General features: G+C 71.1%; 205 protein-coding genes and 2 riboswitches (1 of these 207 cut by a window edge). Of the genes, 108 read left to right on the top strand and 97 right to left on the bottom strand.

What is annotated here, in order from left to right; all coding sequences use genetic code 11:
- The 3 genes in view from QFW96_RS12315 to QFW96_RS12305 are tightly spaced (each overlapping or abutting the next) and all read left to right on the top strand, a layout consistent with a single transcriptional unit that may run on beyond the window.
- A protein-coding gene (locus QFW96_RS12315; protein WP_281455721.1) for a glycosyltransferase family 2 protein crosses the window boundary here: on the top strand, window positions 1–924 show its 3' portion. Its footprint begins 33 nt before the window's first position; only the last 924 of its 957 coding nucleotides appear in the window; its start codon lies beyond the left edge, outside the window; its stop codon occupies window positions 922–924.
- Window positions 924–3353 (top strand): GtrA family protein, encoded by a 2430-nt coding sequence (locus QFW96_RS12310; protein ID WP_281455720.1) that lies wholly within the window; start codon window positions 924–926, stop codon window positions 3351–3353. The genes QFW96_RS12315 and QFW96_RS12310 overlap by 1 nt, the downstream gene beginning before the upstream one ends.
- Complete coding sequence (locus tag QFW96_RS12305) at window positions 3350–5008, top strand: PIG-L deacetylase family protein (RefSeq protein ID WP_281455719.1); 1659 nt, start codon at window positions 3350–3352, stop codon at window positions 5006–5008. Before QFW96_RS12310 ends, QFW96_RS12305 begins: the two co-directional genes overlap by 4 nt.
- On the opposite strand, the gene QFW96_RS12300 is transcribed toward QFW96_RS12305, so the two are convergent.
- Both QFW96_RS12300 and QFW96_RS12295 read right to left on the bottom strand, forming a co-directional pair.
- Entirely contained in the window at window positions 5005–6348 is a 1344-nt protein-coding gene (locus tag QFW96_RS12300; RefSeq protein ID WP_281455718.1) for an RbtT/DalT/CsbX family MFS transporter, read from the bottom strand. The two genes, QFW96_RS12305 and QFW96_RS12300, sit on opposite strands and share 4 nt — an antisense overlap.
- Before the next feature lie 206 nt (window positions 6349–6554).
- Window positions 6555–7343 carry a DeoR/GlpR family DNA-binding transcription regulator gene (locus QFW96_RS12295; RefSeq protein ID WP_281455717.1) on the bottom strand — a complete coding sequence of 263 codons (789 nt, stop codon included), beginning with the start codon at window positions 7341–7343 and terminating at the stop codon, window positions 6555–6557.
- Window positions 7344–7465: 122 nt separating this feature from the next.
- On the opposite strand from QFW96_RS12295, the gene QFW96_RS12290 reads away from it, so the two are divergent.
- The 7 genes from QFW96_RS12290 (at window position 7466) to QFW96_RS12260 (ending at window position 15124) form a co-directional block, all read left to right on the top strand.
- Window positions 7466–8161: an HAD family hydrolase gene (locus QFW96_RS12290; protein WP_281455716.1), complete on the top strand. Its 696-nt coding sequence runs from the start codon at window positions 7466–7468 to the stop codon at window positions 8159–8161.
- 72 nt (window positions 8162–8233) lie between these two features.
- Complete coding sequence (locus QFW96_RS12285) at window positions 8234–9289, top strand: 2-hydroxyacid dehydrogenase (protein ID WP_281455715.1); 1056 nt, start codon at window positions 8234–8236, stop codon at window positions 9287–9289.
- On the top strand, window positions 9286–10746 hold the full coding sequence (locus tag QFW96_RS12280; protein WP_281455714.1) for an FGGY family carbohydrate kinase: 1461 nt from the start codon (window positions 9286–9288) through the stop codon (window positions 10744–10746). The genes QFW96_RS12285 and QFW96_RS12280 overlap by 4 nt, the downstream gene beginning before the upstream one ends.
- A 1-nt stretch (window position 10747) precedes the next feature.
- Complete coding sequence (locus tag QFW96_RS12275) at window positions 10748–12490, top strand: dihydroxyacetone kinase family protein (protein ID WP_281455713.1); 1743 nt, start codon at window positions 10748–10750, stop codon at window positions 12488–12490.
- Window positions 12487–12972 (top strand): ribose-5-phosphate isomerase, encoded by a 486-nt coding sequence (locus QFW96_RS12270; RefSeq protein ID WP_281455712.1) that lies wholly within the window; start codon window positions 12487–12489, stop codon window positions 12970–12972. Before QFW96_RS12275 ends, QFW96_RS12270 begins: the two co-directional genes overlap by 4 nt.
- 28 nt (window positions 12973–13000) lie before the next feature.
- Window positions 13001–13648 carry a class II aldolase/adducin family protein gene (locus tag QFW96_RS12265; RefSeq protein WP_281455711.1) on the top strand — a complete coding sequence of 216 codons (648 nt, stop codon included), beginning with the start codon at window positions 13001–13003 and terminating at the stop codon, window positions 13646–13648.
- A gap of 123 nt (window positions 13649–13771) precedes the next feature.
- The gene (locus QFW96_RS12260) at window positions 13772–15124 is read left to right on the top strand and encodes a GNAT family N-acetyltransferase (protein ID WP_281455710.1); all 1353 of its coding nucleotides are present in this window, start codon (window positions 13772–13774) and stop codon (window positions 15122–15124) included.
- A gap of 69 nt (window positions 15125–15193) precedes the next feature.
- Here QFW96_RS12260 and idi read toward each other — a convergent pair whose 3' ends face one another.
- On the bottom strand, window positions 15194–15772 hold the full coding sequence (gene idi / locus QFW96_RS12255; protein ID WP_281455709.1) for an isopentenyl-diphosphate Delta-isomerase: 579 nt from the start codon (window positions 15770–15772) through the stop codon (window positions 15194–15196).
- 404 nt (window positions 15773–16176) lie between these two features.
- Here idi and QFW96_RS12250 point away from each other — a divergent pair, with 404 nt between their 5' ends.
- The 3 genes from QFW96_RS12250 to QFW96_RS12240 all read left to right on the top strand — a co-directional run bounded on the left by QFW96_RS12250 (window position 16177) and on the right by QFW96_RS12240 (window position 18967).
- Entirely contained in the window at window positions 16177–17166 is a 990-nt protein-coding gene (locus QFW96_RS12250; protein ID WP_281455708.1) for a M28 family metallopeptidase, read from the top strand.
- Between the two features lie 215 nt (window positions 17167–17381).
- Window positions 17382–17705, top strand: coding sequence for a (2Fe-2S)-binding protein (locus tag QFW96_RS12245; RefSeq protein ID WP_281455707.1), 324 nt, complete (start codon window positions 17382–17384; stop codon window positions 17703–17705).
- On the top strand, window positions 17702–18967 hold the full coding sequence (locus QFW96_RS12240; RefSeq protein WP_281455706.1) for an FAD-dependent oxidoreductase: 1266 nt from the start codon (window positions 17702–17704) through the stop codon (window positions 18965–18967). Before QFW96_RS12245 ends, QFW96_RS12240 begins: the two co-directional genes overlap by 4 nt.
- Before the next feature lie 94 nt (window positions 18968–19061).
- Here QFW96_RS12240 and QFW96_RS12235 read toward each other — a convergent pair whose 3' ends face one another.
- Window positions 19062–20621, bottom strand: a complete 1560-nt coding sequence (locus QFW96_RS12235) for an aldehyde dehydrogenase family protein (protein ID WP_281455705.1) — start codon at window positions 20619–20621, stop codon at window positions 19062–19064.
- A gap of 330 nt (window positions 20622–20951) precedes the next feature.
- On the opposite strand from QFW96_RS12235, the gene QFW96_RS12230 reads away from it, so the two are divergent.
- Entirely contained in the window at window positions 20952–21782 is an 831-nt protein-coding gene (locus QFW96_RS12230; protein WP_281455704.1) for an SGNH/GDSL hydrolase family protein, read from the top strand.
- A 93-nt stretch (window positions 21783–21875) separates the two neighbouring features.
- On the opposite strand, the gene QFW96_RS12225 is transcribed toward QFW96_RS12230, so the two are convergent.
- Both QFW96_RS12225 and QFW96_RS12220 read right to left on the bottom strand, forming a co-directional pair.
- Window positions 21876–22649 (bottom strand): SDR family oxidoreductase, encoded by a 774-nt coding sequence (locus QFW96_RS12225; protein WP_281455703.1) that lies wholly within the window; start codon window positions 22647–22649, stop codon window positions 21876–21878.
- Entirely contained in the window at window positions 22650–23555 is a 906-nt protein-coding gene (locus QFW96_RS12220) for a dihydrodipicolinate synthase family protein (protein WP_281455702.1), read from the bottom strand.
- 537 nt (window positions 23556–24092) lie between these two features.
- Between QFW96_RS12220 and QFW96_RS12215 the strand changes: the two genes are divergently transcribed.
- From QFW96_RS12215 to QFW96_RS12200, 4 genes are all read left to right on the top strand, one after another.
- Window positions 24093–25193: a J domain-containing protein gene (locus QFW96_RS12215; protein WP_281455701.1), complete on the top strand. Its 1101-nt coding sequence runs from the start codon at window positions 24093–24095 to the stop codon at window positions 25191–25193.
- A 110-nt stretch (window positions 25194–25303) separates the two neighbouring features.
- A complete protein-coding gene (locus QFW96_RS12210; RefSeq protein ID WP_281455700.1) occupies window positions 25304–25705 on the top strand; it encodes a DoxX family protein in 402 nt (133 codons plus the stop codon).
- Between the two features lie 49 nt (window positions 25706–25754).
- The gene (locus tag QFW96_RS12205; RefSeq protein ID WP_281455699.1) at window positions 25755–26147 is read left to right on the top strand and encodes a VOC family protein; all 393 of its coding nucleotides are present in this window, start codon (window positions 25755–25757) and stop codon (window positions 26145–26147) included.
- 87 nt (window positions 26148–26234) lie between these two features.
- Window positions 26235–26918: a dienelactone hydrolase family protein gene (locus QFW96_RS12200; protein WP_281455698.1), complete on the top strand. Its 684-nt coding sequence runs from the start codon at window positions 26235–26237 to the stop codon at window positions 26916–26918.
- Between the two features lie 369 nt (window positions 26919–27287).
- Here QFW96_RS12200 and QFW96_RS12195 read toward each other — a convergent pair whose 3' ends face one another.
- The 4 genes from QFW96_RS12195 to QFW96_RS12180 form a co-directional block, all read right to left on the bottom strand.
- The gene (locus QFW96_RS12195; RefSeq protein ID WP_281455697.1) at window positions 27288–28457 is read right to left on the bottom strand and encodes an NAD(P)/FAD-dependent oxidoreductase; all 1170 of its coding nucleotides are present in this window, start codon (window positions 28455–28457) and stop codon (window positions 27288–27290) included.
- Window positions 28454–29884, bottom strand: coding sequence for a sodium:solute symporter family protein (locus QFW96_RS12190; RefSeq protein WP_281455696.1), 1431 nt, complete (start codon window positions 29882–29884; stop codon window positions 28454–28456). The genes QFW96_RS12195 and QFW96_RS12190 overlap by 4 nt, the downstream gene beginning before the upstream one ends.
- Window positions 29885–29930: 46 nt before the next feature.
- Window positions 29931–31058, bottom strand: coding sequence for an N-methyl-L-tryptophan oxidase (gene solA, locus QFW96_RS12185; RefSeq protein ID WP_281455695.1), 1128 nt, complete (start codon window positions 31056–31058; stop codon window positions 29931–29933).
- Between the two features lie 77 nt (window positions 31059–31135).
- On the bottom strand, window positions 31136–31858 hold the full coding sequence (locus QFW96_RS12180; RefSeq protein ID WP_281455694.1) for a GntR family transcriptional regulator: 723 nt from the start codon (window positions 31856–31858) through the stop codon (window positions 31136–31138).
- 132 nt (window positions 31859–31990) lie between these two features.
- On the opposite strand from QFW96_RS12180, the gene QFW96_RS12175 reads away from it, so the two are divergent.
- Window positions 31991–33133, top strand: a complete 1143-nt coding sequence (locus QFW96_RS12175; protein ID WP_281455693.1) for a CaiB/BaiF CoA transferase family protein — start codon at window positions 31991–31993, stop codon at window positions 33131–33133.
- 77 nt (window positions 33134–33210) lie between these two features.
- Here QFW96_RS12175 and QFW96_RS12170 read toward each other — a convergent pair whose 3' ends face one another.
- Complete coding sequence (locus QFW96_RS12170) at window positions 33211–33951, bottom strand: SDR family oxidoreductase (protein ID WP_281455692.1); 741 nt, start codon at window positions 33949–33951, stop codon at window positions 33211–33213.
- A gap of 86 nt (window positions 33952–34037) precedes the next feature.
- Here QFW96_RS12170 and QFW96_RS12165 point away from each other — a divergent pair, with 86 nt between their 5' ends.
- Both QFW96_RS12165 and QFW96_RS12155 read left to right on the top strand, forming a co-directional pair.
- A complete protein-coding gene (locus tag QFW96_RS12165) occupies window positions 34038–34598 on the top strand; it encodes a TetR/AcrR family transcriptional regulator (RefSeq protein WP_281455691.1) in 561 nt (186 codons plus the stop codon).
- A 269-nt stretch (window positions 34599–34867) separates the two neighbouring features.
- Window positions 34868–35467 carry a winged helix-turn-helix transcriptional regulator gene (locus tag QFW96_RS12155; RefSeq protein ID WP_343231373.1) on the top strand — a complete coding sequence of 200 codons (600 nt, stop codon included), beginning with the start codon at window positions 34868–34870 and terminating at the stop codon, window positions 35465–35467.
- Here QFW96_RS12155 and QFW96_RS12150 read toward each other — a convergent pair.
- Window positions 35403–37505 (bottom strand): acetate--CoA ligase family protein, encoded by a 2103-nt coding sequence (locus tag QFW96_RS12150; protein WP_281455689.1) that lies wholly within the window; start codon window positions 37503–37505, stop codon window positions 35403–35405. The genes QFW96_RS12155 and QFW96_RS12150 overlap by 65 nt on opposite strands.
- A 254-nt stretch (window positions 37506–37759) precedes the next feature.
- Between QFW96_RS12150 and QFW96_RS12145 the strand changes: the two genes are divergently transcribed.
- Entirely contained in the window at window positions 37760–39079 is a 1320-nt protein-coding gene (locus tag QFW96_RS12145) for an MFS transporter (RefSeq protein ID WP_281455688.1), read from the top strand.
- 62 nt (window positions 39080–39141) lie between these two features.
- Here the strand turns inward: QFW96_RS12145 and QFW96_RS12140 are convergent, their stop codons facing one another.
- Window positions 39142–40674, bottom strand: a complete 1533-nt coding sequence (locus QFW96_RS12140; RefSeq protein ID WP_425524748.1) for a UxaA family hydrolase — start codon at window positions 40672–40674, stop codon at window positions 39142–39144.
- 273 nt (window positions 40675–40947) lie between these two features.
- On the opposite strand from QFW96_RS12140, the gene QFW96_RS12135 reads away from it, so the two are divergent.
- Window positions 40948–42240, top strand: a complete 1293-nt coding sequence (locus tag QFW96_RS12135) for an MFS transporter (protein ID WP_281455686.1) — start codon at window positions 40948–40950, stop codon at window positions 42238–42240.
- A gap of 85 nt (window positions 42241–42325) precedes the next feature.
- Here the strand turns inward: QFW96_RS12135 and QFW96_RS12130 are convergent, their stop codons facing one another.
- The 12 genes from QFW96_RS12130 to rhaI form a co-directional block, all read right to left on the bottom strand.
- Window positions 42326–43933: a GMC family oxidoreductase gene (locus tag QFW96_RS12130; RefSeq protein WP_281455685.1), complete on the bottom strand. Its 1608-nt coding sequence runs from the start codon at window positions 43931–43933 to the stop codon at window positions 42326–42328.
- A gap of 49 nt (window positions 43934–43982) precedes the next feature.
- Window positions 43983–44705: an acetoacetate decarboxylase family protein gene (locus QFW96_RS12125; protein ID WP_281455684.1), complete on the bottom strand. Its 723-nt coding sequence runs from the start codon at window positions 44703–44705 to the stop codon at window positions 43983–43985.
- 106 nt (window positions 44706–44811) lie between these two features.
- Window positions 44812–45720 (bottom strand): GlxA family transcriptional regulator, encoded by a 909-nt coding sequence (locus QFW96_RS12120; RefSeq protein ID WP_281455683.1) that lies wholly within the window; start codon window positions 45718–45720, stop codon window positions 44812–44814.
- A 7-nt stretch (window positions 45721–45727) separates the two neighbouring features.
- Window positions 45728–46315 carry a cysteine hydrolase family protein gene (locus tag QFW96_RS12115; protein WP_281455682.1) on the bottom strand — a complete coding sequence of 196 codons (588 nt, stop codon included), beginning with the start codon at window positions 46313–46315 and terminating at the stop codon, window positions 45728–45730.
- 187 nt (window positions 46316–46502) lie between these two features.
- Complete coding sequence (locus tag QFW96_RS12110; protein WP_281455681.1) at window positions 46503–47306, bottom strand: acyl-CoA thioesterase domain-containing protein; 804 nt, start codon at window positions 47304–47306, stop codon at window positions 46503–46505.
- Window positions 47307–47431: 125 nt separating this feature from the next.
- Window positions 47432–47920: a SixA phosphatase family protein gene (locus QFW96_RS12105; protein ID WP_281455680.1), complete on the bottom strand. Its 489-nt coding sequence runs from the start codon at window positions 47918–47920 to the stop codon at window positions 47432–47434.
- Between the two features lie 197 nt (window positions 47921–48117).
- Window positions 48118–49671, bottom strand: a complete 1554-nt coding sequence (locus tag QFW96_RS12100; RefSeq protein ID WP_281455679.1) for an alkaline phosphatase D family protein — start codon at window positions 49669–49671, stop codon at window positions 48118–48120.
- A 205-nt stretch (window positions 49672–49876) separates the two neighbouring features.
- Complete coding sequence (cynS, locus tag QFW96_RS12095; RefSeq protein WP_281455678.1) at window positions 49877–50320, bottom strand: cyanase; 444 nt, start codon at window positions 50318–50320, stop codon at window positions 49877–49879.
- Between the two features lie 141 nt (window positions 50321–50461).
- Complete coding sequence (locus QFW96_RS12090) at window positions 50462–50752, bottom strand: hypothetical protein (RefSeq protein WP_281455677.1); 291 nt, start codon at window positions 50750–50752, stop codon at window positions 50462–50464.
- A gap of 387 nt (window positions 50753–51139) precedes the next feature.
- Window positions 51140–52582, bottom strand: coding sequence for a rhamnulokinase (locus QFW96_RS12085; protein ID WP_281455676.1), 1443 nt, complete (start codon window positions 52580–52582; stop codon window positions 51140–51142).
- A gap of 10 nt (window positions 52583–52592) precedes the next feature.
- Window positions 52593–54635 (bottom strand): bifunctional aldolase/short-chain dehydrogenase, encoded by a 2043-nt coding sequence (locus QFW96_RS12080; protein ID WP_281455675.1) that lies wholly within the window; start codon window positions 54633–54635, stop codon window positions 52593–52595.
- A gap of 216 nt (window positions 54636–54851) precedes the next feature.
- Entirely contained in the window at window positions 54852–56018 is a 1167-nt protein-coding gene (gene rhaI / locus QFW96_RS12075) for an L-rhamnose isomerase (RefSeq protein ID WP_281455674.1), read from the bottom strand.
- A gap of 132 nt (window positions 56019–56150) precedes the next feature.
- Here rhaI and QFW96_RS12070 point away from each other — a divergent pair, with 132 nt between their 5' ends.
- From QFW96_RS12070 to QFW96_RS12060, 3 genes are all read left to right on the top strand, one after another.
- Window positions 56151–57143, top strand: a complete 993-nt coding sequence (locus QFW96_RS12070; protein ID WP_281455673.1) for a LacI family DNA-binding transcriptional regulator — start codon at window positions 56151–56153, stop codon at window positions 57141–57143.
- A 208-nt stretch (window positions 57144–57351) separates the two neighbouring features.
- Window positions 57352–58557, top strand: coding sequence for an MFS transporter (locus QFW96_RS12065; protein WP_281455672.1), 1206 nt, complete (start codon window positions 57352–57354; stop codon window positions 58555–58557).
- Window positions 58554–58871, top strand: coding sequence for an L-rhamnose mutarotase (locus tag QFW96_RS12060; protein ID WP_281455758.1), 318 nt, complete (start codon window positions 58554–58556; stop codon window positions 58869–58871). Before QFW96_RS12065 ends, QFW96_RS12060 begins: the two co-directional genes overlap by 4 nt.
- 10 nt (window positions 58872–58881) lie before the next feature.
- Here QFW96_RS12060 and QFW96_RS12055 read toward each other — a convergent pair whose 3' ends face one another.
- Window positions 58882–59685: a maleylpyruvate isomerase family mycothiol-dependent enzyme gene (locus tag QFW96_RS12055; RefSeq protein ID WP_281455671.1), complete on the bottom strand. Its 804-nt coding sequence runs from the start codon at window positions 59683–59685 to the stop codon at window positions 58882–58884.
- A 63-nt stretch (window positions 59686–59748) separates the two neighbouring features.
- Here QFW96_RS12055 and QFW96_RS12050 point away from each other — a divergent pair, with 63 nt between their 5' ends.
- Together QFW96_RS12050 and QFW96_RS12045 are read left to right on the top strand one after the other, a co-directional pair.
- Complete coding sequence (locus QFW96_RS12050) at window positions 59749–60981, top strand: MFS transporter (protein ID WP_281455670.1); 1233 nt, start codon at window positions 59749–59751, stop codon at window positions 60979–60981.
- On the top strand, window positions 60981–61418 hold the full coding sequence (locus QFW96_RS12045; protein WP_281455669.1) for a MaoC family dehydratase: 438 nt from the start codon (window positions 60981–60983) through the stop codon (window positions 61416–61418). The genes QFW96_RS12050 and QFW96_RS12045 overlap by 1 nt, the downstream gene beginning before the upstream one ends.
- Before the next feature lie 218 nt (window positions 61419–61636).
- On the opposite strand, the gene QFW96_RS12040 is transcribed toward QFW96_RS12045, so the two are convergent.
- Both QFW96_RS12040 and QFW96_RS12035 read right to left on the bottom strand, forming a co-directional pair.
- Window positions 61637–61831 carry a ferredoxin gene (locus QFW96_RS12040; protein ID WP_281455668.1) on the bottom strand — a complete coding sequence of 65 codons (195 nt, stop codon included), beginning with the start codon at window positions 61829–61831 and terminating at the stop codon, window positions 61637–61639.
- Window positions 61832–61867: 36 nt separating this feature from the next.
- A complete protein-coding gene (locus QFW96_RS12035) occupies window positions 61868–63091 on the bottom strand; it encodes a cytochrome P450 (RefSeq protein ID WP_281455667.1) in 1224 nt (407 codons plus the stop codon).
- Between the two features lie 181 nt (window positions 63092–63272).
- Here QFW96_RS12035 and QFW96_RS12030 point away from each other — a divergent pair, with 181 nt between their 5' ends.
- Together QFW96_RS12030 and QFW96_RS12025 are read left to right on the top strand one after the other, a co-directional pair.
- Window positions 63273–64670: an MFS transporter gene (locus tag QFW96_RS12030; protein ID WP_281455757.1), complete on the top strand. Its 1398-nt coding sequence runs from the start codon at window positions 63273–63275 to the stop codon at window positions 64668–64670.
- 94 nt (window positions 64671–64764) lie between these two features.
- Window positions 64765–65721, top strand: a complete 957-nt coding sequence (locus QFW96_RS12025) for an alpha/beta hydrolase (protein ID WP_281455666.1) — start codon at window positions 64765–64767, stop codon at window positions 65719–65721.
- Window positions 65722–66042: 321 nt separating this feature from the next.
- Here QFW96_RS12025 and QFW96_RS12020 read toward each other — a convergent pair whose 3' ends face one another.
- The 9 genes from QFW96_RS12020 to QFW96_RS11980 all read right to left on the bottom strand — a co-directional run bounded on the left by QFW96_RS12020 (window position 66043) and on the right by QFW96_RS11980 (window position 74419).
- Entirely contained in the window at window positions 66043–67011 is a 969-nt protein-coding gene (locus tag QFW96_RS12020) for a M14 family zinc carboxypeptidase (protein WP_281455665.1), read from the bottom strand.
- A 55-nt stretch (window positions 67012–67066) separates the two neighbouring features.
- A complete protein-coding gene (locus tag QFW96_RS12015) occupies window positions 67067–67567 on the bottom strand; it encodes a GNAT family N-acetyltransferase (RefSeq protein ID WP_281455664.1) in 501 nt (166 codons plus the stop codon).
- A 62-nt stretch (window positions 67568–67629) separates the two neighbouring features.
- Window positions 67630–68595, bottom strand: coding sequence for a PfkB family carbohydrate kinase (locus QFW96_RS12010; RefSeq protein ID WP_281455663.1), 966 nt, complete (start codon window positions 68593–68595; stop codon window positions 67630–67632).
- Complete coding sequence (locus QFW96_RS12005) at window positions 68592–70019, bottom strand: purine-cytosine permease family protein (protein ID WP_281455662.1); 1428 nt, start codon at window positions 70017–70019, stop codon at window positions 68592–68594. Before QFW96_RS12005 ends, QFW96_RS12010 begins: the two co-directional genes overlap by 4 nt.
- Before the next feature lie 11 nt (window positions 70020–70030).
- A complete protein-coding gene (locus tag QFW96_RS12000) occupies window positions 70031–71029 on the bottom strand; it encodes an ADP-ribosylglycohydrolase family protein (RefSeq protein ID WP_281455661.1) in 999 nt (332 codons plus the stop codon).
- Complete coding sequence (locus tag QFW96_RS11995) at window positions 71026–71742, bottom strand: GntR family transcriptional regulator (RefSeq protein ID WP_281455660.1); 717 nt, start codon at window positions 71740–71742, stop codon at window positions 71026–71028. Before QFW96_RS11995 ends, QFW96_RS12000 begins: the two co-directional genes overlap by 4 nt.
- 91 nt (window positions 71743–71833) lie before the next feature.
- The gene (locus QFW96_RS11990; RefSeq protein WP_281455659.1) at window positions 71834–72058 is read right to left on the bottom strand and encodes a hypothetical protein; all 225 of its coding nucleotides are present in this window, start codon (window positions 72056–72058) and stop codon (window positions 71834–71836) included.
- A gap of 91 nt (window positions 72059–72149) precedes the next feature.
- Window positions 72150–73973, bottom strand: coding sequence for an AMP-dependent synthetase/ligase (locus QFW96_RS11985; protein WP_281455658.1), 1824 nt, complete (start codon window positions 73971–73973; stop codon window positions 72150–72152).
- Window positions 73974–74161: 188 nt separating this feature from the next.
- Window positions 74162–74419, bottom strand: coding sequence for a hypothetical protein (locus QFW96_RS11980; RefSeq protein WP_281455657.1), 258 nt, complete (start codon window positions 74417–74419; stop codon window positions 74162–74164).
- 368 nt (window positions 74420–74787) lie between these two features.
- Between QFW96_RS11980 and QFW96_RS11975 the strand changes: the two genes are divergently transcribed.
- The 4 genes from QFW96_RS11975 (at window position 74788) to metE (ending at window position 80409) form a co-directional block, all read left to right on the top strand.
- Complete coding sequence (locus QFW96_RS11975; protein WP_281455656.1) at window positions 74788–75792, top strand: helix-turn-helix domain-containing protein; 1005 nt, start codon at window positions 74788–74790, stop codon at window positions 75790–75792.
- An 11-nt stretch (window positions 75793–75803) separates the two neighbouring features.
- A complete protein-coding gene (locus QFW96_RS11970; RefSeq protein WP_281455655.1) occupies window positions 75804–76799 on the top strand; it encodes a helix-turn-helix domain-containing protein in 996 nt (331 codons plus the stop codon).
- A 68-nt stretch (window positions 76800–76867) separates the two neighbouring features.
- A complete protein-coding gene (locus QFW96_RS11965) occupies window positions 76868–77638 on the top strand; it encodes a VOC family protein (RefSeq protein ID WP_281455654.1) in 771 nt (256 codons plus the stop codon).
- Window positions 77639–77747: 109 nt separating this feature from the next.
- Window positions 77748–78010, top strand: a riboswitch (cobalamin riboswitch).
- A gap of 128 nt (window positions 78011–78138) precedes the next feature.
- Entirely contained in the window at window positions 78139–80409 is a 2271-nt protein-coding gene (metE, locus tag QFW96_RS11960) for a 5-methyltetrahydropteroyltriglutamate--homocysteine S-methyltransferase (protein WP_281455653.1), read from the top strand.
- 185 nt (window positions 80410–80594) lie between these two features.
- On the opposite strand, the gene QFW96_RS11955 is transcribed toward metE, so the two are convergent.
- From QFW96_RS11955 to QFW96_RS11940, 4 genes are all read right to left on the bottom strand, one after another.
- Window positions 80595–81671: a ribonucleotide-diphosphate reductase subunit beta gene (locus QFW96_RS11955; RefSeq protein ID WP_281455652.1), complete on the bottom strand. Its 1077-nt coding sequence runs from the start codon at window positions 81669–81671 to the stop codon at window positions 80595–80597.
- 8 nt (window positions 81672–81679) lie between these two features.
- A complete protein-coding gene (locus tag QFW96_RS11950; RefSeq protein WP_425524747.1) occupies window positions 81680–84055 on the bottom strand; it encodes a ribonucleoside-diphosphate reductase subunit alpha in 2376 nt (791 codons plus the stop codon).
- A gap of 128 nt (window positions 84056–84183) precedes the next feature.
- Window positions 84184–84439: riboswitch (cobalamin riboswitch) on the bottom strand.
- Window positions 84440–84499: 60 nt separating this feature from the next.
- The gene (rox, locus tag QFW96_RS11945) at window positions 84500–85909 is read right to left on the bottom strand and encodes a rifampin monooxygenase (RefSeq protein ID WP_281455651.1); all 1410 of its coding nucleotides are present in this window, start codon (window positions 85907–85909) and stop codon (window positions 84500–84502) included.
- A gap of 159 nt (window positions 85910–86068) precedes the next feature.
- A complete protein-coding gene (locus QFW96_RS11940) occupies window positions 86069–86455 on the bottom strand; it encodes a VOC family protein (RefSeq protein ID WP_281455650.1) in 387 nt (128 codons plus the stop codon).
- 80 nt (window positions 86456–86535) lie between these two features.
- Here QFW96_RS11940 and QFW96_RS11935 point away from each other — a divergent pair, with 80 nt between their 5' ends.
- Complete coding sequence (locus QFW96_RS11935) at window positions 86536–87414, top strand: sigma-70 family RNA polymerase sigma factor (protein ID WP_281455649.1); 879 nt, start codon at window positions 86536–86538, stop codon at window positions 87412–87414.
- A gap of 75 nt (window positions 87415–87489) precedes the next feature.
- Here QFW96_RS11935 and QFW96_RS11930 read toward each other — a convergent pair whose 3' ends face one another.
- Window positions 87490–88332 (bottom strand): helix-turn-helix transcriptional regulator, encoded by an 843-nt coding sequence (locus QFW96_RS11930; protein WP_281455648.1) that lies wholly within the window; start codon window positions 88330–88332, stop codon window positions 87490–87492.
- A gap of 193 nt (window positions 88333–88525) precedes the next feature.
- Here QFW96_RS11930 and QFW96_RS11925 point away from each other — a divergent pair, with 193 nt between their 5' ends.
- Window positions 88526–89470, top strand: coding sequence for an SDR family oxidoreductase (locus QFW96_RS11925; RefSeq protein ID WP_281455647.1), 945 nt, complete (start codon window positions 88526–88528; stop codon window positions 89468–89470).
- A gap of 123 nt (window positions 89471–89593) precedes the next feature.
- Here the strand turns inward: QFW96_RS11925 and QFW96_RS11920 are convergent, their stop codons facing one another.
- Both QFW96_RS11920 and QFW96_RS11915 read right to left on the bottom strand, forming a co-directional pair.
- Window positions 89594–90361, bottom strand: a complete 768-nt coding sequence (locus QFW96_RS11920) for a methyltransferase domain-containing protein (protein WP_281455646.1) — start codon at window positions 90359–90361, stop codon at window positions 89594–89596.
- 123 nt (window positions 90362–90484) lie between these two features.
- Window positions 90485–90901 (bottom strand): P-loop NTPase family protein, encoded by a 417-nt coding sequence (locus tag QFW96_RS11915; protein WP_281455645.1) that lies wholly within the window; start codon window positions 90899–90901, stop codon window positions 90485–90487.
- 317 nt (window positions 90902–91218) lie between these two features.
- On the opposite strand from QFW96_RS11915, the gene QFW96_RS11910 reads away from it, so the two are divergent.
- On the top strand, window positions 91219–91665 hold the full coding sequence (locus QFW96_RS11910) for an NUDIX hydrolase (RefSeq protein WP_281455644.1): 447 nt from the start codon (window positions 91219–91221) through the stop codon (window positions 91663–91665).
- Window positions 91666–91674: 9 nt separating this feature from the next.
- On the opposite strand, the gene QFW96_RS11905 is transcribed toward QFW96_RS11910, so the two are convergent.
- From QFW96_RS11905 to QFW96_RS11875, 7 genes are all read right to left on the bottom strand, one after another.
- Window positions 91675–92052, bottom strand: a complete 378-nt coding sequence (locus QFW96_RS11905; RefSeq protein ID WP_281455643.1) for a hypothetical protein — start codon at window positions 92050–92052, stop codon at window positions 91675–91677.
- A gap of 54 nt (window positions 92053–92106) precedes the next feature.
- A complete protein-coding gene (locus tag QFW96_RS11900; RefSeq protein ID WP_281455642.1) occupies window positions 92107–92859 on the bottom strand; it encodes an SDR family NAD(P)-dependent oxidoreductase in 753 nt (250 codons plus the stop codon).
- A gap of 18 nt (window positions 92860–92877) precedes the next feature.
- A complete protein-coding gene (locus QFW96_RS11895; protein WP_281455641.1) occupies window positions 92878–93867 on the bottom strand; it encodes a transketolase family protein in 990 nt (329 codons plus the stop codon).
- Window positions 93864–94691: a transketolase gene (locus QFW96_RS11890; RefSeq protein WP_281455640.1), complete on the bottom strand. Its 828-nt coding sequence runs from the start codon at window positions 94689–94691 to the stop codon at window positions 93864–93866. Before QFW96_RS11890 ends, QFW96_RS11895 begins: the two co-directional genes overlap by 4 nt.
- Window positions 94684–96021: an MFS transporter gene (locus QFW96_RS11885; protein ID WP_281455639.1), complete on the bottom strand. Its 1338-nt coding sequence runs from the start codon at window positions 96019–96021 to the stop codon at window positions 94684–94686. The genes QFW96_RS11890 and QFW96_RS11885 overlap by 8 nt, the downstream gene beginning before the upstream one ends.
- Before the next feature lie 317 nt (window positions 96022–96338).
- Window positions 96339–96995: a GntR family transcriptional regulator gene (locus QFW96_RS11880; protein WP_281455638.1), complete on the bottom strand. Its 657-nt coding sequence runs from the start codon at window positions 96993–96995 to the stop codon at window positions 96339–96341.
- 44 nt (window positions 96996–97039) lie between these two features.
- Entirely contained in the window at window positions 97040–97996 is a 957-nt protein-coding gene (locus QFW96_RS11875; protein WP_281455637.1) for an AraC family transcriptional regulator, read from the bottom strand.
- A 244-nt stretch (window positions 97997–98240) separates the two neighbouring features.
- Between QFW96_RS11875 and QFW96_RS11870 the strand changes: the two genes are divergently transcribed.
- Together QFW96_RS11870 and QFW96_RS11865 are read left to right on the top strand one after the other, a co-directional pair.
- The gene (locus QFW96_RS11870; RefSeq protein ID WP_281455636.1) at window positions 98241–99461 is read left to right on the top strand and encodes a cytochrome P450; all 1221 of its coding nucleotides are present in this window, start codon (window positions 98241–98243) and stop codon (window positions 99459–99461) included.
- A complete protein-coding gene (locus tag QFW96_RS11865; RefSeq protein ID WP_281455635.1) occupies window positions 99461–100492 on the top strand; it encodes an NADH:ubiquinone reductase (Na(+)-transporting) subunit F in 1032 nt (343 codons plus the stop codon). The genes QFW96_RS11870 and QFW96_RS11865 overlap by 1 nt, the downstream gene beginning before the upstream one ends.
- Window positions 100493–100552: 60 nt before the next feature.
- Here QFW96_RS11865 and QFW96_RS11860 read toward each other — a convergent pair whose 3' ends face one another.
- Window positions 100553–102124 carry a GMC oxidoreductase gene (locus QFW96_RS11860; protein ID WP_281455634.1) on the bottom strand — a complete coding sequence of 524 codons (1572 nt, stop codon included), beginning with the start codon at window positions 102122–102124 and terminating at the stop codon, window positions 100553–100555.
- Between the two features lie 132 nt (window positions 102125–102256).
- Here QFW96_RS11860 and QFW96_RS11855 point away from each other — a divergent pair, with 132 nt between their 5' ends.
- Window positions 102257–102796, top strand: a complete 540-nt coding sequence (locus QFW96_RS11855; protein ID WP_281455633.1) for a TetR/AcrR family transcriptional regulator — start codon at window positions 102257–102259, stop codon at window positions 102794–102796.
- Here QFW96_RS11855 and QFW96_RS11850 read toward each other — a convergent pair whose 3' ends face one another.
- Window positions 102797–104263: a helix-turn-helix domain-containing protein gene (locus tag QFW96_RS11850; protein WP_281455755.1), complete on the bottom strand. Its 1467-nt coding sequence runs from the start codon at window positions 104261–104263 to the stop codon at window positions 102797–102799. It lies immediately after the preceding gene.
- 240 nt (window positions 104264–104503) lie between these two features.
- Between QFW96_RS11850 and adh the strand changes: the two genes are divergently transcribed.
- The 5 genes from adh to QFW96_RS11825 all read left to right on the top strand — a co-directional run bounded on the left by adh (window position 104504) and on the right by QFW96_RS11825 (window position 109840).
- A complete protein-coding gene (adh, locus tag QFW96_RS11845; RefSeq protein ID WP_281455632.1) occupies window positions 104504–106027 on the top strand; it encodes an aldehyde dehydrogenase in 1524 nt (507 codons plus the stop codon).
- A complete protein-coding gene (locus tag QFW96_RS11840) occupies window positions 106027–106401 on the top strand; it encodes a DUF779 domain-containing protein (RefSeq protein ID WP_281455631.1) in 375 nt (124 codons plus the stop codon). The genes adh and QFW96_RS11840 overlap by 1 nt, the downstream gene beginning before the upstream one ends.
- Before the next feature lie 174 nt (window positions 106402–106575).
- On the top strand, window positions 106576–107814 hold the full coding sequence (locus QFW96_RS11835; RefSeq protein WP_281455630.1) for an iron-containing alcohol dehydrogenase: 1239 nt from the start codon (window positions 106576–106578) through the stop codon (window positions 107812–107814).
- A 14-nt stretch (window positions 107815–107828) separates the two neighbouring features.
- Window positions 107829–109181, top strand: a complete 1353-nt coding sequence (locus QFW96_RS11830) for a MadS family sensor histidine kinase (protein ID WP_281455629.1) — start codon at window positions 107829–107831, stop codon at window positions 109179–109181.
- The gene (locus QFW96_RS11825) at window positions 109178–109840 is read left to right on the top strand and encodes a MadR family response regulator transcription factor (RefSeq protein ID WP_281455628.1); all 663 of its coding nucleotides are present in this window, start codon (window positions 109178–109180) and stop codon (window positions 109838–109840) included. Before QFW96_RS11830 ends, QFW96_RS11825 begins: the two co-directional genes overlap by 4 nt.
- Window positions 109841–110028: 188 nt before the next feature.
- On the opposite strand, the gene mftM is transcribed toward QFW96_RS11825, so the two are convergent.
- The 4 genes from mftM to mdo form a co-directional block, all read right to left on the bottom strand.
- The gene (gene mftM, locus QFW96_RS11820) at window positions 110029–110949 is read right to left on the bottom strand and encodes a mycofactocin oligosaccharide methyltransferase MftM (RefSeq protein ID WP_281455627.1); all 921 of its coding nucleotides are present in this window, start codon (window positions 110947–110949) and stop codon (window positions 110029–110031) included.
- Window positions 110946–112463 carry a VWA domain-containing protein gene (locus tag QFW96_RS11815; RefSeq protein WP_281455626.1) on the bottom strand — a complete coding sequence of 506 codons (1518 nt, stop codon included), beginning with the start codon at window positions 112461–112463 and terminating at the stop codon, window positions 110946–110948. Before QFW96_RS11815 ends, mftM begins: the two co-directional genes overlap by 4 nt.
- 10 nt (window positions 112464–112473) lie before the next feature.
- The gene (locus tag QFW96_RS11810) at window positions 112474–113661 is read right to left on the bottom strand and encodes an AAA family ATPase (RefSeq protein WP_281455625.1); all 1188 of its coding nucleotides are present in this window, start codon (window positions 113659–113661) and stop codon (window positions 112474–112476) included.
- Between the two features lie 93 nt (window positions 113662–113754).
- Window positions 113755–115047 carry an NDMA-dependent methanol dehydrogenase gene (mdo, locus tag QFW96_RS11805; protein WP_281455624.1) on the bottom strand — a complete coding sequence of 431 codons (1293 nt, stop codon included), beginning with the start codon at window positions 115045–115047 and terminating at the stop codon, window positions 113755–113757.
- A 284-nt stretch (window positions 115048–115331) separates the two neighbouring features.
- On the opposite strand from mdo, the gene mftD reads away from it, so the two are divergent.
- Entirely contained in the window at window positions 115332–116492 is a 1161-nt protein-coding gene (gene mftD, locus QFW96_RS11800; protein ID WP_281455623.1) for a pre-mycofactocin synthase MftD, read from the top strand.
- A gap of 170 nt (window positions 116493–116662) precedes the next feature.
- Here mftD and QFW96_RS11795 read toward each other — a convergent pair whose 3' ends face one another.
- The 4 genes from QFW96_RS11795 to kdgD form a co-directional block, all read right to left on the bottom strand.
- Entirely contained in the window at window positions 116663–118099 is a 1437-nt protein-coding gene (locus QFW96_RS11795) for a GntP family permease (RefSeq protein ID WP_281455622.1), read from the bottom strand.
- 168 nt (window positions 118100–118267) lie between these two features.
- A complete protein-coding gene (locus QFW96_RS11790) occupies window positions 118268–119590 on the bottom strand; it encodes an enolase C-terminal domain-like protein (RefSeq protein WP_281455621.1) in 1323 nt (440 codons plus the stop codon).
- Window positions 119591–119607: 17 nt separating this feature from the next.
- A complete protein-coding gene (locus QFW96_RS11785; protein WP_281455620.1) occupies window positions 119608–121188 on the bottom strand; it encodes an aldehyde dehydrogenase (NADP(+)) in 1581 nt (526 codons plus the stop codon).
- A gap of 2 nt (window positions 121189–121190) precedes the next feature.
- Window positions 121191–122111, bottom strand: coding sequence for a 5-dehydro-4-deoxyglucarate dehydratase (gene kdgD / locus QFW96_RS11780; protein ID WP_281455754.1), 921 nt, complete (start codon window positions 122109–122111; stop codon window positions 121191–121193).
- Window positions 122112–122213: 102 nt separating this feature from the next.
- On the opposite strand from kdgD, the gene QFW96_RS11775 reads away from it, so the two are divergent.
- The 3 genes from QFW96_RS11775 (at window position 122214) to QFW96_RS11765 (ending at window position 125258) form a co-directional block, all read left to right on the top strand.
- Complete coding sequence (locus QFW96_RS11775; RefSeq protein ID WP_281455619.1) at window positions 122214–123083, top strand: LysR family transcriptional regulator; 870 nt, start codon at window positions 122214–122216, stop codon at window positions 123081–123083.
- A 100-nt stretch (window positions 123084–123183) separates the two neighbouring features.
- Window positions 123184–124143 (top strand): hypothetical protein, encoded by a 960-nt coding sequence (locus tag QFW96_RS11770; RefSeq protein WP_281455618.1) that lies wholly within the window; start codon window positions 123184–123186, stop codon window positions 124141–124143.
- A 26-nt stretch (window positions 124144–124169) separates the two neighbouring features.
- Window positions 124170–125258 (top strand): NAD(P)H-dependent amine dehydrogenase family protein, encoded by a 1089-nt coding sequence (locus QFW96_RS11765; protein ID WP_281455617.1) that lies wholly within the window; start codon window positions 124170–124172, stop codon window positions 125256–125258.
- Here QFW96_RS11765 and QFW96_RS11760 read toward each other — a convergent pair.
- Complete coding sequence (locus tag QFW96_RS11760; RefSeq protein WP_281455616.1) at window positions 125233–125967, bottom strand: glucose 1-dehydrogenase; 735 nt, start codon at window positions 125965–125967, stop codon at window positions 125233–125235. The two genes, QFW96_RS11765 and QFW96_RS11760, sit on opposite strands and share 26 nt — an antisense overlap.
- Before the next feature lie 96 nt (window positions 125968–126063).
- Here QFW96_RS11760 and lexA point away from each other — a divergent pair, with 96 nt between their 5' ends.
- Window positions 126064–126717: a transcriptional repressor LexA gene (lexA, locus tag QFW96_RS11755; protein WP_281455615.1), complete on the top strand. Its 654-nt coding sequence runs from the start codon at window positions 126064–126066 to the stop codon at window positions 126715–126717.
- Between the two features lie 6 nt (window positions 126718–126723).
- Here lexA and QFW96_RS11750 read toward each other — a convergent pair whose 3' ends face one another.
- Window positions 126724–127632 (bottom strand): helix-turn-helix domain-containing protein, encoded by a 909-nt coding sequence (locus QFW96_RS11750; RefSeq protein WP_281455614.1) that lies wholly within the window; start codon window positions 127630–127632, stop codon window positions 126724–126726.
- 411 nt (window positions 127633–128043) lie between these two features.
- On the opposite strand from QFW96_RS11750, the gene QFW96_RS11745 reads away from it, so the two are divergent.
- Both QFW96_RS11745 and QFW96_RS11740 read left to right on the top strand, forming a co-directional pair.
- Window positions 128044–128280, top strand: a complete 237-nt coding sequence (locus tag QFW96_RS11745) for a hypothetical protein (RefSeq protein WP_281455613.1) — start codon at window positions 128044–128046, stop codon at window positions 128278–128280.
- The gene (locus QFW96_RS11740) at window positions 128277–128687 is read left to right on the top strand and encodes a thioesterase, FlK family (protein ID WP_281455612.1); all 411 of its coding nucleotides are present in this window, start codon (window positions 128277–128279) and stop codon (window positions 128685–128687) included. Before QFW96_RS11745 ends, QFW96_RS11740 begins: the two co-directional genes overlap by 4 nt.
- Before the next feature lie 76 nt (window positions 128688–128763).
- On the opposite strand, the gene QFW96_RS11735 is transcribed toward QFW96_RS11740, so the two are convergent.
- The 7 genes from QFW96_RS11735 to QFW96_RS11705 form a co-directional block, all read right to left on the bottom strand.
- Complete coding sequence (locus QFW96_RS11735; RefSeq protein ID WP_281455611.1) at window positions 128764–129453, bottom strand: HAD family hydrolase; 690 nt, start codon at window positions 129451–129453, stop codon at window positions 128764–128766.
- 55 nt (window positions 129454–129508) lie between these two features.
- Window positions 129509–130306, bottom strand: coding sequence for an ion transporter (locus QFW96_RS11730; protein ID WP_281455610.1), 798 nt, complete (start codon window positions 130304–130306; stop codon window positions 129509–129511).
- A gap of 106 nt (window positions 130307–130412) precedes the next feature.
- Entirely contained in the window at window positions 130413–130886 is a 474-nt protein-coding gene (locus QFW96_RS11725; RefSeq protein WP_281455609.1) for a nucleoside deaminase, read from the bottom strand.
- A 29-nt stretch (window positions 130887–130915) separates the two neighbouring features.
- Complete coding sequence (locus tag QFW96_RS11720) at window positions 130916–131500, bottom strand: TetR/AcrR family transcriptional regulator (RefSeq protein WP_281455608.1); 585 nt, start codon at window positions 131498–131500, stop codon at window positions 130916–130918.
- 44 nt (window positions 131501–131544) lie between these two features.
- A complete protein-coding gene (locus tag QFW96_RS11715; RefSeq protein WP_281455607.1) occupies window positions 131545–132738 on the bottom strand; it encodes a cytochrome P450 in 1194 nt (397 codons plus the stop codon).
- 72 nt (window positions 132739–132810) lie between these two features.
- Window positions 132811–134109, bottom strand: coding sequence for an MFS transporter (locus tag QFW96_RS11710; protein WP_281455606.1), 1299 nt, complete (start codon window positions 134107–134109; stop codon window positions 132811–132813).
- 91 nt (window positions 134110–134200) lie between these two features.
- A complete protein-coding gene (locus tag QFW96_RS11705) occupies window positions 134201–134860 on the bottom strand; it encodes a TetR/AcrR family transcriptional regulator (RefSeq protein WP_281455605.1) in 660 nt (219 codons plus the stop codon).
- Between the two features lie 62 nt (window positions 134861–134922).
- On the opposite strand from QFW96_RS11705, the gene QFW96_RS11700 reads away from it, so the two are divergent.
- The 11 genes from QFW96_RS11700 to QFW96_RS11650 all read left to right on the top strand — a co-directional run bounded on the left by QFW96_RS11700 (window position 134923) and on the right by QFW96_RS11650 (window position 149718).
- Entirely contained in the window at window positions 134923–136473 is a 1551-nt protein-coding gene (locus QFW96_RS11700) for a class I adenylate-forming enzyme family protein (protein ID WP_281455604.1), read from the top strand.
- 15 nt (window positions 136474–136488) lie between these two features.
- A complete protein-coding gene (locus tag QFW96_RS11695) occupies window positions 136489–137739 on the top strand; it encodes an alkyl sulfatase dimerization domain-containing protein (protein ID WP_281455603.1) in 1251 nt (416 codons plus the stop codon).
- On the top strand, window positions 137736–138908 hold the full coding sequence (locus QFW96_RS11690; RefSeq protein WP_281455602.1) for an acyl-CoA dehydrogenase family protein: 1173 nt from the start codon (window positions 137736–137738) through the stop codon (window positions 138906–138908). Before QFW96_RS11695 ends, QFW96_RS11690 begins: the two co-directional genes overlap by 4 nt.
- A gap of 251 nt (window positions 138909–139159) precedes the next feature.
- On the top strand, window positions 139160–140344 hold the full coding sequence (locus QFW96_RS11685; RefSeq protein ID WP_281455601.1) for an FAD-dependent oxidoreductase: 1185 nt from the start codon (window positions 139160–139162) through the stop codon (window positions 140342–140344).
- Window positions 140345–140432: 88 nt separating this feature from the next.
- A complete protein-coding gene (locus QFW96_RS11680) occupies window positions 140433–141704 on the top strand; it encodes a helix-turn-helix domain-containing protein (protein WP_281455753.1) in 1272 nt (423 codons plus the stop codon).
- Window positions 141705–141816: 112 nt separating this feature from the next.
- Window positions 141817–143622: an NAD(P)-binding domain-containing protein gene (locus QFW96_RS11675; RefSeq protein ID WP_281455600.1), complete on the top strand. Its 1806-nt coding sequence runs from the start codon at window positions 141817–141819 to the stop codon at window positions 143620–143622.
- A 123-nt stretch (window positions 143623–143745) separates the two neighbouring features.
- The gene (locus QFW96_RS11670) at window positions 143746–146514 is read left to right on the top strand and encodes an ATP-binding protein (protein WP_281455752.1); all 2769 of its coding nucleotides are present in this window, start codon (window positions 143746–143748) and stop codon (window positions 146512–146514) included.
- A 133-nt stretch (window positions 146515–146647) separates the two neighbouring features.
- Window positions 146648–147484 (top strand): p-hydroxycinnamoyl CoA hydratase/lyase, encoded by an 837-nt coding sequence (locus QFW96_RS11665; protein ID WP_281455599.1) that lies wholly within the window; start codon window positions 146648–146650, stop codon window positions 147482–147484.
- 163 nt (window positions 147485–147647) lie between these two features.
- Window positions 147648–148052: a MarR family winged helix-turn-helix transcriptional regulator gene (locus QFW96_RS11660; protein ID WP_281455751.1), complete on the top strand. Its 405-nt coding sequence runs from the start codon at window positions 147648–147650 to the stop codon at window positions 148050–148052.
- 19 nt (window positions 148053–148071) lie between these two features.
- Entirely contained in the window at window positions 148072–149559 is a 1488-nt protein-coding gene (locus QFW96_RS11655; RefSeq protein ID WP_281455598.1) for an amidase, read from the top strand.
- Between the two features lie 27 nt (window positions 149560–149586).
- On the top strand, window positions 149587–149718 hold the full coding sequence (locus QFW96_RS11650) for a hypothetical protein (RefSeq protein ID WP_281455597.1): 132 nt from the start codon (window positions 149587–149589) through the stop codon (window positions 149716–149718).
- A 242-nt stretch (window positions 149719–149960) separates the two neighbouring features.
- Here the strand turns inward: QFW96_RS11650 and QFW96_RS11645 are convergent, their stop codons facing one another.
- Entirely contained in the window at window positions 149961–151079 is a 1119-nt protein-coding gene (locus QFW96_RS11645; RefSeq protein ID WP_281455596.1) for an NADH:flavin oxidoreductase, read from the bottom strand.
- 158 nt (window positions 151080–151237) lie between these two features.
- Here QFW96_RS11645 and QFW96_RS11640 point away from each other — a divergent pair, with 158 nt between their 5' ends.
- Window positions 151238–151684 (top strand): Rrf2 family transcriptional regulator, encoded by a 447-nt coding sequence (locus tag QFW96_RS11640; protein WP_281455595.1) that lies wholly within the window; start codon window positions 151238–151240, stop codon window positions 151682–151684.
- Window positions 151685–151787: 103 nt separating this feature from the next.
- Here QFW96_RS11640 and QFW96_RS11635 read toward each other — a convergent pair whose 3' ends face one another.
- Window positions 151788–152381 carry a TetR/AcrR family transcriptional regulator gene (locus tag QFW96_RS11635; RefSeq protein WP_281455594.1) on the bottom strand — a complete coding sequence of 198 codons (594 nt, stop codon included), beginning with the start codon at window positions 152379–152381 and terminating at the stop codon, window positions 151788–151790.
- 108 nt (window positions 152382–152489) lie between these two features.
- On the opposite strand from QFW96_RS11635, the gene QFW96_RS11630 reads away from it, so the two are divergent.
- Window positions 152490–153539, top strand: coding sequence for an NAD(P)-dependent alcohol dehydrogenase (locus tag QFW96_RS11630; RefSeq protein WP_281455593.1), 1050 nt, complete (start codon window positions 152490–152492; stop codon window positions 153537–153539).
- A gap of 68 nt (window positions 153540–153607) precedes the next feature.
- Here QFW96_RS11630 and QFW96_RS11625 read toward each other — a convergent pair whose 3' ends face one another.
- Window positions 153608–155065, bottom strand: a complete 1458-nt coding sequence (locus tag QFW96_RS11625) for a phosphatase PAP2 family protein (protein WP_281455592.1) — start codon at window positions 155063–155065, stop codon at window positions 153608–153610.
- Between the two features lie 17 nt (window positions 155066–155082).
- Window positions 155083–155592 (bottom strand): GtrA family protein, encoded by a 510-nt coding sequence (locus tag QFW96_RS11620; RefSeq protein WP_425524746.1) that lies wholly within the window; start codon window positions 155590–155592, stop codon window positions 155083–155085.
- 293 nt (window positions 155593–155885) lie between these two features.
- On the opposite strand from QFW96_RS11620, the gene QFW96_RS11615 reads away from it, so the two are divergent.
- Both QFW96_RS11615 and QFW96_RS11610 read left to right on the top strand, forming a co-directional pair.
- On the top strand, window positions 155886–156074 hold the full coding sequence (locus QFW96_RS11615; protein WP_281455591.1) for a hypothetical protein: 189 nt from the start codon (window positions 155886–155888) through the stop codon (window positions 156072–156074).
- A 215-nt stretch (window positions 156075–156289) separates the two neighbouring features.
- A complete protein-coding gene (locus QFW96_RS11610) occupies window positions 156290–157180 on the top strand; it encodes a diacylglycerol/lipid kinase family protein (RefSeq protein WP_281455590.1) in 891 nt (296 codons plus the stop codon).
- A gap of 1 nt (window position 157181) precedes the next feature.
- Here the strand turns inward: QFW96_RS11610 and QFW96_RS11605 are convergent, their stop codons facing one another.
- On the bottom strand, window positions 157182–158408 hold the full coding sequence (locus QFW96_RS11605; protein ID WP_425524745.1) for an acyl-CoA dehydrogenase family protein: 1227 nt from the start codon (window positions 158406–158408) through the stop codon (window positions 157182–157184).
- A gap of 408 nt (window positions 158409–158816) precedes the next feature.
- Between QFW96_RS11605 and QFW96_RS11600 the strand changes: the two genes are divergently transcribed.
- Window positions 158817–160304 carry a serine/threonine-protein kinase gene (locus tag QFW96_RS11600; RefSeq protein WP_281455588.1) on the top strand — a complete coding sequence of 496 codons (1488 nt, stop codon included), beginning with the start codon at window positions 158817–158819 and terminating at the stop codon, window positions 160302–160304.
- A gap of 17 nt (window positions 160305–160321) precedes the next feature.
- Window positions 160322–162370 (top strand): aminodeoxychorismate synthase component I, encoded by a 2049-nt coding sequence (pabB, locus tag QFW96_RS11595; RefSeq protein WP_281455587.1) that lies wholly within the window; start codon window positions 160322–160324, stop codon window positions 162368–162370.
- Here the strand turns inward: pabB and QFW96_RS11590 are convergent.
- Window positions 162305–163204 (bottom strand): LysR family transcriptional regulator, encoded by a 900-nt coding sequence (locus tag QFW96_RS11590; protein ID WP_281455586.1) that lies wholly within the window; start codon window positions 163202–163204, stop codon window positions 162305–162307. The genes pabB and QFW96_RS11590 overlap by 66 nt on opposite strands.
- A 112-nt stretch (window positions 163205–163316) precedes the next feature.
- Here QFW96_RS11590 and QFW96_RS11585 point away from each other — a divergent pair, with 112 nt between their 5' ends.
- Window positions 163317–164306 (top strand): YeiH family protein, encoded by a 990-nt coding sequence (locus tag QFW96_RS11585; RefSeq protein WP_425524750.1) that lies wholly within the window; start codon window positions 163317–163319, stop codon window positions 164304–164306.
- Here QFW96_RS11585 and QFW96_RS11580 read toward each other — a convergent pair.
- Complete coding sequence (locus tag QFW96_RS11580) at window positions 164296–164883, bottom strand: TetR/AcrR family transcriptional regulator (RefSeq protein WP_281455584.1); 588 nt, start codon at window positions 164881–164883, stop codon at window positions 164296–164298. The two genes, QFW96_RS11585 and QFW96_RS11580, sit on opposite strands and share 11 nt — an antisense overlap.
- A gap of 88 nt (window positions 164884–164971) precedes the next feature.
- On the opposite strand from QFW96_RS11580, the gene QFW96_RS11575 reads away from it, so the two are divergent.
- From QFW96_RS11575 to QFW96_RS11550, 6 genes are all read left to right on the top strand, one after another.
- On the top strand, window positions 164972–165706 hold the full coding sequence (locus QFW96_RS11575) for an SDR family NAD(P)-dependent oxidoreductase (RefSeq protein WP_281455583.1): 735 nt from the start codon (window positions 164972–164974) through the stop codon (window positions 165704–165706).
- Between the two features lie 322 nt (window positions 165707–166028).
- The gene (locus QFW96_RS11570) at window positions 166029–167231 is read left to right on the top strand and encodes an SfnB family sulfur acquisition oxidoreductase (protein ID WP_281455582.1); all 1203 of its coding nucleotides are present in this window, start codon (window positions 166029–166031) and stop codon (window positions 167229–167231) included.
- Between the two features lie 19 nt (window positions 167232–167250).
- Entirely contained in the window at window positions 167251–167847 is a 597-nt protein-coding gene (locus QFW96_RS11565) for a 3,4-dihydroxy-2-butanone-4-phosphate synthase (RefSeq protein WP_281455581.1), read from the top strand.
- An 80-nt stretch (window positions 167848–167927) separates the two neighbouring features.
- Window positions 167928–169052, top strand: coding sequence for a dimethylsulfone monooxygenase SfnG (gene sfnG / locus QFW96_RS11560; RefSeq protein ID WP_281455580.1), 1125 nt, complete (start codon window positions 167928–167930; stop codon window positions 169050–169052).
- Between the two features lie 29 nt (window positions 169053–169081).
- A complete protein-coding gene (locus tag QFW96_RS11555) occupies window positions 169082–170302 on the top strand; it encodes an acyl-CoA dehydrogenase family protein (protein ID WP_281455579.1) in 1221 nt (406 codons plus the stop codon).
- A gap of 788 nt (window positions 170303–171090) precedes the next feature.
- The gene (locus QFW96_RS11550) at window positions 171091–172218 is read left to right on the top strand and encodes an NAD/NADP-dependent octopine/nopaline dehydrogenase family protein (RefSeq protein WP_281455578.1); all 1128 of its coding nucleotides are present in this window, start codon (window positions 171091–171093) and stop codon (window positions 172216–172218) included.
- On the opposite strand, the gene QFW96_RS11545 is transcribed toward QFW96_RS11550, so the two are convergent.
- From QFW96_RS11545 to QFW96_RS11535, 3 genes are read right to left on the bottom strand one after another with little or no spacing between them, the layout of a single operon-like run.
- The gene (locus QFW96_RS11545; protein ID WP_281455577.1) at window positions 172148–172993 is read right to left on the bottom strand and encodes an SDR family NAD(P)-dependent oxidoreductase; all 846 of its coding nucleotides are present in this window, start codon (window positions 172991–172993) and stop codon (window positions 172148–172150) included. The two genes, QFW96_RS11550 and QFW96_RS11545, sit on opposite strands and share 71 nt — an antisense overlap.
- Window positions 172990–173895 (bottom strand): alpha/beta fold hydrolase, encoded by a 906-nt coding sequence (locus tag QFW96_RS11540; RefSeq protein WP_281455576.1) that lies wholly within the window; start codon window positions 173893–173895, stop codon window positions 172990–172992. Before QFW96_RS11540 ends, QFW96_RS11545 begins: the two co-directional genes overlap by 4 nt.
- A complete protein-coding gene (locus tag QFW96_RS11535; RefSeq protein WP_281455575.1) occupies window positions 173892–175385 on the bottom strand; it encodes a flavin-containing monooxygenase in 1494 nt (497 codons plus the stop codon). Before QFW96_RS11535 ends, QFW96_RS11540 begins: the two co-directional genes overlap by 4 nt.
- A gap of 102 nt (window positions 175386–175487) precedes the next feature.
- Between QFW96_RS11535 and QFW96_RS11530 the strand changes: the two genes are divergently transcribed.
- Entirely contained in the window at window positions 175488–176723 is a 1236-nt protein-coding gene (locus QFW96_RS11530) for a PucR family transcriptional regulator (protein ID WP_281455574.1), read from the top strand.
- 218 nt (window positions 176724–176941) lie between these two features.
- Here QFW96_RS11530 and QFW96_RS11525 read toward each other — a convergent pair whose 3' ends face one another.
- Window positions 176942–178009, bottom strand: a complete 1068-nt coding sequence (locus QFW96_RS11525) for an NAD-dependent epimerase/dehydratase family protein (RefSeq protein ID WP_281455573.1) — start codon at window positions 178007–178009, stop codon at window positions 176942–176944.
- 135 nt (window positions 178010–178144) lie between these two features.
- Here QFW96_RS11525 and QFW96_RS11520 point away from each other — a divergent pair, with 135 nt between their 5' ends.
- The gene (locus QFW96_RS11520) at window positions 178145–179332 is read left to right on the top strand and encodes a zinc-dependent alcohol dehydrogenase (RefSeq protein ID WP_281455572.1); all 1188 of its coding nucleotides are present in this window, start codon (window positions 178145–178147) and stop codon (window positions 179330–179332) included.
- 14 nt (window positions 179333–179346) lie between these two features.
- Here QFW96_RS11520 and QFW96_RS11515 read toward each other — a convergent pair whose 3' ends face one another.
- On the bottom strand, window positions 179347–180624 hold the full coding sequence (locus QFW96_RS11515; RefSeq protein WP_281455571.1) for an ATP-grasp domain-containing protein: 1278 nt from the start codon (window positions 180622–180624) through the stop codon (window positions 179347–179349).
- 142 nt (window positions 180625–180766) lie between these two features.
- Between QFW96_RS11515 and QFW96_RS11510 the strand changes: the two genes are divergently transcribed.
- Window positions 180767–181633, top strand: a complete 867-nt coding sequence (locus QFW96_RS11510) for an SDR family oxidoreductase (protein ID WP_281455570.1) — start codon at window positions 180767–180769, stop codon at window positions 181631–181633.
- Window positions 181634–181701: 68 nt separating this feature from the next.
- A complete protein-coding gene (locus QFW96_RS11505) occupies window positions 181702–183486 on the top strand; it encodes a thiamine pyrophosphate-requiring protein (RefSeq protein WP_281455569.1) in 1785 nt (594 codons plus the stop codon).
- Window positions 183487–183554: 68 nt separating this feature from the next.
- On the opposite strand, the gene QFW96_RS11500 is transcribed toward QFW96_RS11505, so the two are convergent.
- The 3 genes from QFW96_RS11500 to QFW96_RS11490 all read right to left on the bottom strand — a co-directional run bounded on the left by QFW96_RS11500 (window position 183555) and on the right by QFW96_RS11490 (window position 185080).
- The gene (locus tag QFW96_RS11500) at window positions 183555–183746 is read right to left on the bottom strand and encodes a hypothetical protein (protein WP_281455568.1); all 192 of its coding nucleotides are present in this window, start codon (window positions 183744–183746) and stop codon (window positions 183555–183557) included.
- A gap of 13 nt (window positions 183747–183759) precedes the next feature.
- Window positions 183760–183990, bottom strand: coding sequence for a hypothetical protein (locus QFW96_RS11495; protein WP_281455567.1), 231 nt, complete (start codon window positions 183988–183990; stop codon window positions 183760–183762).
- A gap of 109 nt (window positions 183991–184099) precedes the next feature.
- Window positions 184100–185080 carry a TIGR03557 family F420-dependent LLM class oxidoreductase gene (locus QFW96_RS11490; RefSeq protein ID WP_281455566.1) on the bottom strand — a complete coding sequence of 327 codons (981 nt, stop codon included), beginning with the start codon at window positions 185078–185080 and terminating at the stop codon, window positions 184100–184102.
- A 249-nt stretch (window positions 185081–185329) separates the two neighbouring features.
- Between QFW96_RS11490 and QFW96_RS11485 the strand changes: the two genes are divergently transcribed.
- Window positions 185330–187294, top strand: coding sequence for a CocE/NonD family hydrolase (locus QFW96_RS11485; RefSeq protein WP_425524749.1), 1965 nt, complete (start codon window positions 185330–185332; stop codon window positions 187292–187294).
- Window positions 187295–187375: 81 nt separating this feature from the next.
- Here the strand turns inward: QFW96_RS11485 and QFW96_RS11480 are convergent, their stop codons facing one another.
- Window positions 187376–187669 carry a WhiB family transcriptional regulator gene (locus tag QFW96_RS11480; protein ID WP_281455564.1) on the bottom strand — a complete coding sequence of 98 codons (294 nt, stop codon included), beginning with the start codon at window positions 187667–187669 and terminating at the stop codon, window positions 187376–187378.
- Between the two features lie 147 nt (window positions 187670–187816).
- On the opposite strand from QFW96_RS11480, the gene QFW96_RS11475 reads away from it, so the two are divergent.
- Window positions 187817–188563 carry an alpha/beta fold hydrolase gene (locus tag QFW96_RS11475; protein ID WP_281455563.1) on the top strand — a complete coding sequence of 249 codons (747 nt, stop codon included), beginning with the start codon at window positions 187817–187819 and terminating at the stop codon, window positions 188561–188563.
- A gap of 4 nt (window positions 188564–188567) precedes the next feature.
- On the opposite strand, the gene QFW96_RS11470 is transcribed toward QFW96_RS11475, so the two are convergent.
- Together QFW96_RS11470 and QFW96_RS11465 are read right to left on the bottom strand one after the other, a co-directional pair.
- A complete protein-coding gene (locus tag QFW96_RS11470) occupies window positions 188568–189026 on the bottom strand; it encodes an ATP-binding protein (protein ID WP_281455562.1) in 459 nt (152 codons plus the stop codon).
- Window positions 189027–189084: 58 nt separating this feature from the next.
- Window positions 189085–189453: an STAS domain-containing protein gene (locus QFW96_RS11465; protein ID WP_281455561.1), complete on the bottom strand. Its 369-nt coding sequence runs from the start codon at window positions 189451–189453 to the stop codon at window positions 189085–189087.
- A gap of 128 nt (window positions 189454–189581) precedes the next feature.
- On the opposite strand from QFW96_RS11465, the gene QFW96_RS11460 reads away from it, so the two are divergent.
- Window positions 189582–190772: a PP2C family protein-serine/threonine phosphatase gene (locus tag QFW96_RS11460; protein ID WP_281455560.1), complete on the top strand. Its 1191-nt coding sequence runs from the start codon at window positions 189582–189584 to the stop codon at window positions 190770–190772.
- Window position 190773: 1 nt separating this feature from the next.
- Here the strand turns inward: QFW96_RS11460 and QFW96_RS11455 are convergent, their stop codons facing one another.
- Window positions 190774–190971 (bottom strand): DUF2795 domain-containing protein, encoded by a 198-nt coding sequence (locus QFW96_RS11455; protein ID WP_281455559.1) that lies wholly within the window; start codon window positions 190969–190971, stop codon window positions 190774–190776.
- 347 nt (window positions 190972–191318) lie between these two features.
- Here QFW96_RS11455 and QFW96_RS11450 point away from each other — a divergent pair, with 347 nt between their 5' ends.
- The 9 genes from QFW96_RS11450 (at window position 191319) to QFW96_RS11410 (ending at window position 201030) form a co-directional block, all read left to right on the top strand.
- Window positions 191319–192107, top strand: coding sequence for an MlaE family ABC transporter permease (locus QFW96_RS11450; RefSeq protein WP_281455558.1), 789 nt, complete (start codon window positions 191319–191321; stop codon window positions 192105–192107).
- Between the two features lie 3 nt (window positions 192108–192110).
- A complete protein-coding gene (locus QFW96_RS11445; protein WP_281455557.1) occupies window positions 192111–192950 on the top strand; it encodes an MlaE family ABC transporter permease in 840 nt (279 codons plus the stop codon).
- Window positions 192947–194269 carry an MCE family protein gene (locus QFW96_RS11440; protein WP_281455556.1) on the top strand — a complete coding sequence of 441 codons (1323 nt, stop codon included), beginning with the start codon at window positions 192947–192949 and terminating at the stop codon, window positions 194267–194269. Before QFW96_RS11445 ends, QFW96_RS11440 begins: the two co-directional genes overlap by 4 nt.
- On the top strand, window positions 194266–195294 hold the full coding sequence (locus tag QFW96_RS11435; protein WP_281455555.1) for an MCE family protein: 1029 nt from the start codon (window positions 194266–194268) through the stop codon (window positions 195292–195294). Before QFW96_RS11440 ends, QFW96_RS11435 begins: the two co-directional genes overlap by 4 nt.
- Window positions 195291–196307, top strand: coding sequence for an MCE family protein (locus tag QFW96_RS11430; protein WP_281455554.1), 1017 nt, complete (start codon window positions 195291–195293; stop codon window positions 196305–196307). Before QFW96_RS11435 ends, QFW96_RS11430 begins: the two co-directional genes overlap by 4 nt.
- Window positions 196304–197488: an MCE family protein gene (locus QFW96_RS11425; protein WP_281455553.1), complete on the top strand. Its 1185-nt coding sequence runs from the start codon at window positions 196304–196306 to the stop codon at window positions 197486–197488. Before QFW96_RS11430 ends, QFW96_RS11425 begins: the two co-directional genes overlap by 4 nt.
- On the top strand, window positions 197488–198636 hold the full coding sequence (locus tag QFW96_RS11420) for an MCE family protein (RefSeq protein ID WP_281455552.1): 1149 nt from the start codon (window positions 197488–197490) through the stop codon (window positions 198634–198636). The genes QFW96_RS11425 and QFW96_RS11420 overlap by 1 nt, the downstream gene beginning before the upstream one ends.
- A complete protein-coding gene (locus tag QFW96_RS11415) occupies window positions 198633–199739 on the top strand; it encodes an MCE family protein (protein ID WP_281455551.1) in 1107 nt (368 codons plus the stop codon). The genes QFW96_RS11420 and QFW96_RS11415 overlap by 4 nt, the downstream gene beginning before the upstream one ends.
- Window positions 199740–199851: 112 nt before the next feature.
- Window positions 199852–201030: a PucR family transcriptional regulator gene (locus QFW96_RS11410; protein WP_281455550.1), complete on the top strand. Its 1179-nt coding sequence runs from the start codon at window positions 199852–199854 to the stop codon at window positions 201028–201030.
- On the opposite strand, the gene QFW96_RS11405 is transcribed toward QFW96_RS11410, so the two are convergent.
- Window positions 201015–203234 (bottom strand): GH92 family glycosyl hydrolase, encoded by a 2220-nt coding sequence (locus tag QFW96_RS11405; RefSeq protein ID WP_281455549.1) that lies wholly within the window; start codon window positions 203232–203234, stop codon window positions 201015–201017. The two genes, QFW96_RS11410 and QFW96_RS11405, sit on opposite strands and share 16 nt — an antisense overlap.
- Before the next feature lie 432 nt (window positions 203235–203666).
- Between QFW96_RS11405 and QFW96_RS11400 the strand changes: the two genes are divergently transcribed.
- The 5 genes from QFW96_RS11400 (at window position 203667) to QFW96_RS11380 (ending at window position 208614) form a co-directional block, all read left to right on the top strand.
- Window positions 203667–205934, top strand: coding sequence for a sensor histidine kinase (locus QFW96_RS11400; RefSeq protein ID WP_281455548.1), 2268 nt, complete (start codon window positions 203667–203669; stop codon window positions 205932–205934).
- A gap of 5 nt (window positions 205935–205939) precedes the next feature.
- On the top strand, window positions 205940–206359 hold the full coding sequence (locus QFW96_RS11395; RefSeq protein ID WP_281455547.1) for a roadblock/LC7 domain-containing protein: 420 nt from the start codon (window positions 205940–205942) through the stop codon (window positions 206357–206359).
- Between the two features lie 3 nt (window positions 206360–206362).
- Window positions 206363–206734, top strand: coding sequence for a DUF742 domain-containing protein (locus tag QFW96_RS11390; protein ID WP_281455546.1), 372 nt, complete (start codon window positions 206363–206365; stop codon window positions 206732–206734).
- Window positions 206718–207326, top strand: coding sequence for a GTP-binding protein (locus QFW96_RS11385; RefSeq protein ID WP_281455545.1), 609 nt, complete (start codon window positions 206718–206720; stop codon window positions 207324–207326). Before QFW96_RS11390 ends, QFW96_RS11385 begins: the two co-directional genes overlap by 17 nt.
- Window positions 207327–207390: 64 nt before the next feature.
- Complete coding sequence (locus tag QFW96_RS11380) at window positions 207391–208614, top strand: RNA-guided endonuclease InsQ/TnpB family protein (protein ID WP_281455544.1); 1224 nt, start codon at window positions 207391–207393, stop codon at window positions 208612–208614.
- Here the strand turns inward: QFW96_RS11380 and QFW96_RS11375 are convergent, their stop codons facing one another.
- Entirely contained in the window at window positions 208615–209997 is a 1383-nt protein-coding gene (locus QFW96_RS11375) for a flavin-containing monooxygenase (protein ID WP_281455543.1), read from the bottom strand.
- A gap of 163 nt (window positions 209998–210160) precedes the next feature.
- Here QFW96_RS11375 and QFW96_RS11370 point away from each other — a divergent pair, with 163 nt between their 5' ends.
- The 8 genes from QFW96_RS11370 to QFW96_RS11335 all read left to right on the top strand — a co-directional run bounded on the left by QFW96_RS11370 (window position 210161) and on the right by QFW96_RS11335 (window position 219292).
- Window positions 210161–211318, top strand: a complete 1158-nt coding sequence (locus tag QFW96_RS11370; RefSeq protein ID WP_281455542.1) for a tryptophan dimethylallyltransferase family protein — start codon at window positions 210161–210163, stop codon at window positions 211316–211318.
- A 67-nt stretch (window positions 211319–211385) separates the two neighbouring features.
- Complete coding sequence (locus tag QFW96_RS11365; RefSeq protein WP_281455541.1) at window positions 211386–212678, top strand: aspartate aminotransferase family protein; 1293 nt, start codon at window positions 211386–211388, stop codon at window positions 212676–212678.
- 103 nt (window positions 212679–212781) lie between these two features.
- Entirely contained in the window at window positions 212782–213216 is a 435-nt protein-coding gene (locus QFW96_RS11360) for a LapA family protein (protein WP_281455540.1), read from the top strand.
- 355 nt (window positions 213217–213571) lie between these two features.
- On the top strand, window positions 213572–215083 hold the full coding sequence (locus QFW96_RS11355; RefSeq protein ID WP_281455539.1) for a sodium:solute symporter family protein: 1512 nt from the start codon (window positions 213572–213574) through the stop codon (window positions 215081–215083).
- A gap of 314 nt (window positions 215084–215397) precedes the next feature.
- The gene (locus QFW96_RS11350; RefSeq protein WP_281455538.1) at window positions 215398–217833 is read left to right on the top strand and encodes a sensor histidine kinase; all 2436 of its coding nucleotides are present in this window, start codon (window positions 215398–215400) and stop codon (window positions 217831–217833) included.
- Window positions 217834–217870: 37 nt separating this feature from the next.
- The gene (locus QFW96_RS11345) at window positions 217871–218287 is read left to right on the top strand and encodes a roadblock/LC7 domain-containing protein (protein WP_093421907.1); all 417 of its coding nucleotides are present in this window, start codon (window positions 217871–217873) and stop codon (window positions 218285–218287) included.
- A gap of 2 nt (window positions 218288–218289) precedes the next feature.
- Window positions 218290–218655, top strand: a complete 366-nt coding sequence (locus QFW96_RS11340; protein WP_281455537.1) for a DUF742 domain-containing protein — start codon at window positions 218290–218292, stop codon at window positions 218653–218655.
- Window positions 218656–218743: 88 nt separating this feature from the next.
- The gene (locus QFW96_RS11335) at window positions 218744–219292 is read left to right on the top strand and encodes a GTP-binding protein (RefSeq protein WP_281455749.1); all 549 of its coding nucleotides are present in this window, start codon (window positions 218744–218746) and stop codon (window positions 219290–219292) included.
- A gap of 42 nt (window positions 219293–219334) precedes the next feature.
- Here QFW96_RS11335 and QFW96_RS11330 read toward each other — a convergent pair whose 3' ends face one another.
- On the bottom strand, window positions 219335–220708 hold the full coding sequence (locus QFW96_RS11330) for a tryptophanase (RefSeq protein WP_281455536.1): 1374 nt from the start codon (window positions 220706–220708) through the stop codon (window positions 219335–219337).
- A 19-nt stretch (window positions 220709–220727) separates the two neighbouring features.
- On the bottom strand, window positions 220728–221684 hold the full coding sequence (locus QFW96_RS11325) for a tryptophan dimethylallyltransferase family protein (protein WP_281455535.1): 957 nt from the start codon (window positions 221682–221684) through the stop codon (window positions 220728–220730).
- Between the two features lie 730 nt (window positions 221685–222414).
- On the opposite strand from QFW96_RS11325, the gene QFW96_RS11320 reads away from it, so the two are divergent.
- A complete protein-coding gene (locus QFW96_RS11320) occupies window positions 222415–223137 on the top strand; it encodes a hypothetical protein (RefSeq protein ID WP_281455534.1) in 723 nt (240 codons plus the stop codon).
- A 49-nt stretch (window positions 223138–223186) separates the two neighbouring features.
- On the opposite strand, the gene QFW96_RS11315 is transcribed toward QFW96_RS11320, so the two are convergent.
- The 4 genes from QFW96_RS11315 to QFW96_RS11300 all read right to left on the bottom strand — a co-directional run bounded on the left by QFW96_RS11315 (window position 223187) and on the right by QFW96_RS11300 (window position 227869).
- Window positions 223187–224332, bottom strand: a complete 1146-nt coding sequence (locus tag QFW96_RS11315; RefSeq protein ID WP_281455533.1) for an LLM class flavin-dependent oxidoreductase — start codon at window positions 224330–224332, stop codon at window positions 223187–223189.
- Between the two features lie 11 nt (window positions 224333–224343).
- The gene (locus QFW96_RS11310) at window positions 224344–225363 is read right to left on the bottom strand and encodes an ABC transporter substrate-binding protein (protein WP_281455532.1); all 1020 of its coding nucleotides are present in this window, start codon (window positions 225361–225363) and stop codon (window positions 224344–224346) included.
- Between the two features lie 393 nt (window positions 225364–225756).
- The gene (locus QFW96_RS11305) at window positions 225757–227073 is read right to left on the bottom strand and encodes an MFS transporter (RefSeq protein WP_281455531.1); all 1317 of its coding nucleotides are present in this window, start codon (window positions 227071–227073) and stop codon (window positions 225757–225759) included.
- A gap of 145 nt (window positions 227074–227218) precedes the next feature.
- Window positions 227219–227869, bottom strand: a complete 651-nt coding sequence (locus tag QFW96_RS11300; protein ID WP_281455530.1) for a TetR/AcrR family transcriptional regulator — start codon at window positions 227867–227869, stop codon at window positions 227219–227221.
- Window positions 227870–227987: 118 nt separating this feature from the next.
- On the opposite strand from QFW96_RS11300, the gene QFW96_RS11295 reads away from it, so the two are divergent.
- On the top strand, window positions 227988–228830 hold the full coding sequence (locus QFW96_RS11295; protein WP_281455529.1) for a shikimate dehydrogenase: 843 nt from the start codon (window positions 227988–227990) through the stop codon (window positions 228828–228830).
- A complete protein-coding gene (locus tag QFW96_RS11290) occupies window positions 228823–230655 on the top strand; it encodes a sugar phosphate isomerase/epimerase and 4-hydroxyphenylpyruvate domain-containing protein (RefSeq protein ID WP_281455528.1) in 1833 nt (610 codons plus the stop codon). Before QFW96_RS11295 ends, QFW96_RS11290 begins: the two co-directional genes overlap by 8 nt.
- Window positions 230656–230686: the final 31 nt, after the last annotated feature.

Below are 230686 nucleotides of genomic sequence, written 5' to 3'. Positions count from 1 at the left end.
GAGGAGCACGGAGTGCAGCGGCTGCACGACGCGCTGGTGGCCGCGCTGTCGGGCGCGACCCGGGACTACGAGGTGATCCTGGTCGACGACGGCAGCACCGACCGCACGCTGGACGAGGCGCGGCGCCTCAACGAGCACGACCCCCGGTTCCGGTACGTGTCGCTGAGCCGCAACTTCGGCAAGGAATCGGCGATGCTGTGCGGCCTCCGGCACGCGCGCGGCGACCGGGTCGCGCTGCTCGACGCCGACCTGCAGCACCCACCGGCGCTGCTGCCGCGGATGCTGGTGCTGCTCGACACCGGCTACGACCAGGTCGTGGCCCGGCGCAGCCGTTCCGGCGACCGACCCTGGCGGACCGCGCTGTCCCGCACCTACTACCGGCTCGCGCGGCGGTTCCTGGACGTCCGGTTGCAGGACGGGGCCGGGGACTTCCGGGTGCTGTCGCGGCGCGCGGTCGACGCGCTGCTGTTGCTGCCCGAGCAGCACCGCTTCTCCAAGGGGCTGTTCGCGTGGATCGGCTTCGACACCGGATGCGTCACCTACCGCAACGTGCCCCGGGAGATCGGTGCCTCGCGGTGGCGGCCCTCGGCGCTGGTCGATCACGGAGTCGACGGGCTGACCTCGTTCAACGATCACCCGCTGCGCCCGGCCCTCTACCTCGGCCCGCTCGCCTTCGCGTTCGGCGGCGTCGCGGCCGCGATCGTCGACGGTCCGCAGCGCTGGGCGGCGGCGCTGCTCGGGTCCGCCGGGATCGAGGTGTTCCTGCTCGGCGTGCTGGGGGAGTACGTCGGGCGCACCTGCGCCGAGGTCCGGCAGCGGCCGCACTACCTGGTCAAGGAGTCCAGCCCGGCGCCGGTCGACCTGCGCGCCGCGGAGTTGGTTCCAGGATCTGGGCTGGTTCCGGGACCTGGGCTGGTGTCGTGATGTGGCGGCGGATCGGAGCCTCGCAGTTCGGCCGGTTCGCGCTGGTGGGCGGGGCGAACACCTCCGTGCACTGGGCGGTGTACCTGGGGTTGTGGCTGGTGCTGCCTTACCTGCTGGCGCACGTGCTGGCCACCGCCGCGGCGACGCTGTGCTCCTACGCGCTGCACTGCCGGTTCACCTTCCGGGTGCCGCCCACCGGGCGGTCGCTGCTGCTGTTCCCGCTGTGCAGCCTGGCGCTGCTGGTGGTGAGCACGGCGGCGGTGGCGCTGGCGGTGAGCGTGTACGGGATCGATCCGAGGTTGGCGCCGCTGGTGGGTTTCGCGCTGGTCCCGGTGACGTTCCTGGCCAGCCGCGCCGCCCTGACCCGGGGACAGGTCGGGGAGTGGCGAGGTGCGGCCGGGGTCGCGCTGGCGACTGCCGCGCTGGGGACGTTGCCGCTGTTGGTGAACCCGTCGTTCTACTTCGCCGACGACAGCGCCGCGCAGTTCCTGCCGATGTGGCACCGGCTCGGCGAACGGCTGCTGGCCGGGCAGTGGTCGCTGGGGCTGGAACCGGACTCGTGGATGGGCGGCAACCTCGCCGCCGAGTCGCTGTTCGGCATCTGGAACCCGGTGCACCTGCTGGACTACGTCCTCGTCGCGCTCATCGGCGACCTGGCCGTGGCCGGGGCGGTGGTGAAGATCCAGTTCCTGGTGCTGCTGGCGGTCGGCACGTACCTGCTGTGCCGGGGTTGCGGTGCGAAACCCGCTGCCGCGTCGGCGTTGTCGGTGGCGCTGCCGGTGTCGGGGTTCGTGCTGCACTTCGAGGCCGCGAGCTGGGCCGGTGGGCTGATGGGACTGGCGTGGCTGCCGTGGGCGTGGTGGGCGCTGCGCCGCCACGTCGCCGACGGTGCGCCCGCCTTGCTGCCGTTCGCGCTGTGCTACCTGTGCGTCTCGGCGGGCGACCCGTACGCGCTGCTGGCGTTGTGCCTGGTCTTCGCCGGGTTGGCGGTCGAGTTCGGGCCGCGTCGGTTGCTCGGGATCGGGGCGGCGGTGGCGGCGTGCCTGCCGCTGGTGTTCTGGCCGGTGCTGGCGACCTCGTCGGTGGGGTGGCGGTCGGGTGCGGAGCTGTTCAACTCGGGGCTGCTGGTCCCCGGGGTCGGGGACCTGCTCAACGCCAGCACACCGGGTTTCCTGCCGCAGATCCTGTCCTTCGGCGACTACCGGATGACGGTTCCGGCGACGTTCCTGGCCTGGTTCGCGGTACCGCTGCTGCCCTGGGTGGACTGGCGCGCGGTGCCGTGGCGGCGGTGCCGGGCGGTGCTGGTGGTGGCCTGCTGCTCGGTGCTGCTGTGCCTCGGACCGTCGAACGTGTGGATGTTCCGCTGGCCGCTGCGGCACATCGCGGTCCTGCACCTGGCGCTCGCGGTGCTGCTGGCGGTGGCGCTGTCGGGAGGGCTGCTCCGGGACCGGGCGAGGGTGCGGGCGGCGGCGTCCGGGCTGCTGGTGCTGGTGGGCGGCTACCTCGCGGTCGCGGCGTGGCCGGCGCAGGCGCCCAAGCACGTCATCGGGTTGGCCCTGGTCGCGCTCCTGCTGGCGTGCGCGCTGCGGACGCGGCTGTTCGTGGTGCTGCACCTGGGAACCGCGCTGGTGCTGGGGTTGCAGCTGCTGTGGTTCCCGATCAACCGGGACGTCGCGGACTACCGCTTCCCGACCGACGTCGCGGCCCTGCGCGCGGAGCACGCCGCGTCGCGTGGTGGAACGGTCGTGCAGATCGCCGCCCGCGAGGCGATTCCGCCGGAGACGATCGCCGACGGCAGCGCGTGGTCGGAACTGCTGCTGGGCAACATGCCCGCGGCGGCTGGGACGGCGAGCCTGGTGTCCTACACCGGGATCGGGCACGAGGCGCTGCACCGGACCTTGTGCCTCAACTACTTCGGCGCCACCTGCCCGCAGGCCTACGACCGGCTGTGGGGGTCGGACCGGCTCGCCGACCAGCTCAGAGCCACCCGGGTCGTGGTGCAGCGGCGGCTGCGGGAGGTGACCGACGCACCGCCGGGTTGGCGCGTGTCGCACCGGGGCGCCGAGGTCGTCGTGCTCACCCGCACCACGCCGCTCCCGTGGCCGGGCGGGCGGGTCGGCGCGGCGCGCGGGATCCGGGTGATCGAGGACGTGCAGCGCGGCGCGCGCCGCGAGACCGTGCGCTTCACCGGACACGGGGAGCTGGTGTTCGCGCGGCTGCACTGGCCCGGATATCGGGCCGCCGTGGACGGGCGTCCGGTTCCGGTCGCGGCGACCGACGCCGGTCTGCTGACCGTGCGGATCCCCAAGGACCTCGACGGCGGCGTGCTGGCGGTGACGTGGGCGCCACCGGGGGTGCGCGCGGGATTGCTGCTGGTGGTGGCCGGGGCGTTGGCGGCGCTGGTGCTGTCGCGGAGGTGGGCCCGATGAGAACGGCCGTTGCGCTGCTGACGATCCTGCTGTGCTCGCTCACCCCCGGTGCCGCCGCGGCCGCGCCGAGAGCGTCGCACGTGCAGGTCGTGGCGCACCCCGACGACGACATGCTGTTCATGAGCCCGGACGTGGCCCTGGCGCTGCGCTCGGGAGCCAGGGTGACGACGGTGTTCCTCACGGCGGGGGAGAGCGACGTGCGCCCGCCCGCCGACTACGCGGCGAGCAGGCAGTCGGGCACCCGCGCCGCGTTCGCCGCGATGGCCGGTGCCGCCGACGACTGGACCCGCTCGGCGCTGGCGCTGCCCGGAGGCCGGCAGGCCGAGCTGCAGCGGCTCCGGCAACGGCCCGAGGTCGCGCTGGTGTTCCTCGGCCTGCCCGACGACAACGACCCCGATTCCCGGCACGCACTGAGCGAGCTCTGGCGCGATCCCGCGCATCGCGTGCCCACGATTCCCGCGACCGGCTCGGTCGTGTCCGCGACCGGCCACGACCGGGCGTCGGTGATCGGATCGCTGCGCCGGATCGTCGACGAGTTCGCGCCGACGCTGGTGCGCACCCAGGACCCGCGTCCGGATCCGCGCTACCAGGGGCAGTGGGGTGCCGCCCACGACCACCCCGATCACGTCGCCACCGCCCGGTTCACCGAAACCGCGCTGCGCGGAGCGGATCTGCCGCTGCTGCACTACCGCGACTACAACGTCGCCGACGCCCCGGCGAACCTCCCGGACCGGGTCGTGGCCGCCAAGCGCGCCGTGTTCGCCCGCTACGCCGAGCACGACCCGCAGGTGAGCCTCGGCGCACCCTACGACGCCTGGCTGGCCTCGATGCGGCTCCGCCGTCCGTGGGGAACCCGGTGGGCCACCGCCGACCGGCACGCGCACGTGCGCGGAAACCGGCTCGTGCTCACCGAATCCGGCGTTGAGTCCGCTGTGGACGCACCGTTCGTGCCGCGCGAGGGATCGGTGAGCTTCGCCGACCCGAGCAGGCTCGTGGTGCAGGAGCGCGACAGCGGCGCGGTGTGGCTCCAGGACGGCGATCGGCCGTGGCTCCCGCTCGGAACACCACCGCCGCGTCGACCGGGAGCGGACCTCGGACCACCGTCGGCGGTGTCGGTCGGCGACCGGGTGGTCGTCGCGGTCCGCGACCAGGGCGGGGGAGTGAGCGTCCGCGACAGCGGCGGGTGGTGCCGCCTCGGCGGTACCGACGTCCTCGACGAGGTGTCCGCGGTGCTCGCCGGCGACGGCGAGGTCCACGTGATGGCGGCGTCGCGGACCGGGATGCGGCACTGGCGGCTCACCCCGTCCGGGTGCGGCGAACCGGTCGCCTCGACCGAGCACCCGGTCGGTGGCATCGCGACGACCAGCGGGTACGCAGCTTTCCGGGACTCCCGAGGAGATCTGGTCGTGCTGGCCGAGCACGCGGGGTGGCAGCGCACGCGGACCATCGACGCCGAGGCGGTCTCCGACCCGGCGATCGCCCCCGGCCCCGTGCTCGCGATCCGCAACGCCGACGGACTCCTGGAGATCGTCCGGCCCGACGGCAGCAGAACCGCGCTCGGCCCCGTCGAAGGCCGGCCCGTGATGACCCCGGACGGCGATCAGGCCGCCGCCCTCACGGACGACGGCCTGATCACGACCTTCGACGTACCCTAGGCCGAAGCGCGGGCGGCCTCGGGAGCACCGGCGCGGGACGCGCGGTGCTCGCCCGGGTCGCTGTCGTCCTTCATCCGCAACGACAGCACGCCCACCGCCAGGTACATCAGGCAGAACACGATCGTCGCACCACCGCCGCCGACCAGCGGGTACAGCGCGGTCACCACGACCGGGCCGACGAACGCCGCTCCACCGGCGCCGAAGTTCAGCACCGCCAGCGCCGAGCCCTTGTCCTTGGTCGCCACCATCGACGGCATCAGCGCCGACAGCGGCACGAAACCGGCCAGCACCAGGCCGTAGACCACGCCGAACGTCGCCGCCACGGCGAAGCTCTGCGACGCCATCGAGCTGAAGTACCAGAGCGGCGTCGCGATCGCGCAGCCCACGCAACCGAACCAGGTCACGGTGCGACGCCAGCCGAAGCGGTCGCCGAACACCCCGAAGAACAGGTTCGCCGCGATGTTCGCGCCGTAGGCGATCGACGCCAGCGACGCCACCTGCGCCGCCGTCAGGAAACCGCCGTCCGGGGCGGCCGGACCGAAGGTGAACGGGAACATCGCGAAGAACCCGTACTGCGGCGCCGTGTTCACGATGCGGATCAGGCCACCGGCCAGCACCCGGCGATCCCGCCACAGGATGTCCACGCCCTCCGCCAGGCGCTTGAGGCTGCGCGGGTTCTCCACCGTCTCGTCCGCGATCGGCTGCAGCCCGTGCTCCTCGCGCACCGCGAACGAACCCAGCAGCACACCGACCGTCACCACGACCAGCGACAGCACCAGCGTCTGGTAGTCGGACAAGCCGAACACGCCGATCGACAGCGCCGCCAGCGCGGCACCCAGCGTCGGCAGACCACCGGTGAAGGCGAACCAGAACCAGCCGGCCACCGAACCGCGCATCTTCGTCGGGCTCGCCACCTGCGCCCACGCCAGGAACGAGAACGCGAACAGCGGGTAGGCCAGGCCGCGGATGCCGTAGGTGGCGACGATGAACACCGCGTTGTGCGAGGGCAGCGCCGCGAAGAGGAACAGGCACTCGAACCCGACCCACCAGGCGCCACCCAGCCACATCACCCGGCGCGGGCCCCAGATCGCCGAGAGCGTCCCGGAGAACCACGCCGCGATCATGGCCGCGACGCCGTAGAGGGTGACCGTGGCGAAGGAGGCCACCGCGCCCGGCAGGGCGCCGCCCTCGGGTTTCTGCAGGTAGTCGGACAGGAACGTGGTCTCCACCCCGTCACCGATCATGAAGATCAGGACGGCTACGAAGCCCCATGCGAGTTGTCTGGGGATGCCGATGCGGTCCAGGATGCCGGATGTTCCGGCTGCGGACGTTTGGGACATCACTGTCTCCAACAGGTCGGATGTTTCAGCGCCTACGAATGTCGGCCATCATGCACCCTGTTGAAGTTAACGCACAAGGTGTGAATTTGGTTCCGTCCGCTGACACCACTCAGCGCTCCCCGTGCTGGGCGGCGCCGACGTCTCAGGTGCGGTGCTGGGAAAGCGCCTGCGGCGCTCTACCTGACGGTGGTCGGGTGGCTCGGTCGTCAGCTCGGCTCGGCCACGTGGACTTCTGCTTCTTCTCGCATCTCCTCGACGAGGGCTTCGTCGAGGTCACCTGCCAGCAGGACGTGGTCGAAGGCGTTGACCGGGGCGAGCTGGTGCAGGGCCGAGCGGGCCACCTTGCTGGCGTCCATCATGAGGACCTTCGTGGTGGCGCTGCCCATCATCGCTCGCTTGACCAGGACGATCTCCTGCTCCTGGTGGTAGGTCAGGCGGGCGTTCATGGCCGAGGTGGAGATGAAGACGATGTCCACCGAGAACGTCGAGATCATCTCCTGGCACGGCAGGCCCAGGTAGGAGTCGTGGGTGCGGGAGTACTCTCCGCCCAGCCCGATCAGCCGGATGTCCGGGACGTCGCGCAGCGTCTCCTGGACCTGGCGGTAGTTGCTGACCACCGTCAGCGGGCCGACGTCGGGCAGCAGCCTGGCCAGCGCCAACGCCGTGGTGGAGTCGTCGAGCATCACCGACATGCCCGGCGTGATGAACCGCAGGGCGTCCGCGGCCAGCGCCTCCTTCTCGGCGGTGTGGGTGTGCAGCCGGAAGTCCGAACTGGATTCGAACACCGTCGACGGCTGGGCCGACACCCCGCCGTGGTACTTGCGCAGCAGGCCCCGCGTGGCCAGGTCGTCGAGGTCGCGGTGCACCGTCATGAGGCTGACCCCGGTCAGCGAGGACAGCTCCGCGGCGCTGGCGAAGCCCTGCGCGAGGACGTGATCGACGATCCTCTGCTGCCGCTGGAGACGGGGGGACTGCTTCTTCGGTGCGGACGCCATGCGCTCATCTTGCCTCGTAGGGCCTCGGATGTGATGCAGACCCGCCGTACTATCACTGGAGTAGTGACAGTTAACGATTCGAGTGTTAATTTGGGTCCATCAGTGATTGGCGGGAGGTACGGATGACCCAGCCGGATCGGCCGAACGGCGCTCATCGCGCGGTCGTGTTCGACATGGACGGCGTCCTGGTCGAGAGCGAGCACCTGTGGGAGCGGATGTGGACCCGCTTCGCCGCGGCCCGGGGCCGCACCTGGACCGGGCAGGAGACCCGGCAGGTCCAGGGCATGAGCGCACCCGAGTGGGCCGCGTTCCTCGCCGAGTTCAGCCGGGCGGCGGAATCCGCCGCCGACACCGAGCGGATCGTCGTCGACGACATGATCGCCGCGCTCGACGACGGCGAGATCGAGCTGCTCCCCGGCGCCGAGAAGATGGTCACCGACGTCGCCGCCCGCGCGCCCATCGCGCTGGCCTCGTCGGCGCCGCGGCGGCTCATCGACGCCGTCCTCGACCGGCACGGGCTCACCCCGCACTTCTCGGCGACCGTGTCCAGCGCCGAGGTGCCGCGCGGCAAGCCCAGCCCCGACGTCTACCTCGCCGCCGCCCGCGAGCTCGGCCACGACCCGGCGCACTGCCTGGCCGTCGAGGACTCCAGCAACGGGTTGCGCGCGGCCGCTCGGGCGGGCATGACGGTCGTGGCGATCCCCAACGGCGACTACCCGCCCGCTGAGGACGCGCTCGCCGGAGCCGCCCACATCGCCACCGACCTCGACGACGTGCGGCTGCGGCTGGTCGGCTCGTTGCCCCAGCACTCGAGTTGACCCAACAGCCCCGGAGCTGACAACCCCCCGGCTCGTGGAGCCGAGGCACCTCGCGACAAAGGAGTCCAGGAGATGACGAGCGTTCTGGCCGCCGGTGACCACTTCGTGCATCCCGAGGTGTTCGTCGACGCCCTGCGCCGCGCGAGCACGCGCGAACTGCGCTTCGACACGCTGAAGCTGCCGTGGCCGGTCGAGCCGTTCGGCCCCGTCGGCAGCGTCCAGGAGGCCAGCGGCACCGAGCAGCAGCTGCTCGACGCGCTGGGCGACCACGAGATCGTCGCCACCCAGATGGCGCCGTTCACCGGCGACGTCCTCGCCGCCGCGGGCAACCTCAAGTTCGTCGGCGTGTGCCGGGGTGGCCCGGTCAACGTCGACCTGCAGGCGGCCACGGACAACGGCGTCATCGTCAGCTACGCGCCCGGCCGCAACGCCGCCGCGGCGGCGGAGTTCGCCGTCGGGCTGATGCTCGCCGCGCTGCGCCGGATCCCCGGCTCCGACGCCGAGCTCAAGGACGGCAACTGGCGCGGCGACTACTACGCCTACGACAACGCCGGCATCGAGCTCGAAGGTTCGACCGTCGGGCTCGTCGGCTACGGTGCGATCGGCCGCATCGTCGCCCGCGTGCTGCGGGCCTTCGGCTCGACAGTGCTGGTCGCCGACCCGTTCGCCGACCCGGCCCAGGTCGCCGGCGAGGGCATCGAGCTCGTCGAGCTGGAGGAGCTGCTGCGGCGCAGCTCGGTGGTGAGCCTGCACGCCCGGCTCACCCCGGAGACCCGCAACCTGCTCAACGCCGACAACCTCAAACTGCTGCCCGAAGGCGCGGTGCTGGTCAACTCCGCGCGCGGCGGTCTGCTCGACTACGCGCCGCTGCCCGACCTGCTGCGCAGCGGTCGCCTCGGCGCGCTGGCCGTCGACGTCTACGACATCGAACCGCCGCCGCGCGACTGGCCGCTGTTCGACGCGCCGAACGTGATCACCACCCCGCACCTGGCCGGGGCCACCCGCCAGACCGCGCACCGGGCCGCCGAGATCGTCGCGGGTGAGGTCGGCCGGTTCCTCGAAGGGCGGCAGCCTCGGTTCGTGGCCAACCCCGACGTGCTCGCGAAGTTCGAGGACCTGCAGCCATGATCATCGGAGTCGACGTCGGCACTTCGGTGACCAAGGCATCGCTGCTCGGCCGCGACGGGTCGGCGAAGCTGACCCGCAGCGTGCGCTCCACCCTGCACCGGCCCGCGCCCGGACTGGTGGAGCAGGACCTCGACGAGGTCGTGGGCTCGGTCGTGCAGGTCGTGCGCCAGGTCGCGGCCGCGGCCACCGAACCCGTGCAGGCGCTGGCCATCACCGGTCAGGGCGACGGGCTGTGGCTGCGCGACGAGCGCGGGCGCGGCGTCGGCCGGGCCATCTCCTGGCTCGACGCCCGCGCGGCCGAGACCCTGCGCGCCTGGGAAGCCGCCGGGGTGCAGCGAAAGGTGTACGCGCTCACCGGATCCGGGATGTTCCCCGGTTCGGCCGGGCCGCTGCTGGCGCACCTCGCCGAGCACGAACCCGAACGCCTGGAACGCGCGGCCGTCGCCGGGTACTGCGTGGACGCGATCGTGCAGCGCTTCACCGGCGAGATCACCGTGGACGCCTCCGACGCCTCGCTGCCGTTCCTGGACGTGCCCGCGCGCGAGTACTCCGACGCCGCGCTCGACATCTGCGGCATCTCCCAGCACCGCCGGTTGCTGGCCGAGACCACGCCGGTCGGCAAGCTGTTCGCGCTCTCCGGTGAGGCCGCCGCCGAACTCGGGCTGCCGTCCGGGCTCCCGGTGTCGGCCGGGCCGTTCGACCTGCCCGCCTGCGCCTTCGGATCCGGGGTGAGCGAGGTCGGCGACGGCAGCCTGGTGATCGGCACGACCCTGGGCTGCCAGGTGCTGCGCGACGAGGTCGTCATCGATCCGCACGGCGAGCCCGCGGGGATGTGGCTGGCCACGCCGCTGCCGCAGCACTACCTCCGGGTGATGCCCGCGATGGTCGGCACCGCCAACCTCGACTGGGTGCTCGCCATGACCGGTTCCGGCGTCGAGCAGCTGGAAACGCTGCTCGCGCAGAGCGATCCGGGTGCGGGCGGGGTGTCGGCGCTGTCGTTCCTGTCGGCGTCGGGGGAGCGGGCGCCGTTCGTCGACTCGCGGGCGCGCGGGCAGTTCACCGGCCTGTCGCTGGAGACCACGCCCGCCGACCTCGTGCGCGCGATGTGCGAGGCCGTCGCCTACGCCGCGCGGCACAACCTGGAGAGCGCGGGGCTCGCGGGCGAGGTCGCGGCCTGCGGCGGCGGTGCCCGATCGCAGGCGTGGAGCCAGATCTTCGCCGACGTCCTCGGCCGCGCGCTGCACGTCCCGCACGAGGAGGGGGTCGGCGCGCGCGGCGCGGCGATGACCGCCTGGGACGCGCTCGGCGACCCCGTCGACCGCGAGCAGTGGGCCGCCGACCGCCGCGTCGTGTGCCCCGACCCGCGAGCCGTGGAGTTCTACGACCGCGGCTACCGCGACTACCTGACCGCCATCGAACGCGCCCGGCCGCACTGGGCGCCCGTCGAGGAGGCCTGACGTGACGCGCTTGTACGACGATCCGGCCACGTTCACCGAGGACATGGTCACCGGCTTCGTGGCCGCGCACCCCGACCACGTGCGACGCGTGCCCGGCGGCGTGGTGCGCTCCCGCCCGGCCCGCGCGGGCAAGGTCGCCGTGGTCACCGGCGGCGGTTCCGGTCACTACCCGGCGTTCTGCGGCGTGGTCGGGCCCGGTTTCGCCGACGGGGCGGTGATCGGCAACATCTTCACCTCGCCGTCGGCCGCCGACGCCTGCTCGGTGGCGCGCTCGGCGGACCGCGGTGCCGGGGTGATCTTCTCCTTCGGCAACTACGCCGGGGACAACATGAACTTCGGCCTGGCGGTGGAACGCCTGCAGCGCGAGGGGATCCGCGCGCACAACGTCGTCGTCACCGACGACGTGGCCAGCGCACCCGCCGGGGAGGCCACCAAGCGGCGCGGCGTGGTGGGCGACTTCGTGGTGTTCAAGGTCGCCTCGGCAGCGGCCGAGGAGGGCTACGACTTCGACGAGGTGGTGCGCGTGGCCGAGCACGCCAACGCGCGCACCCGCAGCCTGGGCGTGGCCTTCGACGGCTGCACCCTGCCCGGCCAGGACCACCCGCTGTTCGAGGTCCCCGAGGGCCGGATGGGCCTCGGGCTGGGCATCCACGGCGAGCCCGGCGTGTCGGAGACGGCCATGCCCTCGGCCTCGGAGCTGGCGACGACGCTGGTGGACGGCCTGCTGGCGGAGGCCCCGGCCGAGGGCGGCCGGGTGACGGCGATCCTCAACGGGCTCGGCGCCACCAAGTACGAGGAGCTGTTCGTGGTGTGGGGCACCGTCTCCCGGCTGCTTGCCGAGGCCGGTGTCGAGGTCGTCGCCCCCGAGGTCGGTGAACTGGTGACCAGCCTGGACATGGCCGGGTGCTCGCTGACGCTGACCTGGCTGGACGAAGAGCTCGAACGGCTCTGGCTCGCCCCCGCCGACACGCCGGCGTACCGCAGGGGGACCGTCGCACCGTCCACATCGGACGTCGAGGTCGTCGAAGCAGTGGCGCCCGAGCCGGAGGTCGTGGTCGCGCCGGAGGCCGGGCAGGCCACCTCCGCCGAGGTCGTCGGCGCGCTGCACGCGATCGCGGACCTGTTGCGGGACAACGAGGACGAGCTCGGCAGGCTCGACGCCATCGCGGGGGACGGCGACCACGGACGCGGCATGACGCGCGGGAGCGCGGCCGCCGTCGAAGCGGCCGAGCACGCCGCCGCCGACGGTGTCGGACCCGCTGCGGTGCTGGTCGCGGCCGGTGACGCGTGGGCGTCGAAGGCCGGGGGGACCTCCGGGGTGCTGTGGGGAGCGGCGCTGCGCTCCTTCGGCGACCTGCTGCCCGACGACCGCGCCGTCACCGCGGCCGACCTGGCCGCCGGTGCCGAGGCGGCACTGGCCGCGGTGCAGCGGCTCGGCCGGGCCGAGCTCGGTGACAAGACCCTGGTCGACGCCTTGGTGCCGTTCGCGGACGACCTCCGCGGCGCGGTCGACGAGGGCGGGGGAGCCGTGGCGTGGCGGCGCGCGGCGGCGGTGGCGACCAAGGCCGCCGCCGCCACCGCGGACCTGCGGCCCCGCACCGGGCGGGCCAGACCGCTGGCCGACCGCAGCGTCGGCACACCGGACCCGGGCGCGACGTCGTTGGCGCTCGTGCTGACCCGGGTGGGAGAGCTACTCGACGGCGCGGCATGCGCGGCAGATTCCGAAGGGGGAGAGCAGCAGTGAGCAGCACGGGTGACCAGCCGCTGCGGATCGTCGTCGGATCCGACGACGCCGGGCTGGACTACAAGAACGCGCTCAAGCGCGACCTGGAGAACGACTCCCGGGTCGGCTCCGTGGTCGACGTCGGGGTCGGCTCCGACGAGCACACCGCCTACCCGCACGTGGCCGTCCAGGCCGCCCGGTTGGTCGCCGAGGGGTCGGCCGACCGGGCGTTGCTGGTGTGCGGAACCGGGCTCGGCGTGGCCATCAGCGCCAACAAGGTGCCCGGCATCCGCGCGGTCACCGCGCACGACAGCTACTCGGTGGAGCGGTCCGTGCTCAGCAACAACGCCCAGGTGCTGTGCTTCGGGCAGCGGGTGATCGGCCTCGAACTGGCCCGCAAGCTCGCCGGTGAGTGGCTCGACTACCGTTTCGACACGAGTTCGTCCTCGGCCGACAAGGTCGCGGCGATCGACGGGTACGAGGGCACCGGAGTGGCCTGCTGAGCAGGGCCGCGGACAGCGGGGGAAGGGAATGAGCGCAGTGCGCCTGGCCGAGGAGCGCGACGAGGTCATCGACATCGCCCGGCGGATGACCTCCGACCGGCTGGTGGTGGGGACCTCCGGCAACGTGTCCGTGCGCCGCGGTGATCTGGTCGCGGTCACGCCATCGGGGGTGGACTACGACCGGCTGCGCCCGGCCGACATCCCGCTGGTGGACCTCAGCGGCGAGGTCGTCGACGGCGAGCTCAAGCCGACCTCCGAGCTGCCGATGCACCTGACCGCTTACACCGAGCACGACGCGGGCGCGGTCGTGCACACCCACTCGCTGCACGCCACCGCCCTGTCGCTGCTGCGCGACGAGGTCCCGGCCGTGCACTACCAGCTGGCGGACTACGGCGGCGCGGTGCGCGTCGCCGACTACGCCACCTTCGGCACCCCGGAGCTGGCGCGGTCGATGTCCGAGGCGCTGCGCGGTCGCACCGGTTGCATCCTGCGCAACCACGGCACGGTCACCCTCGGCGACACCCTCACCAAGGCCTACAACCGCGCCCGCCAGCTGGAGTGGCTCTGCGAGCTCTGGCTCACCGCCGCCAAGCTCGGCGACCCGGCGCTGCTCCCGGACGCCGAACTCGCCCACTGCGCCACCCTCTTCGCCGGCTACGGCCAAACCCCCCGCTGACTCCCCAGTTTCCCTCCCGGGTTTTCGACCCTCGTGGGCTCGGGAGGAGTGTGATGTTGGGCTGTTAACCCGGGTGTGATGTGGGTTCGTCCGGGGGAAACGTCGTGGCGGAAGCATGGGGGCATGACTTCCAGCGAGGGCCGCCGGGCGCACGGGGACTGGACGCGCGAGATCGTCGAGCTGGCCGTGCTGTTCCTGGTGGCGGGTGCGGCGAACCTCGTCGTCACCGGGGTGCGCAGCCACTCCGGGGCGACGTTGCTGCTGTTGGCCATCGGCGCTGCGCTGATGCTGATGGGCGCGGTGCGGTGGTGGTCGCGGCGAGCGCCCGCGGCCCCTCCCGCCGGTGTCGACGAGACCGAGGGCGGCGAGACCGCGTCTCCGGAAGCGGTGTTCGTTCCGCAGCACCTGTGGCGGCTGCGGGCGCGGGTCACCGACACGCCCGGACGGCTCGCGAAGCTCGCCGGGGCGCTGGCCGCGCTGGGCGGCGACATCCGCACCATGCAGGTGCACCCGGTACCGGACGGCGCCGTGGACGAGGTGCTGCTGCACGTGCCCGCGCACGTCCGCCACGCCGACCTGGTCGCGGCGGTCGAGGAGGCCGGGGGCTACGGCGTGACGGCCGCGCGAGCCGACGTCCGCGAGCTCGACGACGTGCCGACCCGCACCGCCCACCTCGCCAACGACCTGGTCAACGGCCGGACCGACCTGGTGCGCGGACTCCGCTCGCTGCTGGGCGGCATCGACGTGCGCTGGTACGAGGACGACTGCGCCCACTCCGATGACGGCGCCCACTCCGACAACGGCGCCCGCTCCGACAGCGGCGCCGAGGCCTTCAGCGAGACCGCGATGCGGCTGGCCGAGCCCGGTGGTGGCGTGCTCGTGCTGACCCGCCCGGGCGGTGAGTTCACCCCGGCCGAGTTCGCCCGCGCTCGCGCCCTGGTCGACCTGGCGATCAGCTGCCGCGCTCGCGTTCGGCCGGTGGAGCGGACCGCGACCACGCGCGGCGGCGTCGAGCTGAGCGTGCGCCCGGCCGATCGCGACGACATCGAGCTGGTCGCCGAGTTCCACGAGCGCTGCTCCAGCGCCGCGCGGTTCCGCCGCTACTTCAGCCCCGGCCCGGCGCCGGGCGAGCGCGGGCTGCGCAGGTTGCTGACCCCGGCCCTGGGCCGGTCGCTGCTGGCGCTGAGCCCGGACGGCGAGGTCGTCGGCATGGGCAACCTGATGTACGACGGCGACACCGGCGAGCTGGCGCTGTTGGTGCGCGACGACTGGCAGCGCCGGGGCGTGGGCACGGCGCTCGCCGAGCAGATCGTCGAGCACGCGGCGGAGCTGGGTATCACGACGCTCACCGCGAGCACCCACGTCGACAACACCGCGATCGCGCGGACCCTGCGCGGTGCCGGGCTCAAGCTCGTCGGCGCGCCCGAACCCGGCGAGTGGAGCTGGGCGCGAGAGCTCACCCCGGCGGCGAAGTAGCGTTCCCAGGCGGACGACAGCCCCGGATTCGCGCGAATCCGGGGCTGTCCCGAGATCTTCGAACGCCGCTCAGGCGACGTGCGCGGCGGGCGGGAGCTTCGCCGGGTCGCCGTCGGGCCACTGCGCGGGTTCCGGTCCGAGCTCGGTGAGCTCGCGGACCTGCAGCGCGCACCACGGCGAGACCTCGGTGTCGCCGGAGAGCACGCCCGTGCTGAACTCCTTCCACTGCACCCAGCGGGTCTCGGCGACCTCGTCGGCGTTGGGCTGCGCGGCGCTGTCGGTGAAAGCGACGAACACCGGGCACATCTCGTTCTCCGCGACGCCGTTGTCCATCGTGGCGCGGTAGCGGAACGCGGGCAGCGCCAGTTCGAGACCGCGCACGGCCAGGCCGAGCTCCTCGCCGAGACGGCGGGTGATGGCGGCCTTCATCTCCTCATCGGGAGCCGGGTGGCCGCAGCAGCTGTTGGTCCACACGCTGGGGAAGGTCTTCTTGTGGTGAGCCCGCTGGGTCAGCAGGAATTCGCCGCGATCGTTGAACACGTAGCAGGAGAACGCCAGGTGCAGCGGCGTCTCCTGGTGGTGCACGGTCGCCTTGTCCTCGACGCCAATAGCCTGACCTGCTTCGTCGAGCAGGACCACCTGTTCCACGTGCGGTACCTCCCTGGGGACGCGGGAAAATGATCTTCAACCGAAGTCGGGACCTTATCCAGTCCTGGCAGCGCCTGCCACAGCCGGACCGCGCGCTCCGGTCGGCCGGTCCGATCACCAGGACGTCGGCCACGACGCCGTGACCAGGTGCGCGTCCAGCTTGCCTCAGCGAGGCCGCGAGAACAACGCGAGCTGCGCGGACCCGATTCCCCCGAACGGCTCAGCACGTCACCCGACGATCGCAGGGAGATCGCTCGCGTTGTGAGACTCCTGCGGAATACGGGAAAAACGCGTTCGTTCGGCGACTTCTGGTCAAAACCGACTTCGCCCGGATGCCCGCCGATACCTTCGCCGTGCGACTACGAGATCGATTGAGAACCGACCTCGACGAAGGGGATCGCGGGATGTCTGATCGACCGATGCTCGCCACCGCTGCGGCCCTGGCCGCGGCCGCGGCGCTGGTGCTGCCCACCGCCGCTGTGGCCGAGAGCTCGACCCACCGAGCCACCCCGCGCGCCGGGGTGCTGGCGGTGCAGGACCACCTCCAGGAGCTGCAGAACATCGCCGGCGCCAACAACGGCAACCGGGCCTCCGGCACGCCCGGCTACCAGGCCTCGCTGGACTACATCAGGGGACAGCTCGACCAGGCCGGGTTCACCACCTCGGTCCAGGAGTTCCCGTCCATGGGCGGCACCACCTACAACCTGATCGCCGACACCCCCGGCGGCGACGCCAACAACGTCGTCATGTTCGGCGCTCACCTCGACAGCGTCGGCGACGGGCCCGGCATCAACGACAACGGCACCGGCTCGGCCGCGATCCTGCAGGCCGCGCTGGACTACGCGGCCGGCGGCGAGACTCCGACCAACAAGCTCCGCTTCGCCTTCTGGGGCGCGGAGGAGGAAGGCCTGGTCGGCTCCACCCACTACGTGGAGACGCTGCCGGAAGCCGAGCGCGGGAAGATCGCCGCCTACCTGAACTTCGACATGGTCGGCTCGCCCAACGCCGGGTACTTCACCTACGACGGCGACGACTCGGACGGAGTCGGCGCGGGCCCGGGGCCCGAGGGATCGGCGCAGATCGAGAAGCTGCTCAACGATTCCCTGGCCCAGGCGGGTGCACCGGCGGAGGGGACCGACTTCGACGGTCGTTCCGACTACGGCCCGTTCATCGAGGTCGGCATCCCGGCGGGCGGCACCTTCACCGGCGCCGAGGAGACCAAGAGCCCCGAGCAGGCCGAGAAGTGGGGCGGCCGGGCAGGTGAGGCGTTCGACGCCTGCTACCACCAGTCCTGCGACACCGTCGACAACGTCGACACCCAGGCCCTGGAACGCAACTTCGCAGCCATCACCAACGCGGTGAAGACCTACGCCGCCCAGTTCCCCCAGCCGTAGACGGGGAACGCCGGACCATCGGGAGAGGGAAAGGCCGTCCCCGGCAGCCGCTGCAGCGCAGGCGGTGGCTGCCGGGGACGGCTGCTTCTTCGCCTCAGTCCCATGTCTGACGGGCCTACACCGATGGATTGATGCGCGATCACGGCTGGGGCAGTTGAATTTCCGGCGTCGGACTCGGATCTGTCGGAGTTGCTCTAGCCGGGAGGTGGCGGCCGTTGACCGGACCGTACCTGCTGCCCGCCCACCTGGACCCCTCACGACCCCGGCACCAGGCCCGGTTCGCCGTCGAGGTCGACGGGCGCCGGGTCACCGCGCGGGCCGGGCAGACCGTCGCCGCCGTGCTGATGTCGCTCGGCGTGACCAGCTGGCGGGAGACCGGCCGGACTCGCGGACCGGACCGCAGGCGCGGGCTGTTCTGCGGCATCGGCGTGTGCTCGGAGTGCGTGCTGGTGGTCAACGGGACACCGGACGTGCGGGCCTGCCTGCGCGCGGTCGAACCCGGCGACGTGATCAGCACCCGAGGTCCGGGAACGCGATGAGCGTCGTGGTCGTCGGCGCCGGGCCCGCGGGCATGACCGCTGCCGTGCGCGCCGCCCGAGCCGGTGCCGACGTGCTGCTCGTCGACCCCGCGCGTTCCCCGCGCGGCCAGCACCACCCGGCGCCGGAGTTCGGCGCCGCCCGGAAGCGGCGCGACCAGCGCGGTTTCGCGTTCCTGGACCAGCAGATCCGCAGCCATCCGCGCATCCGGCTCCTGACGGGCAGCGTCCGCTCGCTGGACGGTCGCACCGTCCACGTGCACGACGGCGAGACCTGCGAGACCGCGCGCGCCGACGCGCTCGTGCTCGCCACCGGCGCGCACGACCGGGTGCTGCCCTTCCCCGGCTGGGAGCTCCCCGGCGTGTTCACCGCCGGTGCCGCGCAGGCGCTGGCCCGGGAGCAGCGGATCGCCGTGGGCGGCAGGGTGCTGGTGGCCGGGGCGGGTCCGGTGCTGCTGCCGGTGACCGAGTCGCTGCTGGAGGTCGGCGCCGACGTGGTGGCGGTGCTCGACGCCGGCAGCGCGGGCGCGTGGTTGCGGCGCGCGCCGACCCTGGCCGGTCAGTGGGACAAGCTCGCCGGGCTCGCCGGATACCTTCGCAGGCTCCTCGGCAACACCCAGTTCCGGACGCGCGCGGGCGTGGTGGAGGCGCTCGGCGACGACCGGGTGCGGGAGGCCGTCGTCGCCAAGCTCGACGCCCGCTGGCGTCCGGTCCCCGGCACGCACCGCCGGATCGCTGTCGACGCGATCTGCGTCGCCCACGGGCTGGTGCCCAGGCTCGAACTCGCCCAGACCGTCGGCTGCGACCTGCGGGACGGGTTCGTGTGGGTCGACGTCACCCAGCGCACGTCCGTGCCGTGGGTGTTCGCGGCCGGCGAGACCACCGGGATCGCTGGTTCCCGGGCCGCGGCCGCGGAAGGCGCCGTCGCCGGACTCGCGGCTGCCGTCCACGTCGGCGCCACCACCTGGAACGAGGTCGGGAAGCACGTGCGCCGAGCGTCACTCGTGGTCCGATGTGGACGGAGGTTCGGTCGTGCGATGGCCTCGGCGACCCGCATCGGCGAGGACTGGAACGCCTGGCTCACCCCGCAGACCCTGGTGTGCCGCTGCGAGGAGGTGCCGTACCAGGCCCTCCGGGACAGCGCCCGCACCCGGCGGGACGCGCGTTCGCTGAAGATGTCCTGCCGGGTCGGACTGGGCCGCTGCCAGGGCCGCATGTGCGGCCGCAACGCCGACGAGCTCGCCGAGGATCTGCTCAGGGGCTGACCGAGCCCGTCGCGGTGTTGCGCAGGTGGGAGATCCCGGGAACACGAACGGGGAACCCCGCCGCAGCGGGATTCCCCGTTCGCTCGCGCCGCAATCAGGTCTGCGGATAGCGGTGGTGGCCCGGGAAGTTGCCGTAGAGCTGTTCGCCCGGAGGCCCCTGGGTCACCGCGTGCACCAGGTGCTGGCCGCCGACGAAAGCGCCCTTCCACGACGCGCCCCTGCCGCCGAACGGCTCGTCCCGGTCACCGCGCGAACGCGGCTTGTTGATGCCCACCTTGAACGCCTGGACGTGCTCGGAGAGCTCGGCGGCGAACGCCTCGTCGTCGCAGGCGATGGTGGCCACCAGAGCACCGTTGGAGGCGTTCATCTGCGCCAGCAGCTCGGCCTCGGTGTCGACGACGACGATCGTGTCCACCGGCCCGAACGGTTCCTCGTGCATGAGCCGGCTCGCCCCGGGAGGGGCCAGCAGCGTCACCGGGGCCGCGTACGCCGAGACGTCCTGACCCTCCAGGAAGTGGCCGTGGGAGCGGTCGCCGTGGTGCAGCGGGACCGCGCCGTGCCGCAGGGCCTCGGCGACTCTGCCCTCCAGCTCGGCGGCCTTCGCCGCGGAGATCAGCGGGCCGAAGTCCAGCGCGGGCGGCTCGTCGTTCTCGCTCGCCAGCGGGTGGCCGAAGCGCACCGACTGGACCACGGGCAGGTAGGTGGCCAGGAACTTGTCCACCAGCTTGCGCTGCACGACGAAGCGCGGATAGGCGGTGCAGCGCTGCTTGGCGTACTCGAAACCCTTGCGCAGGTGCGCGCTCAGGCCGTCCCAATCGGAGAACTCCCACAGCCCCCAGGTGTTGAGGCCCTCCTGCTCCAGCATGTGCCGCTTGCCCGTGTCGACCAGCTGCGCGGCGATCTTGCCACCGTTGGAGCGGCCGCCGACGAAGGCGAGCGCGCCCACCTCGGGCGAGCGCACCAGCGGATCCGACAGCGCCGAGCCGTCGCCGGAGAGCAGCGTGGCCGGGAGCCCGGCGCGCGCCATCAGCGCGTGCGCGACGGTCAGCGTCACCGCCCCGCCCTGGGTGGGGGTCTTGGCGATGACGGCGTTGCCCGCGAGCAGCTGCACCAGCTCGGCGTGCACCAGGACGCTCATCGGGTAGTTCCAGCTGGCGATGTTGCTGACCGGGCCCGGCAGCGGCTGGCGCTTGTAGGGGGCGCCCTCCACGTCCTGGTTGAGCATCTGCTCGGTGTTGTCGGCGTACCAGCGCACGCCGTCGAGGCAGCGGTCGACGTCGGCGCAGGCGAGCTTCCACGGCTTGCCGATCTCCCAGGCGAGCAGCAGCGCCAGGTCATCGCGGACCTGCGCCATCGCCTCCACGGCGCTGACCACCGCTTCGCGCCGCTTGTCGTAGGTGGTCTGGGCCCACGACAGGTGCGCGCGGGACGCGGCGTGCACCGCGTCCTGCGCGGTGTCGGCGTCGATCTTGGGCAGCTGGGAGAAGACGGTGCCGTCCACCGGGGTCACCTGCGGCGCGGGTTCGCCGACGGCTTGCCAGTCGCCGTCGATGAGGTTGCGGGGGACACCGCCGTCGAAGGCCTCCGGAACCGCGGCGGCGACTCGCGACAGCACCGCCGCAGCGGTGCGGTGATCGGGAACCCGGAGTGTCATACGCCCTCCTCAGAACATGGGGATGGGGTGCCGGGAGGCATAGAACTATGCCACGTCGAGACGCGCTGTGCCTGCTGCAATCGTACGAATTCGAACAAAACGTACGTGCGTCTTGCGAACCCGTTCGGAGCCTCCCCGGAACTCCCCGATGCGCCGGTTCGTGGGAAATCCGGGGAAATCGATTCCCGGAATTGTTCCGATGGCGGATACCACGGCGCCGTTCGGCGTGCCGGAAATTTAGGTTACTGGCGGGTATTCGCCAATTCCTCCGGAATTCGGTGCGGAGTTCCTTGAATGAAGGGGCTTTTCGCGCTCCGAACGGAGGAAAACATGCGCCACGCAAGGTACCTCATCGGTGCGGTGACCGCGTGCACGGTCGCCTCGAGCATGGCCGCCCCGGCCTTCGCCGCAGATTCGCTCTCCGCCAAGAATTCCGGCTCCACGAACTCCGCCGCCGAGAACTACGTCGCCCTGGGCGATTCCTACGCCTCGGGAACCGGAACCCGGGACTACTTCGAGGACAGCGGGGACTGCCTGCGAAGCCCCAAGGCATACCCGCAGTTGTGGGCGGACGAGCACGGTGCCGCCGCCTTCGAGTTCGCCGCCTGCTCCGGTGCGGTGACCGACGACGTCAACGCCGATCAGCTCGGCTCGCTCAGCGCGGACACCACCCTGGTCACCATCTCCATCGGTGGCAACGACATCGGTTTCGTCGACGTCGTCACCCGGTGCGTGGCAGGCACCGACGAGGCCTGCGACAGCGCCGTCAGCGACGCCACCGCCAAGGCCCACGACGAGCTGCCCGCCAAGCTCGACACCACCTACGCCAACATCCGCGAGGCCGCGCCCAACGCGAAGGTCGTGGTGGTCGGGTACCCGCGCCTGAACGAGATGGGCGACTGCGGGGTCCCGTTCTACACCGAGAACAAGCGGCAGCGGATCAACGAGGGCGCCGACGAGCTCGCCTCGGTCATCTCCGACCGAGCCTCGGCCGCCGGGTTCTCCTTCGCCGACCCGCGCGAAGCCTTCGCCGGCCACGGAGTGTGCTCCTCCGACGAGTGGATCAACGGGCCCAGCACCCCGATCCAGGAGTCGTTCCACCCCGACGTCGACGGGCACGCCAACGCGTACCTGCCGACCCTGGACTCCGTCACCGGCTGACACTCCCGGTGACGGACGAGGCGTGTCGCGCGGAGAAATCCCGTCGTTCCGCGCGGCACGCCTCACCTGCGTTCTCGGGTCCGACCGGTGCGGTCAGAGGGTCGGGACGAGCCCACCGTCGCAGCGGATCGCGGTGCCGGTGATGTAGGAGGCGTGCGCGCTGCACAGGAAGGCGGCGGTGGCGCCGAACTCGGCCGGTTGCCCGTACCGCTTGGCGGGGATCGCCGCCTCACCCCGGGCCCGGACCTCCTCGACCGGCAGCCGCTCGCGCTCGGCCGTGGCGCTGTCCAGCGACGACAGCCTGTCGGTGGCGATCCGGCCGGGCAGCAGCAGGTTCGCGGTGACGCCCTCGTCGGCCACGTCGATCGACAGGCTCTTGAGGTACGCCGCCAGGGCGCTGCGCCCGATGTTCGACAGCGCGAGGTTGGGGATCGGCGCTTCGACGCCGCTGGAGGCGATCGCCAGGATTCGGCCCCACCGGCGCTCCCGCATCCCCGGCAGCACCCCGCCGACCAGCTTCTGGTGAACCAGCAGCAGGTTCTGCACCGCCTCCGCGGTCGCCTCCGGGTCGATCTCGGAGGCGCTGGCCGGGCGCGGACCCGGGCCGTTGAGCACCAGCACGTCGATCGGCCCCAGCGCGTCCTGCGCTTCCGCCAGCAGCCGCTCGGCGCCGCCCGGCGCGGTCAGGTCCACCTCCACGCCGACCGCACCCGGCAGTTCGTCCGCGATCGCGCGCGCCCGCTCACCGCGGCGCCCGGAGACCACCACGCGGGCGCCCTCGGCGGCCAGCGCTCGCGCCGTCGCCTCGCCCAGGCCACCCGTCGAGGCGCACACCAGCGCGGTGCGCCCGGCGATTCCCAGATCCATTCAGCTCTCCCCGTTCTTCATGTTCTCCACGGCCGCCACGTGCCGGTCGAGTTGCTTGTCCAGGGTTTCCGGCATGCCCGGTGCGGGTGCCCGGACCCCGGAGTCGCTGATCAGGCCTCGGCGACGCAGGGCCTCCTTGCGGATGGCCAGGCCGATGCGGGCCTGCGCTTCGAAGTTCACCAGCGGCAGGTACCGCAGGTAGGCCTCCAGGGCGGCCTGGTAGCCGCCGCGCCACCACGCGTCCACGCACAGCTGCAGCCCCTCCGGGAACGAGAAGCCGGTCATGGCCCCGGCGGACCCGGCGGCCAGCTCGTCCAGCAGCCCGACGCCGCCGAGCCCGCCGAACACCGGGACGCCGGTGCGCGCGGTCAACGTCGCGATCGCCGGGGGCGTGGGAGGCGCTTCGGCCTTGATCGCCACCACGGACTCGACCTGCTCGACGGCCTCGGCCAGGTTCAGAGCGCTGATCGTCGTGCCGGTGACCAGCGGGTAGTCCTGGACCACCAGTCCGGCGCCCGTCGCGGCGTGCACCGCGTCGAGCTGACTCGCCAGCAGATCGGGGTCGGCGGTGTTGACCTGCACCATCGCGCCCGCCAGCCGGTCGCCGACGACGTCGGTGGCGAGCTCGACCTCTTCGATCACCGGTGCCGGCGAGGCGCTGGAGGCGCCCACCACGATCGGCAGGTCCACGGAGTCCACGACGACCTCGAGCACGGCGCGCTTCTCGGCGGTGGACAACCGGGCGGCTTCGCCGAACACGCCCAGCACGGTCAGCCCGGTGACGCCGATCCGGCGGTAGTGCCCGACCAGCTTGGCCAGCGAGGCCAGGTCGACGTCCTGTGTGGACTCGGTGAACGGGGTGGCGACCACACCCCACACGCCCGGGGCGAGCGGATCCGCGACCATCTGAAGCCCTTCCACCCAGCGGTTCGACCGGCGATCTTATGCACGCCGGATCAGATCGCGTCAAGAAGGCGCCGACCCGGTCCGGCAACCGACCGCGGGGTGGCGAACAGCCGAAACACCGGTGCCGCGGGACCGATCGCCGAATCGCGGCCGAAATGTGCCCCACAACGCCGCCACGATCGGCTAAGGTGGACGGCGATGCCGGGCGGGCCCCGTTCCACCGGGCATCTCACCAGGACTTACGCGGTCGTGCACCGCACAGCAGGCCGAGCCGGTCCCAGGCGCCATCCAGGACCGCGCCCGGCTCCCGGATGGCCAAAAGGGAGGGACGGTCGCACCGTCTCGGTCATCCGCGTGGAAGAGCCCGCTGGCCAGGCAGGTCAGCGGGTTTTTTCGTTCCCGCTGCGCGCTCGGACGGGTGGCTCGGGTGAGATTCCGGCCAGTCGGTTGATCTTGATCTCGGCTCGCGTCCTATCATGACCGGGCGTTCTCATTGCAGCTCGTTGTTGCCGCGCGGTCCGGGAGGCGGGGAGGGTAGTGCGCGGGGTCGACTACTACGAACTCCTCGGCGTGGGGAGCGACGCGACACCGGTCGAGATCAAATCGGCGTACCGGACGCTCGCCCGCACCATGCATCCCGACGTGGGCGGGAGCGACAGGGCGTTCCTCCTCCTGCAGGAGGCCTACGAGACCCTCACCGACCCGGCGCGCCGAGCCTCCTACGACAGCTCCCGGCGCCGGAAGGCCGAGGCCAGGGCGGCCGCCCAGCACCCGCGGCGTCCCGGAGGAACCCGGCGCCCCGGCCGGGGCTTCGGCGAGGACCCCGACTACGTGCCCCGGATGCCCCGGGTCCGGCTCGACGACCTGACCTGGTGGGACGTCGTCGACCCGCAGGCGCGGGTGCAGTACCTGCCGGTTCTCGGACCGGACGCCAGGCCGACCACGGCGCTGGTCGGGGCCTGGTCGTTGCTGCTGCTCGCGGGGATGGCCGTGGACCTCAACGCGGCCCTCATGGCGACCTGGCTGGGGCTGCTGATCGCCTCGGGGATCGCGATCGTCGTGCTGCTGCGCAGGCACATCGGCGCCCACCGCGAGCACCGGATGTTCACCGCCGAGTTCGGCGACCAGCGGATCTTCGGTCTGCCCGACATCCAGCACGAACGGGCTCAGCTGCTCACCGCCGAGCTGTGCGCCAAGTACCTCATCCGGCTGCCCGGTGTGCGGGTGTTCCACGGCCTGACCTCGCCGGACTCGGAGTTCGAGGACGTCCACCACGCGGTGCTGTGCGGTCGACGGCTTGTGCTGGTGGAGTCCAAGAGCTGGCTGCCCGGGCACTACACGACCGACGAGAACGGCGAGCTGTGGCGCAACGGTCATCCGTTCCGCGGTGGCGTGACCCGGTTGAACGAGGGCGTGGCCACCTTCGAGGAGCTGCTGCCCGAGGTCGAGGTGCGCGGTGCCGTGCTGATCTACCCCAGCCGGGCCGGTGACGTCACGACCGTCGAGCAGCACGACGACCGGGTGGTGCCGATGACCCCGGCGCAGTTCGTCAAGGACATCGGGCACTGGCTCGCACAGGACCCGGTCACCGTCGACCGCGACGTCTTCACCGCGGTCCTCGACCAGCTGGTGGACTGACTCCCGAGCACCTGCTCACCGCACCGGCTCCGGTTGCACCGATGAATTCCGGCCGCCCGATGAGTCCACACCTGCGCACGGACCAGGACCACGCAGGGAAGGTGTTTCGGATGACCACCAGTACGAGCGGAACCGCCGCGCCCGGCCGGGCGTTGAACATCGGGATCTGGGTGCTGCAGGTGCTGCTGGCGGCGTTCTTCGTGTTCGCCTCGGTGCCCAAGCTGCTCGGCGACCCGACGGCGGTCCAGATGTTCGACCTGATCGGGTTCGGGCAGTGGTTCCGCTACTTCACCGGAGCGGTCGAGCTGCTCGGCGCGATCGGCCTGCTGATCCCGCGGTTGTGCGGGCTCGCCGCCGCCGGCCTGGCGCTGGTCATGGTCGGAGCGGTGTTCGCGCAGATCTTCCCGCTCGGCGCCCCTGCGGTGGCGTTGTCGCCACTGGTGCTCTGCGTGATCCTCCTGCTCATCGCCTGGGCTCGGCGGGACACCGTTCGAGTCCGCGCCCAGTCCTGAACTCGCCCGCTCGCGAGATTCCCGCACCTGTGAAGTGGAGTGACCAGTCATGACCATGAAGACCTTCGTGAACCTGCCCGTGAAGGACCTCGACCGGTCGGTGGAGTTCTTCACCGCGCTCGGGTTCACCTTCGACCAGAACTTCACCGACGAGAACGCCACCAGCATGGTGATCAGCGAGGACGCCTACGCCATGCTGCTGGTCGAACCGTTCTTCAAGTCCTTCACCGGTAAGGACGTGGCCGACGCGACCAGGACCACGGAGGTCATCACCGCCCTGTCCGCCGACTCGCGCGAGCAGGTCGACGAGATGGTCGCCAAGGCCCGCGCCGCCGGATCGCCGCGCATCGGCGAGGTGATGGAGGAGGGCCCGATGTACGGCCGCAGCTTCGACGACCCCGACGGGCACCACTGGGAAATCTTCCACATGGCCCTCGACTGAGGGCTGCGATCAGCGGTTCGCGGCGGGATCATGGTGCGGGCTCGAACGGCCCCGTCGGACGGTCACCCGGGACGAAGGAGCACGAGCGTGACGAACCCGCACCAGAACGTCAGCTTCGCCAGCAACGGCCGGACCGCCCACGGGTACCTGGCGACCCCGGAGCGGCCCGGACCGGGTGTGCTGGTGATCCAGGAGTGGTGGGGCCTGACCGACCACGTCGCCGACGTCGCGAACCGCTTCGCCGCCGAGGGTTTCGTGGCGCTGGCCCCGGACCTCTACGGCGGCCGCACCACGCACGACCCCCGGGAAGCGGCCCGGATGATGCAGGAGCTGCCCGTCGAGCAGGCCGCCCGCGACCTGGCCGGCGCGGTCGATCACCTGCTCGGCCACGACATGGTGACCGGCTCGTCGGTCGGTGCCGTCGGCTTCTGCATGGGCGGGAAGTTCGCCCTCGTCCTGGCCGCACAGCAAGGTGACCGCATCGGCGCCGTCGTCCCCTTCTACGGGATCCCGCCGGTGGAGACGGACTTCTCGGCGATGGTGGCGCCGATGCTCGGTCACTTCGGCGAGTACGACCGCGGCGTCACCGTGGACGCCGTCGGCGAGGTGGCGGACCAGATCAAGAAGCAGACCGACGTCCACCCCCAGATCCACGTGTACGCGGCCGGGCACGCGTTCTTCAACGACCAGAACCCCGCCTCGTACCACGAGGACTCGGCCCGGATCGCCTGGCCGCGCACGCTGGACTTCCTGCGCCGCCACCTCGGCTGAGCTGTTCCCGCTCTGCAGTTGTCAAGCAGCAGTCGTGCTCTGAAGGGGCATGCCGAGGCGACCGGTCTCCGCGGAGACCGGTGCCCGGCGGGTCATCCGGTTGTGGTGAAACCGTGTTCGCGTTCCCGGGGTCTGGCGAGCAGATCCCGGATCTCCTGCCGGTGGTCGGAATGGTGTGTCGTCCCGTCGCGTCGCGGGGCATCGGCTGCGGTGGCCTGAATCGGCGTCATCGAACTCATGTGCCCATTGTGCGGCCATCCGTTCGAAAATGCGAGCGAATGGCGATCGCTGGATGGGGTGATCCAATCCGTCACGCTCTGAAATCGATTGGGAGTGAATGAGTTTCATCATGACGGCGGTGGGTGCTGCTCACTGCTGCCCGGCGAACCGGGCTTTTTCCAAGGGAGGCAACGACTCCCGCCCCACGAGCCGGTCGGGGCGGAAAGAGCCGAGCTCCGAAGCGGTTTCACCACGGAGCAGCTCCCCGGCGGCCAGACGTCCCAGCAGCGGACCGAGCGTGACCCCGCTGTGCGTGGCCAGCACGTAGACCCGCCCGCTGTCGCCCAGGAAACCGGCGACGGTCAGCCCGTCCCCGGGCATCGACCGCTGCCCGACCCGGATCGACTCCAGCGCGGCCCCGGAAGCGCCGGCCAGCAGCCCGTCGAGCCGGCGGCACAGCTCCTGAGCGTGGAACCCGTCCACCGCAGGTGGATTCGCCGGATCCGCGTCCGCGTCGAGGTCGAGTCCCTGCACCACCAACCGGCCGCCCCCGTCGGGGCGCACGTTCAGCGAGGGCGTGGTCAGCACCGCGTCCAACCGGGCCGGCACCGGAGTCGTGTAGCCCAGCAATCCGACCGTGGCCGAGCCCGCGACGTCCGGATCGGCCATCGCCACCCGATGCCCGGTGGTCTCCGTGAGCCCCTCGGTCCACCGCCCGGCGGCGAACACCACCGCGTCGGCGGAGGCGGCCTCGCCGTCGGCCAGGACGATCCGCACGCCGTCAGCGGTCTCGGACACCGACACGACCTCGGCCGGGCACCGCAGCGAGGCGCCGTGCTCGCGGGCCTCGCCCCACAGCCGCGCGACCAGCAGCGCCGGGATCAGGTGGCCCTCGGTGGGGTAGTGGGCGATGTCCTGCACGCCGTCGGGAACGCGCAGGTCGGGAACCAGCTCCCGGGCGCGGGACGGCCCGATCCACTCCACCGGGTAGTCGCGGGCCTCCAGCTCGCACACCGACGCGGCCAGCCGCTCGGTGCCGTCGGGGTCCCCGGCCCACTCCAGGTTCCCGCCCAGCGTCAGCCACGGGGCGCACCGCCCCGGATCGGCCGCGAGGGCGGAGTGCTCGGCCATGCCCGCCACGTTGAGGTCGTGGTAGGGGCGCGGGTTCTTGTTGTGCGAGTTCACCCAGGCGAACGAGGTGCTCGAGGTCCCGGCCAGCGGCCCGGTGCGCTCGAACGCGGTCACCTCGGCACCGGCCAGCGCCAGGGAGCGGGCGGTGGCCGCACCCAGGACGCCGAGTCCGATCACTGCGATCTTCATGCGTCAACCTTTTCGTTCTCGACGGCGGGACGAGCGGGGATCAGCAAGGCGGTGGCCAGCAAGGCCGCGGCGGAGACCGCGATGCCGTAGACGGCGTAGGGGACGGTGGTGTCGACCAGCTGCGCGATCGCGCAGCCGAGGATGCCCGCGACCATGCCCGCGATGGCGGCGGCCGGGGTCAGCCGGCGTCGCCGGTGCAGCAGGTAGCCGAGGAAGATCGGCGCCGCCAGGGCCGCGGCCGAGTAGGCGTAGGTCGCGACCAGCCAGGTCAGGGCCTTGGGGAACAGGATCGCCAGCACGGCGGCCAGCACCGACACCCCGACGGTGATCATCCGCGACAGCGTCACGGTCTGCCGCTCACCGGCCTGCTTGCCCGCGATGTTCTGGTAGACGTCGCGGGTCAGGTTGGCCACCACCGACTGCAGCGCGGCCCCGGTGGTGGAGATGATCGTGGACACCAGGAAGGCGCCGAAGATGATCACCAACCAGGTCGGGAGCTGGGTGAGCAGCCACCCGGCCGCGTCCTCCTCGTTCTCCAGGCCCGGGTTCATCGAGTGCACGGCCAGTCCGATGCACCCGGCGTAGAGGCCGCCGATGAGCATCGTCAGGCCCGACAGCCCCAGTCCGCGCCGGGCGTCGCCGACCTTCTTGGTGGCGAAGACGCGCTGGTAGTAGAGCTGGTTGGTCAGCGTGCCCGGCAGGATCGCCGCGACCCACAGCCAGATCTGGTCCCAGCCCGCCGCGGTGAGGCCCTCCCAGCCCCACAGCCGTTGCGGGACGGTGGCGGTGATGTGGCCCCAGCCGCCGGCGAGGTGGATGGCGTAGGCGGCCACGCCCAGCGACATGACGATCATGAAGATGCCGAACACGAAGTCGGTCCAGGCCACCGAGGTCAGTCCGCCGGGCAGCACGAACAGCAGCGACGCCACCATGATCACCAGGATCAGCGCGGTCGGCGACACGCCGGTGAGCTGCCCGAAGAGCTGCGCGAAGGCGACGAACTGGGTGGCCAGCCACCCGAAGGGCACGACCAGCGCGGCCAGCGCGGCGATCGCGATGGCGAGCCGGTTGCGGCCGAAGAGCTTGGTGATGATGTCGGGAACGGTGGTGAAGCGCTGCTCGCGCAGCCACTTCGCGATCCACATCAGCACCAGGAACCCGACCAGCACGCATCCCTCGTAGAGGAACACCGACCAGCCGGAGCGGTAGCCGATGCCGACGTGCGCGATGAGCACGCCGCCGCCGGTGGCGGTGGCGAACTGGGTGATGATGACGACGATCAGCGGCAGCGATTCCCCGGCGGACAGCCAGTCCGCGGAGTTCTTCGCCTTGCGTCCGAAGTAGACGGACATGCCGATGCCGAAGCCGATGACCAGCAGGCTTGCGATGATGATTCCGGCGATCTGGCCGGTGGAACCGGTGAGCATGGGGCCTCCAGTGGGCTCACGAGTCGAGGGCTCACGAACTGGTGGTTCACAGCGGGAAGCGGGTGGGGTCGAGCGCGGCGATGTCGTGCGAGGTCGCGCCGTCGAGGGCGAGGTCGGCGCCGATCTCGCCGAAGGCGGGGGCGAGCTTGAAGCCGTGCCCGGAGAAGCCGGTCATGACGGTGGCCCGGCGGTGTCCCGGCAGCGGTCCGAGCAGCGCGTGCTCGTCGGGGGTGAAGCCCTCGGCGAAGGTGCTGACCCGGATCGGGTGCGGCGTCACCCCGGGCAGCAGTCGCGCGGCGGCGGCCGAGGCCGCCCGGGCGTGCTCGGGCGCGGAACTGCGCGGGAGGTCGTCCGGGCCGTCCAGATCGGGCCAGCCGAGGTGGTGCGGCACGATCTTGATCGCCGCGCCGTCGAGGGCGGGGAAGCAGGAGAACCCGGCCTCGGGGTGCCTGCGGATGGCGATCGGCAGCGACCCCGGCTGGTGCGCGGTGACGTCGCGCGCGGCGAACCAGTAGGCCGTGATCAGTCGCGCCTCCACCGGCAGGGAGCCCAGCGGTGCGAGCTGCCGCGCCCACGGGCCGGGCGCGAAGATCGCGTGATCGACCTCGAACGTGGTGTCGTTGCTGGTGATCCGCCATCCATCGGCGGTTTCGGCCGCGTGCGTGACCGGGTGGTAGGGCAGGACCCGGGCGCCCGCGGCCTCGGCCGAGCGCAGCGCTGCCTGCACCGAGGGTTCCGGCCGGAGCACGCCCGCTGCCGGGTCGAGCACCATGATCTCGCCGTCGTCGATCCGGTGCTGCGGGAACCGCTTCCGGGCCTGCTCGGAGTCGAGGACCTCGTGGTCGAGTCCGGCGTCCTCGGCGCAGCGGCGCACCGCGGCGACGTCCGGGTGGTCCGGCGCTCCGATCGTCAGACCGCCGCACAGCGTGAGCAGGTCCGCTCCTGCGTCGCGCTCCAGGTCGCGCCACAGCGCTTCGGCGCGCTGCAGCAGCGGTACGTAGGCGGCGCCTTCCTTGTAGGCGGTGCGGAAGATGCGGGATTCACCGGCCGAGGCGCCCCGGTCGTGCCCGGGGCCGTAGGCGTCGAAGGCCAGCACCTCGGCTCCGCGCAGTGCGAGCCGCCACGTCGTCATGGCACCGATGACGCCGGTGCCGATCACCGCGACGCGAGTCATGAAACACTCCTCCAGGGGTTTTCCGGGCAGGATGAGATCGCGGTTCCGCCGTGGAACCGTTTGTGGGGGAAGGGGATTCAGTCGTCCTGAGCGGGCGGGACGGTGTGCTCGATGAAGAACTCGACGAGGTCGGGGCGGATGATGTGCCACATGGCCTCGGCGAGGTTGCCGTCGGTGAGCCAGGTCAGGCGGCGCAGCCGGATCACGGCCTGCCCCGCGGTGAGCCGCAGCCGGGCCGCGGTGTCGTCGTCGAGCACCACCGGATCGATGTAGACGCGCGACTTGGCCGCGGGAACGCCGTTGCGGGAGAAGTAGTCGTGCACGGTCAGGTGGTCCAGGTCCTCGTCGAGCAGGCGTGGTGCCAGCGAGAACGGGACCGCGGAGAGTTCGACGGCGATGGGGTTGTCGTCGACGTCGAACTTGAGCCGGCGCAGTTGCGTCACCGGCGCGTCGTCGTCCACCCCGGGCATCTCGACGTCGGCGTCGCGCGCCGGGATGACCGCAGCGGAGTCCACCGCGTGCCGCCCGGGGATCTCCGGGCCCTGCAGCACGGGGTTGACCATGCGCAGCAGGTTCTCCTGCCGCGCGCCCTCGGCGACGAACGTGCCGCGCCGCCGGTGCCGTTCCACCAGCCCGGCCTGGGCCAGCTCGGTCAGCACCCGCTGCGCGGTGGCACGGCTGACCGAGTACTGCTCGCGCAGCTCCGCCTCGGTGGGCAGTTTGCTGCCGGGCAGCAGCGCACCCGAGCGGATCCGCTGCTCCAGTTCGGTGCGGATGCGCAGGTACGCCGGGGTCGTCATGGACGGAATCTAGCTCCGCGCAATTGACCGGTCAATAGAGAATTCGAACGGTCAAAAGAAGTAACGCCGCGTTGACACGCGCTGGCCGAGCGGCGACGCTGCGGCGGTGGCCGGGCGAGATGAGGTGGGCGGATGCTGCCGTTGGAAGGCGTGACCGTGGTGTCGCTGGAGCAGGCCGTCGCGGCCCCGTTCGCGACCAGGCAGCTCGCCGATCTCGGCGCCCGGGTGATCAAGGTGGAGCGGCCCTCGGGTGACTTCGCGCGCGGCTACGACACCGCTGTCAACGGGTTGTCCAGCCACTTCGTGTGGATCAACCGCAGCAAGGAGAGCATCGCGCTGGACCTCAAGGACCCCGGCGATCAGCGCGTGATGGACAAGCTCGTGGCCAAGGCCGACGTGTTCGTGCAGAACCTCGCCCCGGGCGCGGCGGCCCGGCTGGGGCTGGGCGCCGACCGGTTGCGGGAGCGCGATCCGCGATTGATCGTCTGCGACCTGGCGGGCTACGGCAGCTCCGGGCCCTACGAGAAGAAGAAGGCCTACGACCTGCTGGTCCAGTGCGAGGCCGGACTGGTGTCGATCACCGGCGGCGAGGAACCCGCCAAGACCGGCATCTCCACCGCCGACATCGCGGGTGGCATGTACGCGTTCAGCGGCATCCTCACCGCGCTCTACGAACGCGAGCGCACGGGGCGGGGGAGTGCTTTCGAGGTGTCGCTGTTCGACGCGCTCGGCGAGTGGATGGGTTTTCCGTACTACTACGCCACTTACGGCGGCCAGGCTCCGCGCCGTTCCGGAGCTCGCCACGCCGCGATCGCCCCGTACGGCCCGTTCGCGGCGGGTGACGGCACCCAGGTCTTCCTGGGCGTGCAGAACGAGCGGGAGTGGGTGCGCTTCTGCGAGCAGGTCCTGCGACTCCCGGAGCTGGCGGCGGATCCGCGCTTCGACGCCAACCCCAAGCGCGTCGACAACGTCGTCGAGCTGCAGGGGGCCATCGAGTCGGTGTTCGCCTCGATGTCCGGTGAGGAGATCGAGCAGCGCCTGGAGGAGGTCGGCATCGCCAACGCCCGGATGCGCAGCATGGCCGAGTTCGCCGACCACCCGCAGCTCGCCGCGCGCGACCGCTGGCGCGAGGTCGACTCCCCGGCGGGCCCGCTGCGCGCCCTGCTGCCGCCGATCACGGTCGCGGGCCGCGAACCCCGCATGGACCCGATCCCCGACATCGGCAGCCACACCAACAAGATCCTCGAAGAGCTCGACGAACCCCCGCGCGACTGAGAGCTGCGCGGTTGCTTGCGTGGCGGGTGCGGGTGGCGGAATTTGAGTTCTTGGTGAGCTCCGTGCGTCAACAGCACCTAGTTCTGCGTCGTGGGGCGGATCGTCAGCTCGCCGATCTCGACGTCGTCGGGCTGCTCGACTGCGAAGGCGATGGCGCGCGCCACGGCTTCCGGCGCGATGCCGAGCTCTGCCATGGTCTTCTGGGCCTGCGCGCGCTGCTCGGGATCGGCGACGTGGTCGACGAGTTCGGTGCGTACGAAGCCGGGTGAGATGGAGGTCGTGCGCAGCACGCCGTCGGTGGACTCCTGGCGCAGCGCCTCGAGCAGCGTCCGCACGGCGTTCTTGGTGCCGGCGTAGACCGCTTGGGTCGGGACGATCTTCAGTCCCGAGGTCGAGACGGTGGTGACGAGATGGCCGCGGCCTTGCTCGCGGAACACCGGTAGCGCGGCGGCGATGCCGTGCAGTACGCCGCGCAGGTTGACGTCGATCATCGCGTCCCAGTCGTCGACGTCGAGATCGCACACGGGGGCGACGCGCGCTATCCCGGCGTTGGCGACGAGGACGTCGAGGTGGTCGAACGCCTCGACCGCCCGGCTCACGAGACGGTCGAGATCGGCGCGCCGCGTGACGTCGACGTCGAGGGTCTCGGCTCGTCCGCCTTCGGCGCGGATGCGCTCGGCGAGCGCATCCAGCCGGTCGGTGCGCCGGGCGCCGAGCACGACGGCCGCGCCGCGGGTGGCGAGTTCGAGAGCCGTGGCCTCGCCGATGCCGCTGCTGGCGCCAGTGATGGCGACGACCTTGCCGGCCACTCCGTCCATGGAGTCTCCTCTAACCTGACAGTTGTCCGTTTGCAGGGTTCAGCTTACCGGACAGTTGTCCGCTTGTGGGAGAAGAGGTGAATCACGTGGCGGAGCGTGAACTCCGATCGGATGCGGTCGCCAACCGGGACCGCATCGTCGAGGCGGCCCGCGCCGAGCTGAGCAGGTCCAACGGTGCACCGGAGGAGCTGAAGCTGCATCGCGTCGCCAAGGCGGCTGGAGTCGGGCAGGGCACGCTGTACCGGCACTTCCCGACCCGCGAGGACCTGCTGGCCGAGGTCTACCGCCACGAGCTCACCCAGCTCGTCGACGCCGCAGCACCGCTGCTGGCCGAGCACTCGCCGCTGAATGCGCTGACCCTGTGGTTGGAGCGCCTGGTGGAGTACGCCCGCGTGAAGCGGGGTGTCATGGCGGCGATCGAAGCCGCCGCGTGGCGCGAGCTGCACTCCGGTCGGCACCAGCGGCTCGACGAAGCGCTCCAGTCGCTGCTGGATCGCGGCGCGCGAGCAGGCGAGCTCCGCGACGACGTCGACTCGGCCGACGTCCTCCTCCTGCTCGGCGGCCTCGCCCGAATCCCCGAAGCCGAGTGGATCCCCCGAGCTCAACGACTGATCACGGTCATCACTGAAGGCCTCCGCCCTGCTTGAGCGCCGCGAGGCAGTCGACTCGTGTCGCTCGTGGGGTTCATGCTCTTGTGGGCGCGTCTTGCTGCGGTTCCTTGACCGCGTGTTTACCGGCGGCCCAGGGCGAAGAGGCCTCCGAGCGCGGAAGATCCTGCCCATCCGGCGGCGGCGTGGGTAGTGGTCGTGGAGATCGCGCCGAGTGCTGATCCGAGGGAGTGGAAGAGCATGTAGGCGCCGATCACGCTGCTCGTCCGGTCCGGGTCGGCGTTCGTGAGCAGGTGTTGGTTGCTGACATGCGCTGTCTGAACGGCGAAGTCGAGGGCGATCACGCCGACGAGGGTGAGCAGGAGCGACCGAGGTTCCTGCCCGGTCGCGACCCAGGGCGCGCTGAGCAGTGCGAGAGCGCTACCGGTGATGGCGTTGGCCTTTCCGCTGTCGGCCCAGTCGGGGACCGGTGGAGCTTGTTGATCATTCGGGACGCGATGGACGGTGCGCGGGCGTTCACCGGCTTCCAGAACCGCACGGGGATCGCGCGCAACATCCTCACCGATCGGCAGAGGTGCTTGGTCGAGCACGGCATCCTCGACCGTCAAGCGGCGCCGTCGGGTCGACGGCCGGTTTACGCCCTGACAGAGATCGCTCGCGATCTCTTCACCGTCATCGTGTCCGTGCGGCAGTGGGGCGAACGCCATGCTTTCGAGGAGGGGAGGCGCGCTGCGCGCTCGTCGACGAGCGCGGTCTTCCGCTCGCGGAGCTGCGCCCCGTGGATTCGAAAGGTGTTCCGGTGGCGGTGGAATCGACGTCGGTCCAGGGGCAGGGGGCGCGCGACTAGCTCAGCACCGCGAGGCAGTCGACCGCTGTGGCTCCGTTCTCGTCGAGGAGGAGGGGGTTGACGTCGAGTTCCGCGAGGTCTTCTGCGAGGTCGTGGGCCAGCCAGGAGAGGCGGGCGATCGCGTCGGCCGCTGCGTCGAGGTCGCGGGGTGGTCGGCCTCGGACTCCTTCGAGGAGGGCTTTGCCGCGGAGTGAGAGCAGGAGTCGTTTCGCCGCGGCGGGGTCCAGGGGTGCGGTGCCGACCCGGCTGTCGGCGAGGACCTCGACCAGGACGCCGCCGAGGCCGGCCACGACGACCGGGCCGAACGCGGGGTCCTGCTTGATGCCGACGATCAGCTCGGTTCCGGTGGACATGCGCTGCACCAGCAGTCGCGCGTCCGGGGCGAGGTGCAGCAGGTCCTCGGCGGCGGCGCGGACCTCGGCGTCGGTGGTGAGGTTCAGGCGGACTCCGCCGACGTCGGACTTGTGGCCGACGCTGCGCGAGAGCAGCTTCACCGCCACCGGCGTGCCCAGCTCGCGGGCGGCGGTGACCGCGCCCTCCGGGTCCTTGGCGGGGAACGCGCCCGCGCACGGCACCCCGTAGGCGGCGATGAGCCTGCTGGACTCGTGCTCGTCGAGCTGCGTGCGCCCGTGATCGCGGGCCTCGCACAGGATCGCGCGCACCGCGCGCTCGTCGACGTCGTGCGGGCGTTGCGGGTTCGGCGGGCCGGGGCGCAGGCTGTAGTCGGCGAGCGCGCCCAGCGCGGCGGCCGCGCGCCCGGGGTCGGTGAAGCACGGAATCCCCAGCTCCCGCAACCACTCCCGAGGCCGGCCGCTGCCGCCCGTCCACACCACGACCAGCGGCCGGTCGGTGGAGCGGTAGGCCTGCTCGATGGCGCCGATGAGCTCGTCGGCGGCGTGGTCGGCGTTGCCCAGCAGCACCGCGATCATGTCCGAACCCGGGTGGTCGACCGCGATCTCCAAGGCACGCCGCAGCATCGCCGGGTCGCTGATCAGGTTCGCCGTCAGGTCCACCGGGTTGCGCGGTGAACCGAACGCGGGCAGCACCTCGGCCATCCGCTGCTGCCACTCCGGTTCCCACGGGGCCACGTCCAGCCCGTGACCGGCGGCCGAGTCGGCCATCAGGACCCCGGCACCGCCCGACAGCGACAGCGTCGTCAGGCGCCTGCCCCGGGTGCGCCGACCGTCGGAGAAGATCATTCCGGCGTCGAGCAGCTGATCCATCCCGTCGAGCCGCACCACGCCGAACTGCCGGACCACGCCGTCGAAGACCGCGTCCTCGCCCGCCAGCGACGCGGTGTGCGAGGCCGCCGCGCGGGCGCCCGCCTCCGAACGGCCCACCTTGACCGCCAGGACCGGTTTGTCCAGCTCGTGGGCCCTGCGGGCGACGGCCAGCAGCTCACGGCCGTCGTGCACGCCCTCCAGGTAGGCCATGAGGACCTCGACCTCGTCGAGCTCGACCAGCCCGCCCAGCACCTTGCCCACCGACAGGTCGGCCTCGTTGCCGGTGTTGAGGAAGTGCGAGATGCCGATCCCGGCGTGCTGGGCGGCGGAGAAGATGAAGGTGCCGAACGCGCCGCTCTGGCTGACGAACGCCAGCGATCCCTCGCGCAGCCGGAAGTCGCCGTCCATCGCCGAGGTGAAGGTGGGCATCGCCCGGTCCTTGAGGCTGAACATGCCCAGGCAGTTCGGCCCGAGCAACCGGATGCCGGTCTCGGCGACGACCTCGGTGAGCTGCCGTTGCAGCTCCGCGCCCCGCTCGTCGAGCTCGGCGAAACCGGCCGCGCCCACGATCGCCGCCGGGACGCCGCGCGCGGCGCACTCGCGGACGGCGTCGACGACCTGATCGGCGGGCAGCATGATCATCGCCAGGTCGATCTCGCCGTCGATGTCGGCCAGCCCCGGGAAGGCGGGCAGCCCCTGCACCTGCGCGCGCACCGGGTTGACCGGCAGCAGCCTGCCCGCGTACCCGAAGCGCTTCATCAGCGCGATCGCGCGACCGGAGAGCTTGACGGGGTTGTTCGACGCGCCCAGCACCGCGATCGACCTCGGGTGCAGCATGCGGTGGATCGCCGGGACCGGTGCCGTGTTGCCGTCCATCGCACTCCATCCCACCTGGTGCCCTGGCACGCGGGTGTTTTCGATGCGTCGACGCCCGCGGCGGTGCGGGCGCCGGAGTCGAGGCTAAGCGAGCGTCGCGCAGCGGCCAAGACTCGATTCCTCGAACGTCCACAGTGGAGCATGTGGTGCAGTCCACTCGCGGGATCGCTAACCCCGACGCTCCGCGAAGCGACGTAACGGATGAGTAAGCGTTCGCAGAGCGTTGTTGACATGGAGAACACGGGAGGGCATTCGTGGCTGCCGACCGACCGGAGAGTCGGGCATGGTGGATCTGGAGCGCGGCGGTGGTCGCCTACCTCGCCGCGGTATTTCACAGGGGCAGCCTGGGGGTTGCCGGAACGCAGGCGCTCGATCGGTTCGACGTCGGACCGGCCGCGCTCAGCGCGTTCACGGTGCTGCAGGTCGGCATCTACGCCGGCATGCAGATTCCCACCGGCCTGCTGGTGGATCGCTTCGGCGCACGCCGGGTGATCACCGCGGCGGTGTTGTTGCTGGGGACGGGCCAGGCGATGTTCGCGCTGGCCGACACGTACGCGATGGGGCTGGTCGCGCGCGGCGTGCTGGGCCTGGGCGATGCGTTGATGTGGGTGAGCATCCTGCGGCTGGTGGCGGCGTACTTCTCGGCCCGCCGCTACGCGCTGGTGGCCACCATTTCCAGCGCGCTGGGGGCGCTGGGCGGGGTCGCGGCCACGTTCCCGCTGGCCGCGGCGCTGAGCACGATCGGCTGGACACCGACGTTCCTGCTGGTCGGCGCGCTGACGATCGCCTACGCGGCGGTGACGGTCTCGGTCGTGCGGGACACCACCCCGAAGGCGTCGGCGCCCCGGAGCGGGGGAGCGGTGCTGGCGCAGGTGCGCACCGCGTGGTCGGTGCCCGGGACGCGGCTGGCGTTCTGGACGCACTTCTGCACGATGTTCGTCTCCGGTGCGCTGACCCTGCTGTGGGGCTTCCCGTACCTGGTGGAGGGGCTGGGCGTGGCGGCGTCGTCGGCGAGCGTGCTGCTGAGCCTGCTGATCATCGGCCAGGTCGTGGGCGGCCCGGTGGTCGGTGCGCTGATCGGCAAGCGCCCGGAGTGCCGGATGTGGCTGGTCATGGGCTACCTGAGCCTCAACGTGCTGTCGTGGGTGGCGCTGCTGGCCTGGCCGCAGGGGCACCCGCCGCTGGCGGTGATCGCGGTGGCGTTCCTGATCTTCGCGCTCGGCGGTCCGGTGTCGTCGGTGGCCTTCGCCCTGGTGCGCGACTACAACGCGTTGAGCCAGGTCGGCACCGCCACCGGCGTGGCCAACGCGGGCGGTCACTCCGCCACCGCGCTCGGCGTGCTGGCGGTGGGCCTGGTGCTCGACGTCTTCGAGGCCATGCCGGGTGGTTCGGAGTACCGGGTGGCGATGCTGGCCCTGGTGGCGATGGTGCTCTTCGGCGCCTCGCGCACCTGGGTCTGGTGGCGCCGGGCCCGCGCGGCGGTCTTCGCCGCCGAGCAGCGCGGCGAGCAGGTGCCGGTGCTGCTGCACCGCCACCGCTGGGACCTGGAGGTCCGCCAGCCGGTCGCGGCCTGATTGAGGGGGAATGGGAGAGCGGGTCCGCCGAACCTGGGGTCGGCGGGCCCGCTCTTCGCTCGTCACAGCACGGTGGACAGGTGCCACGGGACGAATTCCTCTTCGCCGTAGCCGAGTTCCTCGCTCTTGGTCTCCTCACCGGAGGCCACGCGCAGGATGTGCTGGAAGATCTGCTCGCCCATCTGCGCCACCGTCATCTCGCCGTCGGCGATGACCCCGCAGTTGATGTCCATGTCGTCGGTCATCCGCTCGTAGAGCGGCGTGTTCGTGGCGAGCTTGATGCTCGGCGCCGGCTTGCAGCCGAACGCCGACCCGCGGCCGGTGGTGAAGCACAGCAGCTGCGCGCCACCGGCGATCAGGCCCGTGGCGTTGACCGGGTCGTAGCCCGGGGTGTCCATGAACATCAGCCCGCGATCGGTGATCGGCTCGGCGTACTGCAGCACGTCGACCAGGTTGGTGGTGCCGCCCTTGGCCGCCGCGCCCAGCGACTTCTCCAGGATCGTGGTGAGCCCGCCCGCCTTGTTGCCGGGCGAGGGGTTGTTGTTGATCGAGCTGCCGTCGGCCTGGACGTGCTTCTCCCACCAGCTGATCCGGTCCACCAGCTTCTCGCCGACCTCGCGGCTGACCGCGCGCCGGGTCAGCAGGTGCTCGGCGCCGTAGATCTCGGTGGTCTCCCCGAACACCGCCGTGCCGCCGTGGCGGATGAGCAGGTCCGCCGCCGCTCCCAGCGCCGGGTTGGCCGTGATCCCCGAGTAGGCGTCCGACCCGCCGCACTCCATCGCCAGGATCAGGTTGTCGGCGCGGACGGTCTGCCGCTCGTGGGCGTTGGCCAGCGGCAGCATCTCCTCGATGCGGCGGACGCCCTCGGCGACGGTCTTCTTGGTGCCGCCGAACTCCTGGATCGTCATCGCGTGCACCGGAGTGCCGTCGGGCAGCTTGAGGTCCTCGGTGAGGGCGCGGACCTGGTTGACCTCGCAGCCCAGCCCCAGCACCAGCAGCCCGGCGATGTTGGGGTGCCCGGCGTAGCCCTGCAGCGCGCGACGCAGCACCTCGAAGCCCTCGTTGCCGCGTCCGCTGTGCCCGCAGCCGAGGGTGTGGGTGAGCGGGCAGATGCCGTCGACGTTGGGGTAGTCGTCGAGGATGCCGGAGGCCTCGACCCGGCGGGCGATCATCTTCGCCGCCGTCGCCGAGCAGTTCACCGAGGTCAGCACGGCGAGGTAGTTGCGGGTGCCGACCCGGCCGTCGGGTCGAACGAAGCCCTGGAACGTCGCCCGCTGGTCCTCGGGAACGAACTCGGTGGGGGTGACGTCGGCGCCGAAGGCGTGCTCGCGCTGGAACTCGTGGTAGTCGACGTTGTGCGTGTGCACGTGCTCACCCGCGGCGATGTCGCGGGCGGCGAAGCCGATGATCTGGCCGTACTTGCGCACCGGAGCGCCCTCGGTGATGGCGTCGGTGGCGACCTTGTGCCCGCGCGGCACGGTGTTCGTGATCTCGAGTCCGGAGTAGGTTCCGGGCTCGATGTCCTGCCGCGCGATGAGGACGGAGTCCTCGGCGTGCAGGCGGAAACCCAGCTGGTCCAAGGTCGGCGACGACAACCCGATCACCCTCGCTTCAGAAATGTGAATTCACTTCGTCGTGGCGAATCGGATGCTAGACGTGCGAACACCCGATGTCACCGCCCCGGCGAGCGGCCCGGACGCCCCCAGTGTCGGGGCTCGAACGCGGCCCGGCACCCCTGCCGATCGGGCGGAATGGACGATGCGGACCTTGACTTTCCGGGTCCGGGTTCTGAGGCTGCACGGAATCAACCGAACAAGTCGCGCAAAACCGGTCTCGACCCGGAAGGCGGAGCAATGGGGCTCTCGTGGGTGCGTGAACTGACGGAATACCCGACCGGATCGCGCCGCAGGCGCATCCTGGTCATGGCGGTGCTGGCCAGCCTCATCGCCTCCTACGAGGCCCAGATCGCCCCGGTGCTCCCGCTGCTGCTGGAAGACCTCGGCATCAGCCTGGTCACCTACGGCACCGTCTCGGCCGTCGCGCTGTGCGCGGGTGCGGTCGCCTCGATGATCGGCGGCCGGCTCACCGACCGCTTCGGGCGGGTGCGGGTGCTCGTCCCGCTGATGATGCTGACCGCTCTGTGCTGCTTCGCGATGGCCGCCGTCCGCACCACGGGGCAGTTCCTGCTGGTCCGCGCGGTGCTCTCGGCGCTGGACGGCGTGGTGGTGGCCGCGACCGCGCCGCTGGTGCGCGACTTCTCGCCGCGCATGGGACGCGCGCAGGCGTTCGGGTTCTGGACCTGGGGGCCGGTCGGCGCGAACTTCATGGCCGCCGCGATCGCCGGGCTCACCCTGCCGCTGTTCGACAACGCCTGGCAGTCGCAGTTCCTCATCATGGGCGCGACGTCGCTGCTGATCTCGCTGGTCATCGCGTTCAACATCGCCGACCTCTCGCCGCAGCTGCGGGCCCGCGTGCAGCAGACCGAGCACCGCGCGCTGAGCGAGGCCGCAGCAGCCGAACCCGTCGGGATGCGAACCCTGTTCGCGCACAAGGAGATGTGGGCGCACGTCGTCGGCATCTCGGTGTGGCTCGTGCTGTACCTGACGCTGTCGCTGTTCGGGCAGAAGATGCTCGTCGACAGCTTCGCGCTGAGCCCGTCGCATGCCTCGGCGGTGATGGCGGTGTTCTGGGTGCTCAACATCGGCACCGTCGTGCTCGCCGGGCGCTGGTCCGACCGGTTGCAGCTGCGCAAGCCCTTCACCGCAGGCGGAACCGCGGTCGCCGCCGTGATGACCGGTTACCTGGTGGTGCTGGTCGGACGCGGCTCGATCTCGCTGGCCGAGCTGCTGATCACCGGAGCGCTCGTCGGGGCCGGGATGGGCGCGGCCTACGCGCCCTGGATGGCCAACTACTCGGAGAACACCGAGGACGTCGACCCGAGGTTGCAGGGCGGCGCGTGGGGCGTGTTCTCGTTCCTCACCCGCGCGGTGGCCGTCCTGGTCGTGCTGCTGATGCCGCAGGTCGTGGCGGTGGCGGGCTGGAGCACCTGGCTGGTGGTCTCGCTGGGCTGCCTGCTGGCGTTCCTGCCGATGCTGCTGCTCTTCCGCGGGCCGTGGCGGCGCTCGCCGACCCGTGACACGGCCCCGTCCCCGATCCGTTGACCCACGTCGCGGCTTCTGCGGGTTGGGGGAAGTTTTCATGAAAACTTCCCCCAACCCCACGGAAATCAGGTGAGAGCGCGAAGCGTCAGATCAGCGACGCGCACATCTCGCCGATCATGTACGAGGGGGCGTTGGTGTTGCCGCCGGTGATGCTGGGCATGATCGAGGCGTCGGCGACCCAGAGACCGTCGACGCCGCGCACCCGCAGCTGCGGGTCGACCACGGCGCGCTCGTCCACGCCCATCCGGCAGGTGCCGACCGGGTGGTAGACGGAGTGGATGCGGGTCGGCAGCTCGCGGCGCAGCGCGGTCTCGTCGAAGTACTTCGGGCCGGGGCTGAGCTCCTCGGTGACGTCGGCGGCGATGGTCTTGTTCGCCATGATCTCCCGGATCATGCCCATCGCCTCGATGAGGAACTCGGTGTCGGCCGGGTCGCTGAGGTAGCCCGGGTCGATGACCGGCGAGGCCGTGGGATCGGTCGAGGCAAGCCGGACCTCGCCGCGGCTCTGCGGGTAGATCAGCGTCGGGAAGATCGTCATCGCCGGGCGCGTGTCGGTCCGGTAGAGCTTGTCCTCGTCCTGGTTCGGCGTCGGGTAGCTCCACGGGATCGTGTGGATCTGCATGTCCGGCACGTCGCCCTGGGCCCGCGAGGTCTTGACGAACCCGACGGTCTCGAACAGCGTTCTGCCCAGCCACGATTCGCCGCGCTTGCCGAGCGCCTCCTTGAGCATGCCGGACGCCATGTAGGTCGCGGTGGAGCGGTGCACGGCCTTCTTGGTCACGAACGTCATCGGCACGAACAGGTGGTCGTGGAGGTTCTGGCCCACCGGCAGGTCGGCCTCGACCTCCACCCCCATCTCCTTGAGGTGACCGGCCGGGCCGACGCCGGAGAGCATGAGGATCTGCGGCGAGCCGACCACGCCCGCCGAGACCACCACGCCGTTGCCCGCGCGCAACGTCTCCCGCCGACCGCTCTTGGTGTCGATGACCTCCACGCCGGTGGCCTTGCCGTTCTCGATGATCACTCGCGCGACGTGCACGTGGGTGCGCACCCGCAGCGACGGCAGCTCGCGGTTGGTCAGGTAGCCGCGCGAGGAGCTGAAGCGGCGCCCCTTGCTCGCGCTCTGCTGGAAGATGCTGACGCCTTCCTGCGACTCGCCGTTGTAGTCGTCGATGCGCGGCACGCCGAGGGTTTCCTGCGCGGCGGCCATGAACTGCTCCGCGGCGGGGGTGATGTTCTTCTGCCGCGTGACCTCGATCGGCCCGCCCTCGCCGCGGACGTCGCTGGCGCCCTCCTCCCAGTTCTCCAGGCGCTTGAAGGCGGGTAAGACGTCCTGGTAGCTCCAGCCCTCGCAGCCCTCGGCGGCCCACGAGTCGTAGTTGGCCTTGTTGCCGCGCACGAACAGCATGCCGTTGACCGAGCTCGACCCGCCGAGGACCTTGCCCCGGGTCATCGGGATCTCGCGCTCGTGGGCGTGCTTCTGCGGCGTGGAGTACTGCTTCCAGGTCACCTGCTTCTTCAGCTGGGGCACGACGTGCAGCACCGAGATCATCCCGGGCACGGTGACGGTGGGGAGGTCGTCCTTGCGCCCGGCTTCCAGCAGGAGGACGCTCGCTCCCCGCTCGGCCAGCCTGCTGGCCACGACGGATCCGGCGCTTCCCGCGCCCACGACGATGTAATCGGCATCGCTCATTGTGCTCAACTTCTCCAGTGGTCGCCGTTGACTGCTCCGGTGCGCGTGATCACGACCGGCTGGAAATGGGTGTTGCGTCGTCGAACCGCATCGTCAGCTCGCCGATGTGGTTGGTGAACAGGGCTTTTCGGGGAAGTCCGAGTCGCCGCAGATCGTCGCTGATCGGGTGGTCGCCGAGCTCGATCCGCGCCCCGCCGGGGCGCATCCGGGTGCCGCCGGCGCGCATCGTCCACGGGGTTCGCCGCAGCGCGCCGTCGCGGTGGGTGTAGGCGTCGAGGGTCATCGCGCCCATCGCCGAGGGTGCCGGGACGCCGCGCGCGAACTCCATCGCGACGACCGCGCGGTCGTTCAGCCGCACCTCGCAGCGGGTGCGCCGGTCGCGGGTGGTGACGTCGATGGCGGCGATCTCCTTGGGGAAGCCCCAGATGGTCTGACCGGCCTCGCAGGTGAACAGCTCGTCGACCGGCAGCCAGTGGATGAAGACCCCGGTCGAACCGCGCACGCCCGGCTGCCTGCACATCAGCGCCACCAGGAACTCGTGGTAGACGCCCAGGTCGCCGTCGAGGTAGTGCATGAAGCCCAACGTCGCGGGAATCCGTCCCGGCAGCGGCGTCACCGGTTCCAGCCCGGCGGCGGCCAGGGTCTCGCGCGCGGGTCCGGCGGGCAGCAGGAACTGAGCGGTGATGCCGGTCGCCGCGCGCACCTCGACCGGCATCCGCACCTGCTCACCACGCACCACGTGCACGGACTCCGGGAGGGGCTTCTCGTGCACGCTGACCAGCCCTCTCCCTACGCGCGGGTACGTCTCCGGATCACCATCACCGAGGCGACAGTCATACAGATAATGGTTTTGTGTATGTCCAGAGTCAAGAGCCCGATCACGCCTCGCGCGCGCGGATCCGCCGCAGCATGCGCGCGTCGGCGAATCCGACGGCGCGCGCGGCGGATTCGGCGGTGGTGCCCCGACCCAGCAGGTGATCGGCCCGCTCCAGGCGGAGGATCTGCTGGTAGCGCAGGGGGGTCAGACCCGTGGCGTGGGTGAACGAGCGGGTGAGGGTTCGCTCGCTGACCCCGATGGCGGCGGCGAGCTCGCTCAGCGGCAGCGGCTCGGTGAAGCGGGCGTCGATGATGTCCTGCGCCCGGTGCACGGCGTCGTCGAGGTGCGACCGGTGCCGCAGCATCGCGCTGGCCTGCTGGTCGTCGCCGTTGCGGCGGGCGTAGACGACCATCGCCCGGGCCACCCGCGCGGCCTCGCCGGGGCCGTGCGCATCGGCCAGCAGGTTCAGGGCCAGGTCGATGCCGCTCGCGATGCCGGCCGAGGTCACGACCCGGTCGTCGGAGACGAACAGCACGTCGCGCACGACCGTCGAGGCCGGGTAGCGGCGCGCGAGCTCGTCCTGCAGATCGTGGTGGGTGGTGCAGCGCCGGCCGTCGAGGAGTCGCGCCTGCCCGAGGACGTCGGCACCCGAGCACACGCTCGCGACCGCGCCACCGTCGGCGTGGTGCTCCCGCAGCTTGTGCGCGGTGGCGGCGTGCAGGCGCGGCCACCGGGGAGGCTCGGGGACGCGAGAACCCGGGACCAGCACCAGGTCGTCGGCCGTCAGCTCGGGCCAGGTGGTGTCAGCGCGCAGCGGAAGTCCCTGCGCGCTGACCACCCCGTCGTGCTGGCAGACGTAGTGGAGCTCGTAGTCGTGCCCGAATTCGGCAGCGGTCGAGAACACCTGCGCCGGACCGGCCAGGTCCAGCAGGTGCAGCCCGGGCAGCAGCAGGAAGACGACACGACTCACGATCCGGTCAGCCTACGCCGGTCATCTCGGTGATCGTGCGGATCGAGGCGAACCGCCCGGCCAGCGCGTACTCCGTGCGCGCGATGATCTCCGCGGGGTGCAGCGTGCGCGGATCGGCCAGCAGCTCTTCGACGCTCCGGTCGGCGGGAGCGTCCCGGTGGCCCACCGGGTTCGTCGCCGTCGCGTCGGTGACGAACGAGACGTCGTAGCCGAGGTCGGAGGCGACGCGGGTCGTCGTCTCGCAGCACTGCTCGGTCCGGATGCCGCACACGGTGAGCTCGCGGACTCCCCGGCGGGTGAGGGTCTGATCCAGGTTCGTGCTGGTGAAGGCGTTGTGCGAGGTCTTGATGACGGTCGGTTCGGCGTCGTCGGGGACGAGCCCGCCCATCAGCCGCACGTGCCCGTGCACCGGGTCGAAGACCCCGCCCGTGCCCGGTTCGCCGTGCAGCAACCACACGACGAGATCGCCCTCGGCCCGAGCGTGCTCGACGAGCCGCGAAACCGACTCGGCGATACCGGGATTCGAGATGGCCCGCCACAGCGGGTGCTGACGGAAGGACTCCTGGACATCAACAACGAGAAGCGCTCTGTTCACGCCGCCCATCCTGGGCCGGTCTCCACCGAACCAGAAGGCACGATCACGTCAGGACGACTCACGATCCGGTCAGTACCAGCGGGCGGGCTGCCAAGCTGCGCAATCAGGACGCGCCCCGGTAAGGCAGAACTCGCTCACAGCCTCGCGGACCTTCGAAGTTTTCATGAAAACTTCCCCCACCCACGAATCAGGACATCGGTGCGGTGGCGACTGCGGTGACGTTGCAGTAGCCGAAGGGGCCCTGGACGTCGTGGAAGGTCGTGGAGGCCGTGGCGATGCCCGTGTCGCTGAGGTGGCCGGTGGCCTCCATGCCGATCTCCGGGGCGACGGGCATGCGGCTCAGCGTCAGGGTGTAGTCGGCGTTGATGAAGCCGAGGTCGCCGCCCTCGGGCATGTTGGCCAGCGGGCTGGCGAAGTCCGCGGCGGTGGCCGTGCGGACGAACGGGCTCATCGACTCGCCCTTGACCAGGTCGTGGGTGTCGCGCAGCCACGCGCGGCGAGCGCCCGCCTGCGACCAGTCGGTCAGGGCGCCGGAATCGTCGACCATCCAGATGTCGAACGGCGCCTCCCACTTGCCGGGCGGGGATTGGGGCGTGCCGAGCTCGGTGACCTCGGGCATCGACCACGGCTGCGTGGTGGGGACCTCGCCCTCCGGCTGCTCGCCCGCGCGAAGCTGGACCGAACTGGCCCGGGCGACGGCCTTCTCTCCCTGGTAGACGGTGGCGTCGGCGACGCGGATGCGGCGGCCGTCGCGGACGCGCTGCGTCTCGACCCGGACCGGGTCGAGCGTGGCGCTGCGGAACAGGTCGATGGTCAGGCGCGCGAACCGGAACTCCTCCGCGCCGTGCTCGACCTCCAGGGCTCGCGCCAGCAGGCCGCCGAACAACCGGCCGTGCATCATCTGGTCCGACCACGGGCTGCTCGCGTGCTGGGCCGGGACCAGCAGGTCCCCGTCGGGGCGGAAGAACGGTTCACCAGGCATGTCGACCATGCGCGGAGTCTAGAACGCCGATTCCCGGAGGTCCGGACGCCTGCCTCGCGCGCTGGTCCGGGCCGAGGTCGAACGCGTGGTCACCCGGGGTTCTGGATCGGTGCGGTGGTGGTGCTCACACGGGTTCAGCCGCGGGGCTTGGCGAACGTGGACGCGCAGGTCCAGGACTCGTCGGCGTCGGCCCAGCCGCGCTCGCTGCTGAGCAGCGCCACCGCCGAGGTCTTGAGCTCGACCGACTCGCCGGTCAGCAGGTGAACCAGGTCCTCCAGGCCGGGGTTGTGGCCGACGATCACGGTCGTCATCGCGGTCACCGGCATCTCGCGGACGATGCTCAGCAGCTGGTGCGCGGTGCCGCCGTAGAGACGATCGTCGTAGCTGACCTGCGGTTCGGCCGGGATGTGGGCGCCGACCAGCTCCCAGGTCTGCCGGGTTCGCAGGGCGGGGGAGCAGCGCACCGCCTCGATGGCGTAGGCGTTCTCCCGCAGCCAGCGACCCACCGCCGGGGCGTCGCGCCGGCCCCGCTCGCCCAGCGGGCGATCGAAGTCCTCCACGCCCTCCGGGTGCGCCGACTTCGCGTGCCGGATGAGGATCAGCTTCCGCCGCGCGTTCGTCATCTCACGTCCTACGAGCTCGTCGTTGAATCCGCACCACAGTACCCAACGGCCCGCCGCCCCCGCCCCGCGGAAGCGCGACGATGTCCGCAGGTAGCGGGTCTTCACCGCCTGTTGGCCGACCGTTCGGACCGGCCACCTCCCTGATCCACTGTGGAGGGACGGAAGGCGCCCCGGGTGCCGGGGCGCCTTCGCCGGGCTCAGCCCTCGATCAGACCGGGCTCGCCGTTGCGGATGGTGAAGGTGGCGCGGTCGGAGATGTCAGCGCCGGGGGTGGTGACCTGGTCGACGACGCGGAAGTCGGCGGTCCAGGCGTCGCGGGTGAGGGTGTTGCGGACGTAGCCGCGCTGCCGGTTGATGAACTTGATGTGCGGGTTCTCCTTCAGCTGCACCGCGTCACCGGCGTTCTGGTCGGAACCGTTGCCACCGGAGGAGATCGAGGTGCCCACCAGCTCCACGCCGACCGTCGCCGAGCCCGGGTCCTCGAAGTCGGCCTTGATGTCGGCCGCGTAGTTGGCGTGCACGTCGCCGGTGATGACCACGGGGTTCGAGACGTTCGCCAGCTGGTCCCGGATCCGGTTGCGCTCGGCCGGGTAGTTGTCCCAGGCGTCGTCGCTGAAGGAGTCCTCGTCGCCCTCGGTGAAGTCGCGCTGGCTGAAGAACACCTGCTGCGCCAGCACGTTCCAGCGAGCGGTCGAGCCGGAGAGGTTGTCCAGCAACCACTTCCGCTGCTCGGTGCCGAGGATGGTGCGTTCCGGGTCGTCGACCTGCTCCGGCGGGACCTCCTGGTCGTCCCGGTACTGGCGGGTGTCGAGCAGGTGCACGTCCACCAGGTCGCCGAAGGTCAGGCGGCGGTGGATGCGGATGTCCGGGCCGTCCGGGCGCTGGGCCCGGCGCAGCGGCATGTGCTCGTAGTAGGCCTGGAACGCCTGGGCGCGGCGCTCCCGGAACACCGCCGGGTCCTGGTCGGGTTCGGTGTCGGGCTGCGAGATGTCGCCCGCCCAGTTGTTCTCCACCTCGTGGTCGTCGAAGACCACGGCCCACGGGAACGCGGCGTGCGCGGCCTGCAGGTGCTCGTCGGTCTTGTACTGGCCGAGCCGGGTGCGGTAATCGGCCAGGTTCATGATCTCGTGCGCGGGCACGTGAGCGCGCCCGATCGCACTGGTGCCGCCGCTCTCGTAGATGTAGTCGCCGAGGAACGCAACCAGGTCCAGGTCCTCCTCGGCCATGTGCTGGTAGGCGGTGTAGAGCCCGGCGGGGTAGTTCTGGCAGCTGGCGAAGGCGAACGAGAACTTCTCCAGGCTCGCGCCCGGCGCCGGGGCGGTCTTGGTGCGGCCGACCGCGCTGAGCTCGTCACCGGCGCGGAACCGGTAGAAGTACTCGGCGCCCGGCTGCAGGCCCGAGACCTCGGCGTGCACCGAGTGCGCGGAGGCGCGCTCGGCCTGCTCGGTGCCCTCGGCGACGATCTTGCTGAACCGCTCGTCGGCGGCCACCTGCCACTGCACCGGGACGATCTGGTCGGGCATGCCGCCGAACCCGTCCTCGGACAGCGGCTCGGGGGCTAATCGGGTCCACAGCACCACGCCGTCCGGCAGCGGATCGCCGGAGGCGATGCCCAGCTGGAACGGCTCGCGGATCCGGCTCGCGCCGGCACCGGCGGCGTTCGCCAGGCCGGAGGTGCCCAGGGCGGCGGCGCCGAGAGCGGCGGATCCGGCCAGCAGGACCTGGCGTCGGTTGGGGCGGTGGGAGTGCACGGTCCACCTCTTTCGCGTCGGTTTCGGGAAGATCCGACGCTATGGAGCGCAGGTGACGTACTGGCGAACGCCGGGCGGACTCAGAACGGACTCTTGCGCCAACCGAAGTGGACCTGCGCGAACTTCGCCGCGCGCCAGCGGTGTTGGGCCGCGACCTCTCGGGCACCGGAGCGCACCGCGCTCTCCCGCGACGTCGAAGACGGGCTCACCACTGGTAGGGCAGGAACTTCCCGTCGAGGGTGACCACCACCCGGTCGCCTGCCGGGTCGGGGACCCGCTGGACGTCGAAGCGGAAGTTGATGGCGCTCATGATGCCGTCGCCGAACTCCTCGTGGACGAGCTCCTTGAGCGTCGGGCCGTAGACCTGCACGATCTCGTAGAACCGGTAGATCGTCGGATCGGTGGGCACGACGTCGTCGAGCGCACCCCGGGTGGGTTGGAGGCGCAGCGCCGCGGTCACCTCCGCGTCCAGGTCCAGCAGGTTCGCCGCCGCGTCGGCCTCGGCCTCGCTCATGGGCTGCTGGCCGAGCAGCGCGCTCGTGGTCCACGCGACGGGCCGCCCGACGGCCTCGGCCAGCTGCGCCCAGCTGATGCCGAGCGCCCCCTTGGCCGCCCGCACCGCCGCAGCCGCCTCCTGCTTGCTCACCATCTCGCGCCCTCCAGGTCGACTCCGAAACCCCGACCCTGCCACACCGGGACGGCCATCACCGGCCGGTTTACCTGGGTTTTTCCGGACCGCTACGCACGTCGCCGCGCCCCGTCGGTGCGGCGGGGCGCGGGACGGTCGCGGTCACCGATCGTCGAGCTGGGCGAACCCCGCGCGGAGGTCGTCGAAGGTCATCACCGGGTAGACGTCCACCTGCGCCTCGAGGTGGGTGAAGAACTGGTCGAGCATCCCCACGAGCTGCGACTCGTCCTGCAGATCGCAGATGAACAGCGCAGTCCGCTTGCCGTCCTGCGGCAGGAAGTAGGAGGCCTCGGGCTTGAGCTGCTCGTGAGCCCGTTGCAACGCCTTCTGCATCGAACCGTCCGCGATCGCGCTGTTGGCGGTCCGCAGGTCGGGCCTGATCCTGATGAGCATGCGCATGGTCCCTGCCTCCTGGCGTTCGCGCGGCACTCGGACAAGACGAGTTTCGCGCCCACCCGGACCTCCGGGACCGGCCGAAAGTCCCCCACCACCCGACCCGCCCACCGGAGGAAGCGCCGGAACGGCCGGACCGGCCGGACCCCCGGTGGCACGGGATTACGGCCGTATTCCGGTGCTCGAAAACGGCCGTAATCCGGGTTCCGGCACTGCTACCTGCACAACGGCACGGCCTACCCGGAGGTGTCACCGGCTGCGTCGTCGTCGGCGTGTCCGCCGCACCCCGGCCCGGTCGCAAGAACCTCCTCGCCGGATCGCGTTGCGCGCCACCCTGCCCGGAACCGCCACGGGGGAGCTCGAAGATCGCCCTCGTTGGGGAGCTCGTCACCTGAGCCGGCGTTCGGCCTGGTCCCAGGCGACCGACGGGTTCCGGGGGTCGTAGCGGGTCAGGGCGTGGGAGCGGGCGGTGATCTCGCGGAGCTCGGCGAGATCGGCGACCTGGCCGGCGGTTCTGGCTTGGACGAGGAGGTTTCCGGTGGCGGTGGCTTCGACCGGGCCCGCGACGACCGGGGTGCCCAGGGCGTCGGCGGTGAGCTGGCACAGCAGCTCGTTGCGGGCTCCGCCTCCGACGAGGTGGACGACGTCGACGTCTCGGCACGAGAGCTCGGCCGCCTCGCGGATGGCTCGGCGGTGGGCCAGGGCGAGGCTCTCCAGGACGCAGCGGACCACCGCGCCTCGCGTGTCGGGCACCGGCTGATCGGTGTCGCGACACGCCTGGGCGATGCGGGCCGGCATGTCGCCGGGGGCCAGGAACCGGGTGTCCTCGGCGTCGACGACCGCCCGCAGCGGTTCCGCGGCGGCCGCCTCGGCGAGCAGGCCCGGGAGATCGTCCGAGGCCAAGCCCCAGGTGCGGAGGCTCTCCTGGAGCAGCCACAGGCCCATGATGTTGCGCAGGAAGCGGACCGTGCCGTCGACGCCGAGCTCGTTCGTGAAGTTCGCCCGACGCGCCTGTTCGGTGAGCACCGGAGCGGGCAGCTCCAGACCCGTCAGCGACCACGTCCCGGTGCACACGTAGGCGAAGTTCGGGGTCCGCGCGGGCACCCCGACCACCGCCGAGGCCGTGTCGTGCGACCCCACCGCCACCACCGACGTGCCGGGCAGACCGGTCTCCGCGGCCACCCGCGGCAGCAGCTCGCCCACGACGTCACCCGGCCTGCGCAGCGCGGGCAGCAGCGACGGGTCGATGCCCGCCGCACGCGCCAGCTCCGGCGACCACTCGTGGCTGCGGGCGTCGAGCAGGCCGGTGGTGGAGGCGTTGGTCAGCTCCGCACCCACCTGCCCGGTCAGCCAGTACCCGATCAGGTCCGGGATCAGCAGCAGCGTCTCCGCCGCTTCCAGCGCCGCGCCCTCCGACGCGGCCAGCTGGAAGACCGTGTTGAACGGCAGGAACTGCAAACCGTTGCGGGAGAACAACTCCGGAGCGCCGAACGAGTCCGAGAAGGACTCCGCGACGGTGTCGGTGCGCGAATCCCGGTAGTGGAACGGTTCGCCCAGCAGGGACCCCGCGGCGTCGATCAACCCGTAGTCCACCGCCCAGGAATCCACCCCGACCGACACCGGCTCACCGGCCCGGCGCAGCCCGGCCAGCACCTCCCGGAACAGCCCGACCGCGTCCCAGTGCAGCCCGTCGGGCAGCGGGACCGGGCCGTTGGCGAACCGGTGCACCTCGCGGGTCTCCAGCCGCCCGGCGGCGAGCCGTCCGAGGGCGACCCGCCCGCTGGAGGCACCCAGGTCCACCGCCGCGAACGTCGGCGACTCCGTCGTCATCCGCCCTCCCTCAGCGCAGGAACGCCGCGGCCACACCCGCGTCGACCGGCACGTGCAGACCCGTGGTGTGCGTGAGATCGCCGCCCACCAGCGCGAACACCGCCGCCGCCACGTGCTCGGGCAGCACCTCGCGCTTGAGGAGCGTGCGCTGGGCGTAGAACTCGCCGAGCTCGTCCTCCGCCACGCCGTAGACCTTCGCGCGCTGCGCGCCCCAGCCGCCGGCGAAGATGCCGGAACCGCGCACCACCCCGTCGGGGTTGACGCCGTTGACGCGGATGCCGTGCTCGCCCAGCTCGGCCGCGAGCAACCGCACCTGGTGCGCCTGGTCGGCCTTCGTCGCCCCGTAGGCGACGTTGTTCGGGCCCGCGAACACCGAGTTCTTGCTGGCGATGTAGACGACGTCACCGCCCATGCCCTGGGCGATCATCACCCGCGCGGCCTCCCGCGACGCCAGGAACGAGCCGCGCGCCATCACGTCGTGCTGCAGGTCCCAGTCGGCGACCGTGGTCTCCAGCAGCGGCTTCGAGATCGACAGCCCGGCGTTGTTGACGACCAGGTCCACGCCGCCGAACGCCAGCGATGCGGCGCGGAACGCCTCGGCGATCTGCTCCTCGTCGGTGACGTCGACGCGCACCGCCACGGCCTTGTCCGGGCCGCCGAGCTCGTCGGCCACCGCCTGGGCGTTGTCGAGGTCGAGATCGGCCAGCACCACGCACGCGCCCTCGGCCGAAAGCCGTTGCGCGGTGGCCTTCCCGATGCCCGAACCGGCTCCGGTGACCAGCGCGACGCGGGTCGCCAGCGGCTTGGGCTTCGGCATCCGCGCGAGCTTGGCCTCCTCCAGCGCCCAGTACTCGATGCGGAACTTCTCGGACTCGTCGATCGGCTCGTAGGCGGAGACGGCCTCGGCACCGCGCATCACGTTGATCGCGTTGCGGTAGAACTCCGCGGCCACCCGCGCGGTCTGCTTGTCCTTGCCGAAGGAGAACATGCCGATGCCCGGGACCAGCACGATCGCCGGGTCCGCGCCGCGCAGAGCGGGGGAGTCGGCGTCGGCGAATCGGTCGTAGTAGGCGCGGTAGTCCTCGCGGTAGCGCTCGTGCAGCTCCTTCAGGCGGGCGACGACCTCGTCGAGCCCGGCGTCGGGCTTGAGGTCGAGCACCAGCGGGCGGACCTTGGTGCGCAGGAAGTGGTCCGGGCACGAGGTGCCCAGGGCGGCCAGCTGGGGGTGCTTCTCGCGCGCCAGGAACTCCAGGACTTCCGGCGCGTCGTCGAAGTGCCCGATCTGCGGCCGGTCGGTGGAGGCCAGGCCGCGGATGACCGGGGCGAGCTCGGCGGCCCGGAGCCTGCGCTGGTCCTCCGGCAGCGGCTCGAACCCGGCGACGACCGGCCCGAACGGCTCGGGCTTGCCGCGCTCGGCGAGGAACTTCTCCGCGGTGCGGATGATGTGCAGCGAGTTGCGCCGGCATTCCTCGCTGGTCGCGCCCCACGCGGTGATGCCGTGCCCGCCCAGGATCACGCCGATGGCCTGCGGGTTCGCCTCCTTGATGGCGGCGATGTCCAGGCCCAGCTGGAAACCGGGCCGACGCCACGGCACCCACGCGACCTGGTCGCCGAAGCACTCGGCGGTCAGCGCTTCGCCGTCGGCGGCGGTGGCCAGCGCGATCCCGGCGTCGGGGTGCAGGTGGTCGATGTGGGCGGCGGCGACCAGCCCGTGCATGGCGGTGTCGATGGACGGCGCCGCGCCGCCCTTGCCGTGCGAGCAGTAGTCGAACGCGCCGACCATCTCGTCCTCGCGGTCCACGCCGGGGTAGACGTCGACCAGCGCGCGCAGCCGGTCCAGCCGCAGCACCGCCAGCCCGGCCTCGGTCAGCGTCCCCAGGTCACCGCCGGAACCCTTGACCCACATCAGCGGAACGTCCCCGCCGGTCACGGGATCGGTGTCGGTGCCCTTGGCGGACGCGTTGCCGCCGGCGTAGTTGGTGTTGCGGGGATCGGCGCCCAGCTCGTGCGAACGGGCAAGCAGCGCAGCCACTTCGGGATGCGTCGAGCTCATCGTGAACCTCTCGGTGCGTCGGGAAGTTTTCATGAAAACCTTCCTCACCCCAGAAATCGGGAAAATCTCACGAAGACCACCGTCTTTCGAGGTGAGGGAGGTGTACACGAACACTCTCGTTCTCAGGGGGAGGGAAGTTTTCATGAAAACTGTCATTTCCCCGGGGACGGGAAGTTTTCATGAGAACTGTCGTTTCCCTCCGAGGGAGGGTGTCGGTCAGGCGCCCCAGCCCGCGGGGGTGCCGTCCTTGCGGGAGGCGATGATCTTCTCGGCGTAGCCGGAGCGGTGGTAGGCCGCGATCGGGTCGGGGTCGATGCCCATGTCCTCGCGGACCTCGGCCAGCAGCGGGCGGACGTCGGTGTTGTAGGCGTCCATCAGGACCGCGTTGGCCCCCAGGACGTCGCCGTTGCGCTGCGCCTCGGCCAGGGCGTCGCCGTCGACCAGCAGGGCCTTGGCGGTCGCCTCCTGGACGTTGAGCACCGAGCGGATCAGGGCCGGGATCTTCGGCTCCAGGTTGTGGCACTGGTCGAGCATGAACGCCACGTTCGCCGAGTCCTCCAGCGCTCCGGCGCGCACGATCTCGTGCATGATCCGGAACAGCTGGAACGGGTCGGCGGCGCCGACCATCAGGTCGTCGTCGGCGTAGAAGCGGCTGTTGAAGTGGAATCCGCCGAGCCGTCCGCGCCCGAGCAGGAACGCCACGATGAACTCGATGTTGGTGCCCGGCGCGTGATGCCCGGTGTCGACCAGCACCTGCGCGCGCTCGCCCAGGTCCATGCAGTGCGCGTAGGAGGTGCCCCAGTCCGGGACGTCGGTGGCGTAGAAGGCGGGCTCGAAGAACTTGTACTCCAGCAGCATCCGCTGGTCCGGGCCGAGCCGGTCGTAGGCGACGCGCAGCGCTTCGGAGAGCCGCTGCTGGCGCTCGGCGAGGGAGTCCTGGCCGGGGTAGTTGAGGCCGTCGGCGAACCACAGGCTCAGCGCGTCGGACCCGGTGACGTCCATGATGTCGACGCACTCCAGCAGGTGTCGCTGCGCCTTCTCGCGCACCGCCGGGTCGGGGTTGCAGATGCTGCCGAGCCGGTACTCGTCCTCCTGGAACGTGTTCGGGTTGATCGCGCCCAGCTTCAGCCCGAGCGAGGCCGCGTGCTCGCCCAGGGCGGAGTAGTCGTCGACGCGGTCCCAGGGGATGTGCAGCGCGACGCTGGGCGCCACGCCGGTGAAGGCGTGCACCTGGGCGGCGTCGTCGAGCTTCTCGAACGGGTCGCGCGGAATCCCCTCCTGCAGGAAGGTCTTGAACCGCGTCCCGGAGTTCCCGTAGGCCCAGGAGGGGGTTTCGATCCGCTGGTTCTTCAGCGCCGCAGTGATGGTCTTCCGGTCGGGCATCGTCGGCTCCAGTGCGCATCGCGGGGCGGTGAGGTCGCCGCAACGTCGGCGGCGAGTGTGATTGAAACGTTTTAAACGCCGCTGTAGCGTAAGCTGCGGACGGAGCACGAGTCAACAAGTCGGGGACAACGGGTGACCACCAAGGAGCACGGCCGCGTCAGCATCAAGGAGGTCGCCGAGCGCGCCGGGGTCTCCATCGGCACCGTCTCCAACGTCGTCAACCGCCCCGACCGCGTCGCCGCGAGCACCCGCGATCGCGTGCAGGCCGCCATCGACGCGCTCGGCTACGTCCGCAGCGAATCCGCCCGGCACCTGCGGGCCGGCAGCAGCCGGATGATCGCGATGCTCGCGCTGGACATGACCAACCCGTTCTTCGCCGAGGTCGCCCACGGCGCCGAGGAGATCGCCACCGCGCGCGGGCTCGGCGTGATGCAGTGCAGCAGCGGCCAGGACGCCGAGGTCGAGTCGCTGTACCTGTCGCTGTTCGCCGAGCAGCGGGTGCGCGGCGTGCTCATCGCCCCCGCCGCCGCGGGGAGCGTGGAAGTACTGGCGCGGCAGGGGATTCCGCACGTCGTCGTCGACGGCAGCGCCGACGGCGCGGCCTGCTCGGTGTCGGTGGACGACGTCCTCGGCGGCGAGCTCGCGGTCGGTCACCTCGTCGGAGCCGGGCACGACCGCATCGCCTGCGTGACCGGGCCGCTCCACCTGCCGCAGTGCCGGGATCGCCGCCTCGGCGGGGCCCGGGCGGCCGAGCTCGCCGTGCTGGAGGTGCCGACGATGGACGTCGCGGGCGGCCGCGACGCCGGATCGCGGCTGCTCGGGATGCCGGACCGGCCCAGCGCGGTGTTCTGCGCCAACGACCTGCTGGCGCTGGGCGTGCTGCAGGCCCTGTTCGCCGCCGGGCTGCGGGTGCCCGACGACATCGCGCTGGTCGGCTACGACGACATCGAGTTCGCCTCGGCCGCGGCCGTCCCGCTGACCTCGGTGCGCCGCCCTGCCCGCCGCCTCGGCCGCACCGCCGCCGACCTGCTGCTGCGCGAATCCGGCGAGACCGACCACTCCCACGAGCACGTCGTCTACCAGCCGGAACTCGTCGTCCGGCGCTCCTCGCTGCCGCTCCGCTGAGCCAACCAGCCCCTTGACGGGGGTGGAGGGCCTCTCTAGTGTGCTCGCCACATAAAACGTTTCAACGGCGTCAGCGGCTCGGGAGCGGCCGACGTCGACGACTCGACGAGCTGCATGAAGGACAACGATGACTTCATCCGCTGCAGGGGTTCAGCAGAGCGAGAACGCCTCCCCCTCACAGCACTGGAAATGGTCGTTCGTAGCCGCGATGGCCAGCTACATCGACGCCGGATCGATCGTCGCCGGCTCCGTGGCGCTGAGCGTGTGGGTCACCGCCTTCGGGCTCGGTGACAGCACCGTCGGCCTGCTCGGCGCCCTGAGCTCCAACGCCATCTCCGCCGGTGTCGGCGCCCTGGTCGGCGGCTACATCTGCGACCGCTACGGGCGCAAGAAGATCTACGCCTACGACCTGCTGCTGTACATGTTCGGCACGCTGTGGCTGATCTTCGCCGTCGACACCTGGATGCTGTTCGTCGGCTACATCCTGGTCGGCCTGGCCGTCGGCGCCGACATCCCCGCGTCCTGGAGCCTGATCACCGAGTTCTCGCCGGCCCGCAAGCGCGGCAAGCTCGGCGGGCTCTCGCAGGTCCTGTGGTCGCTCGGACCGATCGTCACCCTGGCGCTGGGACTGCTGCTGCAGCCGCTGGGCATGCTCGGCATGCGGCTGCTGTTCGCGAGCCTGTTCCTCGCCGCGCTGATCACCTGGTGGATGCGGCATGGCATCGGCGAATCCGCCCGCTGGGAGCAGGAGAACACCGATTCGCAACCGGTGAGGTGGAGCGCCGCGCTTCGGCCGCTGCTGACCGGCAAGGGGCTCAAGCTCTCGCTGATGCTCATCGGCATGTACGGCATCTGGAACCTCTTCGCCGGCACCAACGGCTTCTACACGCCCTACCTGCTCACCGCGCTGGGCAACCAGAGCGACGCGGCCAGCGTCGGTCTGCAGTGCCTGTACTTCCTGCTGGTCGCGGTGTTCACCGTGCTGGTGTTCATGCCGCTCAACGACCGGGTCAACCGGCGGCTGATGCTGGCGCTGTCGACCGTGATCCAGGCGGGCGGCATGCTGCTGCTCGCGGTGCTGCCGCTGAACTTCGGCACCGCGCTCGGCTACATCGTGGCCATCGGCATCGGCGGTGGTTTCGGCGCCCAGCACTTCTTCCAGATCTGGTCCGGCGAGCTGTTCCCGACCAAGCTCCGCAGCACCGCGCAGGGCCTGATGTTCGCGGTGGTGCGCATCGGGCTCGGCTTCTGGAGCTTCTTCGTCCCGATCATCACCGCCACCGGGTTCCAGACCCTGGCCTACATCCTGACCGCGTTCATCGTGATCAGCGGTGTCATCGGCGTCATCTGGGGCCCGAAGACCGAGGGCCTGACGCTGGAGGAGATCGAGCAGGAGCAGGGGTGGGCGAAGTGACGCAGCGGATCTGCTTCGTGCTGCACGTCAAACCCGACCGCGTCGCCGAGTACCGGGAACGGCACCGCGCGGTGTGGCCGGAGATGCAGCAGGCCCTGCGGGACACGGGATGGCGCAACTACTCGTTGTTCCTGCGCCCGGACGGCACCCTCATCGGCTACCTGGAGTGCGAGGACTTCGACGCCTGCCGCGCCGCGATGGCCGAGCACGACGTCAACGCCCGCTGGCAGGAGTGGATGGGCGACCTCTTCGACTCGACCGTCGCCCCGGACGAGGCCATGCGGCCGATCGAAGAGGTCTTCCACCTCGACTGAGAACGAACTCCTAGATGGTGAAGGCGAGGTGCCGGGCGATCCGTTCGCCCAGCACCTCGTCACCGTCGAAAGACACTGATTCCAAGACGTTCTCGGGATCGACCCGGCCGCCGCAGAGGCGGGTGAACACCCCGAGGGGCATGGTGATGCGCACCGTCGGCGCGCCCGGCAGCGAGTCGACGACCTTCGCCCGCCCGTCCACCGCGACGTGCAGGACGCGGGAACCGAGGTCGAAGGTGACGCTGGACCCGTCCGGCGCGGCACCTCGCTTGCCGACCACGAAACCCAGCGCCGTGGTGATCTCGTCGATCGACAGCTCGACGGGCGTGCCGGTCTCCCCGCCGGGCAGGCCGACGGCGTCGCGGAGGTCCTGCTCGTGCATCCAGCAGTCGAACACCCGGATCCGCATGAACCGCGCGTAGGTGTCCTGCCCGGCCGGGGTCAGCGCCGGGGCGTGGAACTCCTCGTCGGACATCGCCCGCAGCGACGCCAGCCGGGAAGCGGTGACCTCGCGGAACTTCCCCAGCACCGCTTCGTGCGGCTGCTGCCGGAAGTGCTCCACGTACTGCTCGTTGCGGGCGCCGATGTCGTTGCGCACGTGCGCGTAGGACGCCACGTCGTTGCCGGAATCCGGCGTCGGCTCCCCGCTGAGCAGCAGCTCGGTGCCGATGAGGTGCGCGGCGATGTCGCGCACCCGCCAGCCCGGCAGTGCCGTGTCCTTCTCCCACTGCGCGTCGTCGAGCCCGGTGAGCAGCGCGTCCAGCGCGTTCCACTCGGCGCCGAGCGCTCCGACGATCCGTTCCCTGTCCAGCACGCTCCGACACAAGCACCCCGCACCCGGCGGGTCAACCGGTGACGGTGAGGCAGACTGCGGGTCATGCGTTCGGGTGTGCAGCGCGGCGCCATCGCCGCGGTCCAGGTCTTCGGGTTGGCGGTGTGGTTCTCGGTCTCGGCGGTGGTGCCCACGCTCCGCGAGGAGTGGGGGATCAGCTCCGCGGCGGCGGTGTGGCTGACCGGGGCGGTGCAGCTCGGCTTCGTCGCCGGAGCCCTCGCGTCGTCGCTGCTCAACCTCGCCGACCGGATCCGCCCGAACCTGCTGCTGGCCGCCAGCGCGGCCCTGGCCGCCGGGTGGACGCTGCTGCTCGCGGGCCTCGTCGACGGCATGGCGGCGGCGATCCCGCTGCGGTTCCTCACCGGCATGTGCCTGGCCGGGGTGTACCCGGTCGGCATGAAGCTCATGGCGTCCTGGGCGCCCAGCCGGGGGAGGGGATTGGCGATGGGGCTGCTCATCGCGGCGCTCACCCTCGGTTCCGCGCTGCCGCACCTCATCGGCGGGCTCGGGCAGCTGCCGTGGCGGGCGGTGCTCGTCGCCGCCGCCGGCACCGGGCTGCTCGGGGCGCTGGTGGCGGTGACGGTGGTGCGGCCGGGACCGCACCTGGCGGCCTCGGCGGCGGTGCACAACCCGCGCTACGCGCTGCGGATGTTCGCCGAGCGCGGGCCGCGGCTGGCCAATCTCGGCTACTTCGGGCACATGTGGGAGCTCTACGCGCTGTGGACGTGGATCCCGACGTTCCTGCTGGCCAGCGAGGCGGGCCGGAGCCTGCCGGCCTCGACCGGGATCACCGTGTTCGTCACGATCGGCGTCGCGGGCGCGATCGGCTGCCTGCTCGGCGGGTGGGGCGCCGACCGCTACGGGCGGTCCCCGGCGGCGGTGACCGCGCTGGTGATCAGCGGTGCCTGCTGCGCCTTCTCGCCGCTGGCCTTCGACGCCGGTCCGGTGGTGCTCGTGGTGTTCTGCGTGGTGTGGGGCGCGGCGGTGATCGCCGATTCCGGTGTGTTCTCCACGTCGTTGAGCGAGGCCGCCGACCCGAGGTTCGTGGGCACGGCGCTGACGGCGCAGACCGCGATCGGTTTCGGGCTCACGGTGGTGAGCATCCAGCTGGTCCCGCTGCTGGCCGCGGCCGCGGGCTGGCGGGTCGCGTTCCTGCTGCTGGCACCGGGGCCGTTCATCGGGGCGATCGCGATGCGGAGGCTCGGGCGCGGTGAGTGGAATCGCGCCGCCCGTGCTGGTAACACCGACGGGGAGCCCGGCAGCACGAGGGAGACGTGATGAGCGACGCGTGGCCGAACGGCCAACCCCAGGTCGGCGACACCGCCGAGATGTCCCGCACCATCGGCCCGACCGACATCCGGTTGTTCACCCAGATCAGCGGCGACCGCAATCCGCTGCACTACGACGCCGAGGCGGCCGAGTCCTCGCAGTTCGGCGAGATCGTCGTGCAGGGCGGGATCACCAGCGCGGTGCTCAACGCCGTGGTCGCCGAGAAGCTGCCCGGTCCGGGCACCGTGTTCCTCAACGTCAACTGGAACTTCACCGCCCCGGCGAGGCCCGGCGACACGCTGACCGGGTGGGTGCGGGTCGACGCGGTCCGCGACGACAAGCCCATCACCGAGCTCACCACGACCGTCACCCGCGACGACGGCACGACGGTGCTGGAGGGGACGGCGGTCTGCTACACGATGGCCATGCCCGGCTCGACGAGCTAGCGCCGCGCACGACCCACCGAAAACCCCCGCAGAACAGGCAGCGGAGCAGACCGGCCCTCCGAGAACCACCGCGTCGAGGAAGCATTCATCGGGTCGAGAACCGCGGTTCTCGACCCCGCGAAAATCGCAGTTCTTGACACCTGTGTCGAAAACCCCGGTTTTCGTCGCGCGAAAACCGCAGCATTCGTCGCGTGAAAACCGGGGTTTTCGACACAGGGTCAGTCTTCGACGGTGATGGCGAGGGCGGGGCAGACCGCGGCGGCGTGGTGGATGTCGTCGGCGACGGCGGGGTCGGGGGAGTCCGTGAGGAGGACCGCGACGCCGTCTTCGTCTCGTTGGTCGAAGACGTCCTCGGCGGCCATGACGCACTGGCCGGAGGCGACGCACTTGTCCTGGTCGATGGTGACCTTCATGGGAATTCGTCCGTTTCGTGGTGGTGGTGTTCGGGATTACCAGGTGACGGGCAGTTCGTAGACGCCGTAGACGGAACCGTTGTGCTTGAACGGGATCTCGTCGAGCTCGGCGGCCGCGCGCAGCGTCGGGATCCGCTTGTACAGCGTGCTGTAGACGACCTGCAACTCCATCCGAGCCAGCGGCTGCCCGAGGCACTGGTGCACGCCGAAGCCGAAGGCGACGTGCTTGCGGGCGTCGCGGGTGAGGTCCAGCGCGTCGGGGTCGTCGAAGACCTCCGGGTCGCGGTTGCCGATGCCGTTGGGCAGGATCACCCCTTCACCGGCGCGGATCACCTGCCCGCCGACCTCGATGTCCTCCAGCGCGACCCGGCGCCGCCCGTTGTGGGTGATGTGCAGGTAGCGCAGCATCTCCTCGACCGCGCCCGCCACGACCTTCGGGTCGTCGGTCTCGCGCAGCAGCGCGAGCTGGTCGGGGTTCTCCAGCAGCGCCAGCGTGCCCAGGGCGATCATGTTCGCCGTGGTCTCGTGCCCGGCGATGAGCAGCAGCACGCCCATCTGCGCGACGTCGGCGCGCTCCAGCTCACCGGCCTCGACCCGTTCGCAGAGCCCGGAGAGCAGGTCGTCGGCGGGGGTTTCGAGCTTGCGGCCGACGAGATCGTCGAGGTAGCGGGTGAGGTTGGCCAGCGCCCCGGCGCGCTGCTCCGGGGTGGAGTCCCGGTTGATGATGGTCTTGCTGTTGTCCTGGAAGAAGTCGTGGTCGGCGTAGGGCACGCCGAGCAGCTCGCAGATCACCAGCGACGGCACCGGCAGCGCGAAGGCCTGGACGAGGTCGACCGGCTTCGGGCCGGCCAGCATCTCATCGATCCGGTCGTCGACGATCTTCTGCACGGCCGGGCGCATCGCCTCGACGCGCTTGACGGTGAACGGCGCGGTCACCATCCGGCGCTGGCGCGCGTGCTCGGGGTCGTCCATCAGGATGAAGCTGATCTTCGAGCCGCCGGGCTGCGCGGGAACGCCGCGCGGGTAGCCGGGGTTGTCCGAGTCCGAGCTGATGCGCGGGTCGGCGAGCACGGCGCGCTGGTCGGCGTAGCGGGTCACCAGCCAGGGCGTCGTGCCGTCGGCCAGCCGGACCCGGTGGATCGGCGTCTCCTCCTGGAGGGCTTTCAGGCGCGGTGGCGGGTCGAACGGACAGCCCGAGGCGCGCGTCATCGGGTAGTCGGGGATCTCCGCCGCGTCGGCCGAGGACAGCGTGTTGGTCATGCCGACCTTCCTTGTGACTTTGGTCGTACCACTGCGAAAGTAGCTCCGCCGACTGGATTAAGTCAACTGACTGAATTAGGGTATCCGGGACATCTCCGGACATGGATGAGAGGTTCCCCGAGTGCGAGCGACTCCCGGCGGTGCGCCAGAACCCGCCACACACGGGGGACCACGGCCCCAACTGGTAGTCCTCGTCCTGGCCTTCGCCGGGATCTCGGTCGCCATGACCCAGACCACCGTGATCCCGCTGGTGCCGATGCTGCCCGGCCTGCTGCACGCCTCCGCCGCCGACACCGCCTGGGCGGTCACCGCCACGCTGCTGGCCGGTGCGGTGGCCACACCGGTCGTCGGACGCCTCGGCGACATGTACGGCAAGCGGCGGATGCTGCTGCTCAGCCTCGCGATGCTCGTCCTCGGCTCGGTCGTGTGCGGGCTCAGCGCCTCGCTGCCGATGATCGTCGTCGGCCGGATCATGCAGGGCCTGTCCTCGGGCGTGATCGCGCTCGGCATCAGCATCATGCGCGACGAGCTGCCCGCCGACCGGCTCGGCTCGGCGACCTCGCTGATGAGCGCCTCCCTCGGCGTCGGCGGTGCGCTCGGACTTCCCGCCGCCGCCTTCCTCGCCGAGCGCACCGACTGGCACGTGCTGTTCTGGACCTCGGCGGTGCTCGGCGCGCTGGCCGGCGTCCTCGTGCTGCGCCTCGTGCCCGAGTCGCCGGTGCGCGCCGGTGGGCGCTTCGACCCGATCGGCGCGCTGGGCCTGTCCGCCGGGCTGATCTGCCTGCTGCTGGTGGTCTCCAAGGGCGCGAACTGGGGTTGGAACAGCGCGATCACCCTCGGGCTCGCCGCTGCGGCGGTCGTGGTGTTCGGCGCGTGGGGCTGGTGGGAGCTGCGCATCGCCGAGCCGCTGGTGGACCTGCGCACCCTCGCCCGTCGCCAGGTGCTGCTGACCAACATCGCCTCGGCGGTGTTCGGGTTCGCCATGTTCGCCCAGTCGCTGGTGTTCCCGCAGGTCTTGCAGCTGCCCACCGGGACCGGGTACGGGCTGGGGCAGACCATGCTCGCCGTCGGCATCGTGATGGCGCCGTCCGGCCTGGTCATGATGGCGATGTCGCCGGTGTCGGCGCGCATCTCCCGGCTGCGCGGCCCGAAGGTGACGCTGATGGTCGGTGCCGTGGTCGTGGCCGCCGGGTACGGGCTCGGCGTGGTGCTCATGGCGGAGGTGTGGCAGCTGATCCTGGTCTCCAGCGTGATCGGCGCGGGCATCGGCCTGGCCTACGGCGCGATGCCCGCGCTGATCATGGCGGCGGTCCCGGTGTCGGAGACCGCCGCCGCCAACAGCCTCAACACGCTGATGCGCTCCATCGGGACCTCGGTGTCCAGCGCCGTGGCCGGAGCGGTGCTGGCGCAGCTGACCATCGACTTCGGCCCGGCCACCGTGCCGTCGCAGACCGGCTTCCAGGTGATCATGGGCATCGGCAGCCTGGCCGCCGTGGCGGCGCTGAGCATCGCCGCGTTCCTGCCCCGCGAGGAGCAGCCCGTCGAGGCGGTTCTGGTCACCGCGCGGGCGGCTCGCTGAGGACGGGAGCGCTGAATTCGGTTGCGGGCGGTGGTTGGATCGTCCGGGGGAGCGCGGTGGTAGTGACCGCGCCGAGAGCTGCGAGGAAGGTGCGATGAGCGAGGTTCTGCCGCCGGTTCCCTTCGACCCGGAGCTGGAGGTCTTCCTGAACGCCATGCCCAACACCGGGCAGGGCTTCACGCTCGAAGACGTCCCGGCGATGCGCGAGCTGACGAGCCACATCACCCCGGACGAGGCCCTGGAGGCCGACGGGTTCACCGTCGAGCACCGCGCCGCGCCGGGACCGCAGGGCGCGCCCGAGGTGCCGCTGGTGATCGTGCGGCCTGCCGAGCTCACCGGCCCGCTGCCGGTCATCTACTCCATCCACGGCGGTGGCATGATCAGCGGTAGCCACCGGCAGGCGCTCGACGTGATGGCCACCGAGTGGGGCCGGGAGCTGGGCTGCGCCATCGTCTCGGTGGACTACCGGCTGGCGCCGGAGAACCCGCACCCGGCTCCGGTGGAGGACTGCTACGCGGGTCTGCGCTGGGTCGCCGAGCAGGACGGGTTCGACCCCGAGCGCATCGTGATCACCGGCGGCAGCGCCGGTGGCGGGCTCGCGGCGGCGGTCGCGCTGATGTGCCGCGACTTCGGCGGACCGGCGCTGCTCGGGCAGCTGCTGCAGTGCCCGATGCTCGACGACCGCAACGACACGCCCTCGGCGCGTCAGATGCGCGGGCGCGGCATCTGGGATCAGCAGAACAACGAGGTCGGCTGGACCGCGCTGCTCGGCGAGTCCCGGGGCGGGGACGACGTCTCGCCCTACGCCGCGCCCGCGCGCGCCGAGGACCTGTCCGGGCTGCCGCCGACGTTCATCGACGTCGGCTCGGCGGAGACCTTCCGCGACGAGGACGTCGCCTACGCCACCCGCATCTGGCAGGCGGGCGGCATCGCCGAGCTGCACGTGTGGCCCGGCGGCTTCCACGGCTTCCGGATGTTCCCGGGTGCCCGTCTCAGCCAGGAGTCCGCCGAAGCCCGAACCAACTGGCTCCGCCGCCTCCTCTCCCGGTGACGTCGGATGCGTCCGTCACCAGGGGACGGTTTTTCCTCGAATCATCCATGATCAAAGTCCGTTTTGTCCGGTCAATTCGAGGAAAAACTGCCCCCTGGCGAGTTCACCACCCCACGCCACCCACATCCCGGGGATTTGGTGTTCGGGAAGTTTTCATGAAAACTTCCCGTTCCCTGAGAGGTGACAGTTTTCATGAAAACTTCCCTCCCTCTGAGGTGGGGGAGTTCGTGGGTGTCTCCCTCACGTCGAACGATGGCGGTTTTCGTGAGAACTTCATGGGTTTTGGGGTGAGGACGGTTTTCATGAAAACTTCGCGACCGCTTACGAGGTGAGGGGTTCTCCTCGGGGTGGGATCGTGTCGGCTTCGGCGGGGTCGGTGTTGCGGAGGGAGCCGTCCGCGGTGGCGTTGCTGATGGCGTGCATCGAGGCCAGGGCCGAGGCGATCTGGAACTGCTCGTGGTCGGGGCCCATGTCGCTGAGCTCGATGAGGACGCTGCCGCTGCCCAGCAGGCCGTAGGCGTTGCGGGCGATGCCCTGGTAGTCGCCGCCCGGGTACTGGGAGACGTTGGCGCCGCCCGCGTCCATCGCCGTCCGCGCGACGACCGAGACCTGCTTGGCCAGGTTCAGGGGTTCGGCGGCCACGCCCGGGGTCGTCGGCCACATCAGCGACGCGGTGATCTCGCGGCCGTCGCCGCCGACGTAGCGGCCCTGCATGTGGTAGTCGACCGCGATGTGCGGCCGGAACTCGGCGTAGTGGCGCTGGATCAGGCCCGCCTCGGTCGCCGGGTTGTCCTGCGGTGCCACCGCCGGGTCGTGGTAGCGGTTGATGTCGTAGCCCTTGCCCGCCTCGCCGAACTCCGGATCGGCGTCCGGGTCGTAGTTGTAGCGCCAGTCGTGCTCGTGGCCGTCGGGGTTGGCGCGCACCACCACGTCGACGGTCACCTGATCGCGCCACCAGCGCTGGTGCGGGTCGTTGCCGACACCGACCTCGCGCAGGAACTCCACGGCCGCAGGCGTTCCCAGCGGCTCGTCGCCGTGCTGCTGGGTGACGAACAGCAGGCGCTGCGGGCCGTGCCCGACCCGGGCGCTCCACACCGGCCGTCCCTGGTTGCTGGCGCCGATCGGCGCCACCCGCACCTCACCGCCGCTGCGCAGCTGCAGGTCGAAGAGCCGGCGGGCGAGCTCCTCGGTGCTCGGACGCGGGTCGATCTCGCGCGCCGCACCCGCGGGCGCGACCAGGCCCAGTGCCGTCACCACGGCGACCAGCACCGAGAACAGGGCAAAACGCATGGATTTCGACATAGCGCCGGAGTCTTCAGGCCCGGACGCGCGGCCACAAGCCGATTCAGAGATCCCGCCGCATGCACGCCCTGGGCCACGCGTCCAGTCCCGCTACCGCCTCGGCGGCGCGGATGTCGCGCAGCCCCGGGGTGAGCTCGTCGTCGGCGAGGTACCGGAAACCGCACCGCAGGTAGTAGGGCCCGTTCCAGGGGACGTCGGTGAACGTCGTCAGCGTCAGGGCGGGCAGTCGCCGGTCGCGCGCCCACGCGGCGAGGTTGTCGATGAGCCCGGACCCGATCCGCCGCCCGCCGTGGTCGGGACGCACGCTGACCTGCTCGACGTGCGCGCAGCCGTCCACGACCTCGGCGATCAGGTACGCCACCGGAACGTCCTCGACGACGTGCACCCACGCCCGCCCCGCCTCCTGGAACTCCCGCAGCACCGCCACCGACGGCGGCTCGTCGGTGGCCACGAGATCCATGCCGAGCTCGGCGAACGGCTCACCCGCCGCCCGCTCGACCTCCCGCAGCACCGGCAGATCCGCCTCCCGCGCCAACCGGATCACGACCCCACCTCCCTCCAGCACCTTCTCACCCGCGGCCGGGTTGGACCGGATTTCAATGGAAGTCAGGAACCCGATTTCCACTGAGATCGGGTCTGCGGGGTGGGCGTCGGACTCGTCCGGCGGGCCAGGAACTCCGCCAGCTCCGCGCGCAGCGGAGCGGTCGCCGGGCCGCGCCGCTGGACCGACAGGGCGGCGGCGGCGTTGGCGCGCAGCGCTGCCTCGGGCAGGTCGGCGCCCTCCAGCAGGGCGGCGGCCAGGACGCCGCAGTGGGTGTCGCCCGCGCCGTTGGTGTCGACGGGGTCAGCGGAAAAGCCCGGAACACGGCGGATTTCGCCCTGGACGGCGAGCACGCAGCCGTTCGCCCCGTCCCGCACCACGACCGCCGACGACCCGAGCCGAGACCCCAGGTCGTGCGCGGCGGTCTCCGCGTCCGGGGAACCGGTGAGCGCGCGGGCCTCGGCGGCGTTGCAGCTGAGGACGTCGACGCGCGGCAGCACCGCGTCGAGCACCTCGGCCGGGATGTCGGCGACCAGCGGGCACGGGTCCAGCATCACGCGGGACCCCACGCCGGGCAGCCAGTCGAGCAGCGCCTCCCGGTTGGAGGCGTGCAGCAGGCTGTAGCCGCTGACGTAGACCACGTCGTCGGGCTCGGTGCGGACCTGCGCCAGCTGCTCCGGCAGCAGCCTGCCCTCGGCGCCGACGCCGGTGACGAACGTGCGCTCGCCCCCGGGTTCCACCAGCGCCACGCAGATGCCGTTGTCGGAGTCGGTCTGCTGCGGCTGCGCGGCCTCGATCCCCTCGGCGCGCAACGCTTCTCGCGCCTGGTCGGCGAAGCGGCCGGTGCCGTGCGCGCCCGCGTACACCACGCGGGCGCCCGAGCGCGCGGCCGCCGACATCACGTTGAACCCGCCGCCCGGCAGCAGCTCCGTGCTCTCGGCGAGCACGTCACCGCCGGTCGGCGGCAGCGACGGCACCCGCATCACCAGGTCGAGCACGACCTGCCCGGTGTGCACCAGACGACCGGTCACGCGGCGGCCTTCCGGCTGCCGCCGAGCAGCGCGTACACCCCGGCCGAGACGGCGAAGGTGAGCACCCAGCCGAGTCCGTTCTCGCCCAGCCAGGTCTCGGCGAACACGCCGGTGAAGAAGTCGTTGCTGCTGAACAGGTAGCCGACCACGATCGCCAGCGCCCAGGCGCCGAAGGCGCGCGGCTCGACACCGCCCCGGTACCAGTAGGAACTGGTGCTGCGCATGTCCATCAACCCGGCCGGGTCGTAGCTGCGGCGGTGCAGCATGTCGGTGAGGAACACGCCCAGCCACGCGGTGATCGGGATCGCGAGCAGGCTGATGAAGGTGACGAACGGGTCGTAGAAGCTGTCCGCGACCAGCATGAAGTAGATCGAGCCGAGGAACGTCACCACCACGTCCACGCCGACCGCGTAGACCCGCTTGATGTTGATCCCCATCGTCAGCGTCGTCAGACCCGCCGAGTACACCGACAGGTGGTTGGACAGCAGCAGCCCGCCGACCGCGGCGATCAGGTACGGCACCGCCATCCAGGCCGGCAGCATCGCGCGGATCGCCGCGACCGGGTCCCCGGCCTCGGCCAGCGCCGGATCACCCGCCGACAGCAGACTTCCCAGCGAGATCAGCAGGATCAGCGGGATCCCCGCGCCCACGGCGGCCGAGGCGACCAGCGACCCGGCCTTGACGGCGGGGGACTGGTAGCGCGACATGTCGGCCGAGGCGTTGGCCCAGCCGATGCCGGTCCCGGCGGCGATCGTGCCGATGCCCGCGATCATCACGCCGACCGGGGCGGGGGAGGCTGATCCGACCGCGTGCCAGTCGATCGTGGCCACCAGGCTGATCGCCACGACGATGTTGAGCGCGCCGAAGATCCAGGTCGCCCAGCGCTGCACGGCCACCAGCACCTTGTGGCCCAGCCCGGAGACGACCATCGTCAGCACCTCGAAGACCGCGATGCACAGGATCGTCAGCACCGGAACGGTTTTGGCGTCCCCGGCCGTGCCGAACAGGATCGTGCACAGCGACAGCAGGGCGAACGCGGCCGTGGTGGTGTTGACGGTTTCCCAGCCCAGCCGCGAGATCAGCGACACCACGGTGGGACCCGCGTTGCCGTGCACCCCGAACACGGCGCGGGAGAGCGTCAAACCCGGTGCGCCGCCCCGACGTCCGGCGATGGAGACCACGCCGACGATCGCGAACGAGCCCACCGAGCCGATCACCGCGACGATCGCGGCCTGCCAGAACGCCAGGCCCTCGGCCACCAGGGTGGCGCCCAGGGGCAAGCCCAGGATCGAGATGTTGGCGGCGAACCACACCCAGAACAGCTGCATCGGGTGCCCGGTCCGCTCGTGCTCCGGAACCGGTTCGATGCCACGCGTTTCCAGTGCGCCTTCAGCCTGGGTGGCCTCCGCGGCCTCGCGGACCATGCGCTCTCCTTCTAGCTGCCGGACTTCCTCAGTTCGAGCAGGCCGTCCACGACGGGTTCCAGGTCGAGTCCGTTGACCTCGCGCACCGCGGCCGGCAGATCCGCCGGGAAACCGGAAACCCCGTGCTGCGCACCGAGGATCGCGCCGAGGACTGCGGCGATCGTGTCGGTGTCGCCGCCGAGGCCGGCGGCCGTGGTCAGAGCCTCCATCGGCGAGTCGCCCAGCGCCTCGGCGAGGGCGAACGCCGCGACCATCGACTCCTGGACGGCGACGGAGGTTCCGATGACCTTGGAGACAGCGTAGGACAGCGTGGTGCGGTCCATGCCCCGAACCCAGCGACGGGCCCAGCGGATCCGGCAGGCGATGTCGCCGCCCGCGCACCACCACCCCTTGCGCGCGCCGAGCGCGGCGGCGTGCTCGGCCTGGTCGAGCGCGTCGGACAGGGGCGCGCCGTCGATGCCGGCCGAGATCGCGGCGGCCACCGCGGCGGCCCCCGCGATGCCGATGTTGGTGTTGTGCGTGAGCTTGCTGGCCGCCACGACCGCTTCGACCAGGCCGTCGAGCTCGGGAGCGGTGGCGATGGCGACCGGGGTGATGCGCATGGCCGCGCCGTTGGTGGTGCCGCCGCGCCCGGCCTCCTCGGGGTCGGCGCCGGATTCCAGCAGCTTCAGGGCGCGCTTGGTCGAGGGCCCGAGCAGGTCGGCCAGGCCGCGCGCGACCATCCCGGCCTCCCAGTCCAGCAGCGCCTTGGCGAACACCATCGGGTCGATCGTCCCGGCCCCGCCGACGAGCAGGTCGGCGACCAGCACCGCCTGCTCGGTGTCGTCGGTGATGGTGCCCGCGGGCAGGTTCGGCGAGATCGGCTGCTCGGCGACCGCGTCGCGCAGCGACCGGATGAAGCCGTAGTGGGTGACGATGTCCTCGCGGGACATCGATTGCGTCGGCATGCCCAGGGCGTCGCCGATCGCCAATCCGTAGAACGCGCCTAGCGCGCGGTCGCGTGTGCTCATGGGCGGCCAAACGTCAGGTGGAACTGGAACCGGTTCGGGTCGAGCAGGCTGGTGACCTGTTCGACGAGCTCGCCGTCGGCGGTGACGCTGGTGCGCACCGCTTGCAGGAACAGCTCGCCGGCGGTCCGTTCGAGCAGCGCCGCCATCTCGGCCGTGAGCGCCTTGGTGCCGATGAGCTGATCGCCCGCGCCCGCCCGCAGCCCGGCCGAGAGCAGCGTGGCGGTGATCGAGCCGTCGAGCAGGCCCTTCTCGGGCAGGTCGCGGAGCTCGCCGGTGGCGGGGATCAGCGAGGTCTCCACCGACACCGGTCCGGCGGTGCGGTCGCGGCGCAGCCGGCGGATCGCGACGAACTCCGCGATCCCGAAGCGCTCGGTGAGCTCGGCGTCGGTGGTGCGCTCGATGGACAGCAGTTCGGTCTCGATGTCGAAGCCGGAGTCGGCCAGGGCGGTGGCCCAGCCGACGGTCTGGTCGAGGGTGACGCCGTCGAAGGTGACGAACGAGCCGACACCGCTGCGGGTCGCGATGAGCTCCTGCCGCTGCAGCTCGGACAGAGCGCTGCGCACGGTGCCGCGGCTGACCTGGTAGGTCTCCGCGATCTGGTTCTCGCCCGGCAACTGCTCGCCGCGCGCGAGCCTGCCCGAGCGGATCTGCTCGGTGAGCTCGGCGATCAACCGGTCACGTTTCCCGAAGGGAACCTGTCCAGTCCTGTTCATTCCTGTACATTATGGCTACTCGCGGGTAGGCACAACCGACGACACTCACACGGAGTAGTGAAACTCCGCGCAGCGCGTCGGTTCGTCCGAATCATCCGTCGCGGCGGGGGCACCAGCCCCACTTCGTCGAGCCGTAGCGCCAGCGGGTGTCGGGTGGCGGGTACTTCCCGTGCAGGACCCAGCCGTCCTCCTGCCGCGACCAGTGGAGGATCTCCTCCTCCCACGGGCGGAACTGCAGCTGCCTGCGCTCCTCGGCCTCCCGGCACACCTGCCAGGTGCGCACGGCTCCCTTCCACAGGCGTTCGAGCCTCGACACACCTGTAGATGGTGCGAGCTTTTTCCGACCTGCGAAAGGGCCACATCGGGAGTTCTGGCCCCACCGGTGCGGCCCCTCGCGGCGATGCGGACTACAGCGCCTCGACGGTGTTCGGGTAGAGCTCGGCGATCGTGTCGACGTGGTTGTCCGCCACGGCCTTCCGCTTGATCTTCAGGCTGGGCGTGACCTCGTTGTGCTCGATGGTCAGCTCGCGCGGGAGGATCTTGAACTTCTTGATCGTCTCGTGCCGGTTGAGCGTCGCGTTGAGGTCCTCGACGGCCGCGGCGACCATCTCGTGCGCCTTGGGGTGCTCGGCCAGCTCCGCGTAGGACAGGCCCGCGAGGTCGTTGGCCTGCGCCCACTCGACGATCGACTCCTCGTCGAGGGTCACCAGCGCCGTGCAGTACGGCCGCTTGTCGCCGAAGACCACCACGTTGCTCAGGTACGGGCACAGCGCCTTGAGCTTGCCCTCCACCGACTGCGGCGCCACGTACTTGCCGCCCGAGGTCTTGATCAGGTCCTTCTTGCGGTCGGTGATCCGCAACCGGCCAGCCTCGTCGAGCTCGCCGATGTCACCGGTGTGGAACCAGCCCTCGGCGGTGATCACCTCGGCGGTGGCCTCCGGCATGTTGTGGTACCCGCGCATCACGCCGCCGCCGCGCAGCATCACCTCGCCGTCCTCGGCGATGCGGACCTCGGTGCCGGGCAGCGGCTGGCCGACCGTGCCGATGCGGAAGTCGTTGGTGCGGTTGACGAAGCTGGCCGCGGTGGTCTCGGTGAGGCCGTAGCCCTCGGCGATCAGCACGCCCGCGGCGTGGAAGAAGCGGGCGATGTCGGGCGCCAGCGCGGCGCTGCCGGAGATGAAGAACCGCAGCCTGCCGCCGAACTTCTCCCGCAGCGTGGAGAACACCAGCTTGTCGGCGATCGCGTACTGGATCTTCAAGCTGAGCCCGGGCTGCCGGCCCTCCTGCTGCAGGCGGGAGATCTCCAGACCCACGGCGCACGCCCAGCGGAAGATCTTGTACTTGAGCTCGCCGCCCTCCTTGGCCTGCATGACGACCTTGTTGTAGATCTTCTCGAAGATCCGGGGAGCGCCGGCGACGAACGTCGGCCGCACCACCGCGAGGTTGTCCACGATCCGGTCGATCCGGCCGTCGACGGCGGTGAGGTAGCCGGTGCGGATCTGCCCGACCTGCAGGACCTTGCCGAACACGTGCGACAGCGGCAGCCACAGGTACTGCACGTCCTCGGAGGTCATCTCGCCGGTCTCGTGCATGGCCTCGGCGACGTAGACCCAGTTCGACTGCGCCAGCCGCACGCCCTTGGGGTTGCCGGTCGTGCCGGAGGTGTAGATCAGCGTCGCCAGGTCGTCGGTGCCGACCCCGTCGACGAGCTGGTCGAACAGCTCCGGCCGGGACTCGCCCAGCTCGCGGCCACGGGCCTCCAGGTCGTCCAGGCCCAGCACCCAGTCGCCGTCGGGCGTGCCGTCGAAGGTGATGACGCGGGTCAGCTCGGGCATGTTCGCGCGCTGCTCGCGCAGCTTGGCGATCTGGGCGTCGTCCTCGGCGAAGACGACCACCGAACCGGAGTCGGCGACGATGTAGGCGCAGCCCTCGGCGGTGGTGGTCGGGTAGATCGTGGTCGTGGCGCCGCCTGCGCACATCACGCCCATGTCGGCCAGGATCCAGTCCATCCGCGTCCCGGCCAGGATGCCGCACCGCTGCTGCGACGCGACCCCGATGGCGTGCAGGCCCAGCGCGATCGCCCGGGCCCGCTCCCACACCTGCTCCCAGGTCAGCGAGCGCCACTGCTCGCCGTCGGGGTAGCGGAAGGCCTCGCTGTCCCCCGAACGTCGCACGCGATCGCGCAGCATGTCGGGGACAGAGCGGAAATCGGAGGAAGTCGCGGCAGGCATGGGCGGGAACGTAATCGAGCGCCCTGCCCTGCGCAATGAGGAACGGACAAATCGGGACGGACGAGTTCCGATCCGTTATCAGGTGCTGTGGCTCGGGTGAATGCGCAGGTCGGGGGATTGACGCGCCCGGCCGCACCGGGGGCGGACCCGGAGCTGCCGAGGTCCGCCTGGTGTCGACCGGATGGTGATCAGGGACTGGCCCCGGCGTTCCCGGCGAGGAGCACGAGAGCGAGGACCGACAGGACGGTGACCACGGCCGCGGGCGGGCCGAGCACCGAGCGCGCGATGCCTGCCACGCCGGACAGCGCCCGGCCCAGCACGACCGCGGCCGCGAACAACGCGACCAGCACGCCGAGGAACATTCCTTGCAGCGCGGTGGAAATCGAGTCGGGAGTGACGACGGGTGGGTCGTTTGCCGACAGCACCGCTGGGAGTATGGTGAACATACGCGAGCTCCCTTCACGGGTCGTGCCCGTAGTGAGGGTGATCGTGGATCCGCGCAGCGCCCCCGGTCGTGGCCAAACGATTTCCGGGGGCGTTCGCATGTCCGGCCGGCGATCCGCCGGCCGCGCGCTCCGGCCCGTGGCCGAGTGCTTCTGGCACCTCCCGGCGGTGAAATTTCACTTCTCCGTTGAAGTTTCCCGCCGCCGGGTGAAACGCGCCACGATCAGTATGCGATTACCTCCACAGAGCGTCAACGCCTCCGCTTTCGCAGGCCTTGCCGCTCGTCGTGCGGAGTGCCAGTATCTGCAGGTCTTCGCAGCTTCAGTGAAATTGGGTGAATTTCCCCGACAAGGGTGAAGGAGACGTCCTGATGGCTCGTCCCGGGAGCCAGAGCGGAACCGGAGAGCTCGGCGTGCGGCTCCGCGAGCTCCGCGAATCCCGCGGCATGACGCAACTCCGGCTCGGGAGAGCCCTCGGCGTCGCGGTCTCCAGCATCTCCTCCTGGGAGAGCGGGGCGAAAACGCCGCCGCTGACCCGATTGGCCGACTACGCCACGTACTTCGCCGCCGGGGCGGTGACCGACGGCGTGCCGCCGGAGAACGCGCTGACCGGCGAGCAGCGCGAGGAGCGCCTGCGGCTCAAGCAGGAGCTCGACCGGATGCGGGCGGCGGACGAGGAACCCGATGATGCCGAAGCGCGCCAGGGCTTCTGGTACTTCCCCGACGGCGGCCCCGTCCGCATCGTCACCGGCGGTCTCACCGAGAAGCACTGGTCCCCGCTGGGCACCCCGAGCGAGCCGAACTTCCTGTCCCTGGCCCGCTGCGCCGACCTCGACGCCGCCGTCGAGCTGTTCGGGCACGTGCGCGCGGCCAATCCGCGCTCCCAGGCCGAGATCCGGCTCGAACACCTCGGTGACGACGACCTGCGCGCGCACCTGGTGTTCCTCGGCAGCGGGGCGACCAACCCGTGGGTGGAGTGGCTGACCGCCGACTGGCCGGTCCGGCAGGTCCCCGACGACGACGTCGTCGACGGCTCGGTGTTCGAGATCGACGGCGAGCGCAGGCTCCGGCCGAGCTTCCGGGGTGACCAGCTCGTCGAGGACGTCGGGCTGCTCGCCAGGATCCCGAACCCGAACAACCTCCGCCGCACCCTGACGTTCTGCAGCGGGGTGTTCACCCGGGGCGGGTTCGGCGCGGTGCGCTGCCTGACCGATCCGGAGCTGCGCGACCGGAACCTGGCCCACCTCACCGACAACGTCGCCGACCTCAACCGGTTCGGACTGCTGATGCGGGTTCCGGTGATGCGCCACGTCACCGGGACCCCGGACCTGCAGAACCCGGCGAACCGGCTCTACGAGTGGCGACCGAACACCTGAAGGGGGAGCGGATGGCGGAGCGGTCCGGGCTCGGCGCGCGGCTGCGGGCGCTGCGCCGCGAGCACGGTCTCAAGCAGGGCGAGCTCGCGCGCGCCCTGGGCGTCGCGGTCTCCAGCGTCTCGCAGTGGGAGAGCGGGGTGAAGGTGCCGCCCCCGGCCCGGCTGGGCGACTACGCGACCTTCTTCGCGGTCGGAACCCCTTCCCGCAGCGGGAAGGTCCCACCCGCGGCGTCCCTCGGCGACGAGGAGCGTCGGGTCCGCGCGGAGATCAAGGAGGAGCTCGACCGGCTGCGCGCGGACCCGGTCGCGCCCGCGCCCGAGGTCCCGGACTTCTGGCGGTTCCCCGGCGGCGGACCGGTGCGCATCCTCACCGGCCGGGTGCCCTCCCGGAACCTCTCACCGCTGGCCGATCCGGAGCGGCGCAACTACATCGGCATGTCCTCCTACGCCGACGGCGACGCGCTCATCGAGCTCTACGGCCACCTGCGCGCGCTCAACCCCGAGGCCGACGTGCGGTTCGACATCGCCCGCCGGATCGACCCGAAGGACCTGCGGGCGCACCTGGTGCTGCTGGGCAGCCCCACGATGAACCCGATGCGGCGCCAGGTGCGGTTTGGGTTGCCGGTCAAGCAGGTCGAGGTCGACGACGTCGGGCACGGCGAGGTATTCGAGGTCGCCGACGAGGGGCGGCGGTACCGGCCGACGCTGCACGACGGCCGGCTGATCGAGGACGTCGGCCTGCTCGCCCGCTTCCCCAACCCCTACGACGTGCGCCGCACCCTGACCCTGTGCAGCGGCGTGTTCACCCGGGGCGGGTTCGGCGCGGTGCGCTGCCTGACCGATCCGCAGCTGCGCGCCCGCAACCACGAGATCCTGCGTTCGCGGTTCGGCGACAGCGACAACTTCGGGATGCTCATGCGCGTTCCGGTGGTCCGCAACGCCACCGCGACCCCGGACCTGAGCAATCCCGACACCTGGATCCGGTCCTGGTCGCCGATCAAGAGCTGAGCTTCGCTGGGCGATTCGTCGGAGGTCGTGGTTACCGTCGTGGCGTCCGCACCCCGCTTGGAGGAGCCATGACGAAGCTGGATTCGACGCAGCCCAACGGCACCCCGGCGTGGATCGACCTGGGGATCCCGGACCTCGATCGCGCGATGGAGTTCTACGGGGCGGTGTTCGGATGGGAGTTCGACGTCGGCCCGGAGGAGATGGGCCGCTACACGATGTGCCTGGTCGAGGGCCGCGAGGTCGCCGCGATCATGCCGACCCACGACGAGTCGGCGACGGAGTTCTGGTGGAACGTCTACTTCGCCACCGATGACGTCGCCACGACCGTGTCCAAGGCCGAGGCGGCCGGCGGGCAGGTGGTGGTGCCACCGATGGACGTGATGGACAAGGGCCGGATGGCGCTCGTCAAGGACCCGGTCGGCGCCCAGTTCGGGCTCTGGCACGGCCAGAACCACGTCGGAACGCGCCTGGTCAACGAGCCGAACGCGTTGCTGCGCAACGATCTCGTCACCCCCGACCCCGGTGCCGCACGGGCGTTCTACGCCTCCGTGTTCGACTTCGGGCTGGACTCCGACGGCTACCTGGGTGATGACGACTTCACGTTCCTGCGCCGCCCGGACGGCCACGAGATCGGTGGCATCGTCGGCGACCCCGCGGCCACGTCCTCGGCCTGGGGCACGCTGTTCATGGTCGACGACGCCGACGCGACCGCCCAGCGGGCCTCGGCCGCGGGAGGTACCGCGGCCGCGCCCTACGACATGGTCTACGGCCGCATGGCCGAGATCCGGGACCCGTTCGGCACCCCGTTCTCGGTGGGAGCGCCGAAGTTCGGGGGCTGATCCGCCACCGGGGCGTGATCGGGATCTCCTCGCGCGGCGAACCGGTGCTCAGCTCGCGTGTCGGGGGCCCGGGGCTCGGGAACGGGGTTGTCAGCGGGTCGCGTCCGGATAGGCTGGGGGCGCTGGTGGTTCGTCCGGGCGGTTGCGCTGAGCGCGGTTCGGGCGAGGCAAGAGGGAACCCGGTGCGAATCCGGGACTGCCCCGCAGCGGTGAGCGGGAACGACCGCCGTCATGAGCACTGGGCCTCGCGGCCTGGGAAGCGACGGCCAGTAGGTCCGTTCGGTGGGTGGGGGAAGTTTTCATGAAAACTTCCCCCCGACACGCCGACGGTTGCCCGCGAGTCCGAATACCTGCCATCGGTGCGCGCGCCGCCGGCGCGCGCTGGTCCGAGGTCTCGCGGGAGGACCTGGCGGACGACCGGTGGGCGAGGTGCGCCCGCGGGTCGGCGCGCCTGTCGCGAGGACCTCGACCGTCGAAGTCGAGCTCGCGAGGAGAGAGCGTTGACCAGCAAGATCGGATCCACCGTCCTCGGATATCCCCGGATCGGCCCGAACCGGGAGCTCAAGCGCGCCCTGGAGTCCTACTGGGCCGGGCGCAGCGACGAGGCGGAACTGCGCGAGGTCGCGCGCACGCTGCGGGAGAACACCTGGCGGGAGCTGGCCCAGGCCGGCCTCGACTCGGTGCCGGGCACCACGTTCTCCTACTACGACCAGGTCCTGGACACCGCCGTCACCTTCGGCGCCGTCCCACCCCGCTACGTCGAGCTGGGACTCGGTGCGCTGGACACCTACTTCGCGATGGCGCGCGGCACCGAGGCGGTGCCGCCGCTGGAGATGACGAAGTGGTTCGACACCAACTACCACTACCTGGTGCCCGAGATCGGCCCGGACACGCGCTTCGCGCTCACCGACACCACCGTCGTCGAGCAGTTCCGGGAGGCCCGGAAGCTGGGCGTCGAGACCCGGCCGGTCCTGGTGGGGCCGTTGACGTTCCTGCTGCTCAGCAAGCCCGCGGTGGAGGGTTTCGACCCGCTCGACAAGCTCGCCGAGCTCACCGACGCCTACGAGGGCCTGCTCGGTGAGCTGCACCGCGCGGGGGCGGAGTGGGTGCAGCTCGACGAGCCCGCCCTGGCCGCCGACCGGACGCCGGGGGAGCTCGACGCGCTGCGCAACACCTACCGGCGGCTCGGCGACCTGACCGAACGGCCCGCGATCCTGTCCGCCTGCTACTTCGGCGATCCCGGAGACGCGCTCGGGGTGCTCGCCTCGACGCCCGTCGAGGGCATCGCGGTCGACCTCGTCACCGATCCGTCCACTCAGGACAACGTCGTGGCCACCACCGGGCTGCGGGACAAGGTCCTGGTCGCGGGCGTGGTCGACGGCCGCAACGTCTGGCGCGCCGATCTCGACCGGTGCCTGACCACCGCGGCCACGCTGCTCGGTTCGGCCGACGAGCTCGCCCTGGGCACCTCGTGCCCGCTGCTGCACGTGCCCTACGACGTCGACGCCGAACCAAGCCTGGATCCGCAGGTCAAACCGTGGTTGTCGTTCGCAGCGCAGAAGGTCCGCGAGGTCGTCACCCTCGGCCTCGCCCTGCGGGAGGGGCGGGACGTCGTCGACGCCGAGCTCGCCGACGCGCGCGCCGCCATCGCCGACCGGGCCGCGGCCGAGCGGGTCCGCAACAATCGCGTCCGCGCCAGGCTCGACTCGCTCCGGCCGGGCGACTCGCGGCGCGCGGACTACCCGGAACGGCAAGCCGCGCAGGAGAAGTCGTTGCGGCTGCCGCCGCTGCCGACCACCACGATCGGCTCCTTCCCGCAGACCACCGACGTCCGCAAGGCCCGCGCGGCGCTGCGGGCAGGGCGCATCGACCAGGCCACCTACCGGCAGCGGATGCGCGACGAGGTCGAGCGGGTCATCGCGCTGCAGGAGGACCTCGGGCTCGACGTGCTCGTGCACGGCGAACCCGAGCGCAACGACATGGTCCAGTACTTCGCGGAGCAGCTCGAAGGCTTCGCCACCACCGATCACGGCTGGGTGCAGTCCTACGGTTCCCGCTGCGTCCGGCCGCCGATCCTGTTCGGCGACGTGTGGCGGCCGGAACCGATGACCGTGGAGTGGGCCGAGCACGCGCAGCGGCTCACCGACAAGCCCGTCAAGGGCATGCTCACCGGCCCGGTGACGATCCTGGCGTGGTCGTTCGTGCGCGACGACCAGCCGCAGGCCGACACCGCGCGCCAGGTCGCGCTGGCCGTCCGCGACGAGGTCCGCGACCTGGAGGCCGCCGGGATCCGCGTGGTGCAGGTCGACGAACCCGCGCTGCGCGAACTCCTCCCGCTGCGCGCCGACCAGCGCTCGGCCTACCTGGACTGGGCGGTGGAGTCGTTCCGGCTCGCGACGTCCGGGGTGGCGGAGGCGACGCAGATCCACACCCACCTGTGCTACTCGGAGTTCGGCGACGTCATCGACGCGATCGTGGCCCTCGACGCCGACGTCACCAGCATCGAGGCGGCCCGCTCCCGCATGGAGGTCCTCGCCGACCTCAACGAGGTCGGCTTCGACCGGGGCGTGGGCCCGGGCGTCTACGACATCCACTCGCCCCGCGTTCCCGGTGTCGAGGAGATGGCCGAGCTGCTCAAGACCGCTGTGCAGGCCGTTCCGGCCGAACGCCTGTGGGTCAACCCCGACTGCGGTCTCAAGACGCGCGACTACGCCGAGGTCGAACGTGCCCTCCGCAACATGGCGGAGGCGGCCCACCGCCTCCGAGCCTGACCACCCCGGAAACCGGGGGCGAGCCTGATCAAAGGCTCGCCCCCGGGCCCCGGCGGCGGCTCACGGTGACAACGGTCGTTGCAAGTGGACGGTTTTAGCCGTAATCACCCATGATCAATGTCCGTTATGCCCGGTCAATTATGGCTAAAACCGTCACCTGGTGACCAACGGTCCCGCCGCGGCGGTCAGTCCCAGCTCAGCGCCGCGCCCGACTGGTACTCGGTGACCCGGGTTTCGAAGAAGTTCTTCTCCTTCTTGAGGTCCATCGTTTCCGACATCCAGGGGAAGGGGTTGTCCGTCTCGGGGAAGACCGGTTCCAGGCCGAGCTGGGCGCAGCGGCGGTTGGTGATGAAGTGCATGTACTGCTCGCACAGCTCGGCGTTGAGCCCGAGCATCCCGCGCGGCATGGTGTCCCGGCCGTAGGCGTTCTCCAGCTCGCACGCCTCGCGCAGCATCGTGCGGGCCTCCTGCTGGAACTCCGGGGTCCACAGGTGCGGGTTCTCCAGCTTGATCTGGTTGATGCAGTCGATCCCGAAGTTCAGGTGGATCGACTCGTCGCGCAGGATGTACTGGTACTGCTCGGCGATCCCGACCATCTTGTTCCGCCTGCCCAGCGACAGGATCTGCGCGAACCCGGTGTAGAACCACATGCCCTCGAAGATCACGTAGAACGCGATGAGGTCCCGCAGGAACGCCTGGTCGGCTTCCGGCGTCCCGGTCGCGAAGTCCGGGTTCTCCAGGTTCTGGGTGTAGCGCAGCGCCCACGCGTCCTTGTCGGCGATCGACGGGACCTCCCGGTAGGCGTTGAACAGCTCGCCCTCGTCCAGCCCCAGGCTCTCGCAGATGTACTGGAACGTGTGGGTGTGCACGGCCTCCTCGAAGGCCTGCCGCAGCAGGTACTGCCGGCACTCCGGGTTGGTCAGGTGGCGGTACACCGCGAGCACGATGTTGTTGGCCACCAGCGATTCCGCAGTCGCGAAGAACCCGAGGTTGCGCTTGAGCATGGTGCGCTCGTCGTCGGTGAGCCCGTCGCGGGACTTCCACAGCGCGATGTCGGCCTGCATCGACACCTCGGTGGGCATCCAGTGGTTGTTGCACCCCGACAGGTACTTGTCCCACGCCCAGCCGTACTTCAGCGGCAGCAGCTGGTTGACGTCCGCCCGGGAGTTGATCATCGCCTTGTCGGTGACGTCGACGCGTCCGCCGTCGCGGTCGATGGCGCCCAATCCGGTCGTGGTGCTCGGGCCGGTCGTGGTGCTCATCTGGGAAGTCACTGGCATGCCTCGCATTCCGGGTCCTCCACCGAGCAGGCGGCCGGGACGGCGTTGAGCTTGCCGTCGGTTCCGCGCAGCGTGGACTTCTCCACGTGGGTGGCGCTGGAGGAGCGCAGGTAGTAGGTGGTCTTGAGGCCCTTGCGCCAGGCCAGCCGGTAGAGCTCGTCGAGCTTGCGGCCGCTGGGCGTGGCCAGGTACAGGTTCAGCGACTGGGCCTGGTCGATCCACTTCTGCCGCCGCGCCGCGGCCTCGACCAGCCACCGCGGCTCGATCTCGAAGGCCGTGGCGTAGAGGGACTTCAGCTCGTCGGGGATCCGGTCGATCGGTCCCAGCGAGCCGTCGAAGAACTTCAGGTCCGCCACCATCGCCTCGTCCCACAGCCCGGCGCGCTTGAGGTCGGCCACCAGGTGCGGGTTGACAACGGTGAAGTCACCGGACATGTTCGACTTGACGTAGAGGTTGCGGTACAGCGGTTCGATCGACTGCCCGACTCCGCAGATGTTGGCGATGGTCGCGGTCGGCGCGATCGCCATCACGTTGGAGTTGCGCATCCCGTTGTCGCGCACGCGTTCCCGCAGCGCGTCCCAGTCCAGAGCGGACGAACCGTCCAGTTCGCGCGAGGGGCGCAGGAACTCCTGCGAGTCGATCGGCAGCACGCCCCGGCTCCACAGCGATCCGTCGAAGGTCTCGTAGCGCCCCCGCTCCTCGGCGAGAGCGCTGGAGGCCGCGATCGCGTGGTAGCTGATCTCCTCCATGCTGCGGTCGGCGAACTCCACCGCCTCCGGCGAGGACATCGGGATCCGCTGGGCGAGCAGCGCGTCGGAGAAGCCCATCAGCCCGAGCCCGACCGGCCGGTGCCGGGAGTTGGACCGCTCCGCCTCCGGGATCGTGTAGAAGTTGATGTCGATCACGTTGTCCAGCATCCGCACCGCCGTGCGCACGGTCGCGGCCAGCCGGTCGCGGTCGAGCCCCTCGGCGGTGACGTGCCGGGCGAGGTTCACCGACCCCAGGTTGCACACCGCGACCTCGTCGGCGGCGGTGTTCAGGGTGATCTCGGTGCACAGGTTCGACGAGTGCACCACGCCGGTGTGCCGCTGCGGCGAGCGCAGGTTGCACGGGTCCTTGAAGGTGATCCACGGGTGCCCGGTCTCGAACAGCATGGTCAGCATCCGCCGCCACAGCTCCACCGCGCGCACCCGCCGGAACACCCGGATCTCGCCGCGATCGGCCGCGGCCTCGTAGGCGCGGTAGCGCTCGGCGAACTCCTCGCCGTAGAGGTCGTGCAGGTCAGGGGTCTCGTCCGGGGAGAACAGGGTCCAGGACTCGTCGGCCTCGACGCGGTGCAGGAACTCGTCGGGCACCCAGTTCGCGGTGTTCATGTCGTGGGTGCGCCGCCGGTCGTCACCGGTGTTCTTGCGCAGGTCGAGGAACTCCTCGACGTCGATGTGCCAGGTCTCCAGGTAGGCGCACACCGCGCCCTTGCGCTTGCCGCCCTGGTTGACCGCCACCGCCGTGTCGTTGGCGATCTTGAGGAACGGCACCACGCCCTGCGACTCGCCGTTGGTGCCGTGGATGTGCGCGCCGATGCCGCGCACCGGCGTCCAGTCGTTGCCCAGGCCACCGGAGTACTTGGCCAGCAGCGCGTTGTTCCGGTACGAGCTGAAGATCGACTGCAGGTCGTCGTCCACAGTGGTCAGGAAGCACGAGGACAGCTGCGGCCGGGTGGTCCCGGAGTTGAACAGCGTGGGCGTGGAGGCCATGAAGTCGAACGACGACAGCAACCGGTAGAACTCGACGGCCCGCGCGTCGCGGTCGTCCTCGCGCAGCGCCAGGCCCATCGCGACCCGCATGAAGAACGCCTGCGGCAGCTCGAAGCGGGTGCCGCCGTCGTGCAGGAAGTACCGGTCGTAGAGGGTCTGCAGCCCCAGGAAGTCGAAGGCCAGGTCGCGCTCGGCCTCCAGCGCCGCGCCCAGGCGCGGCAGGTCGAAGCGCGCCAGCTCCGGGTCCAGCCGGCCCAGGTCGATGCCGTGCCGCACGTAGTCGGCGAAGTAGGCGGCGTAGTCGTCGCGCATCTGGTCCTGGTCGGCCTGCCGCGGCGTTCCGGCCAGGTGGCTGAGCGCTTCGCCGCGCAGCTTGTCCAGCAGCAGCCGCGCGGTGACCCGGGAGTAGTTCGGCTCGGACTCCACGAGCGTGCGCGCGGACATGATGAGCGCTTCGCTCAGCTCGGCCTCGCCGATCCCGGGGTAGATGTTGCGCTCGACCTCGGTGAGCACCGCCGACGGGTCCACGTCGACGAGCCCCGCGCAGGCCTGCTCGACCACGGTGGACGCCCGGGTGAGCGGAATGGGTTCGGACAGTGCGGTGTCGGTCACCGGGACTCTCTCCTCGCGAGCTCGGAAGTCGTGCCCGGAACCGGCGGCGACAGCACGCGAGGACGCGACGGCAGCGCTCGTCGCATGTCCGCGTGGACCCTCCCGCGAGGTCCCGGACGGCGCGCACGGTCGTGCGCGCGCCGATGGCAGGTCTTCGGACTCACGGGCGTCCGGTCTCGTTCGGGGCGGGGAAGTTTTCATGAAAACTTCCCCACCACGAGACCGGTCCTACTAACCGTCGCTTCCCGAACCCGAGGGGCTCAGTGCGTGATGACGGCGGTCGTTCCCGTTCACCGCTGCGGGGCAGTCCCGGATTCGCACCGGGTTCCCTGTTGCCACACCGGACCCGCGCGGGCCCGGTGAACCACCAGCGAGCGACACTCTACATGTGGGGTCTGAGGCGACGTCCAACACCAACATGGGCGTGTCGGAGCGAGAAATGAGTCACTTCCCGAACCACCGCTCCAACCGCTCGGCGAGCTCGCCGCGATCGTCCCCGGCCCACGCCACGTGCCCGTCCGGACGCAGCAGGACGGCGGGGGAGTCCAGCTCCTCCGCGACGTCGACGACGTGATCGACCCGGTCCTCCCAGCCCTCCACCGACAATCCGCCGGTCTGGTCGAGCAGCAGCCCGCGCCCGGCGTGCATCCGCTCGTAGAGGCGGCCACCGCGCAGCGTCAGGTCTCGCATCCGCTTGCCCACCAAGGGGTTCTCGTCGCCGAGGTCGTAGCGCACCTCGGTCGCGATGATCTTCTCCGTCAGGTGCCGGGCGACCACGTCGAACTCCATCAGCTCCGCCACCAGCCGCCGCACCGCCCTCGATCCGGGGTCGGTGGCCATCAGCTGCATCTGCGCCCGCGTGTTGTCCAGGACGTCGGCGGCCACCGGGTGCCGCTCGTCCTGGTAGGTGTCGAGCAGGTCGTCCGGAGCCCACCCGGCGAGCTCGGCGGCGAGCTTCCAACCCAGGTTGAAGGCGTCCTGCAGCCCCAGGTTCAGGCCCTGGCCGCCGACCGGGGGGTGGACGTGCGCGGCGTCGCCGGCCAGCAGCACCCGGCCCGACCGGTACCGCTCGGCCTGGCGGGTGGCATCGCCGAACCGCGCGAGGCGGCGCGGGGAGTGGACGCCGAAGTCGCTGCCCGCGACGGCGACCAGCCGACTCCGCAGCTCGTCGAGCTCCGGTGGTGCGGTGGCCACACCCGCGGCGGGCACGACCACTCGGCACCACCCGTCGTCGAGCGGACCGATCCCGAACCGCTTCTGCGTCTCCCGCACCTCGGCCGTCACCGCCGCCATCTCCTCCGGGGAGGCGGTCGCCTTCACCTCGGCCAGCAGCGTGTCCGCCCGCGACGGCTCGCCGGGGAAACCGATCCCGCACAGCTTGCGCACGGTGCTGCGCCCGCCGTCGCACCCGACCAGGAAGCGTCCCCGCAGCTCGGAGCCGTCGGCGAGCTCGGCCGTGACCCCGTCGGAGTCCTGGGCGAGCCCCACCAGCCCGCACCCGCGCCGCAGATCCACGTCGAGCTCCAGGGCCCGCTCGGCCAGCAGCCGCTCGGTGGTGGTCTGCGGGATGCCCAGCACGTACCCGTGCGCGGTGTCCAACTCGGTGGGCGCGGGCGCGGAGATCGCCGCGAAGAAGCCCCCGAGCGGGTACTTCGTCCCCTCGTCCAGGAACCGCTCCAGCAACCCGCGCTGGTCCAGGATCTCGATGCTGCGCACGTGCAACCCCAGCGCCCGCACGAAACCGGTGGGTTCGGCGGCCTCCTCGACCACGACCACGCCCACTCCGCGCAGCCGCAGCTCGGCGGCCAGCATCAACCCGGTGGGCCCAGCCCCCACCACGATCGCATCAGTCACGAAAACCCCCAGGCCAACCGCGCCGCGAACACTCATATCCGCAGGTCACGGGTCATGCTCAAGGGAGTTTGCACCACCCCCGGGGCCTTGCCGCAAGCCCCGGGGTGCGCTATATGTTGAACACGGCGGGGAGAACACCGCCGACTTCTGCCCTGCGCCTCAGCGGGTCTGGAACAGCTCCAGCACGTTGCCCGACGGATCTCGCAGCAGGACCTGCCGGCCGCCTGGACCGCGGACGATCTCGTTGCGGAAATCGACGCCTTCCGCGCGCAGCCGATCCACCTCGGCAGCGAGATCATCGACGATGAGGTGGATCCGGTTCCACCCGCCTGGCCCGGGGACCGCGCCGTCCGGCATCGGCCGCCCGGCTGAACTTGCCGGACCGCTCAGCAGCAGCCGGAGGTTTCCCCGGGTGACGTCGGCGAACGCCGGCGCGAAGTCGTTCCGGACGGTGAAGCCGAGATGGCCGGTGTAGAAGTCGATGGCCTCGTCGACGTCATCGACCATGTACCTGACGCTGACGAAATCACTGGCGTTGTCGGACATGGCCGTTCCTCCCTCGTCGTCACATCCTGTGGACCGGTGGGCTCACCCTGATGAGCCCGGCCGGAGGGACGGTGTGACAGGTGGCGGGAGACGACCAGCTCGCTCAGCGGTTCGAGCAGCACCGGCCGCGACTTCGCGCGGTGGCCTACCGGATGCTCGGGTCGGTGAGCGACGCGGAGGACGCGGTGCAGAACGCCTGGCTGCCGCTGAGCCGCGCGGAGCCCGGCGACATCGGCAATCTCGGTGGCTGGTTGACCACGGTCGTCGCGCGCGAAGCGCTGCACCTGCTGCGCTCACGTCGGCGTCGCCGTGAAGAGCTCGGCGACACCCCGCTGCCCGACCCCGTGGTCTCGGCCGACGGCGATGATCCGGAGCAGAAGGCGCTGCTCGCCGACTCGGTCAGCCTCGCGCTGCTGGTGGTGCTGGAGTCGCTCAGCCCGGCCGAGCGGTTGGCCTTCGTGCTGCACGACATGTTCGAGGTGCCCTTCGACGAGGTCGCGCCGCTGGTGGACCGCACCCCTGCGGCGGCCAGGCAGCTCGCGAGTCGTGCGCGGCGACGCGTCCGAGGTGCGGCTCCACCCGCCCCCGACGAGGACGACGCCAGGCAGCGCGCGGTGGTGGACGCGTTCTTCGCCGCGGCTGCAGGCGGCGACTTCGCCGAGCTGGTGCGGCTGCTCGACCCCGACGTCGTCTTCCGCGCCGATTACGGCGGCCGGCGGCGGCCTGCGGTGTATCGAGGCGCTGAGCACATCGCCCGGCAGTCCGGGGCGAGTCGCGGCGCCGAAATCCACCCGGTGCTCGTCAACGGCCTGCCCGGCGTGGTCACCGCCCGGTCCGGCCGCCCGGTGTCGATCATGGCCTTCACCGTGGTGGGCGGTCGCATCGTGGAGATCGACGGCATCCGCGACGCCGAACGGGTGCAGCGACTGACCGCGGGGGTCGTGCGGTTCCGCTGGTGAGGGCCGTGCCGTGACGGGCTTGGGCATCCCGCGGTTCCGTCCGGAGCGGACTTTCCGGTAGCTGATCAGCGCCGCTCAGCGCAGGGCTTCCGAGCCCAGGACGGACAGCAACCGCAATTTCTCGTGGCTCTCGCTGCCGGGAACGGCGGTGTAGACGAGCAGGGAGTGCGACTGGTCCGGGTCGAGCAGCGTCTGGCAGGTCAGCTCCAACGCGCCGACCTCGGGGTGGATGAAGTGCTTGACCTCCCTGGGGCGGATGCCGATCTCGTGCTCCTCCCACACCTGCCGGAACTCCTCGCTCTCGGCCAGCAGCAGTTCGGCGTAGTGCGCGGCGCGGGAACCCGGCCCCCGCAGCGTGGCCACCGCGCGCAGCCCGGAGACGAACACGCGCGTGAGGAACTCGTGCTCCTCCGGGGCGTAGCGACACCGCGTCCCGGGGTCGGTGAACCACCGGTACCCGATGCTGCGCGCCGGGCCGCTGAATCCGGTGAGATCACCGGTGAGCGCGACGCCCAACCGCGTCTGCCGGAGCGTCTCGCCGAGCTCGGTGACGATCTCCGCGGGCGTGTCGTCCAGCCGGTCGAGGACGCGCAGCAGACCGGGGCTGATGTGCTCGCTGTCCACGCCCCGAGCGGGCGGGACGTGCCCGGCGAGCCGGAACAGGTGGTCGCGCTCGTCGAGGGAGAGGTGGAGTCCTTGCGCGATGGAGGCGATCATCTGCTCGGACGTCCGAGGCCCGCGTTCCCGTTCGAGGCGCGCGTAGTAGTCGGTCGACATGTGGCACAGCGCGGCCACCTCCTCCCGCCGCAGCCCGCGAGTCCGGCGGCGTTGTCCGCGAGGCAGACCGACGTCCTCGGGTTGCAGGGACTCGCGGCGGCGCCGGAGGAACTCCGCCAGCCCTGCCCGATCGATGGTCATGCGCACGTTTCTACCGCTCGCGCACCCCGGCAGCCACGGATCGTCGATCCGCCCTTGCCGAGTTGCCCGGGCCGCGGCGGTGGTCGAGGCTCCGATCAGTGGACTTGCTGATCAGCGGATCGAGAATCCCTGCACGGCGCCGGTGTCTTCCACGACGGTGGAGGCGACAACACGGACTTCCAGGAGTGGGAACATGCCGCGCACGCCCATCGACATCACCGTCCCCGACCTGTCCGGCAAGCGCGCCGTCGTCACCGGCGCGAGCGACGGGATCGGCCTCGGCATCGCCACGAGGCTCGCCGCGGCCGGGGCCGAGGTGCTCCTGCCCGTTCGCAACCCGGGCAAGGGCGCGGCGGCGATCACCACGATCCGTCGGTCGGCACCTCGCGCTGAGGTCTCGCTCCGCGAGCTCGACCTGTCCTCGCTCTCCTCCGTCGCAGCGCTCGGTGAGACGCTGCGAGCCGAGGGACGGCCGATCCACCTGCTCATCAACAACGCCGGGGTCATGACCCCGCCCGATCGGCAGACGACGTCCGACGGGTTCGAGCTGCAGTTCGGCACCAACCACCTCGGCCACTTCGCCCTGGTGGCCCACCTGCTGCCGCTGCTGCGCGCCGGCCGGGCGCAGGTGACCTCGCAGGTCAGCGTCGCGGCCAGGCGGGGAGCGATCAACTGGGACGACCTGAACTGGGAGCGCGGCTACGACGGCATGAAGGCCTACCGCCAGTCCAAGATCGCGTTCGGGCTCTTCGGCCTCGAACTCGACCGGTGCAGCCGAGCCCACGGCTGGGGCATCACGAGCAACCTCTCCCATCCCGGGGTGGCTCCGACGAGTCTGCTCGCCGCACGTCCCGAGGTCGGACGCTCCCGGGACACACTGGGCGTGCGCCTGATTCGCGCCCTGTCCGCCCGCGGCATCCTGGTCGGGACGGTCCGCACCGCACAGCTTTCCGCCCTCCACGCCGCCACCTCTCCCGCAGCCGAGCGCGGTGGGTTCTACGGTCCCAGCTGGCCGGGGCGCATGGGCGGCCCGCCCGGAGCGCAGGCGCTCTACCCGAGCCTTCGCAGCACCGACGAAGCCCGCCGCTTGTGGCAGGTCTCCGAAGAACTCACCGGAACTCCGATCCCCAACGGCTGATGAGCGGGCGGGATTCCAGTACCAGGCTTGCGGCGGCCGTCGAGACGTCGGGTTTGACAGGGTGTGAGGAGTCGGTGTCGTCGGGTGCGTTGCTGGTCCGCGCGTTGCCTGGGAGCCCTGCGCCTAACGCGAGTTCGCTGTTGATCGTTGGGCGACGAGGGTGATCGCGCCGAGGTGATCGCGGTAGCGGTGGAAGGTTCGCCAGATCCTGGCGAGCCGGGGGAGCACGTGGGGATGGGCTAATGAGCGGGCCAGGATTCCTGCGGTGCCGCTGACACCTTCGTCGGCGACCACGGTCCTGGGGTCGAGCAGCAGCAGTGGGCAGGTTTCCTCGGCGTGCGGGGTGAATCCGCCCTCGTCTAGGAGTTGGTGCCACTCGGTGCGGGTGAGCGGGCGCGCGCCGACGCGCAGGACCTTGGACAGGGTGGCCTGGATCTCGGACTTGGCGGCTTCGGTGAGCCCGTCGGGGGTGAGGAGCAGTTCGTGGATGCCGTAGCGGCCGTGCGAACGCAGCAGGCGGGCGGCCTCGGCGACGATCTGGACCTTGCGGCTGGCGGGTTCCAGGGTGAGCAGCGCTTCGCCGTAGAGCACCGAGGCGCTGCGGTCGGCGAGTCCCGTGCTGTGCACGGGCGCGACTCGGCATTCCTGCTGCGCAGTGGTCAAGGCCGCCCGGGCGCGGGCTGCTTCCGCTTCTCCGCGTTCGATGCCCACGTAGGAGCGCGGGTTCCCGGCGAGGGCGAGCGCGGTGGTGCGTCCCAGCCCAGGCCACATCTCCACCACGTCGTCCTCTGGACCGATCCCGAGTTTGTCGATCATCCGCTGGGAAGGGCCGAACCCGCCCGGGCGCATGACCCGTTTGCCGAGTCGCCCGAGCATCCAGTGCGCGGGCATCCTCCGGAGCGAAAGGCCCTCACCCAGTCGCGGGCTCGATGGTGTGGTGGACGGTGAACCAGACATGACCAGAGAATAGCGTAGGCTTACCTAACTGTCTTGAGGGTTGAAGCAGGAGGGGTGTCAGCGAGCGCCGGACTGGCACGCAAACGCCTCCGCGCGGATGCGCGCGACGGTCTCCTCCAGCGTTGAGCTCTCCGCTATGCGCGTTTCGGGGACCGCGTCCAACGGTCCGGCATCACCGAACCAGCCGCGCATGTCCTCCACTCCGAACTCCTTGAACTGCGGTCGCGTGGAATGCCGCCGCACCGTCTCGGTCCAGCTGACGTCGAGGTAGTAGAAGAAGCTCCGACCGGCGTGGTCGAGGTGGAGGCCGCTGAGCATCTCGCCGTACCGGCGAGCGGACATGATGCCCTTGAGGATGACGTGGAAGCCGCGGTCCAGGGCGAACCTCGCGGTGCGCGAGAGCAACTCGATGTTCGCGGCCCGAGGCGGATCGTGCTCCCGCAGCACGATCCGCCGCATGTAGTCCTGCTCCACCAGAGCCCACCCCGCGGCCCACCCGTCGCCGCAGTTCCCGCGCGACCGAGGACTTCCCGGCCCCGGACGGCCCCGGCAGCACCACGAGCCGAGTGCTTTCAGCTTCGGTCGTCATGCGCGCGGTCCCGGCGCGACGCAGTGCTCGGCCGACGGGTCACGCGCGAGATCGATTCCTACTCCACGCCGGCACCGTAGCGGAGGCGACCAACATCGCACCCGATGACATAGCCCGGGTTCCACGACCTGAGCCGAGTTCCGTGTTCTGATCTCCCCTGAGATCGGCATTGCGTGGGTGCGAGGTGTGGGGTGATCGGGTCGTGGTCCATCGGACGATCGTTGATGCGCACGTGATTCTGGTGCGCGACGGGTCCGTGCTGCTCAGCCGCAGGCGGGGGAGCTGCGGCGACGGCATGTGGCACCTGCCGTCGGGCAAGCTCGACGCGGGGGAGTCGTTGGTGGAGGCCGCGATCCGCGAGGCGTGGGAGGAGGTCGGCGTCCGCATCGACGTCGCCGGTCTGCGACACGTCCACACCCTGCACGCGACCGCACCGGGCGTCGAACCCAGGCTCGGCGTCTTCTTCGAAGTTCTCGCTTGGCAAGGCGAACCGGAGAACCGCGAACCAGACAAGTGCTACGAGCTGGCGTGGTTCCGGGTCGACGACCTGCCGACCGACATCATCGCCTACCCGGCAGCAGGCCTGCACGCCTACCGCGAGGCCCGCCCGTTCGGCATCATCGGCTGGCCGCAGGCCGGGAACGGGTGAAGTCCGGCGTCACCGGACGCTTCGGAAGTTGCTCGCCGGGACGCGGAGCGCTTCTCCGCTGGTGAAGGTGAGCGCGACGGAGTCGGGGAGCCAGGTCACGTCGCGGATGGCGGGAGGTTCGGCGCCGAAGGAGAGCTCGACCGGGTAGTAGTGCTCGGCGGCGTTCGGGCCGAGCCGGAGTTCGTAGCTCGTGCCCGTGATGGTGCGGAGCTCCACCAGGTAGAGGTCGCTGGACCACCGGGCGCCCGAGTGCTCGTAGGTGACGCCCGCTTCTCCGGAGGACTCGTGGTGCAGGACTTCGGTGCGCACCGTGATCGAGGGGCCCAGGATCAGGATCGCGGCCGGCAGAGCCACCGCCGAGGCGATGATCGGGAGTGTCTTGCGCACCGGGGAAGTGTCCCAGCGGTGGGTCCGCGCCCTCGCGCGGACCCACCGCACGGGTCAGTGGATGTGCGAGCCGCCGTTGATGTCGTAGGTGACACCGGTGAGGTAGCTCGACTCCGGGCGGCACAGGAAGGCGATGACGTCGGCGACGTCGGAGACCTGACCTGCGCGGCGGGTCGGGATGTCGGCGATCATGGCGGCCTTGCGCTCCGGGTCGAGCTTGCCCGCCGTGATGTCGGTGTCGATCAGGCCCGGGGCCACCGAGTTCACGGTGACGCCGGACGGGCCCAGCTCGCGGGCCAGGGCGCGGGAGAACCCGAGCAGACCGGCCTTGGCCGCCGAGTAGGCGACACCGCCGAACACGCCGCCGCCGCGCTCCGCCGAGACCGACGAGAGGTTCACGATGCGGCCGAAACCGCGCGAGACCATGCCGTCGACGACCCGCTTGGTCATCAGGTAGCTGCCCCGGACGTTGACCTCGAAGACCCGGTCCCACTCCTCGTCGGAGACCTCCACGAACGGCACCGGTGAGGTGATGCCCGCGTTGTTGACCAGCGCCCCGATCTCCGGCAGCGACGACTCCACGGTGGACACCGCCGCGTCCACGGCGGCCTTGTCGGTGACGTCGCAGACCGCGCCGACCGCCGACACCCCGTGCGCCTCGGCGACGGCGTCGGCGACCGCCTTGGCGCTGACCTCGTCGATGTCGAGGACGGCGATGTTCCAGCCCTGCGCGGCCAGCGCGTGCGCGATGCCCTGCCCGATGCCGCGAGGCGACCCCGCGCCCGTGATGATGGCTGTGCGATTCATCTTCTCTCCCAGGTGAGATCAGCCGAGTTCGGCGAGGACGCGCTTCTTGATCTGCGGTACCGACAGGCCGTAGCGGTCGTGCAGCGTCGGCAGCGCGCCGGCGGCCAGGAACTCGTCCGGCAGCCCGATCGGCACGATCCGCTCGCCGACGCCGTTGAAGGCCAGGCAGGACGCCACCGACTCGGCCAGGCCGCCGACGACCGTGTGGTTCTCCAGCGTCACCACCAGCCGTCCCCTGCCGACGGCGGACAGGACCGCCTGCGTGTCGAAGGGTTTGATGGTCGGGGCGTGCAGCACCGCCACGTCCACGCCGTCCTCGGCCAGCTCGGCGGCCGCCGACAGGGCGCGCATCGTCATCAGCCCGCTGGAGATCATCAGCACGTCCCGGCCGGTGCGCAGCTCGGCGGCCTTGCCCAGCTGGAACCGGTAGTCGTACTCGTCGAGGACCGTGGGCACCGCGCCGCGCAGCAGCCGCAGGTAGGTCGGCCCGGGGGAGTCGGCCAGCTGCGGCACCGCCTGCTCGATGTCCACCGAGTCGCACGGGTCCACGATCGTCAGGCCCGGGATGCCGCGCAGGATCGCGATGTCCTCGGTGGCCTGGTGGCTCGGGCCGTAGCCGGTGGTCAGGCCCGGCAGCCCGCCGATGACGTTGACGTTCAGGCCCGGTTCGGCGATGTCCAGGCACAGGAAGTCGTAGGCCCGTCGCGTGGCGAACACCGAGTAGGTCGAGGCGAACGGCGTCAGCCCCACCTCGGCCATCCCCGCCGCAGCGGCCAGCAGCGCCTGCTCGGCCATGCCCATCTGGAAGAACCGGTCCGGGAAGGCTTCCCGGAAGACGTGCATGTCGGTGTACTTGGCCAGGTCGGCCGAGAGCCCGACGACGTCCTGGCGCTCCTCGCCGAGCTCGGCGAGCGCGTGGCCGAACGGGGCCTTGGTGGTCTTCTGGCCCTCGTCGGCGAACGAGGCGATCATCGCCGACGTGGTGGCCTTCTTGGTCGCGGTCGTCATGCCCCGGCCTCCTGCAGGTGGTCGCGTGCCAGTTGCCACTCGTGCGGTTCGACCCGCATGAAGTGCGCCTTCTCCCGGGCTTCCAGGAACGGGACGCCGCGTCCGACCTGCGTGTCGCAGATCAGCACCGACGGCGAACCCCGGTGCTCCCGCAGCCCGTCGAGCGCGGTCACCAGCGCGTCGACGTCGTTCCCGTTGACACGCACCGCGTTCCAGCCGAACGCCTCCCACTTGGCCTGGATCGGCTCGGTGCGCAGCACGTCGACCGTCGGCCCGTCGGCCTGCAGCGCGTTGACGTCCACCAGCGCGATGAGGTTGTCGAGGCCGTGGTGCGAGGCGGCCAGCGCGGCCTCCCAGGTGGAGCCCTCGTCCAGCTCGCCGTCCGAGAGCAGGTTGTAGACCCGCGCCGGATTCCCCTTGTGCCGCAACCCGATCGACATGCCCACGGCCACGCCCAGGCCGTGCCCGAGCGAGCCGCCGGAGATCTCCATGCCCGGCGTGTAGCTGGCCATGCCCGACATCGGCAGCCGCGAGTCGTCGGTGGCGTAGGTCTGCAGCTCGTCGACGTCGATCACGCCGGCCTCGGCCAGCGCCGCGTACAGCGCGATCGCGTAGTGGCCGATGGACAGCAGGAACCGGTCGCGCTCCTCCCATTCCGGGTCCTGCGGGCGGAGCCGCAGCTGGTCGGCGTACATCACGGCCAGCAGGTCGGCGACGCCGAGCGCCTGAGCGATGTAGCCCTGCCCCTGCAGCTCGCCCATGTCCAGGGCGTTCTTGCGGATGCGGCGCGCGGACTCCGCGATCCGCCGCGTTCGATCAGACAACTGCTTCCTCCTTCGTGGCGGCGCGCTCCAGGGCGTCGACCTCCGCCTTCTGCTTCGGACCCCACGTCTCGCGGGTGAGCACCGCGGCGACCAGGCCCAGCACGCCGTACCCGCTGAACAGCAGCGCCGGTCCGGTCCAGCCGAACTGGCCGTAGAGGGCGGTGGCGATCATCGGCGTGAAACCCGAGACGACGGCGGAGATCTGGTAGGCCAGCGACGCACCGGCCGTGCGGGTCTTGGTCTCGAACAGCTCCGAGAACCAGGCGCCCTGCACCCCGGCCAGCGAGTTCTGGCAGATCGCGTAGCTGATCACGAAGGCCACCACGATCAGCACCGCGGAACCGGTGTTGGTCAGCAGGAACATCGGCACGCCCCAGGCCACCGCGATGACGCAGCCCAGCAGGTAGACCGGGCGCCTGCCGAAGACGTCCGAGAAGTGGCCCCACAGCGTGGTGGCGGCGATGCCGATCCCGGCGGCCGTGGTCAGCGCGAGCAGGCTCAGCGATCCCTCGGTGGGCGCGCTGCCGAGCTTGAGGTAGGTGAGCATGAACGTCACCGACACCGCGTAGCCGGCGGTCTCGACCACGCGCAGGCAGAACGTGCGCAGCACGTTGCGCCAGTCGTCGCGCAGCACCTGCATGATCGGGTTGCGGGCGACCTCGCCGGAGTCCTTGAGCTCTTCGAACTCCGGCGACTCGTCGATCTTGAGCCGGATCAGGATGCCGACCACGATCAGCACCGCCGAGAGCAGGAACGGGATCCGCCAGGTCAGGGTCCCGTCGAGCCCGGCGCTGGACAGGAACGCCAGGTTGGCCAGCAGCAGTCCGACGGGGAATCCGGCCTGGGTGATCCCGGTGTAGAGACCTCGTCGGCGCCAGGGCGCGTGCTCGAAGGTCATAAGGATCGCGCCGCCCCACTCGGCCCCGAAGGCCAGGCCCTGCACGATGCGCACGGCCACCAGCAGCACCGGTGCCCACACGCCGACCTGCTGGTAGGTGGGCAGGCAGCCGATGAGCACCGTGGCGATGCCCATCAGCAGGAGCGAGGACACCAGCACCGGCTTGCGGCCGATCCGGTCGCCCAGGTGACCGGCGATGATGCCGCCGAGCGGGCGCGCGGCGAAGCCGACGCCGAGGGTCGCGAACGACATCAGCGACGCCGACAGCGGGTCGGAGTCGGGGAAGAACGCGTCGCCGAAGTAGAGGGCCGCGGCGGTGCCGAAGCCGATGAAGTCGTAGGTCTCGATGGTCGCGCCGACGCCGCAGCCGACGGCGACCCTGAACTTGTCCGGGCTGCCGTCGATCGACGCCCGAGCGGTGGAGCTTGCCATCGCGATCCTCCTTGACCGGGTGGCTGAGTGTTGAGTGTCAACAGTCAATGTTGACAGTCATCATAAGTCCGGTCGGGGAGGTGTCAAGGACGGGTTCTCAGACCCGCGGGAGGGCTAGGCGCTGTTGAGCGATGCGGCGGAGCCGCATTCTCTTCCACCGCCTAAGACACCTGCACCGCCGCAGGTTCTGATCGGCTTCGTGGCGAGTACGCCGGGACGCCTCGTATTGGCATACTCAAGGAGCGGCGCACGGAGTCCACGGAGCCGATCAGGTTCTGCTACCCGCACCGCTAAGCAAAGCAATTCTTAAACTGTCTCTAGACCTTGCTGTTGAGCCGTTCGACCGCGCTCTTCATGTGCTCGCGCAGCACCCGCACGGCCGTCTCCGCGTCGCCGCGCTCGATGGCCTCGACTATCGGCCGGTGGTGGCCCGCCGACATGGGGAAGCGGCGATTCTCGGTGGACGCGCTCATCACCACGACCCGGATCGGCCCCTCCAGGTGGCGCCAGGTGTCGAGCAGGATCGAGTTGCCCGACAGCGCGCACAGCTGCGCGTGGAAGGCCAGGTCGGCCTCCAGCTGCTCGGCGAGGTCGCCGGTCGCCGCTTCGAGCTTGTCCAGCGAGGCGTTGAGCTCGGTGACGATCTGCGGCAGCCCGTCGGACTCGACGATCTCGGCGACCGCCTGGCCCTCCAGCGCGCAGCGCACCCGGAACAGCTCGTCGATCTCGGCGGCGGACAGGCTGCGCACCCGCAGCATCCCGCGCACACCGGGCGTGACCAGGCCTTCCTGCTGGAGGTGGCGCAGCGCCTCGCGGACCGTGCCGCGGCTGATCGACAGCTGCGAGGCGATCTCCACCTCGCCCAGGTGATCGCCCGGTCCGTACCGCCCGGTCAGGATCGCCTCGCGCAGCGCCACCAGCGCCCGCTCCCGCAAGGTCATCCGATCCAGACTGCGCAAAGCTTCCTCGGTCACGGAAGCGATGATAGTGGTCTGTCGACAGTCAACGCGCGTGACGCCTAACTCTGCAGCGTTGCGGAGGGCGAGCAGCCGTACTTGGCGCGGTAGGCGGCGGCGAAGCGGCCGGTGTTGGTGAAGTTCCAGCGGGCGGCGACCTCGGCGACCGTGGACGCGTTCGACGCGAGGAGGTCCTCGTGAGCGCGGGTGAGGCGGATGTCGCGGAGGCACGTCGAGGGCGTCGCGCCGACGTACTCCTGGAAGCCCTCCTGCAACCGGCGGACGCTGACCCCGGCGATCTCGGCCATCTCGGCGGCGGTCCAGGCGTGCGCCGGGTCGTCGCGCAGCCGGTCCAGGACGCGGTTGACGATGCGCGGGCGCGCGGGCGCAACGCTGCGCCGATCCGGGTGCACGGCCAGCAGGAATCCCGTCATGATCGTGCTCGACAGCTGCCGCTTGAGGACGTCGTCGCACAACATCGCCTGGGTCTCGGCCAGGTCCGCGGTGAGCGTGCGGACGAAGTGCAGCCAGCCCCGGGTGGCGGCGCTGCTCCGGTCGATCTGCGCGGGCAGCTCCAGGCCGCCGGGCAGCGGAGCCGCCAGCACCCGGTCGGCCTCCCGCTCCAGTCCGGCGCGGTCGAACTTCACCCCGACCACGGTGCACTCCGCCGACCAGCGGGTGATCGGCGTGAGGCGGTTCGGCGGGAAGATCGTGCCGCAGCCCTCGCCGGAGACGACCTGGTCGCGGCCGTGCCGCGACTCCAGGCACCCGCCCAGCGGCATGTTGACCTCGTAGGCGTCGGGATAGGCGCAGTCGATGGCCACGTCCACGCCCCAGCCGATCCGCCCGACCGTCACCGGCCCCAGGTCCACGGTGTGCATGGCCAGGTCGAGCCGGTCGGTGGGCGTGAGCGGGCGCAGCTCGTGCGGGAAGTACGCGCCGGTGACGGCGCGGATCGCCTCGCCCCAGTCGCGCGTCGCCGCCCGGCGGACGGACTCCGCCGACGTGCTGGTCGCCATCTCGCCTCCTCGTCGTTGAGCCGGCTCTGGGGGGATTAAACCGGGCGGAGGCGCGCGGGTTAAGCGCTCCGGCGGGTGAACGGCGATTTCGCCGCGCAATCCGTCCCGGCATCGCGCCCAGCGGCTCGACCGCTCCCCGTGATCCGTGATGTTTTTCCTGCACACCGCCCGGACGGCGATCCCGGATCGGCTGCGTGAGTTCCCGGAAGACGACGGCTCAGCGACGAGCGATGGAGGACCTGCGATGACGATGACGACCCCGAACTGGATCGCGGACGTGACGATGGAGGAGCTGGAGCGCGATCCGTACCCGTTCTACGGGCGGCTGCGCGCCGAGGCCCCGCTGGCCTACGTCCCGGCGCTGGGCTGCTGGGTGGCCTCCACGAAGGAGATGTGCAAGCGGATCGCGGGCACCGACGACAGCGACTTCGAGGGCGTCATCGCCCCCGCGGGGCGCCGCACCTTCGGCGACCCCGCGGTGCTGGACGCCAACGGTGCCGAGCACGACGACCTGCGCGCGATGGTCGACCCGGGCCTGCAGCCCAGCGAGGTCGACCGCTACGTCGACGCCCTGGCGCGCCCGATCGCGCGGCGCTACCTGGAGGCCATCGAGGACGACGGCCAGGCCGACCTGGTGTCGCAGTTCTGCGAGCCGGTCAGCGTGCGCAGCCTCGGTGACCTGATGGGGCTGCAGTCGGTGAGCTCGGACAAGCTGCGCGAGTGGTTCCGCAAGCTGAGCGTCTCGTTCACCAACGCCGGTGTCGACGAGAACGGCGACTGGGCCAACCCCGAGGGTTTCACGCCCGGTGACGAGGCCAAGGCCGAGATCCGCGCGGTGATCGACCCGCTGCTGGACAAGTGGACCGTCGAACCCGACGACAGCGCCCTGTCGCACTGGCTGCACGACGGCATGCCGCCCGGCCAGGTCCGCGACCGCGAGGTGATCTACCCCAACGTGTTCGTGTTCCTGCTCGGTGCGATGCAGGAGCCCGGGCACGCGATGGCCTCCACCATCGCGGGCCTGTTCACGCGGCCGGACCAGCTGGAACGGGTCGTCGACGACCCGTCGCTGGTGCGCCGGGCCATCACCGAGGGCGTGCGCTGGACCTCGCCGATCTGGTCGGCGGTGGCGCGGCGCAACCACCGGGACATGGTCATCGACGGCATCGAGCTGCCCGCCGGGTCGGTGGTGATGATGTCCTACGGCTCGGCCAACCACGACGAGAACGACTACTCGTCCCCGGCGGCGTTCGACCTGGACCGCACGCCGGTGCCGAACCTGGCCTTCGGCGCGGGCAAGCACGCCTGCGCGGGAACGTACTTCGCGACCGAGGTCGTGCGGATCGCGCTGGAGGAGCTGTTCGAGGCCATCCCGAACCTGGAGCCCGACGCCGACCACGAGGTCGACTTCTGGGGCTGGGGCTTCCGCGGCCCGATCGAGCTGCGCGCCGTCTGGGAGGTGTGATGACCGCGACGGAGACGACCCACGAGGTCCGCATCGACCCGCTGGACCGCTCGACGAGATGCGCTGCGGGGCAATCGATCCTGGAGTCCTGCCTGCGCGACGACATCTGGTTGCCGCACTCCTGCACGCAGGGGACCTGCGGCAGCTGCAAGATGAAGGTGCTCTCCGGCGAGGTCGACCACCGCGACTCCTCCGAGTACACCCTCACGCCCGAGGAGCGCGAGGCCGGGATCGCCCTGGGCTGCCAGGCCACGCCGCGCTCGGCGCTGGTGCTGGAACCGGTCGAGCAGGTCGATCCCGACGACGGCATCCCGCGGCACCCGCTGCGCGATCACTCCGGGACCGTGGTGGTGCTCGACGACATCGCCCGCGACATCCGGCGGCTGGTCGTGGAGCTCGACGAGCCGATGTCGTTCAACCCCGGCCAGTACGCCGAGATCGTCGTGCCGGGAACCGGTGTGGCGCGGCAGTACTCGATGGCGAACCCGCCGTCGGAGACCTCGCGGCTGGAGTTCCACGTCCGGCGCACGCCGGGCGGGATCGCCACCGACGGCTGGGTGTTCGCCGGACTGGCGGTGGGGGAGCGCATCGAGCTCAAGGGCCCGCTCGGGGACTTCGGGATGCCGGTGGCGCAGGACGAACCGGCGATCCTCATCGCCGGGGGAACGGGTCTGGCGCCGCTGAAGTCCATCGTGCGGCACGCCCTGGACCACGACCTCGCGCCGGAACTGCACCTCTACCACGGAGGTCGCAGCAGGCAGGACCTCTACGACGTGGAGTTCTTCGAGGAGCTGGCCCGCGAGCACCCGCACTTCGGGTACCGGCCGTGCCTGTCCGAAGAGGACTGGGACGGCGCCACGGGTCTGGTGACCGACGTGGTGCTCGCCGACTTCCAGTCCTGCCGCGGTCTCAGCGCCTACCTGTGCGGGCCGCCGGGGATGATCGAGGCGGGGGTCAAGGCGCTCAAGCGCCGGAGGATGGCTCCGCGCAAGATCTTCCGCGAGGAGTTCCTCGACGCCTCGCACCGGTGAGAACCGCCCCGCGCCACCGGGAGTGGCGCGGCCACCAGGAGTGGCGCGGGGCGGGAATCATCAGAACACGGTGCCCGCGTCCTGGGCGAGCAGCTCGTCGGTGGCGCGCTCGGCCACCGCCGCGATGGTCATCGACGGGTTGCAGGCCGCGGTGTTGCCGGGCATGAGCGCACCGTCGAGCACGTAGAGGCCCCGCTGGCCCTTCACCCGCCCGGCCAGGTCGCACACCACGTTCATCGACGCACCGCCCAGCGGGTGCCAGGTGTTGGGCACCAGCGACGTCGTGTCCAGCCGCACCGAACCGTTGCCCGCGACCTCGGCCACGCGCTGGTCGACGCGCTCGGCCAGCGTCGAATCCGCCTGCGACGGCCAGTCCAGCACCGCGTCGTCCTCCGCGGAGTCGTAGACGAACCGGCCGCGCCCGGAGCTCACGCCGTAGCCGACGAGCATCGTGGTGCGCAGGTTCGGCAGCGGCGGGATCGACGCCTGGATGACGGTGTTGGCCAGCGTCGGGTCGTCCCACTCCTTGCTGCCGTAGACGACCGGGCCGCCCTGCGGCGTGCCGAAGTCGTCCTCGAAGTTGGTCCAGGTGTAGATCCGGTCGCCGTTGGAACCCCAGTTGGAGCCCAGACCGTCGGGCATGTCGCGGATCTGGTCCTTGGCGGCGGCGCGCATCAGCAGCCGGGTGGTGCCCGCGGTTCCCGCCGCCATCACCAGCGCCGGAGTGGTGATGATCTTCTGCTCCAGCGCGGTGCCGTCGTTGGCGATGCGGTCGACGTGCACCTCCCAGCGCCCGTCGCGGGTCCGGGCGACCTCGGTGACGTTGTGCTGGGGCGCGACGGTGACCTTGCCGGTGGCCTCGGCCTGCGCGAGGTAGGTGACGTCCACCGAGTGCTTGCCGCCGTTGTTCACGCCGAACGCGCAATCACCGTTGGTGTAGGAGGGTTTCATCTCGCCGCGCAGCTCCCGCAGCGCGTAGTCCCAGTCGATCGGCATCGGGATCTTCTCCACCGAGTACCCGGCGGCGCGGGCGTTGCGGGCGAAGATCCGCGGCGCCTTGTAGGGCTCGCTGTTGATCAGCTCGTCCGGGGCGGTCGCGATCCGCAGCATCTCGGACACGCGCCGGTAGTAGACCGAGTCCATCCGCGCGTAGTCGAGCTTCTCGGGCATGTTGGCGTTGAAGACCTCTTCGGTCGGCTGGAGCGTCATGCCCTGGTAGAGCAGCGAGCCCCCGCCGACACCGGCCGCGCACATGATGTCCATGCCGTTGCCGGCCACGCGCTCCAGCAGGCCGGTGTAGCGCTCGAAGGGCGGCGGCTCGATGCCGAACAGCGACGGGCCCGATCCCATCCAGAAGAACCGCTTGTCCGGCGAGGCCAGGGTGGGGAAGGTGTCGGCGTTCGGGCCGGTCGGCCAGCGCTTGCCGCGTTCGAGCACGAGCACCGGGATCCCGGCCTGGGCGAACCGCAGCGCCGTCACGCCGCCGCCGAACCCGGAACCGATGACCACCACGCGGTGCTCCTCGCGGGTCAGCGGCACGCGGCTCGCGGCGTTGGCGTACGGGCCGGTCAGCGAGAGGCCGGCGGCGGCCGCGGTTCCGGCGAGCAGGGTGCGGCGGCTGAGTTCGGGCATGCGGGTACCTCCACGGCAGGTCAGCGGTGACTGGCGCGGAGCTTAGGCAGCCAAAACGAGACATTGAACTTCTCGACGATCTCACTACTGGCGGGTAGGTTGGAGCTCCGTGTGGCCTTGTGGAGGGGAGCGGTGCTGAGTTCTCGGCGAACCGATGCGCGCCGCAACCGCGAGGTCATCCTGCAGGCGGCCGATGAGGCGTTCACCGAGGACGTCGAGCTCGTGCAGCTCAGCGAGATCGCCCGTCGCTCCGGTCTCGGCCGCGCCACCGTCTACCGGCACTTCTCCGACCGCTACGCCCTCGGGCTCGCGGTGGCCGAGAGCAAGCTGCACATGCTGCGCGAACTCGTCGCGGACACCGCCGACGCCGACTTCGTCGAGGTGTTGGCGGAGTTGTTCGAGGAGCAGATCTCCCGCCGCCCCCTGGTGCGCCTGTTCCGCGAGCTTCCGGCCGCCGACCAGCGCCGCTACGTCCGCCAGCTGCTCGCCGTCCTGACCCCGGGCCTGCGCCGCGCCCAGGCGGCCGGTGCGGTCCGCGCCGACGTCCAGCCGACCGACCTGGCGCTGATCTGCGAGATGGTCGAGGGCGCGGTGTCCTCGCACCTGCCCGTCGGCGGCATCGAGTCCGTCGAGCGCGTCGTCGAGGTCATGCTCGCCGGTCTGCGCGCCTGATCAGACCTCGCCCGCGAGGACCTGCTGCATGCGGGCGGTCACCAGCGGGCGCCGCGCGTCGTGGCGGGGCAGGCGGTGGGCGAGCTGGCCCAGCACCTCCAGGTCGTCGGTGGGGTGGTCGCGGAACAGCGCCCACAGGGCCGCGACGTCGCCGCGGTCGAGCACGGCGTTGCGCAGCGAGGCGAACAGCTCCTCCCGCTCGTCGCGGATCGCCGGGGCCTCGCTGGCCTCCAGCAGCGGCCCCCGGTAGGCCTCCGATGCGGTGCGCAGATCACCGTCGTGCAGCGCGCGGCGCACCGTCAGGAAGTCCGCGTCGACCGCGGCCTGCAGCCGGTAGGGCTTGGTGGCGATGACGTGCTCGCCCAGGTGCGCGCGCAGCCGGTGGATCTCGGCGCGGGCGGTGACCGGGTTGCCGCGCTCGCCGTAGAGCTGGAACGCCAGCTTGTCGGCGGTGAGCCCGGCCGGGCGCATCGCCAGCAGCGTCAGGATCTCCGCGTGCCGCAACGACAGCGGGACCTCGCGCCCGTCGAGGACCGCGCGCGGACCACCCGAGTCCAGGAACGACAGCGACAGCACCGGACGCGGGCGGGCGCGGGTCGTCGACGAACCCGGCACCCGCAGCAGGTAGCCCTCGGCGAGCCGCTCCAGCACGGCCTCGCGCCCGTCGGCCAGGGTGATCCGGCCGTCGGTGACGTCGACGCGCTCGGGCAGCAGCGCCGCCCCCGGCTCCACCGCCAGCACCCGCCCGGTGCGGGTCAGCAGCGCACCGGCCTCGCCGCGCAGCGCCCGCAGGTGCGGCATGTTGCGAGCCCGCAGCTGCTCGTCGCGAGCGGCCATCCGCGCCCGCAGGTGGCTCTCGGCGAGCTGCGCCGCCGCGCTGACCAGCGACACCATCGCCGGGTGCACGGTGCGCAGCGGGCCGCTGATGTCCACAGATCCCAGCACGTCACCCGTGTCGGGGTCGTGGATGGGGCTCGCCGCGCAGGTCCAGTCGTGGTACGTGCGCACCAGGTGCTCGGCGGAGTAGATCTGCACCGGTTTGCCCACCGCGAGCGTCGTTCCCATCGCGTTGGTGCCGATGGCCTCCTCGGCCCACCGGGTGCCCTCGCTCAGCCGCACCTTGTCGGCGCGGCGCTGCACCTCGGAATGCCCCTCGCGCCACAGGATCAGCCCGTCGCGATCGGTCACGATCATCACGTGCATCGCCTCGTCGGCGACGTCGAGGACGGTCTGGCGCAGCACCGGGATCGCGGCCCGGAGGGGGTGCTCGTCGCGCAGGTCGCGGACCTCGTCGCGCTCGCAGACCACGGGTGCCTCGCAGGCGTCGGGATCGACCTCGGCGGCCAGCGAGCGCTGCCAGGACTCCGAGACCAGCGTCCGCGGCGAGCGGGGAGCGCGGTCCCCGCGCAGCACGGCGTCCCACACCCGGCCCAGCAGCGACGCGTACTCCAGCGGGTCGGCGAGCATCGTCGCGGTCGGGGTCTCCTCCTCGGCCTGCACCGTGCCTCCAGTCCTGCGTCCTCGTCGACGCGTGAGCACATCATGACCACGCGTGATCCCGGGGACAAGGGCGTCACCCGCCACCAGGCGCAACACCGTCCGTTCGGTCAGTCAGCCGATCGGCGCAACGGCCGGTGCAACCTCGTTGCAACGTGCGGCGCGCCACGATCGGCGGAGACAACGGAGTTCTCGTCCAGGAGGCAACGCATGACCAAGTACGCAGCGCCGGGTACGCAGGGCAGCGTCGTGGCCTACGAATCCCGCTACGACCACTACATCGGCGGTGAGTACGTGGCCCCGGCCAAGGGCGCCTACTTCGCGAACCCGACGCCGGTGACCGGAGCGGACTTCACCGAGATCGCCCGGGGCACCGCCGACGACGTCGAGCGCGCGCTCGACGCCGCGCACGGCGCCGCGCCGGCGTGGGGGCGGACCTCGGTCGCCGAGCGGGCCAACGTCCTCAACAAGATCGCCGACCGGATGGAGGCGAACCTCGAGAAGCTGGCCGTCGCGGAGAGCTGGGAGAACGGCAAGCCGGTCCGCGAGACCCTGGCCGCCGACATCCCGCTGGCCATCGACCACTTCCGCTACTTCGCCGGTGCCATCCGCGCTCAGGAGGGCGGGATCAGCGAGGTCGACGACAGCACCGTCGCCTACCACTTCCACGAGCCGCTGGGCGTGGTCGGCCAGATCATCCCGTGGAACTTCCCGATCCTGATGGCCGTGTGGAAGCTGGCGCCCGCGCTGGCCGCCGGGAACGCGGTGGTGCTCAAGCCCGCCGAGCAGACCCCGGCGTCGATCCACGTGCTGATCAGCGTCATCGGCGACCTGCTGCCGCCCGGCGTGCTCAACGTCGTCAACGGCTTCGGCGTCGAGGCGGGCAAGCCGCTGGCCTCCAACAAGCGGATCAGCAAGATCGCCTTCACCGGGGAGACCACCACCGGGCGGCTGATCATGCAGTACGCCAGCGAGAACATCATCCCGGTGACGCTGGAGCTGGGCGGCAAGAGCCCGAACATCTTCTTCGACGACGTCGCCTCCGCCCACGACGCCTTCTACGACAAGGCGCTCGAAGGCTTCACGATGTTCGCGCTCAACCAGGGCGAGGTCTGCACCTGCCCGTCGCGGGCGCTGATCCAGACCGGGATCTACGACCGGTTCCTGGGCGAGGCCGTGGACCGCACCAAGGCCGTCAAGCAGGGCAACCCGCTCGACACCGACACCATGATCGGCGCGCAGGCCAGCAACGACCAGCTCGAGAAGATCCTGTCCTACATCGACATCGGAAAGCAGGAGGGCGCCAAGGTCCTCACCGGTGGCGAGCGGGCCGACCTCGGCGGTGAGCTCTCCGGCGGCTACTACGTGCAGCCGACGGTGTTCGAGGGCCACAACAAGATGCGGGTCTTCCAGGAGGAGATCTTCGGCCCGGTCGTCTCGGTCGCCCGCTTCGACGACTACGCCGACGCCATGAAGATCGCCAACGACACCCTCTACGGCCTCGGCGCCGGGGTGTGGTCGCGCGACGCCAATACCGCCTACCGCGCGGGTCGCGAGATCCAGGCGGGCCGGGTGTGGGTGAACAACTACCACGCCTACCCGGCGCACGCGGCCTTCGGCGGCTACAAGCAGTCCGGCATCGGCCGGGAGAACCACCGGATGATGCTCGACCACTACCAGCAGACCAAGAACATGCTGGTCAGCTACTCGCCGAACAAGTTGGGCTTCTTCTGATGGAGCCCGCCCGGGTGGCCGTGACCCCGGAGGCGGTGGACCTGCTCCGCCGCCTCCGGGCCGACCACGGTCCGCTGATGTTCCACCAGTCCGGCGGCTGCTGCGACGGCAGCGCCCCGATGTGCTACCCGGCCGGGGAGTTCCGCACCGGCGGTTCCGACGTCCACCTCGGCGACCTCGACGTGGACGGCGAGGCGGTGCCGGTGTGGATGTCGGAGTCGCAGCACGAGTACTGGAAGCACACCCACCTGACCATCGACGTCGTGCGCGGCCGCGGCAGCGGGTTCTCGCTGGAGGCCCCCGAGGGCGTCCGGTTCCTGATCCGCTCGCGACTTCTCACCGACGACGAGCTCGAGGCGTTCGGCCTCGCCTGACCCGGCGAGCGCCGTGCGGTGGGGGCGGCTGCGGGGTCCGCCCGGACCGGGCGGACCCCGCCGGTCTCGCTGCTGTGGTCGGGGTCACGTTCCGGGATAGGATGGGTCCCGTTCCAGCGCGTCGACCCGACCGGCGTTCGCAGATCCGACGCACCGGTGCCTGGAGGATGCCTGATGACAGTGCGAAGCCGGGTGCCCAGCCCGCCCGAGCTCGGCGTGGCCGAGCTGCCCGGACCGCGGATCACGCGGCCCGGCGGTGAACCGCCGAGGCTGGCGAAGTTCCACGTGCCGGAGGTCGTGTTCGGTCCCGGCGCGCTGGCCGAGCTCGGGCACTGCGCGCGGCGCCTCGGCGCCCGCCGCCCGTTCCTGGTCACCGACGGCGGGCTCACCGAGGCCCGCTGGGCGGCGGAGGCCGTCGGCCACCTCGAAGCCGTCGGGCTCTCGGCGGTCGTGTGGGACGCGGTCACGCCCAACCCGAAGGACCACGAGATCGAGGCCGCGCACCGCCGCTACGCCGAGTCCGGCGCCGACGTGATCATCGGGGTCGGCGGCGGTTCGGTGATCGACGCGGCCAAGGGCGTGGCGATCCTGTCCGGCAACGGCGGCCGCATCCTCGACTACGAAGGCGTCGACCAGGTCGTGCACCCGATCCCGCCGCTGGTCATGGCGCCCTCGACCTCGGGAACCGGAGCCGACGTCTCCCAGTTCGCCATCGTCACCGACACCGCCAACGCCACCAAGATCACGATCCTGAGCCGGGCGCTGGTGCCCGAGATCTCGGTGGTCGACCCCCGGCTGCTGACCAGCATGCCGGACTGGCTCAACGCCGCGACCGGCCTCGACGCGCTCACCCACGCCATCGAGTCCTACGTCTCCCGCGCGCACAACACCCTCACCGAGCAGCACTCGCTGCACGCCGCGACGCTCATCACCGGCAACCTCGCGCGCACCCTGTTCCGGCCCGCCGAGGCCGAACCGCGGATCGCGATGGCCCAGGGCGCGCTGGAGGCCGGGATGGCCTTCACCAACGCGATCCTCGGCGCCACCCACGCCATGAGCCACCAGGTCGGCGGGTTGCTCGACGCTCCGCACGGGGTGATCAACGGGGTGCTGCTGCCGCACGTCATCCGGTTCAACGCCGAGACCGACCCGGCCCGCTACGTCCCGCTGGCCGCCGCGATCGGCATCGACACCGACGGGGTGCCCGACGTCGAGGTGGCGTTGACCCTGGCCGAGCGGGTGCGGGAGCTCGCCGACGTCGTCGGCGTGCCCAAGACGCTGCGCTCGCTCGGGGTGTCCGACGCGGACATCCCGGTGCTGACGCGCAACACGCTCAAAGACGCCTGCCTGACGACGAATCCGCGCGAGGCGCGCGCCACCGACATCGCCCGGCTGTTCCGGGCCGCGCTGTGAGCGATGAGGCCGCGATGTCCGGCGGCGACTTCGGCGACGACCTCGGCGTGCTGACCGGGCTGCGCTCCGGCAAGCGCTCCTTCTACCCGGAGTACGTCCGCTCAGCCGAGCGCCTGGAGCACGCCGTGCAGGCCCTCGACCGGATCTCCGGCGCCCTGGTGCGCACCGTCGAAGGGCCGCGCACGCTGGTCGAAGCCGTCGTCCGGGCCGCGGCAGAGCACCTGCAGGCCGACCGGATGCTCGTCGGCATCGCCGACGGCGCGCTGCGCGCCGCCCGGCCCCGGTTCCTGCTGCTGCACCGCGGCGAACTCGTCGACGACGAGGCCGCGCTGCCACCCGAGGCGCGCGAGCAGCTCGACGTCATCCGCAACCGGCCGTGGGAGATCGAGCTCGAACCCGGCGGGCCCGGCTGGGTGCGGGCGCCGATGACCCTCGACGGCGAACCCGTCGGCGGCATCGTCGGCTGGCCCGGTGACGTGCAGGTCGCCGACACCGACCTGGCGATTCTGCGGGTCCTGGCCAACCAGGCCGCCGTCGCCGTGCACAACTCGTTCCTGTTCCACGCCGCCGCCCAGCTGCGCGGACGCACCGAGCAGCTCTCCGAGGCCGCCGCCCAGCAGGCCCGGGACCTGGCCGCCCGCAACGCCGAGCTGCAGGAGACCCAGCGACGCCTCGTCGAGGCCATGCAGCGCCAGGCCCTCGACGACGAGCGGCACCGCATCGCCCGCGAACTGCACGACACCGTCACCCAGTACGTCCTCAGCGCAGGCATGACCGTCGAGGTGTGCCGCGCCGAACTCGCCGACATGGGGCCGGAAGCCGCGCAGGTCGCCGAGAAGCTCGCCCCGGCCAAGGGGCTCACCCAGCAGGCCGTGGAGCGACTGCGCGCCGCGATCTACGCGCTGCACCACGGAGCCGAGGAACCACCGGGATCGCTGCCGGTGCTGCTCAAACAACTGTCCACAGTGCACCTCTCCAGCGAGCTGGAGGTCGAGGTGCGGGTCGCGGGAAGCCCCGCGCCGCTGCCGCCGGAGGATGAGAGCTCCATCCTGCGGCTCACCGGGGAAGCGCTGTTCAACATCGTCTCGCACGCCGAAGCCACCCGTGCCGTCGTGCAGCTGGTCTACCAGGCCGACCAACTGCGGCTCACGGTCTCCGACGACGGCATCGGCGATCCCGCGCAGCTGCGGCGGTCCCTGAAGCTCTCCGAGGCGGCCGATCTGGCGGGCCGGCACCGGGGTCTGGCGAACATGGCGGCGCGGGCGGAGGAGCTCGGCGGCGCGCTGAGCATCCGGCGCTCGCGGATGGGCGGGGTGGCGCTGCAGCTGCGGGTGCCGCTGCCGCCGGAGCGGGAGGTGACGCCGTGAGGCTGCCCGACCAGCGCACCGGAAGCCCACCGGTGCGGATCGTGCTCGTCGACGACCACGCCATCGTCCGGCACGGGCTGCGCTCGGTGCTCGAACGGGAGGACGACCTGCAGGTCGTCGGGGAGGCGGCCACCGCGGCCGAGGCGCTGACCGTCGTCGCCGACGCCGCACCGCACATCGTGCTGCTCGACCTCAAGCTGTCCACCGGGGACAACACCGAGGGGCTGCAGCTGTGCGGGCAGCTCACCGAGCGCTACCCGGACCTCGGCGTCCTGGTGCTCACCACGTTCCTCGACGGCGGGCTGGTCGTCGACGCCATCCACCGCGGCGCCCGCGGTTACGTCGTCAAGGACGTCGACACCACCGAGCTGGTCCGCTCCATCCGCGCCGTGGCCCGCCGCGAGAGCTCCTTCGACTCCCGCTCGGCCGCCGCGATGGTCGAGTCGATGAACACCCCCACCGCGGAACCCCGCTTGACGGAACGAGAGCTCAACGTCCTCCGCCAGCTCGCCCACGGCCTCAGCAACCGGGACATCGGCACCAAGCTCTTCATCTCCGAGACCACGGTCAAGTTCCACGTCCGCAACATCATGCGCAAGCTCACCGCCACCAGCCGAGCGGAAGCGGTCTACGAAGCCAGCAAACTCCACCTCATCTGACGCGAAGTTCTCATGAAAACTTCCCCACACCACCAACGAAACACGAGTGTCCGGGCAGGAGCCCACTCGGTCAGGTGGGAACCGAGGTTTTCATGAAAACTTCCCTCCACCCACCCCACTCCCGTGAGGGGAACACGGGAGTTTCGTCCGTCGTGGGGTGGGACGGTTTTCATGAAAACTGCGCGGTGTCAGGGTGTCTTTCGGATGTCGAGCCAGCCCCCGTGGTGGTGGGTTACCTCGTAGGGGTGGCCCGTGGTGGCGCCGAGGTGGTGGAGGTCGGCTTCGGCGAAGGTGCGGACGTGGCCGAAGGCGGCGTTGGGCTCGTCCTCGTAGGGGACGGCGATGATGACCCGGCGGCGGGCCAAGCGGAGGGCTTCGGCGAGGACCGCGTCCCCCCGGGCCGGTTCGAGGTGCTCCAGGAGGTGCATCGCCGTGACCGTGTCGACCGCGCCGTCGGGGAGCGGGACCTGAGTCGCGTCGCAGACCAGCGTGTGCATGTGGTGACCTCGGGTGGAGGCGACGGTCTTGAGCAGGCGCATGCTGCCGGGGGCCAGGTCCGAGGCGATCACCGTGTGCTCGCCCCGCTCGGCGAACAGCAGCGGCAGGAACCCGAAGCACGAGCCCAGGTCCAGCACCCGGCCGGGCGGGGCCATCCCCAGCACCCGCCGGTACAGCGGGGCGAAGTCCGCGATCGAGGAGTGCGGCGCGCGCTCGGCCGGCGACGCCCAGCACTCCCGGATGCGGGCCAGGGTGTTGTCGTAGAAGGTCGTCCACGCGCGCAGCGGGTCGTCGATCACCGACTGCACGACCTCGGTGAACACCCGCTCGAAGACCTCCACGCCGCTGAGCCAGCCGGGTGCGAACAGCTCGTCGGCCAGCACGCCCGCCAGGTTGTTGTCCAGCTGCTCTGGCCTGAACCAGTGGGCCACCTCCATCCGGTGATCCCGTCGGTGCAGGCAGAAGTGCGGCGTGCGGGTCACCGCGACCCGCGCGTCGCACGTCGACTCGTGGCGGCCGACGGTGACCAGCGGGTCGCGGCCGTGCGGGGCCAGCGGGTCGATGTGGTCCAGCGGGTCGATGTGCAGCGCCGCGCGTTCCCCGGCAGTCACCGCCCGGTCACCTCCGTCGCGATGGACTCGGCCGCCTTCGCCAGCCCGGACAGGTCGCGCACCACCTGCACCCGGTCGCAGTGGTCGGCGTAGTCCGGCAGGTCGCAGCGCCCCAGCCGCCACGAGTACCGGGGCTCCGGGGTGAGCCAGATGGTCTCCCGCGCGCGGCGGGCGATCTCGGCGAGCGCGTCGACGTGCGGGTCGTTGCCGTTGCCGCGCCCGTCACCGAGGATCAGCACCGTCGTCCGGCGGTTGAGCGTCGTGCCGAAGTCCTCCAGGAACCGGCTGAAGGTGGCGCCGTAGTCGGAGTTGCCGTCGACGTCGAGCACTCCGCCCTGCGGCAACCCGTCGAACACCAGCCCCAGCGCCCGCTCCAGCGGGTGATCGGTGAACAGCTCGGTGATCTCCACCGGATCGTCGACGAACGCGAAGGTGCGGACCTGCGTGAACAGCGACTGGAGCCCGTGCACCAGGTGGAGCGTGAACCGGGCGGTCGAGCGCACCGACAGCGACACGTCGGCCAGCACCACCAGCCTCGGCTTGTCCTCGGCGCGGGTGACGGTGACCGGCCGGAACGGGACGCCGTCGTAGCGCATGTTGCGGCGCATCGTCCGCGCCGGGTGCACCCGCCCGCGCGGGGTGTTGCGGCGCTTGCTGGTCGGCGCCCCGCGCAGGCTGTGCACGATCCGCCGCAGCGACTCCTCCAGCTGCTGGCGCTCGCCCTCGTCGACCCGGTCCAGCCGCCCGGCGGTGACCTCGCGGGACTCCTTGGCGGTGCGCTCCAGCTCGGCGAGCTTGGCCAGGTGCTGCTTGAGCAGCTCCGGCAGGTTCTCCAGGACGCCGGTGAGCTGTCCGCGCGGCGCCGCGTCGGGCTCCTCGTCCTCGCCGAGCCAGTCCAGCAGCGTCTGCTCCTCGGCGATGCTCAGCCGGGTGTCGATGCGCTGCCCGGTGTGCTCGGCCAGCGACCCGGGAGTGCCCGCGTTGTGCAGCCGCTCGGTCTCCAGCTGCACCGACGGCACCGAACCGCCTCCGGTGCTGCTGTTGTCGCTGGAGAACACGACCTCGTCGGTCATCGAGGCGAGGTCGATCTTGTTGCTCTCCTGGTGCAGGTTGTACTGCTGGGCCAGGTCCTCGGGGTCGAAGTAGTCGCGGATGTCGGCAGGCTTGGCGTGCGTGTGCCCCTCCTGCGGGGTCTCCGCGGGCTCCTCGGAGACGGTGAACGACTGCAGCTCACCGGTGTCGGAGAGGTCGTCGTGCTCGTGGGTGTGCTCGTGCTCGGCGTCGTCGGGCACGACCGGGCGCAGCGCGAAGAACGCGTCGAAGACCTCGTCGAAGATCTCCTCGTCGCGCCGGTCCTTGATCATCGCGACCTTCAGGGCGTTGCGCAGCGCGTCCCGGTCGTCGAGCATGCCGGGCTGGGCGGCGCAGCGCATCGCGTCGGTGGCCTCGGACACGGAGATGCGCACGCCGAACAGGCGCAACAACCGGACGAACCGGTGCAGGGCGGATTCCACGGCGTGCTCCTCACGACTTGCGGCGGGTCACCGAGGAGAACGACCGCGCCCCCTGGCTGCCCGTGGCCCGCTGACCGGACGAGGCGGAACCCGGTGCGCCGTAGTAGGAATCGTCGTGGCGGCCCGGCCGGTCCTTGGCGGCCCGCACCTCGGGCCCGTCGTCGTGGTCGTCACCGCGGTCGTGGTCGTGCCCGTGGCCGTGCCCATGTCCGTGCCCGTGGCCGCGGGCCGGGAGCTGCTGCGGGATGTCGCGGTTCGGATCGCCCATGTGCCCGATCACGTCCAGCGCCTGCTGCAGGTCGCGCTCGTACTTCACGACCACGTTGACGGTCTCGGCCAGCACCTCCGAGCCCAGGTCCTCGGCGCCGAGCACGGCGAGAGTCCGCGCCCAGTCGATGGTCTCGGAGATCGACGGGGCCTTGCGCAGCTTGAGCTCGCGCAGCCGCCGCACCACCGTCACCAGCTGCTCGGCCAGGTTCTCCGGCAGCCCGGTGCGCTTGGAGCGGACGATCTCCAGCTCCCGGTCGTGGTCCGGGTAGTCCAGGAACAGGTGCAGGCAGCGGCGTTTCAGCGCCGCCGACAGGTCGCGGGTGTTGTTGGAGGTGAGCACCACGTACGGCGGGGTGGTCGCGGTGTAGGTGCCGACCTCGGGGACCGAGACCTGGAACTCGGCCAGGCACTCCAGCAGCACCGCCTCGAGGGCCTCGTCGGCGCGGTCGACCTCGTCGACCAGCAGCACCGCAGGTTGCTCGCCGCGGATCGCCTCCAGCAGCGGCCGGGCGGCCAGGAACCGGTCGGAGAAGAACACGCTGTCCTGCGCGCCGATCCGGTCGATCGCGGTCGTCAGGTCCGGGGCGTCGGCGATGATCTCGCCGATCTTGTCGCGCAGCATCTGGGTGTAGAGCAGCTGCTTGCCGTAGTCCCACTCGTAGAGCGCCTTGCTCTCGTCCTGGCCCTCGTAGCACTGCAACCGCAGCAGCTTGCGCCCGGTGACCTCGGCGAGGGTCTTGGCCAGCTCGGTCTTGCCCACGCCCGCAGGGCCTTCCAGCAGCAGCGGTTTGTCCAATCTGGACTGGAGGAAGACGGTGGTGGCCAGCCGCCGGTCGGAGATGTAGCCGTGCTCGCCGAAGCGGTTGATCACCTCCTCGACGGACTCGAAGGGCTTGTCGCCGGGTTGATCCGCGATGTCGTCGAGCACTGCGATACCTCCGGGATGCGAGCGGTGCTGGGTGGGAGGGCCGTGGTGCCGCACAGGTCGGAGGGCGCGACACCACGGCCGGTCCGAGGGGGATCAGGTCAGCAGGTCGTCCAGATCCCCGGTCATGCAGTGCTCGACGACCGGGCGCACCGTGTCGAACGTGCACTCCTTGGCGTTGCCCGGGGTGCAGGCGTCGCCGAGGACGTGGTTGGTGATGCGGTCGACGTCGGCGGCGTCACCCTTGATCTCCTTCGAGCGCTCGTAGAACTTCGTCGGGCCCTGGCCGAGCCGGTTCTTGGAGTAGGTGTCGGCGGTGACGTCGACGAACCGCTCCGTGATGCCCACGTCGCGCAGCAGCCGGATGGCGGCGTTGAGGGCGGCGTCGGCGGCCTGCGGGGCGGTCATGCCGTGGGTGTCGACGCCCATCGCGTCGGCCATGTCGGCGAAGCGCTTGTAGGCCACCGGCATGTTGAACGCCCACACCCGCGGCAGTGCGATGGCGTTGTTGAGCCCGTGGTGGGTGTCGTAGAACGCGCTCACGGCGTGCGAGATCGAGTGGATGATGCCCAGACCGCCGGAGTTGAACGCCTGCGCGGCGATGTACTGCGCGTACATCATGCCCTCGCGGCCGGGCAGGTCCTGGCCGTTCCACACCGCCTGGCGCAGGTTCTCGGCGGTCATCTTCACCGCGTGCAGCGCGTTCCCCAGTGACGGCGGGAAGTTCAGCCGCGAGACGTAGGGCTCGGAGGCGTGCGCGAGCACGTCGAAGCCGCACTGCGCGGTGTAGTCGATCGGGCAGTCGTAGTAGAGGACCGGGTCGTCGATGGCCAGCGTGGTCACCGAGTTGTCGTCGAAGGCGACGTACTTGTGCGGGTTGTCGGGGTCGGTGGTGGTGTCGGTGATGACGTAGGCCCAGGACGTCTCCGAACCCGTGCCCGCGGTGGTGGACACGGCGATGTGCGGCGGGTTCTTGGGGTTCTCGGACTTGTTGAAGCCCTCGAACTCGTTGACGTTGCGGCCGTCGTGGGCCACCGAGATGCGCGCGCCCTTGCACGCGTCGTGGGAGGAGCCGCCGCCGATCGACACGAACGAGTCGCAGGCGTTCTCCTGGTACATCGCGACGGAGTCCATCACGTTGTAGTCCTTGGGATTGGACTCGACCTGGTCGTAGACCACGACCTCCAGGCCGTGGTAGCGCATCGACTCGACGATCTTGTGCACGATGTCGGTGCCGCGCAGGCCGGAGGTCATCACCAGGGTCTTCTTGAAGCCCAGCTTCAACGCCTCCGGCCCGATCATCTCGTGCGAACCGGGGCCCAGCAGGGCGCGGGGGAACGGGTGGAACTCCTTGATCGGGAACGGCTTGAGCAGCTCATCGACCTGCATGTGGCTGTCCTTTCCACGCGCGTCGTTGCACGTTGTTCTCCGGCCGGGCGGGGGAGCGGGGCGTCGAACCCGCCACTGGGCCGGAAGTTAGTGCCCCAGCTCACCCGGGGAGAACGCCGACGGGCCAAGACCCCTCGTCCGAGGCCCCAGATCAGGACGATCGGGGAGGGGTGCACCCGTCCGATCGGTCAGGTAGCGACGCTGCCGCCCGTTCGATCGGACGGGCGGCAGCGGACCCGGTCGCACGGTGCTGACGGGGCGCGCGGCACCTAGCGTGGTGCGGCATGGCGGAGTGGTTCGAAACGGTGGCGGAGGCGCATCGGCGTGCCCGCAGGAGATTGCCCCGGTCGGTCTATCTGGCGCTGGTGGCCGGCAGCGAACGCGGGTCCACGCTGGAGGACAACATCCGGGCCTTCGGCGAGCTCGGCTTCGCCCCGCGCGTGGCCGACCTACCCGCCGAGCGGGACGTGGCGACCACGGTGATGGGCCAGGAGCTGTCGCTGCCGGTGGTGGTGTCCCCGACCGGGGTGCAGGCCGTGCACCCGGAGGGCGAGGTCGCGGTGGCCCGCGCCGCGGCGGAGGTGGGCACGGCGATCGGGCTGTCGTCGTTCGCCAGCCGCGCGGTCGAGGACGTCGTCGAGGCCAACCCGAAGACGTTCTTCCAGGTCTACTGGGTGGGCGACCGGGAGAAGGTGCTGGCCCGCGCCGAACGCGCCCGCGCGGCCGGGGCGAAGGCGCTCATCGTCACCCTCGACTGGTGCTTCGCCACCGGGAGGGACTGGGGGAGCCCGCCGATCCCGGAGAAGCTGGACCTGCGCACGAAGCTGAGCTTCGCCCCGCAGGGCCTGCTGCGGCCGCGCTGGCTGAGCGGGTTCCTCCGCCACGGGCTGCCGGACCTGACCACGCCGAACATGGTGCCGCGCGGCCAGGCCGCGCCGACGTTCTTCGGCGCCTACGGCGAGTGGATGTTCACCCCGCCTCCCACCTGGGAGGACGTCGCCTGGCTGCGGGAGCGCTGGGGCGGCCCGTTCATGATCAAGGGCATCACGCATCCCGACGACGCCCGCCGCGCCCGCGACATCGGCGCCACGGCGATCTCGGTGTCCAACCACGGCGGCAACAACCTCGACTCCACCCCGGCGACGATCCGGTTGCTCCCGGCGATCGCGGAGGCGGTCGGCGGGGACGTCGAGGTGCTCCTCGACGGCGGGATCCGCCGGGGCAGCGACGTCGTCAAGGCCCTCGCCCTCGGCGCCCGCGCGGTCCTCATCGGCCGCGCGTACCTCTGGGGGCTGGCCGCTGAAGGCCAGGCCGGAGTCCGCAACGTCTTCGACATCCTCCGGAGCGGCATCGACTCCTCCCTCCTGGCCTTGGCGCGCCCCTCCATCCACGACCTCACCCCGGAAGACCTCCTCATCCCAGCGGGTTTCACCCGGAAACCCTGATCGGGAGGTCCGGTGACGGTGTCATCGGTGGTTGGCAGTGGACAGTTTTAGCCATAATCACCCATGATCAATGTCCGAATTGTCCGGACAGTTATGGCTAAAACTGTCCACGGGTGACCCACGACGGCGGCGCCCCTCCCGATGGGAAGGGCGCCGCGCTCCGAGCGGGGTCAGGTGAGGGCGAGGACCGCGCTGAGGGCGGCGGCGATGAGGAACGCCGCTCCGCCCATGAAGGTCTCCATCAGGGTCCAGCTCTTGAGCGTGCCCCTGATGTCGAGGTCCATGTAGCGGTTGAACAGCCAGAAACCCGAGTCGTTGACGTGCGACAGGACCGTGCCGCCCGCGGCGACCGCGACCACCACCAGGGCGATCTCCGGCTGAGACAGGCCCAGCTCGTGGATCAGCGGAGCCACGATCGGGGCCGTCGTCACGATCGCGACCGTCTTCGACCCCAGCGCCACGCGCAGCGCGGTGGCGATCAGGAACGCCAGCACCACCACCGGCAGCGACGTCTGCCCGAGCAGGTCGGCCAGCGCCTCACCGGCGCCGGTGGCCTCCAGGACCGCGCCGAACACGCCGCCCGCACCGGTCACCAGCAGCACCAGGGCCACCGGGCCCAGCGAGGCCGACGCGGCCTTCTCGATGCGCTCCATCGAGAACCCGCCGCGCAGGCCCAGCACCCAGAACGACAGCAGCGTCGCGACCGTCAGCGCGATGACCGGTGCGCCGATGAACGTCAGCACGTCGCGGACCGCGCCCTCCGGGAGGACGACCTCGGCGAAGGTGTTGAGCATGATCAGCACGACCGGCAGCAGGATCACGCCCACCGTCACGCCCAGCGACGGCGGGGCCTTGGTCGCCACGCCACCACCGCCACCGCTGCCCGCCTGCTCCTCGGCCTCGCCGAGCAGCTGCGCGGGAACCGGGGTGCCCATCCGGTCGCCGATGCGGGTGCCGAACAGGTACGCCCCGACGAACCAGGCGGGAAGCCCGCAGACCAGGCCCATGATCGTCACCCAGCCGAGGTTCGCGCCGAGCAGGCCCGCCGCGGCCACCGGTCCGGGGTGCGGCGGCAGCACCGCGTGCATGATCGCCAGGCCGCCGACGGCGGGCAGCGCGATGCTGATCACCGAGCGGCCGGAGCGCTGCGCCACCGAGTAGATCAGCGGCAGCAGGATGATGAACCCGACGTCGAAGAACACCGGGATCCCGAAGATCAGCGCGGTCAAGCCGACCGCCAGGGGAGCGCGCCGCTCGCCGAAAGCGGCCAGCATCCGCCCGGACAGCACCTCGGCGGCCCCGGATTCCTGGATCAACCGGCCGAGCATGGCGCCCAGCGCCACGATGATCGCGATCTCGCCGAGGGTCTCGCCCATCCCGTCTTCCAAAAGGCCCGGGATCTCGGTGGGGCTGATGCCGGCGACGGCCGCCACCACGACGCTGACCACCAGCAGAGCGACGAACGCGTGCAACTTCGCCTTCATCACCAGCAGCAGGAGCAGCGCGATCCCACCCACCACCAGCAACAACAGGGCCCAAGGCGGCAGGGTCCACGCGGTCTCCGGCGCCTCGTCGGCGGCTAACGAGATCGCACTCGCAAAATCCAAAGATCTGGTAGGCATCATTGCCTTCCTCCTCGGCCACCCATCCCCACCCGATCGGACCCCTCAAGTCGAAAACAGCGGTATTCGTGCGACGAAAACCGGGGTTTTCGACCGGTCGAAAACCCCGGTATTCGTCTTGAGGGGCTTGATCGGGTGGATTTTGGGCGGGGGTTAGGGGCGGTCCAGGGCGGGGCGTTTGGGGTCGAAGGCCCAGCCCGGGATGAGGTACTGCATGGCCGCGGCGTCGTCGCGGGAGCCGAGACCGTGCCGGAGGTAGAGGTCGTGGGCTTCGGCGACCCGGTCCTCGTCGAGTTCGACGCCCAGACCCGGGGTCGTGGGGACCGGGAGTCGACCTTCGGAGATCTGCAGGGGGTTTCGGGTCAGGCGTTGGCCGTCCTGCCAGATCCAGTGGGTGTCGATCGCGGTGATCTCGCCCGGGGCCGCGGCGGCGACGTGGGTGAACATCGCCAGCGAGACGTCGAAGTGGTTGTTGGAGTGCGAACCCCACGTCAGGCCCCAGTCGTGGCAGAACTGCGCCACCCGCACCGAGCCGCTCATCGTCCAGAAGTGCGGGTCGGCCAGCGGGATGTCGACCGCGCCCGCGCGGACCGCGTGACCCAGCTGCCGCCAATCGGTGGCGATCATGTTGGTGGCGGTGGGGAGCCCGGTGGCGCGGCGGAACTCCGCCATGGTCTCCCGGCCCGAGTACCCGCCCTCGCCACCGCACGGGTCCTCGGCGTAGGCGAGCACGTCGCGCAGCGAGCGGCCGACCTCGATCGCCTCTGACAGCAACCAGCCGCCGTTGGGGTCCAACGTGATCCGCGCGTCGGAGAACCGCTCGGCCAGCGCGGTGACCGCCTCGGCCTCCTCGCGGGCGGGCAGCACACCGCCCTTGAGCTTGAAGTCGCGGAACCCGTAGCGCTCGCGGGCCGCCTCGGCCAGGCGCACCACCGCCTCCGGCGTCAGCGCCTCCTCGTGCCGCAGCCGCGACCAGTCGTCGCCGTCACCGGGGGCCAGGTAGGGCAGGTCGGTCTTGGTGCGGTCGCCGACGAAGAACAGGTAGCCCAGCACCGGGACCTCGGCCCGCTGCTGCCCGTCGCCGAGCAGCTCGGCCACCGGCACGCCCAGGTGCTTGCCGAGCAGGTCCAGCATCGCCGACTCGATCGCGGTCACCGCGTGCACGGTGACCCGCAGGTCGAAGGTCTGCGCGCCGCGGCCGCCGGAGTCCCGGTCGGCGAAGCGCGCGTGCACCTCCCGCAGCACCGAGCGCAGCCGCGCCACGGGCTGCCCGACGACCAGCTCCGCCGACTCCTCCAACGTCGCGCGGATCGGCTCGCCGCCGGGCACCTCGCCGACCCCGGTGCGCCCCTCGGAATCGGTGAGCACCAGCAGGTTCCGGGTGAAGAACGGCGCGTGCGCACCGCTGAGGTTGAGCAGCATGCTGTCGTGCCCGGCGACCGGGATGACGCGCAGCTGCGAGATCACGGGTGTCATGGTGCCTCTCCGAGTGGTCAGTGCCTGCCGGGTTCGCCGTCGACGCGCCGCAGCAACCCGGCCGGGTTGCCGTCGGCCAGCGAGTCGGGCAGCAGCGCGGCGGGAACGTCCTGGTAGGCCACCGGACGCTGGAACCGCTCGATCGCCAGCGTGCCCACCGAGGTCGTCCGCGAGTCCGAAGTGGACGGGAACGGTCCACCGTGGACCATCGCGTGCCCGACCTCGACGCCGGTCGGCCAGCCGTCGAACAGGATCCGGCCCGCCTTGAGCTCCAGCACGTCCAGCAGCTCGGCGGCCTGGGCGTGGTCGGAGTCGGCGGCGTGCACGGTGACGGTCAGCTGGCCCTCCAGCGACTCGGCGACTTCGCGGACCTGCGCGGCGTCGCGGCAGCGCACCACGACCGAGCAGGACCCGAACACCTCCTGCTGCAGCGCCTCGTCGCCCAGGAACTCCGCGGCGTCGGTGACCACCAGCGCCGGTCGTCCCGCCACCGGCAGGTCAGTCTCCGGGCCTTGGGCGAGCACCTCGACCTTCGCGTGCTCGGCCAGCCGCGTCACGCCCTCGGCGTAGGCGCGGGCGATGCCCGGGGTGAGCATGACCCCGGCCTCGCGCTTGGCGACGGCGTCGGCGGCGGTGTCGAGGAAGGAGCGCAGCTCCGGCCCGTCGACCGCGATCACCACGCCCGGGTTGGTGCAGAACTGCCCCGATCCCAGCGTCAGCGAGCCCACGAAACCGGTGGCGATCTCGCCGCCGCGCTCGGCCAGCGCGCCGGGCAGCAGGAACACCGGGTTGCTGCTGCTCATCTCCGCGTACACCGGGATCGGCTGCGGCCGCGACTGCGCGGCGGCCACCAGCGCCAGGCCCCCGGCGCGCGAGCCGGTGAACCCGACCGCCTGGACGCGCGGGTCGGTCACCAGCCGGGTTCCCAGGTCGGGGCCGCGGCCGAACAGCAGCGAGAACGTCCCGGCGGGAAGTCCCAGGTCGGCGACCGCGTCGGCGATCGCGCGACCCACCAGCTCGGCGGTGCCGGGGTGCGCGTCGTGGCCCTTGACCACCACCGGGCACCCGGCCGCCAGCGCGGAGGCGGTGTCGCCGCCGGCCACCGAGAAGGCCAGCGGGAAGTTGCTCGCCCCGAACACCGCCACCGGCCCCAGCGGCACGTGGCGCTGCCGGATGTCGACGCGCGGGGGAGTGCGGTCCGGCAGGGCCGGGTCGATGCGCGGGATGTCGTGGTCGCCGTTGCGCAGCAACGTCGCGAACATCCGCAGCTGCCCGGTCGTGCGGCCGCGCTCGCCGGTCAGGCGCGCCACCGGCAGCCCCGACTCGGCGTGCGCCCGCTCGACCAGCTCGTCGCCGACCTTCTCGATGTTGTCGGCGATGCGTTCCAGGAACGCGGCGCGCTCGGCGATCGGCAGCCGCCGGTACGGGCCGAAGGCCTCGGCCGCCGCGGCGCAGGCGCGCTCGACGTGGGAGGCGTCGCCGTGGGCGAACGGCGGCTCCAGCTCGGCGCCCGTGCTCGGGTCGATCGCGCGGATCTGGTTCCCGGCACCGGACACCGGTGTGCCCGCGATGATCATCTGTCCGGTCACTTGGGTCATGCTCACGCCTCCGGGACGCGTTCGATCAGTTCGGTCAGCAGCTTCAGCTCGGTGTCGTCGAGGTCGGTCAGCGGCGCCCGGACGGGGCCCGCCGGGCGGCCGATGGCGCGCATGCCCGCCTTGACGATGCTCACCGCGTAACCGGCGCTGCGGTTGCGGATGTCGCAGTAGGGCAGGACGAACTCGTTGAGGTACCGGTACGCGGTGGCCCGGTCGCGCTCGCGGACGGCGTCGTAGAAGCGCACCGCGAACTCGGGCACGAAGTTGTACATCGCCGAGGAGTAGGTCGTCACGCCCATCTCCAGGTAGGGCAGGGCGAACGTCTCGGCGGTGGGCAGGCCGCCGACGTAGGTCAGGCGGTCGCCGACGCGGGAGTAGATCCGGGTCATCTTCTCGATGTCGCCGACGCCGTCCTTGAAGCCGATGAGGTTCGGGCACTCGTCGGCCAACCGCACCACGGTCTCGTCGGAGTAGACGGCGTTGGCGCGGCTGTAGATGATCACGCCCAGGTCGGTGGCCGCGCACACCGCGCGGACGTGCTCGATCAGGCCCTCCTGCGGCGCCTCGGTGAGGTACGGCGGGAGCAGCAGGAGCCCGTCGGCGCCGGCGCGCTCACCCGCGCGGGCCAGCTCCACGGCCGAGGCCGTGCCGTAGCCGGCGGGGGCGATCACCGGGACGTCGGCGGGAACCTCCTGCGCGGCGGCGGCGACCACGCGCTCCACCTCGGCGGTGGTCAGCGAGAAGAACTCGCCGGTCCCGCCCGCCGCGAACAGCCCGGTCGCGCCGAAGCCCGACAGCCAGCCGATGTTGTCCCGGTAGGCGGCCTCGTCGAAGCTCAGGTCCTCGTTGAAGTGCGTCACCGGGAACGAGAGAAGCCCGCTGGCGAGCCGTTCGGCGACTTCGGCGGGCGAGAAGCGGGACATCGTTTCCTCCAGGTCCGGTGCTTGGTCGAGGCTGACGTTAGAGTCGTCCATCAATGCGCGTCCAACTCCGATTAAGCATCCACTGATACCGGGACTGCATCGATGTTCACCATCACCCAACTCGCCGGATTCGTCGCGGTCGCCGAAGAGGGCCACTTCGGCCGCGCCGCCGCCCGGCTGAACATGACCCAACCGCCGCTGAGCCGCCAGATCCAGCAGCTGGAGCGCGAACTGGCGGTCCGGCTCATCGACCGCAGCAGCCGCACCGTGCGGCTCACCCCGGCCGGGCGCTCGTTCCTGAGCGACGCCCGCCGACTGCTGCACGACGCCGAGAACGCGGCCCGCTCGGTGCGCCGGGTGACCGACGGCCGCACCGGCGTGCTGCGGCTGGGCTTCACCGCCACGTCGGCCTACGGCGTGCTCGGCGGGCTGCTCAACACCGCGCGCAGCCACCTGCCGCACGTCGAGGTGGTGCTGCACGAGCTGGTCAGCGGCGACCAGCTGGAGCGGATCTCCGCCGACGCGCTCGACGTGGGTCTGGTCCGGCCGCCGACCCCGCCCGGGCTGGAGTCCCGGCTGCTGCGCTCCGAACCGCTGGTCGCGGCCCTGCCGGTGGAGCACCCGCTGACCGAGCAGGACGAGGTCGACCTGGCGGACTTCCACGGCGCGACGGTGGTGGGGTACTCGCCGTTCGCGGCCCGCTACTTCTACGACCTGATGGTGGGCTTGTTCGGCGAGGCGGGCGTGCACCCGTCCTACGTGCAGCACGCCGACCAGGTGCACACCGTCCTCGCGCTGGTCGAGGTCGGTCTCGGCATCGCCCTGGTGCCCTCGACGGCGGCGCGGCTGCGCTTCGAGGGCGTCGCCCTGCGGCCGGTCCGCCTGCCGGTCCCGGACCCCGTCGAGCTCCACCTCGCCTGGCGCGGCAGCAACGACAACCCGGTTCTGCACACCTTCCTGGAGCTGGTCTAGGCGCCGCTACGTCGCGGTGCGCAGGCCGCGCGCCGCGCGCCGACGGATGTTCGCGGGCCCGGCAGCGCGCAGCATCGTCGGTGACGAGCGGAGGTGCGCGATGACCACGACGACGCCGCGCGGGCGATGGGCGCTCCGGGCGATGGCCACCGACCTGGCGGAGGCCTACCGGAGCGGGTCGCGGGGGGAGCGCGCCTGCTACCGGGTGGCGGCGCTGCTGCTGGTCAGCGGGCTGGTCCACCTCGGCGTGCTGCTGGTGACGGGCGGGCAGTGGAGCGGGCCGCTGTCCTGGCGCAAACCGGCGACCTTCGGCCTGTCGTTCGGGCTGACGCTGGCCACGCTGACCTGGGTGCTGTCGTTCGTGCCGATGCGCCCCCGGAGCCGCTCGCGGCTGCTGGCGATCTTCGCCGCGGCGTGCGCGGTGGAGGTCGCCGGGATCACGATGCAGGCGTGGCGGCGAGTCCCGTCGCACTTCATCCCGCCCGAGACGGCCACCGCCGCCGACGTCGTCGCCGCGGCCTCGGCGGCGCTGGGAGCGGTCGCGATCGTCGGGGTGATCACCGCGGTGACGGCGACCGTTCTGCGCAGGCACGCGGACGTCCCGCCGAGCATGCGGCTGGCGCTGCGCGTCGGGTTCCTCTCGCTGATGGTCGCGCTGGCGATCGGAGTGCTGATGATGGCCCGGGGAACGGTGCTCACCCGCGTGCAGGGCGACGTGGCGCAGGCGTTCGCGTTCACCGCCGGGCTCAAGCCCGCGCACGCGGCCACGATGCACGGGGTTCTCGTGCTGCCCGCCCTGGCCTGGTTCCTGCGCTACGCCGAGCGCCCGGAACGCTTCCGCCTCACCGTCGTTCGGCTCGCCGCATCCGGGTACGGAGCCTTCGCAGCGGTCGTCGTGGTGGTGACGCTGTTCGGGCTCGACCCGGCCGGTGCCGTCCCGGCGGTGCTGGAAGGCGCCGGGGTACTGGCGCTCGTCGCGGCGGGGGTGGTGGCGGTGCGCGCGGTCGCGGCGCCCCAGCCGACGTGGAACATGTTCCAAAAATGGAGCGGTCGCGGGTAGTCTCGGCGCGGACGCGAGGAGGCGCTGTGGCGATTCGGGTGGCTCACCTGGGAACCGGGAACGTGGGGCGGCTCGCCCTGGCGGGGCTGATCGAGGCGGACGAGTGCGAGCTGGTCGGCGTGTGGGTGTCGAACCCGGACAAGATCGGGCGCGACGCCGGTGCCCTCGCCGGGCTCGACGTCGTCACCGGCCTCACCGCGACCGGTGAGCTCGACGACGTCCTGGCCGCGCGCCCGGACTGCGCCGTGTACTGCGCGATGGGCGACACCCGCCCGGTGGAGGCGATCGCCGACGTCCGGCGGCTGCTGGAAGCCGGGATCGACGTCGTCGGCTCGGCCCCGGTGACCTTCCAGTACCCGTGGCAGGTGTTCCCGCCGGAGATGATCGAACCCGTGGAGCGGGCCGCCCGCGAGGGCGGAGCGAGCCTGTTCATCACCGGTGTGGACCCCGGTTTCGCCAACGACCTCATCCCGTTCGCGCTGGCGAGCACCTGCCGTCGCGTCGAGCGGGTGCGCTGCCTGGAGATCGCCGACTACGCCACCTACGACGGCGCCGAGGTCATGTTCGACGTCATGGGCTTCGGCAAGCCAGGGGACGAGACGCCGATGCTCTACCGGCCGGGCGTGCTCGGCATGGCGTGGGGGACGACGATCCGGCAGCTCGCGGCGGGTTTCGGCATCGAGGTCGACGAGATCACCGAGCACGTCGAGCGCGAACCCGCGCCGGAGGCGTTCGACGTCGCGGCCGGCCACATCCCCGCGGGCGGCACCGCCGCGGTCCGCTTCGAGATCACCGGCGTGGTGGCCGGTGAGCCCGCGATCGTCGTCGAGCACGTGACCCGGCTGCGCGACGACCTGCGGCCGGACTGGGCACGACCGGCCCAGCCCGGCGGTTCCTACCGGGTGGAGATCACCGGTGAGCCGTCCTACGCCGTCGACATCTGCCCGAGCAGCCGGGAGGGCGACCACAACCACGCCGCGATCGTCGCCGCCGCGGGCCGCATCGTGAACGCCATCCCGGCGGTGGTGGCCGCAGAACCCGGCATCCGCACGACCCTCGACCTGCCGCTGGGGACCGGCAGGGGTCGGTTCAGTCGTGCGGCACGTCGGCGGTGAGCCCGCCGTCGACGACGAACTCCGAGCCGGTCGCGAACGACGACTCCTCGCTGGCCAGGAACACCACGAACGTCGCGACCTCCTCCGGGTCGGCGGCGCGGCCCAGCGGGGTCTTGATCATGTCCTCGGGGATGTTCTCGGTCATCGGCGTGCGGATCAGCCCGGGGTGCAGGGAGTTCACCCGGATCTTGTGCGGTGCGAGCTCCAGCGCCGCCGACTTCGCCAGCCCCCGCACGGCCCACTTGGTGGCGACGTAGCCGTGCGCCCAAGGGCTTCCGCGCAGGCCCTCGATCGACGAGACGTTGATGATCGAGCCGCCACCCGCCGCCTTCATCGGCTCCACGGCGGCCTGCATGCCGAGGAACGTGCCGGTGAGGTTGACGTCGAGGATCTTCTGCCAGCGCGCCAGGTCGAAGTGCTCGATCGCGCTGCCGTTGACGATGCCCGCGTTGTTCACGAGGACGTTGAGCAGCCCGAACTCGGCCACCGCGAGCTCGGTGGCCCGCGCCCAGTCCTCGGGCTCGGTCACGTCCAGGTGCACGTAGCGGGCGGCCTCGCCGAGCTCGTCGGCCAGCGCCTGGCCCTGCTCGTCGAGGATGTCGCCGATGACGACCCGCCCGCCCTCGGCGACGAGCGCCCGAGCGTGCGCGGCGCCCATGCCCCGAGCCCCACCGGTGATGACGGCTGCTGTGCCCTCCACGCGTCCCATGCCGGACGACGCTACCCGAGATGTAGAACATGTTTCAATCACGAGCGCGCTGACCAGGTCGATCATGCGTCCGACGGGAGGATTAGGATGGTCCGGATGACCGCATTCGACGACCTCGACCACCTGGACGCCTCGGCCCTGCCGGAGCGCCAGCAGCGCATCCTGGCCACCATCCGGGACTGGGTGGTCGAGCACGGCTACGCGCCGAGCACCCGGCAGATCGGTGAGGCGGTCGGGTTGCGCTCCACCTCCTCGGTGTCCCGGCACCTGGCGGCCCTGGAGGACAAGGGCTTCCTGAAGCGCAGCGAAACCCTGTCCCGGCCGATCGACGTGCGACTCTTCCTGCGCGACGGGCGTTCCGGGTCCGGCGACGAGCGCAACGTCCCGGTGCCGGTCGTCGGCGACATCGCCGCCGGAACGCCCATCGCCGCCGAGGAGCACGTCGACGACGTGCTGACGCTGCCGCGCGAGCTCACCGGCCGCGGCAACGTGTTCGGGCTGCGCGTGCGCGGTGACTCGATGGTCGACGCCGCCATCTGCGACGGCGACATCGTCGTGGTGCGCCAGCAGTCCGAGGCGCACTCCGGGCAGATCGTCGCCGCGATGCTCGACGACGAGGCCACGGTCAAGGTCTTCCGCCGCCGCAACGGCCACGTCCACCTCGAACCCCGCAACCCCGACTACGAGGTCATCGACGGCGACGACGCCGTCATCCTCGGCACGGTCGTCTCCGTGCTCCGCAACGTCTGAGCGGACTCACGCGTGGGCGCGCAGCGCCGCGATGAGCCACTCGAAGTTCGGCACGTGCGGCTCGAACGCGGGCCAGCCGTTGAGCACGCCCAGCAGCTGCCAGTAGCGCTCGACGCGCCGATCGGTGAAGGTCTCGACCGTGTCGGCCAGCGCCAGCCGCTCCTCCGCGCCCAAGCCCGGGTCGACGATGCGGTCCAGGAACTCCGCGCCGCGGGCGGATTCCGGTGCGACGCCCTCGCGCAGCGCCTCGGCGCCGTGCTCCATCACCTTCTCCGGCGTGTAACCGCCCGGCTGCTCGATGCCCTGGGCCCCGGTCACCGCCATCTCGCGGCAGCGGCGCCGGAAGTCCTCGTCGGCGACGAGCTCGGCGAGCTCGACCCACGCGTCCACCTGCTCGGTGGTGGGGTCGTCCGGTAGAGCCGGTGGCATCGAGCGCATGCCCTGGGCGATGTGCGCGCCCGGGGCGTCGTCGTCGATGCCCTCGAAGGTCGTGCCGACGAAGTCGTCGATGATGCGCTGGCGCTCGTCGGCCGACATCTTGGCCACCTCGTGCATGGTCCTCATCTCCTCGGTCGTGGTTCCTCGGCGAGCGATCCACCGCAGCACGGCGCGCCGGGTCTGGAGGGTGCGCAGCTCCCCGTCGAGCGCCCGCAGGTGCTCCTCGGCCACGTCCTGGACCGTGACCTGGCGCGACAGCACCTGCCGCACCGAGGCCAGGTCCAGCCCCAGTTCCCGCAGCGTGCGCACCAGGTCCAGGCGCGCGACGGCTTCGGCGTCGTAGAGCCGGTAGCCGCCGGCCGAACGCCCGCTGGGCGTCACGACCTCGCTGTCGGACCAGAAGCGGATGGTCCGCACCGCCAGCCCGGTCCGCTGCGCCAGCTCACCGATGGTGAACAGCTCGGGTTCCTCGCTCACGGGATCCACCTTCAACCTTCCACCGACTGGAGACTCAAGCCCATTTTCCAACGGAACTTCCGAGAGCCCCATTCGTCACCCCGACGGCGCCTCGGACGGGCCGCGCGCGGAGCGCTCGGCCGGGTTCCGGCACCGGTACGGGTGTTCGGTTTTCGGGGGAGCGCACGGCCTACCGGTGATCCGTGTGATTAAGTCCACAGTGGATTATCGGAACAGGCTCGTACCGTGTCATTTTGGTTGTTCCACTTTCGGTTGATCCTTTGTGGACTATCGCCTCACGGGGAGGTTCGACATGCCGCCCGATCGGTGAACGCGGGCGATCGCGCCACTTCAGTTTCGATCTTGGTCCGGTCGATACTTCCCGACGAAGCGGACAACGGAGGAGCCGCTCGAACGAATCGGAGGAATGGGATGACCGCTGTCGGACTGAATCGATACGGGCCGGCGCCGGAAGTGCTGGCCCTGAACTGTCCACTGTGCACCGGCGAGGTGCGGTGGCTGGAACCCCCGCTGCAGCGCTGGTTCTGCCCCGACTGCGCCGTGTTCTGGCGCGACCCCTGCGGACCCGGGCTGCTGGAAGACCCGATCCGCACCGGCGGCGCCGTGATCACCACCGCCCCGGCGCTGCTGGGAGGGGACCGGTCGTGACCAACACCCAGCCGGTCCAGGTGCACAGCTGCACGCGGACCATCACGCCCGCGCACACCGTGCCGAGCATCCTGCCCGGAACCCTGCTGGCGCGGCGCGGCGAACCGGTGCTCGCCACCGGCACCATGATCGCGATGCTGGAGGACGCGACCTGGGAGCTGCTCGCCCCCGACGTGCCCGACGAGTTCGCGATGCTCGGCTGCGGCGGGGTGTACGAGCACACCGCGCCGACGCTGCCCGGTCAGGTGGTGCGCATCGAGGTCGAACGAGGCCCGGCGCCCGACGTCGGCCGCCAGACCTGGACCGCCCGCGCGATCAACGTCGACACCGGCCGGCAGGCCGGGGTGCTGCACCACCAGGTGGCCACCGTCGACCGCGCTCGCTTCCACCGGAAGCTCTACCGATGAGCGCTCCGTTAGCCGAACACCTGGACGCGGCCTGCTCACCCGCGCAGACGCGAGCAGGCCGTCCAGGACGCGCGTTTCAGCCCAGCGCCGCCCGGAGCTCCTCCGGCGCGGGCAGGGCGTCGAAGACGACCTCGGCGCCGGCGGACCGCAGTTCGTCGGCGCTGTGGGAACCGGTGGCGACCGCGACCAGCCGCGCACCCGACTCGTGGGCAGCGCGCACGTCGTTGAGCGTGTCGCCGATGAGCACGATCCGCTCGGGGGAGAAGTCGATGCCGAGCTCCCGCGCCGCCCGCTCCCGGGCGACCGGCACCAGACCGCCCCGGCGCAGGTGGTCGTCGCCGAAAGCGCCGATCGCCAGGTCGAAGTGGCCGAGCAGGTCGAACGCGTCGAGCTTGATCCGCGCGACCTCCGCGGTGTTGCCGGTCAGCACGCTCTGGTGCACCGCCGGATCGGCGTCGAACGCCGACAACGCCTCCCGCACCCCGGGCAGCACCCGGCCGCGGGCGACCAGCTCCCCGCGCACCTCGTCGAAGACCTCGGCCAGCGCCGCGGTCATCGCCGCCACCCTCTCGCGGGTCGGTTCGAGGGCGTGGGCGCGCAGCATCCGGTCGATGGTGCCGAGGTCGGTGCGCCCGTCCATCATCGCCCGCTCCCGCACGGGTTCTCCGGTGACCTGCGGGAAGATCCGCTCGTAGGCCGCGCCGCCCAACCCCACCGAATCGATCAGCGTGTGGTCGACGTCCCACAACACCAGCCGGTCGTCCACAACGCTCCTCAGGGCTGTTCCGCGGTCGGATGCGGCTCCGCCGCACGCATGAACCCTAGTCGGTCGAGGGCTTCTGCCCCGCGGTGTGCAGGCCGCGAACTTCCTCGCGCAGCTGCTGGAGCTCGGCGAGCAGGATCGCGGTCTGGTTCTCCTCGGCGCGCTCGTGCTCGCGGGCCACCTGCGACTCCATCGCCGAGACCGTCACCGCGATGAACAGGTTGAGCACCGTGAAGGTGGTGACCGCGATGTAGCCGATGAAGAAGATCCACGCCAGCGGCTCGGCCTCCATCACCGACCGCGCCACCTCCGACCAGGCCTCCCCGGTCATGACCTGGAACAGGGTGAACAGCGAGGCGCCCAGGTCGCCGAAGTACTCCGGGGCGACGGCGCTGAACAGCTTGGTCGCGATCACCGAGCCCACGTAGAGGATCAGTGCCAGCAGCGCCGCGATCGAGGCCATGCCCGGCAGCGCGCCCAGCAGGGCTCCGACGACCCGCCGCATGCTGGGGATCGCCGAGATCAGCCGCAGCGCCCGCAGGATCCGCAGCGCCCGCAGCACCCCGAGCGAACCCGTCGTCGGCAGCAGCGCGACGCCCACGATGATCGCGTCGAAGCAGTTCCACGGGTCGCGGAAGAACCGGGGCCCGTGCGCGTAGAGGCGGGCGCCGAGCTCGACGGTGAAGATCAGCAGTGCGATCCGGTCGGCCGCGTGCAGCACCTCGCCGTAGTCCTCGACCAGCGACGGCGAGGTCTCGCAGCCCAAGGTCACCGCGTTGAGCAGGATGACCCCGATGATGAACTGCTGGAACCGCGGTGCCTCGACCAGCTCGCGCAACCGTTCGCGTGTGCTCACGTGTCGTCCCCCGACGTCGTACTCGGTGTGATCGCCGATCAACTTAACCGGCGACGTCCGGGATCCCGCGCAGGCACGACCGACTGTCGTCCACGGCACAGCGGGGTCAGGCCCGGCGGGCGTGCAGCGCGCGCACCTCCTGCGCCAGCTCCGGGTCCGGTCCGTCGACGTCGACACCCGGTGCGACCGCCTCGATCGGCAGCGACGCGACGGGCGAGGCGGGAAGCCCCAGCTCACCGGCCCACTGGCCGAGCTGCGCCGACGACGAGGCGTAGACGATGCGGCCCAGCCCGACCCAGGCGTGCGCCGCCGAGCACATCGGGCAGTGCTCGCCGGAGGTGTAGACGGTGCAGCGCGGGCGGACCCCGGCGACGACGTTGTCCGCCGCCCAGCGCGCGATCGCGAACTCGGGGTGCTGGGTGCGGTCGCCACCTGACACGTGGTTGTGGTCCTCGAAGAGCACGTCGCCCTCGGGGGAGACGAGCACGGAACCGAACGGTTCGTCCCCGGACTCCAGCGCGCGGGCGGCGAGTCCCACGGCGCGGCGCAGGAAATCGCGGTCGGTGTCGCTGATGGTCATGCGTTCACGCTAGCGCGAGGCCCTCGCGCTCACCGGCCGCGCGCGGACGGGGGAGGCAGCACGTCCGGCGACGGGCGCAGACCGTCGATGAGCAGCGCGAGGTAGCGGCGGCGGTCCCGGCCCTCGGGGTCGTCGGGGTGGACGGTGCTCAGCACCATGAAGATGACCGCGGCCAGGTCGCGGACCTCCAGCTCCGGCCGGACCACGCCCTCGGCGATCGCGCGGTCCAGCATCCGCCGCAGCGAATTCGCGCACCGCTGCACGCTTTCCACGTCGACGACGCGGGCCTCCCGGGCCACCGCGAGCAGTCCCCGGCGCCGGGCGAGGGAGTCGACGGCCGTGCGCAGCAGGTCGGTCAGGTGGTGCCAGGCGTCGTCGGTGCGCGCGTCGGCCACCGGCTCGACCTCCGTGGTGAGCACGTGGTCGAAGGCCGCGCGCACCACCTCGTCCCGGTTTCCGAAGCGCCGGTAGAGCGTCGCGACGCTCACGGCCGCGCGGTCGGCGATCTCGTCGAGCGTGACGTCCGGCCCCGCGTCCTCGAACGCCGCCAGCGCGGCGTCGACGATCCGCTGGTGGTTGCGCGCGGCGTCCGCCCGCAATGTCCGCTCCGCCATGGCACGGGACCGTAACAGCACCGCACGGCCGCGAGCTCAGGCGCTCACCAGGTCAGCTCCAGCCGTTCCAGCCCGTAGACGGCGTTGAAGACGCGGAAGTCCGGCTGCGCTTCCGGATCCGCCAGCGCCAGTCCGGGGAAGCGGCGCAGCAGCGCCGGGAAGGCGATGCGCATCTCCATCCGCGCCAGCGGGGCGCCGAGGCAGTGGTGCACGCCGTGGCCGAACGCGAGGTGCCCGCCGACTCCCCGGGTGATGTCGAGGGTCTCCGGGTCGTCGATGAACGAGGCGTCGCGGTTGGCGGTGGGGATCGACAGCATCACCAGCTCGCCCTCCGCAATGGTGTTCCCGGCGATCTCCACCTCCTCGGTGGTCATCCGCATCGCCACCGAGTGCACGATGGACAGCCAGCGCAGCAGCTCCTCCACGGCGGGCTCGATCATCGCCGGGTCGTCGCGGACCAGGGCGAGCTGGTCCGGGTTCTGCAGCAGCGCGAGGGTTCCCAGCCCGAGCATGTTCGAGGTGGTCTCGTGCCCGGCGAGCAGCAGCAGCGAGCAGATGCCGACCAGCTCGTCGGTGGTGATGTCGGAACCGTGCTCGCGCACCAGCATCCCGAGCATGTCCTCGCCCGGGTCGGCCTGGGCGCGCTCGACGAGCCCGGCCATGTAGTCGCGGTTGGCGTGCTGGGCGGCCATCCGCTCATCCGCCGGCAGCGAGGTGTCGAGCAGTCGGGCCGAGATGCTCTGGAACTCGTCGCGATCCGAGTAGGGCACGCCCAGCAGCTCGCAGATCACCAGCGAGGGCACCGGCAGCGCGAAGCGGGACACCAGGTCGGCGGGCTTGCCCGCCCGCTCGACGTCGTCGAGGGCGGCCTCGACGATCTCCACGATCCGCGGTTCGAGCCGGCGCATCCGGCGCACGGTGAACTCCGGGGTGAGCATCCGGCGCAGCCGCGAGTGCTCCGGCGGGTCGTAACCGAGCAGGCCACCGGCCCGCAACCGGGCGGCTTCCTCGTCGCTGAGCCGGGCTTCCAGCGGTGAGGTGGCGCGGGCCCGGGCGTTGCTGAACCGCGCCGGGTCGCCGAGCACGCGTCGCACGTCGGCGAAGCGGGTCACCAGGTACCCGGTCTGGCCGAAGGGCGAGTCGACCCGCACCACGCCGTCGCCGTCGCGCACCTCGCCGAGCTCGGCGGCGGGCCCGAACCCGTCGCGTCGCATCGGCAGCGCCAGTTCCGCCGTCATCGTCCGCCCGCCCTTCCTCGCATTCCACGTCTAAGTGAGAGGCTACTAGCACTTAGGTGGGGTCTGCCACGCTCATCCGGTGGGAGCGCGCTCCGCGACGGTCTCGGGTGCCCGCTCCGGGTTCCTGCGGTGCAGGAGCAGGATCAGGGCGAGGAAGACGACCACCGCCGCGAGCGTGACCAGCAGCCACGCCGACCAGCCCGCGGCGTCGGCCAGCCGGGGGGCCAGCAGCACCGCCGCGAGCACGACGAGCCTGCTGACCAGGTGCTGCAGGCCGAAGGCCGTGCCCTCGGCGTCGACGTGGATCTCCTCGACGTAGGCGGCGAAGGCCGCCATCCACGGCCCGAAGATCGCACCGAGCGCGACGCCCAGGCCGATGAACACCACCACGACGGCCGCTGCGGGGGCGTCGGTGCCCAGTCCCAGCAGGGCGATGAGCGCCAGCAGCGCCGCCGCCGAGGTCGCTCCGCCGGTGAGCAGGAACGGGGTGCGCCGCTGGAGCCGGTCCGACCAGCGCGAGAGTCCCAGGCTCGCAACGAGGTTCGCGCCCCAGAAGAACATCATGATCAGCGACGCGAACCGCACCTGAACCCCGAGCGCCTCGCCGAGCAGGACCTGGCCGTAGGCGTTGAGCGTGCCCAGCAGCAGGAACAGCGCCGACATCGCCGCCACGTAGGTCCACGCCGTCGCGTTCCGCAGCGGGGAGCCGGTCCTGGTCGGCGTGATCGGCCGGACGGCCTCCTCGGACAGCCGGATCTCGCGCCGCACCGGCGGGGCGAGCTCGCGCAGCGTCGCGGCGACCACGACCGCGCCGGCCAGCGAGATCCCGGCCATCAGGTAGAGCTGCGCCTGCCAGGTCCCGCCGAGCAGGTCCAGCGTCAGCGCGGTGATGGCCGCGGCGAAGAAGTTGGCGCCGACGGTGCCCCAGGAGAAGAACGCGAACGCCTGCGCCCGGCCCATCCGCGGCGCGAAATCCCGCACCAGCGGGGCACTTCCGGCCGCCGCGATGCCCTCGACGAGCGCGAGCAGGACGCGTGCGGCGGTGAACTGCGCCTCGGAGGTGGAGGTGGCCATGAACAGGCACGCCAGGCCGGACAGGAACAGGAACGGCACCATCAGCCGCACCCGGCCCAGCCGGTCCACCAGCTTGCCGCCGACGAACCCGGCCACCGCGCCGACCAGCAGCGACACCGCGGTGATCGCGCCGTAGCGGCCCAGCGGCATGCCCAGGTCGGCGAGCAGCAGGCTCAGCACCGGCGCGAGCTGCCCCTCGTAGGCGGTGAGGAACATGGCCAGGATCGCGGCGGCGAGCAAACCGCGCCGCCGCGCGCCGGTCGGATAGGTCTGCAGCTCACGACGATGTGGCAGCACGGCACCGCTCCTCACTGTTCGAGACAGCAGGTCCAGTCATGGACAAGCTGTCCAGAAACTAACCCGAGGTGCGGGTCGGCTCAAGCGGCTCTCAGGATTCGAGGTCCGGTGGCGGGCCGTCGAAGCCGAGGCCCCACCACCGGCCGTGCCGGGACAGCGAGGCCAGCATCCGCGCCGCCTCGGGCAGCGGCATCGGCGGTTCTGGGCTGGCGAAGTACCAGGTCAGCACGGCGGTCACCTCGCCGACCCAGGTGCGCGCCAGCAGGTCGATGTCCAGTCGCGGTGTCACGCCGTTGGTCTCGGCGCGGCCGGAGAACTCGGCGCGCACCGACCGGGACAGCGCCTCGGTGAGCGCGTGCAGCGCCCGGCCGTCGCCGTCGCCGCGCAGGATCAGCCGGTAGACCTCGCTGCGCTCCTCGGCGTGCTCGAACAGGGCGCGCACCGGGCGTCCGTTGAAGCCCTCCGCCGTGTCCAGCGCGGGCTGAGTGCGCTCGGCGAGCTCGCCGAGCAGGGTGCGCACGACCGCGTCGAAGAGCTCGTCCTTGTCGCTGTAGTGCGTGTAGAACGTCGCGCGCCCGACGTCGGCCCGCTCGGCGATCTCCTCGACGGTCAGCGGGGCGTAGCCGCGCTCCAGGGCGAGGTCGACGAGCGCGGTCTGCAGCGCGGTGCGGGTGCGCCGCGTCCTGCGGTCCTCGCGGCGCGGGGTGTCCCGGCGGGAGCCGCCGGTCGTGGTCGGGGCGTTGGTGGGCATGCGCTGATTCTGCCAGCGGACGCCCTGGACAATCCTGGACGGTCTGTCTATAAATGGTCGTCATGTTGCGAACAAGTGGCGTGAACCTCGGTCACTACCTGACGCGCACCGCCCGGAACCGCCCGGACGTGACCGCGCTGACCTGCGCGGATCAGCGCTGGACCTACCGGGAGCTGGATGCCGAGAGCAACCGGATCGCCTCCGCGCTGCGGGCCCGCGGATGCACCGAGGGCACCCGCGTGGCGACCCTCGCGGGCAACCGGGGCGAGCTCGTCGTCGTCGAGATGGCCCTGTGCAAGGCCGGTCTCGTGCGGGTCCCGCTCTCGCCGCGGCTGTCGTCGGCCGAGATCGGCCAGGTCGTCGCCGACGCCGAGCCGCGAGCGGTGTTCGTCGACCGGGCCCACCGCGACACCCTCCGCCCGATCCTCGGCGACGACGTGCTCGTGGTGGAACTCGATGCGGGAGAAGGTCTCTCGTACTCCGAGCTGGTCGCCGAGGGCGACGAGGCGGAGATCGCCGTCGACGTCTCGCCCGACGACCCGGCCGTCCTGAACTTCACCTCCGGCTCCAGCGGCACCCTCAAGGCCGCCGTGCAGACCGTCGGCAACCGGCTGGCCTGCCTGCGCAAGCTCGCGATGCGCGGCACCGGCGAGACCGAGGTCTACCTCGCGCCCGGTCCGATCACCCACGCCAGCGGCATGGGCATCCTGTCCTGCTTCTTCCGCGGGTCGACCGTGGTCGTGCTGCCCGCCTTCGACGTCGAGGGCTACCTCGACGTGCTCGAACGCGAACGCGTCACCACCACGTTCCTGGTGCCCGCGATGCTCAACCGGGTGCTGGCCTCGCCGACGCTGGCCGAGCGCGACCTGTCGAGCCTGCGCTCGCTGACCCTCGGCGGCGCCCCGGTCAGCCCCACCCGGCTGCGCGAGGCGGTCGCGGCCTTCGGGCCCGTCGTCGCGCAGGGCTACGGGCAGGCCGAGACCACCAGCGCGATCACCCACCTCTCGGCCGAGGAGATCGCGCACGCCGTCGAAGCCGACCCCGAACTGCTGCTGTCGTGCGGACGTCCGGTCTTCGACACCGAGGTGCGCGTCGTCGACGACAACGGGAAGCCCGTGCCGCCCGGCGAGATCGGCGAGGTCGTCGCGCGCGGCCCGGACTGCGTGCGGCAGTACCACCGGGCGCCCGAGGCCAGCGCCGAGACGTTCCGCGACGGCTGGGTGCGCACCGGAGACCTCGGCCGGTTCCGCGAGGACGGCTACCTGTTCCTCGTCGACCGCAAGAAGGACATGATCGTCTCCGGCGGTTACAACGTCTACTGCACCGAGGTCGAAGCCGCCCTCTACACCCACGCCGACGTCGACGAGGCCTGCGTCTACGGCGTTCCCGACGACGAGTGGGGCGAGACGGTCAAGGCGTGCGTCGTGCGCCGCCCCGGATCCGACGTCGACGCCGACGCGCTGGTCGAGGCCTGCGCGGCCCGCATCGCCCGGCACAAGCTCCCGCGCGTCGTCGAGTTCCTCGACGCCCTGCCCCGCACCCGCACCGGCAAGGTCGACCGCCGCGCGCTGCGCGAACGCGACTGGACCGGCGTCGACCGCCGCATCGGCTGAGCCCCAGGAGACCGCATGAGCGACATCAGAACCTACGCCGACCAGGTCTGGAACGGCGAGCTCGACGACCACATCGCCGGGAGCGCTCGCGGTGAGGCCGTCGTCGACATCGCCGACGGGCTGGGCCTGCTGCCCGGCTTCGGCAACGCCATCGCCTTCCGCTCCGCCGACGAGCTGTTGCTCTTCGACACCGGCAACCCGCTGTCGGCGAAGCGCACCCACGCGATCCTGCGCGAGTGGAGCGCCGACCCGCTGACGCTGGCGTTCTACTCCCACGGCCACATCGACCACGTCGGCGGGCTCGACCCGTTCGACGCCGAACCCCGTCCGCCGCAGGTCATCGCCCAGGAACGGGTCCGCGACCGGTTCGACCGCTACGCGCTGACCGCCGGCTACAACGCCCTGATCAACCGGCGCCAGTTCGGCATCGCCGACCTGCGCTGGCCGCGCAGCTACCGGCTTCCGGACGTCACCTTCCGCGACGCGCTCACCCTCACCCGCGCCGGGCTGACCTTCGAGCTGTTCCACGCCGAAGGCGAGACCGACGACGCCGCGGTCGCCTACGTCCCCGAGCACCGGCTGCTGCTGCCCGGCGACCTGTTCGTCTGGGTGAGCCCGAACTGCGGCAACCCGCAGAAGGCGCAGCGCTACCCCCGCGAGTGGGCGCAGGCGCTGCGGCGGATGGCCGGGCTCGGCGCCGAGATCATGCTGCCCTCGCACGGCGCCCCGGTCTTCGGCGCCGATCGCATCGAGCAGGCGCTGACCGAGACCGCGGAATGGCTCGAATCCCTGGTGGAGCAGACGCTCGGGATGATGAACGACGGTCACCCGCTCGACGAGATCGTGCAGCGGGTGAGCCCGCCGCCGCACCTGGCGGACCGGGTCTACCTGCGCGCCCGCTACGACGAACCGGAGTTCGTGGTGCGCAACCTCTGGCGCCGCTACGGCGGCTGGTACGACGGCAACCCGGCTCACCTCAAGCCCGCGCCCGACGCGGTGCTGGCCGCAGCCGTGGCCGAACTCGCCGGTGGCGCGCGGGTCCTCGCCGACGCCGCGCTGCGCGCCCGCGACACCGGAGACCTGCGGCTGGCCGGGCACCTGGCCGAGATGGCCACCCGGGCCGAGCCGGGAACGCCCGCGCTGCACCGGGTTCGCTCCGAGATCTACCAGGCGCGGGCCGAAGCGGAGGAATCGCTGATGGCGCGCGGGATCTTCGGCGAGACAGCCCGGTCCTCCCGCGAGTTGGCAGGGGAGGAGACGGCGTGAGCTTCGAGCTCGAACCCACCCACGACCACGATCCCGAACTCGCCGGGCTGGTCGCCGAGCTGCGCGAGTACCTGCACGGCGAACTCGCCGACTACGAGCGGCGCCACGAGCTCGACCACGAGTCGAAGTACGGGCGCGAGATCCTGCAGCCGGTGTGGAAACGCGCCCGGCAGCTCGGTTTCTACGGCATCCACCTGCCGCCCGAGCACGGCGGGCGCGGGCTCAGCGCCACCCGGCTCGCCGTGCTCAAGGAGGAGGTCGCCGCGTCCGGCCGGGTGCTCGGCCACAGCGTGCTCGGTGACATGGGCGGACCGCTGCGCGCCGGGGCCATCTTCGGTCACGCCACGCCGCAGCAGGTCGAGCGCTACCTGCGACCGGTCGTCGAGGGCGACCGCGCGTGCTGCTTCTCGCTGACCGAACCGGACGCGGGCTCGCACGTCCGCGCCATGCGCACCACCGCCACGCCGGACGGTGAGGGCTGGCGGATCAGCGGGCACAAGGTGTTCAGCTCCGCCGGGCCGTTCGCCGACTTCTCGGTGCTGGTGGCGCGGATGGCCGGGGAGCAGGAGAGCTACTCGGCGTTCCTGGTCGACCTCGACTCGCCCGGGTGCTCGGTGCTGCCCGGCGAGGTGCCGCTGTCCGGCCAGCACATCGAGGCGGACATCGTCCTCGACGACTGCTACGTCGGGCCGGAGCAGCTGCTCGGCGACGTGGGGGAGGGGCTGCGCATCGGACTCGGCCGGGTCACCACCAACCGGTTGCTGCACTGCCCGACGGTGCTGGGCAGCACCCGCAGGCTGATCGCGCTGACGCGGGAGCACGTCCGGGGTCGTGAGGTCGCGGGCGGGCCGATGGCCGGGTTGCAGAGCGTGCAGCACAAGCTCGCCGACATGGCCACCGCCCACTACGCGGCGCGCGCCATGACCTACGACGCGCTCGCCGACCTCGACGCAGGCAGGCGCCCGGCGACGGAGGCCTTCATGTGCAAGCTGTTCGTCGCCGAGAACGCCTTCCGCATCGCCGACGACGCGATGCAGCTCCACGGCAAGGCCGGGATGGTCCGCGGCTCGGAGGTCGAGTCGCTGTTCCGCCGACTGCGCATGTTCCGCGTCCTCACGGGTTCCTCCGAGATCCAGAAGAACGCCATCGCGAAATACCTGCTGGGCTGACGCGCCGACACCGAACGGTCCCCACGACGCCCCCGCACCGAGTTGACCCGATTTCAATGGAAGTCGGCCCCCCGATTTCCATTTGGAATCGGGGGGACCGCGGGAGAGCCGGGGGCCGTTCGGGTCGGAATCCGGCATCGGGTGGTCGTCGGTGCGTTTCGGGCGGTCGCGGGTTTTCTAGGGAGATCGGCCGGTCCGCCGGGCTAGGGTGCCGGGAGGTCGTGGATCGGTCGAGTGTCCTGGGGGATGCTGTGGAGCACGTCGTTGTCAGCGGGGGAGGGATCGCGGGGACTGCGCTGGCGCTGGCCCTGCGCAGCGCCGGAATCGCGGTGACCGTGGTGGAATCGCGCCCGGCCGACCACGGCGAGGGCGCGGTGGTCCGGTTGAACCCGAACGGGATGGACGCGCTGCGCGCTGTGGACGCCCACCAGCCGGTGATCGCCCGCTCGTTCCCGCTGGTGCGCACCGAGCGCATCCGCCCCGACGGCACCCGCGTCGGGTACTCGCTGGGCGCCGATCCGAGCTCGGAGCGCGGACTGCCGCGCGTCATGCACTGGCCGGTGCTCTCGGCGGTGCTGCGCGAGCAGGCACTCGAACGCGGCGCCGAGTTCCGGCACGGTTCCCGCGTCGTCGAGGCCGACCCGGCCGCCGCCGCGGTGACGCTGGCCGACGGCAGCCGCGTCGAGGGCGACGTCCTCGTCGGTTCGGACGGCGCGAACTCGCTGGTGCGCGGCCGGATCAACCCCGACGGGCCGGAACCGGAGCGCCTGGGCACCCGCACGATCTACGGTTACGCGGCCGAACCGGGCTGCGAACCGCCGCCCCCGGAGGTGCTGCGCTCCTACGTGGGCGCGAAGGGCTTCTTCGCCGCCACCCGCGACTCGCACTCCGGCGGCTGCTTCTGGTTCACCAGCCTGCGTTCCCCGGTCCCGCGCCGCCGCGACGCACCTCAGGACGTCGACGCGCTGCGCGCCGAGATGACCGAGCTGTTCGCCGCCGACGACACCCTCGCCCCGACCGTCGTCGGCAACTCCGAGCGCATCCTGTCCTTCGACGACCACGCCCTGCCGCACGTCCCGCGCTGGCACCGCGACCGCGCGATCATCATTGGAGACGCCCTGCACGTGGCCCCACCCGCCTCCGAGCAGGGCGCGGCGATGGCGGTCGAGGACGGGGTCCAGCTCGCCCGCTGCCTCCGCGATCACACCACCCCCGCAGCGGCCTTCGCGGCCTTCGAACACCTCCGCCGGGAGCGGGTCGAAGCGGTCGTCGCGATGGGCCGAACGGGCACCAGCCGAGCCCACCACCCCCTGTCCCGCCGCCTCCGGGACCTCCGCGCCAAGACCAAGCGGGCCTTCGCCTGGCAGCGCAAACCCCCGATGGGCCGGGGCTGGGCCTACGACCACCACATCGACTGGACCTCCAAGACCAGCTGAAACCAGGACGGATACCGCAGTCCTCGTCGGGTCGAGAACCGCGGTTCTCGCGGTTGGCGGGGGTTGCGGCGTGGGTCACACTTGGGTCGTGCGCGAGGAGAGCTTGGAGGCGGCGTTGCCGGTGGGGGAGGACCCCCACCGGTACGCGCGGCTGCTGGCTCGGGTTCACGACGCGGCGCTCGCCGGGGAGACCCCGCCCGCTCGCCCTCGGGCGGTGATCGGGGCTTCGTGGGGGCGGATGCGGTCGCGGGGGATCGATCCCGAGCGGGGGCGCGCGCCTCGGCAGTTGCGGGCCGACGAGCTGGCCGAGCGGCGGCGGGAGTCGCCGTTGTCCGAGGTCCTGCCGCTGCTGCGCAGCCGCCTCGGCGGGGTCGCCGAGCAGACCGCGAACATCATGGTGATCACCGACGCCGATGGGCACGTGCTGTGGCGGGACGGCAGCGCCGCGGTGCGCCGCAACGCCGACTCGCTCGGCTTCGTCGAGGGCATGAGCTGGGGCGAGGACGTCGTGGGCACCAACGCGATCGGCACCGCCCTGGTCACGGGCCTGCCGATCCAGGTGTACTCCGCCGAGCACTACGTGCGCACCCACCACGCCTGGACCTGCGCCAGCGCACCCCTGCACGACCCGCGCACCGGCCGGCTGCTCGGCGCGGTCGACCTGTCCGGCCCCGCCTCCACCGTCAGCCCCACCACCCTCGCCCTGGTGCAGACGGTCGCGCAGCTGGCCGAGGCACAGCTGCGCACCACCCACCTCACCGCGCTCGAAGGGTTGCGCGGCAGCGCCGTCCCGCTGCTGTCGCGGGTCTCCGGCCGGGCCGCGGTCACCGACCCGCACGGGTGGGTCGCCGCCTCCACCGGCCTCGGCCCGGTCGACCACGTCGCGCTGCCCGCCGGATGCGGCGCGGGACGCGCGTGGCTGCCCGCGCTCGGCGACTGCGCGGTCGAACCGGTGCCGGGCGGATGGTTGGTGCGGCTGCTCGACGACGACGCCACCGCCGCGCTCGACGAGCGCACCCGCGCACGGCTCGACCTGCGCGGTTCCCAGGCCCACGTCGAGGTCGACTCGGCCGCGGGCGGTTGGAGCCACCCGCTGAGCCCCCGGCACGCGGAACTGCTGTTCCTGCTGGCCGCCCACCCCGGCGGGTGCACGGCCGCGCAGCTGGCCGCCGAGGTCTTCGGCGACGAGCGGCGCACGGTCACGGTGCGGGCCGAGATGTCACGGCTGCGCCGGACCCTCGGCGGCCTGCTCGGCAGGCGCCCGTACCGGTTCAGCGAGAACGTCGACGTCGAGGTGCTGCGGCCCGACGACCCGGCCGCGCTGCTGCCGCACTCCACCGCCCCGGCGGTGCGCGGCTGACGCTGCAACCCCCTGCAACCCGTGCGCGCCCGTCTCCGGTGTGGCTCCATGACTGGTGTCATGTGATCGCGACCACTCAAGGGCAACGACGCCCGCGCAGGAGGTAGTCGGCGTGAGCCAGACCGTCGAGCACAACGCGACCCGAGCCCGGGTCGAGCAGTGGATCACCGAGTTCTCCGAGGCCATCGCGGCCCGCGACACCGATCGCGTGGTGTCGCTGTTCGGCGAGGACTGCTACTGGCGCGACCTGATCGCGCTCACCTGGAACATCAAGACCTCCGAGGGGCGCGCGGACATCGCCGCGATGCTCTCGGCGACGCTGGAGCACGCGGCACCGACCGGGTTCACCGTCCTCGGCGAACCGACCGAGTCCGGCGGGGTCACCGAGGCCTGGTTCTCCTTCGAGACGGCCGTCGGGCGCGGCACCGGTCACCTTCGTCTCGTCAACGGCAAGGCCTGGACGTTCCTGACCACCCTCGACGAGCTCAAGGGCCACGAGGAACCCAAGAACCACCGCAGGCCCCGGGGCGCCGAGCACGGCGCGAACCCGGACCGGGTGACCTGGCGCGAGGAGCGGGAGACCGAGCTCGCCGAGCTCGGCCGCACCCGGCAGCCGGAGGTCGTCATCGTCGGCGGCGGGCAGGGCGGCATCGCGCTCGGCGCGCGGCTGCGCCAGCTGGGCGTGCCGACGATCATCGTCGAGCGCAACGAGAAGCCCGGCGACTCCTGGCGCAGGCGCTACAAGTCGCTGGCCCTGCACGACCCGGTCTGGTACGACCACCTGCCCTACATCGATTTCCCGGAGAACTGGCCGGTTTTCGCGCCGAAGGACAAGATCGGCGACTGGCTGGAGATGTACACCAAGGTCATGGAGCTCAACTACTGGGGCTCCACGACGGCGCTGAGCGCGAAGTACGACGAGGACAACGGCCAGTGGGAGCTGGTCGTGGACCGCGACGGCGAGCAGGTCACCCTCCGGCCGCGCCAGCTGGTGATGGCCCTGGGCGTGTCCGGCAAGCCGAACGTGCCCGTCTTCCCAGGTCAGGACCGCTTCCGAGGCGACCAGCACCACTCCTCCGAGCACCCCGGGCCGGACGCCTACCGCGGCAAGAAGGCCGTGGTGATCGGCTCGAACAACTCCTCGCACGACATCTGCGGCGCGCTGTGGGAGGCCGGGGCCGACGTGACGATGGTGCAGCGCTCGTCGACGCACGTGGTGCGGTCGGACTCGCTGATGGAGCACAGCCTCGGCCCGCTGTACTCGGAGGAGGCGGTGGCCGCGGGCATCGACACCCGCACCGCGGACCTGACGTTCGCCTCGATCCCGTACCGGATCCTCAACGAGTTCCAGAAGCCCGCCTTCGACGTGATCCGCGAGCAGGACGCCGAGTTCTACGCGCGGTTGGAGGAGGCCGGTTTCCAGCTGGACTTCGGCGACGACGACTCGGGCCTGTTCATGAAGTACCTGCGCCGCGGCTCGGGCTACTACATCGACGTGGGCGCCTGCGAGCTCATCGCCGACGGCAGCGTGAAGCTCGCCCGCGGCGACGTCGCCGAGCTCACCGAGACCGAGGTGGTGCTGACCGACGGGACCCGGCTGGAGGCCGATCTCGTCGTCTACGCCACGGGTTTCCGGTCGATGAACGGCCTGGCGGCCGACATCGTCGGTCAGGAGGTCGCCGACAAGGTCGGCAAGGTGTGGGGCCTGGGCTCGGACACCACCAAGGACCCCGGCCCGTGGGAGGGGGAGGAGCGCAACATGTGGAAGCCCACCCAGCAGCAGGCGCTGTGGTTCCACGGCGGCAACCTCCACCAGTCCCGCCACTACTCCCTCTACCTGGCCCTGCAGCTCAAGGCCCGAGCCGAGGGGATCCCCACCCCCGTCTACGGCCTCCAGGAGGTCCACCACACCTCCTGACCCACCCACCCGGCCGGGCCCACCCGGGCCCGGCCGGGTGGGGTAGGGCTAGCCCCCAATCTGGGGCGTAGTTGATCTCTCAAGGGGTCTGGCGCGGCTCGCAGCGGCTAGGCTCGCGGCGTGATGACGGCGGAACCGGTGCTCTTCGGCCGCAAGACCGAGCTCGACGAGCTGCGGCGGCTGGTCGCGTCGGTGGTCGACGGCACCGGTGGTGCGCTGTGGATCGAGGGTGAGCCCGGGATCGGCAAGACCGCGCTGCTCGACCAGCTCGTCGCCGACGCGGCGGTGCGGGGCTGCGCGGTGCGCCACGCCACCGCCGACCGGCTCAGCAGGCAGTTCCCGCTGCGGTTCGTGCTCGACTGCCTCGGAGTCGGGCCCAAGTCCGACGAACCGGAGCTGCGGGAGCTCCACGAGCGGATCTCCGGCGCGGACGGGACCGCCGTCGGCGAGCTCGCCGACCTCGTCGCCAAGTGGTGCGCGAACGCGCCCCTGGTGCTCGTCGTCGACGACGTCCAGTGGGCCGACGACGCGAGCATGCACGTGTGGCAGCGGTTCGTCGCGCTCACCGAAGAGCTTCCGCTGCTGCTGATCTCGGCCGCCCGCCCCGCCCGCGGGCACCACGAAGTGCGCGCGCAGGTGCCCCGGATCTCCCTGCAGCCGCTGGCGGAGACCGCCGTGGCCGGCCTGGCCGGGACGCTCGCCCGCGCAGCCCGGATCGGTCCCCGGTTGCGCCGGATGCTCGCCGGTGCCGCCGGAAACCCGCGCTACGCCGGCGAAGTCGTCGCGGCCCTGACCCGCGAGGGTGCGATCGCCGTCGACGACGGCCGCGCCGAGCTGGCCGGCGCGGACACCGGGATGCCGCGCTCGCTGGCCGAGGCCGTCATCGGGCGGCTCGGCTTCTTCGACCACCAGACCCTCGGCCTGCTCCGGATGGCCGCGCTGCTCGGCCCGGCCTTCGCCATGAGCGAGCTGTCCACCCTCTCCGAACGGCCCGTTTCCGCCCTCGTCGGCCACGTCGAGGAGGCGATGGACTCCGGGGTGCTCGTGGAATCCGGTCTGCACCTGGCCTTCCAGCACCCGGTCGTGCGCCAGGCCCTCTACGAGACCAACCCGACCTCGCTGCGGCTGGCCCTGCACGAGCAGGCCGCGCACGTCCTGCACGACTCCGGGGCCTCCGTGGAACGGGTCGGGGAGCAGCTGCTCGCCTCGATCGCCATCGGCGACAGCGAGATCGACGGCTGGAGCCTGGACTGGCTGGTGCAGCACGGCCACGCCCTCGCCCACCGCGCACCGGCCTGCGCGGCGGAACTGCTCGAGGCCGCGCTCGTCCCGATGCCCGCTGAGGAGGAGCGCCGCGACGTGCTGCTCGCCGCCCGAGCCCTGTCGCTGGTGCAGCTCGACCGGCCCGAGCAGGCCCACGAGCTCAGCGAACGAGCCCTGGCCGAGGTCGCCGACAGCTCCCGCGCCGCCGAGCTGACCTGGTACCTGGTGTGGTCGCTGGCCGTGCGCCGCAGAGCCGACGAGGCCGCCGCCGTCATCGCCGAAGCCGAAGCCACCACCGGGTCCGAGCTGCGCTGGCTGGCTCGGATGCGCGGCACCCTCGCCCAGGCGCAGTTGCTGTCCGGGCGCTTCGCCGACTCCGAGCGCACCGTGGACCGGGCGCTGGCCGAGGCCCGCGAGTCCGGCGACGCCCACGCGCTCGGCCTCGCCCTGCACGTCCGGGGCACGGCGCGGGCCCGCAACAGCGACCTCGCCGAAGCCCTGGTCTGCTACCAGGAAGCCGGTGTCGCGCTCGGCGACGCGCTGGAGAACGTCGACCTGCGGCTGCAGGTGCTCAGCAACCGGATGATGCTGCTGTTCGCCTTCGGCCACGCCGCCGAGGCCGAGTCCGTGCTCTACGAGATGCTGGCCATCGCCGAGACCAGCGCGACCCCGTCCCGGCTGGCCGTCGTGCGGCTGTCGGCGGGCAACCACTACTTCACCGTCGGGCGCTGGGACGACGCCGCGGCCGAGCTGCAGGCCGCGAGCGAGCTCACCGACGAGATGACCCCGCACCAGCTGCGCTGGCTGCACGGGCTGCGGGCGATGCTCGCCGGGTACCGCGGTGAGCGCGAGGTCTTCGACCAGCAGCTGGCGGTCGCGGGCGAGGCGACGCCGGATTCCCAGGAGAACTCCGGCTTCCTGATGGTGGCCGGGGTGCTGGGCGCCGAGATCGACGGCGACCTGGAGCGCGCCAAGGCCATCCTCGTCGAGGCCCTCGACGCCAGCGAGCGGTTCGGCAGCAACTACGTGTGGTTGCCGATGCTGGTCCGCTACGCGTTGCAGACCGGCGACTCCGAGACCGCCACCCGCGCCACCAACTCCTGCGGGCAGGGTGCGACCGTGGGCGCGGCCCCGAACCTGCTCGCCGCCGCGCAGCACTGCCGGGGTCTGGTCGAAGGCGACCCGATCACGCTGCGCGCGGCCATCGCGCACTACGACAAGACCGAGCAGCCGCCCAAGCGCGCCCGCGCGCTGGAGGACCTGGCCGCGGTGCTGGCCGAGCGCGGCGAGATCCCGGCGGCCCGCAAGGCCTACGTGCAGGCGGCCGAGATCTTCACCCAGCTCGGCGCCCACTGGGACCTGAAGCGCGCCGCGGCCCGGATGCTGCCGTACGGCATCCGGACGCCGCGGGCGAAGCGGCTGCGCGCCACCACCGGTTGGGAGGCGCTGACCCGCACCGAGCGGCAGGTGGCGCTGCTGGTCGGCGACGGCAAGTCCAACCCGGAGATCGCCGCCGAGCTGTTCGCCTCGCGCCGCACCATCGAGGTCCACGTGTCGCACGTGCTGGCCAAGCTGGGTGTGCGGTCCCGCGTCGAGGTCGCGGTCGAGGCGACCGGACGCCGCGCCTGAACCATCAGGAAGCACGACACTCCTGAAGTGGTCCGAGTCACAAGAACTTGCTCCTCATGGGGAGTGGCGCTCACGATCGGTCTCGAAACAATCAGGATTCCTGATGATTGAGTTCCCGGCGGAGAGGTTCACCATGTCCACTTCCGAGAATGCCTGGGGCAACACCGTTCTCGTCGACTTCGAGGACGGGATCGCGTGGGTGACGCTCAACCGGCCCGACAAGCGCAACGCGATGAACCCGACGCTCAACGACGAGATGGTGCGCACCCTCGACGCGCTGGAGGCCGACCCGCGCTGCCGCGTGCTCGTGCTCACCGGCGCGGGCGAGGCCTGGTCGGCGGGCATGGACCTCAAGGAGTACTTCCGCGAGGTCGACCAGTCCGACGACCCGTCGGTGCAGATCCGGGTCCGCCGGGCGAGCGCGGAGTGGCAGTGGAAGCGGCTGGCCAACTGGTCCAAGCCGACCATCGCGATGGTCAACGGCTGGTGCTTCGGCGGCGCCTTCACCCCGCTCGTGGCCTGCGACCTGGCGATCACCGACGAGAACGCGCAGTTCGGGCTCTCCGAGATCAACTGGGGGATCCCGCCCGGCGGCGTGGTCACCCGCGCACTGGCCGCGACCGTGCCGCAGCGCGACGCGCTGTACCACATCATGACCGGGGAGCTGTTCGACGGACGCCGCGCCGCCGAGATGCGGCTGGTCAACGAGGCGGTCCCGGCCGAGCGGCTGCGCGAGCGCACCCGCGAGCTCGCGGCCAAGCTCGCCGCCACCAACCCGGTCGTGCTGCGCGCGGCCAAGGTCGGCTACAAGGTCGCCCGCGACATGCCGTGGGAGCAGGCCGAGGACTACCTCTACGCCAAGTTCGAGCAGTCCCAGTTCCTCGACGACACCAACGGCCGCCAGAAGGGCATGTCCCAGTTCCTGGACGACAAGACGTACAAGCCGGGGCTTTCCGCGTACGAGGATTGAAACCGGGACCGTTCTGGACGGTCCGGGGAGCGGAACGGCGTCGCGGCGCCCGGCCCCGGAGGACCGCCGAGAACCCGCGGCGGTGCGGGTTGCCGCCGCGGGTTGGGAGGATTGCGGAAGCGTGAGCGATGATGGGGCGGTGACAGCTGATGACGCTCAGCCCATGACGCTGTACCTGGTCAAACGCCTCGAACTGGCCATCCGGGCCAAGATGGACGAAGCGTTGCGCCCGCTCGGGCTGACCACGCCGCAGTTCACCGCGCTCACCGTGCTGCGGTTGCGCGGCGGGCTGTCGTCGGCGCAGCTGGCGCGCCGCTCCTTCGTCACGCCGCAGACGATGAACGAGATGGTCCGGGCCCTGGAGCGCAACGGGCACCTCGAACGCCGCCGGGACCCGAACAACCGCCGGGTGCTGCAGATGGCGCTCACGCCCGCCGGGCGTGAGCTGCTGGAACGCTGCGACCCGTTGATCTCGGCGATCGAGGAGGAGATGCTGGGCGCGATTCCCGAGGTGCAGCACGCGCTGTTCCGGCAGAGCCTGGAGCTCGGCTGCGACGCGCTCGGCTGACGGTGGCAGAGGAGGACGGGTGGACGTCGAGGAGTACCTGCGGCACGACGGTCTGGGGCTGGCGGAGCTGGTCGCGACCGGGCAGGTGACGCCCAGCGAACTGCTGGAGACCGCCAGGACCAGGGCGAAGGCGGTCAACCCCGCGATCAACGCGATCGTGGCCTGGCTCGACGACCACGCCGACCAGCGCGTCGCCGGTGAGCTGTCCGGTCCGTTCGCCGGGGTCCCGTTCCTGCTCAAGGACCTGCACCAGGACCTCGCCGGAACCGTCAGCAACGACGGGTGCCGCGCGCTGGCCGGTCGCACGGCCAGCAAGACCGACACCGTCGTGCAGCGCTGGCTCGACGCCGGGCTCGTCATCTTCGGCAAGACCAACACGCCCGAGTTCGGTTCCAAGGGCGTCACCGAACCCGACCTGTTCGGCCCGTCCCGCAACCCGTGGGACGCCCGGCGCACCCCGGGCGGCTCCTCCGGCGGCTCGGCCGCGGCCGTCGCGGCCGGGATCCTGCCGGTCGCCGCCGCCAGCGACGGCGGCGGATCGATCCGAATCCCGGCCGCCTGCAACGGGCTCGTCGGTCTCAAGGCCGGGCGCGGCATGATGCCCACCGGTCCGGTGGAGACCGAGCAGTTCCTGGGCATGGCCACCAACGGCGTCATCTCCCGCACCGTGCGCGACTCCGCCGCCATGTTCGACGCCCTCGTCGGACCGGAACCGATGAGCCCCTACGTCACCGCGTCGCCGGAACGCCCGCTGCTGGAGCAGCTCGACGAGGCGCCGGGCAAGCTGCGCATCGGCTACACGACCCGCTGCGCGCTGCGCGAGCAACCGCACCCCGAGGCCGTGCGCGCGGTGGAGCGCTCGGCGGAACTGCTCACCGAGCTCGGCCACGAGGTCGAGGAGGTCGAGCCGCCGCACGACGACCGCCAGCTCGGTCGCGACTTCCTGCTGATGTGGTTCGTCCGGCAGGCCGCCGACGTCGAGCGGATCAAGCGCGAAACCGGCTGCGGCGACGATGGTTTCGAACTCGACACGCTCGTCATGGCCGCGCTGGGCCGGGCGACCGGCGGCATCGCGCTGCACGACGCGCAGGAGCGGCGCCGCGAGCACGTCGCGGCCCTGGCCGACTTCCACACCCGCTACGACCTGTTGCTGACCCCCACCTTGGGCGAGCCGCCGATCGAGGTCGGCTCGCTGGACACCCCGCCCGCGCTGCAGTCGGTGGTCAAGGCGCTGCTGAAGACCCGGACCACCCGCGTGCTCAAGCTGCTGGGGACGGTGGAGCAGATCGTCGACAACAGCCTGCGCTGGGTGCCCTACACCCAGCTGGCCAACCTCACCGGACGCCCGGCGATCAGCCTCCCGCTGCACCGCACCGACGCGAACCTGCCGCTGGGCGTGCAGTTCGTCGGAGCGCCGCGCAGCGAAGGCCTCCTGCTGCGCCTGGCCCGCCAGCTGGAGGTCGCCGCGCCCTGGGCCCAGCCGACGCCGCTGCTGGAAGCGGCCTGACTCAGGTCGGGGTGCGGCGCGGGCCGAGTGCGACGACGCGACTTCATGCTCGCCGACCCGGTTCGGGTCAACGCCGACGGCGATATCGAGGTCTCGGCGCGGCCCGGTCTGGGTGTTGAGCTCGACGAGGACGCCGTCCGGCGTTTCCGGATCGGGTGATCGGCCTGGTGGGTGAGTGTGGTGGGGGAAGTTTTCATGAAGACTTCCCCCACCACTCACCCAGAGGAATTTTCAGTTGAAACTTCCCCCGACGAACCCCGGGCACCCCACCACCAGCACGTTCTCTCGTCGTGGGGTGGGTGAGGTGTCATTTGAAACCTCGGTTTGGGGACTTGGGGAGGGAAGTTTTCATGAAAACTTCCCCCACCACACTCACCCGAGTCCCCACCGGATGGTGATCGTCAGTGCAAGGTGTTCAGGGCGTCCTTGGCGAACGGGACGAGCTCGTGCTGGCGGTCGCCGAGGACCTTGTCCGACCACTCGGGGTCGGCCAGCAGCGCGCGACCGACCGCGACCAAGTCGAACTCGTCGCGCTCGAAGCGCTCCAGCAGCCGCTCGATGCTCTCCACCGAGGCGCCCTTGGTGCCCAGCGTCTCCGGCTCGAACTGGGCGTCCAGGCCGACCGAACCGACGGTGATGACCGGCTTGCCGGTGAGCTTCTTGGTCCAGCCGGCGATGTTGAGCTCCGAACCGGACTCGGGGAACTCCGGCTCCCAGTAGCGGCGGCCGGAGGCGTGGAACGCGTCGACACCGGCGTCCGACAGCGGCGCGAGGATCTCGGCGAGCTCGTCGGGGTCGGTGGCCAGCTTGGCGTCGTAGTTGTGCGCCTTCCACTGCGAGAACCGCAGCACCACCGGGAAGTCCGGCGACACGCGCTCGCGGACCGCCTTGACGATGTCGGTGGCGAACTTGGTGCGCTCGACGTGGTTGCCGCCGTAGGCGTCGGTGCGCTTGTTGGTGCGCTCCCACAGGAACTGGTCGATGAGGTACCCGTGCGCGCCGTGCAGCTCGATGCCGTCGAAGCCGATCCGCTCGGCGGCCCAGGCGGCCTCGGCGAAGGCGTTGATCAGGTCGTCGATGTCGGACAGCGTCAGCGGCGAACCGGCTCCCGGGGTGCCGTCCATGCCGATCCCCGACGGGCCGACGACCGGCGCGTCCTTGAACGGACCCGCACCGGCCGGGCGCTGGATGCCCACGTGCCACAGCTGCGGCATGATCTTGCCACCCGCGGCGTGCACGTCCTTGACCACGCGCGCCCACCCGGCCAGCTGCTCCTCGCCGTGGAAGCGGGGGACCCGCGAGCTCATGCCCGCCGAGGCGTGGTCGACGAAGGTGCCCTCGGTGATGATCAGGCCGGTGCCTGCGGCGGCGCGCCGGGCGTAGTAGGCGGCCACGTCCTCACCCGGGATGCCGCCCGGGGACATGGTGCGCGTCATCGGCGCCATCACGATGCGGTTGGGCAGCTCGACCGAGCCGAGCGTGAACGGGCGGGCCAGTGCCTGCGAAGCGCGACTGCTCACAGTGAAGGTCTCCTGTCCTGCGTTCCAGGCGTGACGTCCCGGAGATGAAGTGTGCAAGACAAAGGTACATATTCGATTCAGCTAACTGCAACTATGACAGTCGCTATTCTGGGTTCGTTGCTAGACTGCGGCCTGACCTGCGGACGGAGGTGGAAGACGTGCTCGACATCCGGTTCTGCCGCGCGCTTCAGGTGATGATGCGGCTGGCGATCGCGGCCGAGGAGGGCTCCGAGGTGCGCAGTTCCACCCAGTTCGCCGAGGAGCTGAGCACCAACCCGAGCCTCGTGCGCAAGCTCCTCGTCCCGCTGCACAACGCAGGACTCGTGATCTGCACGAAGGGTCGCGGCGGCGGCGCCCGGCTCGGCCGCCCCGCCGAGGAGATCACCCTCGCCGACATCTACCGCTGCGCGGTCGGCGACAAGCCCCTCTGGGCCCGCTCGCCCGACGGCGAGCACGTCTGCATGGTCGCCGCCCGCACCGGCGAGTTCTTCGCCAACCTCACCGCCGAAGCCGAACGCGCCGTTCTCGCCTCCCTGGGCGACCGCACCCTCGCCGACAGCGTCCGCGAGATCCGCGCCCTCGACTCCGAACCCGCCCACCGCTGACCGCGGAAGTCCCCGATCTCGATGGAAGTCGGGGACCTGATTTCAATGGAGATCGGGGATCCGGCTTCCATTGAAATTCGGTCACCCCGGTGGCGGTCCGGGGTCAGGGGGTGGTGTGGCGGTAGCCCTGGACCGCTACTCGGGCCGCTCGGGCTGATTTTCTGACGACCAGGGCCGGGGTGTAGCCGTGCTTGGTGAAGACCCCGTTGAGCCAGAAGGTGCCGTAGCCGTGGGCTTGGGTGAACAGCTGCTCCATGAGCTCCAGGGCGTCGGCGGGGGCGGCCACCCGCATGGTGCGGAGGAGGAGCTGGTCGGTGAGGCGGCGGGTCTGGTCGTGCAGGTCCGCGTAGCGGGGGCCTTGGAGGACCTCGGCGTTGATGAGGTCCATGCCGACTCGCTGGCGGATGAGGTAGCCGGTGTAGGCGCCCGCGGCGGCCGCGAGGCCCTCGACGGGGTCGTCGTGCTCACCGGCGGCCCGCTCGACCTCGTCGGCGAGCTGGTGGGCGACCTCGGTGGCCACGGCGGCGACCAGGCTGTCGCGGTCCGGGAAGTGCCGGTAGGGGGCGCCGGGGCTGACCTTGGCGCGGCGGGCGATCTCGGCGACGGAGAAGCCGTCGACGCCGCGCTCGGCGATCAGGTCCAGCGCGACCCGCACGAGCTCGGCGCGCAGATCACCGTGGTGGTACTTCCCGGTCATGTCCTGGATCACATCTCTCGTTCGGAATATGTAAGACCCCTCTTACGTCTCGATGTAAGAAGGCTCTTACATCGAGGGCCCGTGCACAAGCTGTTCCATGGAGGGTTCATGAGCACGATCACGAACGCTATCGCCGTTCCGTCCCCGGGGGCACCCCTGGAGCAGACGACGATCACGCGACGTGACCTGCGGCCGAACGACGTTCTGATCGACATCGCCTACGCCGGCATCTGCCACAGCGACATCCACCAGGCCCGCGAGGACTGGGGCACCGCGATCTTTCCGATGGTCCCGGGGCACGAGATCGCCGGAACCGTGGCCGCCGTCGGCTCCGAGGTGACCAAGTACCAGGTCGGCGACCGCGTCGGCGTGGGCTGCATGGTCGACTCCTGCGGCGAGTGCGAGTACTGCCAGGCCGGCACCGAGCAGTTCTGCGTCAAGGGCAACGTCCAGACCTACAACGGCGTCGGCTTCGACGGCGAGAACACCTACGGCGGCTACAGCCGGCAGGTCGTGGTCAAGGACTCGTTCGTCTGCGGCATCCCGGAGGGCATCGGCCTCGACGTCGCCGCCCCGCTGCTGTGCGCCGGCATCACCACCTACTCGCCGCTGCGCCAGTGGGGCGCGGGCTCCGGCAAGAAGGTCGCCGTCGTCGGCCTGGGCGGCCTCGGCCACATGGCCGTCAAGCTCGCCGCCGCGATGGGCGCCGAGGTGACGGTGCTGAGCCAGAGCCTGAAGAAGCAGGAGGACGGCCTCAAGCTCGGCGCGAAGGACTACTACGCGACCAGCGACGAGTCGACCTTCGAGACCCTCGCCGGCCGCTTCGACCTGATCCTCAACACCGTCTCGGCCGAGCTGCCGGTCGACTCCTACCTGAGTCTGCTGCGGGTCGGCGGTGCGATGGTCAACGTCGGTGCCCCGGGCACCCCGCTGTCCTACAGCGCCTTCTCGCTGATCGGCGGCAACAAGTCGCTGGCCGGCTCGATGATCGGCGGCATCGCCGAGACCCAGGAGATGCTGGACTTCTGCGCCGAGCACGGCATCGGCGCGGAGATCGAGACCATCTCCGCCGACCAGGTCAACGAGGCCTACGAGCGCGTCACCGGCAGCGACGTGCGCTACCGCTTCGTCATCGACACCGCCACCATCGGCGCCTGACGCCGCACGGCTGGGCAAGGCCCCGGGCGACGCCGAACACGGGACGCGGCGTCACCCGGGGTCTCGTGCTATTCGGGCCGGTAGACGTGCAGCGCCCCGTCCCGGGCGGCGAAGGCGAAAGTGCGCCCGGTGACCGAGACCTCGCCGTCGCGGGCCAGCGCCACCGGCGGTCCGAGCACCTCCACCCGCACCCGGTCGCACTCCTGCTGGACGTAGGCGCGGTTCTGGAACAGCGCCCCGGTCAGCGCTCCCGCCACGAACCGGGCGCGCGAGAACGGCAGGTCCGCGCGGATGTAGCGGAGGTCCAGCACGCCGGTGTCCAGCCTGGGCCGCCACGTCGGAGCCAGCCCCTTGGGCTGATAACCGTTGCTGCCGACGAACATCAGCCAGATCCGGTGCCGAGAACCGTTGATCCTCACCGGGATCGGCTTCGCGCTGGCCAGCACCCGCACCAGCGCGGCCGCTCCGGCCGGCCACTTGCCCCAGCGCGGCGCCCACTTCGCGCGCAGCCGCACCACGTCCGGGTAGCCGCCGAGGCTCGCGGTGTTGACGAACCACCGCTGCGGCAGGTCGTCGACCAGCACCGTTCCCAGGTCGACGTTGACCGCCGAACCGGTGCGCAGCGCGCGGAGCGAGTCGGCGACGTCGATGATCCCGAGGTCGCGGGCGAAGTGGTTCAGCGTTCCGCTCGGCACCACCAGCAGCGGCAGCCCGCGCGTGGCCGCCACCGCCGCGGCCGCCGCGACGCTGCCGTCACCTCCGGCGACGCCCAGGGCCTTGGCCCCGCCGGTGGCGTCGAGGTGCGCGTGCAGCTGCTCGGCCAGGTCCCGGCCGGGGATCGGGTGCACGAGTTCTGCGCGCGGGAGCAGCCGGGCGAGCTCGCACGAGGGATCGCGGCTCCCGGAAGCCGGGTTGACCAGCAGGACCAGGCCCTCGCCGCGCTCGATCGCGGCGGTGCGCGCGCTGGGGCGGGCGAGGCTGGGCGTGGCCGGGCGGACCGGCCACCAGCGGTGGGTGGCCACGGCGACGCCAGTGCCGATCGCGGCGCCGACGAGCACGTCGGTGGGCCAGTGCACGCCGGTGTGCACGCGCGAGTACGCCACGGCCCCGGCCAGCGGGAGCAGCGCGAGGCCCAGCCGGGGCGATTCCATCGACACCGCTGCGGTGAAGGCGGCGGCCGAGGCCGCGTGGCCGGACGGGAACGACGAGGACGACGGCGGCGCGGAGAGCCGCCGGTGCTCGGGCAGCAGGTCCGCGGCCGGTCGCCTGCGCGGCAGCAGCGGTTTGCCGATCCCGTTGGTGATGGCGCTGCTGAACGCGATCGCACCGGCTCCGCGCAGCGCGGCGCGCCGGGTCCGCCCTCGCCGGGTCGCCAGCAGCGCGGCCAGACCGAGCCAGAGCTTGCTGTGGTCGGCGAGGTGGGTGAGCCGCCGCAGCGCGGGATCGGCGTTGCTGCGCGGCCAACCTGCGGTGCTCAGCACGAAGTCGTGGTCGGCGGACTTCAACCGCCGGACCGCGCTGCGCACGCCGAGCACGTCGTTCCCTAGTCGGCGCGGGCGCCGGTGTCGCGGAAGATGACCCAGCGCATCGCGCTGTACATGTAGACCGCCTCGCACATCCCCGCGATGAGCCGCGAGAGGTGGTACTGCGTGCCGAGCGCGGCCAGCCCGGAGCCGAGGCCGAGGATGAACAGCAGGTAGTTGAGCGCCACCGCCACGGCGTAGAGCCCGGCCTGCGGCCCGACGGGCGCGTGCGAGCGGAAGTTCAGCGCCCGGTTGAGCAGGAAGCTGGCGGTGAAGGCGATCAGGTAGGCGACGGTGAAGGCCACCGGCACCGGCCAGTGCAGCGCGCTGCGGAACAGGGTGAGCAGCAGCAGGTCGAGGGCGAAGGTGGAGCCGTTGATCAGCGCGAAGCCCAGGAAGCTCGGCGCGACGACGCGGGAGAGCCCGAAGGGGAGTCTTCGAGTCACCGCCTCCATGGCGGTGTGGAAGCGCTGCCCGGGGGAGCGCGGGGACTGCGGTGCGATCGGCTCGGCCTCTTGCCCGGCGGTCATGGCGCAACGATGACATGTCCGGATGAACGCGACTCGGCGAGGGTGCGCCGGTCTCGCGATGGCGTGGTCTGTGGGTTCAGTGAAAAGTGAAATGAATTCGCGTTGTTCGGGGTGGGCGAAGTTCTCATGAAAACCGCATTAACAGTCCACAGAGGAATCCGAATTCGATTCGATGATCGTTCTGCGTTCAACGACCCCGATGTGAAGATCGACATCGGATGGCGCATACTGGAATCGCGGCAGCGCGTGCTCTCCTGCCCGAAACCTTTCTGCCCTTTGCCTACTCGTCACTGGTGAGAACTGTGTCCAAGCACGCCCAGCCCCGCCCCGAAGCCGGCATGACCCGGATCGCCGAAGGCGGGCGCACCTGTCCGGTCCCGTCCGACATGATCGCCCTGCACGGCCCGTGGGGCACCCGCCGCGCCAAGCGCCCGATGGTCAACACCGGCGTGGTGACCGCGGACGTCGCGGTCCGCGCCTGAACGCTCGATGTCCGTGGTCCCGCTGCTCGGCGGTGCGGGCTGCCGGGGTGGTTCGCGCTGCTCGCGGCTGCGCCGCTTGCGCGAGGCCTCGTGGGGACATCACCCGTAGGTGCGGTTCGTGACCCGGCGGAGGTAGAAAGGACGCCATCGGTGTCCTCGAACTTCGCAGGAGGCGGACCATTCGCATCGAGCGGCCTGTCACCAAAGCGGCCCTGGTGGTCAACGTGCACTCGCGCACCGGGGGCAAGGCCTACGCCTACGCCCTGGAGCGGCTGCGCGAGCTCGGCGTCCCGCTGGGTGCCACCTACCCGCTGAACGATCCGTCGCGGCTCGTGGAGACCGTCGACTCGGCGGCCCGGAGCGGCCACGACCTCATCATCGTCGGCGGTGGCGACGGCAGCGTCAGCTCGGTGGTCGACTGCCTCGCCCACCGCGACGTGCCGCTCGGGCTGCTGCCGCTGGGCACCGCGAACGACTTCGCGCGCACCATGCACATCCCCGACGACCTCGACGGGGCCTGCCGGACGATCCTCGGCGCCCACATCGTCGACGTCGACCTGGGGCTGTGCGGGGACAACTACTACGTCAACCGCGCCTCGGTGGGCATCGGGGCGGAGGTCGCGCAGGCCATGTCGCCGCGGCTGAAGCGCTTCGTCGGCCCGCTGGCCTACCCGGTGGCCACCGCCAAGGCGTTCCTCAAGCACCGGCCGTTCGCCGCTACGCTGCGCTTCCCCGACGGCGACCACGCCGACGTCGGCTACGACCGGCTGCTGCAGATCTCGGTGGCCAACGGGCGCTACTTCGGCGGCGGGCAGGTGGCCGCCAGCGACTCGGGCATCGACGACGACGCCCTGGACATCACCGTGCTCCGGCAGGGCAACATCCGTCAGCTCGCCGGGGTCGTGCGCGGGCTCAAGACCGGCGCGCCCAACGACCAGATCGAGCAGTTCCGCACCCGGAAGGTCGAGGTCGTCACCGACGAGCCGCAGCCGATCAACATCGACGGCGAGGTCGTCTCCAGCACGCCGCAGACGTTCAGCGTCGCCCGCAACGCCCTGCACGTCGTCACGCCGAAGACCTGGACCGACGGCGAGGCGCCGGAGTAGATCAGGTGTAGGGCGACGGGGTCGGCAGGTCGCCGAGCAGCGCGTACCTGCCGACCTCGACCCGCTTGTAGGCGACCGGGTCGTGCAGGCTGTGGGTGCGCAGGTTGCGCCAGTGCAGGTCCAGACCGACCGCGTTCGCGGTGGCGCGAGCACCGGTGAGCTCGAAGATCCGGTTGGCGACCTCCAGCCCGACGTCGATCGTGCGCTGCTTGGCCGCCGACACGAGAACCGCTGCGCGGCCCCGCATCTCGCGCGTCACCGAGTCGCGGTCGGAGTGCAGCAGCTGCGCCAGGCTCGCCCCGGCGGTGTCGGTGAGCGTCTCCGCGGCCCACAGCTTCGACTGCAGGTCGCCGTAGCCCTCCAGGACGTAGAACTCCTCGGTGCCGGAGTTCTTGCCCTCGCCGCCGTAGGGCCAGGCGCGGGTGTGCCCGCGCGTGTAGGCGACCCCGGCGCGCAGCGCGGCCTGGGCGATGCCGAGGTAGAGGTTGGCGAAGACCAGGTGCAGCGCGGGCACGTGCAGGGTGCTGAAAGCCGAGGCATGGAAGCGCTTGTCGACGTATCCGGCGGCGGCCGACCACGGCACCCGCACGTCGGTGATCTCCACGCTGCCGGACACGGTCAGCCGCTGCCCGAGGTTGTCCCAGTCGTCGCCGAAGGTGATCCCGTCCTGCCGGGCGGGCACGACCGTGAACACGCTCTGGCCACCGGGTTCCAGCGTGCCCTCCACGACCAGCAGGTCGGAGACCTTGGCGCCGGTGGAGAAGGACTTCTTCCCCCGGTAGAGCAGCGTTTCGCCCTCGTCGGCGACGATCAGGTCGTGGTCGCGCGGGTTGACCACTCCGCCGAAGAAGTGCGCGTGGGTCGTGTAGAGCGCGTCGACCTCGGTGATCTGCGCGGGCGTGCCGACCAGCCGCATCGCCCACGCCCAGACGTAGTGGTGGCCGAGCAGCTGGCCGATCGAGCCGTCCCCGGCGGAGACCTCGCGGACCACGCGGCAGGCGGTGGTCCAGTGCTGCGCGCCGCCGCCGTGCTCGGCCGGTCCGAGCAGGGTGACCAGTCCGGATTCCTTGAGCAGGCGGATTTCCGCGGTCGGCGGCGCCCCCTCGCGGTCGCGCTGCACCGCGTCGGCGGCCAGAACTCGGGCCACCGCACGGGCTCTCGCGATCCACTCTTCGGGCGTCGACGGCTTGGGCTGATCGGCCCAGCGCGGAATCTCGTTGCTGCTCAAGGCCATCCTCTCCGAGGAGTCCAGGGGCCCGGCGTCCGACATGACCGCCGGCGACGCGAAAACGCCACGACGCCAAGCACGATAGCGCCTGCGCGGAACGCGTCCGGACGGGGTGAGTCCGGTTCGCTCCGCGGCGGACTCCGCGTCTGGTGTGTCGCCGAGCGGCACGATCACCGGCGACGGGCTTCTGGGGCCGGTTCGAGGGCATCACCGCCGGTGAGATCGGCAACGACCCCGACGAGCGGTGCCGCTGCGGACCCGGCTGCGACCTGTTGCGGGAAACCGGAGAAAAGGACTCCACTCGTGATCGTTTGCGCTGGTCATCAGGGATGCGGATGGCCAGGGGGCGAAGCCGGATCATCCGTACGGGTTAGCCTGGTCGGGGTTCGCCGAGTGGAAGGGTTCTGCGTGACGGAGGTGGGAGCGCTGCTGGCCGGCCGGTACCGGCTGGAGCGGCGGCTGGGCAGCGGCGGCATGGGCGTGGTGTGGCTGGCCACCGACGAGCTGCTGCAGCGCCCGGTCGCGGTCAAGCAGCTCAGCGCCGCCGAGGGCGCCAGCCCGGAGGTGGCCGAGGAGGCGCGGCAGCGCGCCATGCGCGAGGGCCGCCTCGCCGCACGCCTGCACCACCCGAACGCCGTGGCGGTGCACGACGTCACCGAGCACGACGGCTTCCCCGTGCTGATCATGGAGTACCTGCCCTCCCGCAGCCTCTCCGAGGTGCTGGCGGAGAAGGGGCGGATGACCCCGGGCAAGGTCGCGAGCATGGGGGCGCAGGCGGCCGCAGCGCTGGAGGCCGCGCACGCCGCCGGCATCACCCACCGCGACATCAAGCCCGGCAACGTCCTGCTCGGCGACGACGGCACCGCCAAGATCACCGACTTCGGCATCTCGCACGCCGCCGACGACGTGTCGGTCACCCGCACCGGCGTCATCGCCGGAACGCCCGCCTACCTGTCGCCGGAGGTCGCGCGCGGGCAGTCGCCGACCCCCGCTTCCGACGTCTACTCGCTGGGCGCGACGCTGTACGCGGCGGTGGAGGGCGTGCCCCCGTTCGGCGAGGACGCGACGAACTCGATCGCCCTGCTGCACGAGGTCGCCGCCGGCCGGTTCCGGCCGCCGCAGCTGGCCGGGGTGCTGGCGCCGGTGCTGAGCCGGATGCTGCACGTCGATCCCGCGCAGCGGCCGACGCCGGCCCAGGCCGCCGAGGCGCTGCGGGCCGTGGGTTCCGGCGCGCCGAACCCGCTGCCGGAGCCCGATCTCACCCAGCCGATGAGCCGGGTCGAGGACACGGCGCTGGTCGGCGCGGTGGACAACGGCACCCGGCTGGACAACGCGCCCGTGGCCCCGCCGAGGCGTTCGCGCCGCTGGATCTACCTGACCGCCGGTGCCGTCACCGCCGCGGTGCTGGTCGCGCTGGCGTTCCTGCTGCCCTCCGGTGACCAGCAGCAACAGCAGCAGACGGCCTCGCCCGCCGAGCTCGAACGCGTCGTGTCCGACTACTACGCGTTGCTGCCCGAACACCCGGCCAACGCCTGGACCCGGTTGGGCACCGGCCTGCAGGCGCAGGGCCGCTCCGGCTACGAGGCCTTCTGGTCGAGCGTGTCGGAGGTCCAAGTGGTCGAGCCGCCGACGGTCACCGGCCGCAACGCCGTGCGCATCGGGATCGTGCTGGTCATGCCCGACGGCACGCGCATCACCGAGCACCACCAGCTCGGTCTGCGCGGTGCGCGGCAGCCGCTGATCGAGTCCGACTCGGTGGTCGATTCGTCGACGAGCTCGCCGCCCCCGCCGCCCGCGCCGGTGGAGAAGCCGCAGCCGCCGAACCCGGGCGAGCACAGGCCGGGCAAGGGCAACGAGCACAAGGACGAGCCGGGCAAGAAGGGCTCGGACAACTGAGCGCTGCGCGGGGAGTCGTGCGCACGTTGCTGGTCGACAACCACGACTCCTACACCTACAACCTGTTCCACCTGCTGGCCCGGGTCAACGGGTGCGAGCCGCACGTCGTCACCAACGACGCCGCCGGGGACCTGGATCTCGACGAGTACGACAACATCGTCCTCTCGCCCGGTCCCGGGAGCCCGGAGCGCGCGCGGGATTTCGGCATCTGCGCGGAACTCCTCCGGCGGGCGACCGCGCCGGTGCTGGGCGTGTGCCTGGGGCATCAGGGCCTGGCCGTCAGCGAGGGCGCGCGCGTGGTCCCCGCGCCGGCGGCGCGGCACGGGCACCTCACCCGCGTCCGGCACGACGGGGACGCGATGTTCGCCGGTATCCCGGCCGACTTCGGGGCCGTGCGCTACCACTCGCTGTGCGTGGCCGAACCGGTGCCCGAGGAGCTGCTGGTGACCGCGCGGGCCGAGGACGGCGTGGTGATGGCGTTGCGGCACCGGGACCTGCCGCGCTGGGGAGTGCAGTTCCACCCGGAGTCGGTCGAGTCCGAGCACGGCGAGCGGCTGCTGGCCAACTTCCGCGACCTCGCTCCCGGCCGAACGGCCCGGCGGAGCGTCTCCGCCCAGCGGACGTCCGCCGCTGGGCGGACTTCCGCTGGGCGCCGTTTTCGCGCCAACGTGGTGGAGCTGGAGGGCGCGGTCGACACCGAGGCCGCGTTCGCGCGGCTGTTCGCCGACTCCGAGCGCGCGTTCTGGCTGGACAGCTCCCGGGTGGAGGAGGGGTTGTCGCGGTTCTCGTTCCTGGGTGACGATTCCGGTCCGCTGAGCGAAACCCTCGTCCACCGGGTCGGTTCCGGTGAACCCGTGCTCGACCGGTTGCAGCGCGAGCTGCGCGACCGGGAGATCGAGGCACCGCCGCTGCCGTTCGACTTCACCGGCGGCTACGTGGGCTACTTCGGCTACGAGCTCAAGGCCGACTGCGGCTCGCCGAACCGGCACCGATCCCCGGCCCCGGACGCGGTGTGGATCTTCGCCGACCGGTTCGTGGCGGTGGACCACCTGCGCGGGCGCACCTACCTGGTGGCGTTGAGCGAGGGGGATCGCGCGGAAGCGGTCGACTGGCTCGCCGGCACCAGCGCCGTCCTGTCGGCTCTGCCACCCGCGGGCGAACCCGGTGACGCCGAGGGCGCGGAGATCGAGCGGGCGCTGGCCCGCGATCGCGCGGCCTACGTGCGCGAGGTGCTGACCTGTCAGGACCACCTGCTGGCGGGGGAGAGCTACGAGATCTGCCTCACCAACGCCGCCGAGCTGCCCGCCGTCGAACCCGCCTGGGAGACCTACCGGCGGTTGCGGCGCCGCAACCCCGCGCCGTACTCGGCGTTCCTGCGCGCCGACGCGGTGGAGGTGGCCTGCTCGTCGCCGGAGCGGTTCCTCAAGATCACCCCGGACCGGGTGGTGGAGGCCAAGCCGATCAAGGGCACCGCGCCGCGCGGGGAGAGCGCCGAGCACGACGCGGAGATCCGCCGCGAGCTGGCCGCCGATCCGAAGACGCGGGCCGAGAACCTGATGATCGTCGACCTGATGCGCAACGACCTCGGCCGGGTCTGCGAGGTCGGCTCGGTGCACGTGCCCGAGCTGATGGCGGTGGAGACCTACGAGACGGTGCACCAGCTGGTCTCCACCGTGCGCGGCACGCTGCGCGCCGAGCGCGACGTGATCGACTGCGTGCGCGCCTGCTTCCCCGGCGGCTCGATGACCGGGGCGCCGAAGCGGCGGACGCTGGAGCTCATCGACGAGATCGAGGACCGGGCGCGCGGCGTGTACTCCGGCGCGATCGGCTACCTGGGGTGCTCGGGCGCGGCCGATCTCAACATCGTCATCCGCACGATGGTCCTCGTCGACGGCCGCTGGCGGATCGGCGCCGGGGGCGCGATCGTGCTGGGTTCGGATCCGGAGGCCGAGTTCGACGAGATGCTGCTCAAGGCCGCCGCACCGGCACGGGCGCTGCCGTCAGTCGGGGACGCGCGTGGCGGTGGCCAGCAGCGCCGCGGCCGGGCCGGTGAGCTGCAGCCCTGAGCGCCACACGGCGTGCAGCGGTCGCCGCAGGTCCATCTCGGCGACCGGGACCTCCACCAGCCGGTGCTCGGCGAGGTCGGTGGCGGCGGCCAGGACGCTGAGCACCGCGGGTCCGGCCCCGGCGACGACGGCGTTGCGCACGGCGGTGGTCGAGCTGAGCTCCAGCAGCGGCGCCACCGGTGTCGCGCCGACCTCGGCGAGCGCGCGGTAGAGCTTCTCGCGGGTGCCGGAGCCGTGCTCGCGCACGATCAGCGGGGTCGCGGCGAGCTCGCTGGGCGTCAGCGGCCGCCGCAGCCGCGACCAGGGGTGTCCGGGCGGGACGATGACGATCATGCGGTCGCCGGTCAGGTAGCGCACCGACACGCCATCGGGCGGGTCGGGGGCCTCGATGAAGCCGAGATCCGCCTGCCCGTGCCGGACGGACTCGGCCACGGCGGCGGAGTTGGTGACGTCGAGTTCGAGGTGCACCTCCGGCAGCGCCTCGCGCAGCCTGCTGATCCAGCGCGGCACCAGGTACTCGGCGACGGTCATGCTCGCGGCCACCCGAAGCTTGGACTCCTGCTGAGCGCGCAGCGCCCGCACGCCGTTCATCAACCCGTCGACGTGGGCGAGGACTTCGCGGGCCCAGCCGCACACCATCTCCCCGGCCGGAGTGGTGGTGCAGCCCTGCCGGGTGCGTTGCAGCAGGTCCAGGCCGAGTTGGCGTTCGAGCCGGTTGAGCCGCTTGCTGGCCGAGGGCTGGCTGATGCGCAGCTCGGCGGCGGCGGCCCCGATGCTGCCCAGCTCGCCGACGAGCACGAGCAGGCGCAGCGATTCCGGATCGGGGGCGGTCATGCCCGAAGGATAGGTCGTGGACCCGATGTCAGGGCAGCGGGCATTCCGCAGGGCTATGACGACCTGCGCGGGTGATGGCTACCGGATCAGCGGCCGCTGAGCGAGGCTGATCATCGTGAAGACGTTGACCGGCACCGATTCCGCCCTGCTCCCGGGGATCGCGCTCACCGGCGCGGCCGTCGCGGTGGCGCTGGCGGTGTCGTGGCTGGTCCCGGCGCTGAGCGCGCTGACCGTCGCGGTCGTGCTGGGCGCGGTGGTCGGCAACCTCCCACGACTGCCCGGGGGAGCGCGCTCCGGCCTGACGTGGGTGGCGCGGGTGCCGCTGCGGGCGGGCGTGGTGCTGCTGGGCCTGCAGCTGAGCATCGGCCAGCTGCTCGGCCTGGGGGCGGGCACGGTGCTGGCGGTGCTGATCACCGTGGCCGCGACCTTCGCCGGGACGCTGTGGCTGGGCAGGCTGCTGGGCGTCTCGCGAGGGCTGTCGCTGCTGGTCGCGACCGGGTTCTCGATCTGCGGGGCCTCGGCGGTGGCGGCGGTGGAGGGCGTGGTCGACCGCGAGGACGAGGACGTCGCGACCAGCGTGGCGATGGTGACGGTGTTCGGCACCGTGGCGATGGTCGCGCTGCCCATCACCTTCGCCGCCACGGGCGTCGGCGCCGATCTCGGCGGTCGGATCGCCGGGGCGGGCGTGCAGGAGGTCGCGCAGGTCGTGGCCGCCGCCTCGCCGCTGGGCGCCTCGGCGGTCGCGCTGGCGGTGGTGGTCAAGCTCAGCCGCGTGGTGCTGCTCGCGCCGCTGGTGACCGGGGTGAGCCTGCTCGGCCGGCGTCGGACGACGGGGGCGCGGCCGCCGATCATGCCCCTGTTCGTCGCCGGGTTCCTGGTGACCGTGGCGCTGCGCAGCAGCGGGGTGCTGCCGGAGTTCGTCGTCGACGCCTCGCGGCCGGTGACCACGCTGCTGCTCGCGGCCGCGCTGTTCGCGCTGGGCACGGCGGTGCGGGTGGAGGCGCTGCTGCGCACGGGCCCGCGCGCGTTCGCGCTGGGGACCTGCTCGACGATCCTGGTGGTCGCGCTGGCGACCACGACGATGGGCCTGCTCAGCCAGTAGCGGGCAGCAGTGCGCGCAGGGCGCAGTCGGCCGCGGTGGCGAGCTCGTCGAGGCCCATGCCGGTGCGACCGAGCGCGACGATGCCGAGCTGGGCGGCCAGCACGGCCCGGGCCAGTTCCTCGGCGTCCGCGTCGGCGTTCACGTCGCCTTCGCGCTGGGCGCGTTCGAGCGCCTCGGTCAGCAGCCGGGTGGTGGCCGCGTAGCTGCGGCGGGCCTCGGCGGCGACGTCGGGCATGCTCACGGCCAGCTCGGCGGTGGTGTTGGCCAGCAGGCAGCCGCGCCGGGCGGCCGCCGCGTCGCAGCTCGGGCCGCGCACGAAGTCGCGGACGAAGTCCACTCCCCGCTCGGCCGAGGCCAGGCGTTCGCGGAGCATCCGGTCGTTGGCCTCGTCGTAGTCGCGCAGCACGCGCAGGAACAGGGCCCGCTTGTCGCCGAACGCGCCGTAGAGGCTGCCCTTGCCGAGCCCGCTCGCGCGCATGAGGTCGTCCAGCGACGTCGCCGCGTAGCCCTTGTCCCAGAACTCCCGGCGGACCGCCGCGACGACACCGGCTTCGTCGAACTCCCGGGGGCGTGGCACGGCACGAGAATACGTCTTCTTGACCGAGCGGTCCAGAACGGGCAGAGTTGTGGACGGAATGGTCCATAACTTTGGGGAGGTGGGCGGCGTGGCCGTCCTGCAGGGCAAGGTCGCCGTGGTCACCGGCGGCAGCAGCGGAATCGGGCTGGCGATCGCGCGGGCGTTCCGCGACGAGGGCGCGACGGTGTTCATCACCGGCCGCCGGAAGGAAGCGCTCGACGAGGCGATCGCCGAGCTGGGCGAGGAGGTGGCGGCCGTGGTCTGCGACTCCTCGAAGCCCGCCGATCTCGCCGCCCTCTACGAGACCGTCCGCGAGCGGGCCGGGCACGTCGACGTCGTGGTCGCCAACGCCGGCATCGGCATCGACGCGCCGTTCGGCGAGGTCACCGAGGAGCAGTTCGACGCCCTGTTCGGCGTCAACGTCAAGGGAACCGTCTTCACCGTCCAGAAGGCGCTGCCGCTGCTGCGTCCCGGCGCGTCGATCATCCTCACCGGATCGACCGCCGCCACGCACCCGCAGCCCGGCCTGGAGATCTACGCGGCCACCAAGGCCGCGGTGCACCACCTGGCGCGCGGCTGGGCGCACAGCTCGGGGCAGCGCGAGTTCCGGGTCAACGTGGTCTCACCCGGCATGGTCCCCACGCCGGGCCTGCTGGAGCTCGTCGACGCCGAAACCCGGGAGCAGGCCCAGCAGGTGATCCCGCTGGGGCGTCACGGCAAGCCCGAGGAGATCGCGGCCGCCGCGGTCTTCCTCGCCTCAGACGCCGCGAGCTACGTCAACGGCTCGGTTCTCGCCGTCGACGGGGGAGTCGCGCAGGTCTGATTCGGATCGGGGCCTCCGGGCCGGGTCGCGCGACCCGGCCCGGAGGCCCCGTCCGTTCCGCGATGTCCGAGATGTCGTGCGTCCGCTGGATGAGATCCCCGGTCCGGCTGTTGACACCCCGGCGGGGCACTGCTGCCATGTGGGAGTGACTTCCACGGAGCCGCTGACCAAGCGCCGCCACGTCGACCTCGTTCGCGTGGCCGCGCAGGCGTGTCGCGCTCGCTGATCGACAGCACCTCCTCTTCTTCACCTCTCGCGCCGCGGCCGCACGCGTTCCCGTGCCGCCGCGCGCCGATTCCCGCTGCCTTCGAGGAGCTTCCGGATGGCACCCACCTCCACCGCACCCGTGGCCGCCGTGCTGCGCGACGACGCCGAGGCGCTCGGCCAGGCCCGCCGGCTCGCCGAGTCCTTCGCCGTCGAGGCCGCCGAGCGCGACCGGGACCGCCGCCTGCCGCGCGCCGAGCTCGACGAGCTCTCCGCCAGCGGCCTGCTGGCGATCACCGTGCCCGCCGACCACGGCGGTGCCGACGTCGGCACCCGCACCCTGCTGGAGGTGTTCCGGCTCGCGGCCGCCGACCCGAGCATCGCGCAGATCCCGCAGAACCACTTCGCCTTCGTCAACGTCCTGCGCGAGAACGGCACACCGCAGCAGCAGGAGTTCTTCTTCGCCGAGCTGCTGGCGGGCAAGCGGCTCGGCAACGCCCAGTCCGAGGTCGGCAGTCGAACCGCGCAGGACATCCGGACCAGGCTGAGGGCCACCGGCGAAGGCGATTTCCTCCTCACCGGCAAGAAGGGCTACTCCACCGGAGCGCTGCTCGCGCATTGGATCCCGGTGGTGGCCAAGGACACCGCCGACCGCCTCCAGGTCGCCTACGTGCCGCGCGACGCCGACGGCGTCACCGTCATCGACGACTGGGCGGGCATGGGGCAGCGCACCACCGCCAGCGGCACCGTCGAGCTCGACCAGGTGCGGGTGCCCGCCGACCGGATCGTGCCGCACCACCTGACCTTCCAGCGCCCGCAGCTGCACGGCGCGCTGTCGCAGGCCCAGCACGCCGCGATCGACGTCGGCATCGCCGGTGGGGCGCTGGCCGAGGCCGCCGAGTTCGTCCGCACCCGCAGCCGCCCGTGGGGCGAGTCCGGTGTGGACACCGCCGCCGAGGACCCGCTGACGATCCAGCGGTTCGGCGAACTGGGCATCCGGGTGCGCGCCGCCGAAGCGCTGCTGGAGAAGGCGGGTTCGGCGATCGACGAGGCGCGGGCCGACCTGACCGACGACTCCGCCGCCGCGGCCTCGATCGCGGTGGCCGCGGCCAAGGCCTTCGCCGACGGCGCCGCCATCGAGGTGGCCGATGCGCTGTTCGAGGTCTCGGGCGCCCGCTCCAGCCTCGACTCGGCCAACCTCCACCGGCACTGGCGCAACGCGCGCACCCACACCCTGCACGACCCGGTGCGCTGGAAGATCCAGCACGTCGGTCGCTACACCCTCAACGGGACGTTCCCGCCCCGGCACGGCCACATCTGATCGCGAAACGAGGACCACCATGCTGATCGAAGAGCAGGACGTGGCGCTGGCCGCCGTCGCCGCGGGCGAGACCGTCGTCGTGCACGGCGCCGGTGACGAGGGCGGGATCGTGTTCCCCGCCTCCCGGGCCGACGTCGCGGGCACCGCCTTCGCCGTCCGGCACTCGTCGGGCTTCCTGTGCGTCGCGCTGCCCGAAAGCCGCTGCGACGCACTGGAACTCCCGCCCGTCGCCGCTCGCGCCCGGCGGGAGGCCGGGACGACGGTGTGCGTCACCGTCGACGCCGCCGTCGGCGTGACCACCGGTATCTCCGCCGCAGACCGGGCGCGTGCCGCCCGCGTGCTCGCCGACCCCGGCGCGGTCGCCGCCGACCTGACCCGGCCAGGTCACCTGGTGCCCGTCGCCGTCGACCTCGACCACCCGCGGCCGAGCCTCGCCCGAGCCGCGCTGCGACTGGTCACCCGGGCCGGGCACGCGCCCGCGGCGGTGTTCGCGCACCTGGTCAGCCCGGCCGACGAGACCCGCATGGCCACCGGACCGGAACTGCGCGACTTCGCCGCCGACCACGGGCTGACCGCCGTGCCCGCCGATCCGGCCGGGGTCCACCTGACCCGCTGATCTCACCACCCGCACCACGCACGTGCCGGCACGTGCGTCGGTCGACCCTGCCCGAAAACACTTGCGAGGGAGCATCTTCCATGTCCGCCAACGAACCACTCAAGTTCGCCTACTGGGTCCCCAACGTCAGCGGCGGCCTGGTCACCAGCAGCATCGAGCAGCGCACCGAGTTCAGCTACGAGTACAACGAGGAACTCGCGGTGCTCGCCGAGAACAGCGGCTTCGAGTACGCCCTGAGCCAGGTCCGCTACGCCTCCAGCTACGGCGCCGCGCAGCAGCACGACCCTGCCGCCTTCAGCCTCGGCCTGCTCACCGCCACCGAACGGCTGAAACTCATCGTCGCCGCCCACCCCGGGTTGTGGCATCCCGCGATCCTGGCGAAGTTCGGCATCACCGCCGACATCATCTCGCAGGGCCGGTTCGCGGTGAACATCGTCAGCGGCTGGTTCAAGGACGAGTTCACCGGGCTCGGCGAACCGTGGCTGGAGCACGACGAGCGCTACCGCCGGACCGAGGAGTTCATCCGCGTGCTGCGCGGGCTGTGGACCCGGCCGAACTTCGAATTCCCCGGCGACTTCTACCGGATCCACGACTTCAGCCTCCGCCCGCAGCCCTACGACGTGCCCGGCAGACCGCACCCGGAGATCTTCCAGGGCGGCAACTCCACCGCCGCCCGCCGACTCGCCGGGCGCGTGTCGGACTGGTACTTCAGCAACGGCAAGGACTACGACGGCTTCTCCGAGCAGGTCGCCGATGTGCGGAGCTTCGCCGCCGAGAACGACCGCGCGGTGCGCTTCGGGCTCAACGGCTTCGTCATCGCTCGCGACACCGAGGCCGAGGCCCGCGACGTGCTGCGCGAGATCGTCGACAAGGCCGATGTCGGTGCGGTGGAGGGGTTCCGGAAGTCCGTGCAGCAGGCCGGTAACTCCACATCGGACGGCAAGGGCATGTGGGCCGACTCCGAGTTCGCCGACCTCGTGCAGTACAACGACGGATTCCGCACCGGCCTGATCGGCACGCCCGAGCAGATCGCGCACCGCATCGTCGAGTACAAGAAGCGCGGCGCGAACCTGCTGCTGCTCGGATTCCTGCACTACCTCGAAGACGTCGAGCACTTCGGGAAGGAGGTCCTGCCGATCGTCCGCGAACTCGAAGCAGACCTCGACCGCACCGGAGACCCCGTCGGCGTCGGCAACGCCCGCTGAGAACCGGAAGCACCGAGAGAGGGAGGACCATGACCGCCATCGAAACGCGCCGCTTCACCGCGCGCCCCGACACCACCCAGGGCTGGATCGACCGCGCCCGCGAGGTCGCCGGAGTGCTCGCCGAGACCGCGCTGGCCCGCGACCGCGCCAACGAGACCCCGCACGAGGAGGTCCGGCTGCTCAAGGAATCCGGCCTGGTCACCCTGCTCGGACCGCGCGAGCACGGCGGCGCGGGCGAGAGCTGGCGGACCGCCTACCGCGTGATCCGCGAGGTCGCCAGAGGGGACGGCTCGATCGGACAGCTGCTCGGCTACCACTACCTGTGGGCCTGGGCGGCGCGACTGGTGGCCACGCCGGAGCAGATCGCCGAGGTCGAGCAGCTCTACACCAGCAACGAGTTCTTCTTCGGCGGCGCCGTCAACCCGCGCGACGACGACCTCGTCATCACCGATGAGGGCGACACGCTGGTCTACCGCGGCCGCAAATCGTTCTCCACCGGCAGCAAGGTCTCCGACCTGACCGTGCTGGAAGGCGTGCTGGAGGGCACCGACACGCACGTCTTCGCGATCGTGCCCTCCCGGCAGGAGGGGATCGTCTACGGCTCCGACTGGGACAACCTCGGCCAGCGGCTCACCGAGTCCGGCAGCGTGGAGATCAACGGCGTGCGCGTGCCGTGGGCCTCGGCGGCCGGCTTCGTGGACAAGGAGTTCCAGCCGCTGACCTACAACACCCTCAACGTGCCCACCATCCAGCTGGTGTTCACCAACTTCTACCTCGGGATCGCCCAGGCCGCGCTGGACGCCGGGCTGTCCTACACCTCCCAGCACACCCGGGCCTGGCCCTACGGCGGGGACAACAAGGACTCCGCGGGCGAGGAGTTCTACCTGCTGGACGGCTACGGCGACCTGCAGGCCAAGCTGTGGGCGGCCGAGGCGCTGGTGGACAAGGCGGGCGAGGAGATCTCGGCGGTCCTGCACGCCGAGCGCGAGGCGCTCACCGAGCAGCAGCGCGGTGACGTCGCCGTGCGCATCGCCGCCGCCAAGCAGCGGGTCATCGACGTCGGGCTGGAGATCGCGACCCGCGTGTTCGAGCTGACCGGCGCGCGAGCGTCGTCGAACTCGGTGGGCCTGGACATCTACTGGCGCAACCTGCGCACCCACAGCCTGCACGACCCGGTGGCCTACAAGCGGGCTGAAGTCGGCCGGTACGCGTTGCTCGGCGAGGTTCCCGAACCCACCTGGTACACGTGACCGGACCGTTGGAGCGGGTGGAGGTTCACATGTGAACCTCCACCCCCTCCACACCCCTCTTGCGCTCCTCCCGTTCGGTGGGGAACTCACCAGGGGACGGTTTTTCCTCGGTAAACGCGACCCACTACGGATACGTTTCGAGAGGCAGGGGGAATTTCGTTTGAAATTGGCGGACCACACAACGCGAGAAAACCGCAAAACGAAGCCAATTTCGGACGAAATTGCCCCTCCGCACCTACCCGAAGCACCCCGCGAAGCGCTCCCAAGGTACCCCCGAGGGGTGGGACAGTTTTCATGAAAACTGTCACCCCACCCACAAGACGGGTACCCCAAAACCCCAGTTCAGCCACCTCGTGGACCGTGGAGTCCACCCCACAGGCAGACCCCGAGGGGTCGGACAGTTTTCATGAAAACTGCACCACTCCCACGGGGTTCTTCAGGATCGCTTCGCGGGGTCGAGCTGCTTGCGTGCGGAGTGACAATTTCTCCTGAAATTGGCTTCGTTTCGTGGTTCTCCTCGCGTTGTGCGGTCCGCCAATTTCAGAAGAAATTGCCACTGCCTTGCGAAACGTACCCGTAGTGGGTCGCGTTTAGTGAAGCTTGGGTCGCCTTGGTCGCGTTCCTTTTGAAACGTATCCTAAAACCGGCTCGGCCGAGGCGGTTCTGACCTGTCCACCCGCGGGACTCCGCGCGGTGATGTGCACCGGGTCATGCGGATTTCCGGGAACTGCGCGCGCGGTGCATCCGACCACCTGGACGTGGGTTCGATCGCGAGGGGAGTTGCTGCGGTGGACGAGATCGGCGTGATCGGGGCGGGCGGTGAAGGGCTGGCCGTGGCCGCCGCCCTGTCGGAACGCGGGCATCGGGTGCGGTTGTGCACCCGAGAACCCGCGCGGGTGGGAGGAATTCGGGAATCCGGGGCGATTCGGGCGTCCGGGGAGAAGCGGGGCGTCTTCCCGATCGCTCAGGTCACCTCCGACCCGGCCGAGCTCGCGGAGCGCTGCTCGGTGCTGGTCGTCGCCGCGATCACCACCGCCTACCGCGAGATCGCCGAGGTGCTGGCGCCGCACCTCACCGATGATCATGTGGTCGTGCTGTTCTCCGGGAAGCTGTGCGGCTCAGCGGAATTCGCCGCCGCGCTCCGCCGCCGCGGAGCTCCTCGGGTCGACGTGGTGGAGACCGACGCGCTGTTCGCCGCCCGCCCCGACGGCGACGACGGCGTGCGCGTGCTCGGCGCGAAGCGCTGGAACCTGATCTCCGGCGCCACCCCCGGTGCCGTCGACCGGCGCGCGCCGATGATCCGGGAGTGGTTCCCGCAGCTGGAGATCGCCGACAACCTCGTCCACAGAGGACTCACCGACTTCGGGGCGGTCGCGCACGCCCCGATCGCGCTGGCCAACCTCGGCACCATCGACCGGGGCGAGGAGCTGCTGTTCTACCTCGACGGCGTCTCGGACCGGACGGTCGCGCTGCTGGACCAGGTCGAGCAGGAGTTCCGCGCCGTCGCAGGGGCGTACGGCGCGCGGCTGACCCCGATGCCCGAGGTCCTCGACCGCTACTACGGCTGCACCACCACGGGCCTGCTGGAGGCCATGCGCAGCGCCGAGCCCTACCGGAGCATCCTCGCGCCGGGCTCGCTGGACCACCGCTTCCTGCACGAGGACATCGCCTCCACGCTGGTCCCGCTGGAAGCCCTGGCCGAACGCGCGGGCGTGCCCACGCCGATGGTCGGCTCGATCATCACCGTGATGTCCACGCTCGCCGGGAAGTCCTTCCGCCGCAGCGGGAGGACCCTGCACCGGCTCGGGTGGGCGGAACTCACCGGCGAGCAGCTCCGCCGGGAGCTCACCCCTGCGAGAAGCGCCGGCGCTCGAACTTCGCCGCCAGAGCCGGGTAGAACCGCGGCAGCAGTCTGACCAGCAGGTCCACCAGCTTCGCGTCGTTGCCCACCAGCACCCGCTCCTTGCCCGCCTCGACGCCGTCGACGACGATGCGGGCGGCCTGCTGCGGCGGCATCTTCAGCAGCTTCTCGTTGTAGGTGCGCACCCGGGCCTCGTCCTCGGGCGTCACCTCGCCGCGCCGCCGCGCCTCCTCCAGCCCGGCCGAAGCGATGTTGGTGCGCACCCCGCCGGGATGCACCACCGTCACCTTCACCGGGTGCCCGGCCATGAGCATCTCGGCGCGCAGGCTCTCGGTGAACCCGCGCACCCCGAACTTGCTGGCGCAGTAGGCGGTGCTGCGCGGCTGGCCCATGATTCCGTTGAGGCTGGAGACGTTGACCAGGTGCCCGTCGCCGGAGTCGATCAGGTGCGGCAGGAACGCCTTGCTGCCGTGGATCACGCCGAACAGGTTGACCCCCAGCACCTTGTCGTAGGTCTCCCAGTCGTTGTCGGCGACCGCGCCGCCCGCCGCGATGCCCGCGTTGTTGTAGACCTGGTGCACCGCGCCGAAGTGCGCCGCCACCGAGGTCGCGTAGGTCTCCACCGCCTGCCGGTCGCTCACGTCCAGGCGAGCCGAGTGGGCCTCGACGCCCAGCGCCGCCAACCGCTGAACGGTGTCGGCCAGGCCGCTCCCGTCCACGTCCGACACCGCCAGCCGGGCACCCCGGCGGGCCAGTTCGAACGCGACCTCGCGCCCGATGCCCGAACCCGCGCCCGTGACCACGGCGACCTTGCCGCGCACCTCGCTCATCCGGCCTTCTCCTTCGTCGCAGTGCCGATGTGGTCGGTGGTCATCGCCACCAGCCGGTCGATGAGACCGGGCGCGATGTGGTGCCCCATGCCGTCGATCTCGACGTAGCGGGCACCCGGGATCGCCGCCGCCGTCGCGCGGCCGCCGCTGACGTGCACCATCCGGTCGGTGTCGCCGTGGATCACCAGCGTAGGCGCGGTGATCCGCCGCAGCTCCGCGGTGCGGTCACCGCTGGCGTGGATCGCGCCGATCTGCCGCGGACGTCCCTCCTTGGCGCGAGCGCCACCGCCGCGCTCCCACAGACCGGCCGCCCAGGCGCGCTCCAGGTCGTCGTCCGGCGGGAACGAGGCCGAGCCGATGTGCCGCAGCATCCACAGGTGCCGCTCCACCGACTCCTCGACGGTGTGCGTCGGGCCCTTGGCCATGCGCACCAGCGTCGACCGCGCGGGCTGACCGATCCCGCGCGCGCCCGTGGTGGAGAAGATCGAGGTCAGCGAGCCGACCCGGTCGGGGTGCCGGGCGGCGATCGTCTGCGCGATCATGCCGCCCATCGACATCCCCAGCAGCTCCACCCGCTCCAGGCCCAGGTGGTCGAGCAGTCCGACCGCGTCGGCGGCCATGTCGCCCAGGTCGTAGGAATCCGGCCTGGGCCGGGCCAGCAGCTGCCGCAACCGCCCCGGCGGGGGAGCGTCGATGCGCGACGAGCGGCCCGCGTCCCGGTTGTCCAGCCGCACCACCCGGAACCCGCGCTCGGTGAAACCGTCTACGAACCGCTGCGGCCACGACGTCAGATCGAGCCCCAGGCCCGCGATCAGCACCAGCGGCGTGCCGTCGGCCGGGCCGTCCACGCGGTAGCAGATCCGCGGTCCCGCGGGCAGGTCGACGAAGAGGTCCTCGCTCACCGCGTCACCGCCTCGGTCTTGGCGCGGGCGAACCGCAGCTCCGGATCGGTGACGCTGTCCGAGCGCAGCAGCTTGACGTCCGAGTGGTAGCTCAGCGACGTCAGCCACGGCATCCGATCGCCCTGCTTGGGCAGCTGGTCCACGGCGCGCTGGATGTAGCCGGCCCCGAAGTCCAGGAACGGCCGCTTGGGCATCGCCGGATCGCTGGGCTCGGGACGGCAGATGTCCAGCCCGTAGTGGTCCATGTGGGTCAGCAGGCGGCAGAAGTGCTCGCACAGCAGGCCGATCTTCAGCGTCCACGAGGAGTTGGTGTAGCCGATCGCGAAGGCGAAGTTCGGCACGCCGGAGAGCATCATGCCCTTGTAGGCGACGGTGTCCGGCAGGCTCACCCGCTCGCCGTCGACGGCCAGCGGGATCGCGCCGAAGGGCTGGACGTTCAGGCCCGTCGCGGTGACGATGATGTCGGCTTCGATCTCCGCGCCGGAGGTCAGCTTCACGCCCCGCTCGGTGAAGGTCTCGATCCGGTCGGTCACCACCGAGGCATCGCCCCGCCGGATCGACCGGAACAGGTCGCCGTCGGGCACCGCGCACAACCGCTGGTCCCACGGGTCGTAGGGCGGGTTGAAGTGCGTGTCCACCGGATAGCCCTCGGGCAGCGCCTTGGCGTTGATGAAGCGGATCAGCTTGCGCGCCGCCTTCGGGAAGCGCTGGCAGAAGCTCCAGATCAACCGCTGCTGCACGATGTTCTTGCGGCGCGCGATCGCGTACCCGCGCTGCGGGCCGAACAACCGGCCCGCGATGTTGGCCACGGCGTCCTTCTTCGGCACCGGCATGATGTAGGTCGGCGTGCGCTGCAGCATCGTCACGTGCGCCGCGGTGTCGGCCATCGCGGGCACCAGCGTCACCGCCGTCGCGCCGCTGCCGATCACCAGCACCTTCTTGCCCGCGTAGTCCAGGTCCTCCGGCCAGTGCTGCGGGTGGATGATCGGACCCGTGAAGCGCTCGCGGCCCTCGAAGTGCGGCGTGTAGCCCTCGTCGTAGCGGTAGTAGCCGCCCGCGCTGAAGATCCAGTTCGCGCTGAGCCGGTGCCGCTGACCGGTCTCGGGGTTGTCGACGTCGACGACCCAGCGCGCCTGCTCCGTCGACCACTCCGCGCCGACCACCTGGTGGTGGAAGCGGATGTGGGAGGTCAGGTCGTTCTCGGTGATCGTCTCGCGCAGGTAGTTCAGGATGCGCGGCGCCGAGGCGATCGACTCCTCGTCGCGCCACGGCTTGAACTCGTAGCCGAAGGTGTGCAGATCCGAGTCCGAGCGGATGCCGGGGTAGCGGAACAGGTCCCACGTGCCGCCCGAGGCGCCGCGCGCCTCCAGGATCGCGAACGTCTTCGCCGGGTGCGAGGTCTTGAGGTAGCGGCCTGCGCCGATGCCGGAGATGCCTGCTCCCACGACGAGCACGTCGAGGTGCTCGACCGGGGTGTCGGTGGTGGTCACTGCTGGTTGCTCCCCCGCGCGGACGGACTGCTGATACCTCCGTGAGCATGCCCGCGACCCGCCGGGTTGCGCCACAGCGACATGCACCACCATCATGCCGTGATGGTGCACAACGCTGCGTCCGAGTGGCCGAGGCCGTCCGCGCGCGTGCGGGAGCTGTTCCGGCGCGGCGCCGAGATCGCGCTCAACCCGCACGCCGAGTGGGTCGAGGAGCTGCACGCCGCCTCGCTCGGCGGCGCCCGGGTGCGGCTCGTCGCCGAGGACCCGGCGCTGGCGGCGGCCACCCGCCGCGCCAACCTCGCCAACCTCCTGCACTGGGCCGCCGCCAACGTCCAGAACCCCGGCCGCCGGGTCCCGGCCAACACCGGCTCCGAGCTGCTCGAAGCCGCCCGCGACCTGGTGCGACGCGGCCTGGACGAGACCGCGCTGGACTCCTACCGGACGGCGCAGAACGTCGCCTGGCGGCGCTGGATCGAGATCGTCTTCGGCCTCACCGACGATCCCGACGAGCTGCGCGAGCTGCTCGACGTCTCCGCCGTGTCGATCGCGACGTTCATCGACGACACGGTGGCCGCCGTCAGCGAGCGGATGCAGCACGAGCGCGACGAGCTCACCCGCGGCGCGCACGCCGAGCGCCGCGCCGCCGTGACGCTGCTGCTGGAGGGGGCGCCGATCGGCCGGGCCCGCGCCGAGAGCCAGTTGGGCTACCGGCTCGCGGGCCCGCACACCGCCGCCATCGTCTGGAGCGGTGCGTCCGGGTCCGAGCAGGTCGAGGCCGCCGCCGAGGCGGTGATGCGCGCCGCCGGGGCCGACCACCGGCTCACCGTCATCGCCAGCGCCGCCGCGATGTGGGTGTGGCTGCCGGTGTCCACCGCCCCGTCCGCGGCCGAGCTCACCGCGCGGCTGGCCGAGCACCCCGAGGTCCGGGTCGCCGTCGGCAGGCCCGGCAGCGACGTCGAGGGCTTCCGCCGCAGCCACCTCGACGCCGCCACCACCCAGCGCATGGTCGCCCGGCTCACCTCGCCGCAGCAGGTCGCGCGCTACCAGGACGTGCAGCTGGTCTCGCTGCTGACGAGCGAACCGACCGAGACCGAGGAGTTCCTCGCCGACACCCTCGGCGACCTCCAGCACGCCGACGCCGACACCCGGACGGCGGTCCTGACGTACGTCCGCGAGTTGGGCAGCACCACCCGCACGGCCGAGCGCCTCTACACCCACCGCAACACGGTCCTCCGCCGCCTCGCCCGCGCCGACGACCTCCTCCCACGCCCCCTCGCCGAGAACGCCCTGGCCGTAGCCGCAGCCCTCGAAACCCTCCACTGGCGCGGCAACACCTGACCCCACCGGCCGAGACCCCACACCATCACCCGTTCGAAAACCGCTGTTCTCGACGCACGAAAACTGCGGTTTTCGACGCGTGAAAACCGGGGTTTTCGAACGGGGTTCACTCGGTAGGGGCTTGGTGGTGGGGGTGGTGATCGTTCGGGTGATGAAGGTTTTGGATCTGGAAATCGTTGGAGCGTCGTGGTTTTCGGTGTTTGGGGGTGTGGTCGGTGTCAAGGTCGTTGGCCGACTCCGGTGCGCAGTTCGTGGACCCGGTCGCTCGGGGTGGACGAGCGCAGCGGGGGTGTGGTCGCGCCCGTGGACGACCGCAGGCCGCGCAGGAAGTCCTCGACCGCCCCGGTCGAGCTGCGCGCCGGGGTCCAGCCGAGCTCGGTGCGCGCCCGGCCGGTGTCCATCACCGGCAACCGCATGAACGCCTCGAACAGGTGCGGTGAAGCCGGGACCAGGTGCAGCCGCCAGGCCGCGGCGAGCGCCCCGCGCACGAGCGCGGGTGGCGCGGAAACCGTTCGGACGCCGAGGAGTTCGGCGAGCTCGGAGGCGTCGATGAGCGGTTCGGCCGCGACGTTGAACGCGCCGGACAGCCGTGAGCGCACCGCCAGCCGGTAGGCCTCGCCGACGTCGTCGCTGTGCACCGCCTGGAACCGCAGGCCCTCCGGCAGGGGCAGCGCGGGCAGCAGTTCCGGGCGTGCCAGCCGGTTCGGCAGGAACGGCCCGATGAACAGGCGCCGCTGCTCCTCGGCCGACTCGGGCTTGAAGCAGAACGCGGTGCGCATCCGCACCACCCGGACGTCGGGGTGCCGCTGCTCGTAAGCGTCCAGGTAGCGCTCCAGGTACGCCTTCTCGCGGGCGTAGGCGGAGCGGGGCCAGCCGTGCGTCGGCCAGGTCTCGTCGACCGGCCGCCGTCCCGGCCCGGGGGAGTAGGCGGCGATCGAGGACGCGTGCACCAGGGTGCGAACCCCGGCCGCGGCCGCGGCCTCGAACACCCGGATCGAACCGAGCACGTTGGTGCGCCACGTCGTCAGCGGGTCGTGGGTGGGCTGGAACAACCAGGCCAGGTGGATCACGGTGTCGGCGTCGGCGAAGCGGCCGACCAGGTCGTCCTGGCAGATGTCGGTGCGCTCCCAGCCGATCGCGCTGCCGAGCGCGGGCGGTTCCCGCCGCGACAGCGCGGTGATCGCCGAGAACTCGGGGTCCTCGCGCAGCGCGGCGATGACGCTCGTGCCGAGGTTCCCGGTCCCACCGACGACTGCGACCCGCCGGTTGCCTTCGGACGCAGTCATGAGACCTCCCCTGTGCGAGACCAATCGCCTCAGGGCTTCCCCGCTGCACGACGGGCAAACGCGCCCCTGCCGAGGTTTGTCCCGTCAGGTGCTCGGCAATGCCGTGGAAACGACGATTCGCCGAGGAGGACGCTGGTGAAGGCACTGACCTGGCACGGACCGCGAGACGTCCGCGTCGACGACGTCCCCGACCCGAGGGTGGAATCCGGCACCGACGCGATCATCCGCGTCACGAGCAGCGGCATCTGCGGCTCCGACCTGCACCTCTACGAGGTGCTCGGGCCGTTCCTCGACGCCGGCGACGTGCTCGGCCACGAGGCGATGGGCGTCGTGGAGGAGACCGGTCCGGAGGTGTCGCACATCGCGCCCGGTGACCGCGTCGTGGTCCCGTTCAACATCTCCTGCGGGCGGTGCTGGATGTGCGAGCGCGGCCTGTTCGCCCAGTGCGAGACCACGCAGGTCAGCGAGCAGGGCAGCGGTGCCGCGCTGTTCGGCTACACCCGGCTCTACGGCAGCGTGCCCGGTGGGCAGGCGGAGTACCTGCGGGTGCCGCAGGCGCACTTCGGTCCGGTCAAGGTGCCGGAGGGGCCGCCGGACGAGCAGTTCGTGTACCTCTCCGACGTGCTGCCCACGGCCTGGCAGGCCGTGGAGTACGCCGACGTCCCGCGCGGCGGCAGCGTCGTGATCTTCGGGCTCGGCCCGATCGGGCAGATGGCCGCGCGCATCGCCCGGCACCGCGGCTTCCAGCCCATCGGCATCGACATCGTGCCCGAGCGGTTGAACATGGCGCAGCGGCACGGGATCCGCACCATCGACGCGAGCGAGCACGACGACGTCGCCGACGTGGTGCGCGAGCTCACCGACGGGCGCGGCGCCGATTCGGTGATCGACGCCGTCGGCATGGAGGCGCACGGTTCGCCGGTCGCCGAGCTGGGGCAGAAAGTCGCGAGCGTGCTGCCCGAGTCGATCTCCGAGCGGCTGATGTCCACTGCGGGAATCGACCGGCTCTCGGTGCTGTACCAGTGCATCGACTGCGTCCGCCGCGGCGGCACGATCTCGCTCAGCGGCGTCTACGGCGGCATGGCCGACCCTATTCCGATGCTCACCCTGTTCGACAAGGGGGTGCGGATCGCGATGGGGCAGGCCCACGTCAAGCGCTGGATCCCCGACCTGATGCCGCTGGTCGCCGACGAGTCCGACCCGCTGGGCGTCCGCGACCTGACCACGCACCGCATGCCGCTGGCGGACGCCCCGCACGGCTACGACATCTTCCAGCGCAAGGAGGACGGTGCGATCAAGGTCCTCCTCGAACCCCACTCCTGACCGGAATCGGCCGCTCAGCGCTCGTCGAGGTCGAAGGGCAGGAGTTCGACGCAGCGGTCGAACCGGGCTCGCAGCTCGGACTCGTCGTCGGCGCCGAGGTAGACGGCGAAGAGCTCGTAGCTGTAGCTGTCCTGGGCCGGGAGCTCCGAGAACCGCTTGCCCTCTTCGGCGACGACGTCGATCGTGGCGCTGGGCACCTCCTCGCGCACCCGGTCGAGGTCCTCCTGGGAGGGCGTGCTCTTGACGAGGGCGTCGCGGAACGTGCGGTGGAACCACTTCGCGGCCATGCGGTGCTCGCCCTCCCGGCTCGGCATGGTCGGTTCCTCGCCGACCGCGAGCTGAACCATGGCTTGGTGGTTCGGCATGCCGTCGACCAGCTCGAACAGCGGGGCGTGCGATTGGGACAGCCGGGGATTGATCTCCAGGACGTTGAGCGCGTCGGTTTCGGTGTCCCAGAAGAACTCGATGTTGAACGTCGAGGAGTCCAACCCGATGTGCTGCATCACGTCGCGGCTGATGGCCACGATCCGCTCCTGGACCTCCTCGGGGATCCGCGAGGGGTACTGGTACCGCAGGAAGCTGGACGTCTCCGGGTAGCAGAACGAGTCGATGATGCCGTGCACGTGCGCCGCACCGCCGCTGCAGTAGCCCTCAGCGGTGATCTGCTCGCCCCGCACCGCCTCCTCGGCCAGGCAGGCCATGCCCCCGGCCTCGGCCACGGCGGGCGGCAGCTCCAGCATCGACAGCAGGAAGTCGAAGGCCTCACCGGTCCGGCCCATGCCGTCGCGGATCTCGGTGGCGGCGGCGCGCAGCTGCTCCTCGTCGTCGACCTTGAACGCCAGCGTCGACGAGTAGGACTTGACCGGCTTGAGCCACATCGGGAACCGAAGCCCCGGAGGCGCTTCCGGCTGATCGAGGTCGATGATCGCGAAACCCGGGTGCGCGTCGGTGACTTCGCGCTGCACCAGCCTGCTCCAGTACTTGTGCTCGCACTTGACCACGGATTCCAGGCTCGGTCCGGGCAGCCCGTTCTGAGTCGCCAGGATCGGCACCATCGAGCTGACCGGGAAGTCCCAGTACCCGACGATCGCGTCGATCGGACCGGAGAAGTCGTCGAGCTGGTTCTGGGCGAGCTCCAGCAACCGGTCCAGCCCGGTGTCGCTGTGCATCAACTCCTCCTTGTCCAGCAACGGGTGGAAGCGGTACGGCTCCAGGTGGGTCAGCTCGCGCATCAGCGCCAGGTTGCGCTCGTCGGGTCCGAGCAGGAACACGTTCTTCGGCCTCTCAGTCACACCACCTCGCATACCCGGATCGTCTGCACTCAATCCGGCCTGTTTCACCCCGGTGGGGCTCGCCGCGCCGAGAAGGGTGTGAGGTGACCCGCCGAGCGGGTATCCGGCCTGATGACGGCGACATGCGGACGTGGAGGACGTCATGGACCAACGGCCCCGGAGCGCACCGGCTCAGCAGCAGCGACCGCCCGGCACGACCGAGCCGATGGAGCCCCGGCCGCGCGACGAGATGCGCGAGTACACCGGAGCGGGCCACCTCGCGGGAAAGCGCGCCCTGGTGGTCGGCGGCGACTCCGGCATCGGTCGCGCGGTGAGCATCGCCTTCGCCAAGGAGGGGGCCGACGTCGCCGTCGCCTACCTGGACCCGAGCGAGGACGCCGACGCAGAGCGCACCGCCGAGCTGGTGCGGACGCTGGGCAGGCACTGCTACCTGTTCCGCGGCGACGTCGCCGACGAGCACTACTGCACCAGCCTCGTCGACGACGCCGCCGAACGGCTCGGCGGCCTCGACGTGCTGGTCAACCACGCCGGGACCCAGGCGCCGCAGGACGAGATCGAGGCGATCAGCACCGAGCAGTTCACCCGGACCTTCGAGGTCAACGTCCACGCTGTGTTCTGGCTGTGCAAGGCCGCGATGCGGCACCTGCCGGAAGGCGGCGCGATCATCAACACCGGTTCGGTCAACGGCCTCCGCGGCAACAAGTCGCTGATGGACTACTCCGCCAGCAAGGGAGCCGTGCACGTGCTCACCAAGTCGTTCGCTCAGGCGCTGGCGGACAGGGGGATCAGGGTCAACTGCGTCGCGCCCGGTCCGGTGTGGACACCGCTGATCCCGGCGACGCTCACCGAGGACAAGGTGGAGGGGTTCGGCGAGCAGACGCCGATGCAGCGCATGGCGCATCCGGACGAGATCGCTCCGTCCTACGTGTTCTTCGCCTCCGACCGCCTGTCGAGCTACTACACCGGCGAGGTGCTGGCCCCGGTCGGTGGCGAGACGCATCCGGGCTGATTGAACGAGCGCCGAACCGGGTAGATCACCGGAGAACGGCACCCAACAGGATGATCGGAGTGTGCGGCATGGCCGAAACCGTGGCCGACTACCTGCTGCGACGTCTGCGGACGTGGGGAGTGGAGCACGTCTTCGCCTACCCCGGCGACGGCATCAACGGCATCCTCGCGGCGTGGGAGCGCGCCGATGACGACCCGCGCTTCATCCAGGCGCGGCACGAGGAGCTGGCCGCGTTCGAAGCCGTGGGCTACGCGAAGTTCTCCGGCGAGGTCGGCGTCTGCGCGGCGACCGGTGGTCCCGGCGCGATCCACCTCCTCAACGGGCTCTACGACGCCAAGCTCGACCACGTTCCCGTGGTGGCGATCGTCGGGCAGCAGGCCAGCACCTCGCTCGGCGGCTCCTACCAGCAGGAGGTCGACCTCTCCTCGCTGTACAAGGACGTGGCCGAGTACGTGCAGGTCGTCTCCGCGCCCCAGCAGCTGCCCAACGCGCTGGACCGCGCGATGCGCACCGCGCACGCGCGGCGGACCGTCGCCGCGCTCATCATCCCGGGCGACGTGCAGGAGCAGGAGTACTCGGCGCCGACGCACGACTTCAAGATGGTGCCCTCCAGCGTGGGCATCTCCGAGGCGGTGACGATCCCGGCCGAACCCGACCTGGACCGCGCCGCCGAGGTGCTCAACTCCGGCGAACGCGTGGCGATCATGGTCGGCCAGGGCGCCCGCCGGGCCGCGCAGGAGGTCACTACCGCGGCCGAGGTGCTTGGCGCCGGCGTGGCGAAGGCGTTGCTGGGCAAGGACGTCCTGCCCGACGACCTGCCGTGGGTGACCGGTGCCGCCGGGCTGTTGGGCACCCGGCCCTCGTGGGAGCTGATGCGCGACTGCGACACGCTGCTGATGATCGGCGCGAGCTTCCCCTACAGCCAGTACCTCCCCGAGTTCGAGCAGGCCCGAGCCGTGCAGATCGACATCGACCCGATGATGATCGGCATGCGCTACCCGTTCGAGGTGAACCTGCTCGGCGACGCCAAGGCCACCTTGCAGGCCCTGCTGCCGCGCCTGCGGCGCAAGACCGAGCGCGCGTGGCGCGAGAAGGTCGAGAACGGGGTGCGTGACTGGTGGGGGCTGATGGAGCGCCGCGCCGGGGTCGAGGCCGACCCGGTCAACCCGGAACGGGTGTTCCACGAGCTGTCCCCGCAGCTGCCCGAGGACGCCATCATCACCGCCGACTCCGGCTCGGCCGCCAACTGGTACGCCCGCCACCTGCGCGTGCGCGGGGACGTGCGGTGCTCGCTGTCGGGCACGCTGGCGACGATGGGGCCCGGCGTTCCGTACGCCACGGGCGCGAAGTTCGCGCACCCGGATCGCCCGGTGATCGCGCTGGTCGGGGACGGCGCCATGCAGATGAACGGCATCAACGAGCTGATCACGATCGGCCAGTGCTGGCAGGAGTGGTCGGATCCGCGCCTGGTCGTCGGCGTGCTCAACAACCGCGATCTCAACCAGGTGACCTGGGAGCTGCGGGCGATGGGCGGTGCGCCGCAGTTCACGCCCTCGCAACGGCTTCCGGACTTCGACTACGCGGGTTTCGCGCGCAGCACCGGATTCCGCGGGATTCGGGTCGAAGACCCGGGCAACATCGCCGACGCGTGGCGGGACGCGCTGGCGAGCAGGCAGCCCTGCCTGGTCGAGTTCGTCACCGATCCGTCGGTGCCGCCGATCCCGCCGCAGGCGGACTGGAGCCAGGTGGAGTCGATGGCCGCGGCGATGCTCAAGGGGGACCCGGAGGCGTGGTCGGTGGTCAAGGAAGGCGTCAAGGCCAAGGCCCAGGACTTCCTGCCGGGGCGGGGCTGATCCCTGCCGGGAGGGGCTGATCCCGAGAAGAGCGGTGGCGCCCCGGGTGTCGTGGCGCCACCGCTATTTCAGCGCTTCCTGCGCGGACCTGACTGGGGAGGAACCCGCGGACCGGTGTCCAGCAGCGAGTTCGCCCTGCCGGAGCGACGCTGCTGCACCTGATCGGTGGCGGAAGCCTCGTCCTTCGGCTTCACGGGGTTGTGCTGCGCGATCCCGTCGCGCACTCGCTTGGTGAGTTCACGGATCCGGTCACCGGGCATGGTCGTCGTCCTCTCAGCCGTTCTCGTCGTGCAGCCGCTTCAACAGCATCTGCTTGCCCTGCTCACCGGCCTTCAGGTTGTTGTCCTGAATTCGGTGGAGCCACTTGGCCAGCTCCTCATCGCCTTGCGACTCGGCGTCCTTGACGTACTGGTCCAACATCCACGCGTGGTGCAAGGACAACTGCAGCACGGTGATCAGGTTGTAGTTCTTGTCCTTCACCGGACTGTCGGTCTGGACTCCCATCGGATCCTCCTCGTCGCGGACATTCCCTTCGCACCAAGGGGATTGGCAGTGGCGGAAGTGGTCAAACCCGGTGCGGGCGGTGAAATTCCCACCGGTCGCCGGTGGAACCTCACCCGGCCGGTGCCGCCTCGCGCAGCGCGGGCAGCAGCTTCTCCCGCGCGAAACCGAAGAAGCCCGCCGGGTCCTCGTCCACCCCGACCTGCACCAGCGCGATGTCGGTGAAACCGGCCTCCCAGTACGACGACACCGATTCCACGATCGCGTCGAGGTCCGGGCCGCAGGGAATGCCAGCGGTGACGTCGTCGATGCGCACGTGCTGCGTGGCGGCGGCGAAACCGGCCGGGCCGGGCAGCTCCGAGTTGACCTTCCAGCCGGAGGCGAACCAGCGCAGTTGAGCCCAGGCCCGCTTGGCGGCGGCCTCCTCGGACGGGTCCCAGCAGATCGGCTGCTGCCCGAACTTCCGGGCGCCGGGCCCGACCGCCGAGTCCCAGCCCTCGCACAGCGAGGCGTCGGGCTCGACGGCGATCATCGCGTCCGACAGCGGGGCGAACTTCTCGACGGACTGCGCACCGGAAACGGCGGTGGCGATCGGCACCCGCCGGTCGGGCCGGTCCCACAGCTTCGCCGAGTCGACCCGGTAGTGGTCGCCGACGAAGTTCACGTAGCCGCCGCCGAACAGCGCGGAGATGATCCGCAGCGCCTCGGTGAGCTGCTCGTGCCGCACGTTCACCGGCGGCCAGCCCTGCCCGATGACGTGCTCGTTGAGGTTCTCGCCGGAGCCGACACCGAGGGTGAACCGGTCGTCGGACAGCAGCCCGACCGTGGCGGCCTTCTGCGCGACGACCGCCGGGTGGTACCGCATGATGGGCGCCGTCACGAAGCTCATCAGGTCCAGGGTCTCGGTCGCCTGCGCCACGGCCCCCAGCACGCTCCACGCGTACGGGGAATGGCCCTGCTCGTCCAGCCACGGCGAGTAGTGGTCGCTCATCACCGCGAAGTCGAAACCCGCGCGCTCGGCGGCGGCCGCGTGCTTGACCAGCTCGCGCGGCCCCGACTGCTCCGTCATCAGCGTGTACCCGAACCGAACCACGTGCCCAGCCCTTCCGCCGAGGTGGTGGGAGCCCTCGCGGGAGCTCCCACCCGTCGCTGCCAGCACTTCCGTTCCACGAGTAACCGCTGGTCCGGGTGGTGAAACCTGCGCCGATCGCGCATGGCCGCGAGGCTCGGTGGGTAAATCACCGGGTGGTGCCCGAGCTCTGCCGAACTACCGCGAGGAGGACGCGTGCACGAGGTGAGCGAGCTCCCCAGCGAGATCAAGCAGGAGGAGATCGGGATCCCGATGTCCGACGGGACCCGGCTCTCCGGCCGGTTGTGGCGGCCCGTGGCATCGGACACCGAGCCGGTCCCCGCGGTGCTGGAGTTCATCCCGTACCGGCAGCGCGACCTCACCGCGATCCGCGACTCGATCCACCACCCGTACCTGGCCGGGCACGGCTACGCCTGCGCGCGCGTGGACCTGCGCGGCAGCGGCGAATCCGACGGCGTGCTCACCGACGAATACCTGGAGCTCGAACTCTCCGACGCGGAGCAGGTGCTGGCCTGGCTGGCCGAGCAGCCCTGGTGCACCGGCCGCACCGGCATGATGGGCATCTCCTGGGGCGGCTTCAACGCCCTGCAGGTCGCCGCCCGCCGCCCGGAGAGCCTCGGCGCGATCGCCGCGCTGTGCTGCGCCGACGACCGCTACGCCGACGACGTGCACTACATGGGCGGCTGCCTGCTCAGCGACAACCTGTCGTGGGCGAGCACCATGTTCGCCTACAACTCCTGCCCGCCCGACCCGGCCGTGGTCGGGGACCGCTGGGAGGAGATGTGGCGCGAGCGCTTGGAGGACAGCGGCCTGTGGCTGGACACCTGGCTGCGGCACCAGCGCCGCGACGACTACTGGCGGCACGGCTCGATCTGCGAGGACTTCTCCGACGTCGGCTGCCCGGTGCTGGCGGTCAGCGGCTGGGCCGACGGCTACTCCAACGCGGTGTTCCGCCTGATGCAGAACCTCGGCGTGCCGCGCCGCGGCCTGATCGGGCCGTGGTCGCACAAGTACCCGCACCTGGGCCGGCCGGGCCCGGCCATCGGGTTCCTGCAGGAGCTCGTGCGCTGGTGGGACCGCTGGCTCAAGGACGTCGACAACGGCGTGATGGACGAGCCGATGCTGTGCACCTGGATGCAGGAGAGCATGCCGCCCTCCACCAGCTACGAGGACCGGCCCGGTCGATGGGTCGGCGAGCCGTCGTGGCCATCGCCGCACGTGCACCGCACCCGGTTCCCGTTGGCGCAGAACAGGATCGGACGACCGGGGGAGGAGCGCCGGAGCCCACCGGTGACGGTGTGCTCACCGCTGTCGGTCGGGCAGTACGCCGGCAAGTGGTGCTCCTACAACGCGCCGCCGGACCTCCCCTACGACCAGCGCGAGGAGGACGGCGGTTCGCTGGTGTTCGACACCGACCCGCTCCAGGAGCGCTGCGAGATCCTCGGCGGCCCGCTGCTGGACGTCTGCGTGGAGGTCGACCGCCCGGTGGCGATGCTGGCCGCGCGGCTGTCCGACGTCGGCCCGGAGGGTCAGGCCACGCGCGTGACCTACGGGCTGCTCAACCTGACCCACCGGGACGGCCACGACGAGCCGAAGCCGCTGGAACCCGGTGTGCGCTACCAGGTCCAGCTGCGGCTCAACGGTGTCGCGCAGGCGTTCCCGGCGGGGCACCGCATCCGGCTGGCGCTGTCCACTTCGTACTGGCCGCTGGCCTGGCCACCGCCGGAGCCGGTGCGGTTGACCGTTCACCCGGAGGACAGCGAGCTCGAACTGCCGCTGCGCCCGGCAGAGGAGGCCGCCGAGCTCCCCGCGCCGCTGTTCGGCGAGCCCGAGGGCACGCAGCCGGTGCAGGCCAAGCAGCTCATCCCCGGTGCGGAGCAGTGGCAGGTGAGCAGGGACCTCGTCGACTACCGGTCGTCGCTGGAGGTCATCAAGGACCTGGGCCGGGTGCGCTTCAGCGACATCGACCTCGACGTCGACCGGCGGGCCGTCGAGCGCTACAGCTGGGTCGGCGAGGACTTCGACTCCGCGCGCGGCGAGGCGGAGTGGACGCTGCGGTTCGCCCGCGGCGACTGGTCGGTGCAGACCAGGACGCGCACCTCGCTCACCTCGACACCCCACGAGTTCCGGCTGCACGCCGAGCTGGACGGCTACCTCGGTGGCGAGCGGGTGTTCTCCAAGAACTGGGACCGCCGCATCCCGCGCGACCACGTCTGAGCGAAAACGGCTCGGCGCCGGGAGGAACACCCCCGGCGCCGTTGAGATTTCGTCTTCTCCGCGCTCGTCCCTGAGAAGTTCCTAGGCCGCTGCCCCGTTGCGCCGGTGGCCCAGCAGCGCCCGGCGTTCCTGCTCGCCGAGCCCACCCCACACGCCGTAGGGCTCGTGCGTCCTGAGCGCGTGCTCCCGGCACTGCGCGATGACCGGGCAGCGCCTGCACACGGCCTTGGCCTGCCGCTCGCGCTCGGCGCGCGGCTGCCCCCGCTCGTTGTCGGGGTGGAAGAAGCGGCTCGTCCTGAGGTCGCGGCAAGCCGCGCGCAGTTGCCACTGCCAGGATTCGCTGGTGGGCTTGGGAAGCCGTGTCGTGGCGGTCATCTGTCACCCCAATCGAGAGGTGTGTTGATCATCCGGTCGGCCGTCGGAATACCCGTGCGGGCCACCGCTCACACGTCTTCGCTCGGATCGGCCGATGATCGTTCGACCCGCACGACGCGTCGCGTCAGCCGGCCGGAGAGGATTCGCATGCAGCGCACCCGGAACGTCCTGCAACGCCCGGAACTCTCGCCCGACGGTCTGGTGGCCTGGCACGTGGGCGGATCACGCCCGCCGCTGGTGTGCGTGCACGGAGCCGGTGTCTCCAGCCGCGAACTGCTGCCCTTCGTGGCCGGGCGTTCGGGCATCCGCGAGACGTGGGCGGTCGACCTGCCGGGCTTCGGATCGAGCAGCGGGCCTCGTCGGCCGCTCGACCTCGACGGACTGGCCCAGGCCGTCGAGGCGTGGCGGGACGCGGCCGGACTGGGCGAGGTGAGCCTGCTGGGCTGCTCGTTCGGCTGTCAGGTCGCGGTCGAAGCCGCGCTGCGTGCTCCGGAGAAGGTGCGCGGTCTCGTCCTGGTCGGTCCGACCACCGATCCCCGGGCCCGCAGCGCGGTGGGGCAGCTGCGGCGGTGGCTGCGCAATTCGCGTCACGAACCGCGCGGTCTGGCGCCGCTGACCTTCCGCGACTACCGCGAAGCCGGGTTCCGCCGCGTGATGAGCAGTTTCGCCGAGTCGATCCGCGACCGCGTCGAGGACAAGCTGCCCGCGATCGACGTCCCGGTCCTGGTGGTCAGGGGAGAGCACGACGCGCTCGTCCCGCACGGCTGGGCGCGGCGGGTGGCCTCCTCGCTGCCCCGAGGCCGCCTCGTCACCTGGCCCGGAGCCGCACACATGGTGCCGTACTCAGCACCACGCGAATTCGGCGACCTCGTCGAGGGATTTCTCACCGGCTGAACGCTCAGGCGTCCGCCGCCGCCATGTCGTCGTCGCTGTGCCGCACCGGTGCGGTCCAGCGCATCTGGACGCGGGTGCCGTGCTCGCCGGAGGTCACCACGGCCTCGTCGGCGAGCCGTTCGATGAGGGGCAGGCCGCGCTTGCGCTTCGGATCGCTCTCGTGCGGCGGGCGCCAGCTGCCGTGGTCGGTGACCGTCACCTCGACCCCGGCGGCGTCGCGGACGACGTCCAGGTCGAGGAAGCCGTCGCCGTCGGCGTAGGCGTGTTCGACGGCGTTCGCCATCGCCTCGTAGGTGGCCAGGGCCAACGACTCGGCGATCTCCTCGCCGAGGCCCGCCGCTCGGGCCCACTCATCCACCTCGTCGCGCAGCGGCGGCAGGTTGCCGGCAGCGGCGGGCACGCCGTGGCGGCGGAGCTCGTCAACGCCCCCGGACCCCGGCCCACCGGCCTGAGCGGGTGCCATAGATGCGTCCTAACAGTTCCGGCTCACTCGCAGCTCTAGGGTAGGCGCGCCCGCCCGATCACAAACTCCTCGCGAGCGCTTCTTCCCGGTCGGAGAAGACGTCGAACTCCTCGTCCAAACCCATGAGCTGGATCGGACGCCGGGTGGCCGGGTTGTTCGCGACGACGCGGAAGCGGATGTCCGCCGCCTCGGCGTTGCGGTGCGTGCGCACGAACACGGCCAGTCCGGCCGACGACAGGAACGTGACGGCGGTGATGTCGAGCACCAGCACGTCGGGCCGGTCGCCGGTCGCCTGGTCCAGGACCGTCTCCAGCTGCGGCGCGTTGACGAGCTCGACCTCGCCGGTGGCGGTGACGAAGAGCGTGCGGCCCGACCACTCGGTCACCGCGCTGAAGGGTGCTTGGTGTTCGTTGATGTCGGGATCCATGCTCTCCATGATGGTGCCGGTGACCGTTCCTGGCAAAGACCCGCCGTCCGTGGCGCAGACGGGAGAGCTGCGAGGACGTTATCGTGGCTGACATGCATGCTTCCGCGGAATCTTCCGCCGAGGAGCGTTTGCGACGCATCGAACTGGTCACGGACACCTCGCTCGCCCATCTGGACGTCAACGACCTGCTGAGGGAGATCCTCGCCCGGGTGCGCGAGGTCCTGGACGTGGACATGGCCACCGTCCTGCTGCTCGACCCCGACGGCGAGGAACTCATCGCCACCGCGGCGGTCGGCATCGACGACGACGTCAAGCAGGGCGTGCGGATGCCGGTGGGCCACGGCTTCGCCGGAACCGTCCTGACCCACCGCAAGGCCTGCGTGGTCGATCACGTGGCCGATCAGCACCTGGTCAGCCGCGCGCTGCGGGACAGGGGCATCAGATCGCTGGCGGGCGCCCCGATGGTCGCCGACGGCGAGACGATCGGAGTGCTGTGCGTCGGCGCTTTCACCGAGCACGGGTTCACCGATCACGACGCGCAGCTGGTGCAGGTCGCCGCCGACCGGATCGCCTCGGTCTCGCAGGTGGGCGCGTCGCGCTCCGAGCGGATCGCCGCGACCGTGCTCCAGCACAGCCTGCTGCCCGGCAGGCTGCCTCGGATCCCGGGGGTGTCGATGGACGGCCGCTACGTCGGCGGCGCGGACTACGGGATCGGCGGCGACTGGTACGACGTGTTCCGGCTGCCGTCGGGACGCGTCGGGATCGTCGTCGGCGACGTCGTCGGCCACGGGCTGTCGGCGGCCGTCGTCATGGGACGGCTGCGCAGTGCGCTGCGCGCCTACGCGCTCGACGACGAGAACCCGGCCCGCGTGCTGCACAAGCTCGACCGCAAGGTGACGCACTTCGAGCCCGACGCCATGGCCACCGTCTGCTACGCCCTCTACGACCCGGAGACGGCGCGGCTGAGCTTCTCGCTCGCCGGGCACCTGACCCCGGTGCTGGGACATCCCGGCGAGCGCGGCGAACTCGTGGACGCGCCCGTCGACCCGCCGGTCGGGGTGGCGGTGTCGAAGCGGCCGCGACGCACGACCGAGATCGAGATCCCGCCGGAATCGGTGGTGTGCTTCTACACCGACGGCCTCATCGAACGCCGCCAGCAGTCGATCGACATCGGGCTGAAGAGCCTGTGCGGTGCGGTCACCTGCGCACCGGCGAGCGAGGTGTGCGCGTCGGTGATGAACCAGCTGGTGACGTCCGCGTCATCCGGGGACGACGTCACCTTGCTGGTCCTCAGCAGGGCGTCCGCCGCCGGGGGCTGACTCAGCTGCCGAACGCGACCTCGTCGCGCACCTCCTCCTGCGTCTCGTAGGTGCGGTCGGGCACGAGCCGCACCGCTCGCAGCACCTCGTTGTCGACGCCCTGCTCCTCGGCGATGTGCACGAGTTCGGCCTTGCTGACCGGGTAGTGCACCTCCTTGAGGAACGGTTGCACGCGGTCGGGGTCGGGCGGATGCGTCATCACCGCTCACCTCTTCGGCAGGTCGGGGGAGGGCCTCAGGGTGGTTTCCCCGTTCGCGGCGATCTCAATCATCTCCGAGCGCGGAACCGTTCCGCCGATGTCGACCTCCGCTCGGGCGAGAACTCGCTCCGACCGGACGAGTGGACGGTTCCGCTCCACTTGGGACTCCGGAATCGACTGGGGTGGAAGCACTCTCGAACAAGTTGGGAGTGTCCATCGCTCCTGGGGTCGGTTCGGGTTACGGGCGATGTGCATCAGGCCGGGTGAATCCTGGGGCACTGTGCCCCTGGTTGCGCGGTGTGTGGCTGATCACTCTGGATGCCCTGCCGAGATCACGGGGAGCCGCGATGGGTGTTGGGGTGGCGCGACCGGCCGGTACCGGTCCGCTCAGCGAAACCGGACGCTTGTTCCTGCACGCCGTGGACGTGGCCAGGGCGGTGTTCGCCCGGCCGTTCCAGTGGCGCGAGTTCGTCCAGCAGTCCTGGTTCGTGGCCAGCGTGACCATCGTGCCGACCGCGCTGGTGTCCATCCCGTTCGGGGCGGTGATCGCGCTCCAGCTCGGGTCGCTGACCAAGCAGATCGGGGCGCAGTCGTTCACCGGGGCCTCCAGCGTGCTGGCCATCATCCAGCAGGCCAGCCCGCTGATCACCGCGCTGCTCATCGCCGGGGCCGGCGGGTCGGCGATCTGCGCCGACCTGGGCGCGCGCACCATCCGCGACGAGATCGCCGCGATGGAGACGCTGGGCGTCTCGCCGATCCACCGGCTGGTGGTGCCGCGCGTGCTCGCGGCGATGCTCATCGCCACCCTGCTCAACGGGGTGGTCAGCGTCGTCGGCGTGCTCGGCGGGTACTTCTTCAACGTCATCATGCAGGGCGGCACCCCCGGCGCCTACATGGCCAGCTTCAACGGGCTCGCCCAGCTGCCCGACCTGTGGATCGGCGAGATCAAGGCGGTGATCTTCGGCTTCATCGCCGGGGTGGTCGCCGCGCACCGCGGCCTGAACCCCGCTCCCGGGCCGAAAGGCGTGGGGGACGCGGTGAACCAGGCCGTGGTCATCTCGTTCATGCTGCTGTTCCTGGTGAACGTGGTGCTCACCGCGATCTACCTGCAGCTCGTCCCGCCGAAGGGGATGTGAGCCGTGGTCGTGGCGACCGGCCGCGTCCGGCGGCTGCTCCACCGCCCGCTGGCGGTGCTCGACACCGCCGGGGACCAGGCGCTGTTCTACCTGCGCGCGATCGCGTGGGCACCGCGCACGCTGCGCCGCTACTCCAAGGAGGTGCTGCGGCTGCTGGCCGAGGTCACCTTCGGCAGCGGTGCGCTGGCGGTGCTCGGCGGCACGATCGGGGTGATGGTGGGCATGACGCTGTTCACCGGAACCGTCGTCGGCATGCAGGGCTACACCGCGCTCAACCAGCTCGGCACCGCCAGCTTCACCGGGTTCGTCTCCGCCTACTTCAACACCCGCGAGGTCGCCCCGCTGGTCGCCGGCCTGGCGCTCTCGGCGACCGTGGGGTGCGGGTTCACCGCGCAGCTGGGCGCCATGCGCATCTCCGAGGAGATCGACGCGCTGGAGGTGATGGCGGTGCGCAGCGTGCCGTTCCTGGTCACCACCCGCGTGCTGGCGGGGATCGGCGCGGTGATCCCGCTGTACGTGATCGGGCTGATGTCGTCCTACCTGGCCTCGCGGGTGATCACCGTCTACTTCTACGGGCAGTCGGCGGGCACCTACGACCACTACTTCCACCTGTTCCTGCCGCCGGAGGACGTGCTGTTCTCCTTCGGCAAGGTGCTGCTGTTCAGCCTGATGATCATCCTGGTGCACTGCTACTACGGTTTCCGGGCGGCGGGCGGCCCCGCCGGGGTCGGCAGCGCGGTGGGCCGCGCGGTGCGCACCGCGATCATCTCGCTCAACGTGCTGGACTTCTTCCTGAGCCTGGCCATCTGGGGCGCCACCACGACCGTGCGGATCGCCGGATGAGGGCGGGGGAGCGGGTCGAGACGCTGCGCCGCCGAGTGGTGGGCGCGGTGTTCCTCAGCGTGATCGCGCTGTTCCTGGCCTCCACGGTCGCGGTGTACCAGAAGGCGTTCACGCCGGTGGTGCACGTGCTGCTGCGCACCGACCGGGTCGGCAACCAGCTGCAACCGCCCTCCGACGTCAAGGTGCGCGGGCTGGTCGTGGGCGAGGTGCGGGAGGTGCGGGCCACCGCGACCGGAGCCGAGCTGGACCTGGCGCTGCACCCGGACAAGGCACCGCTCATCCCCGCCGGGGTCAGCGCCCGGCTGCTGCCCAAGACCCTGTTCGGCGAGCGCTACGTCAGCCTCGTCCCGCCACCGGGCCCCAGCCGCGAGTCGCTGCGCGACGACGACGTCATCGAGCAGGACCGCAGCCGGACCTCGATCGAGCTGGAGAAGGTGCTCAGCGACCTGATGCCGGTGCTGCAGGCCGTCCGGCCGGACAAGCTCGCCACCACCCTCAACACGGTCTCGATGGCGCTGGACGGACGCGGCGAGCAGCTCGGTGAGACGCTGGTGGCCACCAACGCCTACCTGGAGCGGTTCAACCCGGTGCTGCCGGAGCTGAAGGGGAACATCCGGGCGCTGGCCGACGTGGCACACCTCTACGCCGACGCCGCCCCGGATCTCGCGCAGGCGCTGCGCGACCTGGCCGTCAACCACCGCACCGTCGCCGACAACCGCGCCGGCCTGGACCGCCTGTACCGCACGGTCACCACCGGTTCCGCGGACCTGGACGGGTTCCTGCGCGCGAACTCCGAGAACATCATCGGGCTCAACGCGGCCAGCCGCGAGCACCTGGCGCTGCTGGCCCGCTACGCGCCCGAATACCCCTGCCTGCTCGACGATCTCGCCGACGCCGTGCCGCGCCTCGACCAGGTCGCGGGCAAGGGGACCGACACTCCCGGCGTGATCCGGCTCCGGGTGGAGATCAGCGACGACGGCGCCAAGTACCTGCCCGGCCACGACGAACCCCGCTGGCAGGACCGGCGCGGACCCCGCTGCTACGACCAGGTCCCGATGCCCGCCGACCTGCCCGGCGGCGGACCGCCGCGAGACGGCTCGACGCACCCGCCGCAGCGCGAGCAGCGCACACCACCTGCCGCGACGAGCCCGAGCTCGGCCACCGGACCCGCCGGGTCGCTCCAGCACTCCCCGGCCGAGCGGAACCTGATCGCCGCGCTGCTGTCACCGGCGACGCGGCTGCGCCCGGACGAAGTGCCGGGCTGGAGCACGCTGCTGGTCGGACCGCTGTACCGAGGAGCGGAGGTGGACGTGCGATGAGATCGATGAGGCCGTCGCTGACCAAGCTCATCGCGTTCGTCGCGGTGACGCTGCTGGCCACCGGACTGCTCGGCGTCACCATCGCGAACACGAGTGTCGGCCCCACCACCGGGTATTCGGCCCGGTTCACCGATGTCACCGGCCTCAACGAGGGCGACGACGTGCGCATCGCCGGGGTCAAGGTCGGCCAGGTCCGCTCCATCGAGATCGCCGAGCGCCGCCAGGCGCACGTGGAGTTCACGCTCTACGGCGACCGCGCCCTGCCGCGCTCGACCACCGCGTCGATCAAGTACCGCAACCTCGTCGGCCAGCGCTACCTCGCCGTCGAGAGGGGGGAGGGCACCCGCGAGATGCTCCCGGAGGGCGCCACGATCCCGATCGACCGCACCCGGCCCGCGCTGAACCTCACCGCGTTGTTCAACGGGTTCAAGCCGCTGCTGCAGGCGCTCTCGCCGGAGGACGTCAACAAGCTCTCGCACGCGATCATCCAGACGCTGCAGGGCGAAGGCGGAACCGCGCAGAGCCTGCTGGCCCACATCGGATCGCTGACCCGGACGCTGGCCTCCCGCGACCAGGTGATCGGCGAGGTCATCAGCCGGCTCAACGAGGTGCTCGGCACCGTCAACAGCCGCAACGCCGAGCTCGACGAGGTGCTGGTGCAGACCCAGCAGGTCGTGTCCGGGCTGGCCGCCGACCGCGAGCAGATCGGCTCGGCGGTCGAGGGGATCGGCCAGGTCAACGAGGCGACCGCCGGGCTGCTCGCCGAGGGCAGGCAGCCGCTGCGCGAGAGCATCCAGCACCTCGGAGCGCTCGCCCACCACCTCGACGGCCACCGGCCGCTGGTGGAGCGCTTCGCCGCCGGGCTGCCGGACAAGCTCAACACCATCAACCGCACCGCCAGCTACGGGTCGTGGTTCAACTACTTCCTCTGCCGCAGCTCCGGGCAGGTGCGCATCTCGAACCTCGGTGTGGCCGTGCCGCTCCCGGCCACGGCTCCGGAGCAGATGCCGGGGAGGTGCCGATGATCGGGAGGCTCAGGAGACGGGACCCGGCGGCCGCCGGGGCGGTGGGGCTGGTGCTGATCACGCTGGTCTCGCTGCTGGCGTTCCACTTCGAGGACCTGCCCGTCGTCGGCGGCACCACCTACCGCGCGCAGTTCACCGAGGCAGCCGGGCTCAAACCCGACGACGAGGTCCGCATCGCCGGGGTCAAGGCGGGCACCGTGACGTCGATGTCGTTGCGCGGCAAGCACGTCGAGGTCGCCTTCCGCGTCGACGACGCCTGGGTCGGTGACCGCACCACCGCCTCCATCGAGATCAAAACCCTGCTCGGGCAGAAGTTCCTGGCGCTGGACCCGCAGGGCGAGCGCGAACAGGACTCCGCCGCGACGATCCCGGCCGACCGCACCCGCTCGCCCTACGACGTCACCGAGGCGTTCCAGGACCTCGGCCGCACCTCCGGCGAGGTCGACACCGCCGCGCTCGCGCAGAGCTTCCGGACCATGGCCGACACGTTCCGCGGCACGCCCGCCCACGTCGGCGAGGCGCTGCGCGGGCTCTCGTCGTTCTCGCAGGTCATCTCGAAGCGCGACGAGCAGCTCAAGCAGCTGCTGAGCAACACCCGCCAGGTCAGCCGGGTGCTCGGCGACCGCGACCAGGTCTTCGCCCGGCTGCTCGCCGACGGCAACCTGCTGCTGGAGGAGATCCGGTTCCGCCGGGAGGCCATCAGCGCGCTGCTGCGCAGCACCCGGGAGCTCTCCGAGCAGCTGCGCGGGCTCGTCGCCGACAACCACGCGCAGCTGCGGCCCGCGCTGACCACGCTGGAGCGGGTCACCGCGGTCCTGCACCGCAACCAGGCCAACCTCGACCGGGGCCTGCAGAACCTCGCCCCGTTCGCCCGCTACTTCAGCAACACCGTCGCCAACGGGCGCTGGTTCGACAGCTACGTGTGCGGCCAGGTCCCGCCCGTGCTGCACGCCGGACCGGTGTCGGCCAACGAGCAGGGCTGCCACCCGCCGGTCGAGGGAGGTCCGCGATGAGCAGGCGGCTGATGGCGATCGTGATCGCGGTGGCGCTGGTGGTCACCGGCACAACCTGGTGGGCGGTGGCCAGTGCCGCGCGCACCTCCGTGACCGCGCACTTCGGCGCCACCGTCGGGCTCTTCCCGGGCTCGGACGTGCGGGTGCTGGGCATGCGGGTCGGCTCGGTGACCGAGGTCGTGCCGGAGGGAACCCGGGTGCGGGTGGAGATGCGCATCGACGACGGCACTCCGATCCCCGCGGACGCGAAAGCCGTTGCCGTGGCGCCGAGCCTGGTCAGCGACCGGTACGTGCAACTCGCCCCGGTCTACGAAGGCGGGCCGCAGCTGGCCGACGGCGCCGTGATCCCGCGCGAGCGCACCGCGACCCCGCTGGAGCTCGACGAGATCAACCGCAACACCGACCGCACCGTGCGGATGCTCGGGCCCGACGGGGCGAACCGGGAGGGCGCGCTGTCGGACTTCCTCGACGTGCAGGCCGCCAACCTGGACGGCCGCGGGGCGGAGCTCAACGACATGCTGCGCCGCCTCGGCGAGGCCACCACGACGCTGTCGGGGTCGAAGGAGGACATGTTCGCCACCGTCGACGACCTGCAGCTGTTCAACCGCACGCTGGCCGACAGCGACCAGGAGGTCCGCCGGTTCAACACCCAGCTCGCCGACGCCGCGTCGTTCCTGGCCGCCGAACGCGGTGAACTCGGTTCCGCGCTGCGGGAACTCGGCCCCGCGCTGGCCGACACCGCCGGGTTCATCCGCGACAACCGCGCCGTGCTCCAGTCCAACGTGGACCACCTGAGGGCGGTCACGCAGGTGCTCGTCGACCAGCGGGCGGCGCTGGAGGAGGTCACCGACCTGGCGCCGCTGGGCCTGGCCAACCTCGCCAACACCTACGGCGCCTCCGCCGGGGTCACCCGCACCCGCGGCAACATCAACGAGCTCACCCACCCGCCGATCGTCCTCGTCTGCAAGCTGCTCCGGCAGTCACCACCGCAACGCCCCGTGCCACCGGTGCTCGCCGACGCCTGCGCGCGCGTCGAACCGGTCGTCACCGGAGCTCTCCCGCTGCCGTCCCCGGCCGACGCGATGGCGTCCCTGCAGCGCGGGCACGCGCCCGACATCCCGCTGCCGCTCGTCGACGCCCTGCGCGACACCGGTACCCCGCACCCGGGAGGTGGCCGCTGATGCGGATCGCGATGCTGCTGCTCAGCGCCCTGCTGGTCACCGGGTGCGGGCAGCACGGCTTCACCGGGATGTACGACGCACCGCTGCCCGGAGGCGCCGACCTCGGCGACGACCCGTACCGGGTGACCGCGCAGCTGGCCGACGTGCTGGACCTGGTGCCGCAGGCCGGCGTGAAGGTCAACGACGTCGCCGTCGGGCGGGTCTCCGGGATCCGGCTCGCCCCCGACGGCTGGACCGCCGAGGTCGACATGGAGATCAACCGGGACGTGCGGCTGCCCGCCGCCGCGCTCGCGCAGCTGCGCCAGTCCAGCCTGCTCGGCGAGAAGTACGTCCAGCTCGACGGTTCCCCCGCGCCGGGTGGTGCGCTGCTGACCGACGGCGACCGGATCCCGTTGTCGCGCACCAACCGCCACCCGCAGGTCGAAGAGGTGCTGGGCGCGCTGTCGATGCTGCTCAACGGCGGCGGGATCGGGCAGCTGCAGCACATCAACCAGGAGCTCGGCGCCGCGCTGTCGGGGAACGAGGACGACATCCGGTCGCTGCACCGCAACCTGGAGATCTTCGCCCGCGAGCTCGACGGCCAGCGCGACGAGATCACCCGCGCCCTCGACGGTCTCAACCGGCTCGCCGCCTCCCTCGTCGGGCAGCAGCACGACATCGCCTTCGCGCTGGACAACCTCGGACCGGGGCTGAAGGTCATCAACGAGCAGCGCGGGCAGCTCGTCACGATGCTCCAGCAGATGGACCGGCTCTCCGAGGTCGCCGTGGAGACCACCGAGCGCAGCCAGGACGACGCCGTGGCGAACCTGCGGTCGCTGAGCCCGATCCTGCAGAAGCTCGCCGAAGCGGGCGAGGACCTCCCCAAATCGTTGGAAGTCCTGGTCACCTTCCCGTTCACCGACTACACCGTCAACGCCATCAAGGGCGACTACACCAACCTGGACCTGCAGCTGGACCTCGACCTGAGCACCTTCGTGGACAACGTGCTGCAGGGACGGCCGCCGCCCACCGGCGGCGCCGGGCCCGGCGAACCACCGCTGCCGATCCCCGCCCCTGCCCCTGGCCCGGCCCCAGCCCCCGGACCGGCCCTGCCGCCGCCACCGCGACCGGGCGGGCCGTTCGACGTCGTGCTCGGAGGTGGCCGGTGATCTCCCAACGGGTCAAGCTGCAGCTCGGAGCGTTCGCGCTGATCGCCCTGGTCGGCATCACCTACGTCGGCGCCACCTACGCCGGGCTGGACCGGCTGGTGTCCTCCCGCGGGTACACCGCCGTGGCGCGGTTCCGGGACTCCGGCGGCATCTTCACCAACGCCGAGGTCACCTACCGCGGACTGCCGATCGGGCGGGTCGGGCCGCTGCGGCTGACGCCCGAGGGCGTCGACGTGTCGCTGGAGATCGAGGACAGCGCGCCGGAGGTCCCGGCCGACACCGACGCCGTCGTCACCAACCGCTCGGCGGTGGGGGAGCAGTACGTCGACCTGCGGCCCCGCTCCGACGGCGGCCCGCACCTGCGGGACGGTTCGGTGATCGGCAGCGATCGCACCTCGATCCCGGTGCCGCCGGAGGAGCTGCTGGCCAACCTGGACCGCACCGTCAGCAGCATCCCGATCGGGTCGCTGCAGACCGTGGTCACCGAGCTCGACCTGGCCTTCACCGGCCTCAACGGACCGCTCGGCGCCCTGCTGGACACCTCCCACGCCTACACCCGGCACGCCACCGACCACCTGCCGCAGACCCTCGACCTGATCACCAGCGGCCGGACCGTGCTGGAGACCCAGCGGGAGCAGGGCGCCGAGATCGCCTCGTTCAGCCGCGACCTGCACGCCTTCGCCGGGCAGCTGCGCGCCTCCGACGCCGACCTGCGACGCGTCATCCGCGCGGCACCGGATGCCGCCGAGCAGGTCAGCGGGCTGCTGCGGGACACCGGACCGCAGCTCGGCGGCCTGGTCGGCAACCTGCTGACCACCGCGAACGTGTACCGCACCCGGCTCGACGGGGTGGAGCAGCTGCTGGTCACCTACCCCAGCCTCGCGGAGGGCACCAAGACCACCGTTCCCGGCGACGGCCGAGCCCGATTCGGCCTGGTCCTGAACAACTTCGACCCGTTCGTCTGCACCCGCGGCTACGAGAGCACCCACCAGCGCGCGGGAACCGACCTCGCCGAAGTCCCGGCCAACCTCCGGGCCAACTGCGCGGAACCCCCGGGCAGCCCCATCAACGTCCGAGGCGCACAGCGCGAACACCCCCGGTGATCACCTCTCCCCAAACGGGATCAAGTGGGGCATAGTGCCTGCCGTGACTCCGTCGTGGCCCTGCCCTTCCGCTCGGGTGCGGGAGTTGATCCGGCTTGGGGCGGAGGCGGCGTTGAAGCCGCCCGCGAGGTGGGCGGACGAGCTGCACGCCGCCGTCCTCGACGCCGACCGCACCCAGGCCATCGCCGCCGACCCGGTGCTCGCCGACGAGCTGCGGCAGACCAACGTCGACAACGTCGTGCACTGGGCGGCGGCCAACGTCCAGGACCCCGGTTGCCGGGTCCCGCCCCACCTGGGCACCCAAGCCCTCGACACCGCCCGCGACCTGGTGCGCCGCGGCCTCGACGCGCACGCCCTGGACACCTACCGGGCCGGGCAGAACGTCGCCTGGCGGTTCTGGATGGAGATCTGCTTCTCGCTCACCACCGACCCCGGCGAGCTGCGCGAACTCCTCGAAATCACGGCGCTGTCGATCTCGACCTACGTCAACGACACCATCGCCGGCATCAGCGAGCGGATGCAGGAGGAGCTCGACACCCTCACCCGCGGCACCAACGCCGATCGCCGGGCCGCCGTCACCCTCATCCTCGAAGGGTCCCCGATCAGCGCGCGCCGAGCCGAGCTCAAGCTCGGCTACGGGCTGACCGGCCCGCACACCGCCGCCGTGGTCTGGAGCACCACCGGGGCGGGGCTGGAGGAGCTGGAGAGCGCCGCCGAAGAACTGGTGCGCCTCACCGGCGCCGGTCGGCGGCTGACCGTGGTGGCCACCGCGGCCACCCTGTGGATCTGGTTGCCGGTGACGACCACCGCGTGCATCGAGGAGCTGTCCGAGCGGCTGGGCTCCCGGCCGGACGTGCGCGTGTCGATCGGACGCCCCGGTCGCGGCGTGGACGGATTCCGCCGCAGCCACCTCGACGCCCTCACCGCGCAGCGGATGCTGGCCCGGCTCGGCTCCTGCAAGCAGGTCGCCCGCTACGAGGACGTCCAGCTGGTCGCGCTGATGACCGCCGACCCCGCCCAAGCCGACGAGTTCGTCGCCGAGGTGCTCGGGGAGCTCCGCGACGCCGATCCGGAGATGCGCCAGGTCGTGCGCACCTACATCCGCGAGCAGTGCAACGCCTCCCGCACCGCCGAACGCCTCTACACCCACCGCAACACCGTGCTGCGCCGCCTCGCCCGCGCCGACGACCTGCTGCCGCGCCCCCTGGCGGAGGACGTGGTCGGTGTCGGCGCCGCGCTGGAAGTGCTGCGCTGGCGCGACGCCGACACCGGTCCTCAGCTCTCGTCGTAGGACGGGGGCGCGTCCTGCGGGGCGGTGCCCCAGGTGGGGTCGGGTTCGGTGCCGAGGGTGAAGTCGAGGGTGCCGCCCGAGGCGACGAAGTCCTCGCCGACCCACGGTTTCGAGCTCTCGGCGCCGTTGACCGCGAGGCCGCGCACGAAGGGCGCGCCCGGTTCGGCCTCGGGGGCGGTGATGTCGATGGCCGTGCCGTTGCCCCGGTCGATGCGGACCGAGGAGAAGATCGGGCTGGCCAGCACCAGCTCCGAGCGGCCCGGTGCCTGCGGGTACATCCCGATCGAGGCCCACACCGACCACGACGACATCTGGCCCAGGTCGTCGTTGCCGACCTCACCGTCCGGTGTGGACTTGAACAGCGACGTCAGCGCCCGCCGCACCACGTCCTGCGTCCGGTCCGGCCTGCCCGCGTAGGCGTAGGCCCACGGGGTGTTGAGCGACGGCTCGTTCCCCAGGTAGGCGTGCGGGGCGTCCGGACCCGCGTTGAGCTCGCCGAAGAACTCGTCCAGCCGGGGCACCACCTCCGCGTTCCCGCCCATCAGGTCGAACAGGCCGCGGTGGTTGAACGGCACCATCCACGTGTACTGGGCGCCGTTGCCCTCGGTGTACTCCTCGGTCTGCACCGGGTCGAACGACGTGAACGACCCGTCGGCGTTGCGCGGCTGCAGGTAGCGGTTGCCGGGGTTGAACAGGTTCTTGAAGTTCTGCGCCCTGCCCAGGAACTCGTCACGCGTGGCGGTGTCTCCCAGCCGCCCGGCGAACTGCGAGATCGCGAAGTCGGCGCCGGCGTACTCCAGCGTCGTCGACACCGAGTCGGTGGCGCCCTCCACGCCCGGCGGGATGTGGCCCAGCGAGTCGTACTCGTCGTGACCCGGTCGCTCGTCGTCGTGGGTGGCGCCCTCGCGCATCTCGCGCAGCGCGGCGGTCGTGTCGAAATCCGTTGCGCCGAAGGCATGAGCGCTGGCCACCATGATCGGCAGCGGGTCGCCGACCATGACCCCGGTCCCGCCGTTGGCGACGGTCCAGCGGTCGAAGTAACCGCCCTGCTCGGACTGGTTCACCGCCGACTGCGCTATGTCGGAGGCGATGTCCGGCGCGATCAGCGCCACCAGCGGCAGCTGCGAGCGGTAGACGTCCCAGCCCGAGTAGTTCGCGTACTGCGCGTGCCCCTCGGCCGCCGTGCGCACCTGGCCGTCGAAGCCCGCGTACTGGCCGTTGACGTCGCTGAAGACGTTGGGGTGCAACAGCGAGTGGTAGAGGCCGGTGTAGAGCCGCCGCCGGTCCTCGTCGCTGCCACCGCCGACGTCGATGCGCCCCAGCAACCCGTTCCACGCGGCGCGGGTGCCGTCGCGGATCTCGTCGAAACCGCGGCCGGACTGCTCGGCCTCGGCGTTGGCGCGGGCGTTGTCGGCGCTGACGAACGAGATCCCGATCCGGCCCACCACGCTCGCCGACTCCGCCGTGTCGAACTGCACGAACGCCCGCCCGCCGTCGACCTGGCGGGCGCTGAAATCGCGGTCGAAGGTCGCGTGGAAGTACACCCGGTAGCTGTTGTCGGCACCGCAGAAACCGCCGCTGTCGCTGTGACCGCTGATGCTGTTGCGGCCGATCTCCAGGGATCCGGTGGCGTCGTTGAACGCCTTCGCCGCGTCCACCGACAACCCCGCCTGCTGGCCCCGCGGGTAGGTGAACCGCGCGACGCCGGAGCGCTGCGTGGCCGCCAACTCGGTCCGCAGCCCGTTGTCGAAGGTGACGTCGTAGGCGCCGGGGGAGGCGGACTCGTCGTCGTGCGAGAAGGAGTGGTCGGCCACCGGGGAGTCGCCGAGGACCGGCATGAACGGGACGTTGCCGAAGTCCCCGCACCCGGCCCCGGAGAGGTGGGTGAGGCTGAAGCCGCGGATGCGGTCGTCGTCGTAGGAGTAGCCGCCGTGCTGGTAGGTCGCGGTGTCCGGGCTGAACTGCATCATCCCGAACGGCGCCACCGCGCCGGGGAAGGTGTTTCCCGCACCGCCGCCGTGGCCGAAATCGGGCCCGCCGGGCTTGGTTCCGACGAACGGGTTGACGTACTGGGCCGGATCGTCGATCGCCGCGTCGGCCGCCGGGGCCGGTGCGAGCGCGGTCGCCGCGGCCAGAGCGGCCGCCGCGAGTCTGCTGGGAACGTTGGTGCGTCGAACGGTCTTGACGTCGTGCCGGCGTCGCAAAGGAAGACCTCCCGATTGACAACGTTGTCCAGACCAGGATGTCCTCAACGTAGCGACGAGCCGGGAGCGGGGCAATATCGGGCGACGATGACAACAGGACAAGCCCGGGTGAAATCCGGACCGACTTTCGTCGGTGTTTTCCGGGGAATCGCAAGAAGAACGTAACCGAAATCGAGTACCGCCGTTCATGTCCGCTTCCGCGTCAAACCGCGTGGGAGATCAGTGATCAACGCCGAAAAGCGTGCTGGTACTGTCCCGACCAAGCGCGGATGATCATCGGACCGGCGGTGCTGCACGCCCGCTCGCATTCGGTGCGGAGTTCCCGAAGTCGTGGACGCCCGGCGGAGCGCGCACTCCGCATGAATTCGCGCGAAGGCTGCCGGGGGGCCGGGGCCTGTCTCATCTGAGGACAACCGAAGGAGTGCGGTCGACGTGCGGTTAACCGGGATCAGAACGCGCGAGCCGGACAGGACGAGCCTCCGGCGCAGGATCAGGAACATTCTGATCACCATCGTCGCGCTGTTCTTCGTCGTGGTGCTCGCCGGTTTCGCGCCTTCGTTCGTCGACGGGCTCATCGTCCGCTACGTCGCCGTCACCGTGCAGGACACCTCGATCCCCGCTGTCCGCACCTTCACCGCCGTGCAGGCCGAACGCCAGGTCGTGGCACGGGCTTTCGACGGTCAGGCCCGCCCCGACGTGCTGGACCAGCGCTACGCCGCCACCGACCGCGCCGTCGCCGAGCTGTCCGACCGGCTCTCCGACCTGAGCTCCAACCCGGCCGTCCCCGCCGACATGAAGGCCAAGATCGACCGGGTCGGCACGCTGCTCGACCAGCTGCCGCGCTCCCGCCCGTCGACGCCGATCGACCCGGCGCGCAAGACCGAAACCCTGCGCGACTACAACGAGGTCCTCGACGCCGGTGCCGACCTGTTCGACGGCCAGGCCCGCTCCGTCGAGGACGCCCAGGCCGGGCAGGCCGGCATCACCGCCACCGAGATCTTCCGCGCGGGCGACCAGATGGCGCAGACCACGATCCTGGGCACCCGCGGCGTGGAATCCCGCATGACGCCGCAGGAGCAGGTCGACTTCGCGGTGCTCGTGGGCTCCTACCACGACGAGATCGCCGAGCAGGTGCCGCACGCCTCGCCGCAGGTCCAGCAGCGCTACGAGGAGCTCACCCGCTCCGGGAGCTGGCAGCAGCTGCGGGCGATCGAGCAGCAGATGATGTCCGGCGGCCAGGCGCAAGGCGTCACCACCGAGCAGTGGCACCGGGTCAGCGACCAGGTCACCGCGGAGATCACCGACCTCGCCGTCGAGCAGGCCCGCTACGGCGCCGACCTCGGCCTGACCAACGGCACCAACGCGCTGCTGCGCACCGCCCTGTTCGCCGGGCTCGTGCTGCTGGCCACCGCCGGTGCCGCGCTGCTGATGTGGTGGTTCGCCGGACGTCACCTGGTGGCCCTGGTGCCGCAGCGACTGGTCGAACTGCGCGACGCCGTCCGCAAGATCGCCGACGAGGACGTGCCGGAGCTGTTCCGCAAGGTCGAGCGCGGCGAAGAGGTCGACGTCTCCGCTCCGCTGCGCTCGCTGGACTTCGGCAAGGACGAGATCGGCGAGGTCGCCGACGCGTTCGCCGGCGCCTACCAGGTCGCGGTGCAGGAGCGCATCAAGCAGAAGCAGACCTCGGACGCGTTCACCCGCGTCGTGGTCGGCATGGCCGCGCGAGTCCAGCAGATCGTGCAGAGCGCGATGCAGATCGTCGACACCGAGGAGCGCGAGGCCGGCGAGGCCGCACCCCGCTACCGGGCGCTGCTGGTGCTCGACAGCCTCCTGCTGCGCGCCCGCCGCCTGGCCGAGAACCTGCGGCTGCTGTCGGGCAACCGGCTCGCCCGCTACCACAAGGGCCCGACGCCGATGGAGGTCATCCTCGAATCGGCGCGAGCCGAGATCGAGCACTACGGCCGCATCCACACCCGCCACCCCGGCGCCGTGGCCATCGACGGCCAGGCCGCTCCGTACCTGATCCGCGTGCTCGCCGAGCTGATGGACAACGCCGCCAACTACAGCTCGCCGCAGGGCAAGGCCCGCGTGTGGACCGAGGAGCGCAACGGCGACCTCGTCGTCGTCATCGAGGACCGCGGCCTGGGCATGCCCGGCGAGAAGCTCGGCGAGGCCAACGCGATCCTGGGCACCGACACCGATTTCGCCCTCGGCAGCGTCCAGCGGCACATGCAGCTCGGCCTGCCGGTCGTCGCCCGCATCACGCAGCAGTGGCACATCCAGGTCGCGCTGACCGCAGGGGAGTCCGGCGGCATCCGCGCCGAGGTCGCCATCCCCGGCGACCTGCTGCGCGAGCCCGAGTTCGAGCGCTCCGCGCCGTCGGTGAGCTCCACCAGCCGCGGCACGCTGGGCAGCGCCACCGCGCTGCTGGCCGAGCCGGTCGAGACCCGCACCCGCCCGGAACCGCCCAAGCCGCGCGCCGAACCGGCCGAGGAAGCTCCGCTGGAGACCTCCCCGGTGGGCCTGCCGGTGCGCCGCCGGGGAGCGTCCGCCGTCGGCCGCGCGCTGGACGAGGAGAAGAAGGCACAGGCCGAAACCTCCGGCGAGGACACCGGAACGCGGCGCAGCGCGGGCGGCGGCGGAGCGATGGGCTTCGTGTCCGGACGTCAGAACCACGGGAACGACCAGGGTGAGGGGTGAACACAGTGAGCGATAGCCGGGACGACTTGAGCTGGGTGCTGACCGACTTCGCGCAGCGCGTCGTGGACGTGGACTGCGTCGTGTTGTGGTCGTCGGACGGGTTCCCCAGGGCCGCCTCCGAAGGAGTGTCCAAGGAGCAGGCCGAGGACCTCGCCGCGATGTCGGCGTCGGCCTTCAGCTCCTCGAAGCGGGTGAGCGTGATCGGTGGGGGAGGTGACCTGAGCAAGACGGTCATCGAGGGCGCGAACCGGTTCGTGATCCTCGCGCTGGCCGCCGAGCGCACCGGGATCACCGTGTGCGTCGACACCGCAGCCGATCCGCTGATCGTCAACGTCGAGCTGGACCGGCTGCTCGCCCAGGTCGGCGAGCACCTGGTCACCGAGGGACGCGGCGGAGCCGACTCGCTGACGGGGACGAGGCCGTAACCGATGGCCGAGCAGAACGTCCACGCAGAGGACCCGGGAGCGGGCGTGCGCCCGTTCGTCGTCGCCGGTGCCCCGGAGAAGGCCGACCTGGACCTGGACCTGGCGACGCAGGTGGTCGCCAGGGTCGGGGGCGACGGGCACCGCGACCTGTCGATGAGCGACAGCGCCGCGCTGGAGCTGGCGAAGAACCCGGTCGCCATCGCCGAGGTCGCCGGAAGCCTCGGAACCCCGGTGCTGACGGCACGCGCGCTCGTGGGTGCGCTGCTGCGCCGCGGGATTCTCACCCTCGACGGCGAGAGCACCCCGGAAGAAACCGTTTCCGATGCAACACTGGAATACCTACAGGGGGTTCTGGACAGTGTTAAACAGCTTTGAGCGGCCGCCGGTCAAGCTCGTCATCGCCGGCGGTTACGGGTGCGGCAAGACGACCCTGATCAAGAGCGTGGCCGACCCGGACCGCTACGTGCGGCTCACCGACGAGCCCATCACCGACGCGAGCGCCTCGGTGGACGCGCTGACCGGGGTCCCGGAGAAGACGACCACCACGGTCAGCATCGACTTCGGCCGGATCAACCTGAGCAACGGGACCCCGCTGTTCCTGTTCGGCATGCCCGGCCAGTCGCGGTTCTGGTCGGTGTGGGACGACCACACGCACGGCGCGTTCGGAGCCGTGGTCGTGGCCGACACCCGCCGGCTCGACGACTGCTTCTCCAGCCTGGACTTCTACGAGGACCGGAAGATCCCCTACGTGGTCGCGGTCAACGAGTTCGACGGCACGCAGCGCTACCGGCCCGAGGACATCGCCAACGCGCTGCAGATCGACACCGCCAAGGTCCCGGTGGTGAACTTCGACGCCCGCCGGCGCGCCGACGTCAAGGACGTCCTCGCCCGACTGCTGGAGCACGTCATTGGTACTGCTACTGCCGGTGCGGCTTCGGCGCGTGGGAGGAGTAAGTCTGGAGTGTAAGTGGCTCCCATTAGCCACTTTTGAGTGATGTCCTCATTGGACGGAGCCTTGCTATCGTCGAATGATGGGGAAGACGCTGGTGAAGCGGTCGTACAAGTACCGCTTCTATCCGACGGTGGCGCAGCGGATGGAGCTGCTGCGCACCTTCGGCTGCGTTAGGAAGGTGTACAACCTAGCGTTGGAGGCGCGATCACGGGCGTGGGCTGACGATCGGCGACACGTGAACTACAGCGAGACTTCGGCAATGCTGACGTCATGGAAGAAGTCCGCGGAGTTGGCGTACCTCGCTGAAGTGTCGTCCGTTCCCTTGCAACAGGCGCTCAGGCACCTGCAGAGTGCCTTCAACGCGTTCTTCAGCAAGCGTTCGAAGTACCCGCGCTTCAAGTCGAAAAAGAGGACCCGAGCGTCAGCTGAGTACACTCGTTCGGCGTTCAGGTATAGCGATGGCGTACTGAAGTTGGCGAAAATGACTGAGCCTCTGAGCGTCGTGTGGTCGCGGCCGCTCCCGGATGGGGCTGTTCCTTCGACGGTGACGGTCTGGCGTGACAGCGCGGATCGGTGGTTCGTGTCGATCCTGGTCGAGTCCGTTGTCGAGCATCATTTGCCTACTGCGGATGCTGTCGGGCTGGACGCGGGGATCACGACTCTCCTTACGTTGTCAACCGGCGAGAAGATCACGAATCCGAAACACACTGACCGTGAGCGCAAGCGGTTGGCTCGTGCGCAGCGTGCACTGAACCGAAAGTGTCACGGTTCCAGCAATCGGGAAAAGGCTCGTCTCAAGGTCGCTCGTATCCATAGCAAGATCGGTGACCGGCGGCGGGACTACCTGCACAAGGTCACCACGCGACTCGTCCGTGAGAACCAAGCGGTCGTGATCGAGGATCTTGCGGTGCAAAACATGATCAAGAACCGAAGGTTGGCGCAGGCGATCCTCGATGCGGGGTGGTCCGATCTGCGGTCGATGCTGGAGTACAAGTGCGCTTGGTACGGGCGCGAGCTGATTGTGGTGGATCGTTGGAGTCCCTCGTCCAAGACGTGCTCGCGCTGCGGCATTGTCGTCGAGAAACTACCGCTCCACGTTCGTGAGTGGAGATGCCGGGGTTGTGGGGCTCGGCATGATCGCGACATCAATGCCGCGAGGAATATTCTGGCCGCCGGGCTGGCGGTCTCGGCCTGTGGAGCTGATGTAAGACCTCAACAGGGGAGTTCTCCTGAGCGGGCCATTGGCTGTGAAGCAGGAACCGCTCGTCGTGAGTCGGGCGGAAACCCTGTACTGCAGGGGTAGTCAAGAAGCAGATGGCTGTTCAGCAGAAGGTCGGCGCAGGTCAGTGAGCCGGTGACGGCCGGACGCCGCCGGGACCTCCGCGCGTTCGCGGCCCCGGCGGTGCTCCTGCTTGAGACCTCGCACGTAGGTGGGGACGTCCACGTTGAGGGCGTCCTCGCGGCGCTCGGTGCCGTAGCGGCGGGCGATTCGGTCCAGGTGGGCGCGGGACTCGGCGAGCATCTCCCGCTCGCCGGGCAGCGCGGCCTCGCCCGCGATGAGGTCGCCGATCCACTCCGCCTGAAGCTCGGCGAGCTTGGTCAGCGCGCCCACCGGGCGCAGGAACCCGGCGAGGTAGAGCCCCCGGTGGCCCGGCGGCACGACCCGGTGGAACAGCTCCAGCCGCCCCTCGGAGTCGAACGCGACGTCGGCGGGCAGCGGCAGTGACATGTCGTAGCCGGTGCAGTAGATGACGGCGTCGACCTCCTCGACGCTGCCGTCACCGAACGTCACGCCCGTCGGCGTGAGCCGGTCGATCCCGGGCCGCACGGTGATCTCGCCGTGCGAGAGGCGGCTCAGCAGCTCGTCGGAGATGGTGATCGGGGCGTCCATCACCCGGTGATCGGGCTCCGGCAAGCCGTAGTCGGCGATGCGACCGCGGGTGAGGTGCAGCAGGACCTCGATGAGCCTGCGCTGGGCCTTGAACGGCAGGAACGACCACCAGCGGCTCGCGGCGATCTCGTCGATCGGCAGCCCCATCAGCGTTTTCGGCACCACGTGCGAGCCCCGGCGCACCGACAGCACCGTGCGCGCGGCCACCCGGGAGAGCTCGACGGCGATGTCGCAGGCCGAGTTGCCGAACCCGACGACCGCGACCGACTTGCCCCGGAACGAATCGGAATCGGTGTACTGCGCGGAATGCAGCTGCTCGCCCCGGAATTCGGCCGAACCGGTGATCTCCGGGTCCGGCATGCGCGGCACCGAGTGATAACCCGAGGCCAGCACCACCTCCCGGAAGTGCCTCGTGCGCACCGATCCTCGCGGGTCCCGGCTGGTGACGAACCAGCCGCCGGCCGGGTTGGGCTCCACCCGGCGGACGTCGGTGCCGAACTCGATCCGCTCGGTCAGCCCGTGCTCGTCGGCGAATCGGCGCAGGTAGGACGCGACCTGGTCGTGGCGCGGGTAGCGCGGGAAGTCCTCGGGCACCGGGAAACCCGTGAACCCGGTGACCTTGCTGGAGGTGTTGAGGTGCAGCGACCCGTAGGCCGGGTGCGAGTCGGGGGAATCGGTCGAATCGAAGTTCCAGACCCCGCCGACCGCGGAGTCCCGTTCCAAGCAGACGAAATCGATTCCGCGCCGAGCCAGCGAACGCATCGCGGCGAGTCCGGAAATACCGGAACCGATCACGCACACATCACGTTGATCCGCCTGGTGAGAAGGTTTTTCCCCGCGATCGTCCACAGTGCTCATTGGGTCCCCTCCGCGCGCAGCCTATTCCCAATTCGAGTTCTGGATGAGATCGTGTAGAAGGTCCTGAGAGGCGCCATGCCCGCGATCAAGAGTAACCGCGATGCGGAAGGTCGGGGTAGTGCCTACTTCGCGAGAGGTCTCGTCATCACCTCAACGGTGGGGAGTGTTCCCCGCTCATGACATCTCATTCACACAGTTCCTGACCAGCCAGTACCGAACCGCCGCCGAACATCTGGGGTTCTCGGCCTCCGATGTGGAGACCCTGATCACAGAACTCAGTGTGGCGTTGCGGCCGTGGGGTGATCACCCGATCGGCCCTTGTCCGAAGGTTCCCTCTTTTGTTTCAGCGGACGGTTTTCCGGCCGAGATGTCGCTCAGCTGGCGAGAGCGCCGTCCCGAACTCCGCGTCCTGTTCGAATCGCTCGGGGACGAGCCGACCCCCGCGGGTTGCCAACGTGCGGGACGGTCTCTCACCGAGCGGCTGGCCGAGCGCCCGGGGGTGGATCTGCACCGCTACCACCTGGTGGAAGACCTCTTCGTCAGCGAGGACCCGCGGCTGAACCGTCCCACGATCTGGCATTCGCTGGCGTGGCGGCCCGGTGAGTCCACGCGGTACAAGACCTACTTCAACCCGCAGGCCGGAAGCACCGATCCGGCCGACGTCCTCGACCGCACCACCGAAGCGATGGGGCGACTCGGCTTGGCGAGTTCCTGGAGTTCGGTGCGAATGTGGATGCCGGAGATGATGGACCGGGGAAATGAGATCGAATTCGCCGCACTCGATTTGGCGGATTCGCCGAATGCGCGGGTGAAGGTCTATTTCCGCATCAACGCCCGCTCGCTGGAGGACCTCGACGCGGTGGCCTCCTTGGCGAGCGGTCACGATTCCGAGCGGGCCGCCCGGGTGTGGCGGTCCCTCTATCACGGCCAGGACAAGGCGGAAGGGGAGGAACCGATGGTGTGCCTGGCCTTCCGGGAGGGTTCGGCGCAGCCGGACGAGGCCAACCTGTACCTGCGATTACCCGGCAACGCCGAGTCCGATGAGGACGCCGCCGCGCGCACGGCGGACCTCATGCGGACCGAGGGCCTGGACCCGGCGTCGTACCTGGACATGATCGAGGCCCTCGCGCCCCGTCCGCCGTCGGCGATGACGGGGCTGCAGGACCTGCTGGCCTACCGGACCAAGGCCCCGGACCGGCCCGCCGACATCGGCGTGTACCTCCGGTTCTCGGTCTACGACCAGCCGGTGGAGCCCTGACGATCGGCGTCGAGAAAGGGGTGGTGGCGGGCTGCCGCCACCCCGTTCCCTCCCGTAGCTTCGGGGAATGGACGACCTCGCCACACGTGACCTGATCCGCTACTCCGGCCGCGGCTCCTTCAGCCCCGGCGTCATCGAGCGCGCCGAGGGCGCCTGGGTGTTCACCGAGGACGGGCGCGAGCTGCTGGACTTCACCTCCGGGCAGATGAGCGCGATCCTGGGGCACTCGCACCCCGAGATCGTCGCCACGGTCCGCGACCAGACCGCCCGGCTCGACCACCTCTACAGCGGCATGCTCAGCCGCCCGGTCATCGACCTGGCGCGCCGCCTCACCGAGACGCTGCCGGACCCGCTGGACAAGGCGATGTTCCTGACCACCGGCGCGGAGTCCAACGAGGCCGCGCTGCGGATGGCCAAGCTCGTCACCGGCAAGCACGAGATCGTCTCGTTCGCCCGCTCCTGGCACGGCATGACCCAGGCCGCGGCCAACGCCACCTACAGCGCAGGCCGCCACGGCTACGGCCCGGCGGCCCCCGGCAACTTCGCGCTGCCGGTGCCCGACGCCTTCCACCCGGACCTGACCGACGCCGACGGCGAGCTGGACTGGCGTCGCCAGCTGGACCTGGGCTTCGACCTGATCGACGCGCAGTCGGTGGGCAGCCTCGCCGCCTGCATCGTCGAGCCGATCCTGAGCTCCGGCGGTGTCATCGACCTGCCGCCCGGCTACCTGGCGGCGCTGCGCGACAAGTGCCACGAGCGCGGCATGCTGCTCATCCTCGACGAGGCCCAGACCGGCCTGTGCCGGACCGGCGACTGGTACGCCTTCGAGCGGGACGGCGTCGTCCCCGACATCCTCACGTTGTCCAAGACCCTCGGTGCCGGGCTGCCGCTGGCCGCGGTGATCACCAGCGCCGAGATCGAGCAGCAGGCCCACGACCGGGGATTCCTGTTCTTCACCACCCACGTCAACGACCCGCTGCCGGCAGCCGTCGGCAACACGGTCCTGGACGTGCTCACCCGTGACCGCCTCGACGTGCGCGCCCGCGAGCTGGGCGCACGGCTCAGCGGCGGCCTCACCGAGCTGGCGGGGACGCACCCGGTCATCGGCGACGTCCGGGGCCGCGGACTGCTGGTCGGCCTGGAGCTGACCGCCGGGCCCGATGGGGGAGACGTCGACAAGCTCGGCGCGGCGGTGACCCGTCGTTGCACCGAGCTCGGGTTGCACATGAACATCGTCCAGCTGCCCGGCCTGGGCGGTACCTTCCGCATCGCACCTCCGCTGACGGCCACCGAGGCAGAGATCGACCGGGGTCTGGCGATCCTCGACGAGGCGCTGAGCGACGTGACCGGCGAGCGCTGATGGGGTCGGGCGCTGAAGGATCAAGCGCTGGGAGATATCGAACAGGTGACAGGGCGGTGTGTGGGGTGGGGTGCGGCCCCACGCGCGGTTGATGATGGTCGGCATGTCTGAGAACGGGTCGAAGGACGTGGGAGCCGGGACGGAGTCCGAGTCGGGCGCGTTGGAGCCGACGACGAAGGACGGCACCGGCACCCCGGGCGTCACCTCGAACGACGACGGCTCGAAGCACGACACCGGGTCGGTGGAGAAGGCCGGGCCGACCTCCGGCAAGCACGAGCTGGCGTCGTCGCAGAGCCGCACCGGGCTGCTGTGGACCGCGCTGGCCGTGGCCGGTGTCGTGCTGGTCTTCCTGCTGATCTTCGTCGCGCAGAACTTCGTCTCGGTGACCGTGCACTTCCTGGGCCTGCAGTTCAGCCTGCCGCTGGGCCTGGCGCTGCTGTTCGCCGCCATCATCGGCGGCGTCCTGGTCTGGCTCGCGGGCACGGCCCGCATGATCCAGATGCGTCGCGCCGCGAAGAAGGCCCGCAAGCAGGCTTAGTTCGGCTCTCCCGAGGTGCCTGCGCCGGGTGTTGTCCGAGGCGCCCCGCAGCACCCGGTAGCCCGGTGGCGGGTGGCTCGAGCAGGCCTCGCCCCGGTGTTTTCGTTCGCCTCCAAGGCGTTCCGGGCCGGTTGACACGTGATCGACGTCATACTAGCGTCCGGTTCCGGAACTTTTCGAAACAATTCGTTCAAGGCCGCGCGGAATTCCCGCGCGGCCCACCCGGCCATTCGGCAAGCGCTTTCCCCTTGGTGGCCGGGCAGCACATCCGGCGCATGCGCCCGGGTCGACGACGATCCCGCAGCGAGCTCAACAGCCGCGGTGGAAGAGCCATCGGATGTGGAGGGGTGGGCCCGTGCACGCGCTGGACTGGGTCATGGTCATCGGGTACTTCGGGCTGATGGTGGCCATCGGGTGGTGGTCGCACCGCAGGGTCAAGACCGACAGGGACTTCTTCATCGCGGGCGGTCGGATGCCCTGGTGGCTGGCCGGGATCTCGCACCACATGTCCGGGTACAGCGCAGTGTTGTTCGTCGCCTACGCCGGAGTCGCCTACAGCCAGGGCGTCACCGTCTACTTCTGGGGCTTCGCCTCCATCGGCATCGGCGTGGCCATCGGCGCCTGGCTGTTCGCCGCGCGCTGGAACCAGCTGCGCGCCGAGTTCGGCGTGGCCTCGCCGCTGGAGTTCCTGGCCCGCCGCTTCAACATCCCCACCCAGCAGGCGCTGGCCTGGAGCGGGGCGTCGCTGAAGGTCTTCGACGTGGCCTCCAAGTGGTTCGCGGTGTCGATCCTGCTGGAGTCCTTCGCGGGCGTGCCGATCCTGGTGGGCATCCTCGTCACCGGGGGTGTGACCCTGCTGTACTGCACGGCGGGTGGGCTGTGGGCCGACGCCCTCACCGACTTCGGCCAGTTCGTGATCCAGGGCCTGGCCGGGATCGTGATGATCTGGGCGGTGCTGTCCTCGCTCGGCGGCATCTCCGGCCTGTGGACGATGTGGGACCGGTTGCCCGCCGGGCACCTCTCGCCGGTCACCGAGGACTACACGACCGTCTTCCTGCTGGTCTACGTGCTGGTCAAGACGCTGGAGTACAACGGCGGCATGTGGAACCTGGCGCAGCGCTACATGGCGGCGCCGGACAACCGCGCCGCGCGCCGGGGCGCGCTGCTGTCCTCGGCGCTGTACCTGGTCTGGCCGCTGGTGCTGATGTTCCCGATGTTCGCCGCCCCGCTGTTCGTGCCGGGGCTGGAGGACCCGACGACCTCCTACGCGGCGATGACCGAGAAGCTGCTGCCCGCGGGCATGGTGGGACTGGTGCTGGCGGGCATGTTCTCGCACACGATGGCCATGGTCGCCTCCGACGCCAACGCCATCTCGGCGGTGATCACCCGCGACATGCTGCCGGTGCTGTGGCGCCGGGCCCGCGAGTTCGGCGAGGTCCAGCGGCTGCGCGCCGGCCGGATCGCGACGTTCTCGTTCATCGCGCTGAGCATGCTGGTGGCCACGCAGGCCGACAGCCTCGGCGGCGTGCTGTCGATCGTGGTCTCGTGGGTCGCCGCGCTGATGGGCCCGATCTCGGTGCCGCTGCTGCTGGGGATGCTGCCGTGGTTCCGGCGCTGCGGTTCGCGGGCGGCGCTGGTGTCGTGGGCGGGCGGCCTGATCACCTACGCGGTGCTCTACTACGGCGTCGACGCCAACGAGACCGCGACCGTGGCGACGCCGATCATGGTGTCGCTGGTGCTGTTCGCGGGTCTGGGCCTGGTGGCCTCCGAGCGCACCCGGGAGGTCGACGACATGCTCGACGAGCTCGACCGCGCCGCGAAGCGAACCGAGGCCCGTCGGAGCGGAGTTGGTCCGATTCCGGGGTGATGAGGAGGAAATGCGGGGTCGATTGCCGGCAGCCGTGCGGAAATGCGGCCATTCGAGTGATTCCTGCGACGCGGCGAATTCGCGATCCCAGCCCTGCCCTCGCCCTTTCACACGTTCCGCCGGGTCGTGACGGTTCAGTGGGAAAAATCCCGGAGGAACTCCAGGCCGCTCAGCTGTGGTGGGGAATACCCGCCAACATCCACTATTGAGTGAAGATCATCCGATAGGGTCTCGAACGTGTCGAGGGCACCCGCTGTCGGGTCGCCGGATGTGCCCCGGCGCGGGCGAAGACCACCGATGGAAAGAACGTGGAAGTGACGACCCAAGACGACTCCTCATCCTCGCCGAGCCCCGAGAGACGACGCACCGGAGGCGGATCCTCGATCCGGTCGCGGCTGACCTGGGCGGTGTTCGTCCCGTGGGTCGTCGTGGCGGTGCTGTGGTCGGTGGGGTGCTCGCTGTTCGCCTTCGACGCCTTCTTCTCCCGGCAGATCGCCTCCGGCGTGCAGCAGATGTCGCTGCCCGCGGTCAACGCGCTCGACCAGGTGCAGCGCGAACGGCTCCGCAGCCTGGAGGTCATCAGCCAGCCCGGCGCGGCCACCGACGAGCTGCGCGGCCAGCAGCGCGCCACCGACAGCGCGCTCAAGGAGCTCGACGAGAAGGCCGTCCCGGTCCTGGAATCGGCGCCGGCCGACGTGATCGAGCCGATGAACGAGCTCAACGGCTACTTCAAGCGGCTGCCCGACCTGCGCCAGCGCATCGCGGGCGGGCAGGCCACGGTCGAGGAGCTCAACGCGTTCTACAACGACATGTTCGACACCGCGACGCGGCTCTTCGACATCCAGTCGCGGATCACGCCGGACTCCGAGGCGCGCCAGGGCTCGCTGGCTGCGGTCGGGTTGTTCCGCGCCTCGGACATGCTCTCCCGCGAGTCGTCGATGGTGGGCACCGTGCTGGCCAGCGGCCAGCTGACCCCGGCCCAGCACCGCGAGCTCACCGGCTACGTCGTCGGGCACCACACCGCGGTCGAGGCGAACCTGACCACGATGCTGCCCGACGTGCGCCAGCGCTACCAGGCGATGATCGACAACCCGGACTGGAAGCAGCTCACCGCCGCCGAGGACGAGCTCGTCGCGCACGGTTCCTTCGGCCCGGGCGAACGCCCGCAGCTGCGGGTCGAGGACTGGCGCCGGATCACCAACGACGTGGGCGCCGAGATGTCCAACCTGGTCCGCGCCCAGAGCGAGCAGGTCGCCAACGGCGCGGTCAACCGCGCGAGCAACACCCTGCTGACGGTGCTGATCGGCAGCCTCGTCGCGCTGGCGGTCTCGGTCGGCTCGTTCTTCTTCGCCCGCCGCGTCTACCGCACGGTCGTCGACGACGCGCTGCTCACCCGCCTGCAGGGGCTGCGCACCGAGTCGCTGGCGATGGCCGAGCGGCTGCCCGACGTGGTCCGCAGGCTCCGCGAGGGCGAGGCGGTCGACGTCGACGCGGAGATGGTCGGCCTGGGCCAGTACGGCACCGACGAGGTCGGCGAGGTCGCCCACGCCATCCAGCTCTTCCAGCAGGAAGCGGTGCAGGCCGCCGTCGGCGAGACCCGCGCCCGCCAGGGCGCCCGCGTGGTCTTCGTCGGCATGGCCCACCGCATCCAGCGGCTGCTGCGCGGCATGCACACCACGATCGACCAGCTGGAGCGCAACGAGGAGAGCTCCCAGCAGCTGTCCAAGCTGTTCGACCTGGACAACGCCACCACCCGCGCCCGCCGCACGGTGGAGAACCTGCTGGTGCTCGGCGACCAGCAGCCCGGCCGCCGGTGGAGCCGCCCGGTCGCGCTGATGGACGTGCTGCGCTCGGCGATCTCCGAGATCGACCAGTACTCGCGGGTGGTCATCGGCCACGTTCCGGACGTGATGATCCACGGAGCCGCGGTGGGCGACTCGATCCACCTGCTCTCCGAGCTCATCGACAACGCCACCGCGTTCTCCCCGCCGAACACGCAGGTGCACGTCGGGGCCACCGAGGTCGCGCGCGGCATCGCCATCGACATCGCGGACCAGGGCCTGGGCATGGATCCCGAGATCCGCAGCCGCGCCAACGAGATGATGCACGAGCCGCCGGAGTTCGACCGGCTCGTGCTGGAGAACAACAAGGCCGAGCAGCTGGGCCTGTTCACCGCCGCCCGGTTGGCCTCGCGCCGCGAGGTCTCCGTGGAGTTCGGCGTCTCGGCCTACGGCGGCACCCGGGCCACGGTGCTGCTGCCCAACCGGATCCTGGAGACCGGGCCCGGCAGCGGCGAGCACGACACCGTGCAGGTGCCGGTCAGCGCCGTGCAGCGGCGCCAGGAGATCGCCGGGAACCTCGAAGAGCGGGAGCGGCAGCGGCGTTCGGCCAACGGCGAGCAGGCCGAGCCGGCGCTGGTGCCGCAGCCGCGCGAACTCAGCTGGGACGGGACGATGAGCGAGCAGGCCACCTCACCCGGCTACGAGTGGCCGGACGCCGAAACGTCCGAGCCCGGCGCGAATCCCGAAGGTGGCGCGAAACCCGAAGTCGGCAACGGGAAGCGCCCGGCCCTGCCCAAGCGGGTGCCGCAGACGCACCTGGCCGACGGGCTCAAGGACGATCCCGACGCCGAGGAGGAGCAGGTGATCGCCTCGCCGAGCAAGCTGGCGGGATTCCGCCGCGCGTTCCGGGGAGGCTTCGACCGGTCCGACGAACCGGACGGGGATCACCCCGGCAGAAGCGGCTCGTGAGCAGACCAGACGACAAGCAAGTGCAGGTGAGGTGGGCATGACCGAGACGGCTTCGAAACTGAGTTGGCTGCTGGACGATTTCGTGCAGGGCGTGCACGGCGCCGATCACGCGGTGGTGCTGTCCAACGACGGCCTGGTCATCGCCAAGTCCGCGGGGCTGGACCGGGACGCCGGTGACAAGCTCGCCGCGGCGGCGTCCAGCATGCGCAGCATCGGCAAGGGCGTGAGCAAGGACTTCGGCCGGGGCCAGGTCGCGCAGACGCACGTCGAGATGGAGCACGGGTTCCTCTTCGTCTCGGCGGCGGGCAGCGGCGCGTGCCTGGCCGTGCTGTCGGCGGCGGACACCGACATCGAGCTGGTGGCCTACGAGATGGGCCGCCTGATCACCCGCGTCGGTTCGTTCCTGTCGGCGGCGCCGCGAGAGCTGCACGGTTTGGCGGCGGAGAGGACCTGACAGTGGACGAGGCGTGGTACGACGATGAAGCCGGACCGATGGTCCGGCCGTACACGATCACGCGCGGCCGGACACCTGGGCAGCACAAGCACCACCGGCTCGACACCGCGACCCAGGTCGTCACCGTCGAGCCGCGGCCGGAAGCACCGAGGCTGGAGCTCACGCCCGAGCACCGCGCGATCCTGGAGGCGTGCCACCGCCCCGTCTCGCTCGCGGAGCTCGCCGTCGCTCTGGGACAGCCGATGGGCGTGGTCCGGGTCCTGTGCGGCGACCTGCTCGATCACGGTGCCGTCTTCGTGCGCACGCCTCGGAGCGAAGTCAGCAGAGAGATCTTGGAGCAGGTGTACCGTGGGCTTTGCAGACTCTAGGGTGGCCGACGCGCGGGCCGGGGCCGATCAGGCCGTTCCGGCGCGGTCCGGCCGGAGCGAGGGGGACGAGGGTGCCAACCCCGCCCCGATACCCGTGAAACTGGTGGTGGCGGGCGGTTTCGGCGTCGGGAAGACGACGATGGTCGGCGCGGTCAGCGAGATCCCACCGCTGACCACCGAAGAGGAGATGACGGTCGCCAGCGAGGGCATCGACGATCTCAGCGGTGTCGAGCGCAAGGAGACCACCACCGTCGCGCTGGACTTCGGGCGCATCACCATCTCCGACGAGGTGGTGCTGTACCTGTTCGGCGCACCGGGCCAGAACCGGTTCTGGCCCCTGTGGAACGACCTGGCTCTGGGCGCGGTCGGCGCCGTGGTGCTGGTGGACACGCGCAAGCTGCAGGAGGCGTTCGCCTCCGTGGACTTCTTCGAGCGTCGCGGCATCCCGTTCGTGGTGGCGGTCAACATCTTCGACGACGGCTACCGGTACGAACCCGAGGAAGTGCGGGACGCGCTGGTGATCCCGCCCGAGGTGCCGATCGTCATCTGCGACGCGCGGGACCGCGCGCTGTGCAAGAACGCGCTGGTCACCCTCGTGCGGCACGCCATCGACCGGACGCCGTCCGAACTGGCGTGAGCGTTGCCCGGGTGCCCGGAAGAGGGCACCCGGGAACGGGTTTCAGCTCAGCGGCGCCGTCCGGCAGCGGAAGTGCCGCAGGATCGGCGGGTTCTCGGTGATCCGGTAGCCGGGCACCGATTCGGGGTCCTTGGCGATCTCGGCCAGGATCTCGCCCACGTACTCCAGGTGGCTGTGGTCGTAGACCCGGCGCGGCAGCGCCAGGCGCACCAGCTCGAACGGCGCGGGCGAGGTCAGCTCGGCGTTCTCGTCCAGCGTGCCGAGGTACAGCGACCCCAGCTCGGCGCAGCGGATGCCGCCCTCCCGGTACAGCGCGCAGGCCAGCGCGTGGCCCGGGAACTGCGCCGGGCCCAGGTGCGGCAGCAGCCGCCCGGCGTTGAGGTACACCCCGTGCAGGCCCGACGGGCGGATGGTGCCCACCCCCGCCTGGTGCGCGCGGTCGGCCAGGTAGGCGGCCTCGTGCTCGCGGTCGGCGAGGTAGGCGGGCGTGACGACCTCCCGCAGTCCCTGCGCCAGCTGCTCCAGCGTCGAGCCGGTGAGGCCGCCGTAGGTGCGGAAGCCCTCGGTGGCGATGATGTCGACCTCGCAGCGGTCGGCGAGCTCGGCGTCGTTGACGCCGATGAACGCGCCCTCCGGCGACAGACCGTCCTTCTTCAGGCTGGCCACGGCTCCGTCGGCGAGTTCGAAGGCCTCCCGCGCGACCTCCAGCGGGGTCTTGTCCTGGTAGCCGGGTTCGCGGCGGATGACCAGCCAGGCGTTCTCGGCGAACCGCGCGGCGTCGAGGATCAGCGGCACGCCGCGCTCGCGCGCCAGCGCGCTGACCTCCTTGAGGTTGGCCATCGACACCGGTTGCCCGCCGCCGCCGTTGTTGGTGATGGTCATCAGGATCTGCCCGACCCGCTCGCCGTCGGGCCCGTCGAGGACCTGGCGGACGGCGGAGACGTCGATGTCGCCCTTGAACGGGTGCTCGGCGTCGAGGTCGAACAGCTCCGGGCTCGGCAGGTCGCGCGCCTCCGAGCCGAGCCGCTCCACGTTGGCGCGGGTGGTGTCGAAGTGCGTGTTGCTCAGGCTGATCCGGCCCTCGCCGAGCAGGGCGGTGAACAGCACGCGCTCGGCGGCGCGCCCCTGGTGCACCGGAAGCAGGTGCTCGTAGGGCACGACCTCCCGCAGCGCCTCGCGGTAGCGGTAGAACGACTCGGCGCCCGCGTAGCGCTCGTCGCCGCGCTGCGCCCAGGCCTGCTGGTCGATCGAGACCGCACCGGTCCCGGAGTCCGACAGCAGGTCGATGCTCACCTTGTCCGCGGGCAGGTTGAACGGGTTGTGCCCGGCGCGATCCAGCTCCTCGACGCGCTGCTCCCGCGTGGTGATCGGGATCGGGCGCACGACGGCGGAGACGTACGGGCGTAAGTGCGGCATGCGGGATGTGCTCCTCGGGTCAGTTCTTCGTGCCGCCGTAGGCCTCCGACGAGGCGTAGACGGTGGTTCCGGTCCGGTCCGGGCTCAGGCGGAGGGAGACGTGGGCGAGCATTCCGGCCTGGGCGGCCAGGTCGCGGTCGGTGAGCGCGCCGATGACCTCGTCGAGCATCGCGGGGTCGACGCGGCGGGCGCGCAGGTGCCTGCGGACCCGCTCGCGGGCCACCGAGTCGTCCGGGACGTAGTCGCGCAGCGGCAGGTAGAGGCTGTAGTTGCTGGGCTTCTCGCGGTCGCCCTGCACGAACGAGTAGCTCGACACCAGCGGCCTGCCCGCGAAGCGCTCGGTGCCCGGCGCCAGCAGCCGGCAGAAGTCGCCGACCTGGCCGTGGTCGATGCCGGGGACGGCGGAGGCGGCGTGCTGGACCTCGGCGATGCCCGCGTCGTGCTGCGAGACGTAGATCTTGACGCGCGACTCCGGGCTGCGGTCCAGGTCGAGGGCGAAGAACGTGAGCCGGTCGGCGGGACGTCGCAGTGCGTAGTCGGAGACGGTCAGGTGGGCGCCGTCGAGGCCGAGGCGGGTGAAGGCCTCCTCGACCAGCTCCTCGGCCCGGTCCCGCCCGCGCACGTCGGGGTTGAAGTAGATCTTGAACTTGGGGCGGCCCGCGGCGTCGAAGATGAAGGAGAACCACCAGGAGAACTTGCCCTGCGGTTCGTCCGGGCTGAACAGGTCCTCGACGGCGCGCAACCGGTCCAGCGGCAGGTCGTAGCGCTCGGCGAGGGCGGCGACGAGGTCCTTCGCGGCCCGCAGGTTCGCGGCGGGTGAGGGGGCGGCGGGCAGGGTTTCGGCGAGGATCCGCAGGTGGCGGTCGCCGCCGTCGCTGACCTGGACGGAGAACTCTACGGGGGTGGCGTCGTCGGCGATGTCCGACGGCCACAGCGGAGGGCTGGCCAGGGGCCGGTCGCGGGCCGCTCCCAGCACTTCACCGAGTAATCGCGCGGGGTCGTCCTGGTCTATTCCGACTGCTCGGCAGAGGTTTTCCAACTGCCTTTTCGTCAGTTCGCCGAGTGTCTCGTCGGCTGTGCTCATCGCAGCCCCTGATCAATCTGACTTCGGACTCCGGCTTTTTGACCACCGGAAAGGTACGGGCGATCACGATAGTATCCACGATCTTGCCGCTTCGGCGCCACCGGAGTGATCTTGGTGAGCGGCGTTCGGGGCGCGAAACTCCTTGTTACATCGAGTAACTGAGCGAAGTGTCCAGGATGGCGACTTCGGGAACGTGTGATCAACAAGGTGTTCACACAGTGGGTTCCATTTGGTAATAGATCCACAGTGGACTCATGAATTATCCGGTCCGAAACTCATCCGGAAGCGCCCCTGCCGACAAAAGCGGACGCGCAATGCCTGGTCAGCCGCCGGTGTTCTCGGCGTCATCGCGTCCGGACACCGGTGTGAACAAAGGGAAACCGGTCCGTGAGTATGATCTTGACGCGGTCCGAGCGGCGGGCGGCGGCGACATCGGGGGCGAGCGTCCCGCGCCGCGTCCGGCCGGGGTGGGGTTCTGGGGTGTCCGGGTCCGCCTGGCCGGTCGGTGATGGCGTAGAAAAGGCGTGATCGGACCCGCATCGGCGGGTGACGGTCGCGGGTCCGGAAGTGACTCTCCGGTACACTTCCGCGGCCGGGCGCAGAGTTGAGTTGGAGAGTCTCGATGGCACGTGACGCGGACCACGACGATTCCGGTGGGATCTCCGCGATCCTGAACCGGATCGACCCGTTCGCGTGGGTACCGATCATCGCGATGTTGGTGCTCGCGCTGGTGACGGCGCTGGTCCTGGAAGTGCCGTTGCTGGGCCTGATGCTGCTGATCGGCGCTCTGGTGATCTTCGGCTTCGACCTGTGGATCAACAGCCGCAAGAACGCGGGCAAGGCCCCGCTGCGGATGCCCGGCCGCCGGCGTCGCGATGACGACGACTTCGACCTGGACTTCGACCGCGACGACCGCAGGCCCTCCCGCGCGGAGACCTCCCGCCCGGAGCGCGGCGCTCAGCCGCCCGCAGGACGCCCCGGCGCCCGGCCCGGTGCCGCCCAGGGCCGTCCCGGCGGCCCGCAGCAGGGACGACCGGGAGCGGGTCAGGGTCGCCCCGGTCAGCCGCAGCCCGGCGCGGGCAGGCAGGGAGCCCCCGGCCAGGGACGCCCGCAGGGACCGCCGCCGAACCAGGGCGGCCGTCCCGCGCCCCCCGGCCAGGGCCGTCCCGGAGCGCCGCCGAACCAGGGCCGTCCGCAGGGCAACCCGCCGGCCGCACCGCCGCCCGGCGGGGGGCGCCCGGGTGCCCAGCCCCCGCAGCCCCCGGGCCCGGGTCGTCCCGGCCCTCCCGGTGGCCCCGGCGGTCGCCCGCCGCAGCGCCCTGCTCCCGGCGGCAACCGCTACTGACAGAACCCGGCCCCAGCCTCGCAGGCTGGGGCCGAGTTGTTCTCGCAGGTCAGTGCGGTGCCGGGGTCAGATCCCGCGCGGCGGCGGGGCCGGTCGCCGCGCGCAGACCGCGGCGGGCGAGCTCGGGGTGCACGCCCTCGCCGAACCAGTACGCCTCCTCCAGGTGCGGGTAGCCGGAGAGCACGAACTCCTGGATGCCCACCGCGTGGTACTCCTCGATGAGATCGGCCACCTCGGCGTGACTGCCCACCAGCGCCGTCCCGGCCCCGCCGCGCAGCAGTCCGACACCGGCCCACAGACCCGGGTGCACCTCCAGGTCGCGGGCGCTGCTGGGCAGCACGCCGCCGTGCAGCTCGGCGATCTTGCGCTGGCCGACGGCCTCGGTCTTGGCGATCTTGGCCTGGGAGGCCGCGACGTCGGCCGGGTCCATCTGCTCCAGGAACCGCTGCGCGGTGCTCCACGCGTCCGCGCCGGTGTCGCGGGTGATGACGTGCGCGCGCAGCCCGAACCGCAGCTCGCGACCTTCCTCGGCGGCCAGCTCGCGCAACCGCTGCACCTTGCGGCCCACCGCTGCAGGCGGCTCGCCCCAGGTCAGGTGCACGTCGGCGCGGCGCGCGGCCACCGGCAGCGCCGCGTCCGAGGATCCGCCGAAGTACAGCGGCGGGGCGGGTTCTGGCGCCTCGAACGATGTCGCGCCCCGCACGCTGTAGTGCTCGCCGTCGAAGTCGAAGGGCTCCCCGGCGAAGATCCCGCGCAGCACCGCCAGGAACTCGTCGGTGCGCGCGTAGCGCTCGTCGTGGTCGAGCCAGTCGCCGTAGCGCTGCTGCTCGGTGGACTCACCACCGGTGACGATGTTGAGCAGCAAGCGGCCCTCGGAGACCTTCTGGTAGGTCGCGGCCAGCTGCGCCGCCAGCGTGGGCGACAGCGAGCCCGGCCGGAACGCGACCAGGAACTTGATCCGCTTGGTGCGGGCCAGCAGCGCGGCGGTGGTGATCCAGGCGTCCTGGCACCAGCTGCCGGTGGGGGTGAGCATGCCGGTGAAGCCGAGGTGCTCGACGGCCTGGGCGACCTGGGCGAGGTAGTCGATGTCGGGGCGGCGCGGTGTGTCGGCCCCGGTCGGCGTGGTGTGCGGGCGGTCCACGACGGACCGGCCGTCGCCGTGGGTCGGCAGGAACCAGTGCGTGGTGATGGGCATCGGGATTCCTCTTAGGCGGTGGCGAGCTGGGTGGCGAAGCGGGTGTCGACGAAGTCGGCGAAGGTGAACCTGCGCGGGATCTCCTCGGCGGTGACGAAGGCGTCGGCGAGTTCCTGCTCGGACCGGATGACGGTCTCGTCCAGCGGGACCGGCAGGTCGGGGCCGAGTTCGGTGGCCTTGCGGGTGACCTCGATCGGCAGCCCGGTGTCCTGCGACCAGGCTTGGGCGCGGACTTCCCTGTTGGCGTCGGAGAAGCGGTTCGCCCTGGCCAGCCGGGTCAGGTAGTCGGCGATCGCCGAGTTTCGCCGGGCGTCGGCCAGCGCGGCGGTGCTCGCGACCTGGAAGGTGTAGCCGTTGGCGCCTCCGGAACGCCCGTCGGCGATGACCCGTGCGCCGGATTCGAGCTGGATCTGGGCGAAGTAGGGGTCCCAGATCGCCCAGGCGTCGACCGCGCCCTGCTTGAACGCGCCCAGCGCGTCGGCGGGCTGCAGGAAGACGAGCTGGACGTCGTCGGGGGTGAGGCCGACGGCGGCGAGGGTCTGCAGGATCTGCCCGTGCGCGGAACTGCCCTTCGCGACCGCGATCTTCTTGCCGCGCAGCTGTTCCCGCGACTGCAGCGGTGAGTTCGGCAGCACCACGACGGCGTCGCTGGCGACGTTGCCCTGCGAGGCGGCGACGATCTTGAAGTCGGCCTTGGCGGCCGCGGCGAACAGCGGGGGAGTGTTGCCGGTTCCGCCGATGTCGATGGCGTCGGCCGACAGCGCCTCCAGCAGCGGTGGTCCGGAGGTGAAGGTCGCCCACTCGACCTGGTAGGGGAAGTCGTCCAGGCCCGCCGAGCGGATCAGCGACTGCGAGGCGCCCTTCTGGTCGCCCACTCTCAGCTTCACCCCCGCCAGCTGGTCCGGCGGGATCAGGGCCGGGGGCGGCGCGGAGGTGGCGTCACCGCCACCGGCACCGCCGCCGGAGCACGCGGCGAGCAGCCCGGTGGCCGAGGTGGCCGCGAACAACGACAGGAAATCACGACGACGCAAGGTCTTTCACTCCATCAGCGAGGCGCGACGCATCAACCCGGGATGACGACGTCACCGGGCGAGCGCGAGGCGGAGGACGGTTTTTCCTCGAATTGACCGGGCAAAAGGGATATTGATCATGGACAGTTCGAGGAAAAACCGCCCACGGCCCCGAAAAGCCCTAAGCGATCGGACAGATGGAGCTGGCCTGCCGTCGCAGATCGACGTGCAGGCGCCAGGAGAAGGCGTTCCGGATGAACACGCATCGGATGCTCGCAGCGCCCCATCGGGAGGTCAACGCTCGAGACGGATATCCCACATCACGGAACACCGTGCCACTCTGTGCGGGAGTCCTGAAAGCGGAACGGCCCCGATCCCGGTGGGATCAGGGCCGTTCCGGTCCGTCGACCGAGGTCAGACTGTCGCCGGGGTCTTCGGCAGGCCGAGCTCGGCGGTCGGGACCTTGTGCGTTTCGCGGGCCGAAGCGACCGCGATGATGTTCAGCGCGCACAGGCCCGCCGTGAACAGCGCCACGTAGATCCACCCGTCGCGGCCACCGCCGATGGCCTCGGAGATGCTGGGGGAGAACCCGGCCAGCGCGAACCCGATCTGGGTTCCCACGGCCATGCCCGACAGCCGCACCTTCGCCGGGAACATCTCGCCGTAGAACGCGGGCCAGATCCCGTTGGTGGCGCTGTAGACCACGCCGAACAGGGCGATGCCGGAGGCGAAGATGAGCACCCAGTTCCCGGTCGACAGCGACCACAGGTAGGCGAACATCAGCACCGCGCAGCCGGCCGAACCGCCGATGAACACCGGCTTGCGGCCGATCCGGTCGGCCAGCCCCGCCCACAGCGGGATCGCCGCGAGCGCCACGACGTTGGCCAGCACGCCCACCCACAGGATCGGGGTCTTGGCCAGGCCCACGGTGTTCACCGCGTAGCTGAGCGCGTAGACGGTGAAGATCGTGCTCACCGCGGCGATCACGGACGCGACGATCACCCGCAGCACGTCGGCCCAGTGGTCGCGGAACAGCGGCAGCAGCGGGGTCTTCTCCCGCTTGGTCTCGGCGACCTCCTCGACGAACACGGGCGTCTCGTCGAGCTTGCTGCGGATCACCAGGCCGACGATCACCACGATCCCGCTGAGCCAGAAGGGAACCCGCCAGCCCCAGGCCACCAGCTGGTCCTCCGGCAGCGCGGCCACCGGCAGGAACACCGCGGTGGCCAGGATCTGCCCGGCCTGGGTGCCGCTGAGGGTGAAGCTGGTGAAGTACGCCCGCCGGTGCGCGGGCGCGTGCTCCAGCGACATCGAGTTCGCCCCGGCCTGCTCGCCCGCGGCCGAGAAGCCCTGCAGCAGCCGGAGCGCGACCAGCAGGGCGGGCGCGGCCAGGCCGATCTGGTCGTAGGTGGGCAGGCAGCCGACGAGGACCGTGGAGATCCCCATCAGCAGCACGGTGAACACCAGCACCCGCTTGCGGCCGAAGGCGTCGCCGATGTGGCCGAGGATGAACGCCCCGATCGGCCGGGCCAGGTAGCCGACCCCGAAGGAGGCCAGCGCCAGCAGCGTGCCGGTCGACGGGTCGGCGTCGGGGAAGAAGATCTTGTTGAACACCAGGGCCGCGGCGGTGCCGTAGATGAAGAAGTCGTAGTACTCAAGCGCGCTTCCGATCCACGCGGCGATCGCGGCTTTGCGCGGTTTGCCCTGGGTGGCTCTCGGGCCGTCGGTCACTGTCAGCTCCAGGAAGTCCGTGCACCGTTGCGCGGTGACTTATGAACCATCTAGTTAGTTCTCAAGACTGTGAAGCTCCCGCGAACCCGTGTCAAGGGGGTGTTTCGGGCTCGTTGCGCCCGGCTCGGCGCCGGGGGAGGCCGCGTCAGCTCCGGGACAGGAAGTCGAGCACCATGTCGCCGAGCATCCGGCGGTAGTGGTCGCGGCGCTTCGGGTCGAGCAGGTCGCGCTGGAAGATCGCCTGGAACGTGTAGCGGTTGGCGGTCCGGAACACGCAGAACGAGCTGATCATCATGTGCACGTCGAGCGCGTCGACGTCGTCGCGGAACACCCCGGACTCCCGCCCGCGCTGCAGCACGCCGTCGAGCACCTCCACCGCCGGGCCGGCCAGGCCGGGCAGCAGCTCGGACTTGGTGAGGTGCTCGGCGCGGTGGATGTTCTCGATGCTGACCAGCCGCAGGAAGTCCGGGTGCGACTCGTGGTGGTCGAAGGTGAGCTCGGCGAGCCTGCGGATCGCCTCGGCGGGTTCCAGCGCCTCGAGGTCGACCTGGCTCTCCAGGCCGCGGATGACCGAGTAGGCGTTCTCCAGCGCGGCCAGGTACAGCTGCTCCTTGCCGGAGAAGTAGTAGTAGATCATCCGCTTGGTGGTGCTGGTGCGCGCGGCGATCTCGTCCACCCGGGCTCCGGCGTAGCCCTTGTCGGCGAACTCCTCGGTGGCCACCCGCAGGATCTCCGCGCGGGTCCGATCGGCGTCGCGCTGCTTGATCGCTGCGGTGTCGGACGACGGTGCGGCCACGATGCTCCTCTGCGGGTTGGTGCACTTCAGGGCCACTGTAGTGCACCGAGTCTTCCGGAAGGGCGGTTCGTGTGCCTACTATTAACTAGCTAGTTCGTTACTTAACGGGGAGTGCGGAGTGCAAGACGGCTACCTGGTGGGGCTCATCGGATCGGGCATCGGCCCGTCGCTGAGCCCGGCGTTGCACGAGCGGGAGGCCGCCGAGCTCGGCCTGGACTACCGCTACCGGCGGTGGGACCTCGACGAGCTGGGCGCGCCGCCGGACGCCGTCGGCGAGCTGCTCGCCCGCGCCCGGGCCGAGGGCTACCGCGGGCTCAACATCACCCACCCCTGCAAGCAGCTGGTCCTGGAGCACCTCGACGAGGTCCACCCCGACGCCGCCGCGCTGGGCGCGGTCAACACCGTCGTCTTCGACGGCGAGCGGGCCATCGGCCACAACACCGACCACTCCGGCTTCGCCCGCAGCCTCCGGCGCGGCCTGCCCGGTGCCGCCCTGGACCGGGTGCTGCTGCTCGGCGCGGGCGGCGCCGGGGCGGCCGTCGCGCACGCGCTGCTGGGCCTGGGCGCCGGCGAGGTCCGGGTCGTCGACCTCGACGCCGACCGAGCCGCCGCGCTGGTCGCGTCCCTGCCGGACCGCGCGGTGCTCGGCGGCGAACTCGCCGACGAGCTGGCGGCGGCGGATGGTCTGGTGCACGCCACCCCGACCGGGATGGCCGCCCACCCCGGACTCCCGGTGCCCGCCGCGCTGCTGCGCCCCGAGCAGTGGGTGGCCGAGGTGGTCTACCGGCCGCTGGCCACCGAACTCGTCGTCACCGCGCGCGAACTCGGCTGCCGGGTGCTCGACGGCGGCGGCATGGCGGTGTTCCAGGCCGTGGACGCGTTCCGGCTGTTCACCGGCCTGGAACCGGACGCCGAGCGGATGCTGCGGCACTTCGCCGAACTGGAGGGAGCGCATGTCTGAGCCACGACGGTCCATCGCCACGGTCTGCCTGTCGGGCACGTTGGAGGACAAGCTCGCCGCCGCCGCGGCGGCCGGGTTCGACGGCGTGGAGATCTTCGAGAACGACCTGATCGCCTCGGCCGCCTCGCCCGCCGAGATCGGTGCCCGCTGCCGCGATCTGGGCCTGTCGATCGACCTCTACCAGCCGTTCCGCGACTTCGAAGCCGTTCCGCCTGCGCGGTTCCGGCAGAACCTGCGGCGCGCCGAGCGCAAGTTCGACGTCATGGAGCAGCTGGGCACCGACCTGGTCCTGGTCTGCTCGACGGTGTCCCCGGAGGCCGTCGACGACGACGAACTGGCCGCCGAGCAGCTGCGGGCGCTGGCCGAACGCGCCCAGGAGCGCGGGATGCGGGTGGCCTACGAGGCGCTGGCGTGGGGGCGCTTCGTCAACACCTACGAGCACTCGTGGCGGATCGTGCGCCGCGCCGACCACCCCGCTCTGGGCCTGTGCCTGGACTCCTTCCACGTGCTCTCGCGCGGCGGCGACCCCGCGCTGATCCGCACCATCCCCGGCGAGAAGCTCTTCTACCTGCAGCTGGCCGACGCTCCGCAGCTGGACATGGACGTGCTGCAGTGGAGCCGCCACCACCGGTTGTTCCCGGGCCAGGGCTCGTTCGACCTGAAGACCTTCGCGGGCAACGTCCTCGACGCCGGTTACGCCGGGCCGCTGTCGCTGGAGGTGTTCAACGACGTCTTCCGGCAGGCCGACCCGAAACCGGCCGCGGTGGACGCGATGCGCTCGCTGCGACTGCTGGAGGAGCAGCTCGGCGAGCCCGTCGCCGAGCCCGCCCCGGACCTGGACGGCTACGCCTTCGCCGAGCTCGTCGCCGATCCGGACACCGCCACCCGGCTGTCCGAGGGGCTGCGCGCGCTGGGTTTCGCCGAAACCGGCGAGCACCGCAGCAAACCCGTGCGGCGCTGGGAGCAGGGCGGCGCGCGAGTGCTGATCAACACCTCGGCGACGGGTCCCGACACCGCCGAGATCGGCGCGCTCGCGGTGGAGAGCGCCGATCCGATGCGCTCCGCCCGCCGAGCCGAGGCGATGAGCTCGCCGATCCTGCCCCGCGAACGCGGACCGCAGGAGGCGGGCCTGGTCTCGGTGGCCGCACCGGACGGCACCGGGGTGTTCTTCTGCGACACCGGTGCCACCGACGGCTGGCGCGGCGACTTCCGCGACACCAGCACACCGGCGGCCGCCACACCGGCTGCGGGTCTGATCACGGGCATCGACCACGTGTCGCTGACCCAGCCCTTCGACCACTTCGACGAGGCCGCGCTGTTCTGCCGCTCGGTGCTCGGCCTGGAACCCGAGGAGGTCACCGAGTACGCGGCGCCGTTCGGCATGGTCCGCAACCGCGGCATGGTCGACGCGACGCGATCGGTGCGCATCGCGCTCAACGGCGCGCTGGTGCGGCGCGGGGAGTGGGCCCCGGCGGTGCGCGACCCGCAGCACATCGCCTTCACCTGCACCGACGTGCTCACCGCCGCCGAGCGGCTGCGCGAGTCGGGCGCTCCGGTGCTGCCGATCCCGGACAACTACTACGACGACCTCGACGCCCGCCTCGACCTAGACCCGGAGCTGCTGGCCTCGCTGCGTCGCGGGTCGGTGCTCTACGACCGCGACGCGGGCGGGGAGTTCCTGCACCTGTTCACCGACCTGTTCGGCTCGCGGGTGTTCCTCGAACTCGTGCAGCGGGTCGGTGACTACGCGGGATACGGAGTCGTGAACGCCCCAGTGCGCATGGCGGCGCATCGGAGGCAGCGGATGACTGCATTCGGACGATGATCCACGTCTTGTTCTGGCGGAAACTGATCAA

The organism is Saccharopolyspora ipomoeae (assembly GCF_029952525.1).
GTDB lineage: Bacteria > Actinomycetota > Actinomycetes > Mycobacteriales > Pseudonocardiaceae > Saccharopolyspora > Saccharopolyspora ipomoeae.
The sequence above is the reverse complement of the archived record's forward strand: the minus strand, read 5'-3'. Positions and strand labels throughout refer to the sequence as shown.

Coding starts and splice junctions, on each gene's coding strand:
- QFW96_RS11470 (WP_281455562.1), bottom strand. CDS start 189,026: ATGGCACCCGCTCAGGCCGGTGGGCCGGGGTCCGGGGGCGTTGACGAG.
- QFW96_RS11930 (WP_281455648.1), bottom strand. CDS start 88,332: ATGACCATCGATCGGGCAGGGCTGGCGGAGTTCCTCCGGCGCCGCCGC.
- QFW96_RS11790 (WP_281455621.1), bottom strand. CDS start 119,590: ATGACACCCGTGATCTCGCAGCTGCGCGTCATCCCGGTCGCCGGGCAC.
- QFW96_RS12000 (WP_281455661.1), bottom strand. CDS start 71,029: ATGAGCACACGCGACCGCGCGCTAGGCGCGTTCTACGGATTGGCGATC.
- QFW96_RS11700 (WP_281455604.1), top strand. CDS start 134,923: ATGTTGCGAACAAGTGGCGTGAACCTCGGTCACTACCTGACGCGCACC.
- QFW96_RS11590 (WP_281455586.1), bottom strand. CDS start 163,204: ATGACCGCCCCCGATCCGGAATCGCTGCGCCTGCTCGTGCTCGTCGGC.
- rhaI (WP_281455674.1), bottom strand. CDS start 56,018: ATGCCCGACCGGAAGACCATCACTGCGGCGCTGAAGAACCAGCGGATC.
- QFW96_RS12170 (WP_281455692.1), bottom strand. CDS start 33,951: ATGGACGGAGTGGCCGGCAAGGTCGTCGCCATCACTGGCGCCAGCAGC.
- QFW96_RS11870 (WP_281455636.1), top strand. CDS start 98,241: ATGACGATGACGACCCCGAACTGGATCGCGGACGTGACGATGGAGGAG.
- QFW96_RS11465 (WP_281455561.1), bottom strand. CDS start 189,453: ATGGATCCCGACATCAACGAACACCAAGCACCCTTCAGCGCGGTGACC.
- QFW96_RS12040 (WP_281455668.1), bottom strand. CDS start 61,831: ATGAAGGTCACCATCGACCAGGACAAGTGCGTCGCCTCCGGCCAGTGC.
- QFW96_RS11725 (WP_281455609.1), bottom strand. CDS start 130,886: ATGACCATCAGCGACACCGACCGCGATTTCCTGCGCCGCGCCGTGGGA.
- QFW96_RS12150 (WP_281455689.1), bottom strand. CDS start 37,505: ATGGACGGCAACACGGCACCGGTCCCGGCGATCCACCGCATGCTGCAC.
- QFW96_RS11715 (WP_281455607.1), bottom strand. CDS start 132,738: ATGACGGCGGAACTGGCGCTGCCGATGCGACGCGACGGGTTCGGGCCC.
- QFW96_RS12305 (WP_281455719.1), top strand. CDS start 3,350: ATGAGAACGGCCGTTGCGCTGCTGACGATCCTGCTGTGCTCGCTCACC.
- cynS (WP_281455678.1), bottom strand. CDS start 50,320: ATGGTGAGCAAGCAGGAGGCGGCTGCGGCGGTGCGGGCGGCCAAGGGG.
- QFW96_RS11830 (WP_281455629.1), top strand. CDS start 107,829: ATGTCCGGCGGCGACTTCGGCGACGACCTCGGCGTGCTGACCGGGCTG.
- QFW96_RS11875 (WP_281455637.1), bottom strand. CDS start 97,996: ATGGCGACCAGCACGTCGGCGGAGTCCGTCCGCCGGGCGGCGACGCGC.
- QFW96_RS11955 (WP_281455652.1), bottom strand. CDS start 81,671: ATGAGCACCACGACCGGCCCGAGCACCACGACCGGATTGGGCGCCATC.
- QFW96_RS11480 (WP_281455564.1), bottom strand. CDS start 187,669: ATGACCGCCACGACACGGCTTCCCAAGCCCACCAGCGAATCCTGGCAG.
- QFW96_RS12085 (WP_281455676.1), bottom strand. CDS start 52,582: ATGACGACGGAGTCGCCGACGTTCGCGGCGGTGGACCTGGGTGCCTCC.
- QFW96_RS11435 (WP_281455555.1), top strand. CDS start 194,266: ATGAGATCGATGAGGCCGTCGCTGACCAAGCTCATCGCGTTCGTCGCG.
- QFW96_RS12045 (WP_281455669.1), top strand. CDS start 60,981: ATGAGCGACGCGTGGCCGAACGGCCAACCCCAGGTCGGCGACACCGCC.
- QFW96_RS11380 (WP_281455544.1), top strand. CDS start 207,391: ATGGGGAAGACGCTGGTGAAGCGGTCGTACAAGTACCGCTTCTATCCG.
- QFW96_RS12035 (WP_281455667.1), bottom strand. CDS start 63,091: ATGACCAACACGCTGTCCTCGGCCGACGCGGCGGAGATCCCCGACTAC.
- QFW96_RS11525 (WP_281455573.1), bottom strand. CDS start 178,009: ATGACTGCGTCCGAAGGCAACCGGCGGGTCGCAGTCGTCGGTGGGACC.
- QFW96_RS11860 (WP_281455634.1), bottom strand. CDS start 102,124: ATGCCCGAACTCAGCCGCCGCACCCTGCTCGCCGGAACCGCGGCCGCC.
- QFW96_RS11980 (WP_281455657.1), bottom strand. CDS start 74,419: ATGTTCACCATACTCCCAGCGGTGCTGTCGGCAAACGACCCACCCGTC.
- QFW96_RS11940 (WP_281455650.1), bottom strand. CDS start 86,455: ATGTCCGACAACGCCAGTGATTTCGTCAGCGTCAGGTACATGGTCGAT.
- QFW96_RS12280 (WP_281455714.1), top strand. CDS start 9,286: ATGATCATCGGAGTCGACGTCGGCACTTCGGTGACCAAGGCATCGCTG.
- QFW96_RS11925 (WP_281455647.1), top strand. CDS start 88,526: ATGCCGCGCACGCCCATCGACATCACCGTCCCCGACCTGTCCGGCAAG.
- QFW96_RS11565 (WP_281455581.1), top strand. CDS start 167,251: ATGCTGATCGAAGAGCAGGACGTGGCGCTGGCCGCCGTCGCCGCGGGC.
- QFW96_RS11455 (WP_281455559.1), bottom strand. CDS start 190,971: ATGACGCATCCGCCCGACCCCGACCGCGTGCAACCGTTCCTCAAGGAG.
- QFW96_RS11485 (WP_425524749.1), top strand. CDS start 185,330: ATGTCCGACGGGACCCGGCTCTCCGGCCGGTTGTGGCGGCCCGTGGCA.
- QFW96_RS11760 (WP_281455616.1), bottom strand. CDS start 125,967: ATGGGACGCGTGGAGGGCACAGCAGCCGTCATCACCGGTGGGGCTCGG.
- QFW96_RS12050 (WP_281455670.1), top strand. CDS start 59,749: ATGCGTTCGGGTGTGCAGCGCGGCGCCATCGCCGCGGTCCAGGTCTTC.
- QFW96_RS11850 (WP_281455755.1), bottom strand. CDS start 104,263: ATGCTCGCCGACCCGCTGGAGTACGCGTCGCTGCTGGGCCGGGTGTGG.
- QFW96_RS12265 (WP_281455711.1), top strand. CDS start 13,001: ATGAGCGCAGTGCGCCTGGCCGAGGAGCGCGACGAGGTCATCGACATC.
- QFW96_RS12230 (WP_281455704.1), top strand. CDS start 20,952: ATGCGCCACGCAAGGTACCTCATCGGTGCGGTGACCGCGTGCACGGTC.
- QFW96_RS11440 (WP_281455556.1), top strand. CDS start 192,947: ATGAGGGCGGGGGAGCGGGTCGAGACGCTGCGCCGCCGAGTGGTGGGC.
- QFW96_RS11985 (WP_281455658.1), bottom strand. CDS start 73,973: ATGCCTGCCGCGACTTCCTCCGATTTCCGCTCTGTCCCCGACATGCTG.
- QFW96_RS11720 (WP_281455608.1), bottom strand. CDS start 131,500: ATGGCGGAGCGGACATTGCGGGCGGACGCCGCGCGCAACCACCAGCGG.
- QFW96_RS12080 (WP_281455675.1), bottom strand. CDS start 54,635: ATGAGCTCGACGCATCCCGAAGTGGCTGCGCTGCTTGCCCGTTCGCAC.
- QFW96_RS11840 (WP_281455631.1), top strand. CDS start 106,027: ATGGAGCCCGCCCGGGTGGCCGTGACCCCGGAGGCGGTGGACCTGCTC.
- sfnG (WP_281455580.1), top strand. CDS start 167,928: ATGTCCGCCAACGAACCACTCAAGTTCGCCTACTGGGTCCCCAACGTC.
- QFW96_RS11425 (WP_281455553.1), top strand. CDS start 196,304: ATGAGCAGGCGGCTGATGGCGATCGTGATCGCGGTGGCGCTGGTGGTC.
- QFW96_RS11475 (WP_281455563.1), top strand. CDS start 187,817: ATGCAGCGCACCCGGAACGTCCTGCAACGCCCGGAACTCTCGCCCGAC.
- QFW96_RS11495 (WP_281455567.1), bottom strand. CDS start 183,990: ATGGGAGTCCAGACCGACAGTCCGGTGAAGGACAAGAACTACAACCTG.
- kdgD (WP_281455754.1), bottom strand. CDS start 122,111: ATGTCCCGCTTCTCGCCCGCCGAAGTCGCCGAACGGCTCGCCAGCGGG.
- QFW96_RS12285 (WP_281455715.1), top strand. CDS start 8,234: ATGACGAGCGTTCTGGCCGCCGGTGACCACTTCGTGCATCCCGAGGTG.
- QFW96_RS11510 (WP_281455570.1), top strand. CDS start 180,767: ATGGACCAACGGCCCCGGAGCGCACCGGCTCAGCAGCAGCGACCGCCC.
- QFW96_RS11500 (WP_281455568.1), bottom strand. CDS start 183,746: ATGCCCGGTGACCGGATCCGTGAACTCACCAAGCGAGTGCGCGACGGG.
- QFW96_RS12020 (WP_281455665.1), bottom strand. CDS start 67,011: ATGCGTTTTGCCCTGTTCTCGGTGCTGGTCGCCGTGGTGACGGCACTG.
- QFW96_RS11665 (WP_281455599.1), top strand. CDS start 146,648: ATGTCCACTTCCGAGAATGCCTGGGGCAACACCGTTCTCGTCGACTTC.
- QFW96_RS12310 (WP_281455720.1), top strand. CDS start 924: ATGTGGCGGCGGATCGGAGCCTCGCAGTTCGGCCGGTTCGCGCTGGTG.
- QFW96_RS11970 (WP_281455655.1), top strand. CDS start 75,804: ATGGCGGAGCGGTCCGGGCTCGGCGCGCGGCTGCGGGCGCTGCGCCGC.
- QFW96_RS11530 (WP_281455574.1), top strand. CDS start 175,488: ATGGTGCACAACGCTGCGTCCGAGTGGCCGAGGCCGTCCGCGCGCGTG.
- QFW96_RS11885 (WP_281455639.1), bottom strand. CDS start 96,021: ATGGCAAGCTCCACCGCTCGGGCGTCGATCGACGGCAGCCCGGACAAG.
- QFW96_RS11290 (WP_281455528.1), top strand. CDS start 228,823: ATGTCTGAGCCACGACGGTCCATCGCCACGGTCTGCCTGTCGGGCACG.
- QFW96_RS11555 (WP_281455579.1), top strand. CDS start 169,082: ATGACCGCCATCGAAACGCGCCGCTTCACCGCGCGCCCCGACACCACC.
- QFW96_RS11360 (WP_281455540.1), top strand. CDS start 212,782: ATGTCTGAGAACGGGTCGAAGGACGTGGGAGCCGGGACGGAGTCCGAG.
- QFW96_RS12205 (WP_281455699.1), top strand. CDS start 25,755: ATGACCATGAAGACCTTCGTGAACCTGCCCGTGAAGGACCTCGACCGG.
- QFW96_RS12110 (WP_281455681.1), bottom strand. CDS start 47,306: ATGGTCGACATGCCTGGTGAACCGTTCTTCCGCCCCGACGGGGACCTG.
- QFW96_RS12260 (WP_281455710.1), top strand. CDS start 13,772: ATGACTTCCAGCGAGGGCCGCCGGGCGCACGGGGACTGGACGCGCGAG.
- QFW96_RS11330 (WP_281455536.1), bottom strand. CDS start 220,708: ATGCCGCACTTACGCCCGTACGTCTCCGCCGTCGTGCGCCCGATCCCG.
- solA (WP_281455695.1), bottom strand. CDS start 31,058: ATGACTCGCGTCGCGGTGATCGGCACCGGCGTCATCGGTGCCATGACG.
- adh (WP_281455632.1), top strand. CDS start 104,504: ATGACCAAGTACGCAGCGCCGGGTACGCAGGGCAGCGTCGTGGCCTAC.
- mdo (WP_281455624.1), bottom strand. CDS start 115,047: ATGCAGGTCGATGAGCTGCTCAAGCCGTTCCCGATCAAGGAGTTCCAC.
- QFW96_RS11900 (WP_281455642.1), bottom strand. CDS start 92,859: ATGAATCGCACAGCCATCATCACGGGCGCGGGGTCGCCTCGCGGCATC.
- QFW96_RS11545 (WP_281455577.1), bottom strand. CDS start 172,993: ATGAGCGAGGTGCGCGGCAAGGTCGCCGTGGTCACGGGCGCGGGTTCG.
- QFW96_RS11315 (WP_281455533.1), bottom strand. CDS start 224,332: ATGCCCATCACCACGCACTGGTTCCTGCCGACCCACGGCGACGGCCGG.
- QFW96_RS11630 (WP_281455593.1), top strand. CDS start 152,490: ATGAGCACGATCACGAACGCTATCGCCGTTCCGTCCCCGGGGGCACCC.
- QFW96_RS11370 (WP_281455542.1), top strand. CDS start 210,161: ATGCGGAAGGTCGGGGTAGTGCCTACTTCGCGAGAGGTCTCGTCATCA.
- QFW96_RS12250 (WP_281455708.1), top strand. CDS start 16,177: ATGTCTGATCGACCGATGCTCGCCACCGCTGCGGCCCTGGCCGCGGCC.
- QFW96_RS12180 (WP_281455694.1), bottom strand. CDS start 31,858: ATGACGACCCCGGCGTACCTGCGCATCCGCACCGAACTGGAGCAGCGG.
- QFW96_RS12155 (WP_343231373.1), top strand. CDS start 34,868: ATGCGCTGTCTGAACGGCGAAGTCGAGGGCGATCACGCCGACGAGGGT.
- QFW96_RS11660 (WP_281455751.1), top strand. CDS start 147,648: ATGACGCTGTACCTGGTCAAACGCCTCGAACTGGCCATCCGGGCCAAG.
- QFW96_RS11835 (WP_281455630.1), top strand. CDS start 106,576: ATGACAGTGCGAAGCCGGGTGCCCAGCCCGCCCGAGCTCGGCGTGGCC.
- QFW96_RS11785 (WP_281455620.1), bottom strand. CDS start 121,188: ATGACCCAAGTGACCGGACAGATGATCATCGCGGGCACACCGGTGTCC.
- QFW96_RS12210 (WP_281455700.1), top strand. CDS start 25,304: ATGACCACCAGTACGAGCGGAACCGCCGCGCCCGGCCGGGCGTTGAAC.
- QFW96_RS12300 (WP_281455718.1), bottom strand. CDS start 6,348: ATGTCCCAAACGTCCGCAGCCGGAACATCCGGCATCCTGGACCGCATC.
- QFW96_RS12065 (WP_281455672.1), top strand. CDS start 57,352: ATGGCCAGCTACATCGACGCCGGATCGATCGTCGCCGGCTCCGTGGCG.
- QFW96_RS11775 (WP_281455619.1), top strand. CDS start 122,214: ATGTTCACCATCACCCAACTCGCCGGATTCGTCGCGGTCGCCGAAGAG.
- lexA (WP_281455615.1), top strand. CDS start 126,064: ATGACCGCATTCGACGACCTCGACCACCTGGACGCCTCGGCCCTGCCG.
- QFW96_RS11770 (WP_281455618.1), top strand. CDS start 123,184: ATGACCACGACGACGCCGCGCGGGCGATGGGCGCTCCGGGCGATGGCC.
- QFW96_RS11635 (WP_281455594.1), bottom strand. CDS start 152,381: ATGACCGGGAAGTACCACCACGGTGATCTGCGCGCCGAGCTCGTGCGG.
- QFW96_RS11320 (WP_281455534.1), top strand. CDS start 222,415: ATGGCACGTGACGCGGACCACGACGATTCCGGTGGGATCTCCGCGATC.
- QFW96_RS11670 (WP_281455752.1), top strand. CDS start 143,746: ATGACGGCGGAACCGGTGCTCTTCGGCCGCAAGACCGAGCTCGACGAG.
- QFW96_RS11705 (WP_281455605.1), bottom strand. CDS start 134,860: ATGCCCACCAACGCCCCGACCACGACCGGCGGCTCCCGCCGGGACACC.
- QFW96_RS12190 (WP_281455696.1), bottom strand. CDS start 29,884: ATGCTCACCGGTTCCACCGGCCAGATCGCCGGAATCATCATCGCAAGC.
- QFW96_RS12105 (WP_281455680.1), bottom strand. CDS start 47,920: ATGACGAACGCGCGGCGGAAGCTGATCCTCATCCGGCACGCGAAGTCG.
- QFW96_RS12175 (WP_281455693.1), top strand. CDS start 31,991: ATGCTGCCGTTGGAAGGCGTGACCGTGGTGTCGCTGGAGCAGGCCGTC.
- QFW96_RS11975 (WP_281455656.1), top strand. CDS start 74,788: ATGGCTCGTCCCGGGAGCCAGAGCGGAACCGGAGAGCTCGGCGTGCGG.
- QFW96_RS11965 (WP_281455654.1), top strand. CDS start 76,868: ATGACGAAGCTGGATTCGACGCAGCCCAACGGCACCCCGGCGTGGATC.
- mftD (WP_281455623.1), top strand. CDS start 115,332: ATGGCGGAGTGGTTCGAAACGGTGGCGGAGGCGCATCGGCGTGCCCGC.
- QFW96_RS12295 (WP_281455717.1), bottom strand. CDS start 7,343: ATGGCGTCCGCACCGAAGAAGCAGTCCCCCCGTCTCCAGCGGCAGCAG.
- QFW96_RS11345 (WP_093421907.1), top strand. CDS start 217,871: ATGACCGAGACGGCTTCGAAACTGAGTTGGCTGCTGGACGATTTCGTG.
- QFW96_RS11620 (WP_425524746.1), bottom strand. CDS start 155,592: ATGACCGCCGGGCAAGAGGCCGAGCCGATCGCACCGCAGTCCCCGCGC.
- QFW96_RS11995 (WP_281455660.1), bottom strand. CDS start 71,742: ATGAACAGGACTGGACAGGTTCCCTTCGGGAAACGTGACCGGTTGATC.
- QFW96_RS12240 (WP_281455706.1), top strand. CDS start 17,702: ATGAGCGTCGTGGTCGTCGGCGCCGGGCCCGCGGGCATGACCGCTGCC.
- QFW96_RS12005 (WP_281455662.1), bottom strand. CDS start 70,019: ATGGTCCGCGAGGCCGCGGAGGCCACCCAGGCTGAAGGCGCACTGGAA.
- QFW96_RS12225 (WP_281455703.1), bottom strand. CDS start 22,649: ATGGATCTGGGAATCGCCGGGCGCACCGCGCTGGTGTGCGCCTCGACG.
- QFW96_RS11390 (WP_281455546.1), top strand. CDS start 206,363: ATGGCCGAGCAGAACGTCCACGCAGAGGACCCGGGAGCGGGCGTGCGC.
- QFW96_RS11895 (WP_281455641.1), bottom strand. CDS start 93,867: ATGACGACCGCGACCAAGAAGGCCACCACGTCGGCGATGATCGCCTCG.
- QFW96_RS11695 (WP_281455603.1), top strand. CDS start 136,489: ATGAGCGACATCAGAACCTACGCCGACCAGGTCTGGAACGGCGAGCTC.
- QFW96_RS12235 (WP_281455705.1), bottom strand. CDS start 20,621: ATGACACTCCGGGTTCCCGATCACCGCACCGCTGCGGCGGTGCTGTCG.
- QFW96_RS12290 (WP_281455716.1), top strand. CDS start 7,466: ATGACCCAGCCGGATCGGCCGAACGGCGCTCATCGCGCGGTCGTGTTC.
- QFW96_RS11430 (WP_281455554.1), top strand. CDS start 195,291: ATGATCGGGAGGCTCAGGAGACGGGACCCGGCGGCCGCCGGGGCGGTG.
- QFW96_RS12090 (WP_281455677.1), bottom strand. CDS start 50,752: ATGCTCATCAGGATCAGGCCCGACCTGCGGACCGCCAACAGCGCGATC.
- QFW96_RS11450 (WP_281455558.1), top strand. CDS start 191,319: ATGGGTGTTGGGGTGGCGCGACCGGCCGGTACCGGTCCGCTCAGCGAA.
- QFW96_RS11365 (WP_281455541.1), top strand. CDS start 211,386: ATGGACGACCTCGCCACACGTGACCTGATCCGCTACTCCGGCCGCGGC.
- QFW96_RS11865 (WP_281455635.1), top strand. CDS start 99,461: ATGACCGCGACGGAGACGACCCACGAGGTCCGCATCGACCCGCTGGAC.
- QFW96_RS11505 (WP_281455569.1), top strand. CDS start 181,702: ATGGCCGAAACCGTGGCCGACTACCTGCTGCGACGTCTGCGGACGTGG.
- QFW96_RS12130 (WP_281455685.1), bottom strand. CDS start 43,933: ATGAGCGATGCCGATTACATCGTCGTGGGCGCGGGAAGCGCCGGATCC.
- QFW96_RS11920 (WP_281455646.1), bottom strand. CDS start 90,361: ATGCCCGCGCACTGGATGCTCGGGCGACTCGGCAAACGGGTCATGCGC.
- QFW96_RS11745 (WP_281455613.1), top strand. CDS start 128,044: ATGACCGCTGTCGGACTGAATCGATACGGGCCGGCGCCGGAAGTGCTG.
- QFW96_RS12195 (WP_281455697.1), bottom strand. CDS start 28,457: ATGAAGATCGCAGTGATCGGACTCGGCGTCCTGGGTGCGGCCACCGCC.
- QFW96_RS12220 (WP_281455702.1), bottom strand. CDS start 23,555: ATGGTCGCGGATCCGCTCGCCCCGGGCGTGTGGGGTGTGGTCGCCACC.
- QFW96_RS12025 (WP_281455666.1), top strand. CDS start 64,765: ATGAGCGAGGTTCTGCCGCCGGTTCCCTTCGACCCGGAGCTGGAGGTC.
- QFW96_RS11570 (WP_281455582.1), top strand. CDS start 166,029: ATGGCACCCACCTCCACCGCACCCGTGGCCGCCGTGCTGCGCGACGAC.
- QFW96_RS11420 (WP_281455552.1), top strand. CDS start 197,488: ATGCGGATCGCGATGCTGCTGCTCAGCGCCCTGCTGGTCACCGGGTGC.